General features: G+C 31.0%; 206 protein-coding genes, 2 pseudogenes, 2 riboswitches and 2 other annotated features (2 of these 212 running past the window's edge). Of the genes and pseudogenes, 168 read left to right on the top strand and 40 right to left on the bottom strand.

Features of this window, described 5'->3' with window-relative positions; translation table 11 throughout:
- The 5 genes from CLCY_RS12715 to CLCY_RS12695 all read right to left on the bottom strand — a co-directional run.
- Window positions 1-1,041, bottom strand: the 5' portion of a protein-coding gene (locus CLCY_RS12715; protein ID WP_048571513.1) for a hypothetical protein. It extends 489 nt beyond the left edge of the window; 1,041 of the gene's 1,530 nt are visible here — the first part of the coding sequence; the start codon lies at window positions 1,039-1,041; its stop codon lies off the left edge, out of view.
- 2 nt (window positions 1,042-1,043) lie between these two features.
- Window positions 1,044-2,435 carry a sensor histidine kinase gene (locus tag CLCY_RS12710; protein WP_048571512.1) on the bottom strand — a complete coding sequence of 464 codons (1,392 nt, stop codon included), beginning with the start codon at window positions 2,433-2,435 and terminating at the stop codon, window positions 1,044-1,046.
- A 3-nt stretch (window positions 2,436-2,438) separates the two neighbouring features.
- Window positions 2,439-3,137 carry a response regulator transcription factor gene (locus CLCY_RS12705; RefSeq protein WP_048571511.1) on the bottom strand — a complete coding sequence of 233 codons (699 nt, stop codon included), beginning with the start codon at window positions 3,135-3,137 and terminating at the stop codon, window positions 2,439-2,441.
- 67 nt (window positions 3,138-3,204) lie between these two features.
- Window positions 3,205-4,224 carry an LCP family protein gene (locus tag CLCY_RS12700; protein ID WP_048571510.1) on the bottom strand — a complete coding sequence of 340 codons (1,020 nt, stop codon included), beginning with the start codon at window positions 4,222-4,224 and terminating at the stop codon, window positions 3,205-3,207.
- 37 nt (window positions 4,225-4,261) lie between these two features.
- Window positions 4,262-5,164, bottom strand: coding sequence for a polysaccharide deacetylase family protein (locus CLCY_RS12695; RefSeq protein WP_053083332.1), 903 nt, complete (start codon window positions 5,162-5,164; stop codon window positions 4,262-4,264).
- Between the two features lie 381 nt (window positions 5,165-5,545).
- On the opposite strand from CLCY_RS12695, the gene CLCY_RS12690 reads away from it, so the two are divergent.
- The 26 genes from CLCY_RS12690 (at window position 5,546) to CLCY_RS12565 (ending at window position 33,049) form a co-directional block, all read left to right on the top strand.
- A complete protein-coding gene (locus CLCY_RS12690) occupies window positions 5,546-6,829 on the top strand; it encodes an amidohydrolase (RefSeq protein WP_048571509.1) in 1,284 nt (427 codons plus the stop codon).
- A 271-nt stretch (window positions 6,830-7,100) separates the two neighbouring features.
- Window positions 7,101-9,197, top strand: a complete 2,097-nt coding sequence (locus tag CLCY_RS13540) for an ATP-binding protein (protein ID WP_082141823.1) — start codon at window positions 7,101-7,103, stop codon at window positions 9,195-9,197.
- A gap of 134 nt (window positions 9,198-9,331) precedes the next feature.
- Complete coding sequence (gene arcA / locus CLCY_RS12680) at window positions 9,332-10,558, top strand: arginine deiminase (RefSeq protein WP_048571508.1); 1,227 nt, start codon at window positions 9,332-9,334, stop codon at window positions 10,556-10,558.
- 112 nt (window positions 10,559-10,670) lie between these two features.
- Window positions 10,671-10,907, top strand: a binding site (T-box leader).
- 52 nt (window positions 10,908-10,959) lie between these two features.
- Complete coding sequence (asnS, locus tag CLCY_RS12675) at window positions 10,960-12,351, top strand: asparagine--tRNA ligase (RefSeq protein ID WP_048571507.1); 1,392 nt, start codon at window positions 10,960-10,962, stop codon at window positions 12,349-12,351.
- 130 nt (window positions 12,352-12,481) lie between these two features.
- Window positions 12,482-13,672 carry a pentapeptide repeat-containing protein gene (locus CLCY_RS12670; RefSeq protein ID WP_048571506.1) on the top strand — a complete coding sequence of 397 codons (1,191 nt, stop codon included), beginning with the start codon at window positions 12,482-12,484 and terminating at the stop codon, window positions 13,670-13,672.
- A 90-nt stretch (window positions 13,673-13,762) separates the two neighbouring features.
- Window positions 13,763-14,029, top strand: a complete 267-nt coding sequence (locus tag CLCY_RS12665) for a YciI family protein (RefSeq protein ID WP_200899984.1) — start codon at window positions 13,763-13,765, stop codon at window positions 14,027-14,029.
- Window positions 14,030-14,211: 182 nt separating this feature from the next.
- On the top strand, window positions 14,212-15,024 hold the full coding sequence (locus CLCY_RS12660) for an amino acid ABC transporter substrate-binding protein (RefSeq protein ID WP_048571505.1): 813 nt from the start codon (window positions 14,212-14,214) through the stop codon (window positions 15,022-15,024).
- Between the two features lie 26 nt (window positions 15,025-15,050).
- The gene (locus CLCY_RS12655) at window positions 15,051-15,695 is read left to right on the top strand and encodes an amino acid ABC transporter permease (RefSeq protein ID WP_048571504.1); all 645 of its coding nucleotides are present in this window, start codon (window positions 15,051-15,053) and stop codon (window positions 15,693-15,695) included.
- 11 nt (window positions 15,696-15,706) lie between these two features.
- On the top strand, window positions 15,707-16,453 hold the full coding sequence (locus CLCY_RS12650; RefSeq protein WP_048571503.1) for an amino acid ABC transporter ATP-binding protein: 747 nt from the start codon (window positions 15,707-15,709) through the stop codon (window positions 16,451-16,453).
- A 247-nt stretch (window positions 16,454-16,700) separates the two neighbouring features.
- Entirely contained in the window at window positions 16,701-18,026 is a 1,326-nt protein-coding gene (locus CLCY_RS12645) for a rhodanese-like domain-containing protein (protein WP_423230501.1), read from the top strand.
- A 19-nt stretch (window positions 18,027-18,045) separates the two neighbouring features.
- Window positions 18,046-18,447: a hypothetical protein gene (locus tag CLCY_RS12640; protein WP_048571502.1), complete on the top strand. Its 402-nt coding sequence runs from the start codon at window positions 18,046-18,048 to the stop codon at window positions 18,445-18,447.
- 113 nt (window positions 18,448-18,560) lie between these two features.
- Window positions 18,561-19,430 carry a fumarylacetoacetate hydrolase family protein gene (locus tag CLCY_RS12635; protein WP_048571501.1) on the top strand — a complete coding sequence of 290 codons (870 nt, stop codon included), beginning with the start codon at window positions 18,561-18,563 and terminating at the stop codon, window positions 19,428-19,430.
- A 310-nt stretch (window positions 19,431-19,740) separates the two neighbouring features.
- Window positions 19,741-21,297 carry a YcdB/YcdC domain-containing protein gene (locus tag CLCY_RS12630; protein WP_048571500.1) on the top strand — a complete coding sequence of 519 codons (1,557 nt, stop codon included), beginning with the start codon at window positions 19,741-19,743 and terminating at the stop codon, window positions 21,295-21,297.
- An 84-nt stretch (window positions 21,298-21,381) separates the two neighbouring features.
- Window positions 21,382-22,707, top strand: coding sequence for a PLL family lectin (locus CLCY_RS12625; protein ID WP_242844980.1), 1,326 nt, complete (start codon window positions 21,382-21,384; stop codon window positions 22,705-22,707).
- 296 nt (window positions 22,708-23,003) lie between these two features.
- Window positions 23,004-23,330 (top strand): DUF6514 family protein, encoded by a 327-nt coding sequence (locus CLCY_RS12620; RefSeq protein ID WP_048571499.1) that lies wholly within the window; start codon window positions 23,004-23,006, stop codon window positions 23,328-23,330.
- 103 nt (window positions 23,331-23,433) lie between these two features.
- Window positions 23,434-24,660 (top strand): NAD(P)H-hydrate dehydratase, encoded by a 1,227-nt coding sequence (locus tag CLCY_RS12615; RefSeq protein ID WP_048571498.1) that lies wholly within the window; start codon window positions 23,434-23,436, stop codon window positions 24,658-24,660.
- A 59-nt stretch (window positions 24,661-24,719) separates the two neighbouring features.
- Window positions 24,720-25,346 (top strand): hypothetical protein, encoded by a 627-nt coding sequence (locus CLCY_RS12610; RefSeq protein WP_048571497.1) that lies wholly within the window; start codon window positions 24,720-24,722, stop codon window positions 25,344-25,346.
- A gap of 35 nt (window positions 25,347-25,381) precedes the next feature.
- Window positions 25,382-26,542 (top strand): alanine racemase, encoded by a 1,161-nt coding sequence (alr, locus tag CLCY_RS12605; RefSeq protein WP_048571496.1) that lies wholly within the window; start codon window positions 25,382-25,384, stop codon window positions 26,540-26,542.
- Between the two features lie 131 nt (window positions 26,543-26,673).
- Entirely contained in the window at window positions 26,674-26,994 is a 321-nt protein-coding gene (locus CLCY_RS12600) for a hypothetical protein (protein ID WP_048571495.1), read from the top strand.
- Window positions 26,954-27,313: a type II toxin-antitoxin system PemK/MazF family toxin gene (locus CLCY_RS12595; protein WP_048571494.1), complete on the top strand. Its 360-nt coding sequence runs from the start codon at window positions 26,954-26,956 to the stop codon at window positions 27,311-27,313. Before CLCY_RS12600 ends, CLCY_RS12595 begins: the two co-directional genes overlap by 41 nt.
- A gap of 265 nt (window positions 27,314-27,578) precedes the next feature.
- Complete coding sequence (locus tag CLCY_RS12590; protein ID WP_152668166.1) at window positions 27,579-28,409, top strand: transketolase; 831 nt, start codon at window positions 27,579-27,581, stop codon at window positions 28,407-28,409.
- Window positions 28,402-29,340, top strand: a complete 939-nt coding sequence (locus CLCY_RS12585; protein WP_048571492.1) for a transketolase family protein — start codon at window positions 28,402-28,404, stop codon at window positions 29,338-29,340. The genes CLCY_RS12590 and CLCY_RS12585 overlap by 8 nt, the downstream gene beginning before the upstream one ends.
- A 265-nt stretch (window positions 29,341-29,605) precedes the next feature.
- Entirely contained in the window at window positions 29,606-30,292 is a 687-nt protein-coding gene (gene ftsE / locus CLCY_RS12580; protein WP_048571491.1) for a cell division ATP-binding protein FtsE, read from the top strand.
- Window positions 30,282-31,169: a permease-like cell division protein FtsX gene (gene ftsX, locus CLCY_RS12575; RefSeq protein WP_082141827.1), complete on the top strand. Its 888-nt coding sequence runs from the start codon at window positions 30,282-30,284 to the stop codon at window positions 31,167-31,169. Before ftsE ends, ftsX begins: the two co-directional genes overlap by 11 nt.
- A 166-nt stretch (window positions 31,170-31,335) precedes the next feature.
- Entirely contained in the window at window positions 31,336-32,541 is a 1,206-nt protein-coding gene (locus CLCY_RS12570; protein ID WP_048571489.1) for a S41 family peptidase, read from the top strand.
- Window positions 32,542-32,590: 49 nt separating this feature from the next.
- Window positions 32,591-33,049 carry an NUDIX hydrolase gene (locus CLCY_RS12565; protein ID WP_048571636.1) on the top strand — a complete coding sequence of 153 codons (459 nt, stop codon included), beginning with the start codon at window positions 32,591-32,593 and terminating at the stop codon, window positions 33,047-33,049.
- A gap of 63 nt (window positions 33,050-33,112) precedes the next feature.
- On the opposite strand, the gene CLCY_RS12560 is transcribed toward CLCY_RS12565, so the two are convergent.
- The gene (locus CLCY_RS12560) at window positions 33,113-34,309 is read right to left on the bottom strand and encodes a cation:proton antiporter (RefSeq protein WP_048571488.1); all 1,197 of its coding nucleotides are present in this window, start codon (window positions 34,307-34,309) and stop codon (window positions 33,113-33,115) included.
- Between the two features lie 55 nt (window positions 34,310-34,364).
- Window positions 34,365-34,418 (bottom strand) — a sequence feature (sodium ion sensor (DUF1646 type); this cis-regulatory element may regulate processes involved in with the transportation of sodium ions).
- A gap of 226 nt (window positions 34,419-34,644) precedes the next feature.
- Between CLCY_RS12560 and CLCY_RS12555 the strand changes: the two genes are divergently transcribed.
- The 3 genes from CLCY_RS12555 (at window position 34,645) to CLCY_RS12545 (ending at window position 36,766) form a co-directional block, all read left to right on the top strand.
- Window positions 34,645-34,860, top strand: a complete 216-nt coding sequence (locus CLCY_RS12555; protein WP_242844979.1) for a hypothetical protein — start codon at window positions 34,645-34,647, stop codon at window positions 34,858-34,860.
- Window positions 34,861-34,941: 81 nt separating this feature from the next.
- Window positions 34,942-35,202 carry a spore coat protein gene (locus CLCY_RS12550; RefSeq protein ID WP_048571487.1) on the top strand — a complete coding sequence of 87 codons (261 nt, stop codon included), beginning with the start codon at window positions 34,942-34,944 and terminating at the stop codon, window positions 35,200-35,202.
- Window positions 35,203-35,347: 145 nt separating this feature from the next.
- Complete coding sequence (locus tag CLCY_RS12545) at window positions 35,348-36,766, top strand: tetratricopeptide repeat protein (RefSeq protein ID WP_048571486.1); 1,419 nt, start codon at window positions 35,348-35,350, stop codon at window positions 36,764-36,766.
- Window positions 36,767-36,901: 135 nt separating this feature from the next.
- Here the strand turns inward: CLCY_RS12545 and CLCY_RS12540 are convergent, their stop codons facing one another.
- From CLCY_RS12540 to CLCY_RS12525, 4 genes are all read right to left on the bottom strand, one after another.
- Entirely contained in the window at window positions 36,902-37,495 is a 594-nt protein-coding gene (locus CLCY_RS12540) for an ECF transporter S component (protein WP_048571485.1), read from the bottom strand.
- Between the two features lie 202 nt (window positions 37,496-37,697).
- Window positions 37,698-37,925, bottom strand: a complete 228-nt coding sequence (locus CLCY_RS12535; RefSeq protein ID WP_048571484.1) for a glutaredoxin domain-containing protein — start codon at window positions 37,923-37,925, stop codon at window positions 37,698-37,700.
- 2 nt (window positions 37,926-37,927) lie between these two features.
- Window positions 37,928-38,866 carry an NAD(P)/FAD-dependent oxidoreductase gene (locus tag CLCY_RS12530; protein ID WP_048571483.1) on the bottom strand — a complete coding sequence of 313 codons (939 nt, stop codon included), beginning with the start codon at window positions 38,864-38,866 and terminating at the stop codon, window positions 37,928-37,930.
- Between the two features lie 201 nt (window positions 38,867-39,067).
- A complete protein-coding gene (locus CLCY_RS12525) occupies window positions 39,068-40,720 on the bottom strand; it encodes a glycoside hydrolase family 10-like protein (protein ID WP_048571482.1) in 1,653 nt (550 codons plus the stop codon).
- A 182-nt stretch (window positions 40,721-40,902) separates the two neighbouring features.
- On the opposite strand from CLCY_RS12525, the gene CLCY_RS12520 reads away from it, so the two are divergent.
- The 9 genes from CLCY_RS12520 to CLCY_RS12480 all read left to right on the top strand — a co-directional run bounded on the left by CLCY_RS12520 (window position 40,903) and on the right by CLCY_RS12480 (window position 55,385).
- Complete coding sequence (locus CLCY_RS12520) at window positions 40,903-41,193, top strand: hypothetical protein (RefSeq protein ID WP_048571481.1); 291 nt, start codon at window positions 40,903-40,905, stop codon at window positions 41,191-41,193.
- 103 nt (window positions 41,194-41,296) lie between these two features.
- Window positions 41,297-42,373 (top strand): P-loop domain-containing protein, encoded by a 1,077-nt coding sequence (locus CLCY_RS12515; protein WP_048571480.1) that lies wholly within the window; start codon window positions 41,297-41,299, stop codon window positions 42,371-42,373.
- A 197-nt stretch (window positions 42,374-42,570) separates the two neighbouring features.
- Complete coding sequence (gene uvrB / locus CLCY_RS12510) at window positions 42,571-44,529, top strand: excinuclease ABC subunit UvrB (protein ID WP_048571479.1); 1,959 nt, start codon at window positions 42,571-42,573, stop codon at window positions 44,527-44,529.
- Window positions 44,530-44,540: 11 nt separating this feature from the next.
- Window positions 44,541-47,354 carry an excinuclease ABC subunit UvrA gene (uvrA, locus tag CLCY_RS12505; protein WP_048571478.1) on the top strand — a complete coding sequence of 938 codons (2,814 nt, stop codon included), beginning with the start codon at window positions 44,541-44,543 and terminating at the stop codon, window positions 47,352-47,354.
- 614 nt (window positions 47,355-47,968) lie between these two features.
- Window positions 47,969-49,264: a branched-chain amino acid transport system II carrier protein gene (gene brnQ / locus CLCY_RS12500; protein ID WP_048571477.1), complete on the top strand. Its 1,296-nt coding sequence runs from the start codon at window positions 47,969-47,971 to the stop codon at window positions 49,262-49,264.
- A 95-nt stretch (window positions 49,265-49,359) separates the two neighbouring features.
- Entirely contained in the window at window positions 49,360-49,935 is a 576-nt protein-coding gene (locus CLCY_RS12495) for a YdcF family protein (RefSeq protein ID WP_053083330.1), read from the top strand.
- Window positions 49,936-50,431: 496 nt separating this feature from the next.
- Complete coding sequence (carA, locus tag CLCY_RS12490) at window positions 50,432-51,505, top strand: glutamine-hydrolyzing carbamoyl-phosphate synthase small subunit (RefSeq protein ID WP_048571476.1); 1,074 nt, start codon at window positions 50,432-50,434, stop codon at window positions 51,503-51,505.
- A gap of 5 nt (window positions 51,506-51,510) precedes the next feature.
- The gene (gene carB, locus CLCY_RS12485) at window positions 51,511-54,690 is read left to right on the top strand and encodes a carbamoyl-phosphate synthase (glutamine-hydrolyzing) large subunit (RefSeq protein ID WP_048571475.1); all 3,180 of its coding nucleotides are present in this window, start codon (window positions 51,511-51,513) and stop codon (window positions 54,688-54,690) included.
- 182 nt (window positions 54,691-54,872) lie between these two features.
- Window positions 54,873-55,385 carry a hypothetical protein gene (locus CLCY_RS12480; protein ID WP_048571474.1) on the top strand — a complete coding sequence of 171 codons (513 nt, stop codon included), beginning with the start codon at window positions 54,873-54,875 and terminating at the stop codon, window positions 55,383-55,385.
- A 35-nt stretch (window positions 55,386-55,420) separates the two neighbouring features.
- Here CLCY_RS12480 and CLCY_RS12475 read toward each other — a convergent pair whose 3' ends face one another.
- From CLCY_RS12475 to CLCY_RS12465, 3 genes are all read right to left on the bottom strand, one after another.
- Window positions 55,421-56,779 (bottom strand): 8-oxoguanine deaminase, encoded by a 1,359-nt coding sequence (locus CLCY_RS12475; protein WP_048571473.1) that lies wholly within the window; start codon window positions 56,777-56,779, stop codon window positions 55,421-55,423.
- Between the two features lie 28 nt (window positions 56,780-56,807).
- Entirely contained in the window at window positions 56,808-57,503 is a 696-nt protein-coding gene (locus CLCY_RS12470; RefSeq protein ID WP_048571472.1) for a YczE/YyaS/YitT family protein, read from the bottom strand.
- Between the two features lie 76 nt (window positions 57,504-57,579).
- A complete protein-coding gene (locus tag CLCY_RS12465; protein ID WP_048571471.1) occupies window positions 57,580-58,329 on the bottom strand; it encodes a GntR family transcriptional regulator in 750 nt (249 codons plus the stop codon).
- A 627-nt stretch (window positions 58,330-58,956) separates the two neighbouring features.
- On the opposite strand from CLCY_RS12465, the gene CLCY_RS12460 reads away from it, so the two are divergent.
- Both CLCY_RS12460 and argH read left to right on the top strand, forming a co-directional pair.
- Window positions 58,957-60,162 (top strand): argininosuccinate synthase, encoded by a 1,206-nt coding sequence (locus tag CLCY_RS12460; RefSeq protein WP_048571470.1) that lies wholly within the window; start codon window positions 58,957-58,959, stop codon window positions 60,160-60,162.
- Between the two features lie 26 nt (window positions 60,163-60,188).
- A complete protein-coding gene (gene argH / locus CLCY_RS12455) occupies window positions 60,189-61,505 on the top strand; it encodes an argininosuccinate lyase (protein ID WP_048571469.1) in 1,317 nt (438 codons plus the stop codon).
- 147 nt (window positions 61,506-61,652) lie between these two features.
- On the opposite strand, the gene ndk is transcribed toward argH, so the two are convergent.
- The gene (gene ndk, locus CLCY_RS12450; RefSeq protein WP_048571468.1) at window positions 61,653-62,048 is read right to left on the bottom strand and encodes a nucleoside-diphosphate kinase; all 396 of its coding nucleotides are present in this window, start codon (window positions 62,046-62,048) and stop codon (window positions 61,653-61,655) included.
- A gap of 215 nt (window positions 62,049-62,263) precedes the next feature.
- Here ndk and CLCY_RS12445 point away from each other — a divergent pair, with 215 nt between their 5' ends.
- From CLCY_RS12445 to trmB, 5 genes are all read left to right on the top strand, one after another.
- On the top strand, window positions 62,264-62,695 hold the full coding sequence (locus tag CLCY_RS12445) for an FHA domain-containing protein (protein WP_048571467.1): 432 nt from the start codon (window positions 62,264-62,266) through the stop codon (window positions 62,693-62,695).
- 11 nt (window positions 62,696-62,706) lie between these two features.
- On the top strand, window positions 62,707-63,924 hold the full coding sequence (locus CLCY_RS12440; protein WP_048571466.1) for an FtsW/RodA/SpoVE family cell cycle protein: 1,218 nt from the start codon (window positions 62,707-62,709) through the stop codon (window positions 63,922-63,924).
- Window positions 63,908-65,365 (top strand): peptidoglycan D,D-transpeptidase FtsI family protein, encoded by a 1,458-nt coding sequence (locus tag CLCY_RS12435; protein WP_048571465.1) that lies wholly within the window; start codon window positions 63,908-63,910, stop codon window positions 65,363-65,365. Before CLCY_RS12440 ends, CLCY_RS12435 begins: the two co-directional genes overlap by 17 nt.
- A gap of 225 nt (window positions 65,366-65,590) precedes the next feature.
- Complete coding sequence (locus tag CLCY_RS12430) at window positions 65,591-66,448, top strand: DUF5050 domain-containing protein (protein WP_048571464.1); 858 nt, start codon at window positions 65,591-65,593, stop codon at window positions 66,446-66,448.
- A gap of 20 nt (window positions 66,449-66,468) precedes the next feature.
- Window positions 66,469-67,125, top strand: a complete 657-nt coding sequence (trmB, locus tag CLCY_RS12425; protein WP_048571463.1) for a tRNA (guanosine(46)-N7)-methyltransferase TrmB — start codon at window positions 66,469-66,471, stop codon at window positions 67,123-67,125.
- Window positions 67,126-67,209: 84 nt separating this feature from the next.
- Here trmB and CLCY_RS12420 read toward each other — a convergent pair whose 3' ends face one another.
- Together CLCY_RS12420 and CLCY_RS12415 are read right to left on the bottom strand one after the other, a co-directional pair.
- The gene (locus tag CLCY_RS12420; protein WP_048571462.1) at window positions 67,210-69,684 is read right to left on the bottom strand and encodes a CoA-disulfide reductase; all 2,475 of its coding nucleotides are present in this window, start codon (window positions 69,682-69,684) and stop codon (window positions 67,210-67,212) included.
- 60 nt (window positions 69,685-69,744) lie between these two features.
- Window positions 69,745-70,035 carry an ArsR/SmtB family transcription factor gene (locus tag CLCY_RS12415; RefSeq protein WP_048571461.1) on the bottom strand — a complete coding sequence of 97 codons (291 nt, stop codon included), beginning with the start codon at window positions 70,033-70,035 and terminating at the stop codon, window positions 69,745-69,747.
- 189 nt (window positions 70,036-70,224) lie between these two features.
- Between CLCY_RS12415 and CLCY_RS12410 the strand changes: the two genes are divergently transcribed.
- The 14 genes and pseudogenes from CLCY_RS12410 (at window position 70,225) to CLCY_RS12345 (ending at window position 85,415) form a co-directional block, all read left to right on the top strand.
- Complete coding sequence (locus CLCY_RS12410) at window positions 70,225-70,863, top strand: 4Fe-4S binding protein (RefSeq protein ID WP_048571460.1); 639 nt, start codon at window positions 70,225-70,227, stop codon at window positions 70,861-70,863.
- A 352-nt stretch (window positions 70,864-71,215) separates the two neighbouring features.
- The gene (locus CLCY_RS12405) at window positions 71,216-71,839 is read left to right on the top strand and encodes a metal-dependent hydrolase (protein ID WP_048571459.1); all 624 of its coding nucleotides are present in this window, start codon (window positions 71,216-71,218) and stop codon (window positions 71,837-71,839) included.
- A gap of 18 nt (window positions 71,840-71,857) precedes the next feature.
- Window positions 71,858-73,696 (top strand): excinuclease ABC subunit UvrC, encoded by a 1,839-nt coding sequence (uvrC, locus tag CLCY_RS12400; protein ID WP_048571458.1) that lies wholly within the window; start codon window positions 71,858-71,860, stop codon window positions 73,694-73,696.
- Window positions 73,697-73,880: 184 nt separating this feature from the next.
- Complete coding sequence (murB, locus tag CLCY_RS12395) at window positions 73,881-74,792, top strand: UDP-N-acetylmuramate dehydrogenase (RefSeq protein WP_048571457.1); 912 nt, start codon at window positions 73,881-73,883, stop codon at window positions 74,790-74,792.
- A 114-nt stretch (window positions 74,793-74,906) separates the two neighbouring features.
- Window positions 74,907-75,638, top strand: a complete 732-nt coding sequence (locus CLCY_RS12390; RefSeq protein WP_048571456.1) for a PHP domain-containing protein — start codon at window positions 74,907-74,909, stop codon at window positions 75,636-75,638.
- Window positions 75,639-75,656: 18 nt separating this feature from the next.
- On the top strand, window positions 75,657-76,529 hold the full coding sequence (gene rapZ / locus CLCY_RS12385; protein WP_048571455.1) for an RNase adapter RapZ: 873 nt from the start codon (window positions 75,657-75,659) through the stop codon (window positions 76,527-76,529).
- The gene (locus tag CLCY_RS12380) at window positions 76,529-77,857 is read left to right on the top strand and encodes a gluconeogenesis factor YvcK family protein (protein WP_048571454.1); all 1,329 of its coding nucleotides are present in this window, start codon (window positions 76,529-76,531) and stop codon (window positions 77,855-77,857) included. Before rapZ ends, CLCY_RS12380 begins: the two co-directional genes overlap by 1 nt.
- The gene (gene whiA, locus CLCY_RS12375) at window positions 77,857-78,804 is read left to right on the top strand and encodes a DNA-binding protein WhiA (protein WP_048571453.1); all 948 of its coding nucleotides are present in this window, start codon (window positions 77,857-77,859) and stop codon (window positions 78,802-78,804) included. The genes CLCY_RS12380 and whiA overlap by 1 nt, the downstream gene beginning before the upstream one ends.
- A 66-nt stretch (window positions 78,805-78,870) precedes the next feature.
- Window positions 78,871-80,169 carry a DRTGG domain-containing protein gene (locus CLCY_RS12370; protein ID WP_048571452.1) on the top strand — a complete coding sequence of 433 codons (1,299 nt, stop codon included), beginning with the start codon at window positions 78,871-78,873 and terminating at the stop codon, window positions 80,167-80,169.
- Window positions 80,170-80,177: 8 nt separating this feature from the next.
- A pseudogene (gene dnaE / locus CLCY_RS12365) lies at window positions 80,178-81,338 on the top strand (DNA polymerase III subunit alpha); the annotation flags it as partial.
- Between the two features lie 272 nt (window positions 81,339-81,610).
- Window positions 81,611-82,453 (top strand): annotated as a pseudogene (gene dnaE / locus CLCY_RS12360) (DNA polymerase III subunit alpha); the annotation flags it as partial.
- Between the two features lie 539 nt (window positions 82,454-82,992).
- On the top strand, window positions 82,993-83,226 hold the full coding sequence (locus tag CLCY_RS12355) for a hypothetical protein (protein ID WP_423230500.1): 234 nt from the start codon (window positions 82,993-82,995) through the stop codon (window positions 83,224-83,226).
- A 416-nt stretch (window positions 83,227-83,642) separates the two neighbouring features.
- Window positions 83,643-84,839 carry a helix-hairpin-helix domain-containing protein gene (locus tag CLCY_RS12350; RefSeq protein ID WP_048571450.1) on the top strand — a complete coding sequence of 399 codons (1,197 nt, stop codon included), beginning with the start codon at window positions 83,643-83,645 and terminating at the stop codon, window positions 84,837-84,839.
- Between the two features lie 129 nt (window positions 84,840-84,968).
- Window positions 84,969-85,415 (top strand): hypothetical protein, encoded by a 447-nt coding sequence (locus CLCY_RS12345; protein WP_048571449.1) that lies wholly within the window; start codon window positions 84,969-84,971, stop codon window positions 85,413-85,415.
- Between the two features lie 74 nt (window positions 85,416-85,489).
- Here the strand turns inward: CLCY_RS12345 and CLCY_RS12340 are convergent, their stop codons facing one another.
- Entirely contained in the window at window positions 85,490-86,362 is an 873-nt protein-coding gene (locus CLCY_RS12340; protein WP_082141818.1) for a DUF4846 domain-containing protein, read from the bottom strand.
- A 198-nt stretch (window positions 86,363-86,560) separates the two neighbouring features.
- Here CLCY_RS12340 and CLCY_RS12335 point away from each other — a divergent pair, with 198 nt between their 5' ends.
- The 12 genes from CLCY_RS12335 to CLCY_RS12280 all read left to right on the top strand — a co-directional run bounded on the left by CLCY_RS12335 (window position 86,561) and on the right by CLCY_RS12280 (window position 102,561).
- A complete protein-coding gene (locus CLCY_RS12335; protein ID WP_048571448.1) occupies window positions 86,561-86,749 on the top strand; it encodes a hypothetical protein in 189 nt (62 codons plus the stop codon).
- A gap of 81 nt (window positions 86,750-86,830) precedes the next feature.
- On the top strand, window positions 86,831-87,793 hold the full coding sequence (gene pfkA, locus CLCY_RS12330) for a 6-phosphofructokinase (RefSeq protein WP_048571447.1): 963 nt from the start codon (window positions 86,831-86,833) through the stop codon (window positions 87,791-87,793).
- Between the two features lie 11 nt (window positions 87,794-87,804).
- The gene (gene pyk, locus CLCY_RS12325) at window positions 87,805-89,559 is read left to right on the top strand and encodes a pyruvate kinase (protein ID WP_048571446.1); all 1,755 of its coding nucleotides are present in this window, start codon (window positions 87,805-87,807) and stop codon (window positions 89,557-89,559) included.
- 318 nt (window positions 89,560-89,877) lie between these two features.
- On the top strand, window positions 89,878-90,102 hold the full coding sequence (locus CLCY_RS12320; RefSeq protein ID WP_048571445.1) for a DUF378 domain-containing protein: 225 nt from the start codon (window positions 89,878-89,880) through the stop codon (window positions 90,100-90,102).
- 148 nt (window positions 90,103-90,250) lie between these two features.
- Window positions 90,251-91,612, top strand: coding sequence for a 23S rRNA (uracil(1939)-C(5))-methyltransferase RlmD (rlmD, locus tag CLCY_RS12315; protein WP_048571444.1), 1,362 nt, complete (start codon window positions 90,251-90,253; stop codon window positions 91,610-91,612).
- A gap of 809 nt (window positions 91,613-92,421) precedes the next feature.
- A complete protein-coding gene (locus CLCY_RS13655) occupies window positions 92,422-92,982 on the top strand; it encodes a hypothetical protein (RefSeq protein ID WP_161797129.1) in 561 nt (186 codons plus the stop codon).
- A 532-nt stretch (window positions 92,983-93,514) separates the two neighbouring features.
- Window positions 93,515-94,471 carry a LacI family DNA-binding transcriptional regulator gene (locus CLCY_RS12305; RefSeq protein ID WP_048571442.1) on the top strand — a complete coding sequence of 319 codons (957 nt, stop codon included), beginning with the start codon at window positions 93,515-93,517 and terminating at the stop codon, window positions 94,469-94,471.
- A 236-nt stretch (window positions 94,472-94,707) separates the two neighbouring features.
- Window positions 94,708-95,619 carry a ribokinase gene (locus CLCY_RS12300; RefSeq protein ID WP_048571441.1) on the top strand — a complete coding sequence of 304 codons (912 nt, stop codon included), beginning with the start codon at window positions 94,708-94,710 and terminating at the stop codon, window positions 95,617-95,619.
- A 91-nt stretch (window positions 95,620-95,710) separates the two neighbouring features.
- Window positions 95,711-96,628, top strand: coding sequence for a ribonucleoside hydrolase RihC (rihC, locus tag CLCY_RS12295; protein ID WP_048571440.1), 918 nt, complete (start codon window positions 95,711-95,713; stop codon window positions 96,626-96,628).
- A 147-nt stretch (window positions 96,629-96,775) separates the two neighbouring features.
- A complete protein-coding gene (dcuC, locus tag CLCY_RS12290) occupies window positions 96,776-98,191 on the top strand; it encodes a C4-dicarboxylate transporter DcuC (protein WP_082141817.1) in 1,416 nt (471 codons plus the stop codon).
- A gap of 159 nt (window positions 98,192-98,350) precedes the next feature.
- Complete coding sequence (gene aspD / locus CLCY_RS12285; protein ID WP_048571439.1) at window positions 98,351-99,991, top strand: aspartate 4-decarboxylase; 1,641 nt, start codon at window positions 98,351-98,353, stop codon at window positions 99,989-99,991.
- Between the two features lie 521 nt (window positions 99,992-100,512).
- Window positions 100,513-102,561, top strand: a complete 2,049-nt coding sequence (locus tag CLCY_RS12280) for a methyl-accepting chemotaxis protein (protein WP_048571438.1) — start codon at window positions 100,513-100,515, stop codon at window positions 102,559-102,561.
- A 154-nt stretch (window positions 102,562-102,715) separates the two neighbouring features.
- On the opposite strand, the gene CLCY_RS12275 is transcribed toward CLCY_RS12280, so the two are convergent.
- Window positions 102,716-103,633: an AEC family transporter gene (locus tag CLCY_RS12275; protein WP_048571437.1), complete on the bottom strand. Its 918-nt coding sequence runs from the start codon at window positions 103,631-103,633 to the stop codon at window positions 102,716-102,718.
- A 343-nt stretch (window positions 103,634-103,976) separates the two neighbouring features.
- Here CLCY_RS12275 and CLCY_RS12270 point away from each other — a divergent pair, with 343 nt between their 5' ends.
- The 3 genes from CLCY_RS12270 (at window position 103,977) to CLCY_RS12260 (ending at window position 107,175) form a co-directional block, all read left to right on the top strand.
- Window positions 103,977-105,452, top strand: a complete 1,476-nt coding sequence (locus tag CLCY_RS12270; RefSeq protein WP_152668170.1) for a protein adenylyltransferase SelO — start codon at window positions 103,977-103,979, stop codon at window positions 105,450-105,452.
- 231 nt (window positions 105,453-105,683) lie between these two features.
- Window positions 105,684-105,878 carry a YwbE family protein gene (locus tag CLCY_RS12265; protein WP_048571435.1) on the top strand — a complete coding sequence of 65 codons (195 nt, stop codon included), beginning with the start codon at window positions 105,684-105,686 and terminating at the stop codon, window positions 105,876-105,878.
- Window positions 105,879-106,104: 226 nt separating this feature from the next.
- A complete protein-coding gene (locus CLCY_RS12260) occupies window positions 106,105-107,175 on the top strand; it encodes a rhodanese-like domain-containing protein (RefSeq protein WP_053083326.1) in 1,071 nt (356 codons plus the stop codon).
- A gap of 98 nt (window positions 107,176-107,273) precedes the next feature.
- Here CLCY_RS12260 and CLCY_RS12255 read toward each other — a convergent pair whose 3' ends face one another.
- Complete coding sequence (locus CLCY_RS12255) at window positions 107,274-108,035, bottom strand: 3'-5' exonuclease (protein ID WP_048571434.1); 762 nt, start codon at window positions 108,033-108,035, stop codon at window positions 107,274-107,276.
- 153 nt (window positions 108,036-108,188) lie between these two features.
- Between CLCY_RS12255 and CLCY_RS12250 the strand changes: the two genes are divergently transcribed.
- The 8 genes from CLCY_RS12250 (at window position 108,189) to CLCY_RS12215 (ending at window position 117,180) form a co-directional block, all read left to right on the top strand.
- Window positions 108,189-108,503 (top strand): hypothetical protein, encoded by a 315-nt coding sequence (locus CLCY_RS12250; protein ID WP_048571433.1) that lies wholly within the window; start codon window positions 108,189-108,191, stop codon window positions 108,501-108,503.
- A gap of 124 nt (window positions 108,504-108,627) precedes the next feature.
- Window positions 108,628-109,989: an amino acid permease gene (locus tag CLCY_RS12245; RefSeq protein WP_048571432.1), complete on the top strand. Its 1,362-nt coding sequence runs from the start codon at window positions 108,628-108,630 to the stop codon at window positions 109,987-109,989.
- Window positions 109,990-110,066: 77 nt separating this feature from the next.
- Window positions 110,067-111,980 carry an anaerobic carbon-monoxide dehydrogenase catalytic subunit gene (cooS, locus tag CLCY_RS12240; protein ID WP_048571431.1) on the top strand — a complete coding sequence of 638 codons (1,914 nt, stop codon included), beginning with the start codon at window positions 110,067-110,069 and terminating at the stop codon, window positions 111,978-111,980.
- A gap of 230 nt (window positions 111,981-112,210) precedes the next feature.
- On the top strand, window positions 112,211-113,188 hold the full coding sequence (locus CLCY_RS12235; RefSeq protein WP_048571430.1) for an NADH:flavin oxidoreductase: 978 nt from the start codon (window positions 112,211-112,213) through the stop codon (window positions 113,186-113,188).
- Between the two features lie 39 nt (window positions 113,189-113,227).
- The gene (locus CLCY_RS12230) at window positions 113,228-113,611 is read left to right on the top strand and encodes a PH domain-containing protein (protein WP_048571429.1); all 384 of its coding nucleotides are present in this window, start codon (window positions 113,228-113,230) and stop codon (window positions 113,609-113,611) included.
- 215 nt (window positions 113,612-113,826) lie between these two features.
- The gene (locus CLCY_RS12225) at window positions 113,827-114,591 is read left to right on the top strand and encodes a glucose 1-dehydrogenase (RefSeq protein WP_048571428.1); all 765 of its coding nucleotides are present in this window, start codon (window positions 113,827-113,829) and stop codon (window positions 114,589-114,591) included.
- 173 nt (window positions 114,592-114,764) lie between these two features.
- Window positions 114,765-115,187 carry a MarR family winged helix-turn-helix transcriptional regulator gene (locus tag CLCY_RS12220; RefSeq protein WP_048571427.1) on the top strand — a complete coding sequence of 141 codons (423 nt, stop codon included), beginning with the start codon at window positions 114,765-114,767 and terminating at the stop codon, window positions 115,185-115,187.
- Between the two features lie 10 nt (window positions 115,188-115,197).
- On the top strand, window positions 115,198-117,180 hold the full coding sequence (locus CLCY_RS12215) for an MFS transporter (protein WP_048571426.1): 1,983 nt from the start codon (window positions 115,198-115,200) through the stop codon (window positions 117,178-117,180).
- 76 nt (window positions 117,181-117,256) lie between these two features.
- On the opposite strand, the gene CLCY_RS12210 is transcribed toward CLCY_RS12215, so the two are convergent.
- Window positions 117,257-118,180 (bottom strand): DUF2935 domain-containing protein, encoded by a 924-nt coding sequence (locus CLCY_RS12210; protein ID WP_048571425.1) that lies wholly within the window; start codon window positions 118,178-118,180, stop codon window positions 117,257-117,259.
- A 267-nt stretch (window positions 118,181-118,447) separates the two neighbouring features.
- On the opposite strand from CLCY_RS12210, the gene CLCY_RS12205 reads away from it, so the two are divergent.
- From CLCY_RS12205 to CLCY_RS12040, 35 genes are all read left to right on the top strand, one after another.
- A complete protein-coding gene (locus tag CLCY_RS12205; protein WP_048571424.1) occupies window positions 118,448-119,389 on the top strand; it encodes a CobW family GTP-binding protein in 942 nt (313 codons plus the stop codon).
- On the top strand, window positions 119,377-120,246 hold the full coding sequence (locus CLCY_RS12200) for a methylcobamide--CoM methyltransferase (RefSeq protein ID WP_048571423.1): 870 nt from the start codon (window positions 119,377-119,379) through the stop codon (window positions 120,244-120,246). Before CLCY_RS12205 ends, CLCY_RS12200 begins: the two co-directional genes overlap by 13 nt.
- A 70-nt stretch (window positions 120,247-120,316) precedes the next feature.
- A complete protein-coding gene (locus tag CLCY_RS12195; RefSeq protein WP_048571422.1) occupies window positions 120,317-121,387 on the top strand; it encodes a uroporphyrinogen decarboxylase family protein in 1,071 nt (356 codons plus the stop codon).
- Window positions 121,388-121,421: 34 nt separating this feature from the next.
- Window positions 121,422-122,078: a corrinoid protein gene (locus tag CLCY_RS12190; RefSeq protein WP_048571421.1), complete on the top strand. Its 657-nt coding sequence runs from the start codon at window positions 121,422-121,424 to the stop codon at window positions 122,076-122,078.
- 15 nt (window positions 122,079-122,093) lie between these two features.
- Window positions 122,094-123,125 (top strand): methylcobamide:CoM methyltransferase MtbA, encoded by a 1,032-nt coding sequence (locus CLCY_RS12185; RefSeq protein ID WP_048571420.1) that lies wholly within the window; start codon window positions 122,094-122,096, stop codon window positions 123,123-123,125.
- Window positions 123,118-124,911: an ASKHA domain-containing protein gene (locus CLCY_RS12180; protein WP_048571419.1), complete on the top strand. Its 1,794-nt coding sequence runs from the start codon at window positions 123,118-123,120 to the stop codon at window positions 124,909-124,911. Before CLCY_RS12185 ends, CLCY_RS12180 begins: the two co-directional genes overlap by 8 nt.
- A 161-nt stretch (window positions 124,912-125,072) precedes the next feature.
- Window positions 125,073-125,546, top strand: a complete 474-nt coding sequence (locus CLCY_RS12175) for a methylated-DNA--[protein]-cysteine S-methyltransferase (protein ID WP_048571418.1) — start codon at window positions 125,073-125,075, stop codon at window positions 125,544-125,546.
- A 38-nt stretch (window positions 125,547-125,584) separates the two neighbouring features.
- Window positions 125,585-126,130 (top strand): superoxide dismutase family protein, encoded by a 546-nt coding sequence (locus CLCY_RS12170; protein WP_048571417.1) that lies wholly within the window; start codon window positions 125,585-125,587, stop codon window positions 126,128-126,130.
- A 236-nt stretch (window positions 126,131-126,366) separates the two neighbouring features.
- Window positions 126,367-127,059 (top strand): 5'-methylthioadenosine/adenosylhomocysteine nucleosidase, encoded by a 693-nt coding sequence (locus CLCY_RS12165; protein WP_048571416.1) that lies wholly within the window; start codon window positions 126,367-126,369, stop codon window positions 127,057-127,059.
- Window positions 127,060-127,070: 11 nt separating this feature from the next.
- Complete coding sequence (locus CLCY_RS12160) at window positions 127,071-127,511, top strand: S-ribosylhomocysteine lyase (protein ID WP_048571415.1); 441 nt, start codon at window positions 127,071-127,073, stop codon at window positions 127,509-127,511.
- A 156-nt stretch (window positions 127,512-127,667) separates the two neighbouring features.
- Window positions 127,668-128,117 (top strand): GNAT family N-acetyltransferase, encoded by a 450-nt coding sequence (locus CLCY_RS12155; RefSeq protein WP_048571414.1) that lies wholly within the window; start codon window positions 127,668-127,670, stop codon window positions 128,115-128,117.
- 213 nt (window positions 128,118-128,330) lie between these two features.
- Window positions 128,331-129,374 (top strand): calcium/proton exchanger, encoded by a 1,044-nt coding sequence (gene cax, locus CLCY_RS12150; protein WP_048571413.1) that lies wholly within the window; start codon window positions 128,331-128,333, stop codon window positions 129,372-129,374.
- Between the two features lie 93 nt (window positions 129,375-129,467).
- On the top strand, window positions 129,468-129,893 hold the full coding sequence (locus CLCY_RS12145; protein WP_048571412.1) for an OsmC family protein: 426 nt from the start codon (window positions 129,468-129,470) through the stop codon (window positions 129,891-129,893).
- A gap of 73 nt (window positions 129,894-129,966) precedes the next feature.
- Window positions 129,967-130,923 carry a phosphoglycerate dehydrogenase gene (locus tag CLCY_RS12140; protein WP_048571411.1) on the top strand — a complete coding sequence of 319 codons (957 nt, stop codon included), beginning with the start codon at window positions 129,967-129,969 and terminating at the stop codon, window positions 130,921-130,923.
- A 435-nt stretch (window positions 130,924-131,358) separates the two neighbouring features.
- A complete protein-coding gene (locus tag CLCY_RS12135) occupies window positions 131,359-132,000 on the top strand; it encodes an HD-GYP domain-containing protein (RefSeq protein WP_048571410.1) in 642 nt (213 codons plus the stop codon).
- Between the two features lie 270 nt (window positions 132,001-132,270).
- Complete coding sequence (locus CLCY_RS12130; protein WP_048571409.1) at window positions 132,271-133,377, top strand: ABC transporter ATP-binding protein; 1,107 nt, start codon at window positions 132,271-132,273, stop codon at window positions 133,375-133,377.
- 81 nt (window positions 133,378-133,458) lie between these two features.
- Complete coding sequence (locus CLCY_RS12125; protein ID WP_048571408.1) at window positions 133,459-134,100, top strand: cobalamin B12-binding domain-containing protein; 642 nt, start codon at window positions 133,459-133,461, stop codon at window positions 134,098-134,100.
- Window positions 134,101-135,102 carry a uroporphyrinogen decarboxylase family protein gene (locus CLCY_RS12120; protein WP_048571407.1) on the top strand — a complete coding sequence of 334 codons (1,002 nt, stop codon included), beginning with the start codon at window positions 134,101-134,103 and terminating at the stop codon, window positions 135,100-135,102.
- Window positions 135,103-135,104: 2 nt separating this feature from the next.
- On the top strand, window positions 135,105-135,743 hold the full coding sequence (locus CLCY_RS12115; protein WP_048571406.1) for a hypothetical protein: 639 nt from the start codon (window positions 135,105-135,107) through the stop codon (window positions 135,741-135,743).
- Window positions 135,744-135,992: 249 nt separating this feature from the next.
- A complete protein-coding gene (locus tag CLCY_RS12110) occupies window positions 135,993-137,702 on the top strand; it encodes a methyl-accepting chemotaxis protein (protein ID WP_048571405.1) in 1,710 nt (569 codons plus the stop codon).
- Between the two features lie 242 nt (window positions 137,703-137,944).
- Window positions 137,945-140,056 carry a methyl-accepting chemotaxis protein gene (locus CLCY_RS12105; RefSeq protein WP_048571404.1) on the top strand — a complete coding sequence of 704 codons (2,112 nt, stop codon included), beginning with the start codon at window positions 137,945-137,947 and terminating at the stop codon, window positions 140,054-140,056.
- Window positions 140,057-140,177: 121 nt separating this feature from the next.
- A complete protein-coding gene (locus CLCY_RS13930) occupies window positions 140,178-140,330 on the top strand; it encodes a hypothetical protein (protein WP_200899982.1) in 153 nt (50 codons plus the stop codon).
- 118 nt (window positions 140,331-140,448) lie between these two features.
- Complete coding sequence (locus CLCY_RS12100; protein WP_048571403.1) at window positions 140,449-141,009, top strand: class I SAM-dependent methyltransferase; 561 nt, start codon at window positions 140,449-140,451, stop codon at window positions 141,007-141,009.
- 154 nt (window positions 141,010-141,163) lie between these two features.
- Complete coding sequence (htpG, locus tag CLCY_RS12095) at window positions 141,164-143,041, top strand: molecular chaperone HtpG (RefSeq protein ID WP_048571402.1); 1,878 nt, start codon at window positions 141,164-141,166, stop codon at window positions 143,039-143,041.
- Between the two features lie 154 nt (window positions 143,042-143,195).
- Window positions 143,196-143,681, top strand: coding sequence for a chemotaxis protein CheW (locus CLCY_RS12090; RefSeq protein WP_048571628.1), 486 nt, complete (start codon window positions 143,196-143,198; stop codon window positions 143,679-143,681).
- A gap of 28 nt (window positions 143,682-143,709) precedes the next feature.
- Window positions 143,710-145,296: a methyl-accepting chemotaxis protein gene (locus CLCY_RS12085; protein ID WP_048571401.1), complete on the top strand. Its 1,587-nt coding sequence runs from the start codon at window positions 143,710-143,712 to the stop codon at window positions 145,294-145,296.
- The gene (locus tag CLCY_RS12080; RefSeq protein ID WP_048571400.1) at window positions 145,289-146,956 is read left to right on the top strand and encodes a methyl-accepting chemotaxis protein; all 1,668 of its coding nucleotides are present in this window, start codon (window positions 145,289-145,291) and stop codon (window positions 146,954-146,956) included. Before CLCY_RS12085 ends, CLCY_RS12080 begins: the two co-directional genes overlap by 8 nt.
- Before the next feature lie 4 nt (window positions 146,957-146,960).
- Window positions 146,961-147,773, top strand: a complete 813-nt coding sequence (locus CLCY_RS12075; RefSeq protein WP_048571627.1) for a CheR family methyltransferase — start codon at window positions 146,961-146,963, stop codon at window positions 147,771-147,773.
- 5 nt (window positions 147,774-147,778) lie between these two features.
- Window positions 147,779-148,834, top strand: coding sequence for a protein-glutamate methylesterase/protein-glutamine glutaminase (locus tag CLCY_RS12070; protein WP_048571399.1), 1,056 nt, complete (start codon window positions 147,779-147,781; stop codon window positions 148,832-148,834).
- Window positions 148,824-150,788: a chemotaxis protein CheA gene (locus CLCY_RS12065; RefSeq protein ID WP_048571398.1), complete on the top strand. Its 1,965-nt coding sequence runs from the start codon at window positions 148,824-148,826 to the stop codon at window positions 150,786-150,788. The genes CLCY_RS12070 and CLCY_RS12065 overlap by 11 nt, the downstream gene beginning before the upstream one ends.
- Window positions 150,789-150,860: 72 nt before the next feature.
- A riboswitch (FMN riboswitch) is annotated at window positions 150,861-150,976 on the top strand.
- A gap of 241 nt (window positions 150,977-151,217) precedes the next feature.
- Window positions 151,218-152,303: a bifunctional diaminohydroxyphosphoribosylaminopyrimidine deaminase/5-amino-6-(5-phosphoribosylamino)uracil reductase RibD gene (ribD, locus tag CLCY_RS12060; protein WP_048571397.1), complete on the top strand. Its 1,086-nt coding sequence runs from the start codon at window positions 151,218-151,220 to the stop codon at window positions 152,301-152,303.
- A 15-nt stretch (window positions 152,304-152,318) separates the two neighbouring features.
- Window positions 152,319-152,975, top strand: a complete 657-nt coding sequence (locus CLCY_RS12055) for a riboflavin synthase (protein WP_048571396.1) — start codon at window positions 152,319-152,321, stop codon at window positions 152,973-152,975.
- Between the two features lie 17 nt (window positions 152,976-152,992).
- Complete coding sequence (locus CLCY_RS12050) at window positions 152,993-154,192, top strand: bifunctional 3,4-dihydroxy-2-butanone-4-phosphate synthase/GTP cyclohydrolase II (protein WP_048571395.1); 1,200 nt, start codon at window positions 152,993-152,995, stop codon at window positions 154,190-154,192.
- A gap of 29 nt (window positions 154,193-154,221) precedes the next feature.
- Window positions 154,222-154,683: a 6,7-dimethyl-8-ribityllumazine synthase gene (gene ribH / locus CLCY_RS12045; protein ID WP_048571394.1), complete on the top strand. Its 462-nt coding sequence runs from the start codon at window positions 154,222-154,224 to the stop codon at window positions 154,681-154,683.
- A gap of 4 nt (window positions 154,684-154,687) precedes the next feature.
- Window positions 154,688-155,338 carry an HAD family hydrolase gene (locus CLCY_RS12040; RefSeq protein WP_048571393.1) on the top strand — a complete coding sequence of 217 codons (651 nt, stop codon included), beginning with the start codon at window positions 154,688-154,690 and terminating at the stop codon, window positions 155,336-155,338.
- A 38-nt stretch (window positions 155,339-155,376) separates the two neighbouring features.
- Here the strand turns inward: CLCY_RS12040 and CLCY_RS12035 are convergent, their stop codons facing one another.
- Window positions 155,377-157,368, bottom strand: a complete 1,992-nt coding sequence (locus CLCY_RS12035; protein ID WP_242844978.1) for a thioredoxin domain-containing protein — start codon at window positions 157,366-157,368, stop codon at window positions 155,377-155,379.
- Window positions 157,369-157,563: 195 nt separating this feature from the next.
- Here CLCY_RS12035 and msrB point away from each other — a divergent pair, with 195 nt between their 5' ends.
- The 3 genes from msrB (at window position 157,564) to CLCY_RS12020 (ending at window position 160,816) form a co-directional block, all read left to right on the top strand.
- Window positions 157,564-158,526 carry a peptide-methionine (R)-S-oxide reductase MsrB gene (msrB, locus tag CLCY_RS12030; protein WP_048571391.1) on the top strand — a complete coding sequence of 321 codons (963 nt, stop codon included), beginning with the start codon at window positions 157,564-157,566 and terminating at the stop codon, window positions 158,524-158,526.
- 97 nt (window positions 158,527-158,623) lie between these two features.
- Window positions 158,624-159,463 carry a CvfB family protein gene (locus CLCY_RS12025; protein WP_048571390.1) on the top strand — a complete coding sequence of 280 codons (840 nt, stop codon included), beginning with the start codon at window positions 158,624-158,626 and terminating at the stop codon, window positions 159,461-159,463.
- Window positions 159,464-159,517: 54 nt separating this feature from the next.
- Window positions 159,518-160,816, top strand: a complete 1,299-nt coding sequence (locus tag CLCY_RS12020; RefSeq protein ID WP_082141815.1) for a DEAD/DEAH box helicase — start codon at window positions 159,518-159,520, stop codon at window positions 160,814-160,816.
- A gap of 88 nt (window positions 160,817-160,904) precedes the next feature.
- Here CLCY_RS12020 and CLCY_RS12015 read toward each other — a convergent pair whose 3' ends face one another.
- Window positions 160,905-162,455, bottom strand: a complete 1,551-nt coding sequence (locus tag CLCY_RS12015) for a methyl-accepting chemotaxis protein (RefSeq protein ID WP_048571389.1) — start codon at window positions 162,453-162,455, stop codon at window positions 160,905-160,907.
- A 267-nt stretch (window positions 162,456-162,722) separates the two neighbouring features.
- Between CLCY_RS12015 and CLCY_RS12010 the strand changes: the two genes are divergently transcribed.
- Both CLCY_RS12010 and hcp (CLCY_RS12005) read left to right on the top strand, forming a co-directional pair.
- Window positions 162,723-163,277: a hemerythrin domain-containing protein gene (locus CLCY_RS12010; RefSeq protein WP_048571388.1), complete on the top strand. Its 555-nt coding sequence runs from the start codon at window positions 162,723-162,725 to the stop codon at window positions 163,275-163,277.
- A 64-nt stretch (window positions 163,278-163,341) separates the two neighbouring features.
- Window positions 163,342-164,994, top strand: coding sequence for a hydroxylamine reductase (gene hcp, locus CLCY_RS12005; protein WP_048571387.1), 1,653 nt, complete (start codon window positions 163,342-163,344; stop codon window positions 164,992-164,994).
- Window positions 164,995-165,112: 118 nt separating this feature from the next.
- Here the strand turns inward: hcp (CLCY_RS12005) and CLCY_RS12000 are convergent, their stop codons facing one another.
- Window positions 165,113-165,850, bottom strand: a complete 738-nt coding sequence (locus CLCY_RS12000) for a CAP domain-containing protein (RefSeq protein ID WP_053083324.1) — start codon at window positions 165,848-165,850, stop codon at window positions 165,113-165,115.
- Window positions 165,851-166,579: 729 nt separating this feature from the next.
- On the opposite strand from CLCY_RS12000, the gene CLCY_RS11995 reads away from it, so the two are divergent.
- On the top strand, window positions 166,580-167,071 hold the full coding sequence (locus CLCY_RS11995; RefSeq protein ID WP_048571386.1) for a hypothetical protein: 492 nt from the start codon (window positions 166,580-166,582) through the stop codon (window positions 167,069-167,071).
- Window positions 167,072-167,516: 445 nt separating this feature from the next.
- Here CLCY_RS11995 and CLCY_RS11990 read toward each other — a convergent pair whose 3' ends face one another.
- A complete protein-coding gene (locus CLCY_RS11990) occupies window positions 167,517-168,626 on the bottom strand; it encodes a DEAD/DEAH box helicase (protein ID WP_048571385.1) in 1,110 nt (369 codons plus the stop codon).
- A gap of 278 nt (window positions 168,627-168,904) precedes the next feature.
- Between CLCY_RS11990 and CLCY_RS11985 the strand changes: the two genes are divergently transcribed.
- Together CLCY_RS11985 and CLCY_RS11980 are read left to right on the top strand one after the other, a co-directional pair.
- Window positions 168,905-169,384 (top strand): DUF6530 family protein, encoded by a 480-nt coding sequence (locus tag CLCY_RS11985; protein ID WP_048571384.1) that lies wholly within the window; start codon window positions 168,905-168,907, stop codon window positions 169,382-169,384.
- 171 nt (window positions 169,385-169,555) lie between these two features.
- On the top strand, window positions 169,556-170,101 hold the full coding sequence (locus CLCY_RS11980) for an ECF transporter S component (RefSeq protein WP_048571383.1): 546 nt from the start codon (window positions 169,556-169,558) through the stop codon (window positions 170,099-170,101).
- Window positions 170,102-170,150: 49 nt separating this feature from the next.
- Here the strand turns inward: CLCY_RS11980 and CLCY_RS11975 are convergent, their stop codons facing one another.
- Window positions 170,151-170,522 (bottom strand): winged helix-turn-helix transcriptional regulator, encoded by a 372-nt coding sequence (locus CLCY_RS11975; RefSeq protein WP_152668164.1) that lies wholly within the window; start codon window positions 170,520-170,522, stop codon window positions 170,151-170,153.
- A gap of 122 nt (window positions 170,523-170,644) precedes the next feature.
- Between CLCY_RS11975 and CLCY_RS11970 the strand changes: the two genes are divergently transcribed.
- Window positions 170,645-171,247, top strand: a complete 603-nt coding sequence (locus CLCY_RS11970) for an FMN-dependent NADH-azoreductase (protein ID WP_048571382.1) — start codon at window positions 170,645-170,647, stop codon at window positions 171,245-171,247.
- 62 nt (window positions 171,248-171,309) lie between these two features.
- On the opposite strand, the gene CLCY_RS11965 is transcribed toward CLCY_RS11970, so the two are convergent.
- The 3 genes from CLCY_RS11965 to CLCY_RS11955 form a co-directional block, all read right to left on the bottom strand.
- Window positions 171,310-171,681, bottom strand: coding sequence for a hypothetical protein (locus CLCY_RS11965; protein WP_048571381.1), 372 nt, complete (start codon window positions 171,679-171,681; stop codon window positions 171,310-171,312).
- A 106-nt stretch (window positions 171,682-171,787) separates the two neighbouring features.
- The gene (locus tag CLCY_RS11960) at window positions 171,788-173,269 is read right to left on the bottom strand and encodes a sensor histidine kinase (RefSeq protein ID WP_048571380.1); all 1,482 of its coding nucleotides are present in this window, start codon (window positions 173,267-173,269) and stop codon (window positions 171,788-171,790) included.
- On the bottom strand, window positions 173,269-173,928 hold the full coding sequence (locus CLCY_RS11955) for a response regulator transcription factor (protein WP_048571379.1): 660 nt from the start codon (window positions 173,926-173,928) through the stop codon (window positions 173,269-173,271). Before CLCY_RS11955 ends, CLCY_RS11960 begins: the two co-directional genes overlap by 1 nt.
- Before the next feature lie 150 nt (window positions 173,929-174,078).
- On the opposite strand from CLCY_RS11955, the gene CLCY_RS11950 reads away from it, so the two are divergent.
- The 4 genes from CLCY_RS11950 to bioA all read left to right on the top strand — a co-directional run bounded on the left by CLCY_RS11950 (window position 174,079) and on the right by bioA (window position 177,548).
- A complete protein-coding gene (locus CLCY_RS11950; protein ID WP_048571378.1) occupies window positions 174,079-174,399 on the top strand; it encodes a rhodanese-like domain-containing protein in 321 nt (106 codons plus the stop codon).
- 155 nt (window positions 174,400-174,554) lie between these two features.
- Window positions 174,555-175,520, top strand: a complete 966-nt coding sequence (bioB, locus tag CLCY_RS11945) for a biotin synthase BioB (protein WP_048571377.1) — start codon at window positions 174,555-174,557, stop codon at window positions 175,518-175,520.
- On the top strand, window positions 175,517-176,203 hold the full coding sequence (gene bioD / locus CLCY_RS11940) for a dethiobiotin synthase (protein WP_048571376.1): 687 nt from the start codon (window positions 175,517-175,519) through the stop codon (window positions 176,201-176,203). Before bioB ends, bioD begins: the two co-directional genes overlap by 4 nt.
- Before the next feature lies 1 nt (window position 176,204).
- On the top strand, window positions 176,205-177,548 hold the full coding sequence (bioA, locus tag CLCY_RS11935; RefSeq protein WP_048571375.1) for an adenosylmethionine--8-amino-7-oxononanoate transaminase: 1,344 nt from the start codon (window positions 176,205-176,207) through the stop codon (window positions 177,546-177,548).
- Window positions 177,549-177,588: 40 nt separating this feature from the next.
- On the opposite strand, the gene hcp (CLCY_RS11930) is transcribed toward bioA, so the two are convergent.
- Window positions 177,589-179,223: a hydroxylamine reductase gene (gene hcp, locus CLCY_RS11930; RefSeq protein WP_048571374.1), complete on the bottom strand. Its 1,635-nt coding sequence runs from the start codon at window positions 179,221-179,223 to the stop codon at window positions 177,589-177,591.
- A 133-nt stretch (window positions 179,224-179,356) separates the two neighbouring features.
- Here hcp (CLCY_RS11930) and CLCY_RS11925 point away from each other — a divergent pair, with 133 nt between their 5' ends.
- Window positions 179,357-180,052: a Crp/Fnr family transcriptional regulator gene (locus tag CLCY_RS11925; RefSeq protein WP_048571373.1), complete on the top strand. Its 696-nt coding sequence runs from the start codon at window positions 179,357-179,359 to the stop codon at window positions 180,050-180,052.
- Between the two features lie 240 nt (window positions 180,053-180,292).
- Entirely contained in the window at window positions 180,293-181,324 is a 1,032-nt protein-coding gene (gene mnmH / locus CLCY_RS11920; protein WP_053083322.1) for a tRNA 2-selenouridine(34) synthase MnmH, read from the top strand.
- 66 nt (window positions 181,325-181,390) lie between these two features.
- On the opposite strand, the gene CLCY_RS11915 is transcribed toward mnmH, so the two are convergent.
- Together CLCY_RS11915 and CLCY_RS11910 are read right to left on the bottom strand one after the other, a co-directional pair.
- On the bottom strand, window positions 181,391-181,888 hold the full coding sequence (locus tag CLCY_RS11915; protein WP_048571372.1) for a hypothetical protein: 498 nt from the start codon (window positions 181,886-181,888) through the stop codon (window positions 181,391-181,393).
- A gap of 351 nt (window positions 181,889-182,239) precedes the next feature.
- Window positions 182,240-182,506 (bottom strand): late competence development ComFB family protein, encoded by a 267-nt coding sequence (locus CLCY_RS11910; RefSeq protein WP_048571371.1) that lies wholly within the window; start codon window positions 182,504-182,506, stop codon window positions 182,240-182,242.
- Between the two features lie 224 nt (window positions 182,507-182,730).
- Between CLCY_RS11910 and CLCY_RS11905 the strand changes: the two genes are divergently transcribed.
- The gene (locus CLCY_RS11905) at window positions 182,731-183,117 is read left to right on the top strand and encodes a CBS domain-containing protein (protein WP_048571370.1); all 387 of its coding nucleotides are present in this window, start codon (window positions 182,731-182,733) and stop codon (window positions 183,115-183,117) included.
- A 137-nt stretch (window positions 183,118-183,254) separates the two neighbouring features.
- Window positions 183,255-184,466, top strand: a complete 1,212-nt coding sequence (locus tag CLCY_RS11900) for an NADP-dependent isocitrate dehydrogenase (protein ID WP_048571369.1) — start codon at window positions 183,255-183,257, stop codon at window positions 184,464-184,466.
- A 53-nt stretch (window positions 184,467-184,519) separates the two neighbouring features.
- Here the strand turns inward: CLCY_RS11900 and CLCY_RS11895 are convergent, their stop codons facing one another.
- Complete coding sequence (locus tag CLCY_RS11895) at window positions 184,520-185,104, bottom strand: DUF2238 domain-containing protein (RefSeq protein WP_048571368.1); 585 nt, start codon at window positions 185,102-185,104, stop codon at window positions 184,520-184,522.
- A gap of 88 nt (window positions 185,105-185,192) precedes the next feature.
- Window positions 185,193-185,423, bottom strand: a complete 231-nt coding sequence (locus CLCY_RS11890; RefSeq protein ID WP_048571367.1) for a DUF1292 domain-containing protein — start codon at window positions 185,421-185,423, stop codon at window positions 185,193-185,195.
- Window positions 185,424-185,581: 158 nt separating this feature from the next.
- On the opposite strand from CLCY_RS11890, the gene CLCY_RS11885 reads away from it, so the two are divergent.
- Together CLCY_RS11885 and CLCY_RS11880 are read left to right on the top strand one after the other, a co-directional pair.
- On the top strand, window positions 185,582-187,513 hold the full coding sequence (locus CLCY_RS11885) for an ABC-F family ATP-binding cassette domain-containing protein (protein WP_048571366.1): 1,932 nt from the start codon (window positions 185,582-185,584) through the stop codon (window positions 187,511-187,513).
- Between the two features lie 249 nt (window positions 187,514-187,762).
- Entirely contained in the window at window positions 187,763-188,953 is a 1,191-nt protein-coding gene (locus tag CLCY_RS11880; RefSeq protein WP_048571365.1) for a coenzyme F420-0:L-glutamate ligase, read from the top strand.
- A gap of 43 nt (window positions 188,954-188,996) precedes the next feature.
- Here CLCY_RS11880 and CLCY_RS11875 read toward each other — a convergent pair whose 3' ends face one another.
- Complete coding sequence (locus CLCY_RS11875; RefSeq protein WP_048571364.1) at window positions 188,997-190,304, bottom strand: hemolysin family protein; 1,308 nt, start codon at window positions 190,302-190,304, stop codon at window positions 188,997-188,999.
- Window positions 190,305-190,576: 272 nt separating this feature from the next.
- Here CLCY_RS11875 and CLCY_RS11870 point away from each other — a divergent pair, with 272 nt between their 5' ends.
- The 14 genes from CLCY_RS11870 to CLCY_RS11805 all read left to right on the top strand — a co-directional run bounded on the left by CLCY_RS11870 (window position 190,577) and on the right by CLCY_RS11805 (window position 205,869).
- Window positions 190,577-191,449, top strand: a complete 873-nt coding sequence (locus CLCY_RS11870) for a nucleotide-binding protein (RefSeq protein WP_048571363.1) — start codon at window positions 190,577-190,579, stop codon at window positions 191,447-191,449.
- Between the two features lie 14 nt (window positions 191,450-191,463).
- Window positions 191,464-192,861, top strand: a complete 1,398-nt coding sequence (locus CLCY_RS11865) for a nitrogenase component 1 (RefSeq protein ID WP_048571362.1) — start codon at window positions 191,464-191,466, stop codon at window positions 192,859-192,861.
- On the top strand, window positions 192,862-194,211 hold the full coding sequence (locus CLCY_RS11860) for a nitrogenase component 1 (protein WP_048571361.1): 1,350 nt from the start codon (window positions 192,862-192,864) through the stop codon (window positions 194,209-194,211).
- 37 nt (window positions 194,212-194,248) lie between these two features.
- Window positions 194,249-195,442, top strand: a complete 1,194-nt coding sequence (gene metK, locus CLCY_RS11855) for a methionine adenosyltransferase (protein ID WP_048571360.1) — start codon at window positions 194,249-194,251, stop codon at window positions 195,440-195,442.
- Window positions 195,442-195,894, top strand: coding sequence for a pyridoxamine 5'-phosphate oxidase family protein (locus CLCY_RS11850; RefSeq protein WP_048571359.1), 453 nt, complete (start codon window positions 195,442-195,444; stop codon window positions 195,892-195,894). Before metK ends, CLCY_RS11850 begins: the two co-directional genes overlap by 1 nt.
- Window positions 195,895-195,933: 39 nt before the next feature.
- Complete coding sequence (locus tag CLCY_RS11845; protein WP_242844977.1) at window positions 195,934-197,151, top strand: radical SAM protein; 1,218 nt, start codon at window positions 195,934-195,936, stop codon at window positions 197,149-197,151.
- A 261-nt stretch (window positions 197,152-197,412) separates the two neighbouring features.
- Window positions 197,413-197,604: a DUF2292 domain-containing protein gene (locus CLCY_RS11840; protein ID WP_048571357.1), complete on the top strand. Its 192-nt coding sequence runs from the start codon at window positions 197,413-197,415 to the stop codon at window positions 197,602-197,604.
- Window positions 197,585-197,770, top strand: a complete 186-nt coding sequence (locus CLCY_RS11835) for a DUF2292 domain-containing protein (protein ID WP_048571356.1) — start codon at window positions 197,585-197,587, stop codon at window positions 197,768-197,770. Before CLCY_RS11840 ends, CLCY_RS11835 begins: the two co-directional genes overlap by 20 nt.
- A gap of 223 nt (window positions 197,771-197,993) precedes the next feature.
- Complete coding sequence (locus CLCY_RS11830; RefSeq protein ID WP_048571355.1) at window positions 197,994-199,052, top strand: sulfate ABC transporter substrate-binding protein; 1,059 nt, start codon at window positions 197,994-197,996, stop codon at window positions 199,050-199,052.
- A 192-nt stretch (window positions 199,053-199,244) separates the two neighbouring features.
- Window positions 199,245-201,422, top strand: coding sequence for a DNA topoisomerase III (locus CLCY_RS11825; protein ID WP_048571354.1), 2,178 nt, complete (start codon window positions 199,245-199,247; stop codon window positions 201,420-201,422).
- A 439-nt stretch (window positions 201,423-201,861) separates the two neighbouring features.
- Window positions 201,862-202,902 (top strand): sulfate ABC transporter substrate-binding protein, encoded by a 1,041-nt coding sequence (locus tag CLCY_RS11820; RefSeq protein ID WP_048571353.1) that lies wholly within the window; start codon window positions 201,862-201,864, stop codon window positions 202,900-202,902.
- An 88-nt stretch (window positions 202,903-202,990) separates the two neighbouring features.
- Window positions 202,991-203,851 (top strand): sulfate ABC transporter permease subunit CysT, encoded by an 861-nt coding sequence (cysT, locus tag CLCY_RS11815; protein ID WP_048571352.1) that lies wholly within the window; start codon window positions 202,991-202,993, stop codon window positions 203,849-203,851.
- Window positions 203,852-203,862: 11 nt separating this feature from the next.
- Entirely contained in the window at window positions 203,863-204,768 is a 906-nt protein-coding gene (cysW, locus tag CLCY_RS11810; RefSeq protein ID WP_082141812.1) for a sulfate ABC transporter permease subunit CysW, read from the top strand.
- 27 nt (window positions 204,769-204,795) lie between these two features.
- Window positions 204,796-205,869, top strand: coding sequence for a sulfate/molybdate ABC transporter ATP-binding protein (locus CLCY_RS11805; protein WP_048571351.1), 1,074 nt, complete (start codon window positions 204,796-204,798; stop codon window positions 205,867-205,869).
- A 78-nt stretch (window positions 205,870-205,947) separates the two neighbouring features.
- Here the strand turns inward: CLCY_RS11805 and CLCY_RS11800 are convergent, their stop codons facing one another.
- Entirely contained in the window at window positions 205,948-206,496 is a 549-nt protein-coding gene (locus CLCY_RS11800; RefSeq protein ID WP_048571350.1) for a helix-turn-helix domain-containing protein, read from the bottom strand.
- 153 nt (window positions 206,497-206,649) lie between these two features.
- On the opposite strand from CLCY_RS11800, the gene CLCY_RS11795 reads away from it, so the two are divergent.
- Window positions 206,650-207,534: a DMT family transporter gene (locus tag CLCY_RS11795; protein WP_048571349.1), complete on the top strand. Its 885-nt coding sequence runs from the start codon at window positions 206,650-206,652 to the stop codon at window positions 207,532-207,534.
- A gap of 133 nt (window positions 207,535-207,667) precedes the next feature.
- Here the strand turns inward: CLCY_RS11795 and CLCY_RS11790 are convergent, their stop codons facing one another.
- The gene (locus tag CLCY_RS11790) at window positions 207,668-209,224 is read right to left on the bottom strand and encodes an ABC-F family ATP-binding cassette domain-containing protein (protein WP_048571348.1); all 1,557 of its coding nucleotides are present in this window, start codon (window positions 209,222-209,224) and stop codon (window positions 207,668-207,670) included.
- Window positions 209,225-209,430: 206 nt separating this feature from the next.
- Here CLCY_RS11790 and CLCY_RS11785 point away from each other — a divergent pair, with 206 nt between their 5' ends.
- Window positions 209,431-210,141 (top strand): response regulator transcription factor, encoded by a 711-nt coding sequence (locus CLCY_RS11785; protein WP_048571347.1) that lies wholly within the window; start codon window positions 209,431-209,433, stop codon window positions 210,139-210,141.
- Window positions 210,138-211,580, top strand: a complete 1,443-nt coding sequence (locus tag CLCY_RS11780; RefSeq protein ID WP_048571346.1) for an ATP-binding protein — start codon at window positions 210,138-210,140, stop codon at window positions 211,578-211,580. Before CLCY_RS11785 ends, CLCY_RS11780 begins: the two co-directional genes overlap by 4 nt.
- Window positions 211,581-211,678: 98 nt before the next feature.
- Here the strand turns inward: CLCY_RS11780 and CLCY_RS11775 are convergent, their stop codons facing one another.
- On the bottom strand, window positions 211,679-212,026 hold the full coding sequence (locus CLCY_RS11775; protein ID WP_048571345.1) for a helix-turn-helix domain-containing protein: 348 nt from the start codon (window positions 212,024-212,026) through the stop codon (window positions 211,679-211,681).
- 303 nt (window positions 212,027-212,329) lie between these two features.
- Between CLCY_RS11775 and CLCY_RS11770 the strand changes: the two genes are divergently transcribed.
- From CLCY_RS11770 to CLCY_RS11750, 5 genes are all read left to right on the top strand, one after another.
- Window positions 212,330-212,728 (top strand): hypothetical protein, encoded by a 399-nt coding sequence (locus CLCY_RS11770; protein WP_048571344.1) that lies wholly within the window; start codon window positions 212,330-212,332, stop codon window positions 212,726-212,728.
- Between the two features lie 244 nt (window positions 212,729-212,972).
- Window positions 212,973-214,130, top strand: coding sequence for a trans-sulfuration enzyme family protein (locus CLCY_RS11765; RefSeq protein WP_048571343.1), 1,158 nt, complete (start codon window positions 212,973-212,975; stop codon window positions 214,128-214,130).
- A gap of 53 nt (window positions 214,131-214,183) precedes the next feature.
- Complete coding sequence (locus CLCY_RS11760; protein ID WP_048571342.1) at window positions 214,184-215,317, top strand: trans-sulfuration enzyme family protein; 1,134 nt, start codon at window positions 214,184-214,186, stop codon at window positions 215,315-215,317.
- A gap of 56 nt (window positions 215,318-215,373) precedes the next feature.
- Window positions 215,374-216,315 (top strand): cysteine synthase A, encoded by a 942-nt coding sequence (gene cysK / locus CLCY_RS11755; protein WP_048571341.1) that lies wholly within the window; start codon window positions 215,374-215,376, stop codon window positions 216,313-216,315.
- Window positions 216,316-216,422: 107 nt separating this feature from the next.
- Window positions 216,423-217,334, top strand: coding sequence for a DMT family transporter (locus CLCY_RS11750; RefSeq protein ID WP_048571340.1), 912 nt, complete (start codon window positions 216,423-216,425; stop codon window positions 217,332-217,334).
- 62 nt (window positions 217,335-217,396) lie between these two features.
- Here CLCY_RS11750 and CLCY_RS11745 read toward each other — a convergent pair whose 3' ends face one another.
- Entirely contained in the window at window positions 217,397-218,629 is a 1,233-nt protein-coding gene (locus tag CLCY_RS11745; RefSeq protein WP_048571339.1) for an aminopeptidase, read from the bottom strand.
- Window positions 218,616-219,296 (bottom strand): TIGR01906 family membrane protein, encoded by a 681-nt coding sequence (locus CLCY_RS11740; RefSeq protein WP_048571338.1) that lies wholly within the window; start codon window positions 219,294-219,296, stop codon window positions 218,616-218,618. Before CLCY_RS11740 ends, CLCY_RS11745 begins: the two co-directional genes overlap by 14 nt.
- Window positions 219,297-219,426: 130 nt before the next feature.
- Between CLCY_RS11740 and CLCY_RS11735 the strand changes: the two genes are divergently transcribed.
- The 7 genes from CLCY_RS11735 to CLCY_RS11705 all read left to right on the top strand — a co-directional run bounded on the left by CLCY_RS11735 (window position 219,427) and on the right by CLCY_RS11705 (window position 225,612).
- Window positions 219,427-221,220, top strand: a complete 1,794-nt coding sequence (locus CLCY_RS11735) for a MutS family DNA mismatch repair protein (RefSeq protein ID WP_048571337.1) — start codon at window positions 219,427-219,429, stop codon at window positions 221,218-221,220.
- A gap of 54 nt (window positions 221,221-221,274) precedes the next feature.
- Window positions 221,275-222,066, top strand: a complete 792-nt coding sequence (locus CLCY_RS11730; protein ID WP_048571336.1) for a M15 family metallopeptidase — start codon at window positions 221,275-221,277, stop codon at window positions 222,064-222,066.
- A 70-nt stretch (window positions 222,067-222,136) separates the two neighbouring features.
- On the top strand, window positions 222,137-223,210 hold the full coding sequence (cobT, locus tag CLCY_RS11725; protein WP_048571335.1) for a nicotinate-nucleotide--dimethylbenzimidazole phosphoribosyltransferase: 1,074 nt from the start codon (window positions 222,137-222,139) through the stop codon (window positions 223,208-223,210).
- On the top strand, window positions 223,207-223,743 hold the full coding sequence (gene cobU / locus CLCY_RS11720; RefSeq protein WP_048571334.1) for a bifunctional adenosylcobinamide kinase/adenosylcobinamide-phosphate guanylyltransferase: 537 nt from the start codon (window positions 223,207-223,209) through the stop codon (window positions 223,741-223,743). The genes cobT and cobU overlap by 4 nt, the downstream gene beginning before the upstream one ends.
- 8 nt (window positions 223,744-223,751) lie before the next feature.
- Window positions 223,752-224,528 (top strand): adenosylcobinamide-GDP ribazoletransferase, encoded by a 777-nt coding sequence (gene cobS / locus CLCY_RS11715; protein WP_048571333.1) that lies wholly within the window; start codon window positions 223,752-223,754, stop codon window positions 224,526-224,528.
- Complete coding sequence (gene cobC, locus CLCY_RS11710; RefSeq protein ID WP_048571332.1) at window positions 224,519-225,112, top strand: alpha-ribazole phosphatase; 594 nt, start codon at window positions 224,519-224,521, stop codon at window positions 225,110-225,112. The genes cobS and cobC overlap by 10 nt, the downstream gene beginning before the upstream one ends.
- A gap of 128 nt (window positions 225,113-225,240) precedes the next feature.
- Window positions 225,241-225,612, top strand: coding sequence for a DUF1284 domain-containing protein (locus CLCY_RS11705; protein WP_048571331.1), 372 nt, complete (start codon window positions 225,241-225,243; stop codon window positions 225,610-225,612).
- Window positions 225,613-225,896: 284 nt separating this feature from the next.
- Here CLCY_RS11705 and CLCY_RS11695 read toward each other — a convergent pair whose 3' ends face one another.
- Window positions 225,897-227,342, bottom strand: a complete 1,446-nt coding sequence (locus CLCY_RS11695; RefSeq protein ID WP_161797128.1) for an LTA synthase family protein — start codon at window positions 227,340-227,342, stop codon at window positions 225,897-225,899.
- 1,092 nt (window positions 227,343-228,434) lie between these two features.
- Window positions 228,435-228,535, top strand: a riboswitch (glycine riboswitch).
- Window positions 228,536-228,746: 211 nt separating this feature from the next.
- On the opposite strand from CLCY_RS11695, the gene gcvT reads away from it, so the two are divergent.
- The 3 genes from gcvT to gcvPA all read left to right on the top strand — a co-directional run.
- Window positions 228,747-229,862, top strand: a complete 1,116-nt coding sequence (gene gcvT / locus CLCY_RS11690; protein WP_048571328.1) for a glycine cleavage system aminomethyltransferase GcvT — start codon at window positions 228,747-228,749, stop codon at window positions 229,860-229,862.
- Window positions 229,863-229,929: 67 nt separating this feature from the next.
- Window positions 229,930-230,313: a glycine cleavage system protein GcvH gene (gene gcvH, locus CLCY_RS13650; RefSeq protein WP_048571327.1), complete on the top strand. Its 384-nt coding sequence runs from the start codon at window positions 229,930-229,932 to the stop codon at window positions 230,311-230,313.
- 3 nt (window positions 230,314-230,316) lie between these two features.
- On the top strand, window positions 230,317-230,686 hold the start of the coding sequence (gcvPA, locus tag CLCY_RS11680; RefSeq protein ID WP_048571326.1) for an aminomethyl-transferring glycine dehydrogenase subunit GcvPA. 971 nt of this gene lie beyond the right edge of the window; 370 of the gene's 1,341 nt are visible here — the first part of the coding sequence; its start codon is at window positions 230,317-230,319; its stop codon lies beyond the right edge, outside the window.

Raw genomic sequence — 230,686 nt, 5'->3', positions numbered from 1 at the left:
AAATTCACCACGTATAAAATCAACCGAGGAACCTCTAAAAATATCTTCAATAGACATAGAATTCTCATATGGAAGGCTAGAAATCGGATACATGTGTAGCTTGTTAATAGGTTCATTTACACCATTTTTCATAGCATTTCCAGTTATCTTTACAGATATATAATCATTACATATATAAGTAACTTCTTTTAATATATTTCCATTACTATATCCATGAAGAGTCTGTTCTGTTATTAAGGGTTTTTTGTTTACAGGAGCTGGTTTAGTCTGAGATAAATCCTTAGGAACGAATATATTTTCTCGAATATTATTTTTAGATATTATATCTTCAGATAATGTCCAAAACCCGTTTTTTCTTGGAAATATCATAGTATCTATTTCAAGAATAGGGTTTAATTGATCATTTGATTTTGAAATCCAAAGGGTTCTGTACTTAAATGAATTATTAGCATTATCATCATTATCAGGGGTTTTAAGTCCGATTAAAACTCCAGTTTTAGAGTTAGTCATAGATTTTTGATAAAAAGAAATAGTAGATGCAGGCTTTAAAGATGAAATATTTACATTATTATATGAAGATTTTTTAGAAACTTCATATATACTACCATATATATCTAAAAGCCCTGTATTTTTTGTTAACAGCGTTAATTCACATAATAATTTAGATTTAGATGTTATACTAAAAACCTCAAGCTCATTTTTTAAGCCTGAAATTATTTGTGGAAGTTTGGCACCTACAGAATTTAAATAATCATTAGAACTAACTAGCTTTGTTTTTAAACTAAGATCATTCCAATAATAGTTGTCAATAATAAAATAGTCCTTTGTGATTTTAAAACCCTTAGTAAGTAGTTCTGAATAAACATCATTATCTACTTTTTTATCCTTTTGTGTAAGTGTTTTTTTCACAATCCATTCACCAAACATAGGAGACTCTACATTTGCTGGAGGAGTTATTTTTTGACCATAGCCAGATGGAGATGAAAATGAACAAGAGGTTAAAAAAATCATCAATAGAGTAAGTGTAAGTATCTTTTTCATAATTAACGCTCCTCTGTAATAGGAATGGAAACAATAACAGTAGTACCTTCGCTTAACTTACTTTCTATGATAAAACTTCCATTCATCATAGAAATTATCTCATCACAAATTGAAAGACCAATTCCATTTTTAGAGTTACTATTTTTACCTTTGAAAAACTTTTCCTTAACTTTTGGTAAGTCTTCAGGTGAAATACCGCATCCAGTATCGAGTACTTTGAAGATAATATTATTATTCTCAATATTTGCTAAGAATTTTACTTCTCCACCATTTGGCGTAAACTTAAAGGCATTATCAAGTAAATTAATAAAAACCTGTTTTAATCTATTATCATCACATACTATATTTGGAATATCATTATACTCTACTGTGAATTTTATATTTTCTCTATTTGCCCTTGGAATATACTGCTTCTTTATATGCTCTATTAGGTTTTCAATATTAACTTTTCTATTATGAAGTGTGATTTTTCCAGAGACAAACTTTGAAAAATCTAATAATTCTTCAACCATTCCTGTTAATCTATCACTTTCTTTTTCTATTATATCTAGTCCATCAATTAACATATCCTTGTCATTATTAAACTCTTTGAGAGTTATAGCCCATCCCTTAATAGAAGTTAGCGGTGTTCGAAGTTCGTGTGAAACAGAGGATATAAAATCATTTTTAAGCTCTTCTTTAGTAAGGATTTCCTCTGACAAATAATTAAGGGTATCTGAAAGTTTTCCTATTTCATCTTCGTAGAACTTTTTGCTTTTAACCTTAAAATTACCGCTTGCCATTATTGCAGCAACCTTAGTAACTTCATTTAGTGGTCCAGTAATTGTTTTGGTAAGTATGAATATAACTGCTATTCCAAGTAATATAGCGAGTCCACCGATAGAAATAAAAATGAATGTAATATTTCTAATATCATTATTTATTTCCTTAAGGGAAGTTACGAATCTTATCACACCAACTTGTTCGTGTGACGAGTTAAGGGGATATGATACTGACATAACCTCCTCGGAATAATTATCACTTTTGCCAATTAATGTACCTGTTTCTCCTTTAAGTGCCAATGCTACGTCACTATAATCCCTAATATTTTTAGGTGAAGAACCGATAGAATCCATAATCACACGTCCATTTAGGTCAATAATTTGAACCTGTGCTGTTGTTTGCTTCCAGTAGGTATCCACATTATTAAGTACGTTTTCATATAATGAGGAATCTGAAAAATACTTCAGGTATAAGTCGGATGATATTTTTATTTGGTTTAACATATTTTGTTCTAAGTTCTTGTAGTAATTTCCTTTTACAGTGTTAATAAACAAAAGTTCTAATATAACTACCATAGAAATTATAATAAGTACAAAGTTAGTAAGGAGTCTTCTTTTAATACTTTTTTTCATGAATTAAATCTCCTCTTTTAACCTATAACCTACCCCCCAAACAGTCTCTATATATTTAGGAGTAGAAGGGATATCTTCAATTTTTTCTCGTAATCTTCTTATATGGACATCTACAGTTTTAGTATCACCAAAATAGTCTTCTCCCCAAATTTTATTTAGAATTTCATCTCTATTAAATGCCTTTCCCGGATTTTTTAGGAATAATTTAATAAGTGAAAATTCTGTTGGAGTAAGATCTAGTTGTGTTGAATTTTTAAAAAACCTTTGAGACTTAAGATCTATTAAAAGATCAGCATATTTTATTGTTAAGTTATCATTTTCAAGTATACCCTTAGATCTTCTAACTATGGCTCTAATCCTAGCCATAAGTTCAAGAGGATTAAAAGGTTTTACCATATAATCATCTGCACCTATATCAAGCCCCATTATTTTATCCATATCTTGCCCCTTTGCAGTAAGCATAATGATTATGATATCTTTATTTTTATCACGAATTCTTTTACATACTTCAAATCCATCAATTCCAGGCATCATAACGTCAAGTACAACAACTAATGGTTTAAAGGTTTCTACTTTTTCAAGCGCCTGTTCACCACATTCGGCTTCCTCAACCTCAAATTCATTTCTTGAAAGATTTATAGCAATGAATTTTCTAATTGAAAGTTCATCTTCAACTATTAAAGCTTTAATTTTTTTACTCATATAATCACCTCGCAAAGTTATTAAAAAATATTCCCCAGCTAAAGGTAGCTAGGGAAGTTATTACAAATTAGAATTTAGGCTCTCCTGGGGTAGTTTTAACGTCTTCATATATAAATTTATGAATGTGTTCAGTAGTTGCAGGTATATCTATCCATAGATACCAGGTGTTATTCTTTATTAATTTATCACAATAACCATCAAGTGGGAATCTATACCAGTCTATAGCAGTAATTCCCTTTGTTATACAATCAGTTGCCATACCAAGAATTTCTTTAGTAGAAAGGCTTGTTTCAGCATATGGTATAAGCTTTGATATTAGAGAAGGATATTTTGTTACACCTTGAAGCTGAATTTTATTAGCTATTTCAATTAAAACTGTTTTTTGTCTTTCAGCTCTATCAAAGTCACCATTTCCAACCTTTCTAATTCTAGCATAGGCTGTAGCTTGATGCCCATTTAATACTTGAAGTCCCTCATTTTCAACAGGTATATATTCTTCTTTCATAATCTGAGCAATTTCTTTTCCATATTTGTTTATTTGAGGTATTTCATTTTCTTTGATATTTACCTCAATACCTCCAAGCTCATTAATTATCTCAGTTAAACCCGAGAAATCAACTGTAATATAATCTTGAATATTTAAATTAAAGTTTTGGTTAAGTGTTTTAATAGCAAGTTTTGGCCCTCCATAGGCATATGCATGTGTTAGCTTAGTTTCTCCATGACCTTCAATTTTTACATTACTATCTCTAAGTACTGAAGAAAGTTTTATTTTTTTATGTTTCTTATCAATAGATAAAATCATCATTGAGTCAGAATGAGAAACATCCCCTTCCTTTACATGTCTTGAGTCTACTCCAAAAAGTGCAATGTTTGTTATATCTGAGCTGTAATCTTTGTATTTATTTTCAACATTATCTTTAGAGTTTAAATCTATTCCTATATCATCTAGGCTTAAATGACTTTGTTTAAGTCTACTTAGTTGATAGGTAAAATACGCTCCTGCAGATAAAGTAGATACTAAGATAATAACTAGTGAAGATAACAGTATTTTCTTTATAAGAGAGGTTTTTCTACGTCTTCTCATAAGTTCATCCTTTCTAGTGTAAATGAATTAATCAGATCTATTTATAGTAGTTGTTAAGTGTGTCAAATCTATATCCACTAGACTTTAAGTATTCAATAATTTGTCCAAGTGAATTAGCTGTGGCCATTTTAGTTGCTGCATCATGCATTAATATAACAAGTTCCTTTTTTCCCTTAGATGTTTTTATTAATCTATCTATCAATTGTGCTTCATTTTTCTTTCCACCTTCGGCATCACCATTTAGAGAGTTCCAATCTATATAGTAGTAGCCATTTTTAGCAGCAGCTTGTCTATAATTTTCAAGTTTCTTTGGAAAGGATCCCCCAGGAAACCTAATTATTTGTACTTTCCCATCAAGTCCTAAGATTTTATTTATAGTTTCCTCTCCCTTTTTGATATCAGATATAAAATTATCAGGAGTGGAATATATATACTTATAGTCATGGGAATATGTGTGGTTACCTATAAGGTGACCATCATTAAATTCTTTTTTTAATATTTCTGGATGCTTTTCAGCCATTTTTCCAAGTACAAAGAAGGTAGCCTTTACATTATGTTTTTTTAAAACCTCTAGTACTACTGGAGTAACATTAGCAGTTGGACCATCATCAAACGTCAGGTAAGCAACCTTTTCCTTTGATACTTGTCTCTCAGGAAGTTTCCCAGTTTCGGTTACACGTATTGATTCTGTACTTTCAAGTTCTTTACCATCTTGAAATGATAAACTAACATTATTCTTTTTTGTTTCATTAGGCTTAACAACCGTGTTTTCCTTTGTTTTAATACTTTCAACTTTTGGAGAGATAACCCTAGGAGTTGAAATATAGGTATATGTTTTAACTCCAATAAATGAAAGTATAATCAATAAAGTAAGTGTTACAAAAGAAATTGTTATAGTTTTCTTCTTTTGCAATTTTCGATATGTTTTTCTATTTCTCATAATAAAAAAAATCCCCCTGTTATTAGCACTATTTAATAATATGAAAAAATAATAACTAGTTATTTACAAATTAATTAAAATTATTTTTAAAGAAGTGCTATTTTATGTACTTTTCAAGATAAAATTTAAATAACGAAAAAAAACAAGTTATAAGTCTAATTATAGCATATAAAGGACTAATGTTTGACATCTAAAGTGTAAAAATTATATGATAACAAATAAACAGAATTCTTGAATTATTGGGAGTTTTAACTATCTATGATTCTAGAAGAAGTTATCCAAAAGCTTAATGGTGTTTATAGCATTACTTATAAAGTTAAGAGTATTAGTATCTGTTAGCTATCGGATAATAGTTTTTTATATTAAGGAGTTGGATTTTAGATGAAAATTTTAATAAAAAACGCATCTATCATTACAATGAGTAAAGATAGAGAGATTTTTCAAAACGCCAACATAGGAATAGAAAATACTACTATAAAGTTTATAGGTGATATAGAAGAAGGATTTAATCCAGATAAAATAATTGACTCAAAAGATAAAGTTGTTATGCCAGGTATGAATAATTCTCATACACACATCCCTATGTCGCTGCTTAGAAATTATGCAGATGACCTTCCATTATTTCAATGGCTATCTAAAAAGATATGGCCTATAGAGGATAGGTTTACATCAGAGCACGTTTACCTAGGGAGTATGCTAAGTATTGCAGAGATGATAAAAGGTGGAACTACTGCATTTTGTGATATGTATTTTGGTGTAGAGGAAATAGCGAGAGCCGTTGATGAAACAGGAATAAGAGCTGCTATTTCAAGGGGAATGATGGGAGAGGATTCTACTAATGACAGTACATTTTCTGAGGTTAGAAGTTTATATAGAAATTATTATGGTGCAGCTGAAGGTAGAATAACTGTAATGGCAGCTCCTCATGCTCCCTATACATGTAGTGATAAATACATACATTCCATTATGAATCTTGCAGATGAACTAAACATTCCTATGCATATGCACTTATCTGAAACTAGAGAAGAGGTTAAAGAGTGTCTAGAGAAATATGGTAAGTCCCCTATAGAACATATGGAGGAATTAGGATTATTTAGATTCAAGACACTAGCGGCACACTGTGTTCACTTATCAGATAAGGACATTGATATAATAGCTAAAAACAAAGTATCAGTAGCAAATAATCCGGGAAGTAATTTAAAGCTAGGTAGCGGATTTGCTCCAGTTAAAAAACTTTTAGATAAGGGTATTAATGTAGCACTTGGAACCGATGGGGCAGCAAGTAATAATAATCAAAATATGTTCGAAGAAATGAATCTTGCATCAATTTTAAATAAAGCACTATGTGAAGATACAACAGTTGTTCCTGCTATTAAAGCTATAGAAATGGCGACTATTAATGGTGCAAAGGCTATGGGATTAGATGAAAATACTGGGTCTATAGAAGTAGGAAAAAAAGCAGATTTAATTATAGTGGATTTTAATAAACCACATCTGTATCCTAGGCTTGATATTGTTTCATCTATTGTTTACTCTGCACAAGCTAGCGATGTTTCACATGTAATAGTTAATGGGAAAGTTTTACTTGAGAATTATGAATTAAAAACAATTGATTTCGAAAGAATTATACATAGTGTGGATAAAGTTACAAAAAACCTATATTGATTTTAAATATAAAATCTAAATTAGTTGAAAATAAGAAGTTTATGAGTGTTATTTATTAGCTTCTATGTAAAAAATTTATGGACTTTTTATTAAAAAATATATAGTTTAGGAGCATACTAGACATTATATAACAAATTAAGACAAAAACACTCGTAAATATGGGTAGGTATGGGAGTGTTTTTGTCTAATTATATAATAAAATGAAAATTGTAATTTATGGTAGCTTAATGTATAATTTGAAGAGATTTTGGGCAGGAGATGTGATTGTTAAGTGAAAAGGTATAAGATACATATATGCGCGTTTATTTTTTCAATTTTTATTTTTGTAGTTGGTAATATAACTGTTGATTTATATGAGAAAAATCAAATAGAACAAAAGAGAAGTGATTTAACAGCTGAGGGAAATAAAATAGCTAATGCCATAAGTCAATATGTGAATACGTCAATTTCAATATCCCATACCTTATCATACATTATTGCTCAAAATGGGGGTACTGAAGATATTGGTAGGATAGTTAAGGGGTTTATGGAAAATTACAACTTTGGATATCTAATTGAAATTGCACCTGCAGGGATAATCAAATATGTATACCCTGAAGTGGAAGAAAATGATGTGTTTTTAAATGAAAACATATATGAGCGCCAACCAAATTTAAATGTTGAAGAATCCCTCGCGAAATACAATAAGCAGCTTTATGTAAGTGATGTATTAACTCTTTTTTCAGGGGAAAAGGCAATGATAGCAAGGGCCCCAGTATTTTTAAATAACACTGGCAAAAGAGATAAGTGGGGATATGTTAATTGTATTATAAAAGAAACAGAGCTAAAAAAGCTAATAAAAAAAGATTTCGAAAAAAAATATAAATATGAGATATACTCTATAAATGAAAATAAAAGTGAAGATGAAATATCAACTATACTTTCAAATACACAGGACAAAATAAAGGATCCAGAAAAAATATTTATAAGGTTTCCTAATGCTTATTGGGTTTTTAGTATAGATAAGGAAAGTTTAGTAGATTCAATACCCTTATTTAGTTTAGGAAGGATTATAACTATTTTTATTACAATTGTATCTTATATTACCTTGTACCTTCTTATAAAATATCCAGTTATACTTAAGGAGCAAATGTTAGAAATAAGATATGCTAACTATAAGGCGAAGAAAAGTGAGGAGAAATATAGAAGTTTCTTTGAAATGTCTCCTGATTATATATTTATAATAAATACTAAAAATAATAGTATTGTAGAGGCTAATAAAGCATTTATTGAATCAACTGGGGTTAAAAATATAAGTGATATAAAATATAATGAAATTTTTTCTAATAATAAAGATATGATATATAACATTTTATATAAGAAAAAATTAAGTGGCCTAGAAGTAGAAATGGTAAGTAAGGATGGAGAATATAAGGAAGTAGAAATAAATTCAATTGTTTTAACTGAGGATGACTATCCAGTAAAAGTTTTATGTGTTGGAAGAGATTTAAGTGAAAAAAGAAAGATGGAGAAAATCCAAAGGGAAAAAGAGGAGAAAGAAAAGCTTTTAAGTGAAGCTTTAGAGTATGACAAGATAAAAACAGAGTTTTTTGCTAATATGTCACATGAACTTCGAACTCCTCTAAATGTAATATTAGGTTCACTTCAACTTGTAAATCTTAATCTTAAAAAAGAAGGGAATATTAGAGGATCAGTTGAAAAAAACAACCAAATAATAAAGCAAAACTGCTACAGACTACTTAGAATAATAAGTAATATTATTGATATAACTAAGTTTGACTCAAATTATCTACATTTGGAACTTAAAACCTTAAATATAGTATCATTAGTAGAGGATATTACTTTATCCATAGTTGACTATGCAAGAAGTAAAGAAATCAATGTTGAGTTTGATACTGACATAGAGGAATTTTACATAAAATGCGATTCTGATAAAATTGAAAGAATAATACTAAACTTACTTTCAAATGCAATTAAATTTACAAGAGCTAATGACAGTATTTTTGTTAATATATATGATTTAGATGAAAGTATAAGAATATGCATAAAGGATACAGGAATAGGAATACCTCAAGAAAACCTAAACACTATCTTCGAAAGGTTTAGACAAGTTAATAAATCATTTATTAGAGAGCATGAAGGAAGTGGAATAGGTCTTTCCCTAGTAAAATCCCTAGTTGAAATGCATGGAGGAAACATATGGGTTGAAAGTGTTTACGGAGAGGGTAGCGAATTTTATATAAATCTTCCTAAAAACTACTTTTCTACAGATGCACAGGATGAGTGTGCAGCTGATCTTATAGGTAAAAGTGATCATGATTTAGTGGAAAAAATAAGCATAGAATTTTCAGATATATACTTTAATTAAAAAAGAAAAGTCTAAGAACTTAAGTTCTTAGACTTTTTGTTTTAATAATAAAAAACAATCTAATAATTTAATTATTTTCAATTATTAGGGAATAATAACATCATAAACTTAAATTGTATACGGAGGACTATTCTATGGGTTATATTAATATTTACTCTGAAATAGGTAAGCTTAACAAAGTAATGCTTCATAGACCTGGTAGGGAAGTAGAAAATCTTATTCCAGAGCATTTAGGAAAACTTTTGTTTGACGATATTCCTTATCTAAAGATAGCTCAAGAGGAGCATGATATTTTTGCTAGTATCCTTAAGGAAAATGGAACAGAGGTACTTTATCTTGAGGATTTAACTACAGAAGCTCTAGAGGATGAAAAAGTAAAGGATAAATTTATAAGAGAATTTATAGAGGAGAGCAGAATAATTTCACCTAATCTTATAGAGGCTATTTATAACCATTTATCTGGTATGGAAACAAGACAAATGGTAGATAAAGTGATGACAGGCCTTAGAAAAGATGAAATACATATTAGAGAAAAGACTTCTTTAATGGACTTAATCTCAGATGACTATCCATTTTATTTAGATCCTATGCCTAATTTATATTTTCCACGTGATCCAGGAGCAATTATTGGCAAGGGACTTTCACTAAATGTTATGGAAATCGAAGCAAGAAGAAGGGAAACGATTTTTTTAGAATATATTCATAAGTATCATAAAGATTTTATAAAGGAGAATGTTCCTTTATGGTATAACAGAACAGAAAGATTTCCACTAGAAGGTGGAGATGAACTAGTTCTTTCAGACAAGTTAATAGCCGTTGGAATGTCAGAGAGAACATCTGCTAAGGCTATTGAGCATTTAGCTGAGACACTATTAAATTCAGATACATCCTTTGAAAAAATACTTGCATTTGATATACCAAAATGTAGAGCATTTATGCATCTGGATACTGTTTTTACTATGGTTGATTATGATAAGTTTACTATTCATCCAGGAATAGAGTGTCCTTTAAATATTTATGAACTAACAAAGGGTTCTAATGGATGTATAAATATAAAGCATAACACTAATTCACTTAGTAAAATACTTGCGGAGTCTCTTTCAATTGACAGTGTTGAATTAATAAGATGTGGTGGAGGAGACATTATTGTATCTGGAAGAGAGCAGTGGAATGATGGTTCAAACACTCTAACCATTGCACCAGGGTTTGTAGTTACTTATGAAAGAAACTACGTAACTAATGAACTACTTGATAAAGCTGGAGTAAAGGTTTTATCTATTCCAAGCTCTGAACTATCTAGAGGTAGAGGCGGTCCAAGGTGTATGAGTATGCCATTTAACAGAGAGGATATTTCATTTTAATAAAGAAAAGGATTTATTAGTAGATACTTTAATTTAGTTGTATTTCTATAAACCTTTACATATTCATAATATTGACATAAACTTATGTTAATTCTATAATTAGTATGATAATATAAAAACTGTGAACAGAAGAGTAGATATGGTTTTTGATTTTAAGCGAGTGGAAGATGGTGAAAGTTCCATATGATTGCTATATTGAAGAACATCTGGGAGTTGCTAACCGAACCCTTAATTGTTAGTAGGATTAGACGGATAAGGTCGTTATAACCTTTTAAGTATGGTAGTACTTAAGCTAAGTGGTCGAGAGACTATTTGGGTGGCACCACGGAGATATCCCTTCGTCCCATTGTGGACGAAGGGTTTTTTGTATTTATTTTATTATTAAAAAGGGAGAATTAAAGATGAAGGATACTTTGATACGTAGCTTATACAGAGAAACTGAAAGCTACCTAGGAAAAGATGTAAAGATTTCTGGTTGGGTAAGAACAATTAGAGACTCAAAGAGTTTTGGATTTATTGAAATTAATGATGGAAGCTTCTTTAAAAATGTTCAAGTAGTTATTGATGATACACTTGAAAACTTTAAGGAAGTAACAAAATTTCCAATAAGTTCATCTATTGAAGTTGTTGGAGTAGTTGTTGAAACTCCAGGAACTAAACAACCATTTGAGATTAAGGCTACTAGTGTAAATATAGTTGGTAATTCAGATTCAGATTATCCACTACAAAAGAAAAGACATACTGTTGAATACTTAAGATCAATTGCGCATTTAAGACCAAGAAGTAATCTTTTCTCAGCTGTATTTAGAGTAAGATCGCTTGCAGCATATGCTATACATAAATTCTTTAATGAAAAGAATTTTGTATATGTACACACTCCAATTATTACAGGAAGTGACTGTGAAGGTGCAGGAGAAATGTTTAGATTAACAACACTTGATATTTTAAACACTCCTAAAACAGAAGATGGAAAGATAGATTTTTCAGAGGATTTCTTTGGAAAAGAAGCTAATCTTACAGTAAGTGGACAGCTAAATGGAGAAGCATATGCACTTGCTTTTAGAAATATTTACACATTTGGACCTACATTTAGAGCAGAAAATTCAAACACAGCAAGACATGCTGCAGAGTTTTGGATGATAGAACCTGAAATATCATTTGCTGACTTAAGTGATAACATGGAGCTTGCTGAGGAAATGATAAAGTATATAATCAATTACTGTCTAGAAAACGCTCCTGAGGAAATGGAATTCTTTAATTCATTTGTTGATAAAGGATTATTTGAAAGACTTGAAAATGTTGTTTCATCAGACTTCGCTAAGATAACTTATACAGAGGCAATTGATATACTTCTTAAGTCAGGTGAAAAGTTTGAATACCCAGTAGAATGGGGAATAGATCTTCAAACTGAGCACGAAAGATATATTACTGAAAAAGTATTTAAAAAGCCTGTATTTGTAAGTGATTATCCTAAGGACATTAAAGCATTCTACATGAGAATAAATGAAGATAACAAAACTGTTGCTGCAATGGACCTACTTGTTCCAGGTGTTGGCGAAATTATAGGTGGAAGCCAAAGAGAAGAAAGATTAGATGTTCTTGAAGCTAGAATAGAAGAATTAGGATTAAATAAAGAAGACTACTGGTGGTACCTAGACCTTAGAAAGTATGGAGAAACTAAGCATTCAGGATTTGGTCTTGGGTTTGAAAGAATAATAATGTACATGACAGGAGTATCAAATATTAGAGACGTTATACCGTTTCCAAGAACTACAGGTCAAGCTGAGTTTTAAATTAATATAATAAAAAGATTTGTATAAAGAGAGTATCCTATTAGATGCTCTCTTTATTTTTTTCCTTTTCTGTATATGTTTTAAGTATGTACACATAATAAATATTATTGCTTATTATGAGGAGTGTATTATGGGATACGTAAATTTTAAAGAAGAAGTTTATGTTGCTAAGGAACAGCTAGAGAAAAGAAAGAATAACAATCAAAAGATAATTAAGGAAATGCATAAGAATAGAACACTTGCCAAGGAATATAGTCCCTACGAAAAGTATAGTTATAAAGAATTTAAGAAACAAGCATTTGGGAAGCAAGGTGTAGAGGATGAACAAAACTTTATACTTATGGAGAATAAGGATATAATTTGTTCAAAGTTTATAAACTGCAGATTTAGTAACATTAAGTTTAAGAATTGTAATTTTATTGGATGTATTTTTGAAGAATGTGACTTTCTTGGAGGAGGAGTTTCATTTGATGGATGTACTTTTATTAAGTCTGATAGCAATCAAAAGCCATCACTAAATAGGAAAGATAATTTTTCATGTTATTTAAAAGGATGTAGTATTTATCCTAAGTTTGTTAACTGTGACCTATCATATTTAATTTTTGAAAACTGTCTCATTAAAAATGCATCATTTCAAAAAACAGACATGATAAGTATAATAATTTATAAATCGGAACTAAATATGGTTACTGTTGAAGATTGTGACCTTTCGGGAATAAAGATATTTAAAACTTATATAAGTGATCTAGAATTTAATGATAGAAAAAGAAGTAAGCTTGATGAAAAAAGCTTTTTTGACAAAATACCTATAAGAAATGGTAGTAGGAATGAATATGAAGGAATTTATATGGTATATCAAAACATAGCAGATAAGTTTAAAGACAACACACTAAATAACAACTTTGGAGAATATTATTTCTTAGGAAAGAATACTCAAAGAAAGACATTAGATTTTCTACCTAAGTTAGAATCATTTTTATATTTTGTTACCTGTGGATACGGAGAGCGTCCTATATATGCGCTTATTTTTTCACTTGTGCTTATAGTAATATTTGCATTTTTATATTTAATTACAGGACTAGAAGTTGATGGTCACACAATTGGATTAGTCGAAGGTTCATATAAAGGTGTTGGGTTAAGAGAGTTTTTTACATATTTTAATGAGAGTATTAACCTAAGTGTAGGAATGTTTGCAGGAATGGGAATTAATAAAGCAACACCTGACACTGTAAGTTATAGTGTTGCCAACGTGGAAATGATAACTGGAGTTATTATGATGGGAGTAGGTATTGGTACATTAACAAGAAAAATAATTAGATAAATATATAAATCCTTTTATATAGCATTAGGAGATAGATATAATATATGATATAATATATTAAATATTTTAAGCTTTAAGGAGGATGTACATATGATACTATATGCAGCGTTTATGGAAACAGTTGATAAAGAAAAGGATGCGGAAGTTTTAAAGGAGCATCTTGAATATCTTTATGGATTATTAGATTCAGGAAAGGTAGTTGCTAAGGGACCTTTCACAGATCACAGTGGTGGACTTATTATATACAATGCTTCATCAATGGAAGAAGCTAAAGAATGGATTGAAAAGGATCCTGTTATTAGAGATGGATCAAGAAAGTACACACTTAAAGAGTGGAAGAGCACACTAGAAGCTTAATAATTAGTATTTTGTCAAAAAGTCATTGTAAAAGTATAATTGCAATGACTTTTTTATTATTAGTATGGAATTTTATATGTTTCTACAAAATTCTTAGTGCATAACTTTACAAATTTAGTATGTTAAAGTATAATAGGTCTATAAGATATTATGGAATATTCAATTAGGAGGGTAATAAAGTTATGAAAAAGATATTTAGTTTAGTAGTAATTGCTATTCTATCACTATCAATGTTATTAACTGGTTGTGGTAAAAAAGCAGAACAAACTACTGAAGATAATTCCCTTAAGGAAATAAAGGACAAAGGTAAACTTGTTATTGGACTTGATGACGGATTCCCACCAATGGGATTTAGAGGAGAAAATGGACAAATTGTTGGTTTTGATATAGATCTTGCAAAGGAAGTTGGTAAGAAGCTAGGAGTTGAAGTAGAGTTTAAGCCAATTGACTGGAATGCAAAGGAAATGGAACTTAAGACTAAAAAAATAGATGCGATTTGGAATGGTATGTCAGTTACTCCAGAAAGAGAAAAGAATATGGCTCTTTCAAAACCATACCTAAATAATACTCAGGCTTTTGTTGTTAAAAAGGATTCAACTATCAAGTCAATTGCTGACATGAAGGGTAAGAAAATAGGATTCCAAGATAAGAGTAGTAGCCAAGAAGCGTTTACTGCTGATAAGAATCTTTCATCTTCTGTTGCATCTAACCAAGTATATCCTAAGAATAAGGATGTTTTAGTTGATTTAAAGGTTGGAAGAATTGACGTTGCACTTATGGATAAAGTTGTATCTAAGTACTACCTAGCTAAGGAAAAGGATCAATATGTATTTTTAAATGAAAATCTAGGAGAAGAAGCATACGCTGTAGGGTTTAGAAAAGGCGATGTAAAACTTAGAGATGAAGTTAATAAAATTTTAGATGAGCTTAAGAAAAACGGAACAACATCTAATATATCTAAAACATGGTTCGGAGAAGATATAGTAGTGAAGTAATATAATTATTCAAGGAGGAAATAGCAGTGGAATACATTTTACAATCTACGAAATACATTTTAACAGAAGGGTTAACCTTAACTCTTGCTATATTTGCACTTACAATAGTTACATCAATTCCACTGGGACTATTAGTTGCAATAGGAAAGATCTTTGGTAAGGGTCCTATAAAAGCAATACTTGAATTTTATACTTGGTTATTTAGAGGAACACCTCTACTTTTACAATTATTCTTTGCATATTATGGACTAGCTCTTATAGGTATAGTTTTAACTCCATTTGAAGCAGCAGCTATAACATTTGCACTTAACTATGGAGCATATCTTGGAGAAATATTTAGAGCAGGTATTGAATCAATTGAGAAGGGTCAATATGAAGCATCTGAGGTTCTAGGTATGACAAAGGTTCAAACTATGATTAGAATAATTCTTCCTCAAACTATAAAAAGAGTTTTACCTCCACTTTGCAATGAGACTATAACACTTATTAAGGATACATCACTTCTTGCAGCTGTATCTATGGGAGATATACTTAGAGCAACTAATCAGTTATCTAATAGGGATGGAAATATAACTCCATATGTTATAGCAGCAGTAATATATTTAATACTAACTTATGTAGTAGTATTTATATTTGGAAAGTTTGAAAAGAGACTTTCTATTTATGAGTAGGAGTGTGACTTATGATAAAGATAGATAATATAAACAAGAGTTTTAAGGACTTAGATGTTCTAAAAAACGCAAGTTTAGATGTTAAAAAGGGAGAAGTTATTTCGATTATAGGGCCTTCAGGTTCAGGAAAGAGTACATTTTTAAGATGTATAAGTAATCTTGAAATAATAGATGATGGTCAAATAATTGTAGAAGGCATTCAAACAGCAGGAATAAAAGAAGATGGAACTAAAGTAAAGCCTAAGGAAGCGAGAGTCGGACTTAAAAAGGTAGGAATGGTATTTCAAAGTTTTAATCTTTTTCCTCATAAAACTGTATTAGAAAATGTAATAGAGTCTCCTATGGTTGTAGGGAAAATAGATAGAAAGACTGCTATAGAAGAAGCTAAAAAGCTTTTAGATAAGGTTGGATTATTAGATAAGATTAATTCATATCCTTGTCAAATATCTGGGGGACAAAAGCAAAGAGTAGCTATAGCAAGAGCACTTGCTATGAAACCAGATATAATGCTATTTGATGAGCCAACTTCTGCACTTGACCCAGAACTTGTTGGAGAAGTTCTTAAGGTTATAAAGGATCTTGCAGAGGAAAATATGACTATGCTTATAGTTACTCACGAGATGGCATTTGCGAGGGAAGTTTCAGATAGAATAGTATTCTTTGATAAGGGAGAAATAATCGCGAATACTGCACCTGAAAATATATTTGAAAATCCAAGTCACCCAAGAATAAAGCAGTTTATAGAAAAGATGATATAGTTTAAAACACCGATACTTTGTTTGTTTAACGAAATATCGGTGTTTTTTATATTTAATTTAAAAGCATTTATATAGGGAAATACAATATAAAAAAAGGTTATTATTAGTAAATGGAATAGTAACTGGAATTATGTTTACTAATTATTATTCTGATGATAACCTTATCTATGTAAGTTTTATATAAGGGGGAATAAATTTGAAAAGAGGTACAAAGTTATTGGTAATGGCTTTAACACTAGTATTTACAATGTCAGTTTTTACTGCCTGTAAAACTACAGAAAAGTCAAAGAAGGAAAATAACCTTAAAAAGATTAGTACTGGGGATTTAGAAAAAAATATTAATAAAAGTGATTGGGTAGTTGTTGATACAAGGGAAAATGATGCTTTTAATGGTTGGAAGCTTGATGGAGTTAAAAGAGGTGGCCATATTAAAGGTGCCAAGGACTTTTCAGCGGCTTGGCTTTCTGTTGATAGTAAAAATAAAGAAAAAAGACTAGAAGGAGCTATAAAGGTTAAAGGGATATCACCTGAAAAAAATATAGTTCTTTATGATGCAAACGGTAAGGATGCAATTGTAGTTGCAAAGTACCTTTCAAGTAAAGGATACAAAAATCTTTATACATATGATATAAAAGAATGGGCAAATGATGAAGGTAAGCCTATGGAATCATACGAAAATTATCAAATGATTGTTACTCCTTCGTGGGTAAAGGATCTAATTGATGGCAAAAATCCAGAAGGATATGCTGGAAAAGGATACAAGATACTTGAAGCATCTTGGGGAGAAGAAAAGGATTCACCTGACTACTTAAAAAAGGGTCATATAAAGGGTGCAGTTCATATTAATACTGACTATGTAGAAAAAGGTCCTTTATGGAACCGTCTTTCAGATAAAGAATTAATAAAGTTTGCCGAAGATACAGGAATAACAGTTGATACAACAGTTGTAGTTTATGGAATGGACCCAATGCCTGCAGCAAGAGTAGGTGCAATTCTTAAGTATATTGGGGTAAAAGACGTTAGACTATTAAATGGTGGTACAGCTAAGTGGGAAAAGGCTGGCTATGAACTTGAAAAAACATCAAATAAAAGAGAGCCTGTAAAATCATTTGGAGCAACTACTGCTCTAAATAAGGGATATATAGTAGATCTTTCAGAGGCTAAGAAAATACTAGCAGATAAAAATAATAGCAAGCTAGTTGATATTAGAAGTTGGGATGAATTTATAGGAAAGACATCAGGATATGACTATATTAAGCCAAAGGGACGCCCAGCGGGTTCAGTATGGGGACATGCAGGAACAGATAATTCAAATTTAGATGATTTTAGAAATTTAGATAATACAATGCGTAATAAAGATGAAATACTTTCAATGTGGAAAGAAGGGGGTATAACTCCTAACCAAAGACTATCTTTCTACTGCGGAACAGGATGGAGAGCCGCTGAAGTTTTATTATACGCAGACGCAATGGGACTTAAGAATATATCACTATATGATGGTGGATGGAATGAATGGAGTGGAAATACAGGGAATCCAGCAAATCCAATAGAAGTAGGAACTCCAAAGAAATAGTAAAGATAGGTATTTACTTATGAATATAAAGAGTATAATTAAGTTAGTTGGAACTTTAATTCAAATTCTAGGGATATTATTTGCTATTACTATATACTATTTATCTAGAAGTAGAATGGGAATTGTAAGATCATTAACCTATAGAAATAGTGTGTATAACAATGAAGGTTTAAGAAGTATTTTGATTTATTTGTTAATATTCTTAACAATATCTTTTGTATTTACTATGGTTATTAATTATAAATATAAAGTGAACTTTAAAGAAACTTTAGCATTTGTTATTTTAAGTAGCTTAATTACTATAGCTTCAATTAATCTAGATTCTGACACTTTATTATCATATTACGTTTTAGTTTTTTCTAGCATAGTAATATTAACAATACAGTTGATTAAACTAAATCTTCTTAAAAGAAAAATTTAATTTATATTTTGTTAAGCCCTATAGGAAGTATGTCTATAGGGCTTATATTTATTTTTAGTTATGAAAAATTAGTAGTATAATTAGTAATGATCTTATTATAAGGAGGAAGTGTTATGCTATTTGCAAGTTTTATATATAAAGGTGATAAGTATATAGGTATAGTTCAAGGTGATAATGTTATTCCTATAAAAGATTTAATAGGCAAAGAATTTGCTTCTTTAATTGATTTAATTGAGAACTTTTCCGCTAAATACATTGCTTTATTAAAGGATGCTTCAGGACATGAAGGAATAAAATTAAGTGATGTAGTATTAACATCTCCTATACTACATCCAAAAAGAAATGTAATATGCATTGGAAAAAATTACAAAGAACATATTGATGAAATAGCAAATTCTATAGATGCTGAACATAATATTCCAGAGCATCCTGTATTCTTTACAAAGATGGTAGATAAGTCAGTTGGACCATTTGAAAATATAAAGTTACATAAAGAAATAACTTCTTCTTTAGATTATGAAGCAGAACTTGGAATAATAATTGGGCAAGAAGGTAGTAATATTCCTAAAAATAAGGTTCATAAGTACATTTTTGGATATACTATTATAAATGATATTTCTGCAAGGGACATACAGCGAAAGCATGTACAGTGGTTTAGAGGAAAAAGTTTAGATGGTACTTGTCCTATTGGTCCATATGTTTTACATAAGGATTCGATTCCATATCCACCAAAACTAAAGATTCAGTGTAGGGTTAATGATAATTTAAGACAGGACTCAACAACAGAGAAGTTGATTTTTGATATTGATACTATAGTAAGTGAATTATCTAAAGGAATTACATTAAAAAGAGGAGATATTATATCTACAGGAACTCCCGATGGCGTTGGTATGGGAATGAATCCTCCAAAATACCTAAAAGAAGGGGATAAAGTAGAGTGTTATATAGAAAACATAGGATATCTTATTAATACTGTTAAATAAGATATGTTTAAAAGATGATGCATAATGTGTCATCTTTTTTTGCATTTAGAAAAATAAATTAATTTATTTTTAAAATATTCTAAGATAACTTACAAAAACACCTTTATCTGATGTTTTCAACTTTAAAAGTACACTTAATTTTAGACAGTAAAATTAAATATATACTATATTGCTAAGTGAGTTTGAAGTATCATGATAAAGTTTGTAAATCACCGATGTTCTATGAACTAATTAGTCTTACGATTTTAGTTATAAATCATTTGTTATTAATATATAATTGTACTTACAAAATCGTGAAGGAGCTATGGATATGAGTAAAAAGAAAAAGATAATACCCCTAGCTATAGGTACGGCATTAATATTAACTATAATTCCCTCATCTCTTGGATATGCAGAAGAATCTATAGGTGCAATGTTAAGGGGAAAGCAGGATTATACTCAACTAAATAATCAGGTTAAGGTAGAGAAGGCTAAAAAGTCTATTAGTGAATCAGCAAATACTATATTTAAAAATGAAAAAAATAATAAAAAAGATTTGATCAGTAAACAAGATGCTGAGAAAATATCTCGAGAAGTTTTAGAAGATTATTTTAAAGCTAATATTTCAAATGATACTCCAGTAAAAGTAGAAGAAAAGGCAGATGGGATATTTGAAATAACAGTAGATGTAAATGGAGATAAGGGTGGAAGGTATAAGGTAAAGATAGATAAGTATGGTAGCATAAAAAGTGCATATTCACCTTCTAAAACTGAAAGTGTTAGTAAAAATAGTTCAATTAATGTAAATGAATCTAAAAAACTGATTAATGAATTCTTAAAAAAATATGAGGCTGATAAGATAAATGATATAAACATAATACTAACAAAAAATAATCACAATAATATACTTAATTTTAAATTGCAAAGATTACATAATAACATCGAAGTTGTTGAAGAGGGTGGGAGTATATCTGTAGATTCAGAGGATATGAAGTTACTATCATTTGATATAAGCTGGTCTAATGCTATATTTGAAGAAGAAGTAGGAAAAAAAATAAATAAAAAAGAAGCAGTAAATATTTTAAGAAAAAGCGATGCAATTCTCCCACTATATGTTGGCTATGGGAATAAATATATATTAGATTTTAAGCTAAGTACAGATGAAGAATATATAATAGATGTAAATAAAAGAGCTATAAAGGATATTTTTAAAGACGCATATACAGTAAAAGAAAATATATCAAGTGGTATAAAAAATCTTACAAACACACCTAAAACAAAAAAAGAAGTAGAGAGTGTTTCATTAGATATTATAAAGAGGCTAACAGGAAAAGATGGAAGAGCACTTCCTATAAAAGTTATAAATGAAAATGGTACTAACTTAATAAGAAGTATTATAGCAACAAAGTCAGGGGAAAGATATTATGTAGAGTATGATGCAAAGAGTTTTGAAGTTTTAAATATATATAAATATGGCTATGAAACAGTGGAAAGAGGTAATTTTAAACCTATAGAGTTTAAGGATGCATATAAAAAAGCTATTACAGCAATGGCCCTAATATATAATAAGGAACTAAAAAATATTAATCTTAACCAAAATGAGTATGAATTATCAGATAGTAGAGTATATAGCTTTAACTTTAATAGAGTATATAATGATATAGATGTAAAGGATCAATATATATCAGTAAATGTAGATGCTATAACAGGAGAAATATTATCTGTTTTTATCGAGTGGAACAAAAACAGTAAGTTTGATGATGCTAATAAAAAAACTGTTGAAAATAAGAGAGAAAAGTATTTAGAAAGTCTAGAAGGGGAACATGTTTACATAAATGAAAATGGAAGAGGAAAGTTATACTATGTACTAAAAAATAAATCCTATTAATATGCACTATATATATTGATAAGTAACAATACCACCTTCACTTGAATATTATAGAAAATGAGATTAAGTGAAGGGATTTCTGTTATGGGATTTAAAGAGGATAAAGATTCATATTTTATATATCCAGCCTATGAACTTTATGGGGAAGACATTGAACATATAAGTACAGAATGTGTTATGAACAATATAGTAGGAGGTAAAGATAAAAAAGCATATAACATAGTTAATGGAGAAGTAATTTCCAAGGAATTCGTAAGAGTAAATGCTCAAGACGTAAATAGGGTTCTAAGAGAAGTAGATAGTGTATATCCAGAAGTTTATACAGAACTATCTAAATACAATGTAAATAGAGTTGCAGCGAGATATATAATTTCACTTGCCATCTCATATGGCATTGATAATAAGAATAAATACTCTGGAGATAACCAGAAAAAGGCAGAACTTTTAGCTAAGGAGTTTTATAATCAATATAATCAAGTACTTTTAGTAACAATGATATCAGGTGTTTCTTCTAACGTTATTAGGAATATTTCAACTAAAGTTATGTATATTACTTTAAAAACATCATTAAGCTCAAGAGAGAGAGTACCTGGAGAAAAAAGTGATAAATGGTCTAATTGGGAGGACCTTGGAGGGGTATTAACCGCGGCTCCATCAGCATGTAGCTGGGGAAAAAATAGGATAGATGTTTTTGTTAGGGGTACAGATAAGTCTATGTATCATAAATGGTGGAATGGTAGATGGTCGAATTATGAAAACCTCGGGGGAGTTTTAGAGTCCGCCCCAGCATCCTGTAGCTGGGGCTACAATAGAATAGATACATTCGTGAGAGGTACAGATAACGCAATGTATCATAAATGGTGGAATGGTTCAAGATGGTCAGATTTTGAAAGCCTTGGCGGAGTATTAACATCAGCTCCAGGAGCATGTAGCTGGGGCTACAATAGAATAGATACATTTGTGAGAGGAACAGATAATGCAATGTATCACAAATGGTGGGACGGCTCAAAATGGTCAAGTTTTGAGAATCTTGGAGGAGTATTAACATCATCGCCTAGTGCATGTAGCTGGGGACCAAATAGAATAGATTGCTTTGTACGTGGAAGTGATAATGCTATGTGGCATAAATGGTGGAATGGATCTAACTGGTCTAATTGGGAGAGCCTAGGTGGAAAGCTTACTTCAGCACCTAGTGCAGTTTCTACAGAACCTAATAAAATTGATTGTTTTGCAAGAGGGGAGAATAATCAACTTATATGGAAGAAGTGGGACGGAAGAGCTTGGAGCAATTGGACTAATATTGGAGGATTCTTAAAATCAGAACCATCAGCATGTAGTTGGGGGAAAAATAGAATAGATGTATTTGCTAGAGGTGGAAACGATCAACTTTGGCATATTTATAAAGGATAGTAGATAAGGTTACTTTAAAAGTGATAATTTTAAAGTAACCTTTTATTTAGGTTGAAAAAATATCTCTATAATTCGACAATAAAATATATTTATTTTATGTTTATAGAAATAAATGGTATAGGAATTTCCTATAAATACTATTTGGTAGAAATTTTATACATTATATGGTTTTTTATTCTAATTTTAGGTCGAATGAACCCGAATGAAATTTCGTTACATCAACTAAAATACAACATATAATTATATGTGTAAGTTAAAGGCTTATTTTATATTTATTTTTTTGGGGGTAATACATTATGGTGAAAATTGAGATTGAAAGTAGAGATGTAGCATCAGCTGATAGAGAGTATACGTATAAATACTATCTTACAATGTCTAAAAATGAAAATGATTTTGAGAAGAAGGTAGATGTATATGGAATAGAGGTATCTGCTGAAGGTATTGGCTTTGAATATTTTGTTAGTAAAACAATAGCTGATTTTACTGCATCAAAGGAATATGCAGTAAAAACTATAAAACAGCTTTCAGAAAATGAAGCTTCACCTCTTCATTTTATTGATATTTTATCCGATAGTATAGATGTTTATATAGAGTATACTTATGAAAATAGAAAGTGTTTATAATTAAGATAATATAACAGGTAGCGTAGATAATTCTATGCTACTTTTTTTAACGTAAAAATATATGTTATTATTAAGTAAAAGGCTAAAAGTGGAGTGAATTAATATGGTTTTTGGAACTGGAATAGATATTATTAAAATAGAAAGGGTTGCAAGACTTATAGAAAAAGAGGCATTTATGAAAAAGTTCTTTACTGATAGGGAAAGAGAGTACTTAAAGCATAAGAGAGCTGAAAGTGCTGCAGGTTATTTTTCTGCGAAGGAAGCTATAGTAAAGTCTATGGGTACAGGATTTACAGGATTTAAATTTAAAGATGTAGAGGTATTAAGGGAAGATAATGAACCATTTGTTATATTACATGGAAATGCTAGAAAAATAGCTGAAGATATGGGAATAGGAACCATAAAGGTTAGCATATCCCACGAAAAAGATTTTGCTATTTCCAGTGCAATAGCTTTAAAAGAAGTAAAAGGTAGAGGGAAAGAATATCTTTTAAAAGAATATCCCTTAAATATACTTAGAAAAAGAGAAAATAACTCCCATAAGGGTACATATGGAAAAGTATCTATTATAGGTGGAAGTTATACTATGTCAGGTGCTGCAATTTTAGCTGCAAATGCGGCATTAAGAACAGGGTCTGGTCTAGTTAACTGTGTAATTCCAGAATGTATAATAGAGAGGGTAGCATCAAGTGTTTATGAGGCCACATATACACCATTAAATCATAGTGGTGGAACTATTAATTTAACACAAAAAGATATAAACTTAATATTAGAAAAATCAGATGCTTTATCTATTGGAACAGGTATTGGTTTTGAAGAAAAGTTTTTAAAGCCAATTGAAGAGATTCTAAAGTTATCAAGGATTCCAATTGTTATAGATGCGGATGCTATTAACATACTGGCATTAGATGTTAATATTCTTAAAAAGGAAAGAGAATGTAGTGTTATTTTGACACCACATCCATTAGAAATGAGTAGGTTAACGGGACTTTCGGTAAATTATATAAACTCAAATAGAGAAGAGGTTGCCAAAAAATTTGCAAAGGAACACAATTGTATCCTTCTACTTAAGGGACATGAAACTGTAGTCTCAAATGGTGATAAGGTTTACATTAATAAAAGTGGGAATCCTGGAATGGCAACAGGGGGAAGTGGAGACGTTCTTACAGGAATAATTTGCTCACTTCTTGGACAAGGTTACACAGCCTATGAATCAGGGGTTTTAGGAAGTTATATCCATGGATTAGCAGGAGATATGGCCTATGAGGTATATGGTTATGGACTTAAAGCATCAGATATAACTAATTACATAGGTCAATATGTAAAATAGTAATACACAGGAAGTTTTAAGAATATGTATACAGTGTAACTCTTTGAAAAGGTGGTAGTGTGAAAGCTTTAAAAATAATATCTTCTATGGCTATGGTTTTATTCTTAGTGGCCTGTGGAGACAAAGGAGAATGTTATAATTCACATAAGAAGCTTATGGAAATGAAATCCTATACAGCAGATGCAACCATTACAGTACATGGTAATAAATCTTCATCTATATATAAGGTTAAGCAAACCGTAGAGGACCCCAATAATGTTAAGATAGAGACAATTGAACCTAAGGAGCTTAAAGGAAAAACTGTTGTTTATAGCGAGAATAAGTGGAAGGTATACCATCCACTTATAAAAGAAGTAGTAGAATTTGATGCATTAAGAGATATAGATGAGATTATATACATGGGAATAATTCAGAAAAAGTTTATTATGTCTGAGGATATAAAAGAGAAATTAACTGAAAAAGATGGGGAAAGATGTATCGAGTTTAAGGCAAAACTTCCAAATTCAAATGAACATAGGAACTATGCTAAGTTATATATAACTGAAAAAGATGCTACTCCAACTATACTAGAAATATATAATGAAGATAATAAGGTAACAGTAGAAGTAAAATATACGAACTTTAAGTACAACCCGTCAATTGATAAAGGGGCTTTTAAGTTAGAGAAGTTGTCTTCTAACAGATAAAGGTGAAAAAATTATGTACTAATGAGGGTGAGAGAATGCTAGATCATATAAGACCATGTTATGCAGAAATAAATTTAGATAATTTGAGACATAACTTTAAAGAGGTAAAAAGTTTAGTAAATAGTAAGAAAATATTTGGTGTTATAAAAGCGGATGCATATGGACATGGTGCCATAGAGGTTGCCAGGGTATTAAGAGAAGAGGGAATTGACTATTTTGCTGTTGCAGTAATTACAGAGGCAATGGAACTTAGACGAAATGACTTCAATGAGCCTATACTAGTTTTAGGATATACCCCAGCTACCTTTGCAGATCAAATAGTTGAAAATGATATAACACAAACTGTATTCAATTATGAGCTTGCAAAGGCTATATCAGATGAAGCGATAAATCAGGAAAAGATGGCAAAAATTCACATAAAAATAGATACTGGAATGGGTAGACTAGGGTATAGTGATAGTGATAACATTATAGAGGAAATAAAGAAGATAAAAGCCTTGCCTAATATATTTGTGGAAGGTATTTTTTCTCATTTCTCAACTGCAGATGAGGAGAATAAAGAATTTTCTTATCTGCAACTTGAAAAGTTTAATGAAATTATAAAAAGGCTTGAAAGTGAAGGAATAATAATAGAAATTAAGCATATAGCAAATAGTGGGGCTATTACATCAATTGATGAATCTTATCTTGATGCAGTAAGACCTGGAATAATACTATATGGGTATTATCCTTCCGATGAAATAAATAAAAGCGTATTAGACTTGAAGCCTGTTATGACTTTAAAGTCTAACGTGGTATATGTAAAAGAAGTAGAAGCAGGAACTCCAATTAGCTATGGTAGAAAGTTTATTGCAAATGAAAAAATGAAAATTGCAACTATACCTATTGGTTATGCAGATGGTTTCACAAGACTACTATTTAATAAGGCAAGTGTAATTATTAACGGAGCTTTATGTCCAGTAGTAGGTAAAATATGTATGGATCAATGTATGGTTGATGTTACAAAGTGTGAAAGTGTCAATGTATCTGATGAAGTTATAATCATGGGAGAAAGTACTGGTATTAATGTAAATGCAGAGATTATAGCAAATAAGTTAGATACAATTTCCTATGAAGTTTTATGTATGGTCTCTAAGAGGGTGCCGAGAGTTTATATAGAAAATAATGAAATTGTTAGAATAAAAAACTTTGTTTAGACATATTTTAATATATATAGAAATAATATAGTAACTGATAACCCAGTATATGTATACACTATGAGATTTTTGACACCCCAGATATACATAAAGTATAATTATATACATAGGTGAATTTAGGGGGTAATAAAATGAAGAAAAGAAAAAAACTACTAAATCTCCCAGAAGGTTTGCTTGAGGAATTTGATAATGCCCATAAAAGTAAATCAGATAAGAACAAAAGTGAAGTGATAAGAAAAACCGTAGTTTATTATATTAATGAGCGTAAAAGAAAAGGGTTAAAGGAACTTATGAAAAAGGGATACCAAGAAATGGGCAATATTAATTGTGAAATTTCAGAATGTGGTATTACCAGTGATTGTTTAGAGCTTGCTAAATATGAAGCAGGATTAGCGGAGTGTGATTGTGATAATGGCACAGGTGGTGAAAAGAGGAGATATATATTATGCTGATTTAAGCCCTGTCATAGGTTCTGAACAAGGTGGTATTAGACCTGTTCTAATAGTTCAAAATGACGTTGGCAATAAGTACAGCCCTACGATTATAGTAGCAGCAATAACTTCTCAAATTAATAAAGCAAAATTACCAACACATATAGAGATAAACTCACAGGATTACGATGGACTAAACAAAGATTCAGTTATTTTGCTGGAACAAATTAGAACGATAGACAAGAAAAGGCTTAAGGAAAAGGTTGGGAGTATATCATCAGACCTAATTTCCAAAGTAGACGAGGCACTAACAATAAGTTTAGGATTAATAGAACTATAAGTTTAGAATATTCTAAACTACTAGGCTGTTAACAATTATAATTGTTAACAGCCTTTTTGTATTGAAAAGTTGAGTAAAAAAGAAAATAAATGTATACAATAACATTATTAAATTAATATATCATAATAAACTTAAAATTAGTATTTTGTATACTACTTTTAAATATAATGAGTTTCATATTGCTTTAAAAATTGTTATAATATTAAATGTTAGCAAAAAGAGAAAGTAGTTTATATTACATATAATACTAAGGAGGATGAAAAATTTGCCTAGAGATATTAATGAATTAACTAGCGTAGCAACTGAGATAAGAAAAGACATAGTAACTATGCTTACTGAGTCAGCTTCAGGACATCCAGGTGGTTCACTATCAGCAGCTGATATACTAACAGCTTTATACTTTGGTGAAATGAATATTGACCCAAAGAACCCAAAGTGTGAGGATAGAGATAGATTTGTACTATCAAAGGGACATGCAGCACCTGTTCTTTATGCAGCTCTTGCAGAAAGAGGATTTATGGCTAAAGAAGAACTTATGACTCTTAGAAAGATAGACTCAAACCTTCAAGGACATCCTAATATGAATGACACTCCAGGGGTTGATATGTCTACAGGGTCACTTGGACAAGGACTATCAGCAGCTAATGGAATGGCGCTTGCTGGAAAACTTGATAACAAGTCATACAGGGTATACGCTTATCTTGGAGATGGAGAGCTTCAAGAAGGTCAAGTTTGGGAAGCTGCTATGACATCAGCCCACTATAAACTTGATAATCTTACTGCATTTGTTGACTATAATGGTCTTCAAATTGACGGAAACACAACAGATGTTATGAATGTTGAACCTATAGCTAATAAGTTTGAAGCATTTGGATGGCACGTAATATCAATTAATGGTCATTCATTTGAAGAAATATTTAAGGCTATTGATGAAGCGAAGTCTACAAAGGGTAAACCAACAATGATAGTTGCAAAAACAGTTAAGGGTAAAGGCGTATCATTTATGGAAAATCAAGCAGGATGGCACGGAAATGCACCAAGTAAGGAACAATGTGAAGAGGCTCTTAAGGAACTTGGAGGTGTTATAAATGGCTAATTTAGCAACAAGAGAAGCATATGGAAAGGCACTAGCGAAGCTTGGACATGAAAATAAAAATATAGTAGTTCTTGATGCAGACCTTTCAAAGTCAACAAAAACAGCAGACTTTTTAAAGGAACATCCAGAAAGATTCTTTAATATAGGGATTGCTGAGGGAGACTTAGTTGTAACTGCTGCTGGACTTTCAACATGTGGAAAGATTCCATTTGCTAGTACATTCGCGATGTTTGCAGCTGGAAGAGCATTTGAACAAATCAGAAACTCAATTTGTTATCCAAAGCTTAACGTAAAGATAGCTGCAACACATGCAGGATTAACAGTTGGAGAAGACGGTGCATCTCATCAAGCTATTGAAGATATATCAATAATGAGAAGCATACCAAATATGACAGTTATTTGTCCAGCAGACGATGTTGAAACAACGGAAGTAATTAAGGCAGCGGCTGAGTATAATGGACCAGTTTATATAAGACTTGGAAGATCAGCTGTTCCAACTATTAATGATGAAAATAATTATAGCTTTAAGATAGGAAAAGCAGTTACTCTAAAAGAGGGTAAGGATGTAACTATTATAGCTACAGGAATAATGGTTAGTAAGGCTCTAGATGCTGCCAAGGCTCTAGAAGCGGAAGGTATAAGTGCTGAAGTTATTAATATACACACTATTAAGCCAATAGATTCTGAGGCAATAATTGCTTCAGTTAAGAAAACTGGTGCAGTTGTAACATGTGAAGAACACAGTATTATTGGTGGACTAGGAAGTGCTGTGTGTGAAGTACTTGCAGAAAATGCAGTAGCTCCACTAAAAAGAGTTGGGGTTAATGATACATTTGGTGAATCAGGAAAGCCAGCTCAGTTACTTGAAAAGTATGGTTTAACTTCGGAAAATATTGTTTCATCAGCTAAAGAAGTAATGAAGAGAAAATAGTAATTAAAATACATTAAAAGTCGAATAATTCCAGTTGCAAAATGGGAATTATTTCGACTTTTTTTATTATAAAAATTATGATAAAATATATGCTATATTTTTATATATCGTCATTTTAAGGTGATAAAGGCTACAATACATACAATTACTATTTATACATAACATTCAGCAAATCCTCGAGGGGTGTATTAAAATGTGATAATATGTTATTATAATTTTGTATTTGTATTATTTAGACGAAAAATATATAAGGGGGGATTACTAGGTGATAAAGTTAAAAAACGTATCAAAGGTTTATGCAAATAATCACATAGCTCTTTCAAATATAAATATAGATATTGAAAAAGGGGAATTTGTATTTTTAGTAGGACCAAGTGGGGCAGGTAAATCTACTTTTATTAAGCTTTTAATGAAGGAAGTAGATTTAACTAGTGGTCAGATTTTTGTAAATAATCAGGAAACAAATCTATTAAAAAGAAAAGAGATACCATACTATAGAAGAGGTATAGGAGTAGTATTTCAAGACTTTAGACTATTATCAGATAAAACAGTTTTTGAAAATGTAGCATTTGCTATGCAAATAATTGAATCAAATCCAAAGGATATTAAGAAAAGGGTTCCACAGGTACTATCACAGGTCGGACTTTCATCTAAGGCTAATCAATATCCTGACCAGTTATCAGGTGGAGAACAACAAAGAATAGCCCTTGCAAGAGCTCTTGCTAACAATCCAAAGATACTAATTTGTGATGAGCCTACAGGAAACCTTGATCCAGAAACTTCATGGGAAATTATGGATATACTGAAGGAAATAAATAAATCAGGAACTACGATAGTTATGGCAACTCATGCTAAGGATATAGTAGATAGGATGAAGAAAAGAGTTATTGCCATTGAAAAAGGAGTAGTAGTTAGAGACCAACAAAGGGGGGTATATGGCTATGAAGATTAGAACAATGAAGCAGTTCTTTTTAGATAGTTTTAAAGGGATTGTTAGAAATAGAATAATGAGTATAGCATCAATAGGAACTGTTGCTGCAACATTATTTATATTTGGTGCCTTTATGATGATGGCTCTTAATTTAAATAATATGGTTAAGTCTGTTGGAGACCAAATAGAAATTAAAGTTTACTTAAATAAAGGTATTAAGGAAGAGGCAGCTAAAGCAATTGAGCCTATAATAAAAAATATTCCTCACATTAAGGAAATTGGGTATGAAACAAAGGAACAGGCACTGGAAAAAATGAAAAGCCAATTAGGAGATCAAGCAGATCTAGCAAGTGGTATGGAGAAAAACAATCCACTTCCTGAATCATACGTTGTTAGGGTAGACAGACCTGAGAACGTAAAAAGTGTTTCAAGTAAGCTTAGTAAAATTGAAGGCGTTAATAAAGTAAATGATGGTAAAAGTACAGTAGATAAAATATTACATATAAATAAAGTAGTAAAAACATCTAGTGTAATTTTAATGGGAGTATTTGGAGTAGTAGCATTATTTTTAATAGCTAATACAATTAAGCTTACAGTATATGCTAGAAAAAAAGAAATAGGTATAATGAAATATATTGGAGCTACCGACTGGTTCATTAGATGGCCTTTTGTTATGGAGGGTATCATATTAGGACTTGTAGGTGCGTTAATTTCGCTTATACTTCTTGCTATATCATATAAGTATATGTCTGATACTATAACTGGACTACTTATGATGTTTAATCCTGTACCATTTGGAGAAATGATTGGTGGACTTAGCTGGAAGTTTATATTGGTAGGAATAGGAATTGGGGGAATAGGAAGTATTATTTCCTTAAGAAAGTTCCTACAAGTATAATTAAAGTGATAGAATTTTAAAGACACTTATACAATATGTATAAGTGTCTAATTTTATGTTAAAATAATAAAGATTGTTACATTTATTATTATTATTGTTAAATGTTATAATTAGATTTTACATATAATACATTATTAAGAAAACAATATATTATCGAGGTGTTTAAATGAAGGAAAATAATAAGAAAAACAGCTCCATAACAAAGATAGTTCTATGGGTTATAATCACTAACCTAGTAACTGTATCATTGTTGTTATTTTTTCCAATACCTATTTTTGGAATGAAGCTAGTGAGTAATTCTGACTATAATTTTTTATTAGATTATAGGAAGCTAGTAAGAGTACATAATATACTAGAAAAAAAATATGTAGATGAAATAACTCCTGAAAAAGAGGAAAAAATGCTTGAAGGTGCTATTAATGGAATGGCAAATTCCCTAGGGGATCCCTATACTACATATATGAATAAAAAAGATTATGAAAGTTTTATTACTCAAACCTCGGGTTCATATGCTGGAGTTGGAATATTACTAACTGTTAAGGATGAAAAATTAGTAGTTGTCGAGCCAATTGAAGGAGGTCCAGCACTTAAAGCAGGTGTAAAATCAGGAGATATAATAACAAAGGTAGATGGAACATCTGTAAGTGGTAAGGATAATACAAAAGCTGTTGAAATGATGAAAGGTGACGAGGGAACAGAGGTTACAATTACAGTAGATAGGTCTGGAGTTGGAGCTAAGAATATAAAAATTAAAAGAGAAATCATTCAAATGAAAACTGTAAAAGGGCAAATAGTAGATGGAATAGGATATGTTAGAATATCTAGTTTTGATGAAATAACAGGGAAAGAGTTTGAGAAAGAAGTAGATTCTCTTAAGGCAAAGGGTATAAAGGGACTTATACTAGATCTTAGAGAGAATCCAGGTGGAATACTTGATGAATCAATAAAAGTATTAGATGTACTTTTAGATGAAAAGGTTGTATTATCTACCGTTGATAATGGTGGAAGGAAGACAGAATATAAAACAAACAAGGGTAAGGTAGATGTTCCTATAGCTGTTCTTGTTAATAAAGGAAGTGCCAGTGCAAGTGAAATTGTATCAGGTGCAATCAAAGATCTTAATGCTGGAACTTTAATAGGTACAACAACATATGGAAAAGGTCTTGTTCAAGCAACTAAGGATCTTCAAGACAACACTGCACTAAAGTTTACTATAGCAAGATACTATACTCCATCTGGGATATCTATCCAAGGAAAGGGTATAGAACCGAATATAGTTGTAGAGCTTCCTAAGGATAAGCGTATAACATCATTAAGTGATGACCCACAATTTAAAAAGGCTTTTGAAGTTGTAAAGTCAAAGATACAATAATTAAAGGGAGGGAATAACCCTCCCTTTAATTATGAAAAAGGAGAAGGTTATGAAACTAGCAACACTTTGTTACATAAAAAAAGATGGTAAGACACTAATGCTTCATAGAATAAAGAAAGAAAAAGATTACCATAAGGGTAAATGGAATGGAGTTGGAGGAAAGTTTGAACCCTTAGAATCTCCTGAAGATTGTGTTAAAAGAGAAGTTCTTGAAGAGACAGGGCTTAATATTATAAACCCAAGACTTAGAGGTATGATTACCTTTCCTATGTTTGATGGGGAAGATGATTGGTATACTTTTATATTTACAGCAGAGGAGTTTTCAGGGAATATAAAAGAATGCTCAGAGGGAGAACTTCATTGGATAGAAGACGAAAAAATAATGGATTTAAATCTTTGGGATGGAGATAGAGTTTTTCTTAATTGGATTAATGGTGATAAAATATTCTCTGCAAAATTTATATATGAAAATAAAGAATTTAAAGATTATAAAGTGATATTTTACTAAGTAATATATTTAAAGAATCCCCCTATTAGCAATTAATTGTTAATAGGGGGATTCTAAATGGAATTATACTGACTTATTTAAATCTTTTTCTGAGAATACTATCTTTAGAAGAAGCGGGGTGACAATAGTTGTAATTATAATAACTACAAGCAAGGTTGGATACATATCCTTAGTTATTATACCTTTACTAAGCCCTAAGGTAGCTGTTATAATGGCAACTTCACCACGGGAAATCATACCTACACCAATTTGAGTACACTCTTTACTTGAAAGTCCATAGAGTTTTGCCGCACCAGAGCAACCAATTATTTTACCTAGAATTGCTGCTATAGATATAACTATAATTGGTAGTATAACCTCTGGACCTAGTGTTTTAATGTTAAGTGTAAGTCCTATACTACTAAAGAATATAGGTGAAACTAGGTAAGTAGATACATTTGAAAACTTATCCTCAAATGTATGATTGTACTTAGTAAGTGCAATTACAAGTCCTATTACATATGCACCTGTAATTGCTGCGATTCCAAGGGCCTCCTCAACAAAAATTGAAAAGAGGATTGTTAAACCAGCTATAATTAAAATAAGGGTTTCAGTTTTACTTTTCTTATTTCCATTTTCCATTGATTTTTCGATAATGCCAGGAAGAAATTTTAATAATATTCCTGATAAAATAATAAAAATAAGTATTTTACCAAGTATTAAAAGTAATCCAGTAGCACTTGCAGCGTCTGAAGCGCTAGGTGCTACTAGCATAATTGCCACTGAAAGGATGATAATACCTAAAATATCATCAATAATTGCAGCTCCTATTATATTAATACTTGCCCTAGTATTTAACTTGCCAAGTTCATTTAGAGTTTGAACAGTAATAGCAACGCTTGTAGCAGTTAATATTACACCAACGAATATACTTTCTGTTAAGCTACCTGTAAAAAGGTATGTTGCAACAGTTCCTAATAAAAATGGAACAACAATTCCTCCAATTGCAATTATAAAGGATGACATACCAGCTGTTTTAAATTTTTCAATGTCTGTCTCAAGTCCAGCCATAAACATTAGGAAGATAACTCCTATTTGAGCTAAAACTTTTATAGGCTCATTTTCATGAACAATATTAAACATCGATGGGCCTATTACTATACCCGAAAGTAAAAATCCTAATACCTTTGGCATTTTAAGTTTTTGACTTATTACACCAAGAACTTCTCCAACTACTAAGATTATACCTACCTGAAGTACAAAATCCATTATATTTTCCATAAAAACCTCCTTAAAAATAAATACAAAAAAGGGGTAGAAGTGTTCACCAAAGGTGAACCTTCCCCCCTGAAAGTTCTAATAAAACTTGAAAGCTTAAAAAAGCCCAACCGGAATTTCATTATTAAATTTAAAAAAATTGAAATAAATAGAATTATAACTAAATTATTGATTAGTATATATATAATTATATCAAATAAGTAAATATATATCAAGTTACTGTAAGACTAACAAAATTATTTATGTAAGATAAAATTCTAATTTACTTAATATCCCACTAATAATAAAAAGTTTTTTGCAGATGATAATGATATAACCATTTGAGGAGGTAATTTAAAATGGAAATGCAAAACAATTCACAAAAACAAATAAAAGATAAGAATCTTAGCGTTATTAAAGAACAACTTGCACAAGAGTCACTATTAAACATTAAATATAATGAATATGCGAATCAAGCAACAGATCCTGAAATAAAATCAATTTTTAGCTCTGCATCTAGTGTTCATAAGGATAACTTTGTTAAGCTTAAGAGCTATCTAGACAGCCACCAATAGTTACAAGCTAAGGTATATTAAATACTAATAGAAAATGGTTTAAGATTATCTAATATAGATAAACAAATGGAGGGAATAAGAATGCAAGATAAAGAAAGATTAAACGACATGTTAAATTCAGAAAAGTTAACAATTTCAGCATATAGCACAGGTATTACAGAATCTTCATGTACAAATTTAAGAGATACACTTGTACAAAACTTTGAATCAGCTCAAAGAGTACAATATGAAATTTTTAATGCAATGAGTAAAAGAGGTTGGTATGAAGTTAAGGATGCACAAGCATCTGATGTTCAACAAGTTAAGGATAATGCTAATCAATTACTAAATAGTTTAAAGTAAATTATTTATTAGAGACCTAGAAGATATTTTTTTCTAGGTCTCTATACTTTTGTATTTTTTTAAAATAAAAAGAGGATATTTCAAACTTATATATAAATTAATATTTAGTGTTGAATTTTGTAATTATAATTTGGTAGGTGAGAAAATGTTAAATCCTAAGGAAGAAGCACAGAGTATAAAAAGAATAGAGACAATAAAGCTTCAAGATATTAAAGAGATAAAAAGTTGTGATGAAGTACTAGGGATATGTCTAGAAATAATAGACAAAATTAATATTAATATAAGTTATTTCATAGTAGAGAATAATATTTTTGGATATGATTGTTCTTTGGATATTAATAGTTCTATGGAAACAATAATTACTTTGAAAAATGATTTAATAAATAAAAGAAAAGTAACAAATGATTTAGAATGCTTAAAAGAAGATATAATAAGTCTAAACAAGGAAAATAAAATATCAAATATTTTTAAACTAACTGCTTGTTACTACATGTATCAAGGAAAGTTTACTCAGGGCCTATCTTTAATTAATCTAGCTAGAGATATAGAAGATAAGGACAAGGACTCAATAATAACAAATGTTGAAATTTTAAATGAATTTATTTTTAAGTATAATTTATCAGTAGATATTACAAAGCTAGAAAATTATAAAGAAGCATGTGAGATATTAGAATCTTACTATCAAAATAATATTAGACTTGAAAGAGGAGATCAACTATTAATTATACTTTATGATAGTTTAAAACAATCTAGAAAAAGTAAGCAGGTTTTAGATAGTATTTATAATATATGCAATAATGCGTTATTCCATTATGAAATAGGAAAGAAGAAAATTTATAATAAAAATAAACTCCAAGTAGTCGTTGGAATCGTTCTTTTACTATTTATTGGAACCGGTGCAGTATATTCAAAGTTATTACCAAAGAAGACTAATACAAAGAAGTCAATTCCAGCAGTGGTGCAGGAAAAGGTAGATAAAGGTAGTAATGTAGTTAAAACTGAAATTAAATCAAATAAGTCATTGGAAAATAAAGAGAAATCAGTTGATATAAAAACTTTAAAGGCTATGGTAGGTAGTATTACTAACAATAAGAATATAGAAGATATTAATAAGCAGCTTAAAATATTAGAAGTTGATGATAAATTAAGAAATAGTAAAGAATATCAAAGTATTAAGAAGGAATATATAGAAAAAAGACAAGTATATTACTATAATCAAGGCAGACAAAGTTTTAAGTCAGGAAGTATAGATAAGGCGATTAGTGAACTAAGATTAGCATATAGTGATAAAATAGGAGTATATTTAGAACCTCATATTGTTTACTATCTTGCAAGTGCAATTAATAAAAAGAATGCAAAGGATTCTTTAAAGTATTACAAAGAATACATACAAAAGTATAGAAAAGCTGATAAGTCATACTATGAAGAAGCCCTATACAATCTTGCGATTATTAACTGGGACTTAAATAATAAAACAGAAGCTAAAAAATATAGTAGAACATTAAAGAATAAATTTCCAAAGTCTATGTATAATAATGAAAAGATAAAGAATATACTTTCTTAATAATATAAAGAGCTTTCAGTTTAAAGTTTGTTTATAAACAATTAACTGAAGGCTCTTTAGTTTTAATTTATAATAAGCTATAATTCTACTTTATTTCCCGGAAAATTTTGTTATTTTTAAGATTCGATTATAATCTTAGTGTTTTTTTATTTTATTTATGGCTAATACTACAGGAAGTGTAATTAATGTAGAAACTATTATTTCTGGAATTCCGTTAGTAAATCCTATTCCTGCTAAAAACATACCAATTGTTGAAGAATTTATCTTAAAAACATATGCCAATCTTTCAGCATAAAATATATAAGCAAGTAAAAGAACTAAAAATGTATTAATAAATGTACCTATTATTGATGAAAAAGCAATACTAACCCTTGGATATTTTATTGATATAAAATAATATACATAGTAAGCTGATAAAGCTATTAATACCCTAGGTAAAATAGCAATAATAGGATTAAGAAATATAAATGAAGTTATAGTAGGCATAGTAACTGCCTGATAAATACTAAATAGACCAAAAATAAATCCAACAATAGCTCCAACTAGTGGCCCTTCGAGGATTGCAGCAATTATAACAGGTACATGCATTATTGTTGCATTTACAGGCGGTATTTTGATAAATCCGAGACCTGTAATACCAAGAAAAATAGAAATAGATGAAAACATAGCTGCTATTACCATTTTTCTAACCGTAAAGTGATTATGATATTCTAATTTTGTCCTTTGCATAAGATCCCTCCGTTTTTATTCCATAAGGATATAATTCGGATTCCAAATTATATAATCCTAAATTAATGTTCAGTTTCATATGAATACCGACAGTATAATTGTAGCAGATAAAATACTTTTCTTAAATAATTGATTAATTTTGAGGGGATTAACTTTAGTATTAAAAAATAGACTACCAATTTGGTAGTCTATTAAATAGTTATTAAATATTAAGTGTAGAATCTATTTCATCTTTATTAAATCCAACAATAATCTTTCCATCTATATTTATAACTGGAACGCCTGTTTGTCCTGATAAACTCATCATTTCATTTCTTTCTTTAACATCCTTTGCAACATTAATATCAATAAATTCAACATTTTTAGATTGAAGGTATGATTTTACCTTTGTACACCATGGGCAGGTTGGGGTAGAATAAACTTTTATCATAATTATTTCCTCCTTAATTGTAAGATGTATTTTTCAGCCATAAGTGCAGATACTGTGCCATCAGCAACTGCTGTAGTTAATTGTCTAACAGATTTTTCGCGTACATCACCTGCAGCAAAAACTCCCTTTATATTAGTTTCTGTATTTTCATTTGCTTTAATGTATCCATCTTTATTTAATTCAATATATTCTTTAAATAGTTCTGTTCTAGGAACCATTCCTACATAGGTAAAAATACCATCAACTTCGTATTCATATTCTTCATTAGTCTTGTTGTTTTTAAGCATTACAGAATTAATTGAATCCTCTCCATTTGCTGATAGAATTTCTGTATTATACAAAACTTTAATTTTAGGATTATTCGTTAAATCTTCTATTGATGATTTTTCAGCTGTTAGAGAATCTCTCCAGTGTATAAGTGTTAGCTGAGAAGCATACTTAGATAAGTAAATAGCAGCTTCTACACCTGAATTGCCTCCACCAACTACTAGCACATGTTTATCAGTATACATTTCCCCATCACATAACTCACAGTAGTGAATTCCCTTTCCATGAAACTTTTGCTCTTCAGGAATAGGAAGTGGACGATGTTTAGAACCTGTAGCTATTATAACAGCAAGTGGGTTATATATCTTACCTGAAGTTTCAATTTTCTTTTCATTATCTGTAAGATTAACTGAAACTATAGTATCAAATTCTTCTATTCTAGCACCAGAGTCTGCAGCTTGAGATGCAAGTCTCCCTGCGAAGTCGCTACCACCAATTCTGTGAAACCCAGGATAATTTTCAATTGCATAGGTCCCTATAATTTGACCACCTACGATTTCATCTTCAAGTATAAGGGTATCAAGCTTACTTCTCCCTGCATATATTCCTGCTGTAAGACCAGCAGGACCTGACCCAATTATAATTATATCTTTATTTACAATGTCCTTTGACATAAAAACACCTCTTCATAATTTGATATTACTTAATAATTATTATCTTTAAATATATAATATTGATAAAATAAAGTAATGTCAATATTATTTGGTAAATTATATTAATAAATGTAATTTCATATGAATATTATTAGATTATTTTGATGAAAATATACTGTATATTAACATGAAATAAAGCCCCTGCATTAGCAGGGACTTTAACTAATTAATTTTAAATTGTTTAATTATGTTTCCAGATGAATCTAATGCTTCTATTATATAAGTATACTTAGTAGATAATTTTATAGTAGTATCGTTATATGCTAGGTAAGTTGCACTACCGCTTCTATTAACTGTTTTAAGTAAGTGAGTAGTACTTTGTGTATTAACAGCCTCTGAACCTGTAAATCTATATATATTATAAGATTTTGATGTACTAGTCTTACTATCAATCCAAACAAGTCTATTACTTACTCCAGTGGAATATACTCTTAACTTTTCAGTAGGGTAGCTAGGAGTTACCGATACACTGCCGGGAATAGATACTTTACTAGTATAGAAACTAGAAACTAGAGTAGTTTTAAATCCAACTATATTAGATTCTAAATCCCTTAAGCTGAAAAATGAACTTCCCTTAACATTAGCGTTATTTCTGCTATAAGTTATTTGGTTTGGTATTTCAGATGGATTTTTCCAGTCAGCTACTTCATTAGTATTTGCTTCACCATCCCTATATTTATATACCGCATGTCCTATGTATAAATTACACTTAGTTCCTTGAACGACATTTCCCCACCAATCAACTAGAACTTTATATGAAGAAATACTGTTATTCATTGACCAATATAATTGTGGAGTTATGTAGTCTATCCAGTTATTTTTAACCCATTTTCTAGTGTCTGCAAATATATCATCATAACTTGATAGGGAGCCAGAAGACACAGCGGAACCTTCGCCTTCAGGACTTCCAGATGGATGCTTAGATTTGCTTCCCCATATTCCAAATGGACTTATTCCAAACTTAACATCTGATTTAGCACTTTTTATTTGTGTATTAAGGTTTTTGATTAGATTATCAATATTGTTTCTTCTCCAATTTTCAATTGAGCTAAATCCAGTTCCATATTTTTTATATGTTGCTATATCAGGATTTGTAGTTTTAAATCCACCATATGGATAAAAATAATCATCAAAATGTACTGCATCTATGTCATATTTTTTTACAACTTCCATAACTGTATCTATAACAAATTGTTGAGCTTTAGGTTCTCCAGGGTTTAAATACAGTTTTCCATTATAAAGCATTACAGCATCAGGGTTTTTTCTAGCAAAGTTATTAGAACTTAAAGTAGCTAAAATTTGCTCCTTTGTTTTCCCAGTTTGTGCTGATTCTGTGACCCTATATGGATTAAACCATGCATGAAATTCCATGCCCTTTTTATGAGTTTCAGATACCATATATGCTAGTGGGTCGAATCCTGCCTCAGGTGATTTACCTTGAGTTCCAGTAAGATACTTTGACCATGGATTTAAAGTAGATGGATAAAAGGCATCATTAGCTGGTCTAACTTGGAAAGTTACAGCATTCATATTCATAGAATTAAAGGCATTTAATACCCTTGTATATTCAGATTTAAATGCACTTGCACTCCCATTTGTTTGTTTAAAGTCCAAATTCCAAATTGTAGATACCCAAGCACTTCTAAACTCAGCATTAGGTTTTGTTTCAGCATGTACTACTTTTGTATCACCAAATGAAGATACTTCCTTGTTTGATGATAGTTTAATTGAAACTGTTCCTAGTAGTAGCGTACTGCAAAGCACAGAGGCTACTAATTTTTTATTAAATAGTTTTTTAAACGGAATAGTAAACAAAGATTCCCCCCCTTTTTAGTACTAATTAGACAAAATACCTTAATATGCTTATATATTAACATATTGTGTAGTAAAATAGTATTAATTTTAAAACAAAATATACTAGTAAAGGTAAGTTTTCTAATATATTATTAGAGTATAAGATGTTTTATGTTACTATAGGTCTATGGAGGGATGTTGTAATGATAGAAATGGTATTATTAAGTGTTTTAATGGCTCTTTTTGTTTTTAGAATAATAAAAAATAAAAAAGTACATGATATTGCAGTATTTTTGGTACTTTTGATTTGCATATTAATAAGGCTTCCAATAGGACAGGATATACCAAAGTCTTTATATGTTACTATTTCTCTGGGACTTGCTATAATAGCTGTTTTATCTTATTTGAAAAGTAAAAATGATGCATTTAAAGAGGCAACAAAATTAAAAGATAATCCAAAAGAAGAGTCATCAGATAATGAGTTAAGAAGCTAATTGTAGCTTCTTTTTTTATACCTTCAAATGTAACCTTTTTTTTATTTTTTCATATTATATAGATAGGAAGTAACTTATTGTAAATACTGTTTGGAGGATGGTTATGAGTAAATGTAAATCTTATTTAGTTGCAGCAAATACCTGTGAAGGGTTTGTGTCATACTTTGATGACTTTCTAAAAGAGGCTAAAAGAATACTTATACTAAAGGGAGGCCCTGGATGTGGAAAGTCCACATTTATGAAGAAAGTAGGTAAAAACTTACTAGATAAGGGATATAGCGTAGACTTTATTTACTGTGCATCTGATAGTGATTCTTTAGATGCAATATTTGTGCATGGTATAGATTTAATAATAGTTGATGGTACAGCACCACATGTAATAGATCCTAAGTATCCAGGTGTTGTAGATAGTATACTGAATTTTGGAGAGTACTTTGATGAGGAACACTTAAGAAAAAAAGGAGAAGAAATAAAGAATATTATAGATACTAAATCTAATGAGTATAAAAAGTTATATGAGGTTCTTAAAAATGCTAAGGTTATACATGATAAGATTGAAAAAGAGTATTTAATTGGAATGAATTTTGAAAGAGCAAATGAGATAGCAAATTTTCTAGTTGAGGAAATAGTACCTGAGGGAGAAGAGAAAGTAGGTAAAGAAATTCAAAGATTTTCTGGAGCACTAACTCCTCAAGGGCAGGCAATATTCTATGATGATTTAACATCTGATATTAAGTCAAAATATATTATTAAAGGAAGAGCAGGCTCTGGTAAGTCAACTCTTATGAGAAAGGTTGCAACCGCAGCACTTTCAAAGGGATATGAAGTAGAGGTATATCACTGTGGACTAGATCCTAAAAGTCTAGATATGATAATTATACGAGACCTTTCAGTTGCAATTCTTGATGGAACAGCACCGCATGTTGTTGAACCTTCTGAAAATGACAAGGTAATAGACATGTATGTTGAGTGTATAGATAAGAATATTGTTGATGAAGAAGAGGGGATACTTGTATCTGTAGGGGAAGAATATAGAAAAGAAATTGAAAAGGCTAAGAGTATTTTTAAAGACATTAAATCTCTTCATGAAAAATTAGAAGGTATATATGTTAAAGCTATAGATTTTTCCAAGGTTGATAAGGTATATGATAAGGTATTAGATGACATATTAAATATGTAAGAATAATCAAGAGGCTATCTTAAGAATATTTAGATAGCCTCTTGATTTTTACAAAAAATACAGTAATAACAATATTAATATTTAAAAACACTTTAAATGAGATATAATAATTATTAATAAACTATTATTTTACTTATTGTGAATTAGAAAAATGATGTTATAATGTATATACGAACTAATGTTCTGGGGGTTGGATTATGAATGAGTTTAAAATTGTTTCAAAGTTTAAGCCTACAGGGGATCAACCTGAGGCAATAGATAAAATAGTAAAAGGAATTAATAATGGAGATGCTGCAGAAACCTTACTTGGAGTTACAGGGTCTGGAAAAACATTTACTATGGCAAATATTATTGAAAGATGTCAAAGGCCAGCATTGGTTCTTGCCCATAACAAGACACTTGCAGCACAACTTTGTAGTGAGTTTAAGGAGTTCTTTCCAAGTAACTCAGTAGAGTACTTTGTAAGTTACTATGATTATTATCAACCTGAGGCATATGTACCTCATACAGATACATACATAGAGAAAGATGCATCTATCAATGATGAAATAGACAAACTTCGTCATTCAGCAACCTCAGCATTATTAGAAAGACGAGATGTTATAGTTGTTGCAAGTGTATCTTGTATATATGGTCTTGGTAATCCTAATGAATATAAAAGTCTTATGTTATCCCTTAGAGAAGGTATGGAGAAGGATAGGGATGATATTCTAAAAAGGTTAGTTGATATTCAATATGAAAGAAATGATATTAATTTTACTAGAGGAACGTTTAGGGTTAGAGGAGATGTTATTGAGATTTTTCCAGCTTCATCCTCAGATAAAGCAATTAGAGTTGAAATGTTTGGTGATGAAATAGATAGATTATGTGAAATTGATGTTTTAACCGGTGAAATTTTAGGTAGAAGAAGTCACATAGTTATATTTCCGGCTTCACACTATGCTGCTTCAAAGGAAAAAATAGAAAATACAATCTCAATAATAGAGGAAGAATTAGAAGAAAGACACAAAGAGTTAATAGAAGAAGATAAATTGCTTGAAGCTCAAAGAATTAGACAAAGAACTAATTACGATATAGAAATGCTCAAGGAAGTAGGGTATTGTTCAGGGGTTGAAAACTATTCAAGATTATTTGATGGAAGAAATCCAGGAGAGCCTCCATTTACCTTAATTGATTATTTCCCAGATGATTATCTTCTATTTATAGATGAATCACATGTTACACTTCCCCAGGTTAAAGCTATGTATGGCGGGGATAGATCCCGTAAGGATAATCTTGTTGATTTTGGCTTTAGATTGAAAAGTGCATATGACAATAGGCCTTTAAAGTTTGAAGAGTTTGAGAAGAAAATGGGTCAAACAGTATTTGTTAGTGCAACTCCATCTAAATACGAAGTGGAACATTCAGAAAATATAGTAGAACAAGTAATAAGACCTACAGGATTACTTGATCCTGAGATTGAAGTTAGACCTATTAAAGGTCAGATTGATGATTTAATTGGCGAAATCAGAAATACTATTGACAAAGGCTTTAGAATACTTGTTACTACACTAACTAAGAAAATGTCTGAGGATCTTACTGATTATTTAAAGGAAATAGGAATTAAAGTTAGATATCTTCATTCAGATATAAATACTATAGAAAGAATGAAAATTATAAAGGAACTAAGACTTGGAGAATGTGATGTTTTAATTGGTATTAACCTTTTAAGAGAGGGACTTGATATACCAGAAGTAGCATTGGTTGCTATACTTGATGCAGATAAGGAAGGTTTTTTAAGATCGGAAACCTCACTTATACAAACAATAGGTAGGGCAGCTAGAAATTCAGAAAGTAAAGTAATAATGTATGCTGATGTTATAACAAGATCAATGAAAACTGCAATAGATGAAACAGAAAGAAGAAGAAAAATACAAAAGGATTATAATGAAGAGAATGGAATAATTCCTACTACTATAATAAAGCCTATTCATGACGTTATTGAAGTAAGTAAGGAAATTAAAGAAGAAGATATTCCTTCAATAGACGATGAAAATTTAAATGATGTAATTAGAATTATAGAAGAAGAGATGTTAAAAGCTGCTGAGGAGCTTGATTTCGAAAGAGCTGCTGCTCTTCGTGATAAGATAAAGGCACTAAAAGGAAAAGAGAACTAAGAGGTGACTATATGGAGAGGGATAAAATTATAATAAAAGGTGCAAGAGAAAATAACCTAAAAAATATAGATATTGAGATACCTAGAAATAAGTTTGTTGTCTTAACTGGATTATCAGGATCTGGTAAATCATCACTTGCATTTGACACAATATACGCAGAGGGACAAAGAAGATATGTGGAATCACTATCAGCATATGCAAGGCAGTTTCTTGGACAAATGGATAAACCAGATGTTGATTATATAGAAGGATTATCTCCTGCAATATCAATAGATCAAAAAACAACTAATAAAAATCCACGATCAACTGTTGGAACAGTAACAGAAATATATGATTACTTGAGACTTTTATATGCTAGAGTAGGTACTGTTTATTGTCCTTCATGTGGAAAAGAAATCGAGAAACAAAGTGTTGATCAAATGGTAGATAAAATTATGACTTTTCCAGAAAGAACAAAACTACAGGTTCTAGCTCCTGTTATAAGAGGAAGAAAAGGAGAACATGCAAAGTTATTAGAGAAGATTAAAAAAGATGGATTCGTTAGGGTTCGAATTGATGGAGAAATACATGAACTTGAAGAAGAAATAAAACTTCAAAAGAATATAAAGCATAATATAGAAATTATAGTTGATAGACTTATTATTAAGGAAGGGATAGAGGGAAGACTTTCAGATTCTATAGAAACATCACTTAAACTCGCAGAGGGTCTTGTTATAATTCAGGAGATAGATGGGGAAGAAAGCCTTTTCAGTGAAAACTTCGCATGCCCTGATTGTAACTTAAGTATAGAAGAGATAACTCCTAGAATGTTCTCCTTTAATAGTCCCTTTGGTAAATGCGAAAAGTGTGATGGACTTGGAAATCTAATGGAGATATCAAGGGAACTTGTTCTCGATACAACGCTTTCTATAAATCAGGGAGCGATTAAGTCTTGGAAGAATCTTAAGGAAGAATCATGGAGTAGGTCTTTGGTTGAGGGACTATCCAATAAATATGACTTTGATCTTGATACACCACTAGAAGAGCTTGGGGAAGATATAATAGATCTTATTCTTTATGGAAATAGAGGAGAAAAGTTTCAGGTTAACTTTGTTAGAGATGGAGAAAAGTCAACAATTATGTATCACTTTGAAGGGCTTATACCAAATCTTAAAAGAAGATATCTTGAAACAGCATCTGATTATATGAGGGGAGAAATAGAATCTTATATGTCAGACAAGAAATGTTCTAAGTGCAAAGGTGCAAGATTAAGACCTGAAAGTCTTTCAGTCAAGATTGGTGGACTTTCAATAGATAAAGTGTGCAGTATGCCAATTAGAGAAGAAATTAAGTTTTTCCAATCCTTAGACCTTAGTGACAAAAATAAAAAGATTTCGGAACAAATTTTAAAGGAAATTAAAGAAAGGCTCTCGTTTCTTGCTGATGTAGGACTTGATTATCTTGATCTTTCAAGAGCAGCATCGACACTATCAGGAGGAGAGTCACAAAGAATAAGACTTGCAACTCAAATAGGTTCTAGTCTTGTTGGAGTTTTATATATTCTTGATGAACCAAGTATTGGACTTCATCAAAGGGATAATGATAGATTACTTGCAACATTAAAGAATCTTCGTGATATTGGAAATACATTAATAGTTGTTGAACATGACGAGGATACAATGAGGGAAGCGGATTACATTATAGATATAGGACCCGGTGCAGGGGCACATGGGGGAGAGATAATGGCTAAGGGAACTCCAGAGGAAATAATGTTAAATGAGAATTCTTTAACAGGTCAATATTTGTCTGGAAGAAAGAAAATAGAAGTTCCAGAGGAAAGACGTAAGGCTGAGAATGAATATATAGAAATAAAAGGCGCAAAGGAAAATAACTTAAAGAATGTCAATGTAAAGCTTCCGATTGGGTTATTTACATGTGTAACAGGGGTTTCAGGTTCAGGAAAAAGTACACTTGTTAATGATATTCTTTATAAAGGTGCAGCAAAGAAAATTAATAGAATAAAGGATAATCCAGGTATTCATAAGGAAATTTTAGGACTTGAATATATTGATAAAGTTGTGGATATAGATCAGTCACCTATAGGAAGAACACCAAGGTCTAATTCAGCTACCTATACAGGTGTATTTGATTCAATTAGAGAGATATTTTCTCAAACATCAGAGTCAAAGATGAAGGGTTATAAACCAGGAAGATTTAGTTTCAATGTTAAAGGTGGAAGATGCGAAGCCTGTTCAGGTGATGGAATAATAAAGATAGAAATGCAGTTTTTATCTGATGTGTATATACCATGTGAAGTTTGCAAAGGAAGTAGATATAATAGAGAGACTTTAGAGGTTAAATATAAAGGAAAAACTATTTCTGATGTGTTAAACATGACAATTGAAGAAGCATTAGAGTTTTTCGAAAACATACCTAAAATAAAAAATAAATTACAAACATTAAATGATGTAGGATTATCCTATATAAAGCTAGGGCAGCCATCTACTCAACTATCAGGTGGAGAAGCGCAAAGAGTAAAACTAGCAACAGAACTATCAAAGAGAAGCACGGGAAAAACACTTTATATACTTGATGAACCTACAACTGGACTTCATATAGAAGATGTTAGTAGACTTATTGGAATTATTCAAAGGTTAGCACAGGGAGGAAATACCGTAGTAATAATTGAGCATAACCTTGATGTTATTAAATGTGCTGATTATTTAGTAGACCTTGGACCAGAAGGGGGAGATAAAGGAGGAGAAATAGTTGCCTATGGAACTCCTGAGGAGGTTTCAAAGTCTGAAAAATCATATACAGCTAAATACTTAAGAAAAATTTTATAAAATATTCATGTTATAAATGTACTAGAGAATTTAAAAGAAAACGATTGCTTTGTAATAAAATTCAAATATAAGTTTAAAAATGGAAAGTAATTACCTATAAAATTCCACAGTATAATTATCCCCAAAAGTGATAATCCCTTAGTATTGCGAATGAAAAATAATGCTAAGGGATTATGTTTTGTTATAATGCGAAAAATATATTAGTTATTAGAGATAAATATTAAGAAAAGTGTTAATGTGTGATTATAAAATAATAATGAAAAAGTAAAAGGGTTTACATTTAATAATTTTATAGTTATAATCAACACTATGCAAAATTAAACAAAAATATACATTACATGATAATACTTTTATGAAAAAACAATTTTTTTGTTGCAATAGGTAATGTTATCATGTTTTTGGTAAAATTAAGAAAACGTATTGCATGATTATTTTGATAATATAGTGCTTTAGAAGTTTAGGATAAAAATGTATTAATTATATAAACTATAGATTAAGGCATTTTGTATCTTTGTTAGTTATTTTTATTTAAGGCCTTATAATTTAACTAATTTTTAAGTTGCATATTGTAAAAATCTAAACAAATTATTAGAAATTAAGAAAGGGGAAGAAAAATGAATAAGTCATTTAAAGACATAATTATTGTTGGGTTTGCTCTATTTGCTATGTTCTTTGGAGCAGGAAATCTAATATTTCCACCTTCACTAGGGCTTTCAGTAGGGGACGCTTGGTTACCAGGCATGATTGGATTTATAATTACAGGTATAGGACTACCACTACTAGGAATTATAGCTGCTTCTAAGGCAGGAGGATCAGTTAGAGATGTAGGAGATAAGGTAAGTAAAGGATTTAGTAAGGTGTTTGCTATAGCGATTTTACTTGCAATAGGACCACTATTTGCTATTCCAAGAACTGCTGCTACTACATTTGAAGTTGGGATTAAACCATTCGTTGGAACAAGTTCAACTTTAATGATTACTATTTGTTCAATTATTTTCTTTTTAATAACTGTATACTTTACTATAAATCCTACTACTGTTGTAGATAAGGTTGGTAAGATACTAACACCATTTTTATTAATCGCACTACTTGTTATTATAGTAAAGGGTATTATAACACCAATTGGAACACCTATTAATACAGGTGTTACAGGATCATTTGGAAAAGGTTTTATAGAAGGTTATAATACAATGGACGCACTTGCATCTCTAGTATTTGCAGGTATCGTAATAAAGTACTTTGTAGATAAAGGATATTCAGATATTAAGAGTCAAGTTAGCTTAACTATTAAAGCTGGTATCGTTTCTTCTATTGGTTTTATAATCGTTTACGGTGGATTAACATATATAGGTGCTACAACTAGTGGCGTATATAAAGCGGGTATGGACCAAACTGCTTTAACAATAAATATAGCTAGGTCTCTACTTGGAACAACTGGACAGTCAGTTCTTTCAGTAGCAGTTGCTTTAGCTTGCTTAACAACAGCAGTTGGATTAACAGCTACATGTGGAGAATACTTTAGTAACCTTACTAAGGGAAAAGTAAGTTACAAAGCTATGGTTATAATAGTTTCTGTATTCAGTTGTGTTATGTCTGTAGTTGGTGTAAGCACTATAGTTAAGATTTCAGTACCTGTACTTGTACTACTTTATCCAGTAGCTGCTGTACTTATGGTATTAACTGTATTTGATAAATTCATTAGAAATAAAAACGTATACAAAGGCGCTGTTATAGGTGCATTTGTGGTTAGTTTATTTGATGCTTTAACTATAGCAAAATTACCAATTGAATCTGTTAATACTATGATTTCAAAGATTCCATTAGCAGGTTTTGGTCTTGGATGGATTATTCCAAGTATAGTTGGTATGTTAATTGGACTTCTATTTAAGTATAATAAGAAACAAGCATAGTTTTTTAGCCACTCTGTAAAAAGAGTGGCTATATTACTTATAAAGTAAATTTAATGTGGTATAATTTGTTTTATAAGTAATATAAGGAGATAATTATGAAAAAAGTAGTAAAGGTTTTTATTGTTTTATTATGTTTATTTTCAATATTAATGATGTATACAGGATATCAAATATATTCATTTGCAAATAAGGAAGTAAAGAAAAGCGATGCAATTATGGTACTTGGCTGTAGAGTAAAGGGAGAGGAGCCATCACTGTCACTTGAGAGACGAATGGAGACAGCGCTTGCGCTCTATAATAATGGATATGGTGAAAAGATAATATTATCTGGAGGAAAAGGTAAAGGGGAAGATATTAGTGAAGCTGAAGCTATGAGAAGGTTTTTTATAAAAAAGGGTGTGGATTCTAATAATCTAATTTTAGAAGATAAATCTACCTCTACATATGAAAATTTTAAGTATAGTAAAGTGTTAATGGGGAAATCTAATATCAAGAGCCTAGTTGTAGTATCTAACGGATATCATTTAAGAAGAGCAGCAAGTATAGCAAGTAAGTTTAATATAAATGCAAGTTACAAAGGATTTATACTTAGTGACCATATATTCATAGAATTGAAGGGAATACTTAGAGAAATAATAGCTACATATAAATATGTATTAATTGGTAAATAGGAAATTGATGTTTATAAATGAATATTTATAACACTAATATTATAATGTTTAATAACTTATTAGAATGATAATTTAATATAGAGATTATTATATAGGATAATACTAAATATTATTCATATTTAATATTATAAAAATATATCAAGATATAAAATAATTTTGTTGAATTACCAAGATAAATGTGGTAACATAACGATAGAAAAATTAAAAACTAGTGCTTTTAATTCAGTCCAGAGAGGCTGACAAAGTAATAAAATCTATACTCTAGGGGTGGTGGGTCTATCTCTAGATATAAGGTGGAGTGTAACCTCTTTGTCAGTTGGCAAAGAGGTTTTTTTGCTAGGTACTAGTTTAAAACTAGCAAAGGGGGAATATCCTTGGAAAAAATGAAAAAAATCAAAAAACATCTCTTGCATAGTTATAAGTCATAATGTATAATTACTTACAATAAGAACGAAAAATAAAGAAAGATTACAATAAATATAAGAGGTGAGATTTAATGAAGGGTATTATATATCTACAAGACGGTAGCGTATTCGAAGGAAAAGGTCTTGGTCATAAAGGAACAAGTGTTGGAGAAATAGTATTTAATACTTCAATGGCAGGATATCAAGAAATAATCACAGATCCATCAGCAGCAGGACAAATTATAACAATGACATATCCTCTAATAGGAAACTATGGTGTAAACTCAGAATTCAATGAGTCAAAGGGAGTTTATGTTAAGGGTCTAATAGTTAAGACTATTTGTAGAGTACCTTCAAATTTCATGGGTATTGAAGAACTTAACAACATGCTTTCAGAAAATAAAGTAGTAGTTGTTGAAGATATAGATACAAGAAGCATAACTAGAATAATCAGAGAAAATGGAACACAAAAGTGTGTTATAACAACTGAAGATATATCAAAGGAAGAAGCTATGAAGCTAATGGATGAGTATACTCCAGCAGTAGATAGCATGAAAAAACTTGGAACTGATAAGGTTTATACAGTAGAAGGAAGCGGATGCCACGTAGCAGCAATTGACCTTGGAACAAAGGGAAGCGTTCTTAAGGCTCTTAACCAAAAAGGATGTAAAGTTACAGTATTCCCATACGGTGCAAGTTTTGATGAAATTATGAGCGTTAACCCACAAGGAATATTCCTAACTGATGGCCCAGGAAACCCTGAGGAAGCAGTTGAAGTAATAGAACTTACTAAGAAATTTATTGAAGCTGGAAAGCCAGTATTTGGAGTAAGTTTAGGATGTAATATTGTAGCACTAGCGCAAGGTGCTAAAACATATAAATTAAGTTATGGACACAGAGGGTCAAACCACGGAGTTCGTGATGTAGATGCTGGAAAGTGTTTTATAACATCACAATCACACGCATATGCAGTAGATGAAAACAGCATAAAAGAAACAGAAATTGAAGTTACACACATCAACCTAAATGATGGAACAGTAGAAGGAATTAAAAACGCTACAAAACCAGTATTTGCAGTGCAATTTATTCCTGAAGGAGAACCAGGTCCATCAGATACAGATTACCTACTAAACAAATTTATTAATCTTATGAGTGTGGAGGGTTAGGCTTTATGAAAAAGAATTATAAGAAGTTAATGATATTAGGATCAGGTCCAATAATTATAGGGCAAGCAGCAGAATTTGATTATTCTGGAACACAGGCTTGTAAGTCACTTAAAGAAGAAGGAATAGAAATAGTTCTTGTTAACTCAAACCCTGCAACAATAATGACTGATGAACACATTGCTGATAAGGTTTATATTGAACCTCTAAATGTTGAATCAGTTGAAAAGATTATAGCTAAGGAAAGACCAGAAGGAGTTTGTGCAGGATTTGGTGGGCAAACAGGTCTTAACCTTGCAATGAAGCTAAAGGAAGAAGGAATACTAGACAAGTACAATGTTGAACTTCTTGGAGTAAACAGTGAAACAATAAAGAAGGCGGAAGATAGAGAAGCATTTAAGGACCTTATGATTGAAATTGGTGAACCAATTCCAGTAAGTACTATAGCTAACTCATTAGAAGAGTGTCTAGCGTTTGGAGAAGAAGCTGGACTTCCACTAATTGTAAGACCTGCATACACACTTGGAGGAACAGGTGGTGGTATAGCTGAGACTATGGAACAGCTTGAAGAAATCTGTGAAAGAGGTCTATCACTAAGCCCAATACACCAAGTACTTCTTGAAAGAAGTGTTGCAGGATGGAAGGAAATTGAGTACGAAATAATCAGAGACTCAAAGGATAACTGTATGGTTGTTTGTAACATGGAAAACATCGACCCAGTTGGAGTTCATACTGGAGATAGTATAGTTATTGCACCATGTCAAACAATGACAAAAATGGAACACCAAATGCTTAGAAACTCAGCTATTAAGATAGTAAGAGCACTAGATGTACAAGGTGGATGTAACGTACAGTTTGCATTAGATCCTGAAAGTCACAACTATATTGTAATAGAAGTTAACCCAAGAGTTAGTCGTTCAAGCGCACTAGCATCAAAAGCAGCTGGATACCCAATCGCTAAGATTGCAGCTAAAATAGCTATAGGATATAGTCTTGATGAACTTAAAAACTATGTAACTGAAACTTCAAGTGCATTTGCTGAACCAACACTTGACTATATAGTTCTAAAGATTCCAAAGTGGCCATTTGAAAAGTTTGCATATGCAAAGAGAACACTTGGAACTCAAATGAAGGCAACTGGTGAAGTTATGGCTATGGATAGAACTTTCGAGTCAGCACTTCTAAAGTCAATATCATGCCTAGATGTAAAATTTACTGGACTTAGAAACCCAGCAATAATAAAGCTTAATAAAGAAGAAGTAATTGAAAAGATTAAGCTTTGTGATGATGAAAGAATATTTGCAATAGCACAAGGATTAAGACTTGGCGTAAGCATAGATGAAATATTCCAAATAACTAAGATAGATAAATGGTTCATAAACGGAATCAAGAATATAGTAGAACTTGAAAATAAGCTAATCGAAGGAAAGAAAGATAAGGACATTATTGCTGAAGCTGAAAGAATGGGATTCTCAGATGATGAAATAGTGGCTCTAACAGGAAGTAGCAAGGAAGAATTAAAGGCAATTCGTGATGAACATGGAATTTACCCAGTATACAAAATGGTTGATACATGTGCAAATGAATTTGAAGCTAAAACTCCATACTACTACTCATGTTATGAAAAAGAAGACGAAAATGTTATAACTGATAAGAAGAAGATAATAGTTATAGGATCAGGTCCTATTAAGATAGGTCAAGGGGTAGAATTTGACTACTGCTGTGTACATGGAGTATGGGCTATTAAGGATGCAGGATATGAATCAATCATCATTAACAACAATCCAGAAACAGTAAGTACAGACTTTGACACAGCTGATAAGCTATACTTCGAAACACTATTTATAGATGAAGTCCTTAACATCGTTAGAAAAGAAAAGCCAGAAGGTGTTATTGTACAGTTCGGAGGACAAACATCAATTAACCTAGCTTCTAAGCTTGAAGATGCAGGAGTTAAGATACTTGGAACTTCAGTTGATTCAATAGATATGGCTGAGGATAGAGATAGATTTAGAAACTTCTTAGAGGAAATTAATATAGCAGTTCCAAATGGAATAGCAGTAGATAATGCTGATAAGGTAGCAGAAATCGCTGAAAAAATTGGATATCCAGTAGTTGTTAGACCTTCATACGTAATAGGTGGGCGTGCAATGAGAGTTATTCACTCAGGTGAAGAACTTGATGGATACTTAAGTGAAATTGCAAATATCCTAACAGAGCATGAATTAATAGTAGATAAGTATATTCAAGGAACAGAAATCGAAGTAGATGCTATATGTGATGGAGAAAATATACTAATACCTGGTATAATGGAGCACATTGAAAGAACAGGTATACACTCTGGTGATAGTATTACAGTTTATCCACCAATAACTCTATCAGATGAAGTTGTTAAAAAGCTTGTTGAAAGTACTGAAAAGATTGCAAAGGGACTAAATGTAATAGGTCTTGTAAATATTCAGTATGTGTTTGATGGTAAGGATATATATGTAATAGAAGTTAATCCAAGAGCATCAAGAACAGTTCCAATACTAAGTAAGGTAACAGGAGTTCCAATGGTTAAGCTTGCACTAAACGCAATGCTTGGAAAGAAGTTAACTGAATCAGAGTATGGTACAGGAACTCTTCCACATAAGAATTTCTATGCAGTTAAGGTTCCGGTATTCTCAACAGAAAAGTTATCAGATGTTGATACATTCCTAGGACCAGAAATGAAGTCAACAGGAGAAGTGCTAGGACTTGATACAGATCTTGATATGGCACTACTTAAGGGCTTCATAGGATCAGGAATCAAGATACCTAAGGAAGGAACTGTATACGTATCACTAAGAAACGTAGATAAAACTGAAGGTATAGATGTAATTAAATCATATGTAAATAAAGGCTTCAAGGTTATTTCATCTGAAGGAACAGGAAGCGTACTAAAGGAAAATGGAATTGACTGTCAAGTAGTAGACTTTGATGGATTTATGAAGAGTATATCAAATGAAGAAATAGATATTATCATAAACACTCCAACGCAAGGTAACAACAATGCGAAGGAAGGATTTAAGATAAGAAGAAAGGCTGCTGAATTTAAGGTGCCAGTATTTACTTCTATAGATACTGCAAAGGCATTTATTAAGGCAATCGAAGCTTCAAATAATGAAATAACATACAACACAATGAAAGACTACTTAAGTCTATAATTAAAGGTAACTATTACTTTATATAACAATATTCAAAGGCCCCTGTAGCAAGAAATGCTACAGGGGCCACCCTATTATATGAAAAAACATTTTTAATGGCTATTATATAAAAATTTATAATGAAAGATTAGGGTGAATAGGGTAAAATGTTATTTGAATATAAATATTTAGGAGGAATTAAAATGAAGATTCTACTATGTATTGACGATATAAAAAATTCATCTAATAAAAGTATTACAGAAAAAATTGCAAGATATATAGTAAAAAATATTATGTATAATAAGTATGGAACATCTGAGGAAATAACAAGACATAAGCTTTTTGTTAATAAGTCCATTACATACGATTCATCTAATACTTCAACATGTATAAAGGCAGATGTTATAGAAGATAACTACATGGATGTTATAAAGGATGCAGAGGACATAATAAAGGAAAATGCATCAGAGTATTCAAATCCTGGTATATGCGTAATTATGGAGGATAAGTTAATAAATAAGGATGAAATAATAGAATATGGACTAAAGGTTAAAAGTCAAGTAGTAACAAAGACAGAACTATTTTCACTAGCCCTAAGAAGTGGTATATATCTTAAAGAACGTGGTGGAACAGGCATTGGGATTATAGGTGCATTTGCAGGTGCAGCCCTTAGGTTAAGTGGAAATGATGGAGAAGTCGTAGAAGAAGAAAGCTAAGATGTATTTTTTAATACATCTTAGCTTTTTATTGTTTATCTATTTTTAATTAATTTTTCTACAAGGTTATTGGCTTCACTTGCAACTTTTTCTTCATCAATAGTAACTAATTTACCTTCTTTCACAACTATTTTTCCAGCAACAACTGTGTAATCAACAGGACCCTTTATTCCAACAGTTCCAAGTAGTGATTTAGGGTCGAATTGAGTTCCAACAAGTTCAAGTCTATTAATGTTTATCATAAAAAGGTCCGCAGCCTTGCCTACAGAAAGTTCACCAATATCATTTCTACCAAGAATTCTAGCGCTTCCTTTAGTAGCTATCTTTAAAATATCATATCCAGTAGGTGCTTGATTACTAGCATTTAGTCTATGAAGTAAATATGCAACTCTTAATTCTTCAAGAAGATTAGAACCATCATTACTAGCACTTCCATCAACAGCTAGTCCAACAGGTACGTCATATTCTAACATTTCAGGTATTCTAGCTATACCAGAGGAAAGTTTCATGTTAGAAATAGGGCAGTGGGCAACACCAGTTTTAGTTTTAGCAAGTATTTTTAATTCTTCATCATTAAAGTGAATTCCATGGGCATACCATACATCTTTACCTATCCAGCCAAGACTTTCCATATATTCAAGTGGTCTCATTTTGAATTTTTCTAAAGTAAAGTTTTCTTCATCTAGAGTTTCTGCAAGGTGAGTGTGAAGTCTAACTCCTAATTTTCTTGCAAGTATTGCAGATTCTTTCATTAAATCCCCTGTAACACTAAAAGGAGAGCAAGGTGCAAGTGCAATTTGTCTCATTGAAAATTCGCTATTATCATGGTATTTCTTAACAAGTCTTTCAGAGTCATAAAGAATTTTATCAATTGTTTGGACAACAGAATCAGGTGGAAGTCCCCCATCCTTTTTACTAAGGTCCATACTACCTCTAGAGGCATGCATTCTGATTCCAAGATCAGTGGCAGCTGAAAACTGTACATCGATAAATTGATCACTTTCATTTTTAGGGAATACATAGTGATGATCGAAGCATGTAGTACATCCACTTTTAGCTAGTTCTCCCATACCTACTAATGAGCTATATCTTATAATATCTGGATTTATGCCCTTCCATATTTCATATAAAGTTATAAGCCAATCAAATAACTCCATATTTTGAACCTCTGGTAAGTTTCTAGTGAAGGTTTGATATAAATGGTGATGTGTATTAATTAGACCAGGATATACAATCATATCTTGTCCATTAATTACTTCGTCAGCTTCAAATGTATCAGTACCAATATACTTTATAACTCCATCTTCAGCGTAAAGGTTAACATTTTTTAAAACAGCGTCCTTTGAATCGCAAGTCACTAAGTTTTGGATATTTTTTATAAGCAGCTTTTTCATTTTAAATCCCCCTTATTATTAAGTTTACTTAAATAGTAGTTTCATTTTCTACTACATTTTTATTTTTAGAAATCATATCCTTAAAGGTATAATGATTTGTAATATCAAAGTCGTATTTTAAAACCTTTGCAGCAAAGTTAATAACATAGCCAAGGGTAATTGTAACAACTACCGTTCCAATTCCAAATGGACTTCCAAAGTTCCCGTTTAAAAGAATACCACCAACTAAAGCAAAAAGTTCTATACCAGCTCTAATATAGGTTACAGATACTTTCATAGAACCGATTAGGTATTCCATTAAGGCATCTCTTGTACCAACACCTATCATCGCCTTAAGTGATAACACTATTCCAAAGGCGAAGATAACTATACTAACTATTAACATTACTGATTGCATTAAAATAGTTTCTGGTGTTTTTATTCCGAACTTAAATGATAAGTCAATAAAGTAACCAATGAAGATAGCATTTAAAATAGTGCCAACTCCGGGAATTACCCCTTTATACCAAGTAAATGCTAAAAGAATTAAGGCAATAATTTGAGATGCTTGGCCTAGTGTTATTGGCAAGTATTTTGTCATACCGATTTGAAATACATCCCATGGACTTGCGCCAAGTCCACATTGAACAGTTAAAACTATTCCAAAGCCACATAAAAATAGACCAAAAATGTTCAAAGCTATTTTGTACAACCATTGAACAGTAGTAAGTTTTGTTTTTTTCATTTAAAAGCCCCCCTTAAGATACGTTTTCCAATAGAGAATGTCCATTTTTGCTAATACGTCTTAAGTTTATATGATATTAGGCTTTATAGTTTACATTTCTACAAAGAGTGAATCTTATAAATTTACCACTATAATACTCAGTAATATACATAATAGGAAGGCCATCAGAAGTATACTCTAAAACTTCATAGCTTTGTATTGGGGTTTTTTCTGGAATATTGAATATTTCAGAAATTTCCTTATCAGCACTGTAGGGATAAATATGAACTACGTCGTGTGTTATGGTACATTCACATAAGCTTTCTACAACCGGAAAAATACTAGGCTTAAAATCTTCAATAGTAAAATTAGTGGATTTTAAATGTTTTTCAGGTATTCTATCTATATAGATTGCTTCAGCTTCATTGTTACCAAGAAGGATTTTCTTAATTTCTAATATACTATCTCCCTCCTCAAGTTCTAACTTAAGGATTTCACTAGTAGTAGCTAGTCTTGATTCTATGGAAACTACTTTAAATTCAACTTCAAGACCGTTTTCCCTAAGACATCCTTCAATATCACTTCCTAGGTCAATTCGATTTTCAAGCTTTTTAATAAAAGAATTTATTAGGGTACCTTTTCCCTGAATTCTTGAGACTATTCCTTCTCTTTCTAACACTGTTACAGCTTCTCTTACAGTCAATCTACTAACCCCTAAGGATTGTGACAAATAATCCTCAGAAGGAAGAAGTAGATTGTCAGTAGTTTTTATATATTCCCTAAGACTTTCTAGGCCCTTTTGTACAGCAGAAATTTTATTTATTCTTTTTATCTTCTTATTATCCATTTTTATCTCCTTATTTAAAGTATAATTCATACTTAATTATACTAAATTTATCTTCTATGAAAACAAATTATCTGATAATAGATGATAAGAAAATATATTTGTAAAGTCATCTGATGACCTTATCATATAAACTTAGGATTATTATATGCTATGAATACAAAAAAACAACACAAATATCTTCGTAAAAAATAAATTTTATAAAGATATTTGTGTATGTAAGGTTTTTATAATCTTAGAATTTTAAGATTTTAGATTATTCACATATATAAATACATATATATAAGTATTTATATTGATTTATATATGCATTATTATTCATACATATATTATTAAATAAAAAGTAATTATTAAAAATAATCATAGAATATATACATAAAACCTGCATAAAGATTTTAATATAATGTAAATGTTGAAAAATATTAGAGAATTATGAATTTATATTTAAGTTGACTATGACTACTATAGCTTGATAAATCTAATATACAGCATTATATAGAAAAAATTATACTAATAATTTTACAAAAAGTGTTGAATAAATATAAATAGAGTTGTATAATTAGCTTATAGAGTTTGAAACGTTAGAAATTCATAGAGTTGTTTATATATATGATTAGGGAGGAAAAGATTATGAAAGATAAAGTTGTTTTAGCATATTCAGGAGGATTAGATACATCAATAGTTATTCCATGGCTTAAGGAAAACTACAATGCAGAAATTATTGCAGTGTGTGTAGATGTTGGCCAAGGAGATAACATGGCGGAAGTTGAAAAGAAGGCAATAGCATCTGGTGCTGCAAAGGCTTACTGTGAAAATGTACAAGAAGAGTTCGTTACAGAATACCTTTACTATGCTATAAAGTCAGGAGCATTATACGAAGGTAAGTATGCTATGGGAACAGCATATGCAAGACCACTAATAGCTAAGAAGCTAGTTGAAATCGCTCATAAAGAAGGAGCTAAATTCATTTGTCACGGATGTACAGGAAAGGGAAATGACCAAGTACGTTTTGAAGTTGGTATCGCATCAATCGACCCAACTATAAAGATAATAGCTCCATGGAGAATATGGGATATTAAATCAAGAGAAGACGCAATTGATTATGCTAACGCAAAAGGGATAGAAGTTGCAGTAACTAAGGAAAAGATTTACTCAAGAGATAAGAACCTATGGCATCTAAGCCACGAAGGTGGAGATCTTGAAGATCTTAGAAATGAGCACAAGACAGAAATGTACCAAATGACTGTACCACCAGAAATGGCTAAGGATGAAGTATCTTACATTACTATAGAATTCGAAAAGGGAATTCCAGTAAAGCTTAATGATGTAGCATACTCACCAGTTGAACTTGTTAAGGAACTTAACAAAATCGGTGGAGAAAATGGAATTGGTATAGTTGATATAGTTGAAAATAGACTAGTTGGAATGAAGTCAAGAGGTGTATATGAAACTCCAGCTGGGACAATACTATTAACAGCACATGATGAACTTGAAAGAGTTACAATAGATAGACAAACATTTGGATTTAAGCAACAAGTTTCAATGAAGTATGCTGAACTTGTTTACAATGGTCAATGGTTTACACCACTTAAGGAAGCTCTTGATGCATTTATAGATAAGACTCAAGAAGAAGTTTCAGGAAAGGTTAGACTAAAGGTTTACAAGGGTAACCTACTTGTTGCAGGAATTGACTCACCAAATGCACTATACGATGAAGAAATATCATCATTTGGAGCAAGCGAACTATATGACCATAAGGATGCTGAAGGATTTATAAACCTATTTGGTCTGCCTGTTAAGACTAAGGCTCTAATGAAACTTAAGAACCAAAAATAATTGATACAAAAGGATGTGGATTTTAAATGAAGCTCTGGGGCGGAAGATTTGAAAAGAAAGAAAACAAAATAATGGAGGACTTTAATAGCTCTATTAGATTTGATAAAAGACTTTATAAGGAAGATGTTAAGGGAAGCTCAGCCCATGTTAACATGCTATCTGCGTCAGGTATTTTAAATGAAGTGGAAAAGGATGATATCTTAAAGGGACTTTCTTCAATACTAGGTGATATTGAAAGTGGAGAACTTGTTATAGATGATTCATATGAGGATATTCACACATTTATAGAAGCAAACCTTATAAAGAGAATAGGGGATACTGGTAAGAAACTTCACACTGGAAGAAGTAGAAATGACCAAGTTGCAGTAGATCTTAAGATGTTTGCAAGAAACGCTGCGGGAGAAGTAGCAGCTCTTGTAGAAAGTCTTCAAGAAGTACTAAAAACTAAAGGTGAAGATAATAACTATCTAATGCCAGGATATACTCATCTTCAAAGAGCCCAAGTTGTAACTTTTAAATTCCACATGATGGCATATTATAATATGCTTCAAAGAGATAAGAAGCGTCTTTTAAATGCTATTGATATATTAAATGAAAGTCCACTAGGCTGTGGTGCACTTGCTGGAACAACTTATGATATACAAAGAGAACTTACAGCTAAGGAACTTGGATTTAAAAAGCCTGTAGATAATTTTATGGATGGAGTATCAGATAGAGACTTTGTACTTGAACTTTTAAGTGCTTTCTCAATTATAATGATGCACCTAAGTAGATTATCAGAGGAGCTTATACTATGGAGTAGTCAAGAATTTAAATTCGTTACAATGGACGATGAATTCTCAACAGGAAGTAGTATAATGCCACAAAAGAAAAACCCAGATGCAGCGGAACTAGTTAGAGGAAAGACAGGAAGAGTATATGGGGCTTTAATGTCAATGCTAACTACTATGAAGGGGATTCCTCTTGCATACAATAAGGATATGCAAGAAGATAAGGAACAGTTTTTCGATGCACTTGATACTGTTTCAGCTTCATTAGAAATAATGTGCGGAGTTATTTCTACTATGAAGGTTAACAAAGATAATATGAGAAAGGCTGTAAAGGCTGGATTCCTTAATGCAACAGAGGTAGCAGATTATCTTGTTAATAAGGGAATGCCATTTAGAGATGCTCATAAAGTATCAGGTCAAATAGTTCTTCACTGTGAGAAGAAGGACTGTGCTATTGAAGATATTACTCTAGAAGAGTTTAAGATATATAGCAGTTTATTTGAAGAGGATATATTCGAATTTATTGACTATGATAATATCCTTAAAAAGGGAATAAAGAAAGAAATATTATAATATAAAAAGTTAGGATAATGGATTAATACTAAAGAATGAACGGAAAACTACGTATTAATCCTAATTCCTAACTTTTCTTTTTATAATAAATCATAAATTAACAAAAAAAGCTATCCAATTTAATGGATAGCTTTTATTTTTATAAGATTAGAACCAAATCTTAATTTCTCTTTCAGCACTTTCTACGCTATCTGAAGCATGAACAGAGTTTTCTGACTTTGAAACAGCGTATAGGTTTCTAACTGTTCCTTCAGCAGCTTCCTTAGGATCTGTTGAACCATTTATAGCACGAACCTTAGCAATAGCATCTTCTCCTTCAAGAATAAGTGCTACGATTGGGCTTCTCGTAATATAAGCAAGAATTTCTGGGAAGAATGGCTTTTCAACGTGTTCTGCATAGTGAGTCTTAGCTAATTCTTCTGTAGCATTAAGCATCTTAAGTTCAGTTATTTTAAGTCCATTTTCTTCATATAGTGCAAGAATTTTTCCTACAAAATTTCTTTCAACTGCATCTGGTTTAATAAGTACTAGTGTTTTTTCCATGGTATCAATCCACTCCTTTTGATTTTTATGTCAGACCAAGAAATATACTAACATAATACGTAATGAAATACAATATATTTATTAATTTAGATAATCTATTTTAAAATATCATTTTAATGGTTATAATTTATAATGTTATCTTTAGTGTAATCTAAAATGTGTCGTTTTGTGTTATAATGTATTATGATAAATTAACATATAAGAAGGGTGGTTTTATGGAGCAATTTTCACTAATTCTTAGATTTGTTGTACTGGGTCTTATATATATAGTTTTGTTTAAAATAATAAAAGTTATGTATATAGACGTAAAAGGAACAAAGCCTAAAAGAAAAAAGAAACCAAAATTAAATTACGCACTTGAGGTAGAAGACTCACCTGAGAATATAGGAATTAATAAGGGGAGTGTTTTCCCAATTCATTCAGCCATTACAATAGGACGAAAGGATACTAATACTATTTCTATAGATGACCCATTTGTGTCTGGCTATCATGCTAAGATAATATTAAAGGATGGAAAAGTATATCTTAAGGATTTAGAAAGTACCAATGGTACTAGAAGAAATGGTGATCCTGTAAAGGGATTTCAAGAAGTATATATTGGGGATTTTATAGAGATAGGTAGAGTTATCTTTAAAGTTATCGGATAAGAGGTAGAGGTATGATAAAAAGCGAAAAATCCGTTATGGCAAGTATTGTATTAGTAACAATGTTGATGTTTTTCATACTTTCCATATCTAAGGGAGAGTTTGATTTTAAAGCTATAATTGTAGGAGCACTATCCTCAATACTAATGTTAGTTGCTCATTTTATAGTTAAGAAGTTTTATCCTAAGGGAGATAAATTTCTTCTAATTGTTCCTGCATTTTTAACTCAATTTGGCCTTGTTATGCTATATAGGTTAAATCCATCCATTGCTATGAAGCAGTTATCATGGATTGTGGCAGGTATGGCAATATACATAATTATTTTGATATTTATGCCTGATATTAAAAGGTTTGAGAAATTTGATAGATGGTTTATTATAGGAGCGGTAATTTTTCTTGTGCTTCCTCTTTTGATTGGTAAAGAGAAAATGGGAGCGAGAAACTGGGTTTCCATTGGTGGGTTTGGTTTTCAACCATCGGAAATTGCAAAACTCTTTATAATAATGTATCTTGCAAATATATATAAAATAAAAGATAAAAAAGATATATTAAAATTTGCAATACCTATATTTATAGGCCTTGGGATTCTTGTAGTTGAAAAGGACCTTGGAGGTGTACTTATAATATTCGGTATTTTTACAACAGTTTTATATATAGGAACTTCTAATCTAAAGTACATATGGGGAGCTATAGGCTTCTTTTCAATTGGAGGAACTTTAAGCTACTTTATATTTAACCACGTTAAAAGAAGAGTAGATATATGGATTGATCCATGGAAGGATAAATATGGTGCAGGTCATCAAATAGTTCAGTCTATGTTTGCAATAGGAACGGGAGGACTATTCGGTACAGGTCTTGGACTTGGAAATCCTGAGTTTGTAGCAGTAGTTGAGTCTGACTTTATTTTTGCTGCTATATGTGAGGAAATGGGTATGATAGGTGCACTAGCAATAATACTTTTATACCTAATTTTAGTTTATAGAGGACTTAGAGTAGCACTTTATGCAAGGGATGGTTATGCAAGACTTGTAGCAGTTGGTATTACAAGTATGGTGGCTTTTCAGGTGTTCGTAATAATTGGAGGAGTAACTAAGATGATACCTTTAACAGGAATTACACTGCCTCTAATTAGTTATGGAGGTACCTCAATGCTTATTACATTTGTTGCACTTGGAGTACTTCAAAAGATTTCTCAAATGGGAAGGGATATAGACGATGAAGAATCAAGATAATATGAATCTTACTAAGAATATAAAATCCCTAGTTTTCTTTTTTACTTTATGTTTTTTTAGTATTATTGTTTATCTTACCTATTTTAATCTATATGTAGGAGACAAAATACTAGATGATCCAAGTAATAAAAGAATAAGGGCAGAAGAAAATAAGGTTCTAAGAGGGTCCATACTAGATAAAAACGGTAATGTCATTGCCCACAGTGAAAGGACAAGTAATGGTTCGCAAAAAAGAATATATGATCAAGGAGAATTATTTTCACATATAGTTGGATATAACAGTTATGTATATGGAAAATCTGGTATAGAAAATACCTTTAATGATAATCTACAGGGAAAGTCCTCAGGACATGATATATTTGGTAGTATATTCAGAAGTCTTAAAGAAAGTATTAAAAAGGATGATAAAAAAGGAAATGATGTTGTTTTAACACTTGATGATTCCTTGCAAAAAACATCTCTTAGTGCTCTAGGGGATGATAAGGGGGCTATAGTTACTATGAACCCTAAAACAGGAGAAATTCTATCAATGGTGTCAGCACCTATCTTTGACCCTCAAAATATTGATAAGAAGTTCAAAACCTATAATAAGGATGAAAAAGATACACCTCTTATTAATAGAGCATCACAGGGGTATTATCCACCTGGTTCTGTTTTTAAGATAGTAACTGCGGCTGCTGCATATGAACATATACCCAATATCGCAAACTCCTCAATTGATTGTGATGGTAGACTAACTATCGGTAATTATACATTAAAGGATTATCATGGTACAGCACATGGTGCAATTTCTATGGCTGAGGCTATAAAAAAATCCTGTAACTACTTCTTCGGGACCCTTGGAATGAAGCTTGGATTTGATAACCTGATTTCAACAGCGGAAAAGTTTATGTTTAATAAAAGCGTATCCGAGGATATGTTAAGGTATTCGATTCCAATCAAAACAGGTAGTATAAAGGTTGATGACCCAAAAAGTAAATCATATATGGCACAGGATGCAATAGGGCAACATAATGTTGCAGCGAATCCAATGCAAATGGTTATGGTAGCATCAGCTGTAGCAAACAAGGGAAAGGTAATGACTCCTTACGTTGTAAAGGAAGTTAAAGATAGATATGGTAAAGTTGTAGATAAACCGACACCTAAGGTTCTATCTGAGGCAATGCCAGAGAATGTAGCAAGTAAACTAAGTAATTACATGGTTGGTGTTGTAGATGATGGTACAGGCACAAACGCCAAGATAAGAGGAATTGAAATCGCAGGTAAGACTGGAAGTGCAGAGGATGCTAGTAAAAATGCAACCCATGCTTGGTTTATAGGATTTGCACCTGCAAATGATCCACAAATTGCAATAGCAATTGTTGTTGAAAATGGTGGAGTTGGAGGAAAAAGAGCAGCTAGCGCTGCTAAAAAGGTATTAGAAACTTACTTTAATAAGTAGTTAAAGTTATAATTAGGCTACCTTAAACTTTAGTATAAAGCTTTAGGGTAGCCTTTTAAAACTTGATTTTATATATACATATATTTTAAAATGATATATATGATTATAGTTCGTATTTAATTAAAGCCTATGTGAAAATGTATAATTACATACTTACCCACGAGCTGTGGATAGTTTAATGATTATTTCAGACTTTAACAAAATTCAATTTTGGAGGGGAAAGTTATGATTCTTGGTAATACTTTATCAAATATATGTAATAATGGTTTAGCTGCTATGTATAATGAGGATATATACTTTGTAAATGTTTATAGAGGTGAAGACCTATATAAAGTGTGTGGGAAGATGTATTCTCAAATTACTGATGATAAGGTTAAATATCTTAACATAATAAATGACACTATATACTATGTAACACTACTTGGAGAATTAAAGTGTGTTGATGTCAATGGAGAAAATGTAAAGAAGATATTAGATGGTCCTGTTGAAAATATTATTGTAACAGATGAGTATATATTCTATATAAACCTTCTTGATAATTATAGTATATATAGGTATGATTTAAGGAATTCTGAAATTAAAAAAATATCTTCACATATATGTGATAAAATAAATCTAGTAGATGGATATATATATTATATTAAGTGTTCTGAGGACTTAGATTGGTATGGTTCAGGTAGTATGTACCGAGTTGATACTTCTGGTGAAAATAGTGAAATGCTTTCAGATATGTTAACAAGTAATATTATTGTAGATAAAAATTATGTATACTTTACTTCAGATGAATATAATTATAAGCTTTGTAGATTAAATATTCTTAATAACAAAATAGAAGATGTTATTGAGTTAAAGGTTGGAAGTTTTAATATTTTAGGGGATTCTATTTACTATGCTAATATTTCTGATGAGGGAAAATTATATAAGAAGTTAGTTGATAGTGGTGATAATACTAAGATTAGTGATGATATTCCTGAGAATATAAATATAGTAGGAGAATACTTATACTTTGCTAATGCTGCATATGGATACCCATATAGATTATACAGAATGAAGCTTAATGGTGAAGAAAAACAAATTGTATAAAGGATAAATTGGAGGATATAATGAGACTTAGGAAAAAATGGTGGGCAAGGCCAGAACTTGAAGAAACAAAATTTGTGATAACCAATCCAAGGGATTTTAAGGGGAAATGGAACAAGGAATTTAATAATGATAAGCCAATATATTTAGAATTAGGCTGTGGAAAGGGAAGATTCATTTCTAGAAGTGCAGCTAAAGATAGAGAAGTAAACTATATTGGGGTAGATCTTAAGGATGAAGTTTTGATTTCAGCTAAAAGAACTGTTGAAACTGAATTTGAAGAGCAAGGAATATCAAAGGATGAGATGCACGTTAGATTAATTCCTATGGATATATCCTTTATAGATGAAGTCTTTGATGAAAATGAAGTAGATAGAATACATCTTAACTTTTCAACTCCTTGGCCAAAGTCAAAGCACAATAAAAGAAGACTTTCACATCCAAGATTTTTAGAAAAGTATAAGAAGTTTCTTAAAAAAGGATCAGAGATTTGGCTAAAAACAGACAATGAGGAATTTTTCAATGATTCAGTTGAGTATTTTAAGGAATGTGGATTTACATTAGAGTATGTAACATATGATCTTCACACTAGTGATTTTGAAGGAAATATAGTTACAGAATATGAAGAAAAGTTTTCAAACATGGATATGAACATAATGTTATTAATATGTAGATATTAATAATACTATTGATTTAAAACAAAGGGTTAGAGATAAGATGATATCTCTAACCCTTTTTAATTATACATGCACACCTGAATAAACTTATATAAATAGGTTTACGTTAGAGTCCTCAGCCTCACCTAAATAGTAGCCAACTCCACCTATTTTAACTCCGTCAATAAGTTCATCCTTCTTTAGTCCCATAACGTCCATTGACATTTGGCAAGCAACAATTTCCACTCCATTATTCATGGCAAGTTTAATTAGGTCTTCAAGGGAAGTTACGTTTTTATTTTTCATAACCATTCTTATCATTTTAGCACCCATACCCATCATATTCATGTTGGATAGCTTAAGTTTCTTACTTCCTCTTGGCATCATAAGGCCAAACATAGAGTCCATAAAGCCTTTTTTAACAGATACTTTCTCGTGTTTTCTAAGAATATTTAACCCCCAAAATGTAAAGAACATAGTAACTTTCTTACCCATTGAAGCAGCACCATTTGCTATTATAAATGAAGCTATGGCTTTATCGAGGTCACCACTAAATACAACCATGGTTTTGTTGTCCTTAGTAGTTAGATTAGCATTAGTGTTATCTAGTTTAGAGTTGTTATTGTTTTTTTTTATGAAAGCTGTAATTGTTCCCTTATCCTTACTTACATTAATAAGTTCAGAATCTGTATGGTGGCACCATGATTTTATATCTTCATAAAATCCAGGGTCAGTTGCAGATACCTTAAGAACCTCACCTTCATTAAGGGAATCCATAGATGATTTTACCTGTACAAGTGGACCAGGGCAACAAAGTCCACAGGCATCTAGAGATTTATCGAAGGTTATACTGTCTAAAGCTACTTCAGATTCTACTGTTTGAGTATCTGGATTTATTACTGGCTTTTTAGAATCAGTGTTATTGTTAGATTTCTTAGGAATAGAGTCTAAGCTCAAAGCACTTTTATAACCTCCAGTTATATTCCTAACCTTAAATCCATGTTGAGAAAGTATACGTGATGCAACATGGCCTCTAAGACCAACCTGACAGTATTCAATAATTTCCTTATTCTTGTCTAATTCATTAATACGATTTCTTAAATCATCTACAGGAATATTTACAGCTCCCTCAATATGACCATTATTAAATTCCATTTCTGTACGTACATCTAATAAAATAGTATTTTCTTTATCATATTCTAGATATTCCTCTGGAGTAAGTATATCTGTTTTTCCAGAAAGAACATTTTCAGCTACATAACCAGCCATATTTACAGGATCTTTAGCTGAGGAGAATGGTGGTGCATAGGAAAGTTCAAGTTCTGTAAGGTCCTGTACTGTACCACCTAGTCTCATAGTAGTCGCGATAACATCAATTCTTTTATCTACACCATCATATCCTATGGATTGAGCGCCTAAAATCTTGCCTTTGTCATTAAATATAAGCTTTAATGTTAGAGGCATAGCACCAGGATAGTATGTTGCATGTGATGCAGGATGAACATAAATAACCTTGTAAGGCACATTAAGTCTCTTTAGAGTTCTTTCATTATTTCCTGTACTTGCAGCTGTTAAACCGAAAACTTTAATTATAGAAGTTCCTTGAGTACCTTTATATGTAGTATTTAGTCCACATATATTATCAGCAGCAATTCTTCCTTGCTTATTAGCAGGTCCTGCTAATGGTATTGCTGTATTCTGTTTGTTAACAAAGTCAACAACTTCAATAGCATCTCCTACAGCATATATATTTTCAATGTTTGTTTCCATTTTATCATTAACTAGTATATGGCCTTTAGCACCAAGTTTTATGCCGCTATCCTTTATAAAGCTAGTATCAGGGGTTACACCAATTGCAAGAATCACTAAGTCAGCAGTAATTTTTTTGTTACTGTTAAGAGTCACCTCGATGCTATTGTTAGCATCATTAAAGGATTTAACTCCATCATTTAGAATTAAACTTACTCCATTGTCTTCAAGTTCCTTTTCAGCTGTAACTATAATATCTGAATCAAATGGTGAAAGAATATGCGGTGCAGCTTCAACTAAGGTAACATTTAGTCCCTTTTCCTTTAGGTTTTCAGCCATTTCAACACCTACATAACCACCACCAATAACGATAGCAGAGTTTACATCCTTTTGATCAACATATGACTTGATTCTATCTGTATCAGGTATATTTCTTAATGTGAAAATCTTATTACTATCTATACCTTCAATATTTGGCTTTATAGCCTTTGCACCAGGAGATAATACTATATAATCATAGCTTTCCTCATAAGTCCCATTATCTTTACTTTTTACTTTAACTACTTTTTTATTTGGATCAATACCTATAACTTCGCTATTAATTCTTACATCTATGTTAAATCTTTTGCTCATGCTTTCAGGTGTTTGAATTAGGAGTTTTTGTCTTTCCTTAATTGTTTCACCTATGTAGTAAGGAAGTCCACAGTTTGCAAAGGAGATATATTCATCTCTTTCGAACATTATTATTTCAGCATTTTCATCTAGTCTTCTTAGTCTTGCAGCAGTAGACGCTCCTCCTGCAATTCCCCCGACAATTAATACCTTCTTACCCATAAAAAAGTCCTCCTTGTAATTATCTAATAGTATTATTTGTATAATAGAATGAATTTATTTTTAAAGATTATTTAAGTCAAATAGAGCCTCAATTAATTTAGGAACTATTGGATTACAAACTTTATAGTTAATTTCAAGGCCATTTCTTGTTCCTTCAATAATTCCTGCAGTTCTTAATTTTTGTATATGCTGTGATAGAGTAGACTGAGGTATTTTAAGACAATCTTGCATATGACTAACATTGCAGGTTCCAACCTCTGATAACCCCATAACAATACATAGTCTTACAGGGTGTGCTAATACCTTAAGGAGTTCAGCTTTTTCATTGTATTTCATAAAATCTTTATCCATAGGTTTACCTCTCTTAAATCCATATTTGTTTATATTATTATATTTATATATTACGATATAACGTTGAGATATTCAATAGATTTAAATAAAAAATACAAATCTCTATATTTATATATTGTAATATTATGATATTATGATATTATGATTTAATCAAATTAACAAGATTAAATAATTATGGAGGGGATTTTTATGGATAAGTTTTTGAAGATATGGAAGAAGTATTCATTTACACTATTAATAGCTTTTATGTTTGTTGGTTTAGTAGATTTAAGATTTGCATTAGTGGCAGTTGTTTGTATGATTGCTCCTATAGTAGTGTCTTTATTTAAAGGTAGATTCTGGTGTGGAAATCTCTGTCCTAGAGGAAACTTTTATGATAATATCCTATATAAATTTAGCAATAAAAGAAAAACACCTAAGTTTTTAAAATCTAACTTTTTTAGAATTCTAGTAATGATTGTAATGTTTACAGTATTTACTCTAGGAGTTATTAGAAATTGGGGAGACCTATATGGAATCGGAATGGTTTTTTATAGAATAATTTTTATAACTACTGTAATAGCAATAGTTTTATCCTTTTTCTATAACCACAGGGTATGGTGTAATTTTTGCCCAATGGGAAGTATAGCATCCTTTGTATCAAGATTTAGAAAAAGTGATAAGGTACTTCATGTATCATCAAGTTGTGTATCATGTAAAGTATGTGAGAAGAAATGCTCACTTGGAATAGTTCCATATGAATATAAGGGAGATCTTCTAAGTCATCCTGATTGTATACAATGTGGGAAATGCGCTAGTGTATGTCCAACTAAGGCGATAAAATATTAACTTCTCTAGTAAGAGTGAGGTTATGCAAGTAGCGATGTATCTACCGAAAACGATGAGATCTTCAAGAAGACATTCTTATCTACAAAAATACCCCTAGACTAAGCAAAGCGCAAACTCGCTTTCAGCTCAAACAGGCTGCTTTGCTAAGCCTAGGGGTATTTTTATAGATAAGAAGCTCTCTTCGACGTCTCGTCGTTTTAGCTATTAATACCACTGCTTGAATCACACAAACCTCACATAAAAAAATTAGAACTATTGTTCACCTTTTTAAAGCTTTTTATGGTAAACTATTCGTATTAATATATAGTTTATTTAAGCAATGATAAATAAGCCTTGCAAAGGAGAAATACAAATGACAGGTAAAACCCACATTGGTGTAGGACTTTTAACAGCTGTGGTTATAATGGATAAGCAGGGGATAGGTATAACTCCATTATCGATACTTATATGTATATTTGCATCTATACTTCCGGATGCTGACCATCCTAAGGGAGTTTTTAATAAATACTTGCTTCCAGTTAGGAATAAGACGGTTAAGTTAGCTATTTACCTTGGTCTTGGAGCTACTATTATCGGGATGAATTATCTTTATTTTTCAAAACCATATTTATATGGTTTAGGAACTGTACTTATAATGATAGGGGTATCTTCCCATAGGGAGGGTATAACCCATTCCCTTATTGGATTTATAGCTATTGTTTATATTGTTGGATATGGAAGTCAAGGTATTGATGCTCTAGAGAGGAAAAGGATTATAGTTTCTCTGATAGCGGGATATGGAAGCCATCTTTTAGGGGATATGTTTACAAATAGAGGTGTTCCACTTTTTTATCCATTTAACAAGAAGAAATTTAAAATGCCTGCAACATTTAAGGTAGGTTCTGGGGTTGGAAACCTTATAGAAGGTATAATAATTGCCCTAGGGATTATATATCTAACTTTTAAAATACCTATGATGGTAATAAATATGAACTAGTTAATTTTGAGGTGAGTTATGTTTGATTTAGAAGAAGCGTTAAAGGGACTTCCCTCTAGTCCAGGGGTATATATTATGAAGGACGAAGAAGGGGAAATTATTTATATAGGTAAAGCAGTGTCTTTAAAGAACAGAGTGAGACAATACTTTAGATCTAATAAGAATCACCCACCTAAGGTTGTTGCAATGGTGAGAAATATTGCAGAGTTTGAATATATACTAACCGATTCAGAGCTTGAGGCTCTTATACTTGAGTGTAATTTAATAAAGAAACACAAGCCTAAATACAACATACTACTAAAGGATGATAAGCATTATCCATATATAAAGGTAACTACAAAGGAAGAATATCCAAAAGTTTTAATGACTAGAAGGTATCAAAAAGATGGTTCTAAGTACTTTGGACCATACACAGATGTATCTGCAGTCAAGGAAACTCTTTTAATAATAGAAAAGCATTTCAAACTTAGAAACTGTAAAAGAGCAGTTGCATTTGGACAAGTGCAAGGAAGACCTTGCCTTAACTTTCATATAGATAGATGCATAGCGCCTTGCACAGGAAAAGTTACTAGAGAAGAATATATGAAGATGATAGAGGAAGTTTTATATTTCCTATCTGGAAAGGATAATATATTATTAAATTCCCTAGAGGAAGAAATGAAAAGAGCATCATCTATTCTTGATTTTGAAAAGGCAATGGAGATAAGAGATGAGATTATGTCTATTAAGAAAATAAGAGAGAAGCAAAAGATAATCTCATCAGCTCTTGAGGATGAAGATGTTATAGCATTTTCTAGAAGGGATAATAATGCCTGTATTGAGGTGTTTTTCGTTAGGGGAGGTAAACTTTTAGGGAGAGAAAACTTTTACTTTGAGGATATAGAGGAGGAAAGCACATTATTATATAGCTTTATTACACAGTTCTATTCTAATAGAGAATATATCCCTCGTGAAATTTTACTTCAAGATGAGATATCAGAGGTTAATATTATAGAATCTTTTTTAAGTAGTAAAAAGGGGAATAAGGTTAAAATTAAAATTCCTAAAAGAGGAGATAAAAGTGAAATATTAGAGATGGCAAGAAAAAATGCTGAGGCATATCTTGACCAAGTAAAATACAGGATAATAAAGGAAAAACAAAGCACAATAGGCGCAATTGAAGAGATTCAAGCTATATTGTCACTTGAGAACCTTCCAAGAAGAATTGAGTCCTATGACATATCAAATATACAGGGGACGGATCCAGTAGGTTCTATGGTAGTATTCGAAGATGGTAAGCCATCTTCAAAGGACTATAGAAGATTCAAAATAAAAACTGTTGTAGGTCCTGATGACTATGGAAGTATTAGAGAAATTTTAACAAGAAGGTTTGAAAGAGGATTAAGTGAGATAAGAAGCGGAGAAAAAGGTGGAAGGTTTAGTAGATTTCCAGATTTAATCCTTATGGATGGTGGAACAGGACAAGTAAACATAGCACTTGATGTTTTGAAAAAACTTGGAATTAATATTCCTGTTTCAGGAATGGTTAAGGATTCAAGACACAGAACTAGGGGACTTATATATGATGGATGCGAAATAGATATACTAAAGGATTCAAATGCATTTAAGCTTATAACTAGAATCCAAGATGAAGTCCATAGAGTAGCAATAACATATCATAGAAGTTTAAGAAGTAAATCCTTAACTACATCAGAACTTGATAATATAAAGGGAATCGGAGATAAAAGAAAAAAAGCACTTCTAGCTCACTTTGGAAGTATTGAAAATATAAAGAAGGCGAGTTTAGAAGAGATATTATCTGTAAATGGTATGAATAGACCAGCAGCTGAAGTTGTAGTTAATTATTTTTCAAATTAAATTTTAATCTTTCTGTTCTTTATTATATAAATAAGTTTTGGTATAATTGTTTGTATGATTTTAAACAAGGCTAAAATTTTAGATATATAGAAAAGATAGTGTCAAAATATATATTAATTGCATTTTATAGTATATGATTACAATTTTCTATGTGTTACGTAAGTAATAGTAGGGAGAGGGATTTATGAACATTAATGAATTTAAAGTTGAACTAGAAAAGCGTTTAAATAAAGATATTGTTAAGTATGAAGAACCATTAAAGCATCATACATCATTTAAACTTGGGGGACCTTGCAGCGCGCTAATCTCACCAACAACTAAGGATGAGGTAGTAGTTTTAATAAAGCTGTGTAGAGAGTTTAAAGTTCCATTTTTCATTCTTGGAAATGGATCAAATTTAATAGTTAAAGATGGTGGATTTAAGGGAATTATAATTCAATTAACTTCTCTTAAGAACATATCACTTGACAATAAGAAGATAACAGTAGAGTCTGGGGCTACACTTGCCATGACGGCGAATTTTGCCCTAAAGAATTGCCTTAAGGGAATGGAGTTTGCATCTGGAATTCCAGGAACAGTAGGTGGTGCGATCACTATGAACGCAGGAGCATATGGTGGAGAAATCAAAGACATAATTGAAAGTGCTAAGGTAGTAACACTTGATGGGGATATTATTGAACTTACTAAGGATGAATTAGATCTTTCATATAGATCAAGTGTTATACAAAGAAATAATTACATTGTGCTAGAAGCTACATTTTCACTTGAAGATGGTGAAAAAGAAGAGATAAAAGCTTTAATGGATGATTTTAATGGTAGAAGAAGAGACAAGCAGCCACTTAATTATCCTAGTGCAGGAAGTACATTTAAAAGACCACCTGGACATTTTGCAGGCAAACTTATAGAAGATGCTGGTCTTAAGGGGTTTGGTATAGGTGGAGCAAAGGTTTCTGAGAAGCATGCAGGATTTGTTATTAATTATGACAATGCTTCTGCAAATGATGTTATTGCACTTATAAGTAAGGTTCAGGAAAAGATCAATGAAGAATATGGAATATTACTTGAAACAGAGGTAAAGATAATAGGAGAAGATTAACAACTAAAGATATAGGGTTTATCCTTATATCTTTTTAATTTTATTAAACTGAAAACTTTAGTCCATTATGATAATATAGTATAGGTACAATACTGTATATATGGAGGAAGACGAATGAGGATATTTGGAGATTATCATACCCATACTATATATAGCCATGGAAAGGGAACTATAGAAGATAATGTTAAAGTGGCTATATCTAAGGGGTTAAGAGAAATTGTAATTTCAGATCATGGACCAGGACATTTTCTCTTTGGGGTTAAGTCATCTAATCTTCCTATTATGAGAAAGGAAATAGATAGACTTCAAAAGAAATACAAAGATATTAATATAATGCTTGGAGTTGAGGCTAATATTATTAGTCTTGATGGAGATATAGACGTAAGTAATGAGGATTTAAAACTTCTCGATAAACTCCTAGTAGGATTCCACTACGGAGCCTTTGGGAAAACAATATTAGATAACCATGCACTTTTTATAAGACCTAGAATAGGCAAGTTGCTAAAAGGACTAAAAAATTCCAACATTATTAATGTAACAAGAGCTGTAGTAAATTCTATTGAAAGATATAAGATAGATATTTTAACTCATCCAGGGGATAAAACTCCAGTATGCATTTCTCCTATTGCAAATGCAGCAAAAAAATATGGAACATTTTTAGAGATAAATGCAGGACATGGGCATTTAACTGTAGATGATGCTAAAATTGCTTTAAATGAAGGGGCTAACTTCATTATTAATAGTGACGCACATAAACCTTCAGATGTAGGCAATGTAGACAGAGCTATTAATATAGCTATTGAAGCGGGTATACCAATAGATAGAATCGTTAATGTAGAAGAATAAACTTAAGGAGAAGATAGTATGAGATTTGTAATAGTTACAGGACTATCAGGAGCGGGAAAAACCCAAGCTATAAGGTGCTTAGAAGACCTTAACTATTTTTGTATAGAAAATATACCACCATCACTTATACCAAAGTTCGCAGAACTTTCATATAAGGTTAATGATAGCGTGGAAAAAATAGCTATAGTTATTGATGTTAGAGGTGGAAAATTCTTTGATGAGCTATTTAATGGACTTCAAGACTTAAATAAAATGGGATATAAGTATGAGATACTTTTCTTAGATGCATCAGACGAGACCTTAGTTAAGAGATTTAAGGAAAGTAGAAGAAGTCACCCTCTATCTAAGAAAGGTAGAATAGTTACTGGCATTCAAGAAGAAAGAGAAAGGCTTGCTGAAGTTAGAAGAAGAGCACACCATGTAATTGACACTACAAGTTTTTCAACTAAGAACTTAAAGGATAAAATAAAAAGTATATATGGTCATTATGAGAGAGAAAATGGATTTATAATTAATGTAATGTCATTCGGATTTAAATATGGAGTACCAATAGATGCAGACCTTATCTTCGATGTAAGATTTCTTCCTAACCCTTATTATATTGAGGAATTAAGAAGTCTTTCAGGAAATGATAAAAGCATTATGGATTATGTAACATCCTATGATGTAACACGTGAATTTATAAATAAGGTTACAGATATGCTTGATTTTCTAATACCATACTATATTGAAGAAGGCAAAACGCAACTTGTAATTGGCATAGGCTGTACAGGGGGAAGACACAGGTCAGTTGTAATTGCTAATGCTATAAATGATTTTTTAAAGAAAGGCCATTCTTCAGAGGTTATTCATAGGGATATAACACATGACGTATCAAGGGGTGTTAGATAATGTTGTTTTGGGATTGGTTAAAGCCTGGTATGAGAATAAAAAGATGGATTCTCATGGGTGTTGTAGGAATCACCGTTTTCGCTCTAGGCATTGCCAAGGTACTAGATAGATCACCTGTTTTTGATAGAGCATTTTTACTTTATCTTTATATTACCTTCCTTGGTATAGTTATGATGTATGTATCTGTAAGATATGGTATTACAAGTATGTTAACTCTTGTAGCTGATGCAGCATATGGAAAAAGGAAGCAAAGTATAAAGGATATTTTCTATGAACAAAGAGCTCTTCTAAGAGGGCCTAGAGTAGTTGCTATAGGTGGGGGAACAGGACTTTCTACTATGCTCAGAGGACTTAAGGAATATACATCTAATATAACCGCAATAGTAACTGTTGCAGATGACGGTGGAGGTAGTGGAATGCTAAGGCAATCCCTTGGAATGCTACCACCTGGGGATATTAGAAACTGTTTAGTTGCACTTGCTCATACAGAACCTCTTATGGAGGAACTTATGCAGTATAGGTTTAGTGAAGGAGACCTTAAGGGTCAAAACTTTGGTAACCTTTTTATAGCTGCAATGAACGGTATATCTGTTAATTTTGAAGATGCTATTAAGAAAATGAGTGATGTATTAGCAGTTAAGGGGAGAGTATATCCAGTTACACTTGAGGATGTAATGCTTCATGCAAAACTATCAGATGGTAGTATAGTTAAAGGAGAATCAAGAATTCCTGAAGAATGTATAGAAAAGAACTTGAAAATAGATAATATATTTTTAGAGCCAAGTCAGCCAAAGGCCCTTGAAGACGCACTTTTTGCAATAAGAGATGCGGATTGTATTATTATTGGGCCTGGAAGCTTATACACCAGTATACTTCCAAATCTTATTATAGATGAAATATCAAATGAAGTTAAAGAGTCTACTGCGATGAAAGTATATGTATCTAATATTATGACACAGCCAGGTGAAACCACAGGCTTTAAATTATCTCATCATATAGATGCGATTGAAAAAGCATGTGGAAAAGGGATTATAAATATTGTTGTTGCAAATGATGGTTTTGTACCAGAAAGTCATTTTGCAAAATATAAAGATGATGGTCAAGAAAAAGTAGAAATAGATAGAGAAAATATACCAAGACATATTATGGTTGTTAATGATAACCTTGTAGATCTTACTAAGGGATTCGTTAGACATAGTACAGAAAAGTTATCTAAGGTTATTATGGAACTTATTTTAAAGCATACGCTTCCTAAAAGTAGAAAAAGGCTTTTAGATTATTATTATTTAGCAGAGAGAATAAAGGAAAAGAGAAGGGAGGAGAATTAGTGTCATTTTCACAAGTAGCAAAAAATGAGCTTTGTAGGCTACCACTTCAGGAAGAGTGTTGTCAAATAGCGGAACTTTCAGGAATAATGAAAATGAGCGGGACCATACACATAGGGAGTAAAGCTGGTATTGGGTTTAAAATATCAACAGAAAACCCTGCAATAGCTAGACGTGGATTTACCCTTATCAAAAATATATTTGGTAAGCATACAGAAATAATGGTAAAGAAAAACAACTCCCTTAAAAAGAATAATGTTTATATACTTTCAATTACTCCTGAAATCGGAGCAAAGGATATATTAATTAAAACAGGGATTATTAAGGAAAGTAAGGAAGGTGCCCTAGGGTTTATTAGTAAAATCAGTCCAAGCATACTAAAGGGTCAATGCTGCAAAATGGCATATTTAAGGGGAGCATTCCTTGGAGGGGGGTCAATTAGTAATCCTGAAAAAACCTATCATATGGAGTTTGTATCAAGCTCACTTGAGCAGGCTGAGGACTTAATGAAGCTTATTAATTCATTTAGCCCAAATGCTAAGGTAATACAAAGAAAGAATAGTTTTGTTGTATACCTTAAGGAAGGAAATCAGATAATAGACATTTTAAGTGTTATAGGAGCGCATACAGCTTTACTAGAGCTTGAAAATGTTAGGATATATAAAGAAGTTAGAAATAACGTTAATAGATTAGTTAACTGTGAAACAGCAAACCTTAATAAAACTGTTGATGCAGCGGTTAGGCAAATTGAATCAATTAAGTTCATTAAAGAAAAGTGTGGACTTAGAAAATTATCACCAAGTCTACGAGAGGTGGCAGAACTTAGGATAAACTACCCAGATATTTCACTTAAGGAAATGGGAGAGATGCTAAAGCCACCTATAGGAAAGTCAGGTGTAAACCATAGACTACGTAAAATAGAAAAAATTGCAGAGGAACTAAGGGATTAAGCAGGTGCATTGAACCTGCTTTTTTTGTTATAATTAAATGTAATGCTAGCGTAAAGGGGGGAGTCGATGTCTAAGCATCAAGAAGTAATAGATTATATTAGGGGACTAAAAGAAGGAAATAGAATATCAGTTAGAAGTGTAGCTGAAGAAATTGGGGTTAGTGAAGGAACAGCTTATAAAGCTATAAAGGATGCAGAGAAGCTTGGAATAGTAACTACTATACCAAGAGTTGGAACGGTTAGGGTAGAGAGAATAGATAAAAGAAGTTTAGAAAACCTAACATGTAATGAGGTAGTAAATATTGTTATGGGAAATGTTTTAGGTGGTAAGGCAGGATTATATAAGTCTATTAATAACTTTGTAATAGGTGCCATGACAATTGACGCAATGGGCAGATACCTAGGCCCCAATGACCTTTTAATAGCGGGAAATAGGGATGAAAGTCATAAGCTTGCACTTGAAAATCAGTGTGCTGTTCTAATTACTGGGGGATTTGGTTGTTCTGATTATGTAAAAAGACTTGCAGATCGAAAGCAGCTTCCAATTATATCATGTCAGTATGATACATTTACAACAGCAACACTAATAAATAATGCTATAAGTCAAAGACAAATAAAAAGTGACATTATACTTGCTGAGGATATAATGAAGACTAACTTTTTATTTCTTGATAACACATCGAGAGTTGGAGAGCTTAAAAAAGCAAGTTCAATTACAGGTGAAAGGTATTTTTATATAATTGATGAAAAAGGAAAGCTTGTAGGTTCTGTTGTCTATGAACAGGATAAATTTAAAAGTGATGAGGATTTAGTAACTTCATACATAGATAAGAATCTAATATGTGTTAATACGAAAACTTCAGTTTCCTATGCTGGACATCTGATACTAAAGGATGACTTAGATAGACTTCCTGTTTTAGAGGGAAGGAGAATGGTAGGTATACTTTTAAAGAAGGACATAGAAAAGGCCCTAAGAAGTATAGGAACTAGGGCTACCACCAACCAAACCATAGAGGACTTATTAACTAGAAGCTTTGAAAAAGAGAAGATAGATAAGGGGATAATATATAGAGGAAAGATACTACCAGAGATGCTTAATAAACTTGGGGTTGCAAGCTGGAGCATACTTAATTTTATAATCTCTATTACGGGAATATCAGCACTTAAGGCACACAAAATCTATAATATAGTGGTTGAAGCATTTAACGTTATTTTCATAAAACCACTAGAAATGGATGTTTACATTGAGGCACAGGCAGAAATAATAGACCTTGGAAGAAATAGTGCCAAGGTTGAAATTTCTCTAACAAAGGATAATGAACTTATAGGAAAAGCATACTTAGTAACTAAGATGCTAGGAAAGTAGGTGATGCTATGAGTTTTGTACATCTTCATGTTCATAGTGAATACAGTCTACTAGATGGATCATCAAGGGTTAAAGTTCTTCCAAAAAAGGCGAAGGAACTTGGGATGAATTCACTAGCATTAACTGACCATGGAGTTATGTTTGGGATTATAGATTTTTATAAAGCGTGTAAAAAAGAAGGAATTAAGCCTGTACTTGGATGTGAGATATATGTGGCACCAAGGGAGTTAACCTTAAAAGAGGGTAAGCAGGATGCCGCGAACTATCATCTAATACTTCTTGCTAAAAATAACGAAGGATATAAGAATCTAATGAAAATAGATTCAATGGCATATGTTGATGGTTTCTACTATAAGCCAAGAATAGATTATGAGAATCTAAGAAAATACTCTAAGGATATTATAGCCCTAAGTGCTTGCCTTGGAGGAGAGGTTCAGCAGCATCTTCTGAAAGATAATTATGAAGAGGCTAAGAAAAAGGCTCTGCTATATGAAGAAATCTTCGGCAAAGGGAACTTTTATCTAGAACTTCAAGACCATGGTATGGAGGAGCAGAAAAAGGTAAATAAAATACTTATAAAGCTATCTCAGGAAACAGGAATCCCATTAGTTGCAACTAATGATGTTCACTATATAGAAAAGGATGATTCAAAGGCACATGAAATACTTGTGTGTATCCAGACAGGAAAGACTATAGATGACCCTGATAGGTTAGAATTTGAAAGTAATGAATTCTACCTAAAGTCAGAGGAGGAAATGAGAAGTTTATTTCCAGAAGCAAGTGAAGCAATCGAAAACACACAGAAGATCGCAGATATGTGCAATGTTGAATTTGACTTTAATGTAACACATTTACCTAAGTTCGATACACCTGAAGGCTTCACTTCAGATGAATATCTGAGACATTTATGTAGAGAAGGACTTCATAGACTATATGAAGATGTTACTGAGGTAGAAGAAGAAAGACTTAACTATGAATTATCAGTAATTGAACAAATGGGGTATGTTGATTATTTCTTAATTGTATGGGATTTCATAAGATTTGCAAACGAAAAAGGCATAGTAACAGGCCCTGGAAGAGGGTCAGGTGCGGGATCTATTGTTGCTTATACACTTGGTATAACGAAAATAGACCCTATCAAATATAATCTAATATTTGAGCGTGAATTAAGATGCGCTCGTTAAACTGGGTGAATTGCTGGAAAGCTAAGCTTAAAATAAGTATGCTAATCAGCAGCCAAGTCTGGGAATGGCATAAAGTTACTAGAAAGGTTCAGAGACTAGAGGGATGAGTAGCCAAACAATAACTTCCTCCACGAGTGCCCAGCTCAATAGACTAATTGTTTGTTGAGATGATATAGTCCAATCTGAGTTAGAATTAACTAACTGATGAAAATGAGGGAAACCTCCAGAACATAGGATAAAGAGCCTATGGATAATAACAAATGTTCTTAAATCCAGAAAGAATTTCCATGCCAGATATTGATTCTGACTTTTGTTATGAAAGACGTCAAGAAGTAATCGATTATGTAGTTGAGAAATATGGATCTGAAAGAGTAGCGCAAATTGTTACCTTTGGAACTATGGCAGCAAAGGCTGCTATAAGAGATGTTGGACGTGCACTAAATTATTCATACGCAGAGGTGGATAAAATAGCAAAGATGATTCCAACTGAGCTATATATGACAATAGATAAGGCGCTAAGTGCTAATAAAGAGCTTAAAGAGGAATATGAAATAAATGAAAGAGTAAGAACCTTAATAGATATATCAAAATCTCTAGAGGGACTTCCTAGACATTCATCTACCCACGCTGCAGGTGTAGTTATATCTAAAGAAGATTTAACAGATCATGTTCCAGTTGCTAAAAATGATAACACAATAGTAACTCAGTTTCCAATGGGAACTCTAGAGGAGTTAGGTCTTCTTAAGATGGACTTCCTTGGTCTTAGAACATTAACAGTTCTAAGGGATGCAGTAGATCTTATTAAGAAAAGTAAGGGAATAGACATTGATCTTGATAATATAGACTATGAAGATAAAAGCGTATATGAGATGATAAGTCAAGGGCAAACTGAAGGGATATTCCAGCTAGAATCTAGAGGTATGACAAGCTTCATGAAAGAACTAAAGCCAGACTCACTAGAAGACGTAATCGCGGGAATATCACTTTATAGACCAGGCCCTATGGATGAAATTCCAACCTATATTAAGAATAAGAATAATCCAGATAAAGTTGAATATCTAGATGAAAAACTAAAGCCTATATTAGAAGTTACCTATGGAGCAACTAAATAGTTGTCAAAAATATATTAAGTCACAATTTAATTAAGTGTATTTTTGTTAATACAAAAGCTCCCTGTATTCATAAAGAGTACAGAAGGATGAATTAAATTCATCCAAAACTCCTTTAATTGCTGGAAGTTCCTAAAGCCTAACTAACCACAACATGATCATGAAATAAAGTTGAGTGTGATGGTTACGAAAGTAGAAAAAATAGTTAGGATTGCATAGGGTTAAATCCTAAGTGCTAAAACAATGGATAATCAGCAGGGAAGCTCCGAATAGGAGAACCTTCAACGACTATCTCGAAAGAGAGTACCTAGAAGTCTAGGGAAATGGGGAGCATCCAGTATGGATGGTGATATAGTCTGTACTTATGTGAAAGCATAAGAAGTTCATGATTAAGTAGTCTGAGAACTGGTTAGGAGTAACGAACCTAATTGAACACTTTAAAAATAACATAAGTGTAAGATGTTGGAATAGATGCAATTATGTATAATTTTAAAAAAATAGTAATGGTTTACCAAGAACAGGTAATGCAAATAGTTAGAGATATAGGTGGGTATTCACTAGGGAGATCTGACCTTGTACGTCGTGCAATGTCTAAGAAAAAGCATGATGTAATGGAAGAGGAAAGAAAAAACTTTATTTATGGATTAGAAGATGAAAGTGGCAACATCATAATAGAAGGTGCTATAAGACGTGGTGTATCTGAAGATGTTGCTAATAAGCTGTTTGATTTAATGATGGATTTTGCAAGTTATGCATTCGTTTAAACTATGGCTAGAAATAAAGAGTGCCTTTATGAAGTAATTCATAAAGTAAACAGGGTGAATTGCGGGGAAGACCTTAGAGTCTTAGATACTAACTTATTTTAGTAATAAAATAAGGGCAAAGGGTAATTCTGATGGTAGTAAAAATTCTAAGAATTGGTTAATCCGCAGCCAAGCTTCCAAAATGGCATAAAAGTATGGAAGAAGGTTCAGAGACTAGAAAAATGAGAAGCCTATCAATAAATTTTTCCACGAGTGCCCTGTACCCATATCTATGGGTAATGATATAGTCCGATACTTTATAGAAATATAAAGAGTAGGGATAAAGAACCCTACATAAACTAAATGTCAATAAATCCCATGCAGCTGCCTATGCGGTAGTTGGTTATCAAACAGCATACCTTAGAAGGTACTATCCTGTGGAATATTTTAGTGCCCTACTAACAAGTGTTATGGGAAGCAACGAAAAAGTTGCCTTTTATATTGATGCTTGTAGGAAAATGGGTATAGAAGTTCTTCCACCTGATGTTAATGAAAGTTATGTTAATTTCTCAGTTTCAGGAGACAAGATAAGATTTGGACTTGCAGCGGTGAAAAATGTAGGCAAAAATGCAATAGAATCTATCATAGAAACCAGAGAGAAGATAGGTAACTTTATATCATTTACTCATTTTTGTAGAAAAGCTGACTTTACTCATATTAACAAAAGGGCAGTAGAAAGTATGATTAAGGCAGGTGCCTTTGATTCATTTAAATCATCACGCTCTACATTACTTGAGGTTTATGAAAGAGTTATTGAAGGCTCTGTAAATGATAGAAAGAATAATATAGAAGGACAAATATCACTTTTTGCTGTGCAGTCAGGTCAAAGTGAAGAGGATCTATACAGAGATGAATTTAGGGAAGCTAGAGAATTTAGCAAAAGAGACATTTTATCTATGGAGAAGGAAATGACAGGACTATATATTAGTGGACATCCAATTGATGAATGTCAAGAAGTAGTAGACTACTATGCAAGTGCTAAGGTTTCAGACATTATTCATGTAACAGGTGATGATGAAGAATTTGAAACTAAGCTAAAAGATGGAACTAGTATATCTCTTGGAGCAATCATATCAGGTGTGAACATTAAGACAACTAGAAAAAATGATATTATGGCATTTATCCAACTAGAGGACAAGTATGGTACAATTGAAGGGGTTGTATTCCCTAAGGTTTACCAAAAAATATCTAGATATGTATTTGAAGATAATATAGTTCTGGTTAGTGGAAAGCTTGCAGTTAGAGAGGAAGAAGCAGCAAAGATACTAATAGATGATGTGTCACCTATATCACCTGAGGCTATTCACGGAAAGCTATTTGTAAGGGTAGATGAGACTAGCTGGAAAACAACAAAAGACAATATAAAACCAATACTTAGAAAGTATAAAGGACTAAGTTCAGTTACAATTGTTGTGGAGAATAAAGAAACAGGAAAGAAAACACCACTTAAGGCTAAGGATGATTTGAAAGTAAACATAACAGGTGAACTTCTAAATGAACTTAATATAGAACTAGGTGAAGATAATGTTAAAGCTGTCCCTTATGAAAAGGATAGATTCAAAGTAAATATATAAATAAATTAATCTTTAAGGCTAGTGATATGAATATATTATCACTAGCCTTATTAAAATATAGAAATGGATTACTGCGGTAGTAGAAGATTCTTAATAGGAAGATATATATAAGTGAAAGGTGGATATGTAATGGGGATAACTAAAAAAGGCCCAATGTGGGAACTGAAAAATTCATATTGGATATTATTTTGTTTTACATTTTTATTTTATGGATTAGGGTTATATATAGCAGGAAGAAAAGCTAGGGTTAATAAGTGGAAAAAACATGGAATAATTCATTTGATAACATTCTGGGTATCCATGTTTATCATAGGCTCATTACCAACTAAGATTACAGATGGTATAGTAGGGGACATTTTTGTAATTATAGTTTTGATAAGTATGGGGTTATGTATCTTTGAAAGTTTTAAAATTAGAAAAGAATACTTAATAAGACTAGAAATTATAGGTGACAGAAAAATAGAAGAAAAAGAAGTAAATGATCTAAGAGATAAGATTCAAAAAGAATATAATGAGAATGAAAACAAAAATTTTGCTAGCTTTAGTGTAAAAGAAAAAGATATTAATAATAAGTAACCAATTAGACATAATAAGAAAACATCAATTTACGAAAAATCGCTTTATATGAATTATTCATATAAAGCGATTTTTTAAAACCTTTTTAAATCATTTCTAGTAAATTTCCATTGAGGAGTAGATATAAATTCATTTGAGTCAAGTTTATACCAAGGACTTAATTTTTTATTATTTCTATTACAAAGGATTTGAATGTCCTGGGCAGGCATATAACTTTGTGCTAACATAAAAACCTTTTCTCCTTTATTGTTTTCTGCCATATCTACTACTATTACAGCATGGCCATAGGGGTTACCAGTTTGGATAAGGATATCACCTATCTTCATATCATTAAGTTTTACAGTTTTTAGCTCCTTATGTAGTGAAGCTGTACCGGCATATGAAAAAACTATATCTAGGTATTTTCTAAAGCTCTTATAGTCCGTAGATGGATTAGTCTTTTTTATCCATGAGGCATTATCACCAATCATAGATATTCTATAACCCTCCATCCACTTAGAGTACTTAGCATTGAATCCACTAACAAAATTAAAGTGAATATCTTCATACATTTTCTTATTATAAAGATATTCTGCACGAAGTCTCATTACAGCATCTGCACATTGTTGAAGGTCTTTATCTCCAACATCTATGTTCATAACTGCTTCATAAACATTATAATTTTTCTTCACTCTTCCATCAAAATATTTAACTTCCGTTTTATTTGGTTTAAGTGGGAAATTTCTAAGGTATTCCTGAAAGGATCCATCTTCTACCTTAGTTCTCCTATATCCTACAGGAGTGTTAAATCTTTCTTGTGTTGTACTACCTTTTTCATTTATAATAGGATGCAAATCCTGTTTAATATCAGTGGTAGCAGTATTATTAGTATCAATTTTATTGCTACAGGATACTAATAATAGGATAAATGACAAATAATATATTAAGCATAATAATAATCTTTTCAAAATTAATCCCCTCCACAACTGATTATAAGATATTTATCAATAAAATGGGAGTGAAAACTCCTTGTTATTTAAGAATCTGTTTATTCTTTAATTGATAAAGTTAATAAATATTAACTTTTATTGCTTTTTAGCATGAAGTTTTTTAGAATTAGAATATAGAATTAATGGATATAATTGGAATGGAAAGAGGGTAAATAAATGTGGGGAGTAATATACGTTGCACATTATATCAGTCAAGCGGAAAAGATAATAGAGAATTTAGAGGATAATGGTATAATTGCAAGAAGGCGACAAGTTCTAAAGAGTAATAACAGTGATGGACTGATAGAGATTATTGTTGAAGAAGATGATATTGAAGATGCATATGAGATTATAAGTTCTATGTAATATATAGGATTCGGTATATAGAACTTATAAAGTATAGGTAATATATGTAGTAATTTTCTTAATTATAAGGAGGAAATAGTTATGAATACCATAGGAATTTTAACAAGTGGCGGAGATGCTCCTGGAATGAATGCAGCGATTAGAGCTATAACTCGTGTTGCATTAGCTAAGGGAATTAAGGTTATGGGAATACAAAGAGGGTATAATGGTCTAATTAATGGAGAAATTTTTGAGATGGGCCGTGACTCAGTTTCAGATATAATTCAACGTGGAGGAACAGTTCTTAAAACAGCAAGAAGTGAAGAGTTTAGAACTCCTGAGGGAAGAGAAAAAGCAGCAAATATGCTTAGAATATTCGGAATAGAGGGTCTTATAGTACTTGGTGGTGATGGTTCTTTTAGTGGGGCGCAATTACTATCTAATGAGCATGGAATTAAAACAATTGGTATTCCTTGTACAATAGATAATGATATAGCTTATACCGACTTTACTATAGGATTTGATACTGCAATTAATACAGTAGTAGAGGTTATTAATAAGCTACGTGACACATCTGCATCACATGAAAGAGTTAGTATAATCGAAGTTATGGGAAGAAGATGTGGAGATATAGCTCTTCATGCAGGAATTGCAGGAGGAGCAGAATGTGTAATTATTCCAGAGATGAATTTTGAATTTGATTCCCTATGTAGAAGCATAATAGAAACAAAGGTACTTGGAAAACTTCATTACATAGTTGTTGTAGCTGAGGGAGCAGGAAAAGCTCAAGACATAGCAGAAAGAATAGAAAAGTGTACAGGAGTTCAGGCAAGGGCAACTGTTCCAGGACATATTCAAAGAGGAGGAATGCCTAGCGCATTTGATAGGCTTATTGCTACTAAGTTTGGTGCTACCGCAGTAGAAGTGTTAGTAGAAGGCAAAAGTCAAAGAGTAATAGGTATTAAGGACAGCAAAATAATAGACATAGATATGAATGAAGCTCTAAGTATCAAAAAAACGGTAGATAAAGATTTATATCATCTAGCAAATAATCTTTCTATCTAAGGAGTGATTATATGAGAAAAACCAAGATAATATGTACTATAGGTCCTACAAGTGAAGACCAAGGTATGTTAGCAAGTCTTATAAGTAATGGAATGAATACTGCAAGACTTAATTTTTCACACGGAAGTCATGAAAATCATCAGAAAAAAATAGATACTATAAAGAAGGTAAGAGGGGAACTAGGAAAACAAGTTGCAATACTTCTTGATACTAAGGGACCTGAAATAAGAACCGGAAAATTTAAAGAAGATAAGGTACAGATTACAAAGGGTGATAAGTTCACTTTAACTACAAGAGATGTAGAAGGTACGAATAAAATATGTAGTGTAAGCTATAAGGATCTTCATAAAGATATTTCTGTAGGTGATACTGTTCTTATAGATGATGGTTTAGTAGGGCTAACTGTTGAAGCTATAAATGATCAGGACATAGAGTGCAAAATAAATAACTCTGGAACCCTTAGTAATAATAAGGGAGTTAGTATTCCCGATGTTAAGATAAATCTTCCAGCACTTACGGAAAGAGATGAAGAAGATATTAAGTTTGGTATCGAAAATGATGTGGATTTTATAGCTGCATCATTTATCAGAAAAGCATCTGACATACTTGAAATCAGAAAGGTACTAGAGAGAAACTCAGGCACAAACATCTCTTTAATATCAAAGATAGAGAATAGAGAAGCGGTTAAGAATATAGATGAGATTATTAAGCTTTCAGATGGAATAATGATAGCAAGAGGAGACCTTGGGGTTGGAATACCTCCAGAGGAAGTTCCTCTTGTTCAAAAAATGATTATAGAAAAGTGCAACTTTGAAGGAAAATTCGTTATAACAGCTACTCAGATGCTTGATTCTATGATTAGAAATCCAAGACCAACAAGGGCAGAGGCAAGTGACATTGCTAATGCTATATTCGATGGAACAGATGCAATAATGCTAAGTGGGGAAACTGCAAATGGTAAGTATCCACTTGAATCATTTATTACTATGAGAACCATAGCTGAAAAGGCAGAAACTGCACTTAAATACGATGAAGTTCACCAAGTAAGAAAGAAAAAGGCAGTAGCAAACACAACAAACGCCATAAGCTTTGGCTGTGCTACTGCATCAGGTGAGCTTGGTGCTGCAGCAATTATTGCAGCTACACAATCAGGGCATACTGCAAAAATGATATCTAAATATAGACCCAAATGTCCAATAATAGCTACTACTCCATATGATAAGGTAGCAAGACAGCTTTCACTTGTTTCTGGAGTTATACCTATAATAGTTCCTGAATCTGACTCAGTAGATGAACTACTAGATTCTTCAATAGAAGAGAGCTTAAATCGTGAACTTCTAAAGAAAGGAGATCTTATAGTTTTTGCAGCAGGAGTACCTGTAGGTTATACAGGAACAACAAATATGATGAGAATACATGTAGTTGGTGATATACTAGCTAATGGATCAGGTATGGGTTCATCTACATATGGTTATGCTTGTGTTGTGAAAAATGAAGGTGAAATAGAAAATAACCTAAATACAGGGGATATATTAGTTGCAAAAACACTAAGCAAAAAAGCAATGCACTTTGTATTAGATAGAGCAGGAGGAGTTATACTTGAAAATGGAGGACTAACTTCCCATATAGCTATAGAATGTATAAGTATGAACATTCCTATAATAGTAGGTGCAAAGGGTTCTACAGATATAATTAAAACAGGTTCACTGATTACTATAGATACAATTAATGGTTTAGTATACAGCGGAAAAGCAAATGTAATGTAATTCGCCAAAAGTTTTGATAAATACACGAATATTGTTGATTTTTTTATTTTAAAATTTACATATTCGTAAAATAAATTAAACAAAAAAACAAATTTATATGGTAAAATAAAAGAACCCAATGAATAAATTTGTTACTTATAGCAAATAATCATAATATCCATAAGTTAACAGAAAAAGAGGGTAACTGATTCTTTACGCACATCATTTAAGTAGGTGTGCTTTTTTTTATCCTAATATTTAGTAACACTAAAATTTAAGTATAAAACTCTAAGGTTTGTGGGATATTAATTACAAATATCTTAATAAGGAGTGATTTTAATGAGACTAAATGGACTTGATTGGACTGGTATTATACTTACTATAATCGGCGGTCTTAACTGGGGTCTTATAGGACTATTTAACTTTAACCTAGTAAGTTTCCTATTTGGTGATAATACTCTATTATCTAGGATTGTATATATCCTTGTAGGTATAGGTGCACTTATACTTATATACACATCTACAAAGGTTTCTTCAAGAGACGACGTTACAGAATGTAGATAATAAATATAGGACTGCCGTTTTTGCGGTAGTCCTATTTTCTAGTTTTAATAGTACAAGCATATAAAGAAGTTAGTTCATCTATATGTTTTAAATTTATTTGATTTCTGATACAATTACTAAGATATTAAACTTAAAGGATGATGAGAAAATGGTACCAATAGAAAAGGGATTAGAATATACATTAGACATAACTGGAATGGGAGCAGATGGTGAAGGAGTAGGTAAGATAGAAGGTTTTACTGTGTTCGTTAAGGGAGCAATAATCGGGGAAACAGTAAATGTTAAAATAATTAAACTTACGAAAAACTATGCAGTTGGGAAAATAGAAGAAGTAGTAACTCCATCTGAAGCTAGAATAGAGCCTAAATGCAGTATTTATAAGTACTGTGGTGGATGCAATATGCAGCACATAAGCTATGAAAAGCAGCTAGAGATAAAAAGACAAAAGGTAGAAGATGCATTAAAGAGAATAGGAAAAATAGAGGATGTTCATGTAAATGAAACACTTGGAATGGATAATCCCTATAGATATAGAAATAAAGTAATACTACCAGTAGGCAAGGAAGCAGAAGAGGTAAAGATAGGCTTCTATGCACCAAGAAGTCATAGGATAATAGACATGGAAGTATGTGATATTCAGCATATAGTAGCTGACAAAGTATCATATATAGTTCGAAAGTGGGTAAAGGAAAATAATATATCTGTATATAATGAAGAAACAGATAGCGGTAACTTAAGAAATATAATGGTAAGATTCGGTTTCAAAACAGGTGAAGCTATGGTGGTGCTTGTAACTAAGGAAGTAGGACTTAAAGGTGCAGATAAACTAATTAGTGAGATTAGAGAAAGTCTACCTGAGGTGAAAAGTATAATTCAAAACGTAAACCCCAAGAAGACAAATGTAGTACTAGGCAAAAAGTGCAAAACTCTATGGGGAAAAGAGACTATAGAGGATTATATAGGGGACTTAAAGTTCTCAATATCACCATTATCATTCTTCCAAGTGAATCCTGTACAAACAGAGGTGTTATACGGAAAGGCGCTAGAATATGCGGGACTTACTGGGGAGGAAACAGTATTCGATGCATACTGTGGAACAGGAACAATATCACTATTCCTAGCAAAAAAGGCTAAAAAGGTATATGGAGTTGAGATAGTACCTGAAGCTATAGAAAATGCAAATGAAAATGCTAATGTAAATGGAATAGATAATGCAGAGTTCTTCGTAGGTGAAGCGGAAAAGGTGATCCCTAAGATGATAAAAGAGGGAGTAAAGGCAGAGGTAGTAGTAGTAGACCCACCTAGAAAGGGATGCGATGAAAAACTACTTGAAGCTATAGCAAAGGCTGAGCCTAGAAGAATAGTATATGTGTCCTGTGACTGTGCAACCCTAGCTAGGGACTTAAAGATTCTTAGGGATATGGGATATGAAGTTAAGGAAGTACAACCAGTAGATATGTTCCCAATGACAGCCCACGTGGAGACAGTTGTTAGAATAGAGAAGAAATAGGTTGGTATAAAAGGCTTTGAAGGTTTTTAAATAAATATTGGAGTGTGTTCTATGTTCCCTCAAACTTGTGGTTTGAGGGAATTTTTGCTTTAGAGGGTCTAACAAATACACAGAACTAATGAGGTTTGCGTTAAATTTTAAGGGTTGCGATAAGGCTATATTTTTAGATTGCTGTATTCAGTTTAATAGTTATTGGGTAACCGTCAAAAATTCTTTGTATGTATTAAATGTATGGATGATATTTCTATTATAATTTATAATAGGGTGTAGCAGTTTTGAGGGATGAAGAAATCTATGATGAACTCAACTTATTAGGGTGTTAGTATAATATTGTAGACCCACAAAGGTGAGCACCCTAAAATAAAGAAAAGAGAAGGAGAAGGGTTACTATGAATCGAGCTAGGTATTTACGTTTATTTATATTTGCTATTGCAATACTTTTTTCGCTTTTTTATCCGCTTTATGTTCGTAATTGTTTGTTGGAAGTATTACCTTATTTAGTGGCATCAAATCCTATGTCAGAAGTTGTAATGCAGAATATTGCTGTGAATAAGTTACTAATATTTAATTCCTTGTTGATTATTCTGTTCCCCATATCATTATTATATATTTTTTTGTTAGGAAGATTTAGTATCGGTGAAAGGTTACTTTTTAGAAGAAATCAGGTAAATCCAAATTCTAAAAAGAATTTTCAATTGGAGAAGTGGTATGATACGACACGAAGGTTTTTAGGAAACGATTGGTTTGTACATATGTATAGAGCCATCGAACAAGAAAACTTTGTCCCTAAAAAATCAGGACTAACCTTTGTGAGCCCAGCAGCAAATAAAGGAGTTTATGAAAAGTTCCTATACGATTATCTAAAACAAAAGGGCATTTCAATAAAATTTGTAATTGCGGACATAGATGAAATTGAAAACCATGCTGCAAAAGAAATTAACGACGAAAATCTACGAATTTTCCATGGAAAAGAGGCCTTGAAAATAGGAGAGTACCTGTTAGAAGTAGGAGAAACAAAAGCAGATGTAATCTTCGACGTAAAGGGAAGTTTGTGGTATTCACTTAGAAGTGATATTGATCAAAGGATACTTTTCAAGAAGTTCTATAGTGTGTTGAAGGATGATGGGCTCATTATTATAGATAATTCAAAAAAGAGTTTTCTTTCATTTTGTATTTACTATTTATTTGGATATGTTTCATGGTATGCAGAAACTTCTACTGGCTTTCTACTAAATAAGAACAAGAAAAAGAATAGAAAATTCAAGGAATACATAGACTCTCATTTTGAACAAAAGGAATTGAGCTTTCAAAATGAATTTGGAGATTTATTTGGTATCATTGTTTTAAAGAAAAAACATTACGAGGATTAAAGAACTGAAAATGGCTCTAAATAAGGAGTTTAGCCGGGATTAAGCAAGAGTAGTATTGAGTTTGCTTAGTCCCTTTTTGTGCATTAAATTAGCGATTGATGAGGCCATGGATATAATATAAAATATACCTTATAGATTATACAATAAAAAGTCTACCCTATAAGGTATTTTTATGTATAATGGAAAAAACAAGAATGTTAGAAGTTAAATTTCTTATATACTTTAGTATAAATATAATATACTACTTGCACATCTATCCTATATGTGCTAAACTTTTATCCGTAAAAGTTACAATTTATCTTATTATTATAGTCTATTTAATAATTATGTTATAATACATAATTGCAAAGTGAGTTTTGTGTAACTTTTTCCTCTATATGTACAGAAGGTGGTTTAATCTTTTGTAAACTTAGATTTATAGTAGAGTTAATTCCATAATAAGGAAAGGGCGCTACTTCTAAAAAATCTAGACAATAAATAGCCTATACGTTAAAATAAAGTTGCTGAAATATGTTTCATAAGAGGTGTTTAAATGGCCAATATGAGAGACGTTGCAAAAAAAGTAGGAGTAGGTATTGCAACGGTTTCTAGATATATTAATAACGACGGGTATGTAAGTAAAGAAGTCGGAGAAAGAATTCAAGAAGCAATGGAGGAACTTTCATATAGACCAAATTCTTTAGCTAGAGCGATTTTTACTAAGAAGTCTAAGATGATTGGATTAATTATTCCAAACATTTTAAACCCTTTCTTCCCAGAACTTTCAAAGGGAGTTGAAAGGCGTGCTAGGCAGGAAGGATATAACATTGTATTATGTAATACAATGTACGATGAGGAAAATGAGAAAAATATTCTTAATATGCTTCTTTGTAATCGAGTTGACGGGATCATTGTTGTAGATACTAGGTGTCCCGAAGAATATAAAAAGCTTGAAATTCCTATTGTTTCATTGGAAAATCAGATATCTGAAGAAATCATTTACCTTACATCTGATAATTTTAAAGGTGGAACCCTTGCAGCTGAACTTATAATAAAACAAAACCTTCGAAAAATTTTACATGTAAAAGGCCCTGATAGTTCTCCATCAGCAATGGAGCGTTATAGAGGTTTTAAATCAAAGCTACATGAAAGCGGATTTGAGTTTGATGTTGTTGAATTAATAAGTAGTGAAGACGAGTTAGTCATGGAAAAGGATCTAAGTCAATATGATGTAATTTTTGCATGGAATGATGACATCGCTATTCAATTAATTAATAAGTGTTATAAGAGAAAACTCCTTATACCAGAGGACATTCAAGTTATTGGATTTGATAATATATACTATAGTGAAAAAATTAGTCCAGCTTTGACAACTATTAAACAGCCAATTTCTAAGTTAGGTGAAGTTGCTGTAGACTTAATTATTAAGCAGATTGATAAGGAAAATCTTATAGAAAAAATATATATTCTAGACGTTCAAATGATTGAGAGAGAATCAACAAAGAAATAGCCATATGCTATTATGGAATAATATACTCTCGCAAAATAACAATAATATTTTGGGAGAATTATTTTTAAGCAATGTGGAACATGTTCCATATTCGTGTTGGAATTATATAATTTATAAAAAACGCTGTATTTTCTATACTATAAAAAAGGTTTTACTAATTTTGTAGGTGATTTAAGGAATTTACGCATTAAAGGTTTATTAACTAGACATAATATTCTATTTAAGGAGCAAGGAAAATGAATAAAGTATTTGTATTTGGAAGTATTAACATGGATTTAGTAATTAATGCTCCACGTGTACCGAATGCAGGGGAAACGCTATATGGAAGCCAATTTTTTACCAATTGTGGTGGTAAAGGAGCCAACCAAGCAGTAGCATGTGCTAAGCAAGGAACTGAAACCTATATGATGGGAAGTATAGGGAACGATTTCTATGGTTCTATTTTAAAACAATCCTTAAAAGGATACGGTGTAAATGTAGATCATATTCGTGAGCTTGATGATGTTAGCAGTGGTGTAGCGATGATTCTAAATGTTGATAATGATAATAGAATCATTTTAGATGGTGGTGCAAACCTAGCTGATAACGGAGAGGGAGCAATTGAAACAATTGATGAAATAGCAGATGAAGGAGATTACTTAATTTGCCAATATGAATGTGATTTAGATGCAGTATTTAAGGTGCTAAAGCATGGGAAAAAAAAGAGTATGATTACAGTTTTAAATGCGGCACCTGCTATAAAATATGAGGATAGCATTTATTCATACGTTGATTATTTCATCATCAATCAAAGTGAAAGTGAAATTTTATCAGGAATCTATCCAGAAAATCAAAAGGAATGCTTAGAAGTATTTAAATATTTTGAGAAGCTTGGAGTAGGTACTACGCTTATTACCATGGGAAGCAAAGGTAGTTGCTCAAATAAGGAAGAACTAATATTTGTGGAAGCTAAAAAAGTAGCTGCTGTTGATACTACAGCAGCAGGAGATGCATATATTGGATCTTTGGTATCAAAGCTAAGTGCGGGATGTGACTTAAAAGTGGCTATGGATTATGCAACGAGAGTTTCAGCAATGACTGTAATGAGAAAAGGGGCTCAATCTTCTATTCCTACTAAATTTGAATTGGAAAGTGATTTTAGTAAATAATTATAAAAAGCAGAGTATTTATGAAGATAAATACAAAATTTAAAGTATGTTATTTTTCAATATAAAAATCATTATAGAGGAGGAAATATAAATGGTTAGACCAATAATTATTGATACTGACCCAGGTATAGATGATGCGGTTGCTATAGCAATTGCTGCATTTAGTAAGGAACTAGATATAAGATTGATTACGACAGTTGCAGGAAATATAGCTGTTGAGGGTGTTACGAAAAATGCTCTAAAATTATTAAAATTTTATGGCAAAAATATTCCTGTTGCAATGGGTGCAGCAGAGCCTTTAATAGAAAAATTTGAGGATGCTTCTGATATTCATGGGTCAACTGGAATGGATGGATATGATTTTGAAGAGCCTACAAATGAACTATTACTAGAAGACAATGCTATAAATGCAATGTATAGGGAGATTATGTCTTCGAAGGAAAAAATAACACTTGTTCCAATTGGACCACTAACAAATATTGCATTGCTTTTAAAGACATATCCTGAAGTAAAAGCTAACATAGAGGAAATTGTTCTAATGGGTGGTTCAACTACAAGAGGAAATAAGGGAGTTATGAGTGAGTTTAATATAGCTACAGACCCAGAAGCTGCTGCTATCGTTTTTAATAGTGGTATAGATATTGTTATGGCTACACTAGATGTAGGTTTAAAGGCCATTGTTTATCCAGAGGATTCTGCTAAAATCAAAGATATGAATAAAATCGGTGATATGATTTATCATTTATTCAAAAAATATAGAGGTGGAAGCTTTAATACAGGTCTTAAAATGTACGACAGTTGTGCAATAGCATACCTATTAAAGCCTGAGATGTTTGAAACCCAAGATGCATATACACAAGTAGAACTAGCAGGTAGCTTAACTAGAGGCTGTACAGTAGTAGACTTAAAAGGTTATTTAAAAAGAGAGCCTAACATGAAGGTGTGTTTAGATATTGATCAAGATATGTTTAAAGAATGGTTCTTAGATCAGATAAGCAAATTTGAGTAGATAATTTAAGTAATGAATACAACTTATAAAGACATAATTAAGAAAATGTGAAAAAAGTTATAATTTCTTAGGTTTATATAGCTTAAAGGGATATAACTAAAAAATATACTATAAAATTTATATGAATTAAAAAGGGGAGAAAGTTAAGTGAATATTTTTACATTAAGTATTATCACAATAGTAGCTATTGCTTTAGTAGTTTACATGTTGATAAAAAAAATGGACATTAAAATCACATTACTAGGGGTAGGACTAGGACTCATGTATTTAGCCTTATTAATGGGACAAAAAATAGCTTTTAAAGGCTTTACTAGTACGGGTTCAGCTACACTAGATCCGATTAGTATTATTCCTATGCAGTTTGTTTCCACTTTATCTGAAGCAGGATTAATCATTTTAATTTTAGGTGGATATACTGCTTATATGAACAAAATTGGTGCCAATGACGTAACAGTAAATGTTTTAACTAAGCCACTTGGAAAAGTAAAGTCACCTTATATGTTAGTTCCAGTAGTTTTCTTATTAGGTAACTTATTATCTCTTGTTATCCCAAGTGCATCAAATTTAGCAATTATTTTATTAGCAACATTATATCCAGTTTTAAGGAAAGCAGGTATGACAACACTTACAGCTGCAGGAGTTATTGCAACAACAGCAACAATTATACCAACGCCACTTGGAGGAGATAATATTGCAGTTGTAGCAGAACTAGTTAAATCACCTCAATTTGCTAATTTAACTGTAGTTGATTATGTATTTAGATATCATGCAATTGTTTCTATTCCTTCACTTTTAGTAATGGCTGCCGCTCATTACTTCTGGCAAAAAAGAATGGATAAAAAAGATATTGCCAGTGGACTTGTGGATACAATATCACAAACAGGTGAAATTAAAGAAGTTAAAGGTGGATCTCTATACAAAATAGTATATGCAATATTGCCAATATTACCAATTTTTATACTGCTAATAGCATATGCACTTGATATAGCAGGTATTGCAGCTATAGGTGTAGATGTAGGATTAGCATCATTCCTAAGCTTTATCATTGCTATAATATGTGAGCTTATTAGAACAAAAAAAGCAAAAGTAGTATTACAAGATACAGAAGAGTTCTTTAATGGTATGGGACGTGCGATTTCAGTAGTTGCACTATTAGTATCAGCTTCTATATTTGTTACAGGATTAAAATCAATCGGATTGATTTCAGGGCTACAAGCAATTATGAAATCAACTGAGACAGTAGGATTTGTTTTACCACTAATTCTAGTAGTATTTACAGCAATTATAGTTATTTTAAGTGGTAGTGGAACAGCTCTATTTTATGCAATGGTTCCATTAATGCTACCATTAGCTCAAGCAGCAGCAATTAATCCTATTGCTGTAACAATTCCTATGGGACTCGCAGGTAACTTACTAAGAGCTTGTTCTCCAGTTGCTGCGGCTGTACTAATTATAGCTGGAACTACAAAACAAAGTCCACTGAATATTGTTAAGAGAACATTAGTACCTTCAATAATCGCACTAGTATTTATGTTCGTTCTTAGTATGATTATATACCTATAAAGTTGGGCTTTTTCATGAACACAAATTAATAAAAAAGGGCTTAATCACTAATTGATTAAGCTATTTTTTTTAGCTACTTTCAATATTTTTTGAGAATATGTACATGAAAAACTGGTAAATATAAACTAATACTATTCTTAATTATAATTGGAGGTTTTTATGGCTAATTATACTGCTAAACGTAAAGAACTGGAGGAATTATACAATAAAATTAGTCCCTTTGAACTTAAAAATAAAATTATAGCTATTGCGGAATCAAATAAAAACGATAGTGCTAAGTTTCTTTTAAATGCAGGAAGAGGGAATCCTAACTGGATAGCGGACACTCCACGTGATGCCTTTTTTACCTTTGGTCATTTTGCAACTGAGGAATGTCGTAGGGTCTGGAATGAAAATGACCTTGCTGGTATGCCGAGTAAGGATGGGATAGCAAAGCGTTTATATGAGTATATAACTAATCATCCTAATGCACCTGGCATAGACTTACTTAAGAAAATTATCGACTATGGAATAAACGTTGAAGGATTTAACCCTGATGAATGGGTATATGAAATTGCTGATGGAATTATAGGTGATAACTACCCTCTACCTGATAGAATGCTTATACATACTGAGAAAATAGTTAATAGATACATACTTCAAGAAATGTACGGAAATAAAAATCTAAATGAAAAGCTTAATATATTTGCCGTTGAGGGTGCAACAGCTGCCATGTGCTATATATTTGACTCATTAGTTGCTAATAGCCTTATATTAAAGGGTGAAAAAATAGCTATAATGTCACCTATTTTTACTCCATATCTTGAAATTCCTCTTCTATCTAGATATGATTTTGAAATTATTGAGATAAAGGCAACTGAGACTACAAAAGACGGAACTCATACATGGCAATATCCATCATCTGAAATTGAAAAACTTAAGGATCCTTCTATTAAGGCATTATTTATAGTTAATCCTAGCAACCCTCCATCTGTTGCAATAAGGGAGAGCTCTATTCAGGAAATAGTTAATATAGTTGAAAACCACAATCCTAATCTAATAATTATATCAGATGATGTTTATTGTACATTTGTTGATAACTTTAAATCTATTTTATCCTATTTACCACATAACACTATAGGGGTTTACTCGTTTTCAAAGTATTTTGGAGTAACTGGCTGGCGTCTTGGTGTAATATCCCTTAAGGAAGATAATGTCATAGATAAAACTCTAAAGTCTCTTCCTCAAAATTTTAAGGACGAAATTATAGAGAGATATGAATCTATTACAACTAATATAGATGAACTTAAGTTTATAGATAGGCTAGTTGCTGATAGTAGACAGGTAGCACTTAATCATACAGCTGGACTTTCTACTCCACAGCAGGTTCAAATGGCATTTTTCTGTGGATTCTCACTAGTTGATAAGGAAAATAACTACAAAAATCTTACTAAGGAAATTTGCCGTAGGCGCCAAAGACTTTTATTTGAAAATCTTGGACTAGAACTTAGAAAAGATCCTCTTGATGCTTCGTACTATACAGAATTTGATCTTTTAGAGTGGGCTAATCATTACTATGGAAGTGAATTTACTAAGTACCTTCAAGCAAACTATACGCCTGTAGATGTGCTTTATAGATTAGCCGAGGAATCATCTATAATTTTATTAAGCGGTGGAGGTTTTCATGGCCCTGAATGGTCAATTAGAATATCACTTGCTAACCTTAATGACGAGGACTATATAAAGATAAGTAAAGAACTTCATAGAATACTTCAAGATTATATAAATTCATGGAAATCCTATAAGGATGGAAAAAAATAAATAGCCATATTAAAAGTCTAGTATAAATGAAGTTTAAAATTTACTCTATAGAATAGACAGTTTAAAAGAAGTCTACCTATAGGGTATTTTTATTTGTAATTAAAGAAAGTAAGATTGGGGATTTTATTATGAGTGATAAGTTATTTTCAGAAGAAGAACAGGAAATTTTATCAAAAAATTCGTCTCTAATTCTTTTATTCTCTTTTCCATAATATCTATCTGAAAATCTACGTTTAAAGTCTTATTACCGTTACCACTAAAATCTGCTTAGCAATTACTTATATACTCATAAATACAACGACTAAGAATAGCCCCAATAATGACTAGTTCTTTCGTGATAATTACTAGATGTAAAGAAAACGTTGGTATAAAAAAATTGTCATTTTAACCGATATAGAATATATTGATATTTTTGTAGTATTATGTAGTGATATGTAAAGATATAGGAGGTAGGTAGTCGAAACAATGAATTAACTAAATCTAAGTATTCAAATTAATATTTATTGTGAAAGGATGTTTTCATGTTTAAAACAATTAAAAGTAAATTGATCGTAGCATTTTTTACTACGATATTTTTAGCAATTTCAGTTTTAACTGCATTTGTTAGTTTTACAACTCAAAAAAGAATCAAGGATGACTTCGTAACCTATACTAAGGAAGAAGTTATTCAGGTTGATAATACAATCAATATGTTTTTTACAGGGGTAGAGGAGAATTGTAAGTTACTCTCTACTAATCCTTATGTGAAAAAATCCGACTCTACTATAACATCTTATGCAGATAAAACAGGGGAGGGTGGTAAAATAAAGATGACACCGGCTCTTAATAAGGGGATAGAGCCAGTAATTTATAATGTTTATACAAATTTTGCAGAATCACACCCTAGTATATCTGATATATATATGGGAACAAAGGATGGTGGCTATATTCAATACGCTCCAGGAACTGTAAATGAGCACTATGATCCTAGAGCTAGACAATGGTATAAAAAAGCCATGGAGAATCAAGGAAGTGTTATAAAAACTAATGCATATCTTAGTGTAACTGGAGGTGGAACTCCAAGTATAAGTATAGCTTCAACTATATCAAATGATTTAAATCAAGTAGTTGGTGTTCAAGCTATGGATGTTAGCTTAAAGGGACTTACGGACATTGTAAAAAATATAAAAGTAGGAGAAACAGGGTACATAATATTAACTGAAGCTGATGGAACAATACTTTCAGATCCTCGTAATCCGAAAAATAATTTTAAAAATCTAAAGGATTTAAATATAAAGGAATTTGCTAATGCAAAAGATGGAGTTTTTGAATTTCAAGATGAAGAGGAAACTTATATTGCTCAAGTATATTCATCTGAGAAGCTAGGGTGGAGATTTTTTACTATAATTGAAAAGTCAGAACTAGCTAGTAAGGTAACTAAAATGAATATAACTAGCATACTTCTAGGTACTATTATATTGGCAATAGCTATTATTATAGCTTTAATTATAGCTAAACGTATTTCAGGTCCAATTTCTAATTTAAAGGAATTAATGTCAAGGATTGAAAATGGAGATTTTACTGTTATAGCTGATATAAATGGAAAAGATGAGATTGCTGAGCTTTCAAGCAGCTTTAATAAAATGGTTGAAAATGTTAAGGAATTATTATTAAAATCTAAAAATGCAGTAATTAGTGTTCTAGAATCCTCAGATGAAATTTCAGAAATCACAGAACAAATGAGTGTAACATCAGATGAAATGGTTACTTTAATAAATCAGGTGGCAATGGATGCATCAGAACAGTCATTACAATCAAATGATGTTTCTCAAGAAATTATTGAATTTACAAATGAAATTGAGCAAGTTTTAGGATATTCAAGCGTTATGGAAGATGAAACTAATAATGCAAAGAATTTTAGCATAAAGGGCTTAAATGTTGTAGACCTTTTAGATAAAGCTACTGAGGAAAGCAATAAGTCTACTATGTATGTAGCAAGTGTAGTATCAGTGTTAAGTAAAAAGTCAGATTATATCGGAAACATAATTGACACTATAAAAGGTATTTCTAATCAAACAAGCCTTCTTGCATTAAATGCATCTATTGAGGCAGCAAGAGCAGGAGATGCTGGTAGAGGATTTGCAGTTGTAGCAGATGAGGTTGGAAAGCTTGCAGATCAATCTAAGAATTCTACAGATGAAATATCAGACATTATTAGTGAGATTCAGAAAGAAATTAAGGAGTCTGTAGAGGCAATTAATAAGTCAAACAAGTTAGTTGAGAATAATGTAAAGGCAGTTGAAGATACTAAAGAGATTTTTAACAACATTGCAAATACTATAAATAATATTAATAATGAGGTTCAAAGAATAAACCTAGTTGTTGAAAAAATGACTGGTGCTAAGCAGCAAATAGCCGGTGTAGTAACGAAGATTACTATTGCCGCACAGCAAACAGCAGTATCATCAGAGGAGGTCTCAGCTACATCTGAGGAACAAAACTCTGCCATACATGTAATTTCTGATTCTATAAAGAATCTAAAAACCTTATCGAATGATTTAAATGGAGTAATAGAACAGTTTAAAATATAGTAATTTTTTATTAAAGTACAGCTAAATATATTGGAATTATAAATTAAGAGCTATCTAAAGAAATTTCTTTAGATAGCTCTTTTATATTATAGAAGTTTTAGTTTGGTCAAATCTAAATCTATGTTAAATAAGCTGAGAATTAGAGTATAAGACGTTATTTTAATAGTAGAACCATTAATGGTAGTGTAATAGCCGAAAATATTGTACTCACTATTGTTATTTTAGTAGCACAACTTACATCTCCATTATATATTTGTGCAAAAGTAACTGTATTTGCCGCAGCGGGCATAGCGGATACTATAAGAGGAATTCCAAGATATATTCCTTTAAATTTAAATAAAGTTAAAATAAAATAAACTACAAGTGGTACTAAAACTAATCTAAAAAAGGATGCATAGTAATAAACACCTTCTTTAAATGCAGACTTGAGGCTTGTACCACATAGGCTAACGCCAACAATTATCATAGAAAGAGGAATTGTTATATTTCCTATTAATTTTATTGTTTCTGAAATAACATATGGTAATTTAATAGAAAATACAAATAAAGTCATGCCTATACTCACCGATATAATACCTGGATTGATAAAAACTTTTCTTAAAAGACCTTTACCTTTTACATTTCCAGATTGAAATATTAAGATTCCTATCGTCCATACAAATATATTAAATCCTACATTGTAAATAGCTGCATAGAATATTCCTTCACTTCCATATATACTTCCTGCCACAGGATATCCTATAAATCCGCAGTTAGAGAATATAGTAATAAACCTTAAAACCTTTCTTACACCTTCTTCTTGCTTTTTATATAAAATTAAACTAACAATTGAGAGAGTTCCATGAACAAAAATTGATATTATGAGTATAGTAACCGCTGTTTTTAGCATATTCTTTGAAAAGTCAAAATTAAATGCAGATATAATTAGAAAAGGAAGTGTGATATTTAGTAGGATTTTTGATAGTGTAACATTAGCTTCCTGTGATATTATTTTATTTTTCCCAGCTATAAATCCTACAATTATAATTAAGAATAAGATTATTATTTGATTGATAATGTTCATGTATTCCATAAATATTCCTCCTTATAAATTATATATTTAATTGTAGATACAAAAAAGGAGTGTTGCTAATAATTAGCTACACTCCTTACTATAATAAATAATTAATTTATTATTCCCCCAGTGATAGTTAATTCAATTATACCATTAATATACAATTTTGTAAATGTGGTAAGTTTGCTATAAAGTTCTTCTTTAATATGATAGGGTATATAAAATTTTCAGTGGCAGATACTAATAAGGCTATAATTATATTTATATACAAAATAACAATAAATAATATAGAACAGATAAGTTTTTCATGTAAAAGAGATTGAATATAAAATTAATAAGAAAGGAAGATAATATGGAAACAATTATAGATAGTAATGTGATAATAGAACCAAGATGGAATTTAGATAATAGTTATACTACTTTACCAGAAGCATTTTATCAAAGTCAAAAGCCAACTCCTGTGGCTTTACCTGAACTAGTAATTCTTAATGAATCCCTAGCAGAATCATTGGGACTAGAGGTTGATGAATTAAAAAGTGAAGAAGGTATAGAGATACTTGCTGGTAACAAGCTTCCAGAGGGGTCTATACCTATATCTCAAGCCTATGCAGGTCATCAGTTTGGATACTTTACAATGCTCGGAGATGGTAGAGCAGTACTTCTTGGGGAACAAATAAAGCCTCAAGGTGGAAGATATGATATCCAGCTAAAGGGTTCAGGTAGAACTCCATATTCACGTGGAGGAGATGGTAGAGCAGCACTTGGTCCTATGCTACGTGAATATATTATAAGTGAAGCTATGAATGCTCTTCGTATTCCTACTACTCGTACTTTAGCAGTTGTTAAAACCGGAGAGGATATAGTACGTGATACTAGGCAACCAGGTGCAGTCATGACTCGTGTAGCTATTAGTCATATACGTGTAGGTACATTTGAATATGCTGCACAGTGGGGAAGTTTTGAAGATTTAAGAGAACTTGCTGAATATTCATTGGAAAGACATTTTCCTGACGTTGAAAGTGATGGAAACCCATACCTACATCTACTTCAAGAAGTAATCAAAAATCAAGCTGACCTTATTGCTAAGTGGCAATTAGTAGGATTTGTTCATGGGGTTATGAATACTGACAATATGACTATAAGCGGAGAAACCATCGATTATGGTCCTTGTGCTTTTATGGATACCTATGATCCAGAAACTGTATTTAGTTCTATTGATACTCATGGAAGATATGCCTATGGTAATCAGCCATATATTGCAGCATGGAATCTAGCAAGACTTGCTAGTGCTTTAACTCCACTTCTTCACAATAATCAGGACCAGGCTGTAAAATTAGCAGAAGAAGCTATCTCAAACTTCAATGATTTATATAAATCTAATTGGCTTAGAGGAATGCTTGCAAAGCTTGGATTGTTCCATAAAGAGGAAGAGGATGAAACTCTTATTCAAGAGCTACTAGATATAATGCATAAGCATCATGCAGATTATACTAATACTTTCCGTTCATTAACTATTGAAAGACCAGAGGATACAGTTCTATTTGGTACTGAAGAATTTACTAAATGGTATGAAAAGTGGCAGAATAGACTTGATAAGCAGGAAGAACCAAGAGATTTAGCATATCAGCTTATGAGAAACTCAAACCCTTCAGTAATCCCACGTAATCATAGAGTGGAAGAAGCACTAGAAGCAGCAGTTAAAGATGGAGATTATAGTGTAATGAAGCGTCTTCTTGATGTTCTTGCAAATCCTTTTGCATATTCTGAGAAGCAAGATGAATATACAAGGATACCTGAGGCATCAAGTTGTAGATACAGAACCTATTGTGGTACTTAATTTAAAGTAAGTTAAGTATTAAGTATTAAGTATTAGCTAAAAGTTAGCCCCTAAATATTATCAATATCATTTTTCATGGGAGTCCTATACAAATACAGATGACATATGGTAAAGTACTAGAGTATAGGAAGCATTATAAGAAATTTTATTCAATATATGAGTTGTATATATTTTAAATTAAGCACATGTTAAAATGTTTGTCTTATATAAAGACAAAGTTAAGGAGATATTATGGGCGGAACTGTAAGAGAAGATGTTAAAATAGGAAAAAGAGTAAAGGTTGTACAGAAACAGGATCAGAGAACAGGTAAGTTAACAGAAGGAATTGTAGCAAAGCTACTAACTAAGTCTCCCAACCATCCTCGAGGGATTAAAGTTATGTTAGAGGGTGGAATTGTTGGAAGAGTTCAGGAGATATTAGATTAAATAGTATTAGGGTTATTAGAAGAGCTTAAAATAATTGAGAAAAAGCCAGCTAAGATTAGGAGACTAATCTTAGCTGTTTTTTATTTTTGGGGGTATAAATAACTATTAGTTAGTGTTAATTGTAATAATTAATAGTTATTATTGTAAATTTTTAGTTGAAATTTTTTTACAAATCATATACTATAAATACCATAAGAATAGTAGGGTATGAAAGGGGATGGAAAAAATGAAAAAGGTATCATTAGTTTTATTAGGTTTTATTTTAATTTTTTCGGTAATATTATCTGGTTGTTCTAAAAAAGTAGCAGTAGTTGATAGTAAACAAGGTGAAAAAATTGCTCAGTCTTCAAAGGCAGATGCATTTATTACACCTAAACAATTAAAATCTATAAAGGATAAAGGTGATAAGGAACTTATACTTATAGGAGTACTAGACCCTAAGAAGTCATTAATACCTGGAAATATTTCAGCTAGTCCTATAGAAGGAACTTTTACTGTTTGGAGATCAGATTACACAGGTAAGGGTTCAAAGGAAGCTATATCACCTGAAGTATCTGGTTATAGAAAGTCAAAGGAAGAAATTGAAAATCTATTATCTAAAGCAGGTGCTACTGAAAAATCAAAAATTGTTATATATTCAGCAGATAAACACCATGATGCTGCAAGACTATACTGGCAAATTAAAACATTAGGTCATAGTGATGTAAGATTTTTAGATGGTGGATTAAATGCTTGGGTTGGAGCAGGATACCCAACAGGTAAAGGAAGGAAACTTGCTGATGAATCTAAGAAGACAGAGTATAAAGCACCTAGTTACAATATAGATAATTTTGATGCAAATATTAACAAAGTAACTGAAGCTCTAAATAATCCAAATGAGTGGGTAGTTATTGACACAAGATCAAAGGATGAATTTGATGGTAAAACTACACCTTCATCTAAGGGAGCTTTTGGAACAGGAAGAATCAGGGGAACAATTAATATTGATTGGTCAAAGGCTGTTAATAAGGAAGATACTACAATAAAGTCTATGGATGAACTAAAAGCAATCTATGGAGATAAGATTAAGGGTAAAAAGGTTATAGCATTTTGCCAGTCAGGTGTAAGATCAGCATTTACTTATATGATACTTACAAATGTCCTTGGGGCTAAGGATGTATATAATTATGATGGTTCTTGGATAGAGTGGTCTTATGTAGCATCAGAAGCAAGTAAAGGGAAAGTTGATAAAAATTTAAGAGACAAAGTTATAAATCTTACAGAGGTATGGACAGATAACAAGTCAGAAATAAAATAATCTATTAATAAAATATAACGAACTACAAATTTTAAGGATTAGTATATAGAATATTTTCTATAAGAAATCATATTTGTAGTTCGTTACTTTTATTTATATTAATTTTCATTAGAAGACTTTTTTATAAACTGATGTGTTCTACCCATTTTATAAGCTAATTTAATTATCTCTTGTTCTTCCTGTGTCATTTCCCTATCATACATTTTACTAAATTGTCCCATAAGACCATCATAATCTATATCTACTTTTTGTTTTCTAGGTTTAATTCTTACATAGGATGGATTGTATTGCTTTGGCTCGATAGATGAAGTATATATTTTTTTAAATATTTCCGAAGTATAGTAAGCATCGTAAAATGCGTTATGAAACTCATATACTTTAGGGATATTAAGGGTATCTACTGCATTTTGAAGCCCAATTAAGTTTTTACTTGAAAAGCCTAAATGCTTTGAAACATAGGATTGAATATTAATAAACATTTTAGGCAAAAGGTTTCTGTCAAGTTTATGATAATCTGCATTTCTGAATATTTCTTTTATATCTGAAGGCCCCCAAATACAAAATATTGACTCTTTATCATCAATAAAATCAATAAAATCTCTATAAACATTAGGAAATGATTTTTCAACTAGGAGTTGCTTAGTTGTAATACCAGTTAATTCTGTTATAAAGGGGCTTATTTTTGAATAAATAGTTGGCTTTATATATCTATTAAAAGTAGAAACTGTTCTTAAATTTGAATCTAACTTTATTGCACCAATTTGAATAATTTCAAAGGGATACTTTTGACCATGTACTGCTATTTGTGGTGTAGAAGAAAAATCTTGATTAAACTCTAAATCAAAAATAATATAATGCATATAAGAGCTCCTTTAATGGTAATTGAATTTATTGTTCACTAATTTATTAATATTATTCTATTTTAATAGTGTAGTGTGTCTAATATATAATTATACTTGAATAAAATAAAGATATCACTAATATGATATATAAATAAATAAAATGGTGATATTATGGTTATAGATTTAAAACTTCCTAAAATAATATTAAAGGATAAGATAGATGAATTTATTTTTAACTATAAAATACAAGAATCCTTTATTACTAAAAATCAATTAGTAGGAGCTGCTACACTTGCTCTAACCTTTAGCAATAGCAAAGAGGTTTTTGCTATGCAATCAGGAAGCTATGTTAATGAATTGATATATCAAGATCTTTATGTAGTATTGTTTTCTATTTTAGAAATACTTAGGCAGTACAGCTATGTAGATTTAAAAGCTATGGACTTTTACTTTAAGTATCTATTTTTCAAGAAAAATAAAAGATAAATAATAACATATATAAAAAAGCATCTCAATTGAGATGCTTTTTTATATATTTATACCTAATATATGTTTTATATATCTTAAAAGTGGAATAATAACTCTAGGCTTTGGATAAGGAGGGATATATTTGAATAAAAGAGATTCTATAAATAGTATAAATGAAGATGAGAAAGGTGGGCTAAATGCTTATAGCTTGGCTGGAATAGGAATTGGAGGAATAATCGGAGCAGGTCTTTTTCTAGGTTCAAGTATGGCTATAAGGCAAGCAGGACCTTCTGTTATACTTGCCTTTTTATTTGGTGGTTTAATAATGTCACAAGTACTAGGAGCTATGACAAGTATAAGCATAAACAGACCTGTGCAAGGTTCTTTTAGGGTATATACAGAAGAGCTTTTAGGGAAATTTTCAGGATTTGTCTTAGGGTGGATTGTATTTGTATCAGGTATTTTATCATTAGGCTCTGAAGCGATAGCCATAGGAGTATTCTTAAAATATTTTATGCCTAGTATAGCGCCTTCAGTATTTGCTATAGTTGCACTTATTATAGTAATCGGAATAAATAGACTTGGAACCAAGTATTTTGGCTATATAGAGTCTATAATGGCTGTTATAAAAATTGCTATAATAGCTATTTTTATTTTTCTAGGTGTTTTTGTAATCATAAAAAGTGGTTTTTTAGTTAGGCAAAATCCATTTAGTAACTTTCACAGCTTTTTTGCTAATAATATATCAGGTTTTCTTCAATCAATGTTAATAGTAGTGTTTACCTATAATGGTATAAGTGCAATTGCTATGGCAACATCTGAGGTAAGAAAACCAGCTACAGAAATACCTAGGGCAACAATAATTGTAACCTTGGGAATTATAATACTATATGTTATTTCCATGCTAGTTATTGTCTCAACTATTGAAATTGAATCATTTAATACTAACATATCACCATTTATTCAAAGTTTGAATAAAATGGGTTATGGATGGGCATCAACATTAATAAATGGAGTTATAGTTGTAGCTATATTCTCTGTAATGATAGGAACTTATTATGGATGTGTTCAGATTCTTGTGTCATTAGCAGGAGCAGGGGAAGCGCCAAGATTTATAGGAAAATCTACTTTAAAGGGATTTTATAAGTATTCATGGCTAGCAACAGGTTCAATTGCAGTCATAGTTGTATTACTAGGATTTGCTATTGGAACTAAGCTTTTTAATTATTTAGTATCTTCATCATCTTATTTTACTTTTCTTAATTGGAGTATTAATTTAGTAACTTATATTATATGGTTAAAGAACAGGAAAGAGTATGAGATGCATAACTCCCCTTTAATTAAAGGACGTACTGGAGCAATTATAACAATTGTAGTTATAATTATTCTAACTGTTATAAGTTTAGGGGTAAGGGATTTTAGAGTTGGCTTTTATGTAGCTCTTATTATCACTGTCATTATTTCTGTTTTTTATAGGTTTATAAATGTAAAAAGAATGTTTTAGGATATAATCTAAAGATATTTGGACATAATAAAAGGTAGGAATATATAAAATCTATTTTCTTAATTTGGAGGTTTATTATGTCTGAAGAAATCAAAGAAAGACTAGAAGGTCGAGTAAGTTATCATGATTCTGTAGAAGAAATGCTTAAAAGAATAAGAACAGATGGACTTTCAAGTGTATTTTCAAGGTGGGAACAACAGGAGAAGATACGTTGTAAGTTTTGTCTACAAGGGTTAAGTTGTCAGCTATGTACACATGGTCCTTGTAGAATTAATGAAAAAACTGGTGTTGAAAAAGGTGTTTGTGGTATAGGCCCAGATGCTATGGCAATGAGAAATCTTTTAATGAGAAATATTATGGGTGCAGCTACATATGGTCATCATGCATACGAAGCTTTTAGAACATTAAAGGCTACTGGTGAAGGTAAAACTTCTTTCAAAATTACTGATGTTAATAAGTTAAAATGGATGTGTGAAAAAGTTGGAATTGATACAAATCAAGATATTAACCAACTTGCAATTAAGCTAGCAGATTTTCTTGACTCAGAAATGAAGATAAATCCTGACCGTGAAAGTGTTATGGTAGAGGCTTTTGCTCCTAAGAAAAGAAAGCCTGTATGGAAAGAACTACATATTTATCCTTCAGGAGTAGAACATGAGGTTCAAAATAGTATTGCAAGCTGCTTAACTAATGTAGACGGAAGCTACGTATCTTTAGCTAGAAAAGCCCTTAGACTAGGCTTATCTACTATTTATACTGCACAAATTGGACTAGAAATGGTTCAAGATATTTTATTTGGAACACCAATGCCTCATGAAGTTGATGTAGACATGGGAATTATGGACCCAGACTATGTAAATATAGCATTTAATGGTCATCAGCCATGGGTTGCAGTAGCAACACTTCAAAAAGCTAGAACAGAAGAATATCAAGAAAAGGCTAGAAAAGCTGGTGCAAAGGGTCTTAGAATAGTAGGTTCAATCGAAACAGGACAGGAACTACTTCAAAGATTCGATGTAGATGATGTTTTTGTTGGACTTATGGGGAACTGGATAGCTCTTGAGCCATTCCTTGCAACAGGTACTGTAGATGCTCTTGTTATGGATGAAAACTGTTCTCCTCCAGCTATTGATCAATACGCTGAAAAGTATCAAGTATCACTTATTAGTGCAAGTACTATTATAGGAGTACCAGGTACTGGGCATGAGATGCCATATTATCCAGCAAAGGCTGATGAAATGGCAGATAGCTGTATTGATATTGCAATTGAAAACTTTAAGAAGAGACATGGAAAAATAGAACCTATGGTTCCAAAGAGTGTAAAGAAAGCAATTGCAGGGTTCTCTACAGAAGCAGTTTTAGGTGCTATTGGAAATGACCTTAATGTACTTGTAGATGTAATTGCAAAGAATCAAATTAAGGGAATTGTTGCTCTAGCAAACTGTGCGACTTTAAGAAATGGTCCACATGACTGGAACACTGTAAATCTTACTAAGGAACTAATTAAGAAGAATATACTAGTGGTTGCTGGAGGTTGTGGTAATCATGGTTTAGAAGTTGCTGGACTATGTAATATGGATGCAGTTGAGGAAGCGGGAGAGGGGCTAAAGTCAGTATGTAAAGCTTTAGGAATTCCTCCAGTGCTAAGCTTTGGTACTTGTACTGATACAGGAAGAATGTCTATGCTTGTAACTGCTTTAGCAGATCATCTAGATGTGGATATACCAGATCTTCCTATAGCTGTTACTGCTCCAGAATGGATGGAACAAAAAGCTACAATAGATGGTATATTTGCAGTAGCCTATGGAGCATATACACATCTTTCTCCAGTACCATTTATTACAGGAGCACCTGACCTTGTAAAACTTGTTACAGAGGATGTTGAAGGTCTAACTGGTGGAAAGGTAGCACTAGGAGACGATCCTGTTCAAGTTGCTAATGATATAGAAGCTCATATTATTAAGAAAAGAAAAGGTATGGGACTTGAATAAAAGCACACTTTAGGTATGATACTTTTCCTAATAATTATATAAAAATATCATAAAAAGTTAATAGTTTTATTTTTTAATAAGCTGATAATTTAACCCTATTTAAGACCACAGGTGTAAAGTCATTATACTACCTGTGGTTTTTAAATTTATCATAAAAATTGTATAATAATATTACTAATTTAATTATTTGCATACAATTTAAGTATATAAAATTTAAGGAGGAGATATAAATGTCGCATTTACTTAAACCCTTAGAAATTAAAAACCTAAAGTTAAAAAATAGATTAGTTATGCCACCTTTAGCTACTGAAAAGTCAAAGGAATATGGAAGAATTAGTAAAGAACTTTTAGATTATTATGATGAAAAGTCTGAAGGAGGACATATATCATTAATTATTGTTGAACATGCCTTTGTTTCCGAGGAAGGTAGGGCAAGTAAAGGACAAATGTCCATAGCAGATGATAGTATTATTGACGATTTGAAAAAGCTTGCTAATATTATACATAGCAATGGTTCTAAGGCAGTTATGCAAATTAATCATGCTGGGATCAAGGCAAACAAAGAGAATACAGGACTAGATCCAGTTGGACCATCATTATTAGAAGGTGAAAATAAAGAGCTTAGTATAGAAGGAATTAAAGATATAGTTGAAAAATTTAAGGTAGCTGCACTGCGAGCAAAAAAAGCTGGCTTTGATGGAGTGGAGATTCACGCAGCGCATGGATATCTTTTAAGCCAATTCTTTTCACCTATAACAAATAAAAGAAATGATGAGTATGGAGGAGCGGTTTTAAGTAGAATAAAGATTCATCTAGAAGTTATCAAAGCAGTTATAGATGCTGTAGGTAAAGACTACCCTGTTCTCATTCGTTTTGGAGCATCAGATTATATGGATGGTGGAAGTACAATTGAAGATGGGAAGGTTGCTGCAAAGGAGTTTCAAAAAGCAGGAGTTGATATACTAGATATATCTGGTGGACTTTGTGGTGCTGTAGTACAAGGTCTTGATGGACAAGGATATTTTGCACCTCTTTCTGAGGCAATTAAAGATGTTGTATCTATTCCAGTTATACTAACAGGTGGAATTACTGATGCAAGTGTTGCTGAGAAATTACTTAAAGAGGAAAAAGCAGATTTAATTGGTGTAGGTAGAGCAATACTTAGAGACTCAACCTGGGCTAAAAAGGCTATTGAAAGTCTTAAATAATATGATTATATGAGAAAGTAAAAAGAATTAGGGGAAGCTATGAGTACTATAAATCCAAACAAGGTATTTAATTTTTATCAAGAAGTTTCTATTCCAGATAGTATAAGACCATTTATATCAAATAATGAGACTGTTCAATTTGGTGTAAAAACAGTTAGAGATGTAGCTGTTTTTACTGATAAGCGTATATTAGTTGTTGATAAGCAAGGTTTAACTGGAAAAAAAGTTGAGTATTATTCTATACCATTTAAAAGTATTGTTACATATGCTGTTGAGACAGCAGGTACATTTGATTTAGATTCAGAAATTAAATTAATGCTATCAGGTGGAATTAGTATAGAACTTAAATTCTTTAAAGACAAGAATATGAATGCACTTCTTTTAAAAGTATATGAAGTAATAAATAATTTTGTTGTAGGATAGAAAAAAAGGCATCTTTAGAAGGTGCCTTTTTTCATTGTAATGAAGAGTTTTAAAATCATCATAGAAAAAATCTTTTGCAGTGTCACAAAATAATATATAATTATATAAAATAAAGAAAAATCAGAATATTTGTTAAAGTGGTAATTGTTAATAAAATTCATAAAATGACTTAATACAAGTTTTTATAATTCAATTTACTTTTGGGAGGTAATTATATGAGATTAAAAGGAAAAACAGCAATTGTAACAGGTGCAAGTTCAGGTATGGGAAGGGATATTGCCTATTATTTCGCAAAAGAAGGAGCTAATGTACTTGCAGTAGCCCGTCGTAGTGAAAAATTAAATGAACTTGTAAAGGAGACAAAAAGCTTTGAGGGTAAAACTGTAGCTTACTCTGCGGATATTACAAATAAAGAAAAAGTAGAAGGAATGATTGATGAGTCTATAAAGTTATTTGGTAAACTTGATATTTTAGTTAATAATGCAGGAATTATGGATAATATGAGTGGTGTTGCTGAAATAAATGATGAAATGTGGGATAAGGTTATGAGTCTAAATGTTAAGTCCCCATTTTTAGCAATGAGAAAAGCAGTTAACTACTTTAAAGAAGTTGGTGGTGGCGTAATAATTAACGTATCATCAATCGGTGGTTTATATGGATGTAGAGCAGGTGCTGTGTATACAGCAAGTAAACATGCAGTAGTCGGACTAACTAAAAACCCAGCTTTCATGTATGAAAAGGGTAATATAAGATGTAATGCAATATGCCCTGGAGGTATAGAAACTGAAGTTGGATTTGGAGAATTTATGAAGAATATTAATAAAGAGGGTGCAGCACGATGTATGACAGGAATAGCTACTAATCCTCGAATGGGTAAAGGTTCTGAAATTGCTACAGTTGCTGTATTTTTGGCAAGTGATGATTCTTCATTTATAAATGGGCAATGTATAGCTGTTGATGGTGGATGGACAGCATACTAATTAAAGAATAGTTTATATTTACATTAAGGACTAGGATTATTTTGATAATTTCTAGTCCTTAAGTTATTTTAAAATTATTTTAGGTTTCCATGTATTGACAAATTGCTTTCCGCATTTGTATAATAGTTGTAATTACAACTGTTGTATATTCAACTATTGAGGAGATGAATTAAATGCTAATGAATAAGCTTTCAATTATAGTTAGGCAGTACCATGTTTTTTCTATTAGAGAATTACAGGAATTTGACATAGGGCATGCTGAACAAGCAATACTTATGTTTTTAAGAGGCAGTGAAAATGTAAATCAAGAAGCAATTGCAAGCTATTTTACTCTCGATAAAGGTGCAGTTGCAAAAACATTAAGTAAGCTTGAAAAAAAGGAGTATATAAAAAGGGTTACTAACCTTGAAAACCAAAGAGAAAAATTAATTTCATTAGATAGTAAAGGAAGAGAAATTATTGATTATATGATGAAAATGAATGAGGAGTGGATTAACTCTGTCTTTAAGGGGTTAAGCCAATCTGATATTGAACATCTAGAAAAAAATGCATCAATAATAGCAGCGAATGCAATAAAGGTAGTAAATAAAGAATAGAGGTGTGAACATGGAAAAGGAGAATAAAAAAGTCAATTTTGTATTAGTTATGATAGTTTATCTAGCAGGTATATTCATGGGTGCAATTGATACAGGAATTATAACACCTGCAAGAACAGTAATCCAGAACAATTTAATGGTAGATGAAAAAACAGGAATATGGATGATAACAATTTATACCCTTGCCTATGCTGCGAGTATTCCTATTATGGGAAAGCTTGCTGATAAGTATGGGAGAAAGTATGTTTATCTTGTAAGTATTTTCTTGTTTGGATTAGGTTCTTTATTCTGTGGTTTGGCTCAGGACTTTTCAAGCTTTACAGTTCTAATTATTGCAAGAGCAGTTCAAGCAATTGGAGGTGGAGGAATTGTTCCTATTGCAACTGCTGAATTCGGGACAACATTTCCAAAGGAAAAGCGTGGAATGGCACTTGGACTTGTAGGTGGAGTTTATGGAATTGCTAATATTTTTGGTGCATCTGCAGGAAGTGCAATACTAGATATATTCGGAAAAGATAACTGGCAATTTATTTTTTATATCAATATACCTATAACCCTGTTCATACTTATTGCTGGGTTTTATACTTTACAGAACACAAAGGAAGTTAATGTTAAGAAAATTGATATTTTAGGAATATCTATTTTAACAATAATGGTTCTTTCACTATTATACGGACTTAAGAATATAGACTTCTTTAATTTTAAAGGTACGTTAGTTAGCAGTTCTGTATATCCATACTTACTAGTTTTCATTGTTTTACTTCCTATTTTCATATTTATAGAGAAAAAAGCAGAGGATCCAGTTATGAATCTGACTTTCTTTACAAATTCAAGAATTATAATTACTCTTGTTTTAGCATTTATAACAGGTGTTGTATTAATGGGGATGATTTTTGTTCCTCAGTTCTCCGAAAATGCATTGAAAATAGCCTCAGGTAGTGGAGGGTACTTTGTAATTATACTTGGTTTATTTGCTGGAGTTGGCGCTCCTGTTTCAGGAAAGTTAATTGATAGGTTTGGAGCAAGAGTAGTTATAGGATTTGGATTTATAGTATCCATTATTGGTTCACTATACCTTATATTGGTGGCAGCAAATACTCCAAGTAGTCTAAATGTGGTTGTAAGTTTAATTCTAATTGGTATAGGAATGGGATTTACAATAGGTGCTCCATTAAACTATATGATGCTAGAAAATACAAAGTTAGAGGAGTCTAACTCAGCCCTTGCAACACTTTCTCTAATTCGCTCAATAGGAACAGCTATTGCTCCGGCTATAATGGTAGGTTTTATTGCCCATGCAGGTGCAAATGTTCAAACAAGTGTTATGGAATCTCTTCCAAGGGAAATTGAACTACCTGCTCTTCCATATGCTAAAGAACTTACAAATGAAATAAATAAGTTAAAGGCTAATCCAGTAATGAGAGAAAAACTTAAAAATATTAATTTTCCTGATTTTACTTCAATGAATAAGATTGAAATTAATATAAGTGGTAGTGGTGACTATAAAATATCTAAGGATTTATTGGAATTTATGAAAACCTCAGATGTAACCACAATTACAAAAAACACTAAGATTCTTGCAAGTAGTATCTTTAATGAAATGACACCAAAAATAGTATCAAATATTCAAGGTAGGATACAAAGTGGAATAGACGCTATGAAATATAGTGTTAAGGATATGTATAAAGAAGTACCTAATATTCCAAAAGGATATGATAAAACAGGGCAAGAAAATAACTATGTGAATTTAGTTGGAAACCCAATAAACGATACAATTAATAAGATGAATAAGCTTAAAGAAGGGGTTCCAGGTGCATTTGAAACTGCAAAAAAGAATTATTTAGCTAAAATTGATAATCGTAAAGATACTGTAGAAAATAAGTTTCAAATGGTTATTAACAATGGATTTAAGCAAGTATATACGATAGTTGTTATTTCTTCATTTGCTGCATTGATTATTTTAATCTTTTATAAAAAGAAAGCTGTAGAATAATAAAAGTAAAAAATAGCTATATGATTATAATGTATAAATCATATAGCTATTTTAGTTATTTATTTTAAAATATATTTTATACCTCAGTATAGGATTTTAAAAGGTTTAGATAATGATTTGCCTCCCTAAGAACATGATCACCTAATAGAGGAAGAATTATTGATTTAATCTTACAGTTTAAAAGACCTTCAGTTCCCTGAGCCTTAAAATCTCTGAGTTTAGTTGTAGATTTTAAAGTATGCTCAGTAAGAGTAGAAATATCAAATGAAGACTTGTTAATATCGGAGGCTTCTTTTCTTAGAACCTCAAACTCTTTACCAAAATTATTAGCTATATCAAATAACTCTACTTCAGTAGGGTCTAAGAATCCTCTAATAAAGAAGGAATGTTCTGACATGATTCTATTCCAGAATGTTTCCTGTTCAATTATATCTTTTCTTATATCAATTTCATCACCATTTTGTAATCTTGTTAATAACTTGGCAAAAAATATTGCTTCTCTAAGTATATGATCTATTAATAGAGGATAAGCTGTAGTGAAGGTATTGCAGCATAATACATTATTTTTAAGTTTAATCTTAAACTCTGCAATCATTTTAGTTGCTGCTATTGAATGATGATTTAACTTATAAACTTGATCTGTAAGGGTACATATGTTTTTATTGCTATTATTAGATGACAATGAAAGTTCTCTAGAAGTTATACTTGAGTCTATAGAAACCCCACTTACAAATTGTGTGGCCTTCTCTGCTTCTAATGTATACTTAGTTACGATTTCATTTCCTTGTAATACCCTTGAAGGGATAACTCCATCGGATAAGTTTATGGCACTAGAAAGTAGTTTTGTAAATTCATTTTTAAAGGCATCAGCTTGTGCAATTAAGTTTTTATCTTTACATACAAATGCTGCTTCCAAGAATATGGAGTGTTCCTTCATTATTCTTAGAAAAAATAAATTTAGTTCTAAAGATTGAATAATAAACTTTTGTTTAGTTATCATTTCATACTCCTAAATACATTAATCATATCTCTAATAATATATTATAATTTCTCATATTTTGATACTTTTACAAGTAAGTGGGGTTTTGGTAGTTTATTTTGATGTATTTATAAGTGATTAAAATGTCACCTAATCCCTAAATTTATAAGTTATAGGAAAAAACTATACTTAAAATTTTTGTAATATGAAATTTCGATTAGACTGATATTGCTCTAAGTGATACTATTAACCTGAATTTTCAACAAAACCTTACAAAGGAGATTAACAGTGAGTATTAATATAAATATAATTTCTGGGTTTCTAGGAGCTGGAAAAACTACATTTCTAAAAAAAATAATCCCAAACTTAGGAGGAAAAATCGCACTTATAGAAAACGAGTTTGGAAGTATGGGGATTGATGGAGATCTTATTGATAACAAGCTTCCTATTAAAGAAATCTACGCTGGATGTATTTGTTGTAGTTTAGTAAAAGACTTTAAAAAGGCTATAGAAGAACTTTCTATAGAATACAAACCGGATTATATATTAATAGAACCATCTGGTGTTGGGAATCTATCAGATATTATAAAGGTTTGCAAGAAAATAAGTGAAAACTCAAATTTTAATATAAAAATAAATCGATTAATAACTATTGTAGATATAAGTTCATTTGAAGATTATATAGAAGGCTTTGGTGAATTTTATCTAGATCAAATTAAAAATGCTCATATCATTTTCTTAAGTCATTTTGACAAAATAGATGACATCAAGGTTCAAGAAGTAATTTCCAAAATAAAACTATATAATAAGTCAGCATTTATTATGAATGAAGATTGGCATTCATATTCTGGAGAAAAAATAGTTGATATATTAAGCTCAATTGATATTGAAGAAGTTGAATCTAATGAAGAGACAACCTCAATTCCAGCTAATAAAGTTTTTAGTACTTTATCAGTTTCAAAGCCTAGAGTTTTTAGAGTTGAAGAGATTGACAGTGTCTTAGCTTCACTAGGTAGCAAGGAGTATGGGTTTATTTTCAGAGCTAAGGGTATCTTGAAGCTTGATACCAATAGGGTTATTAGCTTTGATTTTACTCCACATCATTTTGATTGGAGATACTTAGACGAAGATAAGGAAACAAAAGTAGCTATTATTGGTAGTGAATTAAATAGTGAGAAAATATTAGAATGTTTTAATAAAAGTACAGGGGGGATACAATGGCTAAAATAATTGACTTTAAGTGTACCTATGATAATTCCGTTGGAATTAGTAAAGAAGTAACACAAAAAACTGATTTGAAATTTCCAGAAGCTTATACTAAGTTTGATAGCATGGCAATCCTTTCAAGGGAATTAAAGAAAGAGGACAATGCAAACTTTTGTCAGCTGCCATTTTGTCATACTGTTGAAGGAGAGGCTTTAGGTGGAATTGTTAATCTTGGAGATGAGAACATAGGGCCAAGGGCTAAGGATTATATATGTACATCCTCACAGGAGATACTTAATTTACCTGAAATTGATTTTTCAAAGGGACGTATATCAGAAGTTCTAAAGGCTTGTAAAAGCCTAAGGGAAGAGGGAGAAAATGTAGTTTTATATATTTCGGGTCCATTTACAATAATGAATGTTCTAATTGACCCACGTCACATTTTTAAGACATTTAGAAAAGACCCTGAAATGATGCAAAGAATATTTGATAAGTTTCAAAATGAAATATTAAGGTTCGTTTTGGAAGCTAAAAAAGTAGGAGTTAATATGATTAGCTATGGAGACTCCTCAGGAGGACTTAATATACTAGGTCCAAAGTTTTCGGAGCAGGTAGTAGAAATGTTTACTTATCCTCTACTAAAAGAAATAGAAGAAATAATTGATGATGAAACTATAGTTTTGCTTTGTCCTAAAACTTCATTGGCACTACTTGGAACAGAGAAGGCCAAATGGGAGGATATTGATCTTAAAGAAGTTATTAAATATCCTGATGCCTGTGTAAAAGTAATTGGTAGGGCAAAGTTTGCTGGGCAAATGTGTATAAAAAATAAAGAATTTGAATTAAAGAATGGAATAATTAAAACAATTAAATTGTTTTAATTATTCATATAAAGCTAACATATCAACAAGATACTTAAGTAAAGGTAGTTAAAATTAAGGGGGAAATTATATGCACAAGGATGATAAAATGACGCCAAATGAACGTCTGATGGCATTTATGACAGGAAAGCCTATGGATAGACTTCTAGCTATGCCTGTTGTTTGCTCAATGTCTGGACTAGCATTAGGTATGACACATAAGGAAAAAAGAAGTACCGCTTTAAATGAAGCAAAAGCTCAAATTGCTTGTTATGAAAGATTTGGGAATGATTTAACAATTGTGGAATATGGTCTACATGGTGTAGGAGCTGCTCTAGGTAGTGTGATGAGTGATCCAGAGGATGCGGTTCCAGCAATTATAAAATATGCAATAGATGATCTAAATGATGTTGACAAACTAGATATGTCAAAATTAAAGCTAGAAAATGATGAAGCATTTCAGCTTCATATTGATGCAGCAAAAATTATAATAGAAAAAATAGGGAATGAGGTTCCAACTGGAGTCCTAATTTCTGGTCCTTTTACAGCAGCAGCTAGTATATATAAGGTAGAAAATCTTTTAAGAGCAACTAGAAAAAACCCTGAAAAACTACATGAATTAATTAAGTTTTGTACTGAAGGATTAAAAATGATTTATAGAGAGTTTATTAAGGCGGGTTGTATTATACTATTATGCGATCCAATTGCATCAGGAACAATTCTTCATAGAAAACAATATTTAGATTTTGTTTTACCATATACAATTGACTTAATGAAGGATATTCATGATGCAAACGGAACAGTTTGTTATCACATTTGTGGGGACACAACTTCAATCGTAGGAGATATGGTAAAGTCAGGCTGCGACATGATAAGTGTTGATAATAGAGTAGATTTAGCATATACAAAGGAAGTAATAGGAGATAAGGTTCCTATTCTTGGTAACGTAGATCCTGTAGAAGTTATGTATTTAGGAAATACTGATGATGTAGATTCAGCAGTAAAGACTTGTTTACAAAAGGCATATGACAGTCCAACAGGATATATTCTTGCATCAGGATGTGATCTTTCAGGGGATATTCCTTTAGAAAATATTGACCAATTTATGGCCTCAGCTAGAAAGTATGGAAAATGGCCACTAGACCCTAAAAACTTTTCATAAAATAAGAAATCTATATAAAATGGAGGGAAAGACAATGTCAGTATCAAAGGAAGAATTATTAAAAAGACTATCAGATGGCGTAGTTGAAATGGAAGAAGAAGATGTAATTGAAGCAAGCAATGAATATGTAGAGGCTGGATATCCTATATTCGAAGGTATAATGCAAGGACTTGTAGATGGTATGAACCGTGCAAGTCAGTTATATGACGATGAGGAGTATTTTGTAACAGATATATTACTATGTTCAGATGCAATGTATGAAGGATTATCAATTTTAAGACCTCATCTTCCAGAAAATGAAGTATTAGAAGAAAAGCCAAAGGGTGTAATCGGAGTTGTAGAGGGAGATACCCATGATATAGGTAAGAATCTAGTTAAGATAATGCTTGAAACAGCTGGATTTGATATGATTGACTTAGGTAGAGATGTTCCACTGCAAAGTTTCGTTGATAAGGCTAGGGAAGTTAATGCAGCATTCGTATGTTTATCAACACTTATGACAACAACAATGGGTGGAATGGGAACTGTAATAGAACTTTTAAAAGAAGCCGGAATAAGAGATGAGGTTAAAGTTGTTATAGGTGGAGGACCAATCTCTAAAAAATTCTCTGATCAAATTGGTGCAGATGGATACTCTGCAAATGCAGTTGAGGCAGTTAAATTAGTAAAAAGATTACTTGAAATAGCATAGAAAGAGGTGAAGGCTATGTTATCGCCAAAGGAGAGATTAAACAAGGTCTTTACAAAGGAAGAGGTTGATAGACCACCATGTATTTGCCCAGGTGGAATGATGAACATGGTAACAACAGAATTAATGGATGAAGTAGGAATCAGCTTACCTGCAGCACATAGTGATGCACAAATGATGGCGGATTTAGCGAGAGCAGTATATGAAAAAGGGTGCTTTGAAAACTTTGGAGTTCCATTTTGTATGACTGTAGAAGCTGAGGAGCTTGGTGCGAAGGTTGATATGGGAAGTAATATTTACGAGCCACATGTTGTAGAGTATGCAATTAATTCTGTTAATGAATGGACAACTCTTTCAAAGATTAATTTTGAGGATGGAAGATCAAAGGTTGTACTTGATGCAATCAAAATCTTAAAGTCTAAGAAAGATGATGTTCCGATTATAGGGAACCTTACAGGACCAATAAGTACAGCAAGCTCTATAATCGAGCCTGTTGTATTTTATAAGCAGCTTAGAAAAAGCAATAAAGAGGCCCATGAATTCCTTGAGTTTGTAACTGATGAATTAATTTTATTTGCAAAGAAGCAAATTGAAGCTGGTGCAGATATAATTGCGATTTCTGACCCTAGTGGTACTGGTGAGATTTTAGGACCAAAACTATTTGAAGAGTTTGCAGTTAAATATTTAAATAAGCTAATCCACAGTATACAAAAAGAAAATATAGCTACAATTGTGCATATATGTGGTCAAATGAAAAATGTATATAGTGAGGTAAATAAGGTAAGAAGTAATGTTCTAAGTTTTGATTCTATGGTTAGTATCAAGGAGGCTAGAAAGAACCTAGGTGATAGGCTTCTTATGGGGAATGTAAGTACCTACACAATTGAGTTTGGTGAGGCGAATAAAATCGCACAGCTTACTCAAAGGTGTGTAGAGGATGGTTCTAATATAATATCTCCAGCCTGTGGACTTGGAATGAAATCTCCTCTGAAAAACATAAGATCAATGATTGAATCCTTAACAAAAGGAGATGCAATCAGCGATGCCTAAGATTTCCATTAAGAATCAAAATAAAGTATTTGAATATATTCAAGGTAAGAATTTATTGGAACTTCTAGTAGAGAATAATATTTTTGTTGATAATCCATGTAATGGTAAAGGGCTATGTGGTAAATGTAAGATTAGACTTATAGAAGGAAACCTATCTGATTTATCCGAAACAGAGGAGAAGTTCCTAAAGGAAGAGGAATTAAGGTCAGGAATAAGACTAGCCTGTCTTGTAACACCTTATGATGATATCACAATCGAAATTTTACAAAAGGAAAGAAAACATGAAATATTAACTACTGGATATATACCAAGCTTTGAATATAGACCTTCAATCTCTAAACGGGTAGTTGAAATTAAAAAGCCTAACCTAGATGATCAAACTCCATTTGAGGATTCTTTATGCAGGGCATTTGATATTCAGCATATAGATTGGAATATATTAAAGCAAAGTGAAGTCACATATGGAATTGTAACTGGAGTTTTCAATGGAGAGAACTTAATTGGAATTGAATTAGGTGATACTAGTGATGTTCTTTATGGGATTGCTATTGATATAGGAACCACAACTGTTGTAACAGCACTTATAAATATGAATACAGGTGAAGAAATTACAACAGCATCAATGATTAATCCTCAAAAGAAGTTTGGTCTTGACGTTCTAACTAGAATAACCTATGAACTTGAAAATCCAAAGAATGCAAAGGAAGAACTTCAATCTGCAATTGTAAATTCTATTAATGACATGATTGAAGATATGTGTAACAAAACTAAAATAGATAAAAAACATATTTATGAGATTTCTATTGCAGCAAATTGTACAATGATGCATTTTCTTTTAGGGATTGATACATCCTCTATAGGAAAATCTCCATATGTGCCGGTATTCTCAAGGTCAAAGAATATACCAGCGAAGGATATAGGACTTAAGGCATCTGTTGGTGCAAGGCTTTATTGTCTTCCATCGGTTTCTTCCTATATAGGTGCGGATATTGTAGCAGGTGCATATGTATGTGGATTACATAAAGCCTTAGAAAATGTTCTATTTATAGATATTGGAACCAATGGAGAAATTGTATTATCAAATCAAGGAAAAATGTTATCATGTTCCTGTGCAGCAGGGCCAGCACTTGAAGGGATGAATATAAGTTCAGGTATGAGGGCTGCAGAGGGAGCAATTGAAGATGTAAAAATCAGTGAAAAGGGAATTGAACTTCAAGTTATAGGTAGTAAAGAACCTATAGGTGTATGTGGTAGTGGGATATTAGCCGCTGTAAAAGAGTTAATTCGTGTAGGCCTGGTGAAGAAGCAAGGAGCATTTATAAAGAAGGAAAAGCTAGAAAGTTCTGATTATCGATATGATATGATTAATTTAGATGGAAGCAAAAGAGAGTTTATTCTAAGCGAAAACCCTGAAAGACTGTTAATTACACAGGGAGATGTTCGTCAGGTTCAACTAGCAAAGGGAGCTATACTTTCTGGATTTTATGCACTTCTTAAGAAGGCAGGTATTGACATAAATGACCTTGATAAGGTTATTATTGCAGGACAGTTTGGAGCACACCTGCCAGTTGATAGCTTAGTTGGTATAGGCATATTACCAGAGGAGGTAAAAGACAAACTATCATATGTAGGTAATTCCTCTAAAACAGGAGCATATATGGCTCTTATGTCTCAAGATGTAAAAGGTGAAATTGAAGATTTGGCTCAAAAGATGGATTATATGGAACTTGGAGCATCACAAGGGTATGAAAGACTTTTTGCTGAGTGTCTTATATTTCCAAGCTAACTTATAAAAATCAATATAGCCCTATAGAATATATGATAAAAGTCTATTCTATAGGGTATTTTTGTTTATAATAGAGTAGATAGAAGTTATTAAAACTATTAGTTTAGGCTAAAAAGCTAGTTAGTAATAGGAAAATATAATAAATATGCAGGAGGCACAAAATGAAGAATGCATTTTACTATGAAACAAAAATCGGGAAATTAGGAATTGTGGAAAATGGAGTAGGAATTACTCACATATATTTTGGAGAAGTAATCCCTAAAGATATAAATTTAGTTGAGACACCTCTACTTAAAAAAGCAAGTGAGCAGCTTAAAGAATATTTTGATGGAAAAAGGAAAACATTTGATTTGCCACTTATACCACAAGGAACGGATTTTCAGCAAAGTGTGTGGAGGAGCCTTCAAGAGATTCCATATGGCAAAACATGTACTTATAAGGAAGTAGCAATATGTGTAGGTAATGAGAAAGCATCCCGTGCAGTGGGTATGGCAAATAATAGGAACCCAATCCCTATTTTCATCCCTTGCCACCGTGTAATTGGTGCGAGTGGTAAATTAGTTGGCTATGCAGGAGGGATAGGTATAAAGGAAAAGCTTTTAGAAATAGAAAGTGTAACTATTTTATCAAATTAGGCATAACATAAAATGAAATGTTTAATTTGGAGGATATTATGAATTTCCCAAAACATCAATGCCCACATCTAAATTACAACTATTCTGGATACAGAAATGATGTAAATGAGACTAATAAGCCAAGAAGAGCTGTAGCACATATATTTGGTGGACCGTTAGCTCCAAGAATTCGTGGTACTGTAATTTTTACAGAGGCACCTGGTGGTACAAAGGTTTCTGTAGAGGTTAATGGACTACCTCAATTTAAACCAGCTAGTGAAGGAAGTCCACAGGTTGGTCCACACGGATTTCATATACATGAGAATGGTAATTGTACAGTAGGTAACCCCTCAGATCCATTTATGTCTGCGGGAGGACACTGGAATCCGACTAATCAACCACATGGTAATCATGCAGGAGATTTTCCTGTACTATTCTCAAATGATGGTTATTCTAGAATAATATTTTTCACTAATAAGTTTACTGTTTCACAGATTGTTGGAAAGTCTGTAGTTATACATCAAGGTCCTGATGATTATAAGACACAGCCAGCTGGGGCTTCAGGTAAAAAGCTAGCATGTGGAGTTATTCAACTAGAAGCTTAAGTATACCTACCCTTAAAATGCTTTGAATAATTTTATATAGAATATTTAATAAGTCATATAGTTTGATATTCACATACTATATGGCTTTTCTTGTTTTCTGCGATATTCTTGATTTATATATTATTACTTTGTTATAATTAATGATAAATAATTTTTCCATGAAAATTGTTTAATATATTACTTAAGATAAGAAATATAAAATAACATAAAAATAAAATTAATGGTAGGTGGCATAATTGAGTATAGGTATAATAACAGCTATGGAAGAAGAGCTAGCGATAATTTTAAAGGAATTAACTGATGTAACTAAAGAGGTAGTTTCTAGAAATGAAATATACAGAGGAAAACTAGGAAATAAAGAAGTAGTTGCAACAGTTTGTGGAATAGGTAAGGTACATGCTGCTGTTTCAACACAGACACTAATAAGAGAATTTAAGGCAGAGGCAATTATTAATGTTGGTGTTGCAGGTGGACTAAGAGATGAAATAGGTTTTGGAAACATTGTAATAGGAGATAGCTTAGTTCAACATGATGTAGATACAACAGTATTCGGAGATAGACATGGACAAATTCCAAGACTAGATACATTTGATTTCAAGGCAGATAAGAACTTAGTAGAATTAGCTAAAAAAGCTGCTGAAGAAAATCCAGAAAACAAAACTTTCGTAGGAAGAATAGTTACAGGGGATCAATTTTTAACTAGTAAGGAAAAGGTAGAATGGTTAGTTAAGGAATTTGATGCTTTAGCTGGAGATATGGAAAGTGCAAGTATAGCTCATACTTGCTATCTAAATGATACACCTTTCCTAATAATTAGAACTATATCAGATAAAGGTGACGATTCATCACATGAAGATTATGAAACTAATAAGGATAAGGCAATCGAAAATTATTTAGAATTAATAAAAAAATTACTTCAAAGAGTTTAGGAGGTACTTTAATGAAAGTAGAAAGCTTTGAATTAGACCATAGAACTGTAATTGCTCCATATATTAGAAAAGCCGGAGTATATGTAGGAAAAAATAAGGATATCGTAACTAAGTTTGATATAAGATTTATGCAACCTAATAAGGCTGTTATGGAGACAGGTGCTATACATACACTTGAACACTTACTAGCAGTTTATTTAAGAGAAACTGAATTAGATGAAAAGGTTATAGATCTATCACCAATGGGATGTAGAACAGGATTCTACTTTACAGTATGGGAAGATTTAAGTGTAGAGGATATAAAGAAGGCTCTTGTATATTCACTAGAGAAGGTTCTTGAAACTACAGAGATACCAGCAGCTAATGAGGTACAATGTGGTACTTATAAGGATCACTCACTTGAAGGAGCTTTAAAGCTTGCAAAAGGATTTCTTGAAGGAATCAATAAGTAGTAAAAACAGCTATGGACAGATGTCCATAGCTGTTTTATTTTTCAAAAGTTGTTATAAAAAATTTAATAAGTAATGATATAGATTTTCTATTTTTTCTAATCTATAGTATGATTTATATAAGAGTATTATTGTTTTAGAAAAGTAGGAGATAAATCTATGATTAGAGAATTACAACAACAAGATAAAGATATATTTATTAATATGGTTAAGGATTTTTATAATTCTGAAGCAGTACTTCATCCAATCCCAGAAAAAAATATAGTTAAAACATATAATGAGATAATTTCCTCTTCTCCATATGCAAAGGCATATATAATAGAGGAGAATAATGAAGTTGCTGGATATTCCCAAATAAGTTTAACCTATTCAAATGAAGCAGGGGGAATAGTTGTTTGGATAGAGGAGATTTATATTAGGGAGCAATTTAGAGGGTTAGGTCTTGGTAGTAAAATCCTTGATTTTATTAATACAGAGTTTTCTGATAAAGCAGCTAGATTTAGGCTTGAAATATGTGAGGATAATAAATCAGCAAAAAAGCTTTATATACGTAAAGGGTACAAGACTCTTAATTATTCACAAATGGTTTATGGTTTTGATGATAACTAATAGAGCTAAAAGCTATCAATTAAGGTGTGTTAGACATATTAATTGATAGCTTTTTTATTTTAACTTTATATAATTTATATTTATATTTAATATGTGGAATACTAGGCTAACTATATTGTTATTTATAAAAAGATAGTTAGTTTAGTTAAATTTTTTAATATAAATTATGGTATAATTGTTAATAAAAAAATTGCAAAGGAAGGGTCTAGTATCATGAAGTTTTTAAAGTACTTATTTATTTTTATCCCTATAAGTATAGCATTTGAATTTATGCATATGAATCCAATATTAATATTTATAGCATCCGCTCTATCTATACTCCCTCTTGCGGGACTTATGGGAGAAGCTACAGAGGAAATATCATATTATGCAGGTCCAAGAGTTGGAGGATTTTTAAATGCCACATTTGGAAATGCTACAGAACTTATTATAGCGTTTTTTGCTTTAAAGGAAGGACTATTTGACGTTGTAAAGGCATCGATTGCAGGTTCTGTTATAGGAAATATACTTTTAGTTCTTGGGGCAAGTTTGTTATTTGGAGGATTAAAGTTCAAAACTCAAACATTTAACAAAAAGGCTATTGAAGTGTCATCAAGCATGCTTTTATTCGCTGTTATAGGACTTGTTATTCCAGCTATATTTACTCATACAGTAAAACCTGAGCTTTTAACAACTAGATACGAGATTTTAAGTATCGGTGTTGCTGCCTTAATGTTTTTAATATACATACTTGGACTATATTTTTCTTTTTATACTCATAAAGATATATACGGATCAGATCATGGAGAAGCTCATGAGGTTAAGTGGAGTCTTAAAAAATCAATTATTGTGTTAGTTGTGGCAACTGTTTTAATTGCACTAGAAAGTGAGTTTCTTGTAAGTTCAGTTGAGCCAATGACTAAGGCAGTAGGGCTTAGTGAGTTCTTTGTAGGGATAATTTTAATTCCTATAATCGGAAATGCAGCTGAACATAGTACAGCTATTATTATGGCAATGAAAAATAAAATGGATGTTGCAATTGAAATTGCAATAGGTTCAAGTTTACAAATAATATTATTTGTTACTCCAATACTTATATTTTTAAGTTTACTATTTAAGCCAATGAGCATTGTATTTAATGAGTTTGAACTAATAGCTATGTTTGTTTCAGTACTTATAGCTAATAGAGTTGCAAATGATGGTGAATCAAATTGGCTTGAGGGTATGCAGCTTATAGTTGTTTATATCATTATAGGTATTTCATTTTTAATATTATAGGTGTATTAAAAAATCATCTTTTATGGATTTTTTTTAAGTATAAGGGAAGAATAGTTTTGTAGAATAATAACTATTTTTTAAGGAGATGATTAAATGAAATGCAAAGTAGAACTTAAAGAAGGCGTAAGCGTACTTGCTACATCAAGAGAACATAGTGTAACTATGGATTTAGGTACTCCATTAGGCGATAACAAGGGAATGACTCCTGGTGAAATGTTACTAAATTCTGTTGCGGCTTGTAAGATTATGTCTTATGTATCTTTGTCTAAGTCTAAAAACATAGATGTTAAAGATTTAGTTGTAGAAATTAGTGCAGAGATTGAAGAAGCAGGACCATTAGAGGATACTGGTATTCAAATAAAGGCAATTAAAACTATGAAGACTACTTACAGGGTAAAATCTTCAAACTCAAAGGAAGAAATCGAAAACTTTACAAAGTTAGTTGAAAAATTCTGTACAGTTGCAAATGCTTTAAATGATAAGATTAAAGGTACAATTGAAGTAATAATAGAAGCTTAATAAAAAGAATATAAATTTAAAAAAGCCCTATTCATAGTATTATGATTAGGGCTTTTGTTAAAGGGGGTATATTATGAAAAAGGTGTTATTTACGTATAAATTTGAAGACGGGAAGATGGAGGAGAAAATATCACTTTTAGAGAATTTAGGCTATGAGGTATACTTTGAAAATGAGGCTACATTTCAATATAAAAGTTATATGAGAGAGATTGAGGCCTTAATGTGTTATAGTCCATTTGAAAGTCTTGATATAGATGATTTTCCATCTTTAAAGTGGATTCAATTAACTAGTATGGGATTTGAACAGATTCCTGTAGATAAGGTTTTAGAAAGAAGGATTATAGTTACAAATAATAGAGGTGGCTATAGTATACCTATGGGGGAATGGGTTGTACTTAATATTTTAGAGCTTATAAAAAATAGAAAAAAAGCATATGAAAATCAATCTAATAAAAGATGGTTTATGGATTTTTCCGTAGGAGAAATATACAGCAAAAAGATATCATTTATAGGAACGGGGGATATAGCCAAGGAGTCAGTTAAAAGGTTAAGTGGATTTGGAACTCAAATACTAGGAGTAAACACAAATGGAAGAAGTATAGAAGGATTTGATAAATGTTTTTCAATTGATAAGTTAGACTATGTTTTAAGTATAAGTGATGTAGTGGTTATTTGTCTTCCACATACTAAGAAAACAGAACATATTTTTAATAAAGAAAGATTAGAAAAGATGAAAAAAGATGCATATCTTATAAATGTTTCAAGGGGTGCTGTTGTTAGTGAAGAAGACCTAGTAGAGCATTTAGATGAAGGGAATTTTAAAGGCGTTGCTTTAGATGTATTTGAGGAAGAGCCTTTGTCTAAAAAGAGTAGATTATGGGATTACCATAGGGTAGTTATTACTTCCCATAATTCATGGATTAGTGAAATGATACCAGAAAGAAGATGGAATCTTTTTTATGAGAATCTTAAAAGATATATAAATAAAGAAGAGCTTTTAAATGTAGTTGAGATTAAAAAAGGATATTAATGAATTTAAAATAACTTTATTTGTATGTCAACACTTATGATGACTATGAGAGGCATGAAAACTGTTATAGAAATGCTAAAGGAAAGAAATATAAGAGATAAGTATAAAGTAATGGTAGATGGAGGACCAATTTGTTAGAAATTTGCAAATGAAATTGGTCCTGACTCATATACTATAGATGTAAAGGAAGCAATGAGAAGAATAAAGGCGATAGTATATATAGAAAATGAAGGATTGCTAATAGAAAGGATATAAAATATATTTACAACAATACATAAAAGTAGTATTATTTGTATAGAAAAATATGGAATATGGTCCTTGCTTAATAAATATATAAATAGTATCTATTTATATATTATTTTTACACATTTAATGATAATGATATTCAGTATCTAAAAATAGAGAGATTAATAGAATTATATGAGGAGATATAAAATGTTGAAAAGAATATTTTTTAAGTTTAAAGAGAAAGAAATTTATCATGATATAATTGAAAGTTTAGTAGCAGCATTAGAAGCTAAAGATACTTATACAAGTGGCCATTCAGAAAGAGTTGCATTTATGAGCTATGAACTTGCAAAGGCCCTTGGAGTTAAAGGAATAGAGTTAGAAAACATACATATTGCAGCCCACTTACATGATATAGGTAAAATAGGAGTCCCAGATCAAGTACTAAATAAAAATGGGGAATTATTACCTAATGAATGGGAGTATATTAAAATGCATCCAAAAATAGGTTTTAATATTTTAGGCAAATCAAAAAAGTTAAAATCTATAAGCAATATTGTTCTTTATCATCATGAAAGATGGGATGGGAAGGGATACCCTGAAGGAATATCTGGATTGCGTATACCACTTGGATCAAGAATAATTGCAATATGTGACTCTATTGATGCTATGATGAGTGATAGACCCTATAGAAAGTCTATTAAATTTGAGAATTGTATGAATGAGATAATTAAAAATAAAGAATTGATGTTTGATCCTTTAATAGTTGACTATATTATAAAAAACATGAACAGTGTAAAAAAATTTATAGATACTAAAAGTGATAATTTGGAGTTAATTGTAGGGTGATGATTATTATTAAGAATATAGAAAAATATATTAGTACAGCACATTATTTTAAATAGGTATGGCTTAAAATAATGTGTTGTATTAATATATTTGAAAGTATTTTACAGACTTTTTCTTTATATTTGAAATAATGATGATAAAAAAAATAATATTTGTTTTTTCTATTTGAGTTGACAAATTACATTGATTATAATACGAAATGGAAGTTACTATGAAATATTGGACTTAAATGGTATAAGGTATAAATCAATGGAGAGAGGAAGTATTACAATGTCGAACTTGACTTTAAAAGGTATAAGTAAAGTTTATCAAGGAGGGGTTAGGGCAGTTTCAGATTTTAATCTTGAGATTAATGATGAAGAGTTCATAATATTTGTAGGACCATCAGGTTGTGGTAAATCTACGGTACTGAGAATGATAGCAGGACTTGAGGAGATAACTGAAGGTGAATTATATATAGATGATAAAATAGTAAATAATGTTGAACCTAAGGATAGAGATATTGCTATGGTTTTTCAAAACTATGCACTATACCCTCATATGAGTGTATATGAAAATATGGCCTTTGGACTAAAGATAAGGGGAAATAAAAAGAAAGAAATTGAAGTTAGGGTTAAAGAAGTAGCTAATATACTGGGAATCGAAGGGCTACTTGATAGAAAACCTAAGGCTTTATCAGGTGGACAAAGGCAAAGAGTCGCGCTTGGCAGGGCAATAGTGAGAAATCCTAAGGTTTTCCTTATGGATGAACCATTATCAAACCTTGATGCTAAGCTTCGTGTACAAACAAGAGCAGAAATAGTGAAACTTCATAAAAAACTTGGAACTACTTTTATATATGTAACACATGATCAAACAGAGGCTATGACAATGGGTGATAAAATAGTAGTTATGAAAGATGGAATTATTCAGCAATTTGCGTCACCACAGGAATTATATGAAAGTCCAATTAATACTTTTGTTGCAGGATTTATGGGAAGTCCTCAAATGAATTTCATAGATGTAAATGTAATAGAAATAGAAAATATGTTAATATTGCAGAAAAATCAACTTAAAATTGAGTTAACTCCTGAAGTATCTAAAGTGCTTAAAGAAAAGGGGTATGTTGGCAAGAGAATAATAATTGGAATAAGACCAGAGGATGTAATAGTAAGTAATGAAAATAGTTTATCTACTTTAACTGGAACTATAGATGCAATTGATAATATGGGAAGCGAAAAATATATTTACTTTAAGGTAGAATCTGATAATATAACTGCTAAAGTAGGACAAGAGTCAAATATAAAACTTGGAGATTCTCTAAAAATATACTTTAATACATCTAAAATACATTATTTTGATAATGAAAATGAAGAGAGAATTAAAATTATACAATAGCACATTTTTTTATATTAAAGAAGATAATATAACTACAGATATAATGAGGTTAGAAATTACTAATAGTATAGGAGAATTATTATGGATATATTGACACAAATTTCTGACTGTATAGTAAATATGGATGAAGATAATATTGAAAGATTAGTAGTACATGCAGCAAAAATAGACAATATTAGATTAGAAGAGATTTACTTAAAGGGACTTAATGATGGAATGGTTAGATCTATAGATTATTATGAAAATAAACAATATGATATTCCAGAAATAATAGTATGTGCGGACACGTTAAATAAAGGATTAAAGGTATTAAGTAGATTTGGAAATATTAATAATGATGTTAAAGGAAAAATTCTTCTTTCAGTTGTTGAGGGAGATACCCATGAGATAGGTAAAAATATAGTTAAAATAATGCTAGAAGCATCAGGATATGATGTACTAGACTTTGGAGTAAATAAAAGTGTAGAAGAAATAATAAGTGTAGCAATAAAAGAAGAAGTAGATATAATTGGATTATCTTCAATGATGACAACAACAAGGGGAGAAATGAAAAAGCTTATTGAAAAAATCAATTCTATGGATTTAAAGAGAAGACCCTATGTTATTGTAGGTGGTGGAAGTGTTACTGAGAATTACTCCATTGAAATAAATTCTGATGGATATGCACCAAATGCACCAAAGGTTATTAAGTTGGTTCAAAATATACTGAAGGAGGGAAGGTAAATGACCTTACTTGAATATATAAATAGTGAAAATCGAGGTTTTTTCTTACCAGATATGGGGACTAATGGCCTCTTTTTAACAGGTTATACAGCATATGAGGTATATAATGATCCAAATAAGCAACTAGAAGTTGCTAAAAAGATGAATGAAACCTTTGAAACAGATTTTATATACTCATTATGTGATGGGGCAATTTTTTGTGAGACACTGGGACTTGATTTATTAAAGCCGGATTTTGATTTTCCAAGTGTGCTAAATCACCCTTTTACAAATATAGATGCCTTAGAAAAATATGAAGTTCCAGACCCTTATAAATCTGGTAGAATGCCTGTAAATCTAAAAAGTCTAGAACTGATTTCAAAAAACGTAGATAAGCCTCTTTTTGTATCTATCCAAGGGCCATTTACCCTGGGAATTCAGTTAGCAGGTGCAACACATCTTTTAAGATGCGTAATTAAAGAGCCTGAATTTGTAAAAAAGTTACTTGAATTTACAACTGAGACAGTTAGAAGATATGCAGTAGCAGTGAAAAATGCTGGTGCAAAGTATATATCTATAGCAGAGCCTGCTACGGTAACACTTAGTAGAGATAGATTTGAAAAATTAATAGTTCCTAACCTAAATAAGATATATAATGACTTAAACTGTTGGAAGGCACTGCATATATGTGGAGATACTACAGAGTTTTTAGATCTTATGCTGACTTGTAATATAGATGCATTAAGCCTTGATCAAATAATGGATTATGAAAAGGTTATGGATATGGTTCCAAAGGACATAGTATTACTTGGAAATCTAGATCCATTAGAGCTTCTATATAATTCCAAGGAAGATAAGATAAAAAATGAGACATTAAAACTACTAAAGAAAATGAGAAGACACAATAACTATCTTTGTGCATTTGGATGTAATTGCATGAATGATACACCAGTTAAAAATCTTCAAGCTGCTATAGAAGCTGGAAGAATAACATATCAAGAATTAGATGAAATAAAGGTTTAGATATGAGATTAGATATTAAGGATATTATAATAGATAGAGATGAAGTTTTAAAATTCCTTGGATATGGTAAAAGAAAGCAACCTCCAATTATCCTAAAAAAAATAGATGAGGAGATTGAAAAGTCAAAGGAATTATTTGATACCCAAGTATTTTTAAAACATTTTAAGATTGAAAAAATAAAGGATGTAGAAGTAAGTTTTGGTGACTTTAATATTAAAAGCAATTATGTAGCCAGAGAACTAGAAAATTCATCCTCTGTGTATATAGCATTATATAGTATAGGAGATTACATAGAAGATAGGATTAATGAATACTCCAGCAGTACTGAAATGATTAGAGCTATGATTTTAGATAAAATAGGGGTAGTAGCTTTAGATTATATAAATCATAAGATAAAAGAAGAAATTAATAAAAAGATTAATCCTATGAATATATCCGCTCAACTTTACCCATCTCAAAAAGATTTTCATATATCAAATCAAGTAATACTATTAAATGCATTTAGAGAAGAAAATACTACTATAACTATAAGTAAACACTTTCAAATGTACCCTATAAAAACTGTTGTAGTATTATTTGGTGTCGGTAAAGATAAGGACAAATATAGCATGTGTGATAGATGTGAGAATAAATGTTATTAAACTTATAAAGTATATGTTATATTATTTAGAAGAAATTTAATATAATTATTAAAAGTGGGATAGAAAATAAGGAAAAATCTTATTTTCTATCCCACTTTTAAGTTGTTTATAGGATTGTAAAAATATATTTAAACTAAACTTAACATTTCTGCTATTTAAATTATATTGGTTGTAAAGTTTATAAATGTTATAATTTCTTTAAATATGTAGGGAAATGTAGATATAATATTCTCGGGGGGATAATAGAGAGTGAAAAAATTAAATTTAAAAACAAAGCTAATTCTATCATTTAGTATATTAATAACTTTTATTTTTGTTATTGGTATTGGAGGCATTATTATAACTAAAAGTATGGATAAAAATGCAAAGGATATTATCTATGCAATGGGTGCAGTAAATAGAGTTAGGCACTTAGAATCTAATTTAGTTATGATGAGCAAAAATGCACTAATGATAGTTAATGAAAAGGATGAGACTAAGATTAAAAGCCTAAAAAATGATATTGAAAACATAATTAAAGAAAATGATGAAATGATGAATGATTATGAAAATGGAGATACAGGTGAATGGCTTCCAGGGGAAGAAGCTGTTTTTCAAAAATTTAAAAGTACACTTAATGAATTTAAAAAAAGCATAGTAGAAACTTGTAAGTTAACAGATGAAAAAAAGTATAGTGAGTCATTAAATCTTGAAAAAGTGGTGGAGTCACAGTGGAAGGAAGCTGATGGACTTATAAATGAGTTAATAAAAATAAATATTGAGGGTACAGAGAGTATAAAATCTCGTAGTAGCGTGATTTATAAAGAATCAATATATAAAGCTGTTTTTACTATAATTATTGGAGCCGGAGTAAGTAGTATTATAGTAATTCTTTTATACAGATATATTATGAGATCATTAAAAAGAATTAGAAAGTTCTCTGATAGACTTAAAGAGTATGATTTTTCTGAACCTATAATTATAGATGCAAAGGATGAATTTTCAGATATTGGGGCTGACCTTAATGCTGCGCAAGGCAATGTAAGAATATTAATTAAGTCTATAGTTGAAGATTCAATAGAAATTACTTCATCAAGTGAAAATCTATTTAAAACTATAGAAGATCTAAACCTAAGACTTGTGGATATAAACGATTCAACTAATGAAATAGGAAAAGAAATGGAAGAGGCTAGTGCTGGGGCAGAGGAGATTTCAGCTTCTGTTCAGGAAGTAGACTCAAACATTAGTATACTTTCTCAAAAGGCATTTGAAGGAAGTAAAAATGCTAATATATCTAAAGAAAAAGCACTTAATGTTCAAAAAGATGGAAATCTGGCACTTGAAGAAGCAAGCAAATTATTTAATGAAAACAAAGAAAAGATCTTGAAAGCTATAGAAGATGGAAAGGTTGTTGAAGATATAAAGATTATGGCAGAAACCATAGCGAATATAGCAAATGAGACTAATCTCCTTGCACTAAATGCGTCAATTGAGGCTGCAAGAGCTGGAGAACAAGGTAGAGGGTTTGCTGTAGTTGCTAGCGAAGTGAGAAAACTAGCAGATCAATCTACCAGTGCAGTAAGTAACGTGAAGCTAACAATAGAAAAGGTTCAAAAGGCTTTTAACAATTTAGCTCTTAACTCAAATAATATATTAAATTTCATAATAAATAATGTAAATCCTCAGTTTGAGAATTTCTCTAGTATAAGCGAAGAACATTATAAAGATTCTCAAGATATATCTAATATGTCAATTGGGATGGCAGATATGACAGAAGAGATTAATGCTACAGTTAATGAGGTAAGTAATTCAATACAAGCTATGGCACAGGCTTCTCAAAACTCATTTACAAACTCTATTTCAATCGGAAATAATGTAAGTGAAGCAACAAAGGATATGAAGCATGTTGAATTAACAGTGAAAAATCAGGTAGAACTTGCAAATAAACTAACTGAAATAGTAGAAAAGTTTAAAATATAGTATTAAATATTTATTAAAGCAGTCACAGGGAAAGTGGCTGCTTTTTATTATTAAAAATTTAGGATTTATATTAATCTATAAATCAATTTAGTAGTGTTAAAGTATGTAAAACTTGTTAATTATATTGTGTAATATTTATAAAAACTATTTAAAAATATGTCGAAAAATGATAAAATGATAAACTAAGTTAAGTTAAATATGTAAAAAATATATATTATAGTTATTTTATTCTTGAGGAGGTTTTGAAGATTAATATTTTTCAACCAGCGATATTTTTAATGAATCGATTAAAATTTTTAAAGAAGTTTGGATTAATTTTTATCTTATTCCTTTTACCATTATCAGTACTTCTTTCATATTTAATAATTGATTTAAATTCAAATATTAAAATGAAAGAAAATCAGATAAAAGGGTTACAGTATAATATTGCCATAAGGTCACTTATCCAGCATACTCAGCAGCATAGAGGATTATCCTCAATTTATTTACAGGGTAAAGATAAAAGCAAAGATAATATCCTAGAAAAGCAAAGGGAAATTCAAAGGGATATTAAAGCAATTGATACTTTAGATATTAAATATGACGATGTACTAAAAACTAAAGAGTATTGGATTGATATAAAAAATAAATTATCATCCCTTGAAAGTCAGGTATTCAGCCTTACTGCAGCGAATTCGTTTAAAAAGCATAGCGATATTATTGCAAATATACTAGATTTTAATGCACATGTAGCTGATACTTCAACTATTGTTTTGCAACAAGAGCTTTATAAGTACTATTTAGCAGATACGATAATTAATAAATTACCAATTACAACTGAATATATGGGAAAAGCAAGAGCTATTGGTTCTGGAATTATTGAAAGAAAAATACTTTCTAAAGAAGAACAAATTTCTATGCAAAATTTAAATCAATCTATTTTAACTGCTTTAAAAGATTCAAGTAGAGGAATGGAAATTGTGTTTAAGTCTCACCCTGAAATAAAAAATAAGTTAGGTGAATCATATAGTAAATCCATGTCATCGGCTATGAGTTTAGTAGATATAGTTAACTCTAAGGTCTTAGGACCAGAAATAGTGAATACTGACTCGAAGGATTACTTTACTCTTGCTACTAGCTCCATTGATAATGTTTATAAAACACTTAATTCTGTATCTAGTTTATTAGATACCATGGCAAAAGAAGAAATTAATAATTTAATATTTCAAAAGAATATAGTAATTTCTATTGCTGTTTTAGTTTGTATTTTATTAGTATATTTATTTATTGGCTTTTATTTAGGAATTAATACTACAGTATTTTCTATTAGAAAAATAGCTAATGAGATAGTAGCAGGGGATTTATCCCAAAGAATAGATTTAGATGTTAGGGATGAAACTAAATATATTATGGATGATTTAAATAAAATTTCAATATCTTTTTCAAATATGATTAAGTTAACTCAAGAAGTTGCTAAAGATGTTGCCACCTCATCAGAAACATTATCAGAAATTAGTGAGGAAACAACCTGTGCAACTAATGAAATTACCCAAGTTATCCAGACAGTAGCAAACAACTCAGAAGTTCAGCTTGAAAATACTGTTGATGTAACGAATGCAATGCAGGATGTAACAAATAAAATTCAAGAAATTGCAATAAGTTCAGCATTGGTTGATAAGTCTTCGAAGGATATGGAGAATAAAGCAGAAAAAGGCAATGAAATTGTAAAAGGCGTCATTAGTAAAATGGATAGCATTAACCTATATGTAGAAGAATCTAATAATATTATAGGGTCACTTAACGAGAGATCTAAAGATATTGGACAAATTATTCAGGTTATAGCAGAGATTTCATCTCAAACTAATTTATTAGCACTAAATGCTGCTATAGAAGCCTCTAGGGCAGGAGAACAAGGTAGGGGGTTTACTGTAGTAGCTGAGGAAGTTAAGAAATTAGCTGAACAATCATCTGAGGCTTCAAATAGAGTATCATCCTTAATTTTAGATATTCAAAGTGATACTATACAGTCAGTAGAAAGAATGAAGAAGGTGGCCTCAGAAATAAAAGAAGGATTAGGTGAAGTTAGAAAAACTGGTATGACATTTAGTGAAATCTTAAATGCAGTTAAAGATGTAGTCCTTCAAACTGAAGAAGTTTCTATAGCATCAGATTATATATATTCAAATGCAGAAGAGGTAACTAACTCTTTATCAGAAGTAACTAAAATTGCAGAAAATAATTCTGAAGTTGCACAAAATGTAGCTGCAGCATCTGAAGAGCAATTAGCTTCTGTAGAAGAAATTTCAAGTGCAGCTACAAGGTTAAGTTCAAGATCAATTGAGCTTAAGGAATTAATATCAAAGTTTAAAATTTAAATATATAATTTTACATAAATAGGGGTTAGAGATATAAAAAGTCTCTAACCCCTTCGATTTAAAATATGATATTATTATTTTAATGTTAATGAATAATATTGGAATATAGGAAGGTTATATAATGGATAATAGAAATATTGAAATGATGAAGAAAATAATAGAAAAAAAGAAGCAAAAATCTTCAATTCAAACTAATAATAAAAAGGCACAAAAAAGTATTGGAACAACATCAAAAGGGTTTAGAATTGGCAACGGTGGAGGATTATTTGACTAAGTAATATCTTAATAAACTAAAATTAATTGACTTTAAAACATCGGAATTTTTCTGATGTTTTTTATTATTAAATGTGCTGTAATTATTACAATTCTATAATTATAAAGGAGAATAAATTATGATTGAAAAAAAGATAAGTAAATTTGAGAGTAAGGAAAGAATTGAGGAATTGAATCCTAAAGATACTTTAATAAATGCAGGCTTTAAGGATAAAATGGTGCTTTGTGATATTGGGGCTGGTACAGGGGTATTCTCTTTTCCTGCTTCTAAGATAAGTACTGGGGATATTTATGCAATAGACATTTCAGATGGTATGATAGAACTCTTAAGAAATAGAGTTAAGGAACATAATGCTAAAAACATTGTAGTGAAAAAGGTTGAAAAAGACTTATTACCAGTTGAAAGTAATATATGTGATATGGCTATTATGGTAACAGTTTTACATGAAGTTGATAATAAGGATAGTATGATAAGTGAGATTAAAAGAATATTAAAAGGTTATGGAAAATTTATGGTAATAGAATTTCATGAGAGAAAGACACCAATGGGACCTCCTGTTGAACATAGAATATCCGAGAGTTGCGTAGAGAAGCTTTTTAACGATAATGGATTTAAAACTATTTCTAAATTTTTACTAGGAGAAAATTTTTATAGCATAGTATTTGAAATTGAAAAATAACTTGAAGGCTTTGGAGTAGTAGCCTATATTAAGAAAATATTGACATAGTATATTAAATTATGATATAAAAAATATAAGATTAGCACTCGGGTGAAAAGAGTGCTAACAAGTTTGAAGTTTAGTATAAATATTTCTTTGAGGGGAGAGATTTATTTTGGAAACAAAACAATTTAAAGCTGAGTCTAAAAGACTTTTAGACCTTATGATTAATTCAATATATACTCATAGAGAAATTTTCTTAAGAGAGCTTATATCTAATTCAAGTGACGCTATTGATAAAATCTACTATAAGGCATTAACTGATGATTCTATAACCTTTGAAAAGGATAATTATTTTATAAAAGTGTCTATAGATAGGGAAAATAGAGAACTTAGAATTTCTGATACTGGGATTGGAATGACTAAGGAGGAGCTTGATGATAACCTTGGGGTTATAGCAAAAAGTGGCTCATTAAAGTTTAAAAAGGAAAATGAATTAAAAGATGGACATGATATAATAGGTCAGTTTGGTGTAGGGTTCTATTCAGCATTTTTAGTTGCTGATAGCGTTACTGTTATAAGTAAGGCGTTCGGTGCTGATGAGGCTTATAGGTGGGAATCAAAGGGAGTAGATGGTTATACTATTGAGCCTTATACGAAGGATTCAGTTGGTACGGAAATAATCCTAAAGATAAAAGAAAATACTGAAGATGAAAGTTTTGATAACTATTTAGAGGAATACACTATAAAGTCAATAATCAAAAAATATTCTGATTTTATTAGATATCCTATTAAAATGGATATTTCAAGTAAAAGACTTAAAGAAGGCTCAGAAGAAGAATATGAGAATTACATAGAAGAACAAACTGTTAATAGTATGGTTCCTATATGGAAAAAGAATAAAAAGGAGCTTACTGAGGAGGATTATAGTAAATTCTATTCAGAAAAGCATTATGGATTTGATAAGCCAATAAAATATGTTCATATAAGTGTCGATGGTGCAGTTAGCTATAATGCTATTTTATATATTCCAGAAAAAACCCCATTTGACTTCTATACAAAGGAATACGAAAAGGGCCTTGAATTATATTCAAATGGTGTGTTAATAATGAACAAGTGTGGGGATCTACTACCTGATTATTTTGGCTTCGTAAAGGGAATAGTAGACTCAGAGGATTTATCACTTAATATATCACGTGAAATCTTACAACATGATAGACAATTAAAGCTTATTGCTAAAAATATAAAAAATAAAATAAAAAATGAACTAGAAAACCTAATAAAAAATGAAAGAGAAAAATATGAAGTTTTCTATAAGTCCTTTGGAAGACAATTAAAGTATGGTATTTATAGTGAGTATGGAAATAATAAAGACGTTCTTCAAGATCTATTAATGTTCTATTCATCTAAAGAAAAGAAAATGGTTACATTAAGTGAATATGTATCAAGAATGCCCGAGGAACAAAAGTACATTTACTATGCTGCTGGTGAATCAATTGAAAGAATTGAAAAGCTTCCACAAACAGAGGTTGTACTAGATAAAGGATATGAAATACTTTACTTTACAGATGATATAGATGAATTCTCAATTAAAATGCTAATGAATTACAAGGAAAAGGAATTCAAGTCTGTTTCAAGTGGAGATATTGGTATAGAAAATGATGAAAATGAAAATTCATCTGATTTAAATGAGGAAAATAAAGAACTATTTGAATACATGAAAAATGTTTTATCTGATAAGGTTAAAGATGTTAAAGCATCAAAGAGACTAAAGAATCATCCTGTATGCTTATCAAATGAAGGAGATTTATCAATCGAAATGGAGAAGATTTTAAACTCTATGCCTGATAGTCAAAACATAAAAGCTGATAAGATTTTAGAGATAAACCTTAACCATGATGTATTTAAGTCAATAAAAGATGCGTTTAATAATGATAAAGATAAGTTAGATTTATACACTAATTTATTATATAATCAGGCATTACTTATTGAAGGACTATCAATAAGTGACCCAGTTGAATTTACAAATAATATATGTAAACTAATGTATTAATTTAATACTAAGAATATGGTGCTTCTAGGGCTAAAAAGCTCTAGGAGCATCGTCTTTTTTTGCTTGTAAATAAGTGGAAGGTATAGGCTCTGTAACCTTTAATGCATATAGAGAATATTATGTAGCGAAAATAGTCAGGGAAAGGGGTATAGAAATGGAAGATATAAAAGGTAACGCAATTGAGGAGGATACTCAAAAGGGTAAATTCCTTACATTTATACTTGGGAAAGAGGTATTTGGTGTAGAGATTAAATATGTAACTGAAATCATAGGTATGCAGAAAGTTACATCTATACCTGAGGTTCCAAGATTTGTTAAGGGGATTATTAATCTTAGAGGAAAGATAATACCTGTTATTGACGTAAGGTTGAAGTTTAATAAAGAAGAGGCAGAGTATAATGACAGAACATGCATTATTGTAGTTGAACTATGCAACATATCAGTTGGATTAATCGTAGATAATGTAGAAGAAGTTATCACTATACCAGAGGATAGTATTATTGATCCACCAAGTAGTAGGGTTGGATTTGACAGTGAATATATAAGGTCAATTGGAAAGGTAGGAAATGAAGTGAAAATACTATTAGATTGTGAAAAACTTTTAAGGAGAGATGAAGCATGTAAGCTTATTGATTTGTAAAAAGAATATTGAAAGGAGATACAAAGGGATGTTTAAATTAAAGAATCTAAAAATAGGTATAAAATTAACAATTGGTTTTGCACTTGTGGCTCTTATAGTAGGTAGTGTTGGAATCATAGGAAGCTACAACATATCTAAAATGGCGAGGCTTGACAAGGAGCTTTATGATTATGTATCTGTTCCTCTTTATGAAACAGGGATCATCTCTGAATCATCGGAGAGACAAGAATATTATTTAATTAGAATGAATTTGGCAACGGAAAAACAAGAACTTCAAGATTTATACAATAAATTAAAAGAGGAAATTGCAATTGAGGATAATGCTGCAAAAAACTATGGAAGTATGATTTTAGCTAAAGATGGAATAGAAATATTTAAAGCATATGAAACTGCAAGAAATAGTCACAGAGACTCTCTTTATAAGATAATAAACCTACTAGTTAATGATAAAAAAGCAGAAGCTAGTATTTTATTAAATCAAAGAGAAGGATATGTAAAACTTCATGATGAAAAGAAAGTATCAATAAATAAGTTAAAGGATTTTAAATTAAATGGAGGTAAGATTCGCTTAGACTCAAATCAATCTACTGCAACATGGCTTGTTTGGTATATGAATATTATCAGTGCTATTAGTGTAGTAGTTGCTATCTTACTTGGAATTTTACTTGGAAGAATGATTTCAAAACCATTACAAGTTCTTAGGGAATCAGCAAATAATCTTGCAAGCGGAAACCTAAATGTAGATATAGATATTGATACTAAAGACGAAGTAGGAATGCTTGCTAGAGCATTCATTAATATGAGGGATAATGTTAATAGAGTTTTAAGTGATATAAATAGTTCGTCAGAGCAGGTAGAGTCAGGTGCAAGACAGGTTTCAGATGTAGGTGCTTCACTATCACAGGGAGCAACAGAGCAAGCAAGTGCAATTGAACAGTTAACAGCGTCGATTACAGAAATTGACTTGCAAACTAAGCAAAATGAGTTAAATGCTAGGAAAGCTAAGGAAGTTACAGATAATGTAAGGAAAAACGCTATAGAAGGTACTGAACAAATGGAAAGTATGTTAAGTTCAATGGAACAAATAAATCTAGCTTCTGAAAATATATCTAAAATAATAAAGGTGATAGATGATATAGCATTTCAAACTAATATTCTAGCTCTAAATGCTGCTGTTGAAGCCGCAAGAGCAGGTCAACATGGTAAGGGATTTGCAGTAGTTGCAGAGGAAGTTAGAAATCTAGCTGTAAGAAGTGCAGATGCTGCTAAAGAAACAACAGATATGATAGAGGATTCTATGGCTAAAACTGAAGGTGGAATGGAGGTTGCAAAATCCACAGCATCAGCACTGAAAAACATTGCAGATGGTATTCAAGAGGCATCTGACATGGTTACAACCATAAATATAGCAACAGGAGAACAAGCAGTTGCAATTTCAGAAATAAATAAAGGGATTGAACAAGTTTCAGATGTAGTACAAAACAATTCAGCAGTTGCAGAGGAAAGTGCATCAGCAGGGGAAGAACTTTATAGTCAGGCGGTTATGCTGAGGCAAATGGTTGGAAAATTTAAATTGAAGCCTCAAAAAAATAGGGGGGAAGATAGTTATGAATAGGTTTAGTAACCTAAAAATTAAAAACAAGCTTATATTAACTTTTATTGTCGTAATAACTTTAGTAGGAAGTATAATACTAATCGCATATTCAGGTATTAATAAAATGAGTGAACTTGATAATCAGTTGTTTTATGAGAATGTTAAACCTATAGGTGATATATCAGAAGTCACTTTATCTTTTCAAAAGCAACGTGTTAATACAAGGCAAATGATTCTTTCTGAAACACAAGAGGAGAGACAGTCTCAGTATAATCAAATAATTCAAGAAAGAAAAAAGATTAAAGTAGCAATGGAGAGATATATAAATACTAATCCTACACAGGAGGAGAAAGATAACTATGAGGAGTATCTTAATGTAGATAAAGAATATTTAAGTATAACAGATAAAGTCCTTAAACTATGCTTAGAGGGAAAAATAGATGAGGTAAAACCTTATATGAGGGATGGTAGCATACTAGTTCAGCTTGCAAGTAAGGAACAAGCTATTTTAGAAAAGGCTATAGAAATGAGTATGAAAAACGCAAAGGAGAAGGCTAATAACAATACATTAGTTGGAAAAAGTACAGTTAAGAATATGCTAATTACTATGACGATCATAGATATTTTAGCAATAGCTATTGCAATTTTCCTAAGTAGAAAAATTACACAGCCTTTAAACGAGGTTGTTGAAGCTGCAAATAAGGTTGCAAAGGGAGACCTAAATGTAACTTTAGAAGCAAAGAGTAATGATGAAATAGGAATGCTATCTAAATCTATATCAACTATGATAGAAAACTTAAAAGTATTTGTTAAGGATAGCTATACAACGTCACAGCAAGTAGCAGAGGGTTCAAGACAAATTGCAGATTCTAGTACAGTTTTATCAGAGGGAGCAATTGAGCAAGCAAGTAGCATAGAGGAGCTTAATACTTCATTGACGGATATAGCAAAGCAAACAAAGCAAAATGCTAAAAGTGCAGGTTCTGCTAAGGAAATGTCTATAGTCGTAAAGGAAAGTGCGGTAAAAGGTAATGAATTAATGCATGATATGTTAGAGGCAATGCAGGAGATAAATAAGGCATCTGAGGATATTTCAAAAATAATTAAGGTTATAGATGATATAGCATTCCAAACTAATATATTAGCACTTAATGCAGCGGTTGAAGCTGCAAGGGCAGGTCAACATGGTAAGGGATTCGCTGTTGTTGCAGAGGAAGTTAGAAATCTAGCAGCTAGAAGTGCAGAGGCAGCTAAGGAAACAACACTTAAAATAGAGGACTCCATAAAGAAGGCTGAAAATGGAAAGAATATTGCAAATGAAACAGCTGAGGCGCTTGATAATATTGTTAAGGGTATAGAAAAGACAGCTTCTTCAGTAGAAGAAATAGCAAAGTCATCTACTGAAGAAGCGGTAGCAATTGATCAGATTAATAAGGGAATAGAGCAGCTATCCCAGGTAGTTCAAAGAAACTCAGCGGCAGCTCAGGAGGGGGCAGCGAGTAGTGAAGAGTTATATGCCCAGGCAGAAATATTAAAGGAAATGGTAGGTAAGTTAACTTTAGATGAGGTTAGTGAGAGTAGTGATGGAATAAAAACTTCGTCTATAGAAAAGAGTTCTGTAAATAAATCCCACGAAAAACCACAAATTATTTTAAGTGATAGGGACTATGGCAAATATTAATCATATGCTGACTATAAGTAATATGGAGTTTGAAAGACTCTGTCAGTATATTAAAAGGTATTATGGGATTAATTTATATAACAAACGTAACATTATAGAGGGAAGATTAAGTGGCTACATTTTAGAGAGGGGATACAAGGGATTTGGTGAGTATTTAGAAAAGGTTTTTAACGACCATACAGGTAAAGAAATAAGTTTTCTAGTAGAAAAACTTACAACAAATCACACTTATTTTATGAGAGAATGGGAGCACTTTGAATACTATAAAAATAAGGTTCTCCCTTATTTTTCAAATATATTAAAGGAGAGAGATTTAAGGGTATGGAGTGCAGGATGCTCTAGTGGAGAGGAACCATATACTTTAGCTATGATTAACAAGGACTATTTTAAAGGAAAAGGTGGAGCATGGGATACTAAAATACTTGCAACAGATATTTCAGATAAGGTTATAGCTCAAGGAGTAAAAGGTGTATATACAGAGGAGAACATTAAAGATCTAAAGCCTGAATGGAAAAGAGAATATCTTAATAATGTTGGGAATGGCAATTATGCAATTTCAGATGAAATTAAAAAAGAGGTTATTTTTAGAAGTTTTAATTTAATGGAACAAAACTTCCCATTTAAGAAAAAGTTTCACGTTATATTTTGTAGAAATGTGATGATATATTTTGATACCTCAACAAAAGTAAAACTTATAAACAAATTTTATGAGAGTACTGAGGTTGGAGGATATCTTTTTATAGGTCACTCAGAATCACTTGCTTATCACAATACTAATTATAAGTATATAATGCCAGCAGTATATAGAAAGGAGTAGGGTTAATGGGGCAATTTAAGAAGATAAAAATATTAATAGTGGAGGACTCTTTAGTTTTTCAGCAAGTTCTTAAAAGAGCACTTTCAAGTGACCCTACTTTAGAGGTTGTAGGATTTGCTAAGGACCCCTATGAGGCAAGGGATAAGATAATAGATCTGAAGCCAGACCTTTTAACTTTAGATATAGAAATGCCTAAAATGAATGGAATAGAATTTTTACAAAAATTAATTCCACAATACCCTATACCAGTAATTGTAGTAAGCTCGGCAAGTAAGAGGGTTTTCGATGTTTTACAAGCGGGTGCTATAGACTATGTTGCAAAACCATCATGGGATAGAAAAGGAGATATGGAGAGCTTCAAAAATGAGTTGATAAATCGTATAAAAATAGCGTCAACAGCTAAAATTGGAATATCAACGAAAAGAGATAACAAGGGCTATGTTAGTAGTTTAAGGGTTATGACAAATAATAGTAAAATAGTTATAGCTATTGGAGCATCTACTGGAGGAACAGATGCAATTCATGATATTATTACAAAGTTTCCGGTGGATATGCCAGGAATTGTAGTAGTTCAGCACATGCCACCTGTATTTACTAAAATGTATGCAGAAAGGTTAAATGGAATTAGTAATCTTGAGGTTAAGGAAGCTGTAAGTGGGGATGTAATAAGGCCTGGAAGGGTACTTATTGCTCCAGGTGATTTTCAGATGAAAGTAATTAGGGAAAGGGATAATTATTTAGTGAGTTGTTATAAAGGAGAAAAGGTAAGTGGACATTGCCCCTCTGTTGATGTTCTATTTGATTCTGTTGCTGATAAAGTAGGGGAAAATGCTATAGGAGTCATACTGACAGGAATGGGAAGTGATGGTGCTCGAGGACTGCGTAATATAAGAGATAAGGGCGGATTCACAATAGGCCAAGATGAAAAAAGCTCTGTAGTATATGGTATGCCAATGGTTGCCTTTAATATAGGTGCAGTTGAAAGAGAGCTTCCCCTAGAAAGAATACCACAAACAATTATAGAGTATTTAGCAAGGGGTGTGGGTAAAGATGTCAAATGAAATAAATGAGGGTAGAGACTCACTTTTGGAAATCTTTATTTTTGAAACTTGTCAGTTAGTTGAGCAGCTTGAAAATCTATTTGTTTCTGTAGAGGATAATAATGAATTGAGTACAGAGGATATAAATGAAACTTTTAGAATTATGCATACTATAAAGGGAAGTTCAGCGATGATGGGGCTTAATAACATTTCAAAGCTGGCAAATAAGGTAGAAGATATCTTTTATTTTATAAGAGAAAATAAATCTATTAAGGTTAATTATTCTAATATTTATGATACTTTGATAAAGTCTGTAGATTTTATTAAAGGTGAAATGGATAAGATTCAAGCAGGTGAAAATACAGATGGTGATGAAAATGACCTTGTAAAGGAATTAGAAAAATGTTTAGAATCAATAAAAAAAGGTGAAAGCTCTACAGAATCAATAGAAATAAAAGATGAGAAAATGTATATGGTAAAGGTGTTTTTTGAAGAGGATTGCCATATGGAGAATATGAGGGCATTTAATCTTCTTAAGAAATTAGAGGAAGTGTCTAGAATTATTAGTTATAAACCTAGTGACATTACTGAAAATAACGAAAGTAGTGAAGTTATTATAAAAAATGGTTTTCAAGTATACTTTGATACGCTTCTTAAAAGTGAAGAGATAGGTAAATTAGTAGAAGAAGTACTATTTGTTAAATCCTATGAAATAAAAGAAGAAAAGGATATGTTAGACAATTCTAAATCAAAGGGTACTTCAAAAAAAGAAAATATAACAATTAAACCTAATCAAAAAAACAGTTTGGTAACTGTAAGTGTCTCAAAGCTTGATAAACTAATGGATTTTGTAGGGGAAATAGTTATTGCAGAATCCATGGTTATAAAGAATCCAGAATTAAAAAACCTTCAATTAGATGGCTTTTTTAAGGCAGCAAGGCAGTTAAGTAAGCTAACAAATGAACTTCAAGATATAGTTATGTCTATTAGAATGATACCAGTTGCTTCAATCTTTCAAAAAATGCATAGGATTGTAAAGGATATGTGCAAAAAGCTTAATAAAGACGTTGAGTTAATTATTATAGGGGAAGATACAGAAGTAGATAAAAATATAATTGATAATTTATCTGATCCATTAATGCACCTTATCAGAAATGCTATGGACCATGGAATAGAAACTGTAGATGTGAGAGAAGCAAAAGGAAAACCCCCAAAGGGAAAACTTGTTTTAGAGGCTAAAAATACCGGGGGAGATGTTATTATAACTATATCTGATGATGGGAAGGGTCTAAATAAGGATATCATCTTGGAAAAAGCAATTAGTAAAGGTTTAATTAAAAAAATAGATGAAAAATTAAGTGATAAGGAAATTTTTCAACTTATATTTATGCCAGGACTTTCAACAAAGGAAAAGGTTACAGAGTATTCAGGTAGAGGGGTAGGGCTTGACGTTGTTAAGAAAAATATAGGACAAGTAGGAGGAAGTATTTCGCTAGATAGTATGCTAGGCAAGGGTACAACACTTACAATAAGAATTCCACTTACTCTTGCGATAGTAGGTGGAATGCAGGTGAAGGTTGGTAAAGGTATCTATACAATTCCAACAACAAGTGTAAGAGAATCTTTTAGAGTTGAAGCTAAGGATATTATTTTAGATGGTCAAGGTAATGAAATGCTTATGTTAAGAGGAAACTGTTATCCTGTTATAAGATTACATCAACATTTTAATGAGGTAACAAAGATACAAGACTTATGTGATGGTATAGTTGTTATGGTTGAAAGTGATGATAGGGTTGTTTGCCTATTCGCAGATAGATTAATAGGAGAACAACAGGTAGTTGTTAAGGCACTTCCACCATATCTTATAGAATATGATATAAGAAGTAGTGGAGTTGGTGGATGTACTATACTTGGAGATGGTAGCATTAGCCTTATAATAGATGTTATGACTCTTATAAATAAATATTTATCTTAAAATTTAAAAAGTTACTAGCTAATTATATTGACACACATAGGTATAAGAAATATAATATAGTTATAAAATTTAATAAATCTTCAGGGCAGGGTTAAATTCCCTACCGGCGGTAAAGCCCGCGAGCCTTAATGGCATGATTCGGTTAGATTCCGAAGCCGACAGTAGAGTCTGGATGAAAGAAGATGGATATTTATATATGGTAGTCTATATTTACCTATGTAACTTTGTATATTATGCTCTGAAATATTTTATATTTCAGAGTTTTTTAATTTTAGATTACTAATAAACCTATAGAATATAATTATTTTAAACATAAATTTATTATAGTTGTACTTCTATAATTTATATGAATTATTGCCCTGAGTTAGTTTAGCTCAGGGCTTTTTGTTTAATAATAAAAGCATTACTAATTAATTCTGAGAGGTGCTTATGAATAAAAAATATATGAAAATAGCTATAGATTTAGCTAAGAAAGGGAAAGGTAAAGTTAATCCTAATCCATTGGTTGGTGCAGTTATTGTAAAAAATGAAAAGATAATTGCTGAAGGATACCATATGGTATATGGTGAGGCTCACGCTGAAGTTAATGCATTTAATAATGCAACCTGCGATGTAGAGGGAGCTACGATGTATGTTACTTTAGAGCCTTGTTCCCACTTTGGTAAGACTCCACCTTGCGCAGATAAAATTATAGAAAAAAAGATTAAAAGAGTTGTAATAGGCTCTCTTGATCCAAATCCTCTTGTAGCTGGAAATGGGATTAAAAAGCTTAAAGAAGCAGGAATAGAGGTCGAAGCAGGTGTTTTAGAGAGTGAATGTAATGAATTAAATGAAGTTTTTATGAAGTATATAGTTTCTAAAAAGCCTTTCGTGGTTATGAAATGCGCAATGTCACTTGATGGTAAGATAGCTACTTCATATGGAGAGTCAAAGTGGATAACAGGAGAAGCCTCAAGAGGAGATGTACACGAGACTCGAAATGAACTATCTGGAATAATGGTTGGAGTAAATACGGTTATAAAAGATAATCCTGAATTAACATGTAGAATTGAAAATGGTAGAAATCCAGTAAGAATAATTGTAGATAGCACCCTTAGAATTCCACTTGAATCAAAGGTTGTTACTGAAGTGTATAAAGCAAAAACAATTATTGCTACAACTAAGAAAGCCAGTGAAGATAAGATAAAGATCTTAGAAGATAAGGGAGTAACTATTTTAATAGTTAATTTGAAAAACGATAAAGTGGACCTAAACGATTTAATGATAAAACTTGGAGAACTAAAAATAGATAGCATTCTTTTAGAAGGTGGTGCAACGCTGAATTTCTCAGCTCTTGATGAAGGAATAGTAGATAAGGTACAAATGTACATTGCACCTAAGATAATAGGTGGGGAAATGTCAAAGACCCCAGTAGGTGGAAATGGCATAGAAGCTTTAAAGGATGCATATAAACTTCGAAATTTAACTACAAGAGTTTTAGGGGATGATATCTTAATTGAAGGTTATATAGAATAGGAGGCCGACCTAAAGGTGTTTACAGGAATAGTAGAAGAAATTGGATATATAGATGGAATTAAAAAGGGAGAAAAGTCATCTAAACTTTTAATTAGAGGTAGTAAGGTTTTAGAAAAAACAAACATAGGGGATAGTATTTGTACTAATGGAGTTTGTTTAACTGTAACAAATATAATGGGAAATAAGTTTGAAGCAGATGTTATGGCCGAAAGCCTAAGAAGAAGTAATTTAGGAGACTTGAAAATTGGCAGCAGAGTTAATTTAGAAAGAGCACTTAGTGCTGATGGTAGGTTTGGAGGACATATTGTTAGCGGACATATTGATGGTTGTGGAGAAATTAAATCCTTTTTAATTGAGGATAATGCAACCTGGGTAACGATTAAAGCATCAGAAAATATCTTAAGGTATATAGTAGAAAAAGGTTCTATTACTATAGATGGAGTAAGTTTAACAGTTGCATATGTTGACAGTGAAGTTTTTAAGGTGGCTATAATTCCTCATACCGGGGAAGAAACTATACTGCTTTCTAAAAAAACAGGAGAAACAGTAAATCTTGAATGTGATGTAGTTGGTAAATACGTAGAAAAACTTTTAGGATTAGGTTCAAAGGCTAATGAAAGTAAAAAAAGTGCTATTAATGAGAATTTCCTTAAAGAAAATGGATTCTTTTAATAGAAGGAGGAGCTTATATGTACAAATTTAACACTATAGAAGAAGCAATAAATGATATAAAAGAAGGAAAAATTATTATTGTAGTTGATGACCCTGATAGAGAAAATGAAGGGGATTTATTAATGGCTGCTGAAAAAGTTACTCCAGAAGCTATTAACTTCATGGCAAAGTTCGGTAGGGGACTTATATGTATGCCAGTAGAAGAAGAAAGGGTTAATGAGCTAAATATACAAAGAATGGTTGAACATAACACTGATAATCATGAAACAGCTTTTACTGTATCAATTGACCATATTGATACTACAACTGGTATATCAGCTTATGAGAGATCACTAACAATACAAAAAGTATTAGAAAGTGATGCTAAGGGAAAAGATTTTAGAAGGCCAGGACATATTTTTCCACTTGTAGCTAAAGTAGGAGGAGTGTTAAAAAGAGTTGGGCATACTGAAGCTGCGGTAGACCTAGCAAAGCTTGCAGGATTAAAAGGAGCAGGGGTTATATGTGAAATTATGAGCGAAGACGGTACTATGTCTAGAACCCCAGAATTAATGGAATTTGCAAAACTTCATGATTTAAAAATAATAACTATAGCAGATCTAGTTGCATATAGAAGACAAGTAGAAAACCTTGTAGAAAAGGTAGTAGAAATTAACATGCCAACTAAGTATGGTGATTTTAAAATGTATGGCTATGTTAACAAGTTAAATGGAGAGCATCACGTTGCATTAGTTAAAGGTGATATTTCTGGAGATGAAGCAATACTTACTAGGGTACACTCAGAATGTTTAACTGGAGATGCACTAGGTTCTAAAAGATGTGATTGTGGTGAACAGTATGATGCAGCTATGAAGAAAATATCAAGTGAAGGTCGTGGAATACTATTATATATGAGACAAGAAGGTAGAGGAATTGGCCTTATAAATAAACTTAAGGCATATGCACTTCAAGACCAGGGATTTGATACTGTTGAAGCTAATCTTAAATTAGGCTTTCCAGCTGATATGAGGGATTACGGAATAGGAGCACAAATTCTAAAGGATTTAGGAGCTAAAAAACTTAAGCTAATGACTAATAATCCGAGAAAAATTACTGGACTTGAGGGTTATGATATAGAAATAGTAGAAAGAGTACCTATTCAAATGAATCATAATGAAGTTAATGAATTTTACTTAAAAACAAAGCAAGAAAAATTAAATCACATGCTTTCTTATTAAAATAATTTAAAGATTTAGGAGGAATAAAAATGAGAATTATTGAAGGGAATTTAGTAGCAGAAGGGTTAAAAATCGGAATAGTAGCAGCGAGATTTAATGAATTTATAGTTTCAAAATTAATAAGTGGTGCACTAGACGGGCTTAAAAGACATGGTGTTAGTGAAGATAATGTAGAGCTTGCATGGACACCAGGAGCTTTCGAAATTCCTTTACTAGCTAAGAAAATGGCTAAGAGTGGTAAGTATGATGCAGTAATATGTTTAGGAGCAGTTATTAAGGGATCGACTCCACATTTTGACTATGTTTGTGCAGAGGTATCAAAGGGGGTTGCATCAGTATCTTTAGAAAGCGAAAAGCCTGTAATTTTTGGTGTAATAACAACAGATACAATAGAACAGGCTATAGAAAGAGCTGGAACTAAGGCAGGAAATAAAGGTTTTGATGCTGCAGTAGCTGCAATTGAAATGGCTAATTTACTAAATAAATTTTAATAAAATGAGTAGTTCTAAAAATATAATATTTGATTATGATGGCACCCTTCACAATAGCATAAAAATATATTCACCAGCATTTAGAGAGGCTTATAAATACTTGGTTAAAAAAGGATATGCTAAACATAGGGAATGGAAAGATGATGAGATAAGTATATGGCTAGGTTATAGTAGTAAAGATATGTGGAATAATTTTATGCCAGAGTTACCTCAAGGAGAAAAGGAAAAGTGTAGCAGTATAATTGGTTCCTATATGATTGAATGTATGGCCAATAGTTTAGCTGAACTTTATGATGGTAGTATTGAGATTCTTGAATATCTAAAGCAGAAGGGTTATAATTTAATATTTTTAAGTAACTGTAAGATAAAGTATATGGATGAACATAGACGTATCTTTAAGCTTGATAAGTATTTTAATGATTTTTATTGTACAGAAGAGTTTGATTTTAAGCCAAAATATGAAATATTTAATAGAATTAAAGAAAAGTATCTAGGAGATTTTATAGTAGTTGGTGATAGAGATGTAGATATAGAACTTGCCAAAACCCATGGTTTATATTCAATTGGATGTACATATGGATTTGGAAGTTTAGAGGAACTAAAATCTGCAGATGTTAAGATTGATAGTATCCTAGAAATAAAAGATATATTATAATAAAGACCGCCTAGTTAAGTTCTAGGTGGTCTTTATAGTTAATTTTTATTTTTGGATAAAAGTGAATTTAATTTATCTATAGAAGTGATAGGAGGAGAACATGAAAAGTCCTTGCATACATATGCAGTGGCTAATCCACTAACCTTTTTATATTTTTCATTTTTAGAATCAGTAATAACTCTAATATTAATAAAGGGATGATACTGATCTCTTAAAGTATTAATCATATCACTTAGTTCTTCTATAGAGTCACCAACTAAAGTAACATCAGTGCTTCCACTTTGAAGACAAAGAATATTCATGGAGCTAAATGTATGTCCTATTGGGATAGATTCAATAGTAGACATAAAAGCCTCAAGGGTTTTTTTAGCTAAATCTTCGAGTTCCATATTATGCGTAAGCCTTGAAAGTCTTAGAATATTATGAACAGCAACAGAGTTTGCAGAAGGCGTTGCACCATCATAAATTTCCTTTGGACGCATAATAAGTGACTCGGAGTCCTTATCATAAAGATAAAAACCATAACCTTCCTTATCAAAAAAGCTTTCTATAAAAATTTCATTTAAAGATAAAGCCTTGTCTAAATAGAACTCATTAAATGTAGAAGTATATAACTCTATAAGCCCCCAAATAAAATATGCATAATCCTCTGCATAGCCAAGATATTTTGCTTCACCATCACAGTAGCGGGCAATAAGCTTATTATTTTTAGTTTGCATGTTTTTGAGTATAAACTCCACAGCAGAAGCAGCATAGGAAATATATTCTTCATTTTTCATTACTCTACCAGCAATAGCTAAAGCTGCAATCGCCAGACCATTTTGAGATGTTAGAATCTTTTCATCTCTTGCAGGACGTGTACGCTGTTCTCTATAATTAAAAAGGGCTTTTCTACACTCTTCAACAAACTCTTTTCTATCTTCAGGTACTTCGCTTTTTATTAGGTTAAGAATATTCTTACCTTCAAAGTTACCACGGTCTGTAATATTATAATATTTACAAAACTCAACAGCTTTATCTCCTAAAACTGAAATAACCTCATCCTTTTTAAATACATAAAATTTTCCTTCAACACCCTCTGAATCAGCATCCTCTGCAGAAAAGAATACATCATCGCTACTATATAAGTCTCGAGTTAGATATTGGATTATTTTATCAGCAGTCTCCGCATATTTCTCGTCCTTTGTTATGTCATAGCATTCAGAATATGCCATGCATAAAAGGGCATTATCATATAACATTTTTTCAAAGTGAGGAACAAGCCACATATCATCTGTTGAGTATCTTGAAAAACCATATCCAATATGATCAAACATACCACCTGCTTGCATAGCATCGAGTGTTTTGATACACATATCTATAGCATGTTTCTCCTTATATATATTAGAATACTTTAATAGAAAGAATAGATTATGTGGAGAAGGGAATTTTGGCGCGTGGGAGAAACCGCCATATATACTATCAAAGTTTCTAGAAAGTTGTTTGTATGTTATTTCAGGGATAGAGTTATTAATAGATTTTAATTCATTATTAGATTGATTTATTGAATTCGCAATGTCATTTGCCTGCTCCATTAGATCATCACGTTTATTTTCCCAATAATAAACAATGCTTTCAAGTAGAGTCATAAAGCCAGTCATACCTACAGTATCTTTCTTAGGATAATATGTGCCAGCATAAAAAGGTTTTTTATCCGTGTCCATAAAAATACTTAGGGGCCATCCACCTGAACCTGTAAATTCTTGACAGGCACTCATATATATACTATCAACATCAGGTCTCTCTTCTCTATCTACCTTTATAGATATAAAATGTTTATTAAGATAATCTGCAACTTCATTATCTTCAAATGATTCACGTTCCATAACATGACACCAGTGACATGTTGAATATCCAATACTTAGAAAAATTGGTTTATCTTCGCGTTTTGCCTTAGTAAAAGCCTCTTCATTCCAGGGATACCAATCAACAGGATTATTAGCATGCTGAAGAAGATAAGGAGACTTTTCATGTATAAGTTTGTTTGGCAAAAATATCTCCCCTTTCTATTTCTTAATTAATATTATATTTGCCAAATTAATTCGAATTATGCTAGAGGTGAAAATATGAATTTTTCATTTATATTTACAAATAATAATGTTAGTAGGAAAATAGAAAATTTTTTTAATTAACTATATTAAAAAAAGAATATATATAAAGTTTAAATAAGAGGTGATAATTATACTATGGAAAATACACATTTAGATATTTACTTTGCAGGAGGTTGTTTTTGGGGTGTAGAGAAGTACTTCGAAGAAGTTAAAGGTGTTGTAAAAACTGATGTAGGATATGCTAATGGAAAAAGTGAGAATCCTAGCTATGAGGATGTGTGCAGAAGAAATACTGGTCATGCAGAAGCAGTTCATGTAGTTTATGATTCTTCTATAATTAACCTTGAATTTTTATTAGACTTATATTTTGATGTAATTGACCCTTTCGCAGTAAATGCTCAAGGTAATGATATAGGAGTTCAGTATCGTACAGGAATTTACTATGTTAATTTAAATGATGAAGCTATTATTAAGAATTACATTGAAAACCTCCAAAAAAAATACAATGATAAAATTGCTGTTGAGGTAAAACCTCTTGAAAACTACTATATAGCAGAGGAATATCATCAAAAGTATCTTGATAAAAATCCAGGCGGTTATTGTCATATTGGAGAAAAGTTATTTGAAAAAGCAAAAAATGCAATTGTAGATAAATCAAAGTATTCACTGCCAAGCTATAATTATCTTAAAGAAAATTTATCATCTGAGCAGTTTAATGTTACCCAAAATAATGCAACTGAACCGCCGTTTAATAATGAGTATTTTAATAATTATGATAAGGGTATATATGTAGACATTACTACGGGAGAACCTTTGTTTTTATCAACTGATAAATTTGAATCAGGATGTGGATGGCCAAGTTTTTCAAAGCCAATTGATCCAAATGTTATAAATAATAAGGTTGATAAATCATTTGGAATGTTAAGAACAGAGGTAAGAAGTAGAGTTGGAGATGCACATTTAGGACACGTATTTGACGACGGTATTAAAGAACTTGGAGGAAAAAGATACTGTATAAATAGTGCATCACTTAAGTTTATTCCAAAGGATGAAATGAAGGCTGAGGGGTATGAGTATTTACTTACCTACGTAAAGTAAAGAATATAAAAGATTTTAATTTATAACGTTAATATGTATAATGGGTAGATGGGACAAAATTAAATTGAAAATAATACTTAGAGAAGAAGGTATATAGATGATAGAATTAGGAAAGATTCAAAAACTGCGTGTAATTAGAGAGGTATCCTTTGGGGTTTACCTAAACTTTGAAGAAGATTCAAACGGAGAAGATATTTTACTTCCTATAAAGCAAGTACCTGAAAATATAGAAATAGGCGATGAAATAGAGGTATTTGTATATAGGGATTCAGAAGATAGAATTATAGCAACTACGAAAAAACCTAAAATAACTATGGACAATTTAGCAGTACTTGAGGTAGTTGACAATACAAGTATAGGTGCATTTTTAGACTGGGGTCTTGAAAAAGATTTGTTTTTACCATTTAAACAACAATTGAAAAAAGTTGTAAAGGGAAATTCATATTTAGTTGGACTTTACATAGATAAAGCCAATAGATTATGTGCGACTATGAAGGTTTATGATATGTTAAGCTCTGAATCACCATACACGGAAAATGATATGGTTCAAGGTACTATATACAAAATAAACAATGAAATAGGGGCATTTGTAGCTGTTGATGATAAATATCATGGTTTAATTCTAAACAAAGAGTTCTATGGTGATTATAAAGAAGGAGATAGTGTAGAAGTTAGAGTAAAAAAGGTTAGAAATGACGGGAAGCTTGAACTTAGCTTAAGAAAACAGGCATATAAGGAAATAGAAAGTGATTCTAAAAGAATAATGGATGCTCTTGAAGAGAATAAAGGAGAGATTATGCTTAATGATAAAAGTGATCCAGAGGATATAAAGAATAAACTTAGTATGAGTAAAGGTGCCTTTAAAAGAGCTGTTGGAAGGCTTTTAAAAGAAGGTGCAATTGAAATAACAGATAAAAGTATTCGAAGAACTTGGTAGTTAAAAGTGATATAATAGAAGAATTAAGGGTTACCTATATATTAAGGAGACAATATGAAATTTAATGACTTAAACATTAGTCCAAAAATATTAAAGGCTTTAGCTGATGAAAATTACACAATGCCAACGCCGATACAAGAACAGTCTATACCACCAGTTTTAGAAGGCCGAGACCTTCTAGGGTGTGCTCAAACAGGGACAGGAAAAACAGCAGCATTTGCTATTCCAATTTTACAGCTGTTAAGTGAGCAAAAGAGTGAAAAAAATATACCAAGAAAAATTCAATCTTTAATTTTAACACCAACAAGGGAACTAGCTATTCAGATTTTTGAAAATCTTCAGGCTTATGGGAAGTATACTAATTTACAATCAGGTGTTATATTTGGAGGTGTTCCACAAAGAAAGCAAGAAATAGTACTAAAGAGAGGTATTGATATTCTTGTAGCTACTCCAGGTAGGCTAAATGATTTAATAAATCAGAAACTAGTTGATCTTAAGCACGTAAAGATATTTGTATTAGATGAAGCAGATCGTATGCTTGATATGGGATTTATTCATGATGTGAAAAAGATTGTTTCTAAAATACCAAGTAAGAAACAAACACTTTTTTTCTCAGCAACAATGCCAAAGGAAATTACAAAGATGGTTAACTCTATCTTAGTTAATCCGGTAAAGGTAGAAATAACTCCAGTTTCATCTACTGTTGATACTATAAATCAATCTGTTTACTATGTAGATAAGGAAAACAAAAGAAAGTTATTACTTGATATTTTAGAAGATAAATCAATTAGTTCAGTATTAGTATTTACACGTACAAAGCATGGTGCAGACCGTGTTGTACGTGAACTTGAAAGATCAAAGATTGCTGCTCAAGCAATCCACGGAAATAAGTCTCAAAATGCCCGTCAACGTGCATTAAATAGTTTTAAAAGTGGAGAAACTAGGGTTCTAGTAGCAACTGATATTGCTGCAAGAGGGATTGACATTAGTGAGTTATCCCATGTTATTAACTTTGATCTACCTGACGTTCCTGAAACCTATGTTCATAGAATTGGGCGTACTGGTAGAGCAGGACATAGTGGAATTGCAATTTCATTTTGTGATATTGAGGAAAAAAAGAACTTAAAAGATATTGAAAAATTAATAGGCAAAGAAGTTCCTGAAGTAAAAGATCACCAATATCCAATGCTTATTACAAAGATAATTGAAATTCCTAAAGTTCATAGAGACCAAAGGGTAAAAGTTAAAAGTACAACACGACGTAAAAAGGAATCTGATGCTAAAAAGTCTCAAAGTGAAAGAAGATTCTCAGATAAATCTACAAGAAAAAAACCTTATTCACGTAAAGGGTAAGCTAAAGTTTTAAGGTATAAATTATAAAAAGGTTCCTAGTTTAAATAAATTAGGAACCTTTTTAGTATATAATTTTTTATTTAAGATATTAGCCTAGTATTAAGTCACCGATTAATATTCCAACTATGGCCCCCTTTTGGTCTCTCACTGGAACAGTTAATGCTATACAGTAATTATAAGTATCATCTGATATATATGGCTGGGACTGGTATTCTCTACCGCTAATACTTTCTTTAAAGTATTGTCTGTGTGCAAAGTTTACGTATACTTGATTTTCTGTATAATCAAGGGTAATTGCCTTTCTAAGGCCATCTTTTTGCATAATAGCAAATAGGTCAAATTCAGGGTGATTTTTTATACTTTCATTTAGGGTTTTTGTACATTTATGATAATCCATAAGTGATAAAATTGGATTTTTAGCAAGTTCTCTAAGTGTTCTTATGCCGTTTTCAATATAGCTTTTAGTATCACTTGTGATTTCATAATTTTTAGCAAATGAAGCTACAGATTCTCTTAAACCTTTATTCATTTCAGTTAAATTTTTAATAGAAGAAAGTGTACTTTTCATAGCATCAACTTGAAGTTTTGATTCTATTTTTAATTGTTTACTTTCATTAACTGTATGTTCAGAAAGTAAGCAGGTTTCCTTAATTAGATTCTCAATCTTATTTATTTTGTAATCCTGTGAAGATATAATCTCATTAATATTCTTAACCGATTCTAAAGTATTTTCACTTTGATCAGATATATTACTAAGACTATCTTTTATAACATTTGAGAATTCAATATTTTTATTTATAATTTCTACTTCAGAATTCATCCAATTTGATATATCCAAGATCTCATTCTTTATTTCATTTATTATATTTTGTATTTCTAATGCTTGCTCAGATGATATATTTGCAAGTTTTCTAATTTCATTTGCTACAACAGTAAAGCCATTTCCACCTTCTCTTGATCTTGCAGCTTCAATGGAAGCATTTAGTGAAAGAAGGTTTGTGTTTTTGCTTATATCGCTTACTGCATCAGCTATTTCCTGTATTTTATATGCTCTTTCATTAAGAGAGGTTATCTTATCAGCTAATCTTAAATTAGAATCTGAGGATTCTGTAAGCTTTGAAGTTAGCTGACTATAAAATTCATTTCCATTTTGAACTAGATTCATCATAGAACTTGAAAGTGACTTTATTTCCTGAGCATTATTTAGAACATTTTCATGATCAATTGCAATTTCTTTAATCAGGGACTCTACAACCGAGGTATCCTCAAGTTGTTCAGAGGTTTTAGCAGCAACAACATCTACAACACGACTATTTTCTGTGGAAGAGATTTTAACCTTTATAGCATCTTCCTCAAGATTCTTACAGTAATCAATTAGCTTATCAGTCATGTTAGTAGATTCATTTATAAGCTCTCTTATCTTCAAAATTAATAGATTTATATTTTTAGATAGCCCCTTGAAAATACTCTTATCTGATACATGAATCTTTTGGGTTAAATCCCCTTGAGACATTTTTAATATTTTATTGCTTATGCTTTTAAGGTCCTTAGAAATAATTGAGAAAATTATTATTGGTACAAATATAAGGATTAACAGTAGTAAGATGAAAATAACAAGCACAAAAGAATTAATATACATATAAACCCCCCTTTTTAAAATTAATATATAGCAATTTTGAATCTCGTTTGTTTGTAATTTTATGGTATGGAAAAATTATACTTTAGTAAATTTTCTAAGTCAATACATTTTGGGTATTAAATACATAGAAATACTAGGATATGTAATATAGGTAGCTGAACTTTCTAAAGTTTTTGAAAATTTAGCTGATAATTTTAATATAAGAATAATTAAATAAAAATTACAAAGATTATATACTAAATAATATATTTTTAAGGAGATGAAATTATGAATGGAATTGAAATAATGGTTGAAGAGCATAAGTATATTTCTAGAATGCTTAAGGTGGTTAGAAGTGCCTGTTACAAAATTTTAAATGGTAGTAGTGTAGACTATGAAGATTTTACAAAAGTTATAGAATTTATTAGAAATTATGCTGATAATCATCACCATGGAAAAGAAGAAAAGTTTCTTTTTAATCGTATGGTAGATGAGATAGGTGAAGTTGCAGATAAGCTTATTAATTTCGGTATGCTTATTGAACATGATCTTGGAAGACTTTATATAAAGAATCTTGAAGAAGCACTTAAGAGGGTTAAAAATGGAGATGATGAAAGTAGATTAGATGTAATAGCAAATGCTATAGGTTATACTCAATTATTAACTGGTCATATAGAAAAAGAAGATAATACCATATATACATTTGCAAATAGACAGCTTTCTGAAAAAACTTTAGAAATAATTAATAGAGAATGTAGTGATTATGAAAAAAGCACTAGTGAAAAAAATATCCAGAATAAATATATAGCTATTTTAGAAGATTTGGAAAAGAAATATATTTAGTTAGGAATATTTTCTAGAATACTTACCAATAATATTAAGAAATATTCATTTGCGGAGGTACATAATGGAAAATAGTATGTTTTGTTATCAATGTGAACAGACATTAGGTGGAAAAGGTTGTACGAAAAGTGGAGTTTGTGGAAAGACACCTGAAATTGCTAACTTACAGGATTTATTGATTTATCAGCTAAAGGGTATTTCAAGTTATGCAAGAGCCATGATTGAAGAAGGAAAGTTAATTGATAAGTCTATAGTAGCTTTTGTTGAAAATAGTTTGTTTACTACACTGACAAATGTAAATTTTGACGCTGAAGTACATGTTAATTTACTACAGGAGTCACAAAGAATAAAGGAAACAATAAGAAATCAAGCTCCAAGAGGACAATATTCAAGAGAAGCAGAATACAATTTGCCAAGTACAAAGGAAGAGATGCTTAAAGATGCTGTAATAGCAGGTATTATGTATGATCAAGATCTTGATGCAGATGTACGTTCACTAAGATCTACTATTTTATATGGATTAAAGGGTATAAGTGCTTACTCTCACCAAGCAAGATATCTTGGATATCATAGTGATCAAGTAGATCAATTCTTCTTTTTAGGACTTGAGGCAACAGTAAATGATGAACTGTCTGTTGAGGAATTAATACGTATGGCTATGAGAACAGGTGAGGCTAATATTGAAGCAATTAGAATACTAGATGAAGCTAATACTACTGAATTTAAAAACCCTGCACCTCATAAGGTTAACACTCATAGAAAGAAGGGTCCTTTTATTATAGTATCTGGTCACGATTTAAAGGATTTGGTTATGTTACTAGAACAGACAAAGGATAAGGGAATTAATATTTATACTCATGGTGAAATGTTACCAGCACATGGATATCCAGAGCTAAATAAATATGAACATTTAGTAGGTAATTATGGAGGTGCTTGGCAAGATCAACAAAAACAATTTGATGGAATACCAGGATGTATTTTAATGACTACTAACTGTTTAATGAGACCTAGAGAAGGTTATAAAGATAGAATATTTAACACTAGTGTTGTAGGCTGGGAAGGCGTTAATTATGTAAGAAGACTAGAAGATGGAACTAAGGACTTTAGTGAAATCATAGAAAAAGCTCTACAGCTTGGTGGATTTGAAGAGGATGAAGAACCACATGAAATAACTGTTGGATTTGGGCATCATGCAACATTATCACATGCAGAGGAAATTGTTAAGGCTGTTAAGGACGGAAAGATAAGACATTTCTTCCTAGTAGGTGGATGCGATGGCGCAAGACCAGGTAGAAATTATTATACTGAATTTACTAAGTTAGTTCCTGATGATTGTGTAATACTTACACTAGCATGTGGAAAGTATAGATTTAATAAGTTAGACTTTGGAACAGTAGCAGGACTTCCAAGACTACTTGATGTAGGACAATGCAACGATGCATATTCTGCAATCAGAATAGCAACTGCACTTGCAGATGCATTTGAGACAGATGTTAACTCATTGCCATTAACTATTAATCTTTCTTGGTATGAGCAAAAAGCTGTTGCAGACCTTTTAGCACTATTGTCACTTGGAATAAAGGGTATGTATCTTGGACCAAGTCTACCTGCATTTATATCTCCAAATGTACTACAATATTTAGTGGATACCTTTGATATAAAACCTATAAGTACACCACAGGAAGATTTAAGTAGTAGTTTAAGACAACTATATTAAACATAAAATAGTCTGTGTTTCCTATGAAAGAAGATATAGTTAATATCTATTTTCATAGGATTTCACAGACTATTTTTATTTGAATTAATTAAAATATAAGTTTTTTATTTGAAAACTATTAGTTAGTAAACCATTGAGTCCAGTATGGAGTACCGTTCTTAATAACATATCCAACACCTATTTTTCCAAATTTAGCTGAAAGTATGTTAGCTCTATGTCCTGGTGAGTTCATCCAATCAGTCATAACTTCTTGAGCTGTAGGTTGTCCCATTGCAATATTTTCTCCTGCAGATGAGTAGCTTATTCCAAACTTTTTCATCATATCAAATGGACTACCATAAGTTGGAGAGTTGTGATCAAAATAGTTTTTATCTGCCATATCTTGAGATTTTGCACGAGCACCATTTGAAAGAGTAGTATCTAATGTTAGTGGCTTAAGACCAGCTTTTTGTCTTTCTACGTTAACTAATCTTCCAACTTCAGCTTCTAAAGCTGATACACTGCTTGCTGGAGTTTCAGCAGGTTTTTGTGCTGGAGTTTCAGCAGGTTTTTGTGCTGGAGTCTCAGCAGGTTTTTGTGCTGGAGTCTCAGCAGGTTTTTGCGCTGGAGTTTCAACAGGCTTTTGAACATTAAAATTAGGAATTTTAACAGTTGTGTTAGCACCTGTTTTATTTATAAAATTGAAAATTATGTTCTTCTTAAAGTTTGGGTTTTTAGCAAGATTACAATTGTAACTTGATAATGTAGTCTTTATGTTATTTGAATTTATTGTTTGAGCATGTGCAGTACTTGCAGCACCAAGAAGTGTAGTTCCTACAATAAGCATTGCAGATATTTTTTTAATCGAATTTTTCATTAGTAAGCCTCCTTAGAATTTTCTAGTTCTGAAAAGCTACATGAATACTAATTTACTCTAAGATAAATAATGTAAACTATACTTAAATACTATAGTAATGATAAAACATGTAATCATAAGACATATAATCATAGCTTGGACATTAAAGTCGAAGCTGAATCCTAGGTTGCTATTTTGTTAGAAACTTTAGATTAAATGATTTGAGATCCCCATTCTCATTATCAAGCTTGACTATATGCATAGTGAAAGGTGGAACTCTATTATAAAAATGTTCCTAAGTAAGTTATAGTGTAGAATTTTATCTATAGATTACAACACTACATTTTCTGGATTAATAATTTATCATAATAATTATCAATATAGTTATCCATTAGTATTTAGAGTTCATATTTCATATTAAATTAGCAGAACTATTTTTACTTTTAATGATTTTAATAACCGAGAGCTCTTGATTACTTGACTAGAGTATAGCATTATAAGTAAATAAATATAAAGAGTAAAAAAGTACCAAAAAATATTAATGATCTTGGACATCTTGATTTTAAAGGGATGAAGAGTTTAATGGTAATTTGTACAAGTATACGGAATGTTGCAAAATATACTTGATTTTTATGAAAAGTTATGAATTTAATTTTTAATTAACATTTAGCTATAAGTTAGTATTATAATTTTGGATTATAAGAAAAAAAGAGTATAATATGTTTAACTGATTATTATAGGAGGCATATTATGGGTAAAGTAGTTAGAACTTTGAAATTTGATGGAAGAAAAAGTGCTATTGAAGAGCTAAAGAATATTTATAGTGTTAATAGGGAAAATGAAATAATTAAAGTAGAAGAAGGGGTTACTACTTATAAAGGAGTAGAATTAGATTCTATATTAGTTAATATAATTGAAGAGATTAATAATAGCGATACTGTGATTAAAATAGAGAAATTGGTGTCACTTAAAGCTTTTCTTTTATCTAAGGAGCAAAATATGGATATAAATTTATTGCTTTATAATATAGATAAAGTAATGAAAATGTCAGATGATGGGCTTAACAAAGATGAACATGGAATTATATTTGATAATCAACTAAAAGCTTTTTTAAAAGAAGCAAATATAGATGCTGTAGATTCAGAAGATAATATAATTTTATCTGATGGGAAAAGAAAGACAAGTGTAGCAGTTCATAATAATAGCATTAATTTTAATACTATTATAGAATTAGGAATATAAATAGAATTCTAAAAGTCCTTATTAAGGACCTTAGAGGATAAGTTTTAGAAATAGAAATACCACTGGACGGTCCAGTGGTATTTTTATAATGTGGTTTGTAGGTAAATATATTTATGTGGGTAAATATATTTAACTGGTTATACAATTTAATTATATTCTTAGGTAATTATAGTTAGAACTATAATTTATAAAAGTTTTTGAGTAAAATATTTAAAAATTTTGCCTTGTTAGAAAATTTAAAATAGTCTAATAAGAAGTTATAATTTAATTATATATGAATTTTCTTAAAATTCAATATATTATTTTAATTTTGTAAAAAGTTAAAATATAATTAATAAATAATGAATAAACTGTTAACGATTCATATATTAATTTAAATATAATTTAATTTAATATTATAAAAACCTCCTATAAGTTGTGATTTTAACACTTATAGGAGGCTTTATTATAGTGTGATATTTCTTCTAGGTATACTAAATCCAATTTTCGATTCAATTTCATTTAATAGTCTCATATCCTTTGGAGCAACAAATAAGCAGGTATAGCCATTTTCCCCGGCTCTTCCTGTTCTTCCTATTCTATGGATATAAGTATCAGATGTTTCAGGAGTGTCATAATTGTAGATGTGGGTAACTCCAGTTATGTCAAGTCCTCTAGATGCTACATCAGTAGCTATTAAATATTGTATATCTGCATTTCTAAAGGATTTAAGTATTCTTTCTCTTTTTGACTGTAATATATCACTATGTATTTTAGCATAATTATATCCACGTTTATGCATAGCTTCCTCAAGAACATCTGCACGTCTTTTTGTTCTACAGAAAATAATAGCCATAAATGGATTATCTTCATCTAAAGCTTTAAATAAAGAGTCTTGTTTCCATCTATCAGTGGTTTCTACTACAAACTGTCTAATATTTTCTAGTGTTATGTCATTATTTTTTATGGATATTACTAGAGGATTATTAGTATATCTACAGGCCAATTTTTTAACATCAGAGTCCATTGTTGCTGAAAAGCAAAGAGTTTGACGCTTTTTTGGTAACTTTAAAGCTATTTTTTCTACTTCATTTTTAAAGCCCATTAATAACATCTGGTCTGCTTCATCTATTACAAAGGATTTTAATTTACTAAAGTCTATTGATTCTCTATTCATGTGATCAAGTAATCTACCTGGAGTTGCAATAATAACATGAATATTTTTTTTAAGTTTTTTTAGTTGAGATCCTATATCTTTTCCTCCATAGGCTGCTAATACCCCTAAACCCTTTACTGAGGCAAGTTTATTTGCTTCATCTGTTATTTGAATTGCAAGTTCTCTAGTAGGGGATATAATTAAAACCTGTGGGGAGTTAACACTTGTAGAAATATTTTCGAATATAGGAAGTAAAAAGGCTAGGGTTTTGCCAGTTCCAGTTTGAGCCTCGCCTATAACATCCTTTCCTTCCTTTATAGGCAGAATTGCTTCCATCTGTATTTCAGTTGGAATAGTAATGCCCTGTTTTTTTAGTAAAGTTATTATATCTTCATCAATTCCTAATTGCTTAAAGTCCATTTTACACAACCTTTCATTAGTAACTTATTATTTATTTTAAGACAATTAATAATAACATATACAGGATATTTATACTAATAAAATAAGCAAGAATAAACTTTATATGATTTTGAGTAGTAGTTAATTATAAATATTTCTAAGAAAACATGATATTAAAAAATTTAGGTAAGTGTAAAATTTAACTAGGTTTTTATTGATATTTTTTACTAATTATAATACAATATAGTTAGTAGTTTAGTAAATTAGTAATTTACTAAATATAATCGGGAGGTAATAATATGAAAATACCAACAAGTTTAAAACATAAGCCGGTAATAGTTTCAGAAAACTATGAAAATGTAGATGGTAGATATGCCTATGATTCTGATGCAAAGGGACTTTCACTTGGACTTGCACAGTGGAATGATAGAGGAAAAGTTGACGTCTCAGCAAAGGTTTGGAGACATACAGGTGGAAAGTGGTCAAGACAATCTGAAGAATTACCACTTCATAGAGTATTAGATCTTGCTATTCTTATTTGCAGAACCAAGCTTCATTTTAGAGATGCATATAGATATGAAAATTTATATGATACCGAAAATCCTAACATAGATAGAGTAGGTCTACAGGGAGATGCGATGACAGTTTCTGTTTGCACAGATAATGATAAAATTAATGAGGATATCCAGCTATTTAATCAAGCTTTAAGTGATGATGATGAACTTATTGGGGAGCGTTTAAGAACTCTTTCAAGAATTTTAAAGGATATGGGATATTAATAATTTTTAGGAGCAGTGTTTTTTATTAATTTAAGAGACACTATTTTTTTATATTTATACAGTATATTACGCTATTTATAAAACTTTATTGACATTTCACGAAAAAAATGTATTATATTTATAATATTAATTGTATTTAAATGTATCGATACAAAGTGAGGGGGATGAAAAGTGGAAAATAAAAAAATATCAGTAAAGTCACTAGTATTTACTGCACTTGCAGTAGCATTAGTTACAGTATGTACGATGGTAATACAAATTCCTGTTCCATCTACTGGAGGATTTATTAATTTCGGAGATATAATGATATTTTCAGTTGCAATAGCACTTGGGAAAAGAAAAGGTGCTGTAGCAGGTGGAGTTGGATCATGTTTAGCAGATATTTTAACTGGATATGCAATATTTGCTCCAGGAACATTTATTATTAAGGGAATAGAAGGTTTCCTATGCGGACTTATATATGAAAAGTTAAATAAAAAAGTTAATAACGTAGTATCTGTAGCTATAAGCTGTATTATTGCAGGAGCATTTATGGTATGTGGGTATTTTATATATGAATCAATTATTTTCTCAGTTGAATCTGCTATAGGATCAGTTATTGGTAATCTAATACAAGCAGGGGTTAGCGCTGTTGTTGCTATTCCAATAAGCTTAGCATTACAAAAGGCCACTAAAAATATAGTAGTAAAAAATGAAGTAGAAGAAAACATAGCCTAATAAAAGAATAATAAGAGGTAGACTTTAAAATGGAAGTCTACCTCTTATTTTACATGTTTTCATTATATGCTTTTGAATAATCTACTCCAAAGTTATACATCATTTCTAAAACAGGAACGATTTTCTTACCAAGGTCGGTTAAGTTATATTCTACCTTAGGTGGAACTACAGGATAAACTGTTCGAAGTATTAGATTATCCTCCTCAAGGCTTCTAAGCTGTTGAGTAAGCATTTTTTGTGTTACATCAGGTAGCTTCTTTTTAAGATCACTAAATCTTAGGGTTTTATTACTTAGGTACCATAATATTAGAATCTTCCATTTACCTGAAATTATTCTATGAACGATTACCATAGGGCACATTTCATACTTTTCACATCTTTCTTCCATATGGCACTGTTTATGATATAGGCTAGGATCCATTTTTTATTCCTCCATAGTATCTTTTTAGGTACTATACCACATTAAAGTACCTACTATTAAAAAATATTTCATGTCGATATAATTATATCAGAAGGTAAATGTAAATAAAAGGAGGCAAAATTATGAGCAAAGTATTATATATTAAAGCAAATCCAAATCCAGAGGGTTCTAGAACAGTAGAAATTTCAGATAAATTTATTGAAGAGTATAAGAAGTTAAACCCTAATGATGAGGTTATAACTTTAGATCTATATAATGAAGATATAGATTTTCTAAATATGGAGGATTTAAATACATTATTCTCTGAAAAGGATAATGAAAATACTGAGAATAAGGTACTAAGATATGCCTATCAATTTAAGTCAGCAGATAAGTTTGTTTTTTCAGCACCGATGTGGAATTTAAGTTTTCCAGCAATTTTAAAGGCATACATGGATTATGTAACAGTTTCAGGAATAACATTTAAATACACATCAGAAGGGCCTGTTGGATTATGTACAGGAAAAAAAGCAGTATATGTAGCCACTAGAGGATCTGTATTTTCAAGTGGTCCTGCAGAAAGTTTCGAAATGGGTGAAAGATATATGAAAGCTCTATTAGGTTTCCTTGGAGTATACAATGTAGAAACTATAATTGCAGAAGGACTAGATTCAAGTAAGGTAGATGTAGCTAAAGCTATGGAAGATGCAATAGTTAGCGGAAAGAAACTAGCGGAAAACTTCTAAGTTAATAGATAACAAAGAAAAACCACTAAGATAATATTAGTGGTTTTTCTTTATATAAAGTATTAATTGTTTTGACAAAGTCCCATGCCTTGTCCAAGGCCCATTCCTTTACCTTTGTTTTGGCCTGGAGTAGTACAAGTACTTGATCTTTCCTTAATTTTAGCCTTAAGGTAATCCCCTTGCTGCTTTGTCATAGTTCCTTCTTTTACAGATTTATCAATGTTTGCAAATTTTACATCAAGCATTTTCTTTTTTGCTTCTTCAAATGAAAGTCCTTGGTCAATATAAGACTTAACTCCACCACAGTTACCATAGCTTGCTGTCTTAGGTGCATTATCCGCTACGCTTGCAGATGCACTTTGGAATCCTCCCATATTAAATATTCCAAGACTTAAAATTCCTACTGCTCCTAATGATAAGATTAGTTTTTTCATTTATATCTCCTCCTAAAATGTTATTAAGCTATATATTTATACTAACCTCTAAATGTCACAGTAATGTTACAAGTTAATAATTTATTTATAACATTTAGTAGAAGATTTATTTAACTAAAGGGAGAGTAATATAAAATTCTACTCCAGAATAAAGATTATCATTTGAATATTTATTTATAACACCCTTTTCACCACTGTGTAGTTTTACTATTTGATCAACTATAGCAAGGCCAAGGCCAACGCGTTTATCTTTATAGTTTCTAACCTTATCTAATCTTACAAATCCTGACCATATAGTATCTAGGTTTTCCTCTGGTATAGGAAGACCACTATTATATACAGAAATTACAGCAGTTGATTCAGTGATCTTTAGGTTTATTTCTATTATCTTTTTATCGTCTACATGATGAAGGGCGTTATTTATAAAGTTTACAATAGCTTGTTCTAGACGAACTTTATCACCTAAAACCATAGCATTGTTTATATTCGTTTTTAATTTTATATTATTTTCCTTAAATCTAAAGTCTAATTTATTTATTATAGTAGTTAATAAAGTTGAAAGCTCTATTTCCTTAAGGGTTATTTTAAAAGTGTTTGATTGAAGTTTATATAGATCTAAAAGATCATTTACTATAACCTCCATCCTTTCAGCTTCATCACAAATAACATTTGTATAATAAGACTTATCATCATCACTAACAACTATGTTGCTATTTAAAGCCTGAGCATATCCGGAGATAACTGTTATTGGAGTTTTAAGTTCATGGGATACGCTACTTACAAATTCACGCCTTAGTTCATCATTTTTCTTTTCTTTATAAATTAACTCTTTTAATCTTTGGTTTTTTTCAGTAAGTTCAAGTAAAGATGATTCTATCCTATCTGATAAACAGTTTATTGTATAGGATAAGTTTCCAATCTCATCCTTGGAATTTATGTCTAAAGGTTTTGTATAGTTAAGATTTTGAAGATTTAAAGCTTTACTTGTTATTGCCATTATTGGACTTGTAAACTTCGTTGAAAAATAATATGTAGCAATTAATGCAAGAACACCTATTGGAAGTAAAATAACAAAAAGTAAGGTCAAAGATTTTTTTAGGCTATCATCTATAGCCGAAATAGGAGTTTTTATATTTATCAAGTATTTACTAAATGACTTTGAAGAGGCTAAAAAATCAACTCCTGTAGGCATATCCCTTAATATAGATAATTTTGCATCATCTTTGGTTCCAAGGTTTTTTTGTATTTTAAACCTATTTTTTTGACCGTGATTCATTCCACTATAACAAAATTGACCCATTGTTTTATCATTTTTATTTAATGAAGTAATGTTCTCATTATCAAGAGTGTCTATTATATCAATTTGAAAGTTGTATTTAATGGATACCTCGGAAATATAGGATGAAATTTTATCACTATCATTAGTTGGTAGAGTTTTAATTAATTCATTTGTTACAAGATTCATTTCTTTTAATTTTGCATTTGTATAATATGGTTTAAAAAGTATAGAATAAACAGTTATACCCATGAAAAAAATACTTAATATAAGGGTGATTGCTACAACAAGTTTTATCTTTATTGATTTCATTAACATTCACCAAGTTTGTACCCAAAACTTCGAACTGTTTTAAGGTACTTTGAACAATTTCCAAGTTTGTTACGAAGCCTATTAATATGAGTATCAACTGTTCGGGTATCACCAAAGTAGTCATCTGACCAAATAACCCTAAGCAAAGTATCCCTTGAAATAACCTTTTCTAGATTTTGAATAAAGTATACTAGCAGTTCGTATTCCTTAGGGGAAAGAGGGGTGACTATGCCTCCAACTTTTACTATATGCTTTTCAAGGTCTATTTCTATATCTTTAAAGATAACTTGAGATTTATTTGAAGAGCTGTCCTTTAAGAGTCTTTTTATCCTTGCTACAAGCAAAGCAATGTTAAATGGTTTAGATACATAATCATCTGCACCTATTTCAAAACCAAATAATTCATCAAGGTCACTATCCTTTGCTGTAAGTATTATTATTGGGACATTTGATGTTTTACGAATTTCTTTACAAACAACCCAGCCATCATAAATAGGCATCATTATGTCAAGTATTATCAAATCAAAAGTTCCTTTTTCAAACAATTCAAGTGCTTCCTCGCCATTTGAAGCGCTTTCAACGATATATCCTTGATGAGTTAAAAAATCAGTTATGAGTCTGACTATCCTTTCGTCATCATCTGCTACTAGAATTCTCAAAAGAAATTCCTCCTTATTCTTAATATTATCTACATTATAGAATACACATAGTGTAGCAAAATTTCAAAGTATAAAGCTACATTATAATTGACATTATTCATAATTAGTTTATAAAATAGTTTTATAACAATTTACAATGGAGGTATTATGATGTTTGGCTTTTTTAATAAAAGTAATTTTGACTCAATTAATGTTAATGATTTAGGTAATAAATTAGGAAAAATAACAATTATAGATGTTAGAGAACCTTCAGAATATAAAAGAGGACACATTCCTACTGCTACAAATATTCCTATGGGGACAATACTAGAAAACACAGAAAAGCATCTTGATAAAGCAAAGGAATATCATATAGTTTGCCAGTCTGGTAAAAGAAGTGAAAGAGTATGTAGTGACTTAACTTCTAAAGGTTATAAGGTTATTAATGTATTTGGTGGAACAGGGTCCTATGTTAGTTCATTAGAAAGATAATTTTATATGATTTTTTATACATAATATACCCAGTGTGGGTATTGAAAGATATTGTTAACTAATAATAAATAAAAAGTTGACAATATCTTTTTTTGTATGCTATTTTATTAATAACATTAAAGGGATTAAATATAAAATGTTTTAGGGGGATTATTATGGAAATGTTAAAATCTCTAAAAAGAGATATATTAAATGGATATAGTATTACAAGGCAGGAGGCAATTTCACTTTATAAGCTTCCATTAGAGAGTTTAGTTACTACTGCTAATGAAATCAGAGAAAAAATGTGCGGAGATTCATTTGATATGTGTACGATTATTAATGGAAAAAGTGGAAGGTGTTCTGAAAATTGTAAGTACTGTGCTCAGTCATCTTTTTACAAAACTAATATAGATGAATATCCATTACTTGAAGCTAAGAAAATTGTTGATGCAGCAGAGAAAAATCATTTAGGTGGGGTTTTAAGATTTTCAATTGTTACATCAGGAAGAAGTTTAAATGATGAAGAGATTAATAGTGTTTGTGAAAGTTATAAAGATATAGGTAAAAAGTGTGGGATATCATTATGTGCCTCCCATGGACTTCTTTCTCTAGAACAGTTTAAGAAACTTAAGGAGGCTGGTGTTACTAGATATCATAATAATCTTGAAACTAGTAGAAGGTTCTTCGAAAAAATATGTACAACCCATACATATGATGAAAAGATAGAGGCAATAAAAAGAGCTCAGCAGGCAGGACTTGAAGTTTGTTCAGGTGGGATTTTAGGTCTTGGAGAGGATATTGAGGATAGAATAGATATGGTAATGGATATTAAGGCACTTGGAATAAAGTCTTTGCCTGTAAATATTTTAAATCCAATTCCAGGAACGCCACTTGAAAATGCAAGCAAACTAAGTCAAGAAGAGATAATAAAGAGTATTTCTATATTTAGATTTATTATGCCAGATGGTGCAATAAGACTTGCTGGGGGAAGGGCACTACTTGAGGATATGGGAAGAAAGGCATTTTTATCAGGAGCAAATGCAGCAATATCAGGAGATATGCTTACAACTCTTGGTATATCCTTAAAGGATGATATAGATATGATAACATCCTGTGGATACAAGGTTAAAAAAATATGATAAAGGGGATTTTTATAACTGCTACTGGAACAGATGTTGGAAAAACATATATAACAACACAAATTACAAAAAAGCTTAGAGAAAATAATATAAATGCAGGATACTATAAGGCTGCTTTAAGTGGAGCAAGGGTAGAAAACAATAAAGTAATTGAGTGTGATTGTTTAGATGTTTTAGATGCATCATCGATTAAGGGAGAATGTGAAGAATTTGTTTCATATATTTTTGAGACTCCTGTATCACCTCATTTAGCATCAAGACTTGAAAATAAAAGCATTAAATTAAACAAAATAAAAGATGACTTTAACAGACTTAAAGAAAAGTATGAGTATATTACTGTTGAGGGAAGTGGAGGGATAGTTTGTCCTATAAGTCTAGAGGATGAAACAATTATGCTGACAGATATAGTAAAGTTACTAGATTTAGATATCATTGTAGTCGCACCCTCAGACCTTGGAACTATTAATAGTACAGTTCTTACAGTAGAATATGCAAGAAATCAAGGGATAAATGTTAAAGGAATTATTATGAATTATTATGACAGTGATAATTTTGTACATGTAGATAATAAAAAAGCTCTAGAATTTATAACAGGGGTTTCTGTTATAGGCTTAGTTGAAAAAGACGGAAACTTAAGTATGACACTTGAAGATATTTGTAGTAATTACAAGGAGTTAAATTAAAATGAATGATTTAATTAAGAAGGACTTACTTCATATATGGCATCCATGTTCTCAAATGAAGGATTATGAAGAATTAAAACCTATTGTAATTGAAAAAGCTAAGGGAATATATCTTTATGATGTTGAAGGTAAAAGCTATGCTGATGTTGTAAGTTCATGGTGGTGTAACCTCCTTGGTCACTGTAATGATAGAATTAACTCTGCAGTAAAGAGCCAAATAGACAAGTTAGAACATGTAATATTCGCCAACTTTTCAAATATACCAACAATCAACCTCAGCGCGAGACTTGCAGCATATGTTCCGAAGGGGTTAAATAAGTTTTTCTTTACTGATAATGGTTCTTCCGCAATTGAAGCAGGGATGAAAATGAGTTTTCAGTATCATTATCAAACAGGGAATCCAAAGAAAAGAAAATTCATGGCTTTAACAGATGCATATCACGGAGAGACTATAGGTGCATTATCAGCTAGTGGAGTAGACCTTTATTCAAAAATATATAATCCAATGTTAATGGATATAGTGAGGGTAGAGGCACCTGATTGCTATAGGTGTAAATGGGGAAATTGCAGAAATGAATGCAATGTAGAATGCTTTGAAAATGTTGAGAAAGAATTTAAAAAATGGGGAGAAGAAATAAGTGCATTTATAGTTGAACCTATTGTTCAAGCAGCTGCGGGTATGAGGATATACCCATCCTTGTATCTAAAGAAACTTAGGGATATATGTACTCAATATAATGTTCATCTAATCGCTGATGAAATAGCAACAGGTTTTGGTAGAACAGGGAAGATGTTTGCATGTGAACATGCAGGTATATCACCTGATATAATGTGTATATCAAAGGGATTGACAGGTGGATATATGCCTATGGCTATTGCTATAACAACAGATGAAATTTATAATGCATTTTATGCTGATTATAATGAAGGAAAAGCCTTTATGCACAGTCATACCTATTGTGGAAACCCCCTTGCAGCTTCAGCGGCTCTTGAGGTGCTAAATATATTAGAAGATGATGATATTATAAATAAATCCCTGGAAAATAGTATTTATTTTAATAAAATAATAAATGAATATTTATCTGATCTTAATTATGTTGGGGAAATTAGATCAATAGGGCTTATAAATGCAATTGAACTTGTAAAGGACAAGGAAAATAAGACTGGTTTTGATTCAAACCTTAGAATAGGATATGAGATTTATAAAGAAGCATTAAAAAGAGGGGTTCTTCTAAGACCACTTGGTAATGTTATGTATTTTAATCCACCACTAACTATAACTAAAGATGAGATGGAATCAGTAGTTTCAAAGTCAATTGATAGTATCAAAACTATATTAGAATAAGAAAAGGATAAGCAGTAAATTGCTGCTTATCCTTTTTTAATTAGTTATTCATAAATGCCTTTATATCAGACTCTACATCAGAAATTCCTTGAATGCCAAAGTTTTCAACAAGAATAGCTGCTACATTTGGTGAAAGGAATGCTGGTAGAGTTGGTCCAAGGTGAATGTTCTTAACACCTAGGTATAGTAGAGATAATAGTACAATTACTGCTTTTTGTTCATACCAAGCTATATTAAACTCAATTGGAAGTTCATTTATATCATCAAGGTTAAATGCTTCCTTTAGCTTAAGTGCTATAACTGCAAGTGAGTATGAATCATTGCATTGTCCAGCATCAAGTACTCTTGGAATTCCACCTATATCTCCAAGGTTCAGCTTATTATACTTGTACTTAGCACATCCTGCTGTTAGTATTACTGTATCCTTTGGAAGTGCCTCAGCAAAGTCTGTGTAGTAGCTTCTTGATTTTTGTCTTCCGTCACATCCAGCCATTACAAAGAATTTCTTTATAGCACCGCTTTTTACAGCTTCAATTACAGTATCTGCAAGTGAAAGAACTTGATTATGAGCAAAACCACCAACTATTTCACCTGTTTCAATTTCTGTTGGAGCAGGTAGAGTTTTAGCAAGTTCAATAATACTTGAGAAGTCTTTCTTTCCATTTTCATCCTTATCAATATGTTTACATCCATCGAACCCTGAAGCACCTGTTGTAAATAGTCTATCTTTATAAGAAGCCTTAGGAGGTACTATACAGTTAGTAGTCATTAGAATTGGTCCATTAAACTTTTCGAACTCTTCAGTTTGTTTCCACCATGCATTTCCATAGTTACCAGCAAGGTGACTATACTTTTTAAGTTCAGGATAGTAGTGAGCAGGTAACATTTCAGAGTGAGTATAAACGTCAACTCCTGTACCCTCTGTTTGTTCTAATAATTGAGCAAGGTCGTATAGATCATGTCCTGAAATAAGTATAGCAGGATTGCTTCTTGTTCCTATATTAACCTTTGTTATTTCAGGGTTACCGTAAGTTGATGTATTTGCAGTATCAAGTAGTGCCATACCATCTACCCCTACCTTACCTGTTTCAAGTGCAAGTGCTACTAAGTCTTCAGCGACATTTGTATTTAGAGTAGCTGCAAGTGCCTTTTGCATAAATGCATGAATATCTTCACTATCATGTCCAAGTTCTATTGCATGTTTCATATAAGCTGATAGACCCTTTACACCATAGATAACAAGTTCCTTAAGACTACGTAGGTCTTCATTAGATTCCTCAAGAATTCCAACATTAGGTGATTTAGCATCTATTTCTTCCTTAGATGAGCCTGTCCATAAAGCCGCTTCACTTAGTTCTTCATTACTTAATTGAGATAATAAAGAATCTTTAGCATTTACAGTTTCCTTTACTCTATTATAAAATACTTCTTCATCAAAGTTAGCATTTGTTATTGTTGAGAAAAGGTTAAGAACAACCATGTGGTTTATTTTAGTATCTATTTTAATTCCAAGTTTTCTAAGATTAGTAGTAACCTCAGAAAGACCCTTGGTTGTATAAATTAACATATCTTGAAGTCTTGCAAGTGAAGGAGTTTTACCACAAACACCTTTAATAGTACAACCACTGCAACCTACAGTTTCTTGACATTGAAAGCAAAACATATTATTATCCATAAGAACATCTCCTTTAAACGTTTTATTATCGTAGATTTAATATACTATATCTAAATCTAGAAGTATGTTGCTATAGCAACGAAAAACAAAATTTACTACAAAAATGGTTAAATTTATTAAGGTAGGTGTAGAGATGGATTTACAGGAAATAGTTAATATATTAGTTAAAGTAAATTTATTTAGAGGTATTGAAAGAGAAGAAATTTTAAAAATAATACCTTGTTTAGATTATAGAGTCAAATCCTTTGATAAGGGAGCTAATATATTTCAAGCAGGGGACACTGTAAATAATATAGGTATTGTATTAAGTGGATCCTGTGAAATTAGCAAGGAAAATGTAGCAGGAAATAAAATAATTGTTGCTATGTTAAGTAGTGAAGATATGTTCGCAGAGTCTATTGTTTGTAGAAAAAATAAAATTAGTCCTGTTAACGTTACTTCGATTGAGAATAGTAAAATAATTTTTATTTCATATGATAAGATTATTAGAAGTTGTGATAATTCATGTGGGTTTCATGTGAATTTGATTAACAATTTATTAGTTACAATAGCAGAAAAGAATTATATATTAAATAATAAAATAGATATACTACTATTGAAGAGTATGAGAGAAAAAATAGCTACATTTCTATTAAATAAACAAAAACAAACAGGGAGTTTTTCTTTTAATATTGAAATAAATAGAAATCAACTAGCTGAATATCTTAATGTTTGTAGAAGTGCTCTCTCAAGAGAACTTTCACGTATGAAAGAAGAAAATATAATAGACTTCTATAAGAATACCTTTAAGATTAAGGATATTGAAAGTCTTAAAAAAATAATTCAGTAGATAATAATAGATAATACTATATATGCAAAGAAAATCTAAGCTAATCATAATAAATGAGCATAAGGGCATTGTGAGAAAAAGTTAAGGGTTAACCTTAGCTTTTTCTATTTTTATAAAAAGGTATATAATTTAAAATAGATAAATATAATAGTGCGATTGCTGTGTTATAGAATATATCTATTTATAAGTTTTGAGAAATTGCAATGAAGCTTATTTATATAATAAAAGTAGAGGTAGAATATGATTAGAACAATAGATTATAAAAAAATAGATGATGATGAGATAAAGGATAGTTATGTTATTATCGATGTTAGAAGTCCTAAGGAGTTTAGGAGGGCAACTATACCAGGTGCAATAAATATACCTATTTTTAGTGATGAGGAAAGAGAAGAAATAGGAACAGTATATGTTAAAGACTCTGTTGAAAAAGCAAAACATCTTGGGGTAATTGCTGCTTCAAAAAAGCTTCCTGAAATATATGATAAAATTCAAAAGCTTCAAAGAAAATATAAAATGATTATATTCTTTTGTGAGAGGGGAGGTATGAGAAGTAGTTCCCTAGTATCTTTCTTATATACAGTTGGAATAAACTCCTTTAAGTTATTAGGTGGTTACAAAGCATATAGAGGATTTATTAATGAAAACTTACCTAGAAAAGTAGAACAAGTAAGATTTATAGTTTTGCATGGTAATACTGGTGTTGGTAAGACAAAACTTCTAAAAAGACTTAGTGAAGAGGGATTTGATATTTTAGACTTAGAAGGATGTGCAAATAATAGGGGATCACTGTTTGGTGATATAGGACTTGGAGATGAAAATTCTCAAAAATACTTCGAAAGCCTTGTTTATAACACATTAAAGAAGAGAAAAGGCAATATAGTTTTTGTTGAAGCCGAAAGTAAAAGGATTGGACATGTAATTATACCAGATTATATATACTCTTTAATGAAAAGTGGTAATCACATTAATATTAATGCTGACTTATCTTCAAGAGTAGCAAATATAATGGAGGATTACGTTCATAATAATGTAGATGAGCTAATTGAGCATATAGATAAGCTAAGTAAATATATAAGTTCTAAAAACATCGAGAAATATAAAAAAGAAATTTTAGATGGTAAGTATAAAGGTGTAATAGAGGAGCTTATGCTAAAATACTATGACCCCTTATATGAAAATAAGATTTATAATTATTCTTTAGAAGTAGATAATTCTAATATAGATTTCGCATGTAAACATATAAAAGCATGGATTAATAGTAGTTATAAGTAAAAATAGTTTATAAAATTTTTAGAGCTGCAAATGTGCAACTCTAAAAACTTTATCTGTATGAAAATATTAACCTTCAAAATCTACTTTAGTAAGTTTACCTTTTTCACCAATAGTTATTTTTGTAATTTTAGCTAATTTCTTTTCATCGTTTATTTTAGCACATTCTAGGACTTGATAAACCTTTGATGTGTCTTGATTGATTTTATAAACATCTCTAAGAATCTTTAGTATTGAATATGGATGGTCAGGGTCTTTAATGCTTATCATTGATGTGTTAGATATTTGAATTGTATCAGTTACAAGTTTTTCAAAATCTATATCCTTAAGATCTGGGATAATATAGTACTCAGCTTCATCGTTTAAGTCTTCAAATCCTTTTACTTGCTTTATTTTGAAGTTTGATTTAGCTACAGTACTTACTGTTGCCATTAGAGGAAGGATGCCCCAGCCTTTGTGTCCGGAAATAATAAAGGAATCTTTATTCATTATAGCTTCCTCAATGTATTTGCCATAGGCTTCGGTCATAAAATTTGTATCAACAAGCTTTTTTAACATTGGATTCATATCAATACCCCCTGATAACTATGTATTTAGAAATCTAATATATATATATTAGTATATACATATTATAAATATAATAACATTAATATGGAAAATATTCAAAGAATTTTAAATATTAAACTTATTTTATATTTAAAGTTGTTAAAAAAGAAACAAGCAGTTAAGGGAGTTAAACTTAACTGCTTGTTTTATTGTAAATATGATTTGGGGTAAAAAGTTTAAATGAATATGCAATCAGTATGGTTTTAAAGTCCATATACATGATTTGGCTTCAAAATAATAATAAAATTTTAAGGTGTGTTTTATGTGTAGTTAGTATGTTATTTATATGAAATATAAAATTTAAAAACACTCTTAATGTCTTTGACTACTTTTTACTATTTTCATAGCTTCAGCTACAGCCGTCATTACATCTGTCATTTTTTGATTATCAGCAAAGATTAATTTAGTCCATATATTGCCTTTATCTGAAGAAAAATATTTTGGGGGAAGCTTATTAAGTGAAAGAGCAATTACATCATTTTTACATTTTTCACATTTACAAAAATCTTTATCAGTATTCTCATTCCATAGTTTATCAACTAAGTCTTCAACTACATCTTCCATATAATTTTTTACCATTTAAATACCCATCCTTTTCGATTAGTAGTTTTATCCTAGTTATAATAATACTATATAATAACATTATTATAAAATATTTGCTTATATTGTAGTAAAAATATAAAAAGTATTATAATATAATATTTGTAAAAAAATTAATTTAATAGATTTATTATCCTGTAGAGGGTATGAAAGATTACTTTAAAATACCGATAAGCAAAGAAAAGAGTAAGGTGGGGTTTTGTATGTTAGATAATGTTATAATTACCGAGTTTATAAAGTTAATGCCACTTAATACAGTAAGAGAAGCTTTAAATTCACTAACAGAAAATAAAGTTAATGGAGCTCCAATTGTTGATAGTGAGGGGAAACTTGTAGGGATAATAGTTAAGGCAGATTTGTATAGATTTTTAATGGAAAAAGGACATTTTGATACATGTCCTTTAGAATGGGTTATGACAAAAAGTGTAATAACAGCTAAGGAAGATGAAAGTGAAATAAGCATTGCAAAAAAGCTTAGAGAAAATAATATAGTATCAATACCTGTTGTTGATGCTAACGATATTGTTAAAGGTATGGTTACTCTAGAGAGTATACTTGATAGCATAATAGATTCATATCAAAATAATTAGAACTTTTATATAAAGACTAGTATAGTCTAATCCCCCATGATAAAATAAATTGATTATCTAAATTAAGAATTGATTTAGAACAATTTTACAAGTTATAATAAAGATATTTGAAGATTTAATTTAGGGGAGGACTATCAATGACAAAAATACAGATGACGACTCCATTAGTTGAAATAGATGGAGATGAAATGACAAGAATAATATGGTCTAAAATTAAGGAACATCTTATTAGTCCATATGTTGATCTTAAAACAGAATATTATGATTTAGGTTTAGAACATAGAGACCAAACAGATGATAAGGTAACATTTGATGCTGCTGAAGCAATTAAAAAGTACGGTGTAGGAGTAAAGTGCGCGACAATAACTCCTAATGCAGCAAGAATAAAGGAATATAATCTTAAAGAAATGTGGAAAAGCCCTAATGGTACTATAAGAGCTATTCTTGATGGAACAGTATTTAGAAAGCCTATTATAGTGGAAAATATAAAGCCATATGTTCGTTCTTGGGAAAAGCCAATTACTATCGCAAGACATGCATATGGTGATATTTATAAAGCAGTAGAAGCTAAGGTAACAGATGGAGATGTAGCAGAACTTGTTGTAACTTCTAAAGATGGAGAAGTAATATCTAAGGAAACTATTCATAACTTTAAAGGTGATGGAATAGTTATGGGTATGCACAATACTAAGAAGTCTATTGAAAGTTTTGCAAGAGCTTGTTTTAACTATGCTCTAGGGGAAAAGGAAGACCTTTGGTTCTCAAGTAAGGACACTATTTCAAAGAAGTATGATCATACTTTTAAGGATATATTTGAAGAAATTTATGAAAATGAATATAAGAGTAAATTTAAGGAAACTGGAATAGAATATTTCTATACATTAATAGATGATGCAGTTGCAAGAGTTGTAAAGTCAAATGGAGGATTTATCTGGGCATGTAAAAACTACGACGGTGATGTTATGTCAGACTTAGTAGCCACAGCATTTGGTTCACTTGCAATGATGACTTCAGTCCTAGTTTCACCAGATGGATATTATGAATATGAAGCAGCTCATGGAACAGTACAAAGACATTACTATAAGCACCTAAAAGGTGAAGAAACTTCAACAAACTCAGTTGCAACAATTTTTGCTTGGAGTGGAGCTCTTAAGAAAAGAGGAGAACTAGATTCAAATAGTGATTTAGTTAAGTTTGGAGAAGTAATGGAAAAAGCTACAATAGCAACTATCGAAGAAGGTATAATGACAAAGGATCTTGCTATGATAGCACAGGGAGATGCTAAGTCAGTAAGTACTGAAGAATTTTTACTTGAAGTTAAAACTAGACTTGAAAAGTTAATAGCTTAATAAATAAAAACCCTACATAGAAAACTTTTATAAAAGTTTTTGTAGGGTTTTTATTATTTTGTATCAAATAACTTAGGATTTTTTAGATAAATAAGAACTAATATAATAGGGCCTATTGTACCATTAATAATATCCCACATAGTATCATCTAAACTACCACCTTGAGATTGCATTGAAAATAACTTATCACCAGAAAATTCAAATACTTCCCATAGGGCTGCCGCTGAAAGACCAAATATTATAATAAATATAGAGACAAAATATTTGTTTGAAGTCAAAACCTTTTTCTTATTATTAAATCTATCAAGAGTTAAGTATCCAAAAAATGTAATAATAAATCCAGACAGAAGGTGAGTAAAGTCATCCCACCTTGGGATAAGAATATAAAAGCTATTTAAGTGTCCAAGATACATCGTAAGAAAAATTAAAAATTGAATTGAAAACTTTAAAAACATAGAAGGATTAATGTCTGTAATCCTATATACTATGTTGATTAAAAATGTTGCTATAAGAGCCGAAGCGCTGTATAAAGCAAGTGGAAACTTGCCAGATGTTAAAAAATATATCCCTTGAACTATTAGGGCAATTCTAAACAAAGTAATAAATACTGTATAGTAGTTAAATTTAAAACTTTTCATTTTACCTCCATAACAAGAAGATTTATTAGGTTAAAGTTGATGATAATGATAGATACAATTGTGCCCTAATTTTAGGGCACAATTACTCCTAGATAACCTTTGATACTTCTTTGATTTTAGTAAGTTCATCTTCGTTGTCTATAAGTTCAAGTGCTTCTCCACCGTTAACAATACTAAACTTATAAACATCAATTTCAGAAGTATTATCCTCTGGGCTCATTAAAACGTAGTCGCTACCGTTTAGCGTAAGGAATTCCTTTGCAGTAAATTTAACAAGTTCACCATGCTCATTTCTAAAAGAATAAACTTTTCCCTTCATAACTAGACCTCCATAAGTAAAATTTCTTATTTATCTTATGTAAAGAATTAGTTTTTTATCCAAAGTTAATTAGTGTTTAATAAAAAACTCTTTATTTTTAATATTTATATTATATATGATATAATTTTTTTAAGGCTAACACAGAAGGTGGGAAATAAATGAATTTAATAACACTTGAAAGTATATCTAAAAGTTATTCAGAAAAAAAGTTAATTGAAAATATATCCCTAGGTATTAATGATGGGGATAAAATAGGAATTATAGGAGTAAATGGTACAGGAAAATCTACTCTTTTAAAGATAATAGCAGGTAAAATGGACTATGATGAAGGTAAAATAACTAAAGGAAGCAAGGTAAGGATAGAATATTTGTCTCAAAGTCCAGAATTTGAATTAAGTGATACTGTTTTAGGACAAGTATTTAGAGGTAATTCAGATGAAATGAAGCTTATTCGTGATTATGAATACTATCTAGAAAAGTCAAGAAACAACGAAGATGTAAGTGATAAGTTAATAGAAATTCAAGGAAAAATAGATGCGTTAAATCTTTGGGAAATGGAAAGTGAAGCAAAAAAGGTTTTAACTAAGCTCGGTATAAGCAATTTCAATGAAAAAATAATTAACTTATCAGGTGGTCAGAAAAAGAGAGTAGCACTTGCATCGGCTCTAATAACACCATGTGATATTTTAGTACTTGATGAGCCAACTAACCATATGGACAATGAAACTATTACATGGCTTGAGGAGTACTTAAATAGTAAACAAGGTGCTATTATTATGATTACCCATGACAGATATTTTCTAGATAGAGTTACTAATAGGATTATTGAACTTGATAGAGGTAACCTTTATAGCTATGAAGGAAATTACAGTGTATTTTTGGAAAAGAAGCTTGAAAGAATGGAAAATGAAAAGTCTAGAGAAGAAAAGAAGCAAAGTCTTATAAGAACTGAGTTAAAGTGGGTTAAAAGAGGAGCTAAGGCAAGAACAACAAAGCAAAAAGCTAGACTTCAAAGGTTTGATGAACTTGTAAGTAGCGTAGATGAAATAAGAAAAGAAACACTTGATATTTCTGTTGCATCATCTAGACTTGGAAAAAAAGTAATTGAAATTAATAATATATCTAAAAGTTATGGTGATAAAAAATTAATAGATGATTTTTCATATACTATACTTAGAAATGATAGAGTTGGAATAGTAGGTAACAATGGAATGGGAAAATCAACTTTAATGAAGATTCTAAATGGGGATTTGTCAGTTGATTCAGGAAGTATAGATAAAGGGGAAACAGTTAGAATAGGATACTTCTCCCAAGAAAGTGATCATATGGACGTAAATATGAGAGCAATCGACTATATTAAAGAAGCAGCAGAATTTATTGAAAATGCTGAAGGAGTTAGGATTTCTGCATCTCAAATGTGTGAAAGGTTCTTATTTGATGGCACCCTTCAATATACACATATAGGCAAGCTTTCAGGGGGAGAGAGAAGACGTCTATACCTTCTTAAAATACTTTCAATGGCGCCTAACTTACTTTTGCTAGATGAGCCAACAAATGACCTTGATATTGAAACACTAAAAATATTAGAGGAATACTTAGATGAATTTAATGGAGCTGTTATAGTAATATCCCATGATAGATACTTCCTTGATAGAATATGTGATAAAATATTTGCCTATGAAGGTAGGGGGTATATAAAACAATATCCAGGAAACTATAGTGATTATATTTTAAGAAAAGAAATAGAAAACATAAAAGAAGAAGCTAATAGTAAGGTAGTTGTAGAAAATAAAAGTGATAAAAACGATATAAAGACGCCAAAATCAAGTGACAAGAAATTGAAGTTCTCCTTTAAGGAACAAAGAGAATTTGACACAATTGATGAAGATATAGAAATGATAGAGGAGAAAATATCTAAAATAGAAAAAGAAATTGAGAATGCAGCCACGGATTATTCACTTCTTCAGGAGTTAATAGAAAAGAAAGAAAAGGAAGAAAAGCTTCTTGAAGAAAAATATGAAAGATGGGAATATTTAAACCAATTAAGTGAAGAAATTGAAAGAAATAAACTAGAAGCAAAAAAGAAATAATTATTAAAAATAGCATCAAAAAGTTTTTGATGCTATTTTTATTTTCATAAATCGGAAAATAAAACCTTAAAAATATAAAATAGTTCGCTATATGCTTTGGAAAATATTAAAAATCAATTTTTTTTAATAAATAATCAAAAAAACATAGAAAATTAAAGAAATATAGTATAAAATAAATTAGAAAGTAAATAATAAAGTAAATATTACATAATAGTTAAAAATATTATTAAATTTAAGGGGGAGAAATTAATGGCAAGAGCAGTTGGAACAACAGCAAGAGGACTTAGAGCTCCTATTATCAAAGAAGGAGATAACCTAGCTGAAATAGTAGTAAGTTCAGTAGTAAATGCTATAGAAGTTGAAGGAATAAAAGTTAATGACAAGGATGTAATTGGAGTTACTGAATCACTAGTGGCGAGAGCACAAGGTAACTATATTTCAATTCAAAACATTGCAGAAGATATCAAGTCAAAATTCGACGGAGAAATAGCAGTTTTATTCCCTATATTAAGTAGAAATAGATTTTCACTAATTCTTAAGTCAATAGCACTTAGTGGAAGAAAGATGCATCTATTCCTTAACTATCCATCAGATGAAGTTGGAAATCACTTAATGGATATTGACCTAATGGATGAAAAGGGAGTTAACCCTTACAAAGATGTATTAACAGAAGCTAAGTACAGAGAGTTATTTGGTGCAAAGGTTGAGCATCCTTTTACTGGAATTGACTATGTTCAAATGTATAGAGATATAGTTGAAGAAGTAGGTGGAGAAGTTGAAATTTACCTTGCAAATGATCCAAGAGAAGCTCTAAAGTATACAGATCAAATACTTGTTGCTAATATTCATGAAAGACATAGAACTAAGAGAATATTAAAGGCAGCTGGAGCTAAGGTTGTTTATGGACTAGATGATATAGCATCATCACCAGTTAACGGAAGTGGATATTCAGAATATGGTCTACTTGGTTCAAATAAGGCTACTGAAGAAACAGTTAAGCTTTTCCCAAGAGAAGGTGATGTATTCGTTAGAGAGGTTCAAGCAGCTCTTAAGGAAAAGACAGGAAAGAATATAGAAGTTATGATCTATGGAGATGGAGCATTTAAGGATCCAGTAGGTAAAATTTGGGAACTTGCAGATCCAATAGTATCACCAGGATTTACTGATGGATTAGTTGGAACTCCAAACGAAATCAAGCTTAAGTATATTGCTGATAATGATCTTAAGGATGTTGACTCAGCATCACTTGCTGATGAAATGATAAAGAAAATTAAAGAAAAAGAAAATAAAAAGGTTGCAGGTAATGAAGCACTTGGAACAACTCCAAGACAAATTACAGACCTTCTTGGAAGTCTTTGTGACCTTATAAGTGGTAGTGGAGATAAGGGAACACCTATAATCCTAATCCAAGGTTACTTTGATAACTACGCAACAGAATAATATAAATAATAAGAGGCTAAACCATTAGGATTAGCCTCTTATGTTATTTGAAAGTAACCTTTACTGATTGGATTCTTTTTTCATCTATTTCATAAACTTCAAATATAATTCCTCCAAATTCTTCTGAGAAATTATCACCTTCAGTTGGTATATTTCCTATTAAATTAAGAACAAATCCACCTATTGTGTCAGCTGTTTGAGATTCTAAATTAAGATCAAAGTACTCATTAAACTCATCTATAGGTAGTAATCCATCAACAATATAAGTATGGTCATCTATTTTTCTTATTTCACTTTTTTGTTCATCATATTCATCAAATATATTACCCATAACTTCTTCAATAATATCTTCTGTAGTTGCAATTCCTGAAAACCCACCATATTCATCTATTAGTATAGCCATATGGTTTTTAGTTTCTTGAAGTTCTTTAAAAAGATCATCTATATTTTTAGTTTCGGGAACAAAGTAAGGTATACGCATAATGCTTTTTATATCTATATTTTCAATTCCCGTATTAAGAAAAGCTTCAAATAAGTCTTTTATATATAAAATACCAATAATATTATCAGTATTATTTTCATAAACAGGAACCCGTGAGAATTTTTCTAAAGCAAGTGCCGTCGCTATATCTTTAATAGGAGTCTTTACATTAACTAAAAATACCTCAGTTCTAGGAGTCATAATTTCCTTTGCTATAGTATTATCAAAATCAAATATGCTATGAATCATTTCTTCTTCGGTATCATTAATAACTCCACTTTCTTTTCCCGAAAGAAGAACATATTTTATTTCTTCTCTAGAAAGTTTATCATTTGCATCAGTAGTTTTAAGTCCAAATAATCTAACAAGTAAATTAGTTGATACTGAAAGAAGCCTAACGAATGGAATTGTAAGTTTTGATATAAATAATATAGGTTTTACAGTAAACATTGCAATTGATTCTGAATTTTGAAGTGCTATCCTTTTAGGAAAAAGCTCTCCTAAAACTAATGTAATATATGAAATAGCAATAGTTATTACAACAAGTGAGATTTCAGAACTATAAGGAATGTTAAGGTTCTTAAGAAATCTAGAAAAATAACTAGATATACTAGTTGCTGCTGAAGCACTTGCAAAAAATCCTGCAAAAGTAATTCCAATTTGTATTGTAGCTAGAAAATTACTAGGCTCTTTTAGAAACTTTTGAAGAAGTAGAGCTTTTCTATTACCCTCTTCACTAAGAATGTTGATTTTATTCTTGTTAACAGATACTATAGCCATTTCTGCTGCCGAGAAAAATGCATTAATTAAGACAAGGATTAAAATAAACAAAATCTGTGGCAGTAAACTTATAATGGAACTATCGTCCAATTATATCTCCCCCTTAAATGATAGTTTTTCAGAGAATTGTATCATAGAGAGCTTAAAAAATCAAATTCATAGTATAAAATATATTGACTTTGTGGAATAAAGTGGTTAATATATACATATATTTCCTAGTAAACACATTGTTTAACTAATAAACAAAAATATAGTGAAATAATAAAGGTGACTAAATAAATTAGAGGCTTTATGTATTTTTCTAAGGTGAAATACCTTGGTTAATATACATAAAGCCTTTCTTTTTAAGGGGGAAGAATCTTATGGGAAAAAGAGTTAAACATATTGCTATTTATGGTAAAGGGGGTATAGGTAAGTCCACTACTACTTCTAACATAAGTGCAGCGCTTGCGGAAGCTGGTCATAGAGTTATTCAAATAGGGTGTGATCCTAAAAGTGATTCTACTAATACATTAAGAGGGGGAAATTATCTTCCAACGGTAATTGAAACTATAAGGGATGGTGAAGATGTAAATCTTCAAGATATATCAACAGTAGGATTTGGTGGAGTGCTATGCATAGAAGCTGGAGGTCCAGTTCCGGGAGTAGGATGTGCAGGAAGAGGAATAAATGCAGCGGTAAATTTACTCCAAGATCTTAATGTTTTTGAAGAGTTTGAAGCTGATTATGTACTTTATGATGTTTTGGGAGATGTTGTATGTGGAGGGTTTGCAGCACCAATTCGTGATGGAATAACAGATAGAGCCTTTGTTGTTAGCTCTTCGGATTTTATGGCAATATATGCAGCAAATAATTTATTTAAAGCTATTAATAAGTATGCTCCCTCTGGAGGTGCAAAACTTGGTGGAATTATAGCAAATGGATTATCAGCTGGATATTCAAAGGCACTTGTTGATGATTTTGCTGAAAAAACTTCTACTAAAACAGTTGGATATATACCTAGATCTTTGGTTGTATCTCAAAGTGAACTTTTAGGTAAGACAGTAATAGAGGCAAATCCAGGATCACCACATGCTGATATATACAGAAATCTAGCAAAATATATAGCTGAAAGTGATGATCTTGCAGTACCTAATCCATTAAATGTAACAGACCTTAGAAATTGGGCTAAGGATTGGGGAGATAGAATATATGATAACGAAACAGGAGTTGTTAAAGAGGGAGCATTTATATAGTAGGGGGATATAATATGAGCTTACTTAGAAATAAGTACCCTAAAATAAGAGAGAAAAGATTAAATACAATTAATTCTTATTTTGGTGATATTGATACTTTATTAAATGAAATAAAAGAAGAAAATCATAAGCAAAGGCTTAGAACATTTTCACAGGGTGAGGAGGATGAAATCATATATGCATTAGAATTTCTATCGACAATAGGAAATTCGATTTCCATAATCCATGGACCATCGGGATGTCTTGCATCAGGTATATCGAAATTTTCTAGAAATAGAGAAAATGTATGGTTTTCATCTAATATTTTAGAAAAGGATTCTATCTTAGGTGGAGATAGAAAGTTAAAAGAAACAATAAGGAAAGCATATAAAAAGTATACACCAGAGTTAATATTTATATTAACTACACCAGTTGTAGCTATAAATAATGATGATATTGAAGGAGTTATTAAGGAGTTAAGTGAAGAGGTAGAGGCTAAAATTATACCTATATATACAGATGGATTTAAATCAAAAATAGCAAGCTATGGATATGATTTAGCCTTTCATGGAATAGCTAAGTATCTTATTAATAATAGTGAGATAGGTGAAAAAGAAAGATATATAAATTTGATTTCTATATCTGAAGACCTTAGGGATGTTGAGGAGATTATATCACTAACTAAATCCTTAGGAGTAGAGGTGAATTTAATACCAAGGTTTTCAAATGCTAACTCCTTAAAGGCATCAGCTAATGCTTTATTTAGTATTGCATTAAATGAAAGTGAAGGTGAATATGTAGGAAGGGTTTTAGAAGAAGAATTTAATGTTCCATTTGTTAGAATTTCGAAGCCAATTGGCGTTAGTGGAATAGAGAATTATATTAAAGAATTATTAAAAAATGCAAATAGAATAATAGATCTTGATAATCTAACGCTACTTAATAAGTATAAGCATCTTGAGAGTAGGAAGATATTAAAAGGTTTTAAGGTTTATGTAAATACAAGTCAGTCAACTTCAATTGAAATTCTAACCATTATTAAAAACTTAGGAGGGGAAATTGTAGGGCTAACAGTAAAGGATATTAATCAAGATGATACTAAGTATTTAGAAAACATAAAAAGTTTTAATAATGAAATTAAAATTCATGTAGGAAACGGACAAGTTTTTGAAGAGATTAATATACTACAAAAACTAAGTCCTGATATTTATATATCTGATTCAAATAAAAGTAAAATTGAAAGTTATACATTAATTCCTAGTATTTCGCTAGATTTAGTTGGTAAGTATGGATATAGGGCTTTAGAAAGACTTATATCAACTATAAAGAGACAACTAAGCTATAACATCAAATATAAACAGGAAGAATTTATATATAAAAATGGATGGTTAAAGAAAAATCCAAACTGGTATGTAAAGCAGGAGGTGAAATAAATGACATATGTAGAGTCACCGCGTAATGGATGCTTTTTTCAAGGTGTTATAGAAACCTTATCCACAATTGAGGGGGTTATCCCAATTGTTCATTCAACAAAGGGATGTAGCATTCAAAGCTATCTTTCAGGAAGGGAGTTTCAGGGAGGGGATAAAATACATGCACTTGAAATTCCATCATCCAACATTACAGAAAAACATGTTGTGTTTGGAGGAACATCAAGGTTAAGAGAGCAGATAAAAAATACCTTACAAGTAGTTGATGGAAAGCTATATGTTGTAGTAACAGGATGTACTCCTGAGTTAGTAGGCGACGATGTCCTTTATATGGCAAAGGAGTCAAGAGATCAGGGGAATAATGTTATTCATATAAATGCTCCAGGGTTTAAAGGTAATAGTCAAAGTGGATATGAAATAGCAGGAATTGAGCTTTTAAATAATTTTAATAATACAAATGAAATAGTAGAGAAGAATAAAAATTTAGTTAATATATTTGGAATAGTTCCAAATTCAGATTTGTATTGGAGAGGTAGCTTAGAAAGCATAAAAGCCATACTAGAGGCTATAGGACTTAAGGTTAATACATTTTTAGGATTGCATGGAGGCTTAGATGAGTGGGAAAATGCATCAAAGGCTGCTTTAAATATTGTTTTGTCTCCTTGGGGACACTCTATTGCAAAACATTTAGAGGAAAGATACAATGTCCCATTTATAGATTTTGGTTATCTTCCTGTAGGTGAAGTTGATACTAAAGAGTTTATTCTAAAGGTAGCTTCTGAATTAAGCTTAGATACTCAGAAAGTTAAAGAATATACAGATTATGAGATTAAAAGAACAAGCTACTATACATTTTCAGCTATTAATATTTATAAAAAATATAGTGATAGGAAAAGGTTTTCTGTAGTAGGTAACTTTAGTACTGTTGTTGGGCTAACAAAGTTCCTTACAAAAGAAGTTGGAATAATACCTGAAAGGCTAATTGTTAGCGATATTATAGATACTAGTTTAAAAGAAAGATTATTAGAGTATTTAGCTGATTTATCAATTGACATAAGAGAAAATATTTATTTTTCAGATAACCTAGGACAGATACAAGACATACTAGGAGGATCTAATACTGAAATTATATTTGGAAGTTCTCTAGAGAAAAATGTATCAGAGGAATTATTTTCTCCGCTAGTTATAGTATCAACGCCATCATTAGAAGAAATATTTTTAAGTAAAAGCTATACAGGATTTAATGGAGGAATTAGTCTTTTAGAGGATTTAATAAATAAAGTTTATGTAACAGAAAATAAAGTAAGATTAAAGGCTGAAGAGGGAATTAGAAAGTTAGTAAGTCAATTTTAATATGTTTATTTATAAATAAATATTGGGGGGAAGATATATGGGAAGATTATTTACATCAGAATCCGTTACTGAGGGGCATCCAGATAAAATATGTGATCAAGTTTCAGATGCGATACTTGATGAAATTATTAAAGGAGATAAGAAAGCAAGGGTTGCTTGTGAAACCGTAGTTACAACTGGACAAGTTATAGTTGTTGGAGAAATATCAACAAAAACATATGTAGATATTCCAAAAATAGTTAGAAAAACTATTTCAGAAATAGGTTATACAAGGGCTAAATTTGGTTTTGATGCTGAAACATGTGCTGTTTTAACATCAATAGATGAACAATCACCTGACATTGCTGGAGGTGTAGATTCTTCTTTAGAAATTAGAGAAGGTGAAGATGAAGAGATATTAAGTACAGGTGCTGGTGATCAAGGAATGATGTTTGGATTTGCAACTAATGAAACGCCAGAGTATATTCCTCTTCCTATTTCCTTAGCACATAAACTATCAAGAAGACTTTCTGAGGTTAGAAAAGATGGGACTATTCCATATTTAAGACCAGATGGGAAAACACAGGTTACTGTTGAATATGAAGGGGATAGGCCAGTAAGAATAGATACTATTGTTGTATCAGCTCAGCATAGAGAAGATATAACAAATGAAAATCTTAAGGAAGATATAATTAATCATGTTATTAAAAATGTTATTGATGAAAATCTTTTAGATAGTAAAACAAAGTATTTTATAAATCCAACAGGAAGATTTGTAATTGGTGGACCACATGGAGATTCGGGGTTAACGGGAAGAAAAGTAATAGTTGATACCTATGGTGGATATGGAAGACATGGAGGAGGAGCATTTTCTGGAAAAGATCCGACTAAGGTGGATAGGTCAGGGGCCTATGCAGCAAGATGGATCGCAAAGAATCTAGTTGCTGCAGGTATAGCAGATAAGTTAGAGATAGAAATTGCCTATGCAATTGGTGTTGCAAAGCCTGTATCTATAACAGTTGATACATTTGGAACAGGAAAAATAAGTGATGAAGAAATAGTTGAAATTGTTGAAAATGAGTTTGATTTAACTCCTGATGCAATAATAAATGAATTAGATCTTTTAAGACCAATTTATAGACAAACAGCGGCTTATGGTCACTTTGGAAGAAGTGATATTAATCTTCCATGGGAGGAGCTTAACAAGGTTAATAATATTAGAAAATATCTAAAAGTAAATGGGGTGATTTAATGTCTTTAGATAAAAATTTCGTTGAGGAATATATAAATAAAGGTAAAACAATTGTGCTTGCAACAATAGGTAATAACTCTCCATCATTAAGAAGTTTAGGAGGATTCGTTGCAAGTGGATTAGATGTAATATTTGCTACATTAAGTACAAGTACGAAGGTTAAGGAAATTGAAGAGAACTCTAATGTTAGTGTGTTTTCCCAACACGAAAATCAAGAGCTAATAAATTTCTTCAATATAACTATAAAAGGTATAGCAAATAAAATAGAAGAAATTCAGGAAATAGAAACAGCATATGAGCTTTTAGTTAAGAGAAGTCCTCATCTAAAAAGTAAGATAGATTCTTTAGGAAAAGAAAGTTACACATTCTTTAAAGTAACACCAAAAATAATAAAACTACTTGATTTTTCCAGAAAGGAAAGTAATGAAAGACTAAAAGTTATTAATCTTTAAGTTCCTATTAGTATATAAAAAATAATGGAGGGGTTAGGTTTGAGTTATAAAGAAGAGTTAAAGGCTAAATTATATAAGGATTTAGAGCTAAAGTGTGATTTAGGATCTGAGGGTATATCATTTAAGAATCCAGATATATTTAAAAATCTAGATTTAGGTGGAGAGTATTTAGAGCAGGTTCATGTTTTGTTTGATTATAATACCGATTCCCATAAGGCATATGATCTTCCAGTAGCATTTTATACTCCACTAGGACTTGATGTTCAATTTAGGGCAAATAAGAAATCAAAATATTCTATAGACTATATTAATGGAGAGTTTATTTTATTTAATAATGGAGAAGAGCTTTTTCCATTAGAATTTGCTAAAAGACCTAACTATTATTCAAAGAAAACATCAGATGGAACAGATATGAGAACCGTTGCTATATATAATGGTCATGGTGTTGTTTTTGTTGCATATAGTAATGAATGTGCACTAAGGGATAAGGGGAAGGATTGCCTATTTTGCAACATAAATGCTACTAAGGATACCTATGGAGAGAATCAATGCATAAGTTGGAAGTATCCAAGGCAAATAGGTGAAACTGTAGCACAGGCTTATAGAGAAGGATCAAGGCATGTAACTATTAGTGGTGGATTTATTCCAGAGCGTAGAGAAGTAGACTATTATCTTGATGTTGCTGAAAGTATTAAGGAGTATACAGGTCTTGAGAATTTTAATGGGACAGCTTGCATAGGGGCTCCTACAGACCTTAGCGTCATTGAAAAATATAAGGAAGCAGGATTTAGTACTCTTGCTATAAATATAGAAGTTTGGAATGAGCATTTCTTTAGGGCTTACTGCCCAGGTAAGGAAGAACTTTGTGGTGGGCGTGACCACTGGATTAAGGCCTTAGAATATGCAGTTAAGGTATTTGGAAGAGGAAAGGTTAGATCTAATCTAGTAGGTGGACTTGAACCTAAGTCTGATACATTAGCTGGAATAGAATACCTTGCATCAAAGGGAGTAATAGCACTAGCTCCTGGATGGGTTCCTAATCCAGGGTCAGCCCTTGAGGGGCATAATTCACCAAACCCAGAGTGGCATTTAGATCTTGCTAAGAAAAATGCAGCAATTCTTAGAAAAAACGGTTACACATATGAGGAACTTTATAATGCATATGCAGCACCTGTAACACTTGTTCATGATATTTATAGGATTGAAGATGAACTTCTCCCTATATTTAGTGAAATAAAGGAAGAGGTTCTAGTATAAAAATTTTACATTAAAAACCCTGTGGTTTTATTAACTACAGGGTTTTTAGTATCTTTAAAGTTAGGATATATATACATCCTAAGGCTAGTGGTTTAAATGATTATAGCATAGGGGAATTTAAAAATTAAGTTCTTAATAGAAAAATATATTGACATTATGGAATAAAGTGGTTATTATATTAATATAATTCCTAGTAAACACATTGACTAACTAAGGAATGAGGTCGAGGAATAGCATATAAATATTAGCGGAGGAGTTTATATGGGTAGTTTGAAATTAAATTCTAGTGACTTAAAGAAAACAAACAATGTGACCAAGGTAGGTATAATGAAGCAAATAAATGATTACGTGGAAGATATATATGAAGGAAGTTTAACTATTGTTAAACAAGATGGTCATATAGTTCAATTTAACTTAAGTGAAAAATATAATTTTGGAGACTATCTTTGTTAATGCTAAGTTAATCGAAGAAAGAAAAAAAAGTAATATAATATCTAGTGATGAAACTAAATTTATTATTAACTTAGTTGAAAGTGTAAAATATGGCACTGTAACTATAAACCTAAGTTTAGGGAAAATCATTAGTATTGAAAAAGATGAAAAAATTAGAATAAAGTAATAAAGTTGACTAAAAAAATTAGAGGCTTTATGTAAATTGCTAAGAATATTATTCTCTTAGTAATTATACATAGAGCCTTTTTTTATAAGGAGGATAGTTTTCTAAAGCAAAAGATTCAGTGATTAACCATTTAAGGGGGAGATAGATTAGGGGTAAATATATAAAAGTAGTAAATGAAGAGTAGAAAATCAATAGAGTTAAATAAATTTAAAGGGGTGTATATATGATAAAGGGAAAAGGAAAAGTAAAAATTGGAGTTATTTTATTAAGTTTATCACTTACATTGGGGGTATTTACAGGATGTGCACCTAAAGATAAAAGTGAAAAGGTAAGTGAAACTCCTAAGAAACAGGTATTACTAAATGTGTCATATGATCCTACAAGAGAATTATATGCAGATTATAATAAAGCATTTGTAAAGCATTGGAAAGATAAGACAGGTAAAGATATAGAGGTGAATCAATCACATGGAGGTTCAGGAAAGCAAGCAAGAGCTGTACTAGATGGTCTTGAAGCAGATGTTGTAACATTAGCACTTGCATACGATATAGATTCAATTAATAAGAAAAAGCCTTTAATTAATAAGGATTGGCAAAAGAGTCTTCCAAATAACTCATCTCCGTATACTTCTACTATTGTATTTTTAGTTAAAAAGGGAAATCCAAAGGGAATAAAAGATTGGGATGATTTGGTAAAACCAGGTGTACAAGTTATAACACCAAACCCTAAAACCTCAGGTGGGGCTAGATGGAACTACTTAGCAGCATGGGGATATGCACTAGGAAAGAATAATAATGACGAAAATAAAGCTAAGGAATTTGTACAAAAACTTTATGGTAATGTTCCTGTTCTTGATTCAGGAGCAAGAGGTTCTACTACTACATTTGTTGAAAGAGGAGTAGGTGATGTTCTTATAGCTTGGGAAAATGAAGCTTATCTTGTTGAGAAAGAAATGGGTAAGGGGAAGTTTGATATAGTAACTCCAAGTGTTAGTATACTAGCAGAGCCACCAGTTGCAGTTGTTAATAAAGTTGCAGAGAAAAAAGGAACTAAGGAAGCTTCAACTGAATATCTAAAATATTTATATAGCGATGAAGGTCAAGAAATTGCTGCTAAGCATTATTATAGACCTACAAATGAAGCTATAGCTAAAAAATATGAATCACAATTTAAGCCTGTTAATCTATTTACAATAGATAAAGTTTTTGGTGGATGGAATAATGCTCAAAAGAAGCATTTCGATGATAATGGTATATTTGATCAAATTTATACAAAGAAATAATATAAAAGCCTTGTAGTCTTGTATCTACAGGGCTTTTTATTCATACAATTAACAATCAGTAATTTGAAAATTACACTAAATGTTTAATATGATATACTGATTAATATATTCTAACTTTATTTAGGGTTTAATTGATAGATTTAAATTTATTTTAGAATTCAATAGTAATTTTCAGATGAAAGGATTGTTTTAATGAGTAAGATATTAGTTTTAGCAGAAAAGCCTTCTGTGGCGAGAGATATAGGAAGAGTATTAAAGTGTAGTAAAAAAGGAAATGGGTATTTGGAAGGGGACAAATATATTGTAACATGGGCACTTGGTCATTTGGTTACTTTATCAGATCCTGAACAATATGATAATAAGTATAAGCAGTGGAATATAGAAGATGTTCCTATAATACCTAAGAGTTTTAAGTTTTCCCTTATTAAAACTACAATAAAGCAGTTTAATGCGGTAAAGGGTCAGCTTTCAAGGGATGATGTTAAAGAGATTGTCATAGCAACTGATGCAGGAAGAGAAGGGGAACTTGTTGCAAGACTTATACTATATAAAGCAGGAGTAAAAAAGCCAATTAAGCGTTTGTGGATATCATCTGTTACTGATAAGGCTATAAAGGAAGGGTTTTCTAAACTTCGCGATGGTAGAGAGTACAATAATCTATATGCATCTGCATTATCAAGAGCTGAGGCAGATTGGGTAGTTGGTATTAATGCAACGAGAACGCTTACATGTAAGTATAATGCACAACTTTCATGTGGAAGAGTACAAACACCAACACTTGCGATGGTATCTTACAGAGAAGATGAAATTAGAGATTTTAAACCAAAGAACTTTTATTCAATTGAAGCTGTAGCCAAGGGAGTAAAATTGAAATGGACAGACAAAAAATCTAAAGAAAATAGAAGTTTTAATGAAGATAAGATAGATAGTATAGTAGGTAATATAAAAGGCGAAAAACTTTATATAGAAGAAGTGAATAAAAAAGTTAAAAAGCTATATTCCCAAGGACTTTATGATTTAACTCAGCTTCAAAGAGATGCAAATAGAATATGGGGATATTCCGCTAAGGAAACTTTATCTATTATGCAAAAACTATATGAACAGCATAAGGTATTAACATATCCTAGAACAGATTCTAAGTACATATCAGATGATATAGTTGAAACTTTAAAGGATAGAGTTAAAGCATGTAGAAGTGTTAATCCAGATGCAGCTAAGGAAATATTAGCACTTGGTATTAAAGCTAACAAAAGCTTCGTAGATAATTCTAAGGTATCAGATCACCATGCTATAATTCCAACGGAAGAAGCTCCTGTTTGGAGAGATATTTCTGTAAAAGAGAGAAATATTTACGAGCTTGTTTCAAAAAGGTTTTTAGCAGCATTAATGAAGCCATGCGAATACGAGGAAGTTGTTATAGTAGGAAATATTAAAGGTGAAGAATTTAAGGCTAGGGGTAAGAAGGTTATCTATAATGGTTGGAAGGATGTTTATGACAATAATGAGGAAAATGAGGATGAAGAAAACCAAATAATAAATGGATTTAATAAAGGGGAAAGTATTAATATAGATAGTATTGAAAAGAAAGTAGGAAAAACTACACCTCCATCATTGTTAAATGAAGGAACTCTTTTAGCAGCTATGGAAAATCCATCAAAATATATGAAGAGTAATGATTCAAAAATTATAAAAACACTTGGAGAAACTGGTGGACTTGGAACAGTTGCTACTAGAGCAGATATAATAGAAAAGTTATTTTCTAGCTTCCTAATAGAAAAAAGAGGTAAGGATATAATAACTACATCTAAGGGAAGACAGCTATTAAAATTAGCTCCTAAAGAGTTAGTTTCACCTGAACTTACAGGTAGATGGGAGCAAAAGCTTCAAGAAATATCTAGGGGTAAATTAAATAAAGATAGCTTTATGGAAGAAATAATAGAATATACTAAGAGTATTGTTTCAGGTATTAAATCAAGTGAAGATAAGTATAGACATGATAATTTAAGTAGTGAAAAGTGTCCAGAATGTGGCAAGAACATGCTAAGCGTTAACACAAAAAAAGGAAGAAGTTTAGTATGCCAGGATAGAGAGTGTGGTCATAGACAAAGCGTTGCAATATTAACAAATGCAAGATGTCCAGATTGTAAGAAAAAGTTAGAGTTAAGAGGTAGCGGAGACGGAAAGATCTATGCATGTACAAATTTAAAATGTAACTTTAGAGAAAAAGAATCTATTTTTAAGAAAAGGTTTAACAAAAGTGATAAAGTAAATAAAAAAGAAGTACATAATATAATGGCAAAAATGAAAAAGGAAGCAGAACAGGATATAAACAATCCATTTGCTGAACTTTTAAAGGACTTTAATAAATAAATATGATTTTTTAGTTATTATGTATAGGATTTTGCAATAGGTCAATAATATTAAAGAAATAAAAATCATTTTCCTTTACCTCCATCCTAACCTAAAAATAATAAGCACTTAAACGCGAGTTTAAGTGCTTATTATTTTTTTGTATTAATTCATACTAATGTAGTGGGTAAAGGAGAAAGATATTTTTATTATGAAATATATAGAAATAATTTATGTATTAATAAATTTTAATTTATTAATAAGAGGGGGTAAGCCTTGTAAATAAGTGGTTTTGGAGAGTATGTTCTTTGCTTTAGTTTTATTTCAAATATGAATAAATTAATCATTTTTATAAAAAAATAGAAAAAAGTCGAAAAAAAACAGTTGATTTTTTTAAAAATGGTGAATAAAATATAATTAAACCTATAGAAGAAGTAGGAATTGGGAAGGAGGATTACAAATGAAAAGGCGAAAAAGCAAAATGAAATTTGGAATCATCATATTAAGTTTAATAGTTACAATAGGTTTATTTACAGGCTGTTCCTCTAAAGATGGTGAGACTTCAAAGAAAAAAACATTATTAAATGTATCCTATGATCCTACAAGGGAATTTTATACAGATTACAATGTAGCCTTTGCAAAACACTGGAAGGATAAAACAGGTGAAGAGGTAGAGGTGAACCAGTCACATGGAGGTTCAGGAAAGCAAGCAAGAGGTGTAGCAGATGGACTTAAAGCAGACGTTGTAACACTAGCACTTGCATACGATATAGATTCTATTAATAAAAAGAAACATTTGATTAATGAGGAATGGCAAAAGAGTCTTCCACATAACTCTTCTCCATATACTTCTACTATTGTATTTTTGGTTAGAAATGGAAATCCAAAGGGTATAAAGGATTGGGATGACCTTGTTAGACCAGGCGTAGAAGTTGTAACCCCAAACCCTAAGACATCAGGTGGAGCTAGATGGAATTACTTAGCAGCATGGGGATATGCTCTAAAAAAGAATAACAATGATGAAAATAAAGCTAAGGAATTTGTGAAAAAGTTATATAAAAACGTTCCTGTTCTTGATTCAGGGGCAAGAGGATCAACAACTACATTTATTGAAAGAGGTGTTGGTGATGTTCTTATAGCTTGGGAAAATGAAGCTTATCTTGTTCAAAAAGAGATGGGAGATAAGTTTGATATAGTAAATCCAAGTATAAGTATATTAACTGAACCGCCAGTTGCAGTTGTTGATAAAGTTGCAGAGAAAAAGGGAACTAAGAAAATCGCTACTGAATATTTAAAGTATTTATATAGTGATGAAGGTCAGGAAATAGCAGCAAAAAATTTCTATAGACCTGTAAATGAAAAAATAGCAAAGAAATATGAAAAACAATTTGGTAACATTAGTTTGTTTACAATAAATAAAGTTTTTGGTGGATGGAATAATGCTCAAAAGAAGCATTTTAATGATAATGGGGTATTTGACCAAATATACACGAATAAGTAGTATAAATGCCTTGTAGTTTCATGTACTACAAGGCATTAAATTTATTTGGTTTTCAAATTGTTTAAATTTTATAGGGTGGTGATTAAGGTTGAACACGGTAGTTAAGAAAAAAAATAATAAGTTATTAAAGGGGTATACCATTATACCTGGATTTGGATTAAGTTTAGGATTTACAGTAAGTTATATTAGTATATTAGTACTTTTACCTTTATCTATGATATTTATAAACTCTTTAAATATTGGGATGAGCGATATATTAAAAATTCTAAGTGAGCCTAGAGTAATTTCTGCCTTTAAGGTTAGTTTTTTAGCAGCTTTTTTAGCGGCGGGATTAAATGCAGTCTTTGGATTCTTAATAGCATGGGTAATTGTAAGGTATAATTTCTTTGGAAAGAAAATTATAGACTCACTAATAGACCTTCCATTTGCGCTTCCTACAGCAGTAGCAGGAATAACACTTACTACTCTTTATGCTCAAGATGGATGGATAGGAAAATACTTAAGCATATTTGGAATAAAAGTGTCCTTTACATTTTTAGGTATTGTTGTTGCTTTAAGTTTTATTAGTATTCCTTTTGTTGTAAGAACTGTACAACCTGTTATTGAGAATTTAGATAAAGAAGTAGAGGAAGCTGCACGAAGTCTTGGGTCTAATTCTTTTATAACTTTTGTTAAAGTAATAATTCCAGAGGTGTTTCCAGCTCTTTTAACAGGCTTTTCTTTAGCCTTTGCAAGAGCTGTTGGAGAGTACGGATCTGTTGTATTTATTTCAGGAAATATGCCTATGAAAACAGAAATAGCACCACTTATTATAATGACTAAAATGGAACAATACGATTATGAAGGTGCAACTGTAATTGCTGGAGCAATGCTTGTAATATCATTTGTAGCAATGCTTATAATCAATTTACTTCAGTGGTATACTTCATCTTATCACAAAGCTAGGTAGGAGGGATGAAAATGAGTACAAAGATAGAGATCAGAAATGAAAAAAACTACAATAAAAAACCTATTTTAAAGTTAGTAAAGGAGTACTTATCTTCTATTAGTATTGCTAAGATAACTTTAACTGCTATAGCACTTATTTATGTTTTTGCTGTGCTTATACTTCCTCTTGTAGCTGTTTTTGTTAAGGGGCTTGAAAAAGGATATAGTGTATATATAGCTTCAATAACAGATCCTATAGCACTAGATGCTATAAAGCTTACCTTAAAAGCTATTTTAATAGCAGTTCCTTTAAATACAGTTTTTGGTATAGTTGCTGCATGGTTAATTTCAAAGTTTGAATTTAAAGGTAAAAATATACTTATTACAATTATTGATATGCCATTTGCAATATCACCTGTTATTGCAGGGTTTGTATTTGTCTTGCTATTTAGTGACACCCATGGATTATTCGGTGAAATATTAACTAAATATGACATGCAAATAATATTTAATACTCCAGGAATAATTATTGCTACTGTATTTGTAACTTTCCCATTTGTTGCAAGAGAACTTATACCTATTATGCAGTCAAAGGGAAGTAGTGAAGAAGAAGCAGCTCTGACACTTGGAGCAAGCGGACTAAAAACATTTTTTAAAATAACTCTTCCAAATATAAAATGGGCTCTTTTGTATGGTGTAATATTAACCGCTGCAAGAGCAGCTGGAGAGTTTGGGGCGGTATCTGTAGTTTCAGGTCATATTAGAGGACTTACTACTACACTACCTTTACACATTGAAATTTTATATAATGAATATCAATTTTCAGCTGCATTCGCAGTTGCATCATTACTAACAATTATAGCGTTAATAAACTTAATAGCTAAAAGTGTTATTGAATGGAAGATTAAAAAAGAGTCAATTAATGAGGAAGTAGAATAGATAAAATAGTCTGTAGAGGTGATTGAAATGAGTATAAACGTTGTTGATATATCTAAAAACTTCGGAAATTTTAATGCACTAGATAATATAAATCTAGATGTTAAAACCGGAGAGCTTGTAGCCCTTCTTGGACCATCAGGTTCAGGAAAAACAACACTTTTAAGAATAATAGCAGGACTTGAAAATTCTGATGAAGGAAGTATATTTTTTAATGGAGAAGATAATACTTCAAAAAAAGTTCAAGAAAGAGAAGTTGGTTTTGTTTTTCAGCATTATGCACTTTTTAAGCATATGACTGTTGGAGATAATGTAGCCTTTGGATTAAGTATTAGACCAAAAAAGTTAAGACCAAGTAAGGAAGAGATAAATAATAAAGTAGATGAGCTTTTAGAGCTTATAAAGATGAAAGAGTTTAAAAACAGATACCCAGCTCAATTGTCAGGTGGACAAAGACAAAGAGTGGCACTTGCTAGAGCACTTGCGGTAGAGCCTAGAGTTCTTCTTCTTGATGAGCCATTTGGAGCACTTGATGCAAAGGTTAGAAAAGAACTAAGAAGATGGCTTAGACGTTTACATGATAACTATCCTATAACAAGTGTATTTGTAACACATGATCAGGAAGAGGCTATGGATGTTGCTGATAGAATAGTAATACTTAATAAAGGAAAAATAGAACAAGTAGGTACTCCTAAAGAAGTATATGAAAACCCTAGCAATCCTTTTGTATACGACTTCTTAGGGAATGTTAATCTATTCCATGGTAGAGTAAAGAATGGAAAGCTTAACATTGGGGAAGTGGAATATGACGCTCCAGAGTTTAAGGACGCTAAGGACTCAGATGCTGTAAGTTATGTAAGACCACATGACATTGAAATCACAAGGGAAAGTAGCGGAGAAGGAAGTATAAAGGCAGAGGTGTTCTTTATAAGAAGTGGCGGTAGTATAGTATATATAGAACTTAAAAGAAGTGATATAGGTGAATACTTAGAAGCTGAGGTATCAAGAGAAAAATTTAAGGAGCTTAATTTAAACATTGGAGATGAAGTATTCATAAAACCTAAAGATTTTAAGGTTTTTATTCCAGAAGATTATATAATATAAGAGCATATTTAATTATTGGGATTAGAGATAAGATTGGTTCTCTAATCCCTTTTATTTTTAGATGTTAGATTAGTTTGTTTAAGGATAATAGTTTATAACAATAAACTCAACTATATCATTTTGATTGTTCAAATAAAAATGTGGTAAAGAAGCATCAAAGTTTATAGAATCATCCTTTTGAAGTATATACTCCTCATTACTAGTCCTAAGGATTAGCTCTCCTTTTATAACAAAAATGTATTCTCTAGATTTTAATGAATGACCAGCTGAGGTGCTAGAAGAATTAGGAGAAAGTTCTGTTTTAAAAAATTCAAAGTTTCTATTTGGGTTATTTGTATAATAGCAATATACCTTGTAGACATCATTATTATCAAACTGTTCTTTGATACTACATTTGCGTACAACAACAGTATCATTACTAGGTTCATCAATTAATCTAGTATAAGGAACTTTAAGTCCAGTGGCTATTTTCCATATTGTATTAATAGTAGGATTTGATTCCCCTTTTTCAATTTGTGAAAGCATAACTTTACTTATTCCAGATAGCTCTGCTAATTGACCAAGACTTAAATTCCTCTCTTGTCTTAAAAATTTTAAATTATCAGCTATTATAATACTTAAATCCATATTATCTCCCTCTTACATTGACAAATATAGTTTACAAATGTAAAATATCATTAACAAAGTATAGTGAACTATTGTACATTATATTTTACAAATGTTTTTTCCATAAGGCAAGTAAAATACTGTACAATATTTATGATTTGAATGGAGGGTATTATGGATAAGGCTAAAGTTAGTTTAATAGCTGCCATGACATTGTTTGGAAGTATAGGGATTTTTGTAAGGAATATTAATGCTACTTCAAGTGAAATTGCATTGGCAAGAGGAGTTTTAGGAAGTCTATTCCTATTTCTAGTGGTTATTTTATCAAGGAAAAAGTTTTCCTGGGAAAAGGTACATAAAAATATATGGTTACTTGGGGGGTCTGGGATTGTTCTTGCTTTAAATTGGATTTTGTTATTTCAAGCATATAAATACACTACAATCTCAAATGCTACAATATGTTATTATTTTGCACCAATTATTGTTATGTTTTTATCTCCATTGATTTTAAAAGAGAGGCTGAATATTATAAAGGTTTTATGTATATTAGCAGCAATGGTAGGTATGTTTTGTATTGTAGGAGTTGGAGAAAGTGGGACAGGTGTGAATAACATACTTGGAATTGTTTATGGACTCTCAGCAGCTGCTATTTATGCCAGTATAATTATATTAAATAAATTCCTAAAGGATATATCAGGGATGGAAAGAACCTTGCCACAATTACTTATTTCATCAGTACTACTATTTATTTATTTAATATTTAGTGATGGAATAAATTTTAGTGGAATTAATAATGTGTCAATAGTATTATTGGTGATTTTAGGAGTAGTTCATACAGGGTTTGCATATTTGCTTTATTTTTCATCTGTAAACAAACTTAGTAGTCAAACAATTGCTACATTTAGCTATATTGACCCAATATCTGCGATTATAATGTCTAGTATATTTTTTGGTGAGGCAATGAGTTTATCACAAATAATAGGAGGCATTTTAATACTTGGTTCAACATTTGTATATGAGATTTATGGTACAAAACTCTTAAGATTAAAAAAGTCATAGAAGATAACTCTATTTTTGAATTCCTTTGATAAAAATTAAAAAATAGGCTATTGCTTAAATTAGCAGTAGCCTATTTTTGTTTAGTATGTGTATATTAATTGATGTAATAATAGAATTTTTTAATCAATAAAGTTTATATTAACTTAGTTGTCCATTCTTCACAGTTCCAAACATCAGTAACAACATCTTGATAAAATTCAGGTTCATGGCATATTATAAGAACGCTTCCCTTATATTCTTTAATAGCACGTTTTAGCTCATCCTTAGCATCAACATCAAGATGGTTTGTAGGCTCGTCTAGTATTAGGAAATTAGTTTCTCTATTAATAAGTTTACATAGACGCACCTTTGCCTGTTCCCCTCCGCTTAGTACCAATATTTTGCTTTCTATATGCTTTGTTGTAAGACCACACTTTGCAAGTGCTGCACGTATTTCGTATTGAGTATATGAAGGGAATTCAGCCCACAGCTCATCTATACAGCTATTATAGTTTCCTTCCTTAATTTCCTGTTCAAAGTATCCTAGGTGTAAATAGTCTCCAAGTTCCACAGATCCTGAAACTGAAGGAATCTCACCAAGTATACTTTTAAGTAAAGTAGTTTTTCCAAGACCATTAGCACCAACTAGTGCTATTTTTTGTCCTCTTTCCATTGTTAAATTAAGAGGTTTTGAAAGTGGTGAGTCATATCCTATTACTAGATCCTTAGTTGAAAATAGCATTTTTCCTGAGGCCCTAGCTATTTTAAAATGAAACTCTGGCTTTGGTTTTTCCTTTTGAAGTTCTATAACATCCATTTTATCAAGTTTTTTCTGTCTAGACATTGCCATATTTCTAGTTGAAACCCTAGCTTTATTTCTAGCAACGAAGTCTTTAAGTTCTGCAATTTCATCTTGTTGCTTTTTGTATGCTGCCTCTATTTGTTTTTGTTTAGCTTCGTAGATTCTCTTGAAGTCATCATAATTTCCAACATATCTTGTTAGTTCAGCATGTTCCATGTGATAAATAAGGTTAATAACGCTATTTAAAAATGGAATATCATGAGAAATAAGGATGAAGGCATTTTCATAATCAAGTAGATATCTTTTTAGCCATTCTATATGTTGTTCATCTAGGTAGTTAGTTGGCTCGTCAAGTAGAAGGATATCAGGTTTTTCAAGAAGAAGTTTAGCTAGAAGTACCTTTGTTCTTTGTCCACCACTAAGGTCATGTACATCTTTATCAAGTCCAATATCAACAAGCCCAAGACCCCTTGCTATTTCTTCAACTTTTGTATCTATAACATAAAAGTCGTTATTAGTTAGTATGTCTTGAAGTGTACCTGTTTCCTCCATTAGCACCTCAAGTTCCTCAGGGGACACATCTCCCATTTTACCGTATAAATCATTTAGTTCATTTTCTATGTCAAATAGATACTTAAAAGCATTTTTAAGTACATCTCTAATAGTAAGTCCTTTTTCAAGGGTTGTATGTTGATCTAAGTAACCAACTCTAACATGCTTAGACCATTCTATACTTCCTTCATCAGGCTCAAGTTTTCCTGTGATTATATTCATAAATGTAGACTTTCCTTCGCCATTTGCTCCAATAAGTCCTATATGTTCTCCTTTAAGAAGACGAAAAGAAACGTTATTAAGGATAGCCCTATCACCAAATCCATGATTTAAGTTTTTTACTGTTAGTATACTCATGTTAAATAATCCTCACTTTATAATGTAATTAAGAAAATATACATAATGAATTATATAGTAGTTTAGTAATGAATACAATTCTATAAATATAAGTAAAGGGTAAGTTTACTTTAAGAAAATATTAGGTTATCATAGGAAAGTATGTTACAAAGTTTATAAAATATAGTATAATTTTGTATAATTAAGGAGGCTGGAGGCGAGGAAAAATGGAAAATTATATCCTTGTAGTCGAGGACAATAAGGAAATAGCATTAGCTATTAAAGACTATCTAGAGAAAAATAGCGTTAGCGTTCTATGGGCATCTACTGGGCTAGAAGGTATGGAAGAATTTAATAAAAATAGAAGTAAAATAGAACTTGCTATAATTGATATTATGCTTCCTGAAATGGATGGATTTGAGCTTTGTAAAAACATAAGGCTTAAAAGTGACATTCCAATAATTATATTAAGTGCTAGATTTGAAGAAAAAGATAAAGTTAAAGGTTTTGAAATTGGAGCAGATGATTATTTGACAAAACCTTTTAGTTTAGTAGAACTTAAAGCAAGAATTGATTCTCAAATTAGGAGGTATAAAAGGTATATTGGTGAGAAGGAAAAGTATGATTATATTGAGTATAATGGAGGGCTTATCATTTATCCTGAAGTAAGAGAAGTTAGGGTGGATGGAAAGTATGTATCATTAACCTCTAAGGAATATGATTTGCTTCTTTTATTTTGTAAAAACCCTTCAAGGATTTTTACAAAAAAAGAGTTTTATGAAAGTGTTTGGGGAGAAGCGGATGTGTATGGCAATAATACTGTTTCAGTTCATATAAAGTCATTAAGAGAGAAGATAATGGATGACCTTAAAAATCCTAAATACATAAAGACTATTTGGGGAAGTGGATATACATTTATAGGAGAGAAAAAGTCATGAAAATAAAAACTTGGATGGCTATTTTCTATATAATTATTATAATCATACCTATTTTAACTGCCTTTTCTCTTTATGCCATGGTTAAAAAAGAATCAGAAATAGAGGAACATAGGGTCTCGATTAATAATGTCAAAAGGTTTGAAAAATATGAAGACATTTTAAATAATCCAAAGCTTTATAAAGAGGGAAGTAAAATAAATATTAAAATAGATGAAAGTGATAAAAAAGACATACTAATAGAATTATATTCAAATAATGGTGTTTTAATTTACTCATCAAAAAATAAGTTAACTCTAGGACAAAGAATTAGTAATAATGCTTTATATAAAGGTCTTTATTATATGCGAAGAAGTGATAAAAAAAATACAATTAAAAAGCCTGTTTTTGTTGGAGAAGAGGTTGTTGGAATTTATAAAATAACATTAAGAAGTAGTTATGCATTAGAATACACAAGGAAAACCTTTAATATGGCTATTCTAGCCTTCTCTGCTGTAACTTTACTAATAATCGGAATTATATCTAAGATAATAAATAATAAAATTATTGATCCAATAAAAGACTTAACATTTGCTATGAGAGAATTTGGCGAGGGAAAAGACATAAACATAAGGTGTTCTTCTAAGGATGAAATAGGAATGCTTGTTAATGGTTTTAATAAAATGAAAGCGGAATTATTAGAAAAAAACAAGTTGATTCAAAAGGAACAAAACGCTAGAGAATATATGGTTGCTGCTATATCCCACGATTTAAAAACACCACTAACTTCAATAAGAGTATATACTGAACTTCTTTCAGGAGATACAAGTGCAAGATCTAGAAATAAATATACAGAAGTAATTTTAGATAGATGTGATTATATGAAGGGTATGATAGATGACTTATTAATGTATACAGTATTAACCTCAAGTTATTCAAAGAAATTTGTAAAAGTTGAAGGCGAAGAGTTTTTTGATATGTTATTTGACGGCTATGATAATATGTGTACTTTAAAGGGGATAAATTTTAACTCCTACATAGGGTGTAGTGGAGAATATAGAGTTAATGTAAATGAAATGATAAGGGTTATAGATAATCTTGTAAGTAATGCAATAAATAATACTGAGGCAGGTAAAAATATATGGGTTGGAGCTTTCTCAAAGCACTATTCTTTAAAGGACTGGATTGATTGGGAATTTAGAGAAGAAATAAATGAACTTAAGCAAAATGGAGTAGTTATTGTAGTAAAAAACGAAGGTGAGTATATTGGTAGTGAAGAGGCTAGGAATATATTTAAACCATTTTACAAATATGACCAGTCAAGACAATCCTCTGGAGGAACAGGACTTGGGCTTAGTATAGTAAAGCTCATTATTGAGCAGCATGGAGGAATTATAAGATTATTTTCAAAAAAAGGTATTGGAAATTTATTTGTCTGCTTCTTAGAGTCTGTAAAAGAGTAGAACAAAAGTACCTAGTAACTAGGTACTTATATTATTGCAAAATTTCAAAATATTTGTTTTATAATAATACTAAATTATTTTTATTTAAATAGTGTTTCCTAATTTGAATTTAAAAGTCCCAAAACTCTAAGGGCTATAGAAGTACTTTCAATAAACTTTATGTTAGAGTCTTCCATATGAAGAATAGATTTAATTTTTTTTATTCTATATCTAATTGTATTTTCATGTTGAAACAAATCTTCAGCTACTTTTTTATAATTTCCGTCGTAAAAAATATATGATTCCAAGGTATGATAAAGCTCAGAATGATTTTCCTTATCATAATTTTTTATAGGTTCGATTATTTTTTTTGAGAAATTTAAAAGCTCCTTTGAACTAACAGATTGTGATAAGATGTTTGTGAGCTCATCCTGAGTAAGTGCATAACTATTACTTTGGAGTAGCATAGATAGATCCCCCTTTTCCCTTAGTGATATATTGTAAAATTTTAAACACTCCCTAGTTCCATTATACACATCTTTGTGAAATTTATAAATGTAAAAAGTGGAAAAACGCCCCAGCTTTTAGTAATAAATATATAAAAATTAATATTTTTTAATAAATTTACTATTTATCTTAAATGATATTTTATTATATTAAAATGAAATATCTCTAAAACTTGATATAATCACAACTTTTGTATAGAATGAATAAAGAGATATAATTATCAAAAACATACTAAAGTGTGCCTGTAGGCAGGAGGGATATAGTTGAAAGAACACAGTACGGATAATAATTCTAAGAGTACTATTATTAGGGTTATAAAAATAGTAGGGGAAGAATCTGAAAAAGAGGAGAATTCTAAAGCAAGAGCTATACTTTCTATTGAAGGTAGTTTGATAAACATCCTTAGTAAAAAACTACAGGTATATCTAAATGATAACCAATTAAGTGGTGGAATAATGGATATTAGTACAAGTGAATTTGAATTTGAATTGGTACAAAAGAATGATAAGCATGATGAGGATGAGGAAGTAAAAGCAGCAGCATCTCATATGCTAAGCTTTATAGAATTTTTAAGAGAAGATTATAACGTTGATATAGAAAATAACTTTGACGGATTAGAAGTAACTGCAGATGAACTTGCAAAGCTTCTTAAAACTACATAAACCTAAGGAAATAGACCTATAAGAACTTTTGCTTATAGGTCTATTTCTTATAATTTATTTAGAAAAAATTATTGACAATATGTGGATTTGAGTGTAAACTTGTACTAAACCTATTGAATTAGTAGGGAATGGCATAGATAGATTTGTGACTTTAGGTTAATAATATATTTTTAATTTATTTTATTGCCTAGTAAAAATATAGGAAATATAGTGTATGCTATAACATATAATATAGTAAAAGGGGATGAGTTTGTTGGAAGAAAAGTGTTTAAATATAGAATCGAAAGTTGTACATGGACATAGTATGTTTGATCCCCTAACAGGAGCCATAACTACACCGATATATCAAAGTGCAACATTTAGGCATCCAGGGCTTTATGAGACAACAGGATACGATTACTCAAGACTACAAAACCCAACGAGGGAGGAGCTTGAAAAAACAATCGCATCTCTTGAAAATGGGAAGCATGGATTTGCATTCTCAAGTGGAATGGCCGCAATAACAACCTTAATAAAACTATTTAATCCAGGAGAGCATATAATTTTATCCGATGATTTATATGGTGGAACATATAGAATATGTGAAGAAATATATAAGAGATATGGACTTGAATTTGAATATGTAGATACTAGTAGTATAGATAATCTAAAGGCGGCAATAAAAAGTAATACAAAGGGAGCATTTATAGAAACTCCTACAAACCCTATGATGAAGGTAACTGATATTAGGGAAGCATCTAAAATATGTAAAGAGTCTGGGGTTCTTCTAATAATAGATAATACCTTCCTAACACCTTACTTTCAAAGACCACTAGAGCTAGGGGCTGATGTAGTAGTACATAGTGCAACTAAATATTTAGGAGGGCACAATGATACTCTTTGTGGACTTGCAGTGGTTAATAATGATGAGTTAGCAGAGGAAATTAAACTAATTCATAAATCAGAAGGTGCTGTGGTTTCACCATTTGACTGTTATCTTATTATTAGGGGAATAAAAACTCTAGCTGTTAGACTAGAAAGACATGAGGAAAATGCAAAGCTTGTCGCAGAATTTCTTAAAAATCATGAAAGTGTGGACAAGATATATTATACAGGAGACACTGATAATCCATACTATGATGTGATGAAAAAACAATCAAGTGGATTTGGAGCAATGATAAGCTTTACTGTAAAGAAAGTTGAAACAGTTGAAAAGGTATTAAAAAGTGTTAAGCTAATAACTTTTGCTGAAAGTCTTGGAGGAGTAGAATCTCTAATCACTTATCCAGTTGTTCAAACCCATGGTGCAATTCCTGAGGAAATTAGAAATGCAATAGGGGTAACTGATAAACTTTTAAGACTTTCTGTTGGAATAGAAAATGTAAATGATATTATAAGTGACTTAAATCAGGCACTTATATAGAGAATCTTAATATAAAGATTAGACTTATAATTTAATAATAAGGATGTGGTTAAATGAAGTTTGGTACAAAACTTTTGCATGGAGAATACACAATAGATAAAACTACAGGTGCACTTAGTGTTCCAATATATCAAACTTCAACTTATCATCAAGAAAATATAGAAAGTCTTGGAGAATATACATACTCAAGGTCAGAAAATCCTACAAGAAAAGCACTTGAAGGTACAATTGCTTCTCTTGAGGGGGGAGAGTATGGATATGCCTTTTCCTCAGGAATCGCAGCTGCTGCATCTATAATTTCTATATTTTCAGCAGGTGATCACCTAATATTTGCTGATGATTTGTATGGAGGGACATATAGATTAGCGTCTTCAATTTTTAATAGATATGGAATTGAATTTAGTTTTGTTGATGCTGGTAACTTAAATAACATTAAAGAAGCTATAAAGCAAAACACAAAGGCTATATTCTTAGAAACACCTTCAAATCCTTTATTAAAGATTACAGACTTAAAGGGAGCTATAAAAATAGCTAAAGAAAATAATTTAATAACTGTTGTTGATAACACATTTATGTCACCATACCTTCAAAGACCATTAGAACTTGGTGCAGATATAGTATGGCACAGTGGAACAAAGTTTTTAGCAGGACATAGTGATGTTGTAGCAGGACTTGTAGTTACTAGTAATAAAGATCTTGCAGACAGAATATATTATATTCAAAATGGATTTGGATCTATACTTGGACCGCAGGATTCATGGCTTACATTAAGAGGCATAAAAACATTAAAAGCAAGACTGGATATACAGCAGTCAAATGCAATTAAAATTGCAAACTTTTTAGAGTCCCATAAAAATGTTAATAAGGTATATTATCCAGGATTAGATTCACACGAGGGTAAAGGCATTCATTTAGGTCAAAGTTTTGGTCCAGGAGCAGTTCTTTCCTTTGAAGCAAAGGATTATTTAAAAGCTAAAAGCTTTATGGATAAGATAAAATATGCTGCAGTAGCTGTAAGTCTTGGTGGCGTAGAAACAATAATTTCTTATCCAGCGAAAATGTCACATGCTGCTATGCCAAGTGATGAAAGAGAGAAAAGAGGAATAAAGGATAGCTTGATTAGAGTATCCTTAGGTATAGAAGATGTGGAAGATATAATCAATGACTTTAGTAAAGCATTAGAATAGATGCAGGTTAATTCCTAGTTAACCTATAGGATAATTTAAAAATGGGGGGATTAATAATGACAAAGATTGCAAAGAATTTTACAGAACTAATAGGAAATACACCTTTACTAGAAACGGTAAATTATAATAAGGCAAAGGATGTTAAAGCTACAATACTTGCTAAGCTTGAGTATTTTAATCCAGCAGGAAGTGTTAAGGATAGAATTGCTTATGCAATGGTAGAAGATGCTGAGAAAAAAGGCGAGTTAAAGGAAGGAAGCACTATAATTGAAGCAACAAGTGGTAATACAGGTATAGCACTTGCAGCAATAGCGGCTGCTAAGGGATACAAGATAATACTAACTATGCCTGATACAATGAGTATAGAAAGAAGAAATCTTCTTAAAGCTTTAGGTGCAGAGATTGTTTTAACTGAAGGTAAAAAGGGAATGAAGGGATCAATTGAAAAGGCTATTGAATTAAGCCAAATAGTTGAAAATAGCATTATTCTAAGCCAGTTTGATAATCTTGCAAATCCTGAGATACACAGAAAAACTACTGCAGAAGAAATTCTAAGGGATACAGATGGTAAAGTAGATATAGTTGTTGCAGGAGTTGGAACTGGAGGAACTATTACTGGTGTAGGTGAAGTTCTAAAGGCAAAAAATAAAGATATCAAAATAATTGCAGTTGAACCATTTGATTCACCAGTATTATCAGGAGGAAATCCATCACCTCATAAGATTCAAGGAATTGGGGCAGGATTTATTCCAAGAGTTATTAATACATCTATAATTGATGAAATATTTAAAGTTAAAAATGAAGAAGCATTTGAAGGAGCAAGAGATCTTGCAAAGGCTGAGGGTGTACTAGTTGGAATTTCTTCAGGAGCAGCATTATTTGCAGCTACAGAAATTGCAAAGAGAGAAGAAAATAAAGGTAAAACTATAGTAGTTATACTTCCAGATACTGGTGAGAGATACTTATCAACAGTACTATTCCAATCAGAAGAAGCTTAATAATATAAAAAAGACTAACAGTTTTTATAATTGTTAGTCTTTTTATTTGTGCTTTATTATTAAGATGATTATAATTGAAAATGATTAAAGAAAATTAAGGAGACGAAATGAGTAAGTATTTAACAGAGAAGAAATGGATAATAGTTATAGCTATTATATGTTCAATTTTATGGGGAAGTGCCTTTCCAGTACTTAAGATTAGTTATCTTGAAATGGGAATAGAAGCAGATACATGGGCAAAAATTCTACTCGCAGGAATGAGGTTTTTCTTAGCATCAGCAATTATATTTGTAATTTTGAAGTTATTTATAAAGGAGCCTTTAGCTGTTAGTTTAAAGGAATTAAAAAGGTTTAGTATTTTAGGAATATTTCAAACAGCAGGACTGTATTTGTTTTTTTATATTGGTTTGTCAAATACATCAGGAGTTAAAGGTGCTATATTATCCTCTGCAGAAAATTTCTTTGTAGTAATATTAGCACACTACATATATAAAAATGATAGAATAACAAATAGCAAAATTTTAGGCTTAGCTCTAGGATTCTTAGGAATAATATTTGCAAATTGGGGTAGGGAAATAGGATTTGAATTTAGTTTGATTGGTGAAGGATTTATGATTATATCTACAGTTTCAGGGGCTATTGCAACCATACTTTGCAAAGAAATTTGTAAGGATATACATCCATTTGTAGTAAATGCCTATCAGATGATGATAGGTTCATTGATTTTAATCATATTAGGTATTGTGTTTAAAGGTTATGAAGTAATGGTGTTTACACTACTATCTATTGGACTTTTAGCATATTCTGCACTATTATCATCAATAGCATTTTCCCTTTGGTTCGCCTTGCTTAAATATAACAAAGCAGGCGAAATTACAATATATAGATTTGTTATTCCAGTAGCAGGGGTAATACTTTCAGCTATGTTCATACCAGGTGAAATATTTAACTTATATATTATTATTTCCTTAGTTTGCGTTGCCTTTGGTGTTGCAAGTGTAAATAGAATTAAATCATAACTAAAATGTTAGCCTTAAATTTTAAGGCTAACATTTTTTAATATACTTAAAGTGAGATATACTTATAAAGTAAATTCCCCATTTTCGAATATTGTAATGCTTTCATTAGAGTAAGTAGTAACATTTATTTTAAGGTCCTTAGATCCTACCATAAAGTCCTCATGTGATATTGAAACATTGGCCCCAAGGGATAAAAGTTCATCATCACTTAGCTTGTCACCATTTTTAATGTTGGTTGGATAGCAGCTTCCAAGTGCAAAATGACAAGAGGCATTTTCATCAAATAATGTGGAGTAGAACACAATATCACAGGAGTTGATTGGTGATGAATAGGGAACAAGTGCTACTTCACCTAAGTATGATGATCCTTTATCTATAGAAAGTAAACTCTTTAGTATATTTTCGCCGCTTTTGGCACTAAAGCTAACTACCTTACCTTTTTCAAATGTAAGGGAAAAGTCTTCAATTAGACTACCACGGTAGTTAAGAGGCATTGTACTTTTTACTGTTCCATTAACAGATTCTCTTAGAGGCACAGTAAATACCTCCTCTGTTGGAATGTTGGCTACGAAATATACTTCCTTTTGACTATTTTCTCCTCCTCCTTGCCAAATTGCATCCTTTGGAAGGGTTAGGGTTAAATCTATAGTAGATGATTTGTAATGCATTGTTTTTATATGTAAATTATTTAGATGCTTTACTCTATTTTCAAGGATTTCAAGGTGTTTATCCCATTCTTTTATAGGGTCATTTGTATCTACTTTAGTAATTTTAAATATTGTGTCATATAATTTTTCAAGTGCCTCCTTTTCTGCAATGTCCGGGAATACTTTTGTAGCCCATTTTATTGATGGAATTTGTGCTACGCACCATGTTGCCTTAGAGGCTGAAACATAGTCATCATGATTTTTAAGCGCAGTGCCAGCAGCTTTAGAGGAAGTTGATATTTTTATAGGGTCAATGCCTACTAAAAGATCAGGATCTGGACTTTTTACATAAAGGTATGCTGCATTTTCTCTGTCTGATGTTTCAAACATAGAAACTAAAAATTCAGGGAAAAAGCTTAAATAGGAATCTTCGCATTCTTCATATCTTAATCTTACAGCCTCGTCACATTGCCAATTGATATGTACATATTTTGCCCCTTCTCTATAGGCTTCTCTAGAAATGTCTAATGCGAAATCTTTATGTTCAATTGATGTAGTTAATATGAGAATTTGACCTTTTTGAATGTTTACACCTTTTTTTACAAGTAACTTTGCATAATTACTTAATTTTTCTTTAAATGTTAGCATACTTATCCTCCTTGGAATTTCTTTTCATGAATTTCAGAATAACTAAAATTATTACAATAAATAAAACACTTAAAGTAATAAAAATTTTGCCTACATTAGCTGCATGGGCAAGAAAAAAATCTTCAGGCATGATATTGATGATAATACTAGTACTTTCATCTAGAAGCCAATAGTCATTGGAAAAAAGCAGTTTATGAAATACTATAAAACTTTCACTAAAGTTAATAAATGCAAAATATAAAAATAAAAATATTATTATTGTAGTATAAATAAAGTATTTGATGCTTTTTCCTAAAAGCGAATATATTGATTTAGTTTTCTTTATATACATAAATGTTGATATTAATATTAGCAATATACATAAAATTAAAATGTATTTTGAAGTAAGGAATAGATTTTTAACATCCTTCATATGTATTATTTCTTCATTTGTAAAATATCCTTTTCGATTAAGGTTTGAAAAGTCATTTTTTAAATATCCAATTACCTCATCAGCTATAATTTCAGGGCTTATATTTCTTTGTTTTACCATTTCATTAGAGTATATATTGTTTAACTTAAATTGTGTAATGTAAAAGTTTTTATTATAGGCTGATGAAAATATTGATACTATTAATATGGTAAAAAATATAGAAATTGATATAATAATAGGAAATAGCTTTTTCATAATGCCTCCTTTAAATTTAATTTGTTTTAATTTATTATATCATTTTAAGTATAACAGAGTTAGGAAAAGCATAGGGAGAAAACTAATTTCATTAATTAGTTTAAAATAATGAAAGGTGATAGTAAAAATAATGATAGATAAAATTGATTTGAAAAATAGTATTAGTGAAATAGAAAAGGAATTAGAGGGTAAAAAGAAGGTCTCAAACGCTATAAGTTTTATAAGACTTATAGTAGCCGTAATAATAATAGTATATGCAGTAAAATCGCTAAGTGGAGGAATTAAGCCTCTAGAGGGACTTTTTGCAATTAGTGGGATATTATTATTTATTGTATTTGTTGTTATGCACTTAAAAGTAAAATATCATGAAAGGTACCTAAATTCTAAGATTGAAGTATTAAATGAATATATAGAAAGATTAGAAGGAAAATGGGTTCAATTTAATGATTTTGGAGAAGATGCAATAAATAAGGACCATTCATATTCAAGTGACTTAGATATATTTGGAAAAGGATCATTGTTTCAATTGATAAATACTACGAAAACTTTTTTAGGGAGACTTCATTTAGTTAATACTTTAAAAGGGAATTATGATTTTGAAAAATTAGGTATAAAGCAAGAGGCTGTTAAAGAGTTAAGTTCAAAGCTTGACTTTGATATAGAACTTCAAACGCTTGGATCACTTAATTTAGATCAGGACAAAGATCCTAAATTTCTTATTGACTATGCTGAAAGTAGAGAATGTATTCATAATAATAAGGTCTTTAAATTTATAATATATTCTTTACCTGTTATTTTAATAGTTTTTGCATTTTTATCATATCTCACATTATCAAAGATTTTTTTTAATATAACATTTGTAGCTCTTATTATTAATATAGCACTAAATGGATACTTCCTTATTAAAGGATACAGGGGATTTTCTAAGGTAAGTCCTTTTAAGAAAAATATTAAAGCATACCTAAATATTATACAGTTAATAGAAAAGGCCGAATTTAAAGGAGATTATCTAAAAGAGATTCAATTCACTTTTAAAAAAGATTTGTTAGGGAGTAAGGTTATAGGCAAGTTAGAAAGTATAGTTAACTGCATAGATTTGCGTTACAATGCGATAGCTTATTTTATACTTAATATAATTTTTTTATGGGATTATCAATGTATGTTTTCACTTGAAGATTTTAAGGTAAGGTATGGTAACAAAATAGGAGAATATCTTAATGCTATTGGAAAGCTAGAAGAAGTCATAAGCTTAAGTGTAATAGAACAGATTAATTCTAAAACAGTATATCCAAATATTGAAATGAATAAAGGTGTATTTATAGATGCAAGTAAACTTGGGCATCCTTTAATTAAAGGTGAGTGTAGAATAACTAACGATATATCAATAGATAATGAAATAGTAATAATTACAGGATCTAATATGTCTGGAAAAACAACATTTCTTAGAACAGTTGGAATAAACCTAGTTTTGGCGTACTCCGGGGCACCTGTTATAGCAGAGAGATTTTCTTCATCTATTATGAATATATTAACTTCAATGAGAATAACAGATAATTTAGAAATGGGTATTTCAACATTTTATGCGGAACTTATAAGAATCAAGAAAATAATAGAGTCATCTAAAAAAGGTGAAACAATGATTTTTCTTATTGACGAAATATTTAGAGGAACTAATTCCCAGGACAGAATACTTGGAGCTAAAAATGTTATAAGAAGTCTTTCTAAAAATGGAGTAATAGGTTTTATATCTACACATGATTTTGAATTATGTGATCTAGAAAGTGCTAACATTAAAAATAAACATTTTCAAGAGTATTATGAAAATAATCAAATATTATTTGATTACAAAATAAAGCCAGGAATGTCTACAACTAAAAATGCTAAGTACCTTATGAAATTAGTTGGAATAGATATTGAAGAATAAGATATTACCATAAAAGAAAAGGATCCATCTTAAATTTATCTAAGAGGAGAACATATGAAACTAACTAAGGAAAAATTAAAGAGGAACAATAAAAGTAATGTTTTAGGGGTAATTATTTTTTTACTAATAGTGATTTCCATAGAAACATCTTTAAATAAGCAAAAAGAACCTATAAAAGAAACGATAAATAACAAAATTACAATGCCTATGGAAAAGAATATAGTGGAACAGAATAAAGAGTTAGACCGGATAGAATATATTATAGAAAATGATAAGAATGGTTATGTTCAATTAGTTAATAAAGATAATCCAGTAAAAGATATTGATATATTAGATGACTTAGTTGTTCCAAAGGTTAATTTAGTCGCTGAAAAGGATAATGATAAGAATCTTCTAAGAAAGGAGGCTGCTAAGGCATTAGAGGAGATGCTTGATGCAGCTAAGAATGAAGGAAATATTAATATATTTCTTAATAGTGGATATAGGTCTTCTGAAAGACAAGTTAAAGTATATAATGCAGAAATAAAAAAAGTTGGAGAATCAGGTAAGGGCTATGTTGCACTGCCGGGACATAGTGAACACCAAACAGGACTAGCAGTTGACTTAACATGTAAAGAACTTAAATTTCATGTTGAGGATGGCTTTCATAGTACTGATGAAGCTAAATGGCTAATGAATAATTCCTATAGGTTCGGATATATTCTAAGATATCCAGAGGGTAGGGAAAAGGAAACAAGATATAATTATGAACCCTGGCATTATAGATATGTAGGGAAAGAAATAAGTACATATATGAAAAAAAATAATCTTACTCTTGAAGGGTTATATAAACATATAGACAAGTAGAGTAATAAATTGATACTATTTAGCTGTAGGGATTTCACCTACAGCTTTTTAATTAATAGGGGGAAGATATATGGATCTAAGTTTACTAGAAAAAATAACATCTATAAATAATATTATATATGGGCAGGCGAAGGAAAAGTTAGATTCCTTAATAAAGCCTATTAAAAGTTTAGGAGGTCTTGAAGAGATTGCAGCAAGATTATGTTCCATTCAAGAAACCTTAACTCCAAATCTTACAAAAAGAATTGTGGTAGTCATGGCATCTGATAATGGTGTATGTGAGGAAGGTGTTGCATCTGCACCACAAAGCGTAACATCTATGCAAACGATTAATTTTCTTAGGGGTATAACTGGAATAGCTGTAATTTCAAAGGCGAATAATACTGATTTAAAGGTAATAGACATTGGTGTTTTAGAGGATATTTATTATGAAGGACTTGAAGTTCGAAAGATAAGAAAAGGTACTAGAAATATAGCTAAAGAGCCTGCTATGACAATGAAGGAATGCCTAGATGCTATAGAAGTTGGTTTTAATACAGTAAAGGATTTAAAGTCAAAGGGGTATAGCATAATAGGAACTGGAGAAATGGGTATTGGAAATACGACAACTAGTTCATCTCTTTTAATTGCTTTAACTGGATGCACAGTAGAGGAAGCAACAGGAAGAGGTGGAGGACTTACAGATGAACAGTTTCGTCATAAAAAAAGGGTAGTAGAGAAAATAATTAAGTTACATAAAGATAATTTAGATAACCCGATTGAGGCTTTGAGAAGAGTTGGGGGACTCGATATCGCAGGTCTTGTAGGACTTTATTTAGGTGCAGCATATTACAAGTTGCCTATAGTAATTGATGGATTTATATCTGCTGTTGCAGCTCTTTGTGCATATAAAATAAATAAATACTCAGTAGGATATATGTTTGCATCTCACATTTCTATGGAAAAAGGGTATATGATAGCATTAAGTGAACTTAATTTAAAAGCTATGCTTAATCTTGATATGAGACTTGGTGAAGGTGTTGGTTGTCCACTTGCATTTAATATTATGGATACAGCAACTAAGGTTATAAGCGAGATGGGTACTTTTGAAGAAGGGAATGTTAATCTTGCAGATTATAAGGATTTATGGAGGGATGAGAATTGATACTTGTAACAGGTGGTGCTAGAAGTGGAAAGTCAAGTTTTGCTGAGGGGCTTTTGAAGGATTTTCAAAGAGTTCTTTATATAGCTACATCAATTCCATTTGATGATGAGATGAAAGATAGAGTTATAAAGCATAAAAAAGATAGACCAAATTACTGGGATACATTAGAAAAGCATAAGGAATTTGATAAAGATTTTTCTGAAAGCATAGCTTCTTATCAAGGGATTATTCTTGATTGTGTTACTATTATGATATCAAATATAATACTCGAGATATGTGAAAATAACACAAGTGAAGAATTTAAAATTGCTGAGGAAAAAGTTATGAATGAGGTTAAAAAACTTACAGATATCTTTAAAGAATTTAATGGTAAAGTTGTCTTAGTTACAAATGAGGTGGGCTTTGGAATTGTACCTGAAAGTAAACTAGGTAGGTACTTTAGAGATATTGCAGGCAAAGTTAATCAATTTTTAGCAACTGAATCTGAAAGTGTATATCTTGTAGTATCTTCAATTCCAATGAAAATAAAGTAGGTGACTAAATGAGAGTATTTTTACTTATTTTACAGTTTATGACTAGAATACCTGTTAAAAAAAACTTAGATGTTACCAGGGAAGATTTTGCCCGTGGGGCAATTTACTTTCCTATAATAGGGCTTATAATAGGTTTTGTTGTAGCTGGTTCTATTTATATATCAAATATGATTTTTTCGCCCTATTTAACAGCCTTAATTGGAGTTATTGTACATACATTTATTACAGGTGCTATACATTTAGATGGATTTTCAGATACATGTGATGGGATTTTCTCAGGGAGAAGTAAAGAAAGAATTCTTGAGATTATGAAGGACAGTAGACTTGGGACATTTGGTGGGGTAGGACTCATTCTTTTGATTTTACTAAAGTGGACACTGTACTTTGAGACTATCAATATGCTTAAAGTGAAAAGTATGTGGTTATATCCTTTATTTATAGTAGTATTACTTGCACCTGTAGTAGCAAGGTCTATTGTTTTGTTTTTCATGTATAAAAGAAAGTACGCAAGGGAAAATGAGGGACTTGGAGATTTGTTTATTGGTAAGATATCTATTAGGGAACTTTTTATAAACCAAGTTTTTATGGCAATTATAGTAAGTTCTATTAGCTATAAAATAATGTTAATATACGTATTAACATTATTAGTTATGATATGCTTTAGAAAATATATTGAAGGAATATTAAATGGGATTACAGGTGATATATTAGGTTGTTCTATTGAAATTTCAGAAGTAGTATTTATGATTTTATCATTAGGAGTGATAAATGTATTATGGAACTAATATTTGTTAGGCATGGTGAAACAGACCTTAATTTTAATAAGAAGTATCAAGGTAGAATAGACACTAGCTTAAATCAAGAGGGAATTAATCAGGCAAAACAACTAAAAGATAAGCTGAAGAATTTTAAGATTGATAAGGTCTATACATCTCCTTTAAAAAGAACTAAGGAAACACTTGAAATTTTACTAGGAGATAATCAGGAGAATATCAGCATTTATGAAGAAATCAGGATACAAGAAATTGATTTTGGTTATTGGGATGCTGTTTCATATGACAAAGTAATGTTAGGATATGAAAAAGAATATGAAGATTTTTTAAGAGATTATAAGAACTTTACATTTCCAGGTGGAGAATCATTTAGGGATTTTTATAAAAGATGTGTAGAATTTTTATTAGATATAGTAGATCCTAAAAGTAGTGAGAGGGTTTTAATAGCTACCCATGGTGGTGTTATTAGAGTATTTTTGTGTCACATGTTAGGTTTATCAAAGGACATGTTTTATAACTTTAGTGTAAAACAAGGTTGTTATACTAGGATTTTAGTATATGAAGGAATTAATTTAATAGAGGAAATTAATAAGTAAGGCGCTTTTTATAAGGCGTCCTTTTTATTGTTAATCTGGTAAATAACTTTGGTTGACATATGTATTTTAAAAGAGTTAAAATTTTATAAATATAATACTAAAATGATAATAAAGTTTGGAGAGAATATATGTTAAAACTTAGACCACACCATATTGTGTGCTTGAACTTTTATAAAGGAATTGGATATAGTGAAAACTTTGTTTCTAATATGGATTTAATAGTCAACAAAATTAAAAATAACCCAGAAACAAAAATATTAATATGCTCACAGGCTGATGATATATGTAAAGAGTGTCCACATCTTCAGATTGGTAAGTGTACTTGTGAGGATAACATAAGTAAGATTGATAAAAATGCTTCATATTATTTGAATTTAGAAGTAAATTCAATCTATAAGTATAATGAGTTAGTTAAACTTAGAAATAAGTATTTAACAAAAGCTAACTTTGAAAAGATATGTAAAGATTGTCAATGGTACAAGGATGGAGTGTGTAAATAACTCCATCCTTTTTAATTTATAATAGTTTTTTAATAACTAGTGTTGTGGCTTCATTAATACATATGTTATATAAAATCCCGGTAAAAAGACATATAGAAAAATATATCAGTGTTTTTTTAAATAGTTCCTTATTAGTTAAGTGTGCTTTATTAGAGGTTTTTACTATTTTGTATGAAAAAAATATAAATAAAAACCAAGGGGTAATTCCTTCTATAGAAAGTATAGGAACTAAAAACATAGTAGCTATAAAAGGTAGTGCGAAAATAGGTATAGTAGGCATGGTCTTATTCCTTTCTAAAATAATTAGATCTAATAATTATGTCACTATATTCCACTGATTTATTTAAAAGTGAAATTTTATTAGTAGGTAAATTGTTATATTTTAGTTCTCCATTTGATAAATAAGTGTAGTTAAGTTTTGTGTTAAGAAGGTTTCTTCCTACACTTGTATAAGTATAATTTTTTTCAGGTATTCCCATTAAATAAGATATTGTAGGTAGTATATCAATTTGACCTCCATAGGTTGAAATAACCTTAGGAGATGATATATCCTTGGAGTATATTATAAAAGGTACTTTGGAATAGTTATCTTTCATCCAAGGTTCATATGAAGAATTTTTAATTTCGTCTTTAAAGTACTTGTGTGGTCCTTCATGGTCACCATATATAACAACAACAGAATTATTTAATATACCCTTTTTATCTAATAGATTTACAAACTCACCAATTGCTGAATCTGTATAATTAACAGATTCAAAGTAAGAACCAATTATTTGACCTTTAATATCTTTTGAGACATCAAGATTAACATGTTCCTTAGGAAGCTTGTAAGGAGTATGACTAGAAAGAGTTATAGAAAAGCTATAAAATGGTTTTGGCTGCTTTTCTAAAATATTCGCCAATTGATTTAAAAAACTTCTATCACTTAATCCAAGGCCAATTGTCTCATCAATATTTAGTGAAGTTGAATCTACACACTTTTCAAAGCCTATAGAAGAAAGGGAAGGAAGCCAATTCCAATATGAACCCCTATCAGGATGAGTAGCAATTGAACTATAACCTGATTTCTCCATTAAATTTGGAAGAGAAGCATAATATTTATTTGAAGGAAATCTGAAAAATGTGCTTCCGCGTCTTACAGGAAATATAGAAGTATTAGCCATAAATTCAGCGTCTGAAGTAGTACCTTCATGTGTTTGTTCAAGAAAATTATCAAAGTAAATACTATTTTTAAGCAGTTTATTAATGTTAGGGGTAATCTCTTGGCCATTATTGCTTTTGCCTATAACGAAATTTTCAAGGGACTCAACTTGAAGTATTATTAAGTTCTTTCCTTTGAACATTGCATTAAAATTATTTTTCGGGAGAAGTTCAGCTTTATTTTCAAAGAAGGTTTCAATCTTTAACTTTTCACTAGATGTAATATTATAAGGTTTACTATCCTTTAAGTAGTTGTATATATCGAACAAATGATAACCTATGGGAGTTAGGTTAGACATAGTTTGATTTTGCGCCCAACTATTTATAAATATTGTTTGGTTGTAAAAGCCCTTGTTTAGCTTATCTATTTTAATATGGGCATATGTTAAATATATAGTTGGAACTAAAAAAAGTATCATAAACGAAGAAATATCTCTTCTAAATAGGTCATATCTTTTTTTAATTCGAGTTAGAAATATTCCGATTAGAAATAAATCTATAAAAAATATAACATCAAGCAATCTAAACATAGAAAAAATGCTACTTGAAAGATTTTCAAGGTTAGATGTATAACTAATTAGATGTAAAGATAAAAATGAGCTATTGGCTCTATAATATAAAATGTCACCTAAAATGATGATAGTTAAAAATATATTTAGCACAAATAAGGATATAAGGTGATATTTGGAGTTAAACAAATATGAAAAAGATAAAAAAAGTAGTATAAAACTGCAATAAACAAGCAAAGGTGGAGCGCTATAAAATACTGTTTTTAAGTTGATCCTAGTAGCAGTATCACTTGAGGTTATAAGAATAAAAAGTAATATTTTTATAAATAAGGCTAAGGTGCTACTTGAAAATGCCTTATTTTCGAATATTCCTTTGATTTTATAAGGTAATGTTAGGAGTATTCTAGGAATTTCTAACCTAGTTAATAAAATTTTTTTTAGTTTCATCCATAAATTCCTTTCATAAGTAATTCTCAATTTAATAATGGTATATTTATGTAAATGTTAAGAATAGGTAGAAAACAATGACAATAATCTAACAATACGTAAAAGTTACTTTGTTACAAATTTCACGCTATTTTTTAGAATTATTAAGTCATAATTATATAATATATAATAAAAATGTAAAATGTCCTATAGGTGATTTCGCATTTTTATTAAATTTATCATGAATAAAATAGTCACTATTTAATAAAATAAAAATGGGAGTTTAAATGCTATACACTAATAGGTACATAAGTAATAATAAAATAGGCATTGTAGGCTACACTGGGTACATAAATGAAATTTTAAATTTATACAAGTTAGGCTAAGCAAATAGTAATTTACTAAAATAAGTAGCATTTACTTATTAAGAAATAAAGGGTATATTGGAAAAAACTATTGATAAAATTTTGGCAATTGTTAAAGGGTATGAATAAAACTTTATTTAAAATTAAACAATTGTTGATTTTTTCTAACAATAGAATTAAAATTAAAGATAAATAATCAAAAATTAATAAACTTCTCAGATGACAGTAGTGAGAGATACCTATTAAATTAGGAGCCGAAGAAGCAATGTAAAAATAAAAAGGCAGGTTTTTATAAAAACTTTCAGGCAAATGAATCATTACTTGATGGAACTCTGGAAAGTCTTAATTAAGCACCGAAGGAGAAATACATGGCTTCACGTGAGCATGTAGAAACTCTCAGGTAACAAGGACAGAGGATAAACTGCTAGAATTTAGAACTTAACTTTTTTTAGATATCCTTAGTAACATTTGCGGTTTTTATGGGGTTTGGTAATCAAGGGATATGTATTTTGAAAGTTCAAATTAACATGTCTTTTTGTGATGTTACTAAGACTATACCTAGGTTTATATCTAAAATTTAATTAAAGGTTCTAAATATTTAACTTTAACGGAATGAAGGGAGGATAAAATTATTATGAGTAATTTAAAGAAAACACCTCTTTTTGATGCACATCAAAAAGTTGGAGGAAAAATCGTAGAATTCGCAGGTTGGGAAATGCCAATTCAATATGAGGGATTAGTTGAAGAGCATACAGCTGTTAGAACTCAAGCTGGTATATTTGACGTTTCACATATGGGTGAAGTTGATATTACTGGACCAGATGCACAAAAATTCGTTGATTACCTAGTAACTAACGACATTGCAGGTCTTGAAAACACTCAAATAGCATACAACTTAATGTGTAACGAAAATGGAGGTATCGTTGATGACCTTCTAGTATACAAGTATGATGAAAACCACATGTACCTTGTTATAAATGCTGCTAACATCGATAAGGATGTTAAGTGGATAGAAGAAAAAGCTAAGGGATTTGACGTAAAGGTTGAAAATGTTTCACCAGAAGTTGCAGAAATTGCAATCCAAGGACCAGAAGCACAAGCTATTCTTCAAAAGGTATCTGATGTTGATCTTAGCACAATCAAATTCTTCTACTTCAACGATTCAGTTAATGTAGCAGGAGTTAAGTGTCTTGTTTCAAGAACTGGATACACTGGGGAAGATGGATTCGAAGTATATACTACAAACGATGCAATAGAAAAAGTTTGGAATGCTCTACTAGAAGCAGGTGCAGACGTTCTTAAGCCAGCAGGTCTTGGTGCAAGAGATACTCTAAGATTTGAAGCTGCACTTCCTCTATATGGAAATGAAATGAGTGATACTATATCACCACTAGAAGCAGGACTTGGATTCTTCGTAAAGCTTGGCAAGGCTTCAGACTTCATTGGTAAGTCAGTTCTAGTTAAGCAAAAAGAAGAAGGTCTAAAGAGAAAGACTATTGGATTTGAAATGAAGGAAAGAGGTATTCCAAGACACGGATATGATGTTGTTAAGGATGGTAAGGTTATCGGTGCTGTTGCAACTGGTTACTTCTCACCAACTCTTCAAAAGACAATAGGAACTGCTCTAGTTGAAGCTGAATACGCTGAACTTGGAACAGAAATTGAAATCCAAATCAGAAACAAGACTGCTAAGGCAGAAGTTATCAGCAAGAGATTCTACACAAAGAAGACTAAACAAGAAAAGAAGTAATTAAGATTTTTAAAATAAAATAAATTAAAATAAAATAAATTTTTTTAAATTTAAGGAGGATATTATAATGAAAGTTGAAAGCGGACTACTTTATACAAATGATCATGACTGGGTAAAGGTTGAAGGAAATAAGGCATATGTAGGAATTTCAGACTACGCTCAACACCAACTAGGAAGCATCGTTTACGTTGAACTTCCAGAAGTAGATTCAGAAGTTGCTGCAGGAGACACTGTAGGAGTTATCGAATCAGTTAAGGCTGCAACAGATATGCACACTGCAGTAAGCGGAACAATTGTAGAAGTTAACGAAGATGTAGAAGGAGATCCAACTCTTCTTAACACAGATGCTTATGCTAACTGGATATTCGCAATCGAACTAAGCGATGCATCAGAACTTGATGGACTAATGACTTCAGAAAAGTATGAAGAATTCCTAGGTCAGGAGGCATAATATATGTTTCCATATATACCAAATACTTGTGAAGAAAGAGAGGCTATGCTTAAGTCTATAGGTATGAATTCTATAGATGATCTATTTAGCGATATTCCAGAAGAATTAAAGCTAAACAGAAGACTTGACCTTGAGGCTCCATACTCAGAGTTAGAAATAAGCAGAAAGCTTTCTTCATTAAGTAATAAGAATTTAACTACTGATGAAGCTGTATGTTTCCTTGGAGCAGGTGCATATGATCACTATGTTCCATCAGCGATTTCACATATAGTTTCAAGATCAGAATTTTATACTGCATATACACCATACCAACCAGAAATTTCACAAGGAACTCTACAAGTTATATTTGAGTACCAATCACTAATTTGTGAAC

The sequence above is a fragment of the Clostridium cylindrosporum DSM 605 genome (genome assembly GCF_001047375.1).
Classification (GTDB): Bacteria; Bacillota; Clostridia; order Clostridiales; family Caloramatoraceae; genus Clostridium_AB; species Clostridium_AB cylindrosporum.
The sequence above is the reverse complement of the archived record's forward strand: the minus strand, read 5'-3'. Positions and strand labels throughout refer to the sequence as shown.

Bases quoted from the DNA above. Each gene is read 5' to 3' on its own strand.
- CLCY_RS12710 (WP_048571512.1), bottom strand. From the start codon at position 2,435: ATGAAAAAAAGTATTAAAAGAAGACTCCTTACTAACTTTGTACTTATT.
- CLCY_RS12705 (WP_048571511.1), bottom strand. From the start codon at position 3,137: ATGAGTAAAAAAATTAAAGCTTTAATAGTTGAAGATGAACTTTCAATT.
- CLCY_RS12700 (WP_048571510.1), bottom strand. From the start codon at position 4,224: ATGAGAAGACGTAGAAAAACCTCTCTTATAAAGAAAATACTGTTATCT.
- CLCY_RS12695 (WP_053083332.1), bottom strand. From the start codon at position 5,164: ATGAGAAATAGAAAAACATATCGAAAATTGCAAAAGAAGAAAACTATA.
- CLCY_RS12690 (WP_048571509.1), top strand. From the start codon at position 5,546: ATGAAAATTTTAATAAAAAACGCATCTATCATTACAATGAGTAAAGAT.
- arcA (WP_048571508.1), top strand. From the start codon at position 9,332: ATGGGTTATATTAATATTTACTCTGAAATAGGTAAGCTTAACAAAGTA.
- asnS (WP_048571507.1), top strand. From the start codon at position 10,960: ATGAAGGATACTTTGATACGTAGCTTATACAGAGAAACTGAAAGCTAC.
- CLCY_RS12670 (WP_048571506.1), top strand. From the start codon at position 12,482: ATGGGATACGTAAATTTTAAAGAAGAAGTTTATGTTGCTAAGGAACAG.
- CLCY_RS12665 (WP_200899984.1), top strand. From the start codon at position 13,763: ATGATACTATATGCAGCGTTTATGGAAACAGTTGATAAAGAAAAGGAT.
- CLCY_RS12660 (WP_048571505.1), top strand. From the start codon at position 14,212: ATGAAAAAGATATTTAGTTTAGTAGTAATTGCTATTCTATCACTATCA.
- CLCY_RS12650 (WP_048571503.1), top strand. From the start codon at position 15,707: ATGATAAAGATAGATAATATAAACAAGAGTTTTAAGGACTTAGATGTT.
- CLCY_RS12645 (WP_423230501.1), top strand. From the start codon at position 16,701: ATGTCAGTTTTTACTGCCTGTAAAACTACAGAAAAGTCAAAGAAGGAA.
- CLCY_RS12640 (WP_048571502.1), top strand. From the start codon at position 18,046: ATGAATATAAAGAGTATAATTAAGTTAGTTGGAACTTTAATTCAAATT.
- CLCY_RS12635 (WP_048571501.1), top strand. From the start codon at position 18,561: ATGCTATTTGCAAGTTTTATATATAAAGGTGATAAGTATATAGGTATA.
- CLCY_RS12630 (WP_048571500.1), top strand. From the start codon at position 19,741: ATGAGTAAAAAGAAAAAGATAATACCCCTAGCTATAGGTACGGCATTA.
- CLCY_RS12625 (WP_242844980.1), top strand. From the start codon at position 21,382: ATGGGATTTAAAGAGGATAAAGATTCATATTTTATATATCCAGCCTAT.
- CLCY_RS12620 (WP_048571499.1), top strand. From the start codon at position 23,004: ATGGTGAAAATTGAGATTGAAAGTAGAGATGTAGCATCAGCTGATAGA.
- CLCY_RS12615 (WP_048571498.1), top strand. From the start codon at position 23,434: ATGGTTTTTGGAACTGGAATAGATATTATTAAAATAGAAAGGGTTGCA.
- alr (WP_048571496.1), top strand. From the start codon at position 25,382: ATGCTAGATCATATAAGACCATGTTATGCAGAAATAAATTTAGATAAT.
- CLCY_RS12600 (WP_048571495.1), top strand. From the start codon at position 26,674: ATGAAGAAAAGAAAAAAACTACTAAATCTCCCAGAAGGTTTGCTTGAG.
- CLCY_RS12595 (WP_048571494.1), top strand. From the start codon at position 26,954: ATGGCACAGGTGGTGAAAAGAGGAGATATATATTATGCTGATTTAAGC.
- CLCY_RS12585 (WP_048571492.1), top strand. From the start codon at position 28,402: ATGGCTAATTTAGCAACAAGAGAAGCATATGGAAAGGCACTAGCGAAG.
- ftsX (WP_082141827.1), top strand. From the start codon at position 30,282: ATGAAGATTAGAACAATGAAGCAGTTCTTTTTAGATAGTTTTAAAGGG.
- CLCY_RS12570 (WP_048571489.1), top strand. From the start codon at position 31,336: ATGAAGGAAAATAATAAGAAAAACAGCTCCATAACAAAGATAGTTCTA.
- CLCY_RS12565 (WP_048571636.1), top strand. From the start codon at position 32,591: ATGAAACTAGCAACACTTTGTTACATAAAAAAAGATGGTAAGACACTA.
- CLCY_RS12560 (WP_048571488.1), bottom strand. From the start codon at position 34,309: ATGGAAAATATAATGGATTTTGTACTTCAGGTAGGTATAATCTTAGTA.
- CLCY_RS12555 (WP_242844979.1), top strand. From the start codon at position 34,645: ATGGAAATGCAAAACAATTCACAAAAACAAATAAAAGATAAGAATCTT.
- CLCY_RS12550 (WP_048571487.1), top strand. From the start codon at position 34,942: ATGCAAGATAAAGAAAGATTAAACGACATGTTAAATTCAGAAAAGTTA.
- CLCY_RS12545 (WP_048571486.1), top strand. From the start codon at position 35,348: ATGTTAAATCCTAAGGAAGAAGCACAGAGTATAAAAAGAATAGAGACA.
- CLCY_RS12540 (WP_048571485.1), bottom strand. From the start codon at position 37,495: ATGCAAAGGACAAAATTAGAATATCATAATCACTTTACGGTTAGAAAA.
- CLCY_RS12535 (WP_048571484.1), bottom strand. From the start codon at position 37,925: ATGATAAAAGTTTATTCTACCCCAACCTGCCCATGGTGTACAAAGGTA.
- CLCY_RS12530 (WP_048571483.1), bottom strand. From the start codon at position 38,866: ATGTCAAAGGACATTGTAAATAAAGATATAATTATAATTGGGTCAGGT.
- CLCY_RS12520 (WP_048571481.1), top strand. From the start codon at position 40,903: ATGATAGAAATGGTATTATTAAGTGTTTTAATGGCTCTTTTTGTTTTT.
- CLCY_RS12515 (WP_048571480.1), top strand. From the start codon at position 41,297: ATGAGTAAATGTAAATCTTATTTAGTTGCAGCAAATACCTGTGAAGGG.
- uvrB (WP_048571479.1), top strand. From the start codon at position 42,571: ATGAATGAGTTTAAAATTGTTTCAAAGTTTAAGCCTACAGGGGATCAA.
- uvrA (WP_048571478.1), top strand. From the start codon at position 44,541: ATGGAGAGGGATAAAATTATAATAAAAGGTGCAAGAGAAAATAACCTA.
- brnQ (WP_048571477.1), top strand. From the start codon at position 47,969: ATGAATAAGTCATTTAAAGACATAATTATTGTTGGGTTTGCTCTATTT.
- CLCY_RS12495 (WP_053083330.1), top strand. From the start codon at position 49,360: ATGAAAAAAGTAGTAAAGGTTTTTATTGTTTTATTATGTTTATTTTCA.
- carA (WP_048571476.1), top strand. From the start codon at position 50,432: ATGAAGGGTATTATATATCTACAAGACGGTAGCGTATTCGAAGGAAAA.
- carB (WP_048571475.1), top strand. From the start codon at position 51,511: ATGAAAAAGAATTATAAGAAGTTAATGATATTAGGATCAGGTCCAATA.
- CLCY_RS12480 (WP_048571474.1), top strand. From the start codon at position 54,873: ATGAAGATTCTACTATGTATTGACGATATAAAAAATTCATCTAATAAA.
- CLCY_RS12475 (WP_048571473.1), bottom strand. From the start codon at position 56,779: ATGAAAAAGCTGCTTATAAAAAATATCCAAAACTTAGTGACTTGCGAT.
- CLCY_RS12470 (WP_048571472.1), bottom strand. From the start codon at position 57,503: ATGAAAAAAACAAAACTTACTACTGTTCAATGGTTGTACAAAATAGCT.
- CLCY_RS12465 (WP_048571471.1), bottom strand. From the start codon at position 58,329: ATGGATAATAAGAAGATAAAAAGAATAAATAAAATTTCTGCTGTACAA.
- CLCY_RS12460 (WP_048571470.1), top strand. From the start codon at position 58,957: ATGAAAGATAAAGTTGTTTTAGCATATTCAGGAGGATTAGATACATCA.
- argH (WP_048571469.1), top strand. From the start codon at position 60,189: ATGAAGCTCTGGGGCGGAAGATTTGAAAAGAAAGAAAACAAAATAATG.
- ndk (WP_048571468.1), bottom strand. From the start codon at position 62,048: ATGGAAAAAACACTAGTACTTATTAAACCAGATGCAGTTGAAAGAAAT.
- CLCY_RS12445 (WP_048571467.1), top strand. From the start codon at position 62,264: ATGGAGCAATTTTCACTAATTCTTAGATTTGTTGTACTGGGTCTTATA.
- CLCY_RS12440 (WP_048571466.1), top strand. From the start codon at position 62,707: ATGATAAAAAGCGAAAAATCCGTTATGGCAAGTATTGTATTAGTAACA.
- CLCY_RS12435 (WP_048571465.1), top strand. From the start codon at position 63,908: ATGAAGAATCAAGATAATATGAATCTTACTAAGAATATAAAATCCCTA.
- CLCY_RS12430 (WP_048571464.1), top strand. From the start codon at position 65,591: ATGATTCTTGGTAATACTTTATCAAATATATGTAATAATGGTTTAGCT.
- trmB (WP_048571463.1), top strand. From the start codon at position 66,469: ATGAGACTTAGGAAAAAATGGTGGGCAAGGCCAGAACTTGAAGAAACA.
- CLCY_RS12420 (WP_048571462.1), bottom strand. From the start codon at position 69,684: ATGGGTAAGAAGGTATTAATTGTCGGGGGAATTGCAGGAGGAGCGTCT.
- CLCY_RS12415 (WP_048571461.1), bottom strand. From the start codon at position 70,035: ATGGATAAAGATTTTATGAAATACAATGAAAAAGCTGAACTCCTTAAG.
- CLCY_RS12410 (WP_048571460.1), top strand. From the start codon at position 70,225: ATGGATAAGTTTTTGAAGATATGGAAGAAGTATTCATTTACACTATTA.
- CLCY_RS12405 (WP_048571459.1), top strand. From the start codon at position 71,216: ATGACAGGTAAAACCCACATTGGTGTAGGACTTTTAACAGCTGTGGTT.
- uvrC (WP_048571458.1), top strand. From the start codon at position 71,858: ATGTTTGATTTAGAAGAAGCGTTAAAGGGACTTCCCTCTAGTCCAGGG.
- murB (WP_048571457.1), top strand. From the start codon at position 73,881: ATGAACATTAATGAATTTAAAGTTGAACTAGAAAAGCGTTTAAATAAA.
- CLCY_RS12390 (WP_048571456.1), top strand. From the start codon at position 74,907: ATGAGGATATTTGGAGATTATCATACCCATACTATATATAGCCATGGA.
- rapZ (WP_048571455.1), top strand. From the start codon at position 75,657: ATGAGATTTGTAATAGTTACAGGACTATCAGGAGCGGGAAAAACCCAA.
- CLCY_RS12380 (WP_048571454.1), top strand. From the start codon at position 76,529: ATGTTGTTTTGGGATTGGTTAAAGCCTGGTATGAGAATAAAAAGATGG.
- CLCY_RS12370 (WP_048571452.1), top strand. From the start codon at position 78,871: ATGTCTAAGCATCAAGAAGTAATAGATTATATTAGGGGACTAAAAGAA.
- CLCY_RS12345 (WP_048571449.1), top strand. From the start codon at position 84,969: ATGGGGATAACTAAAAAAGGCCCAATGTGGGAACTGAAAAATTCATAT.
- CLCY_RS12335 (WP_048571448.1), top strand. From the start codon at position 86,561: ATGTGGGGAGTAATATACGTTGCACATTATATCAGTCAAGCGGAAAAG.
- pfkA (WP_048571447.1), top strand. From the start codon at position 86,831: ATGAATACCATAGGAATTTTAACAAGTGGCGGAGATGCTCCTGGAATG.
- pyk (WP_048571446.1), top strand. From the start codon at position 87,805: ATGAGAAAAACCAAGATAATATGTACTATAGGTCCTACAAGTGAAGAC.
- CLCY_RS12320 (WP_048571445.1), top strand. From the start codon at position 89,878: ATGAGACTAAATGGACTTGATTGGACTGGTATTATACTTACTATAATC.
- rlmD (WP_048571444.1), top strand. From the start codon at position 90,251: ATGGTACCAATAGAAAAGGGATTAGAATATACATTAGACATAACTGGA.
- CLCY_RS12305 (WP_048571442.1), top strand. From the start codon at position 93,515: ATGGCCAATATGAGAGACGTTGCAAAAAAAGTAGGAGTAGGTATTGCA.
- CLCY_RS12300 (WP_048571441.1), top strand. From the start codon at position 94,708: ATGAATAAAGTATTTGTATTTGGAAGTATTAACATGGATTTAGTAATT.
- rihC (WP_048571440.1), top strand. From the start codon at position 95,711: ATGGTTAGACCAATAATTATTGATACTGACCCAGGTATAGATGATGCG.
- aspD (WP_048571439.1), top strand. From the start codon at position 98,351: ATGGCTAATTATACTGCTAAACGTAAAGAACTGGAGGAATTATACAAT.
- CLCY_RS12280 (WP_048571438.1), top strand. From the start codon at position 100,513: ATGTTTAAAACAATTAAAAGTAAATTGATCGTAGCATTTTTTACTACG.
- CLCY_RS12275 (WP_048571437.1), bottom strand. From the start codon at position 103,633: ATGGAATACATGAACATTATCAATCAAATAATAATCTTATTCTTAATT.
- CLCY_RS12265 (WP_048571435.1), top strand. From the start codon at position 105,684: ATGGGCGGAACTGTAAGAGAAGATGTTAAAATAGGAAAAAGAGTAAAG.
- CLCY_RS12260 (WP_053083326.1), top strand. From the start codon at position 106,105: ATGAAAAAGGTATCATTAGTTTTATTAGGTTTTATTTTAATTTTTTCG.
- CLCY_RS12255 (WP_048571434.1), bottom strand. From the start codon at position 108,035: ATGCATTATATTATTTTTGATTTAGAGTTTAATCAAGATTTTTCTTCT.
- CLCY_RS12250 (WP_048571433.1), top strand. From the start codon at position 108,189: ATGGTTATAGATTTAAAACTTCCTAAAATAATATTAAAGGATAAGATA.
- cooS (WP_048571431.1), top strand. From the start codon at position 110,067: ATGTCTGAAGAAATCAAAGAAAGACTAGAAGGTCGAGTAAGTTATCAT.
- CLCY_RS12235 (WP_048571430.1), top strand. From the start codon at position 112,211: ATGTCGCATTTACTTAAACCCTTAGAAATTAAAAACCTAAAGTTAAAA.
- CLCY_RS12230 (WP_048571429.1), top strand. From the start codon at position 113,228: ATGAGTACTATAAATCCAAACAAGGTATTTAATTTTTATCAAGAAGTT.
- CLCY_RS12225 (WP_048571428.1), top strand. From the start codon at position 113,827: ATGAGATTAAAAGGAAAAACAGCAATTGTAACAGGTGCAAGTTCAGGT.
- CLCY_RS12220 (WP_048571427.1), top strand. From the start codon at position 114,765: ATGCTAATGAATAAGCTTTCAATTATAGTTAGGCAGTACCATGTTTTT.
- CLCY_RS12215 (WP_048571426.1), top strand. From the start codon at position 115,198: ATGGAAAAGGAGAATAAAAAAGTCAATTTTGTATTAGTTATGATAGTT.
- CLCY_RS12210 (WP_048571425.1), bottom strand. From the start codon at position 118,180: ATGATAACTAAACAAAAGTTTATTATTCAATCTTTAGAACTAAATTTA.
- CLCY_RS12200 (WP_048571423.1), top strand. From the start codon at position 119,377: ATGGCTAAAATAATTGACTTTAAGTGTACCTATGATAATTCCGTTGGA.
- CLCY_RS12195 (WP_048571422.1), top strand. From the start codon at position 120,317: ATGCACAAGGATGATAAAATGACGCCAAATGAACGTCTGATGGCATTT.
- CLCY_RS12190 (WP_048571421.1), top strand. From the start codon at position 121,422: ATGTCAGTATCAAAGGAAGAATTATTAAAAAGACTATCAGATGGCGTA.
- CLCY_RS12185 (WP_048571420.1), top strand. From the start codon at position 122,094: ATGTTATCGCCAAAGGAGAGATTAAACAAGGTCTTTACAAAGGAAGAG.
- CLCY_RS12180 (WP_048571419.1), top strand. From the start codon at position 123,118: ATGCCTAAGATTTCCATTAAGAATCAAAATAAAGTATTTGAATATATT.
- CLCY_RS12175 (WP_048571418.1), top strand. From the start codon at position 125,073: ATGAAGAATGCATTTTACTATGAAACAAAAATCGGGAAATTAGGAATT.
- CLCY_RS12170 (WP_048571417.1), top strand. From the start codon at position 125,585: ATGAATTTCCCAAAACATCAATGCCCACATCTAAATTACAACTATTCT.
- CLCY_RS12160 (WP_048571415.1), top strand. From the start codon at position 127,071: ATGAAAGTAGAAAGCTTTGAATTAGACCATAGAACTGTAATTGCTCCA.
- CLCY_RS12155 (WP_048571414.1), top strand. From the start codon at position 127,668: ATGATTAGAGAATTACAACAACAAGATAAAGATATATTTATTAATATG.
- cax (WP_048571413.1), top strand. From the start codon at position 128,331: ATGAAGTTTTTAAAGTACTTATTTATTTTTATCCCTATAAGTATAGCA.
- CLCY_RS12145 (WP_048571412.1), top strand. From the start codon at position 129,468: ATGAAATGCAAAGTAGAACTTAAAGAAGGCGTAAGCGTACTTGCTACA.
- CLCY_RS12140 (WP_048571411.1), top strand. From the start codon at position 129,967: ATGAAAAAGGTGTTATTTACGTATAAATTTGAAGACGGGAAGATGGAG.
- CLCY_RS12135 (WP_048571410.1), top strand. From the start codon at position 131,359: ATGTTGAAAAGAATATTTTTTAAGTTTAAAGAGAAAGAAATTTATCAT.
- CLCY_RS12130 (WP_048571409.1), top strand. From the start codon at position 132,271: ATGTCGAACTTGACTTTAAAAGGTATAAGTAAAGTTTATCAAGGAGGG.
- CLCY_RS12125 (WP_048571408.1), top strand. From the start codon at position 133,459: ATGGATATATTGACACAAATTTCTGACTGTATAGTAAATATGGATGAA.
- CLCY_RS12120 (WP_048571407.1), top strand. From the start codon at position 134,101: ATGACCTTACTTGAATATATAAATAGTGAAAATCGAGGTTTTTTCTTA.
- CLCY_RS12115 (WP_048571406.1), top strand. From the start codon at position 135,105: ATGAGATTAGATATTAAGGATATTATAATAGATAGAGATGAAGTTTTA.
- CLCY_RS13930 (WP_200899982.1), top strand. From the start codon at position 140,178: ATGGATAATAGAAATATTGAAATGATGAAGAAAATAATAGAAAAAAAG.
- CLCY_RS12100 (WP_048571403.1), top strand. From the start codon at position 140,449: ATGATTGAAAAAAAGATAAGTAAATTTGAGAGTAAGGAAAGAATTGAG.
- CLCY_RS12090 (WP_048571628.1), top strand. From the start codon at position 143,196: ATGGAAGATATAAAAGGTAACGCAATTGAGGAGGATACTCAAAAGGGT.
- CLCY_RS12085 (WP_048571401.1), top strand. From the start codon at position 143,710: ATGTTTAAATTAAAGAATCTAAAAATAGGTATAAAATTAACAATTGGT.
- CLCY_RS12080 (WP_048571400.1), top strand. From the start codon at position 145,289: ATGAATAGGTTTAGTAACCTAAAAATTAAAAACAAGCTTATATTAACT.
- CLCY_RS12075 (WP_048571627.1), top strand. From the start codon at position 146,961: ATGCTGACTATAAGTAATATGGAGTTTGAAAGACTCTGTCAGTATATT.
- CLCY_RS12070 (WP_048571399.1), top strand. From the start codon at position 147,779: ATGGGGCAATTTAAGAAGATAAAAATATTAATAGTGGAGGACTCTTTA.
- CLCY_RS12065 (WP_048571398.1), top strand. From the start codon at position 148,824: ATGTCAAATGAAATAAATGAGGGTAGAGACTCACTTTTGGAAATCTTT.
- ribD (WP_048571397.1), top strand. From the start codon at position 151,218: ATGAATAAAAAATATATGAAAATAGCTATAGATTTAGCTAAGAAAGGG.
- CLCY_RS12050 (WP_048571395.1), top strand. From the start codon at position 152,993: ATGTACAAATTTAACACTATAGAAGAAGCAATAAATGATATAAAAGAA.
- ribH (WP_048571394.1), top strand. From the start codon at position 154,222: ATGAGAATTATTGAAGGGAATTTAGTAGCAGAAGGGTTAAAAATCGGA.
- CLCY_RS12040 (WP_048571393.1), top strand. From the start codon at position 154,688: ATGAGTAGTTCTAAAAATATAATATTTGATTATGATGGCACCCTTCAC.
- msrB (WP_048571391.1), top strand. From the start codon at position 157,564: ATGGAAAATACACATTTAGATATTTACTTTGCAGGAGGTTGTTTTTGG.
- CLCY_RS12025 (WP_048571390.1), top strand. From the start codon at position 158,624: ATGATAGAATTAGGAAAGATTCAAAAACTGCGTGTAATTAGAGAGGTA.
- CLCY_RS12020 (WP_082141815.1), top strand. From the start codon at position 159,518: ATGAAATTTAATGACTTAAACATTAGTCCAAAAATATTAAAGGCTTTA.
- CLCY_RS12015 (WP_048571389.1), bottom strand. From the start codon at position 162,455: ATGTATATTAATTCTTTTGTGCTTGTTATTTTCATCTTACTACTGTTA.
- CLCY_RS12010 (WP_048571388.1), top strand. From the start codon at position 162,723: ATGAATGGAATTGAAATAATGGTTGAAGAGCATAAGTATATTTCTAGA.
- hcp (WP_048571387.1), top strand. From the start codon at position 163,342: ATGGAAAATAGTATGTTTTGTTATCAATGTGAACAGACATTAGGTGGA.
- CLCY_RS12000 (WP_053083324.1), bottom strand. From the start codon at position 165,850: ATGAAAAATTCGATTAAAAAAATATCTGCAATGCTTATTGTAGGAACT.
- CLCY_RS11995 (WP_048571386.1), top strand. From the start codon at position 166,580: ATGGGTAAAGTAGTTAGAACTTTGAAATTTGATGGAAGAAAAAGTGCT.
- CLCY_RS11990 (WP_048571385.1), bottom strand. From the start codon at position 168,626: ATGGACTTTAAGCAATTAGGAATTGATGAAGATATAATAACTTTACTA.
- CLCY_RS11985 (WP_048571384.1), top strand. From the start codon at position 168,905: ATGAAAATACCAACAAGTTTAAAACATAAGCCGGTAATAGTTTCAGAA.
- CLCY_RS11975 (WP_152668164.1), bottom strand. From the start codon at position 170,522: ATGGATCCTAGCCTATATCATAAACAGTGCCATATGGAAGAAAGATGT.
- CLCY_RS11970 (WP_048571382.1), top strand. From the start codon at position 170,645: ATGAGCAAAGTATTATATATTAAAGCAAATCCAAATCCAGAGGGTTCT.
- CLCY_RS11965 (WP_048571381.1), bottom strand. From the start codon at position 171,681: ATGAAAAAACTAATCTTATCATTAGGAGCAGTAGGAATTTTAAGTCTT.
- CLCY_RS11960 (WP_048571380.1), bottom strand. From the start codon at position 173,269: ATGAAATCAATAAAGATAAAACTTGTTGTAGCAATCACCCTTATATTA.
- CLCY_RS11950 (WP_048571378.1), top strand. From the start codon at position 174,079: ATGTTTGGCTTTTTTAATAAAAGTAATTTTGACTCAATTAATGTTAAT.
- bioB (WP_048571377.1), top strand. From the start codon at position 174,555: ATGGAAATGTTAAAATCTCTAAAAAGAGATATATTAAATGGATATAGT.
- bioD (WP_048571376.1), top strand. From the start codon at position 175,517: ATGATAAAGGGGATTTTTATAACTGCTACTGGAACAGATGTTGGAAAA.
- bioA (WP_048571375.1), top strand. From the start codon at position 176,205: ATGAATGATTTAATTAAGAAGGACTTACTTCATATATGGCATCCATGT.
- hcp (WP_048571374.1), bottom strand. From the start codon at position 179,223: ATGGATAATAATATGTTTTGCTTTCAATGTCAAGAAACTGTAGGTTGC.
- CLCY_RS11925 (WP_048571373.1), top strand. From the start codon at position 179,357: ATGGATTTACAGGAAATAGTTAATATATTAGTTAAAGTAAATTTATTT.
- mnmH (WP_053083322.1), top strand. From the start codon at position 180,293: ATGATTAGAACAATAGATTATAAAAAAATAGATGATGATGAGATAAAG.
- CLCY_RS11915 (WP_048571372.1), bottom strand. From the start codon at position 181,888: ATGAATCCAATGTTAAAAAAGCTTGTTGATACAAATTTTATGACCGAA.
- CLCY_RS11910 (WP_048571371.1), bottom strand. From the start codon at position 182,506: ATGGTAAAAAATTATATGGAAGATGTAGTTGAAGACTTAGTTGATAAA.
- CLCY_RS11905 (WP_048571370.1), top strand. From the start codon at position 182,731: ATGTTAGATAATGTTATAATTACCGAGTTTATAAAGTTAATGCCACTT.
- CLCY_RS11900 (WP_048571369.1), top strand. From the start codon at position 183,255: ATGACAAAAATACAGATGACGACTCCATTAGTTGAAATAGATGGAGAT.
- CLCY_RS11895 (WP_048571368.1), bottom strand. From the start codon at position 185,104: ATGAAAAGTTTTAAATTTAACTACTATACAGTATTTATTACTTTGTTT.
- CLCY_RS11890 (WP_048571367.1), bottom strand. From the start codon at position 185,423: ATGAAGGGAAAAGTTTATTCTTTTAGAAATGAGCATGGTGAACTTGTT.
- CLCY_RS11885 (WP_048571366.1), top strand. From the start codon at position 185,582: ATGAATTTAATAACACTTGAAAGTATATCTAAAAGTTATTCAGAAAAA.
- CLCY_RS11880 (WP_048571365.1), top strand. From the start codon at position 187,763: ATGGCAAGAGCAGTTGGAACAACAGCAAGAGGACTTAGAGCTCCTATT.
- CLCY_RS11870 (WP_048571363.1), top strand. From the start codon at position 190,577: ATGGGAAAAAGAGTTAAACATATTGCTATTTATGGTAAAGGGGGTATA.
- CLCY_RS11865 (WP_048571362.1), top strand. From the start codon at position 191,464: ATGAGCTTACTTAGAAATAAGTACCCTAAAATAAGAGAGAAAAGATTA.
- CLCY_RS11860 (WP_048571361.1), top strand. From the start codon at position 192,862: ATGACATATGTAGAGTCACCGCGTAATGGATGCTTTTTTCAAGGTGTT.
- metK (WP_048571360.1), top strand. From the start codon at position 194,249: ATGGGAAGATTATTTACATCAGAATCCGTTACTGAGGGGCATCCAGAT.
- CLCY_RS11850 (WP_048571359.1), top strand. From the start codon at position 195,442: ATGTCTTTAGATAAAAATTTCGTTGAGGAATATATAAATAAAGGTAAA.
- CLCY_RS11840 (WP_048571357.1), top strand. From the start codon at position 197,413: ATGGGTAGTTTGAAATTAAATTCTAGTGACTTAAAGAAAACAAACAAT.
- CLCY_RS11830 (WP_048571355.1), top strand. From the start codon at position 197,994: ATGATAAAGGGAAAAGGAAAAGTAAAAATTGGAGTTATTTTATTAAGT.
- CLCY_RS11825 (WP_048571354.1), top strand. From the start codon at position 199,245: ATGAGTAAGATATTAGTTTTAGCAGAAAAGCCTTCTGTGGCGAGAGAT.
- CLCY_RS11820 (WP_048571353.1), top strand. From the start codon at position 201,862: ATGAAAAGGCGAAAAAGCAAAATGAAATTTGGAATCATCATATTAAGT.
- cysW (WP_082141812.1), top strand. From the start codon at position 203,863: ATGAGTACAAAGATAGAGATCAGAAATGAAAAAAACTACAATAAAAAA.
- CLCY_RS11805 (WP_048571351.1), top strand. From the start codon at position 204,796: ATGAGTATAAACGTTGTTGATATATCTAAAAACTTCGGAAATTTTAAT.
- CLCY_RS11800 (WP_048571350.1), bottom strand. From the start codon at position 206,496: ATGGATTTAAGTATTATAATAGCTGATAATTTAAAATTTTTAAGACAA.
- CLCY_RS11795 (WP_048571349.1), top strand. From the start codon at position 206,650: ATGGATAAGGCTAAAGTTAGTTTAATAGCTGCCATGACATTGTTTGGA.
- CLCY_RS11790 (WP_048571348.1), bottom strand. From the start codon at position 209,224: ATGAGTATACTAACAGTAAAAAACTTAAATCATGGATTTGGTGATAGG.
- CLCY_RS11785 (WP_048571347.1), top strand. From the start codon at position 209,431: ATGGAAAATTATATCCTTGTAGTCGAGGACAATAAGGAAATAGCATTA.
- CLCY_RS11780 (WP_048571346.1), top strand. From the start codon at position 210,138: ATGAAAATAAAAACTTGGATGGCTATTTTCTATATAATTATTATAATC.
- CLCY_RS11775 (WP_048571345.1), bottom strand. From the start codon at position 212,026: ATGCTACTCCAAAGTAATAGTTATGCACTTACTCAGGATGAGCTCACA.
- CLCY_RS11765 (WP_048571343.1), top strand. From the start codon at position 212,973: ATGAGTTTGTTGGAAGAAAAGTGTTTAAATATAGAATCGAAAGTTGTA.
- CLCY_RS11760 (WP_048571342.1), top strand. From the start codon at position 214,184: ATGAAGTTTGGTACAAAACTTTTGCATGGAGAATACACAATAGATAAA.
- cysK (WP_048571341.1), top strand. From the start codon at position 215,374: ATGACAAAGATTGCAAAGAATTTTACAGAACTAATAGGAAATACACCT.
- CLCY_RS11750 (WP_048571340.1), top strand. From the start codon at position 216,423: ATGAGTAAGTATTTAACAGAGAAGAAATGGATAATAGTTATAGCTATT.
- CLCY_RS11745 (WP_048571339.1), bottom strand. From the start codon at position 218,629: ATGCTAACATTTAAAGAAAAATTAAGTAATTATGCAAAGTTACTTGTA.
- CLCY_RS11740 (WP_048571338.1), bottom strand. From the start codon at position 219,296: ATGAAAAAGCTATTTCCTATTATTATATCAATTTCTATATTTTTTACC.
- CLCY_RS11735 (WP_048571337.1), top strand. From the start codon at position 219,427: ATGATAGATAAAATTGATTTGAAAAATAGTATTAGTGAAATAGAAAAG.
- CLCY_RS11730 (WP_048571336.1), top strand. From the start codon at position 221,275: ATGAAACTAACTAAGGAAAAATTAAAGAGGAACAATAAAAGTAATGTT.
- cobT (WP_048571335.1), top strand. From the start codon at position 222,137: ATGGATCTAAGTTTACTAGAAAAAATAACATCTATAAATAATATTATA.
- cobS (WP_048571333.1), top strand. From the start codon at position 223,752: ATGAGAGTATTTTTACTTATTTTACAGTTTATGACTAGAATACCTGTT.
- cobC (WP_048571332.1), top strand. From the start codon at position 224,519: ATGGAACTAATATTTGTTAGGCATGGTGAAACAGACCTTAATTTTAAT.
- CLCY_RS11705 (WP_048571331.1), top strand. From the start codon at position 225,241: ATGTTAAAACTTAGACCACACCATATTGTGTGCTTGAACTTTTATAAA.
- CLCY_RS11695 (WP_161797128.1), bottom strand. From the start codon at position 227,342: ATGTTTAGATTGCTTGATGTTATATTTTTTATAGATTTATTTCTAATC.
- gcvT (WP_048571328.1), top strand. From the start codon at position 228,747: ATGAGTAATTTAAAGAAAACACCTCTTTTTGATGCACATCAAAAAGTT.
- gcvH (WP_048571327.1), top strand. From the start codon at position 229,930: ATGAAAGTTGAAAGCGGACTACTTTATACAAATGATCATGACTGGGTA.